This is a genomic window from Candidatus Cytomitobacter primus (assembly GCF_008189405.1).
In the GTDB taxonomy this organism is placed as follows: Bacteria; Pseudomonadota; Alphaproteobacteria; order CAJXXZ01; family 1604HC; genus Cytomitobacter; species Cytomitobacter primus.
Genome location: NZ_CP043316.1, coordinates 1 through 230,686, shown reverse-complemented (window position 1 = coordinate 230,686; position 230,686 = coordinate 1). Strand labels below are relative to the sequence as shown.

181 protein-coding genes, 17 tRNA genes, 2 rRNA genes and 1 pseudogene (1 of these 201 cut by a window edge) are annotated in these 230,686 nt (G+C 30.5%); 81 read left to right on the top strand and 120 right to left on the bottom strand.

What is annotated here, in order from left to right:
* Positions 1–2,617, top strand: the 3' portion of a protein-coding gene (gene infB / locus FZC34_RS01000) for a translation initiation factor IF-2 (RefSeq protein ID WP_148971607.1). It extends 374 nt beyond the left edge of the window; 2,617 of the gene's 2,991 nt are visible here — the last part of the coding sequence; its start codon lies beyond the left edge, outside the window; the stop codon is at positions 2,615–2,617.
* Positions 2,618–3,713: 1,096 nt separating this feature from the next.
* Here the strand turns inward: infB and groL are convergent.
* The 3 genes from groL to tyrS all read right to left on the bottom strand — a co-directional run bounded on the left by groL (position 3,714) and on the right by tyrS (position 7,107).
* Positions 3,714–5,366 (bottom strand): chaperonin GroEL, encoded by a 1,653-nt coding sequence (gene groL / locus FZC34_RS00995; protein ID WP_148971606.1) that lies wholly within the window; start codon positions 5,364–5,366, stop codon positions 3,714–3,716.
* Positions 5,367–5,423: 57 nt separating this feature from the next.
* Positions 5,424–5,747: a co-chaperone GroES gene (locus FZC34_RS00990; RefSeq protein ID WP_148971605.1), complete on the bottom strand. Its 324-nt coding sequence runs from the start codon at positions 5,745–5,747 to the stop codon at positions 5,424–5,426.
* Between the two features lie 175 nt (positions 5,748–5,922).
* Positions 5,923–7,107: a tyrosine--tRNA ligase gene (tyrS, locus tag FZC34_RS00985; RefSeq protein WP_148971604.1), complete on the bottom strand. Its 1,185-nt coding sequence runs from the start codon at positions 7,105–7,107 to the stop codon at positions 5,923–5,925.
* 205 nt (positions 7,108–7,312) lie between these two features.
* On the opposite strand from tyrS, the gene FZC34_RS00980 reads away from it, so the two are divergent.
* Positions 7,313–7,387: transfer RNA gene (locus FZC34_RS00980), tRNA-Asp, on the top strand.
* Between the two features lie 273 nt (positions 7,388–7,660).
* Here FZC34_RS00980 and FZC34_RS00975 read toward each other — a convergent pair.
* From FZC34_RS00975 to leuS, 3 genes are all read right to left on the bottom strand, one after another.
* Positions 7,661–7,733, bottom strand: a tRNA-Thr gene (locus FZC34_RS00975).
* Positions 7,734–7,859: 126 nt separating this feature from the next.
* Positions 7,860–9,032: an aminoacyl--tRNA ligase-related protein gene (locus FZC34_RS00970; protein ID WP_148971603.1), complete on the bottom strand. Its 1,173-nt coding sequence runs from the start codon at positions 9,030–9,032 to the stop codon at positions 7,860–7,862.
* Positions 9,033–9,255: 223 nt separating this feature from the next.
* Positions 9,256–12,054: a leucine--tRNA ligase gene (gene leuS / locus FZC34_RS00965; protein WP_148971602.1), complete on the bottom strand. Its 2,799-nt coding sequence runs from the start codon at positions 12,052–12,054 to the stop codon at positions 9,256–9,258.
* A gap of 214 nt (positions 12,055–12,268) precedes the next feature.
* Here leuS and FZC34_RS00960 point away from each other — a divergent pair, with 214 nt between their 5' ends.
* Positions 12,269–13,015 carry a hypothetical protein gene (locus FZC34_RS00960; RefSeq protein ID WP_148971601.1) on the top strand — a complete coding sequence of 249 codons (747 nt, stop codon included), beginning with the start codon at positions 12,269–12,271 and terminating at the stop codon, positions 13,013–13,015.
* Between the two features lie 94 nt (positions 13,016–13,109).
* Here the strand turns inward: FZC34_RS00960 and FZC34_RS00955 are convergent, their stop codons facing one another.
* From FZC34_RS00955 to FZC34_RS00945, 3 genes are all read right to left on the bottom strand, one after another.
* Positions 13,110–13,538, bottom strand: coding sequence for a ClpXP protease specificity-enhancing factor SspB (locus FZC34_RS00955; protein ID WP_148971600.1), 429 nt, complete (start codon positions 13,536–13,538; stop codon positions 13,110–13,112).
* A 67-nt stretch (positions 13,539–13,605) separates the two neighbouring features.
* On the bottom strand, positions 13,606–14,169 hold the full coding sequence (locus tag FZC34_RS00950; RefSeq protein ID WP_148971599.1) for a DNA-3-methyladenine glycosylase I: 564 nt from the start codon (positions 14,167–14,169) through the stop codon (positions 13,606–13,608).
* Positions 14,170–14,376: 207 nt separating this feature from the next.
* Positions 14,377–14,451, bottom strand: a tRNA-Met gene (locus FZC34_RS00945).
* A 185-nt stretch (positions 14,452–14,636) separates the two neighbouring features.
* Between FZC34_RS00945 and FZC34_RS00940 the strand changes: the two genes are divergently transcribed.
* The 4 genes from FZC34_RS00940 (at position 14,637) to clpX (ending at position 18,175) form a co-directional block, all read left to right on the top strand.
* Positions 14,637–14,717: transfer RNA gene (locus FZC34_RS00940), tRNA-Leu, on the top strand.
* A 28-nt stretch (positions 14,718–14,745) separates the two neighbouring features.
* Complete coding sequence (gene tig, locus FZC34_RS00935) at positions 14,746–16,329, top strand: trigger factor (protein ID WP_148971598.1); 1,584 nt, start codon at positions 14,746–14,748, stop codon at positions 16,327–16,329.
* A gap of 2 nt (positions 16,330–16,331) precedes the next feature.
* Positions 16,332–16,916: an ATP-dependent Clp protease proteolytic subunit gene (locus tag FZC34_RS00930; RefSeq protein ID WP_148971597.1), complete on the top strand. Its 585-nt coding sequence runs from the start codon at positions 16,332–16,334 to the stop codon at positions 16,914–16,916.
* A 62-nt stretch (positions 16,917–16,978) separates the two neighbouring features.
* On the top strand, positions 16,979–18,175 hold the full coding sequence (gene clpX, locus FZC34_RS00925; protein WP_148971596.1) for an ATP-dependent Clp protease ATP-binding subunit ClpX: 1,197 nt from the start codon (positions 16,979–16,981) through the stop codon (positions 18,173–18,175).
* Positions 18,176–18,544: 369 nt separating this feature from the next.
* Here clpX and FZC34_RS00920 read toward each other — a convergent pair whose 3' ends face one another.
* Both FZC34_RS00920 and efp read right to left on the bottom strand, forming a co-directional pair.
* Positions 18,545–19,342, bottom strand: coding sequence for an inositol monophosphatase family protein (locus tag FZC34_RS00920; RefSeq protein WP_187440060.1), 798 nt, complete (start codon positions 19,340–19,342; stop codon positions 18,545–18,547).
* A gap of 14 nt (positions 19,343–19,356) precedes the next feature.
* On the bottom strand, positions 19,357–19,932 hold the full coding sequence (gene efp / locus FZC34_RS00915) for an elongation factor P (RefSeq protein WP_148971594.1): 576 nt from the start codon (positions 19,930–19,932) through the stop codon (positions 19,357–19,359).
* Between the two features lie 72 nt (positions 19,933–20,004).
* Between efp and FZC34_RS00910 the strand changes: the two genes are divergently transcribed.
* A tRNA-Lys gene (locus tag FZC34_RS00910) sits at positions 20,005–20,077 on the top strand.
* 100 nt (positions 20,078–20,177) lie between these two features.
* Here the strand turns inward: FZC34_RS00910 and FZC34_RS00905 are convergent.
* The 10 genes from FZC34_RS00905 to FZC34_RS00860 form a co-directional block, all read right to left on the bottom strand.
* Complete coding sequence (locus tag FZC34_RS00905; protein ID WP_187440059.1) at positions 20,178–21,020, bottom strand: tyrosine-type recombinase/integrase; 843 nt, start codon at positions 21,018–21,020, stop codon at positions 20,178–20,180.
* A 30-nt stretch (positions 21,021–21,050) separates the two neighbouring features.
* On the bottom strand, positions 21,051–21,692 hold the full coding sequence (locus tag FZC34_RS00900) for a hypothetical protein (RefSeq protein ID WP_148971592.1): 642 nt from the start codon (positions 21,690–21,692) through the stop codon (positions 21,051–21,053).
* Positions 21,693–22,196: 504 nt separating this feature from the next.
* A complete protein-coding gene (locus FZC34_RS00895; protein ID WP_148971591.1) occupies positions 22,197–25,562 on the bottom strand; it encodes an adenosylcobalamin-dependent ribonucleoside-diphosphate reductase in 3,366 nt (1,121 codons plus the stop codon).
* A 167-nt stretch (positions 25,563–25,729) separates the two neighbouring features.
* Complete coding sequence (locus FZC34_RS00890; RefSeq protein ID WP_187440058.1) at positions 25,730–26,563, bottom strand: hypothetical protein; 834 nt, start codon at positions 26,561–26,563, stop codon at positions 25,730–25,732.
* Between the two features lie 193 nt (positions 26,564–26,756).
* Positions 26,757–28,091, bottom strand: coding sequence for an acetyl-CoA carboxylase biotin carboxylase subunit (locus tag FZC34_RS00885; RefSeq protein WP_148971589.1), 1,335 nt, complete (start codon positions 28,089–28,091; stop codon positions 26,757–26,759).
* Complete coding sequence (locus tag FZC34_RS00880; RefSeq protein ID WP_187440057.1) at positions 28,088–28,585, bottom strand: acetyl-CoA carboxylase biotin carboxyl carrier protein; 498 nt, start codon at positions 28,583–28,585, stop codon at positions 28,088–28,090. The genes FZC34_RS00885 and FZC34_RS00880 overlap by 4 nt, the downstream gene beginning before the upstream one ends.
* Before the next feature lie 198 nt (positions 28,586–28,783).
* Positions 28,784–31,051: a type I DNA topoisomerase gene (topA, locus tag FZC34_RS00875; RefSeq protein ID WP_148971587.1), complete on the bottom strand. Its 2,268-nt coding sequence runs from the start codon at positions 31,049–31,051 to the stop codon at positions 28,784–28,786.
* A 157-nt stretch (positions 31,052–31,208) separates the two neighbouring features.
* The gene (gene dprA, locus FZC34_RS00870; RefSeq protein ID WP_148971586.1) at positions 31,209–32,354 is read right to left on the bottom strand and encodes a DNA-processing protein DprA; all 1,146 of its coding nucleotides are present in this window, start codon (positions 32,352–32,354) and stop codon (positions 31,209–31,211) included.
* A gap of 65 nt (positions 32,355–32,419) precedes the next feature.
* The gene (locus FZC34_RS00865; RefSeq protein ID WP_148971585.1) at positions 32,420–32,947 is read right to left on the bottom strand and encodes a glycerol-3-phosphate acyltransferase; all 528 of its coding nucleotides are present in this window, start codon (positions 32,945–32,947) and stop codon (positions 32,420–32,422) included.
* Entirely contained in the window at positions 32,940–33,479 is a 540-nt protein-coding gene (locus FZC34_RS00860; RefSeq protein WP_148971584.1) for a cell cycle transcriptional regulator TrcR, read from the bottom strand. Before FZC34_RS00860 ends, FZC34_RS00865 begins: the two co-directional genes overlap by 8 nt.
* A gap of 97 nt (positions 33,480–33,576) precedes the next feature.
* Between FZC34_RS00860 and FZC34_RS00855 the strand changes: the two genes are divergently transcribed.
* Genes FZC34_RS00855 through FZC34_RS00835 form a run of 5 tightly spaced genes read left to right on the top strand, consistent with a single transcriptional unit; the run spans position 33,577 to position 38,935 of the window.
* Positions 33,577–34,026 carry a hypothetical protein gene (locus FZC34_RS00855; protein WP_148971583.1) on the top strand — a complete coding sequence of 150 codons (450 nt, stop codon included), beginning with the start codon at positions 33,577–33,579 and terminating at the stop codon, positions 34,024–34,026.
* Complete coding sequence (locus FZC34_RS00850) at positions 34,016–35,209, top strand: hypothetical protein (RefSeq protein WP_148971582.1); 1,194 nt, start codon at positions 34,016–34,018, stop codon at positions 35,207–35,209. The genes FZC34_RS00855 and FZC34_RS00850 overlap by 11 nt, the downstream gene beginning before the upstream one ends.
* Complete coding sequence (locus FZC34_RS00845; RefSeq protein WP_148971581.1) at positions 35,206–36,144, top strand: glycine--tRNA ligase subunit alpha; 939 nt, start codon at positions 35,206–35,208, stop codon at positions 36,142–36,144. Before FZC34_RS00850 ends, FZC34_RS00845 begins: the two co-directional genes overlap by 4 nt.
* Complete coding sequence (locus tag FZC34_RS00840; protein ID WP_148971580.1) at positions 36,141–38,084, top strand: glycine--tRNA ligase subunit beta; 1,944 nt, start codon at positions 36,141–36,143, stop codon at positions 38,082–38,084. The genes FZC34_RS00845 and FZC34_RS00840 overlap by 4 nt, the downstream gene beginning before the upstream one ends.
* Complete coding sequence (locus tag FZC34_RS00835) at positions 38,081–38,935, top strand: 5'-3' exonuclease (RefSeq protein ID WP_148971579.1); 855 nt, start codon at positions 38,081–38,083, stop codon at positions 38,933–38,935. The genes FZC34_RS00840 and FZC34_RS00835 overlap by 4 nt, the downstream gene beginning before the upstream one ends.
* Positions 38,936–39,278: 343 nt before the next feature.
* Here FZC34_RS00835 and FZC34_RS00830 read toward each other — a convergent pair whose 3' ends face one another.
* From FZC34_RS00830 to FZC34_RS00820, 3 genes are read right to left on the bottom strand one after another with little or no spacing between them, the layout of a single operon-like run.
* The gene (locus FZC34_RS00830) at positions 39,279–40,277 is read right to left on the bottom strand and encodes a transcription antitermination factor NusB (protein ID WP_148971578.1); all 999 of its coding nucleotides are present in this window, start codon (positions 40,275–40,277) and stop codon (positions 39,279–39,281) included.
* Positions 40,271–41,008: a 3-oxoacyl-ACP reductase FabG gene (fabG, locus tag FZC34_RS00825; RefSeq protein ID WP_148971577.1), complete on the bottom strand. Its 738-nt coding sequence runs from the start codon at positions 41,006–41,008 to the stop codon at positions 40,271–40,273. Before fabG ends, FZC34_RS00830 begins: the two co-directional genes overlap by 7 nt.
* Positions 41,001–41,924: an ACP S-malonyltransferase gene (locus FZC34_RS00820; RefSeq protein ID WP_148971576.1), complete on the bottom strand. Its 924-nt coding sequence runs from the start codon at positions 41,922–41,924 to the stop codon at positions 41,001–41,003. Before FZC34_RS00820 ends, fabG begins: the two co-directional genes overlap by 8 nt.
* A 235-nt stretch (positions 41,925–42,159) precedes the next feature.
* Here FZC34_RS00820 and tssF point away from each other — a divergent pair, with 235 nt between their 5' ends.
* The 4 genes from tssF to ligA all read left to right on the top strand — a co-directional run bounded on the left by tssF (position 42,160) and on the right by ligA (position 47,554).
* Positions 42,160–43,905, top strand: a complete 1,746-nt coding sequence (tssF, locus tag FZC34_RS00815) for a type VI secretion system baseplate subunit TssF (RefSeq protein ID WP_187440056.1) — start codon at positions 42,160–42,162, stop codon at positions 43,903–43,905.
* Complete coding sequence (locus FZC34_RS00810) at positions 43,902–44,921, top strand: type VI secretion system baseplate subunit TssG (RefSeq protein WP_148971574.1); 1,020 nt, start codon at positions 43,902–43,904, stop codon at positions 44,919–44,921. Before tssF ends, FZC34_RS00810 begins: the two co-directional genes overlap by 4 nt.
* 93 nt (positions 44,922–45,014) lie before the next feature.
* Positions 45,015–45,707 (top strand): outer membrane protein assembly factor BamD, encoded by a 693-nt coding sequence (locus FZC34_RS00805; protein ID WP_148971573.1) that lies wholly within the window; start codon positions 45,015–45,017, stop codon positions 45,705–45,707.
* 125 nt (positions 45,708–45,832) lie between these two features.
* On the top strand, positions 45,833–47,554 hold the full coding sequence (gene ligA / locus FZC34_RS00800) for an NAD-dependent DNA ligase LigA (protein ID WP_148971572.1): 1,722 nt from the start codon (positions 45,833–45,835) through the stop codon (positions 47,552–47,554).
* Between the two features lie 201 nt (positions 47,555–47,755).
* Here the strand turns inward: ligA and FZC34_RS00795 are convergent, their stop codons facing one another.
* The 5 genes from FZC34_RS00795 to FZC34_RS00775 form a co-directional block, all read right to left on the bottom strand.
* Positions 47,756–48,301 (bottom strand): hypothetical protein, encoded by a 546-nt coding sequence (locus tag FZC34_RS00795; RefSeq protein ID WP_148971571.1) that lies wholly within the window; start codon positions 48,299–48,301, stop codon positions 47,756–47,758.
* Positions 48,302–48,311: 10 nt separating this feature from the next.
* Positions 48,312–50,282, bottom strand: coding sequence for a type VI secretion system contractile sheath large subunit (tssC, locus tag FZC34_RS00790; protein WP_148971570.1), 1,971 nt, complete (start codon positions 50,280–50,282; stop codon positions 48,312–48,314).
* 162 nt (positions 50,283–50,444) lie between these two features.
* Positions 50,445–50,876 carry a nucleoside deaminase gene (locus tag FZC34_RS00785; RefSeq protein WP_148971569.1) on the bottom strand — a complete coding sequence of 144 codons (432 nt, stop codon included), beginning with the start codon at positions 50,874–50,876 and terminating at the stop codon, positions 50,445–50,447.
* A complete protein-coding gene (locus tag FZC34_RS00780; protein ID WP_148971568.1) occupies positions 50,873–52,093 on the bottom strand; it encodes a hypothetical protein in 1,221 nt (406 codons plus the stop codon). The genes FZC34_RS00785 and FZC34_RS00780 overlap by 4 nt, the downstream gene beginning before the upstream one ends.
* A 345-nt stretch (positions 52,094–52,438) precedes the next feature.
* Entirely contained in the window at positions 52,439–53,023 is a 585-nt protein-coding gene (locus FZC34_RS00775; RefSeq protein WP_148971567.1) for a hypothetical protein, read from the bottom strand.
* A gap of 595 nt (positions 53,024–53,618) precedes the next feature.
* Here FZC34_RS00775 and FZC34_RS00770 point away from each other — a divergent pair.
* Complete coding sequence (locus tag FZC34_RS00770) at positions 53,619–54,611, top strand: Ppx/GppA phosphatase family protein (RefSeq protein WP_187440055.1); 993 nt, start codon at positions 53,619–53,621, stop codon at positions 54,609–54,611.
* 129 nt (positions 54,612–54,740) lie between these two features.
* Here the strand turns inward: FZC34_RS00770 and FZC34_RS00765 are convergent.
* Positions 54,741–54,812, bottom strand: a tRNA-Val gene (locus tag FZC34_RS00765).
* Positions 54,813–55,118: 306 nt separating this feature from the next.
* Between FZC34_RS00765 and FZC34_RS00760 the strand changes: the two genes are divergently transcribed.
* The 6 genes from FZC34_RS00760 to FZC34_RS00735 all read left to right on the top strand — a co-directional run bounded on the left by FZC34_RS00760 (position 55,119) and on the right by FZC34_RS00735 (position 62,525).
* Positions 55,119–55,192: transfer RNA gene (locus FZC34_RS00760), tRNA-Lys, on the top strand.
* A gap of 15 nt (positions 55,193–55,207) precedes the next feature.
* Positions 55,208–56,467, top strand: coding sequence for an MFS transporter (locus FZC34_RS00755; protein ID WP_148971565.1), 1,260 nt, complete (start codon positions 55,208–55,210; stop codon positions 56,465–56,467).
* Positions 56,468–57,376: 909 nt separating this feature from the next.
* Positions 57,377–58,393: a hypothetical protein gene (locus FZC34_RS00750; RefSeq protein ID WP_148971564.1), complete on the top strand. Its 1,017-nt coding sequence runs from the start codon at positions 57,377–57,379 to the stop codon at positions 58,391–58,393.
* Between the two features lie 143 nt (positions 58,394–58,536).
* Positions 58,537–60,015 (top strand): TolC family protein, encoded by a 1,479-nt coding sequence (locus FZC34_RS00745; protein WP_148971563.1) that lies wholly within the window; start codon positions 58,537–58,539, stop codon positions 60,013–60,015.
* Positions 60,016–60,116: 101 nt separating this feature from the next.
* A complete protein-coding gene (locus FZC34_RS00740; protein ID WP_148971562.1) occupies positions 60,117–61,628 on the top strand; it encodes a leucyl aminopeptidase family protein in 1,512 nt (503 codons plus the stop codon).
* Positions 61,629–61,856: 228 nt separating this feature from the next.
* Complete coding sequence (locus FZC34_RS00735; RefSeq protein WP_148971561.1) at positions 61,857–62,525, top strand: outer membrane beta-barrel protein; 669 nt, start codon at positions 61,857–61,859, stop codon at positions 62,523–62,525.
* Between the two features lie 742 nt (positions 62,526–63,267).
* On the opposite strand, the gene FZC34_RS00730 is transcribed toward FZC34_RS00735, so the two are convergent.
* A complete protein-coding gene (locus tag FZC34_RS00730) occupies positions 63,268–63,993 on the bottom strand; it encodes a prolipoprotein diacylglyceryl transferase (RefSeq protein WP_148971560.1) in 726 nt (241 codons plus the stop codon).
* Between the two features lie 111 nt (positions 63,994–64,104).
* The gene (locus FZC34_RS00725) at positions 64,105–64,647 is read right to left on the bottom strand and encodes a CvpA family protein (protein WP_148971559.1); all 543 of its coding nucleotides are present in this window, start codon (positions 64,645–64,647) and stop codon (positions 64,105–64,107) included.
* 294 nt (positions 64,648–64,941) lie between these two features.
* Here FZC34_RS00725 and FZC34_RS00720 point away from each other — a divergent pair, with 294 nt between their 5' ends.
* Positions 64,942–65,448 carry a hypothetical protein gene (locus FZC34_RS00720; RefSeq protein ID WP_148971558.1) on the top strand — a complete coding sequence of 169 codons (507 nt, stop codon included), beginning with the start codon at positions 64,942–64,944 and terminating at the stop codon, positions 65,446–65,448.
* Positions 65,449–65,690: 242 nt separating this feature from the next.
* Positions 65,691–66,365 carry a hypothetical protein gene (locus FZC34_RS00715; protein WP_148971557.1) on the top strand — a complete coding sequence of 225 codons (675 nt, stop codon included), beginning with the start codon at positions 65,691–65,693 and terminating at the stop codon, positions 66,363–66,365.
* A gap of 283 nt (positions 66,366–66,648) precedes the next feature.
* On the opposite strand, the gene radA is transcribed toward FZC34_RS00715, so the two are convergent.
* The gene (gene radA / locus FZC34_RS00710; protein WP_148971556.1) at positions 66,649–67,974 is read right to left on the bottom strand and encodes a DNA repair protein RadA; all 1,326 of its coding nucleotides are present in this window, start codon (positions 67,972–67,974) and stop codon (positions 66,649–66,651) included.
* Between the two features lie 261 nt (positions 67,975–68,235).
* A complete protein-coding gene (locus FZC34_RS00705; protein WP_148971555.1) occupies positions 68,236–68,673 on the bottom strand; it encodes an OmpA family protein in 438 nt (145 codons plus the stop codon).
* Between the two features lie 361 nt (positions 68,674–69,034).
* Here FZC34_RS00705 and nusA point away from each other — a divergent pair, with 361 nt between their 5' ends.
* Positions 69,035–70,675, top strand: a complete 1,641-nt coding sequence (nusA, locus tag FZC34_RS00700; protein WP_148971554.1) for a transcription termination factor NusA — start codon at positions 69,035–69,037, stop codon at positions 70,673–70,675.
* A 776-nt stretch (positions 70,676–71,451) separates the two neighbouring features.
* Here the strand turns inward: nusA and rpmG are convergent.
* The 3 genes from rpmG to FZC34_RS00685 all read right to left on the bottom strand — a co-directional run bounded on the left by rpmG (position 71,452) and on the right by FZC34_RS00685 (position 74,394).
* The gene (rpmG, locus tag FZC34_RS00695; RefSeq protein ID WP_148971553.1) at positions 71,452–71,613 is read right to left on the bottom strand and encodes a 50S ribosomal protein L33; all 162 of its coding nucleotides are present in this window, start codon (positions 71,611–71,613) and stop codon (positions 71,452–71,454) included.
* A gap of 13 nt (positions 71,614–71,626) precedes the next feature.
* Positions 71,627–71,699: transfer RNA gene (locus FZC34_RS00690), tRNA-Phe, on the bottom strand.
* A 343-nt stretch (positions 71,700–72,042) separates the two neighbouring features.
* Positions 72,043–74,394, bottom strand: a complete 2,352-nt coding sequence (locus FZC34_RS00685; RefSeq protein WP_148971552.1) for a hypothetical protein — start codon at positions 74,392–74,394, stop codon at positions 72,043–72,045.
* 233 nt (positions 74,395–74,627) lie between these two features.
* On the opposite strand from FZC34_RS00685, the gene FZC34_RS00680 reads away from it, so the two are divergent.
* Together FZC34_RS00680 and FZC34_RS00675 are read left to right on the top strand one after the other, a co-directional pair.
* The gene (locus FZC34_RS00680) at positions 74,628–74,846 is read left to right on the top strand and encodes a hypothetical protein (RefSeq protein WP_148971551.1); all 219 of its coding nucleotides are present in this window, start codon (positions 74,628–74,630) and stop codon (positions 74,844–74,846) included.
* A 225-nt stretch (positions 74,847–75,071) separates the two neighbouring features.
* Positions 75,072–75,560, top strand: a complete 489-nt coding sequence (locus FZC34_RS00675; protein WP_148971550.1) for a hypothetical protein — start codon at positions 75,072–75,074, stop codon at positions 75,558–75,560.
* A 784-nt stretch (positions 75,561–76,344) separates the two neighbouring features.
* Here the strand turns inward: FZC34_RS00675 and rpmA are convergent.
* A complete protein-coding gene (gene rpmA, locus FZC34_RS00670; RefSeq protein WP_148971549.1) occupies positions 76,345–76,608 on the bottom strand; it encodes a 50S ribosomal protein L27 in 264 nt (87 codons plus the stop codon).
* 3 nt (positions 76,609–76,611) lie between these two features.
* Positions 76,612–76,905 carry a 50S ribosomal protein L21 gene (gene rplU / locus FZC34_RS00665; protein ID WP_148971548.1) on the bottom strand — a complete coding sequence of 98 codons (294 nt, stop codon included), beginning with the start codon at positions 76,903–76,905 and terminating at the stop codon, positions 76,612–76,614.
* Between the two features lie 81 nt (positions 76,906–76,986).
* On the opposite strand from rplU, the gene serS reads away from it, so the two are divergent.
* Both serS and FZC34_RS00655 read left to right on the top strand, forming a co-directional pair.
* Complete coding sequence (serS, locus tag FZC34_RS00660; protein WP_148971547.1) at positions 76,987–78,192, top strand: serine--tRNA ligase; 1,206 nt, start codon at positions 76,987–76,989, stop codon at positions 78,190–78,192.
* On the top strand, positions 78,193–79,029 hold the full coding sequence (locus FZC34_RS00655; RefSeq protein WP_148971546.1) for a peptidoglycan DD-metalloendopeptidase family protein: 837 nt from the start codon (positions 78,193–78,195) through the stop codon (positions 79,027–79,029). It begins immediately after the preceding gene.
* A 575-nt stretch (positions 79,030–79,604) separates the two neighbouring features.
* On the opposite strand, the gene FZC34_RS00650 is transcribed toward FZC34_RS00655, so the two are convergent.
* Positions 79,605–80,480: a hypothetical protein gene (locus FZC34_RS00650; protein ID WP_148971545.1), complete on the bottom strand. Its 876-nt coding sequence runs from the start codon at positions 80,478–80,480 to the stop codon at positions 79,605–79,607.
* A gap of 338 nt (positions 80,481–80,818) precedes the next feature.
* Between FZC34_RS00650 and FZC34_RS00645 the strand changes: the two genes are divergently transcribed.
* The 3 genes from FZC34_RS00645 to gatB are packed head-to-tail and all read left to right on the top strand — an operon-like array spanning position 80,819 to position 84,004.
* Positions 80,819–81,100 (top strand): Asp-tRNA(Asn)/Glu-tRNA(Gln) amidotransferase subunit GatC, encoded by a 282-nt coding sequence (locus FZC34_RS00645; protein ID WP_148971544.1) that lies wholly within the window; start codon positions 80,819–80,821, stop codon positions 81,098–81,100.
* Positions 81,090–82,559 carry an Asp-tRNA(Asn)/Glu-tRNA(Gln) amidotransferase subunit GatA gene (gatA, locus tag FZC34_RS00640; protein WP_148971543.1) on the top strand — a complete coding sequence of 490 codons (1,470 nt, stop codon included), beginning with the start codon at positions 81,090–81,092 and terminating at the stop codon, positions 82,557–82,559. Before FZC34_RS00645 ends, gatA begins: the two co-directional genes overlap by 11 nt.
* Positions 82,556–84,004, top strand: a complete 1,449-nt coding sequence (gatB, locus tag FZC34_RS00635) for an Asp-tRNA(Asn)/Glu-tRNA(Gln) amidotransferase subunit GatB (RefSeq protein ID WP_148971542.1) — start codon at positions 82,556–82,558, stop codon at positions 84,002–84,004. The genes gatA and gatB overlap by 4 nt, the downstream gene beginning before the upstream one ends.
* A gap of 585 nt (positions 84,005–84,589) precedes the next feature.
* Here gatB and FZC34_RS00630 read toward each other — a convergent pair.
* The 9 genes from FZC34_RS00630 to FZC34_RS00590 all read right to left on the bottom strand — a co-directional run bounded on the left by FZC34_RS00630 (position 84,590) and on the right by FZC34_RS00590 (position 92,881).
* A complete protein-coding gene (locus FZC34_RS00630) occupies positions 84,590–84,811 on the bottom strand; it encodes a hypothetical protein (protein ID WP_148971541.1) in 222 nt (73 codons plus the stop codon).
* Positions 84,808–85,686: a hypothetical protein gene (locus tag FZC34_RS00625; protein WP_148971540.1), complete on the bottom strand. Its 879-nt coding sequence runs from the start codon at positions 85,684–85,686 to the stop codon at positions 84,808–84,810. The genes FZC34_RS00630 and FZC34_RS00625 overlap by 4 nt, the downstream gene beginning before the upstream one ends.
* A gap of 409 nt (positions 85,687–86,095) precedes the next feature.
* Positions 86,096–87,298 (bottom strand): elongation factor Tu, encoded by a 1,203-nt coding sequence (tuf, locus tag FZC34_RS00620; protein ID WP_148971539.1) that lies wholly within the window; start codon positions 87,296–87,298, stop codon positions 86,096–86,098.
* 45 nt (positions 87,299–87,343) lie between these two features.
* A tRNA-Gly gene (locus tag FZC34_RS00615) sits at positions 87,344–87,415 on the bottom strand.
* 7 nt (positions 87,416–87,422) lie between these two features.
* Positions 87,423–87,507 (bottom strand) — tRNA-Tyr (locus FZC34_RS00610).
* Positions 87,508–87,882: 375 nt separating this feature from the next.
* Positions 87,883–89,505 carry a hypothetical protein gene (locus FZC34_RS00605; protein ID WP_187440054.1) on the bottom strand — a complete coding sequence of 541 codons (1,623 nt, stop codon included), beginning with the start codon at positions 89,503–89,505 and terminating at the stop codon, positions 87,883–87,885.
* A 154-nt stretch (positions 89,506–89,659) separates the two neighbouring features.
* On the bottom strand, positions 89,660–90,205 hold the full coding sequence (gene infC / locus FZC34_RS00600; protein ID WP_148971537.1) for a translation initiation factor IF-3: 546 nt from the start codon (positions 90,203–90,205) through the stop codon (positions 89,660–89,662).
* Positions 90,198–92,174, bottom strand: coding sequence for a threonine--tRNA ligase (gene thrS, locus FZC34_RS00595; RefSeq protein ID WP_148971536.1), 1,977 nt, complete (start codon positions 92,172–92,174; stop codon positions 90,198–90,200). Before thrS ends, infC begins: the two co-directional genes overlap by 8 nt.
* Before the next feature lie 26 nt (positions 92,175–92,200).
* A complete protein-coding gene (locus FZC34_RS00590; RefSeq protein ID WP_148971535.1) occupies positions 92,201–92,881 on the bottom strand; it encodes a hypothetical protein in 681 nt (226 codons plus the stop codon).
* A 202-nt stretch (positions 92,882–93,083) separates the two neighbouring features.
* On the opposite strand from FZC34_RS00590, the gene FZC34_RS00585 reads away from it, so the two are divergent.
* The gene (locus tag FZC34_RS00585; RefSeq protein WP_148971534.1) at positions 93,084–93,389 is read left to right on the top strand and encodes a HesB/IscA family protein; all 306 of its coding nucleotides are present in this window, start codon (positions 93,084–93,086) and stop codon (positions 93,387–93,389) included.
* 166 nt (positions 93,390–93,555) lie between these two features.
* Entirely contained in the window at positions 93,556–94,386 is an 831-nt protein-coding gene (locus FZC34_RS00580) for a uracil-DNA glycosylase (RefSeq protein ID WP_148971533.1), read from the top strand.
* Positions 94,387–94,669: 283 nt separating this feature from the next.
* Here FZC34_RS00580 and mutL read toward each other — a convergent pair whose 3' ends face one another.
* Together mutL and lspA are read right to left on the bottom strand one after the other, a co-directional pair.
* Positions 94,670–96,460 (bottom strand): DNA mismatch repair endonuclease MutL, encoded by a 1,791-nt coding sequence (gene mutL / locus FZC34_RS00575; RefSeq protein WP_148971532.1) that lies wholly within the window; start codon positions 96,458–96,460, stop codon positions 94,670–94,672.
* Positions 96,457–96,885 carry a signal peptidase II gene (gene lspA / locus FZC34_RS00570; protein ID WP_187440053.1) on the bottom strand — a complete coding sequence of 143 codons (429 nt, stop codon included), beginning with the start codon at positions 96,883–96,885 and terminating at the stop codon, positions 96,457–96,459. The genes mutL and lspA overlap by 4 nt, the downstream gene beginning before the upstream one ends.
* A 331-nt stretch (positions 96,886–97,216) precedes the next feature.
* Between lspA and FZC34_RS00565 the strand changes: the two genes are divergently transcribed.
* Entirely contained in the window at positions 97,217–98,716 is a 1,500-nt protein-coding gene (locus FZC34_RS00565; RefSeq protein WP_148971530.1) for a hypothetical protein, read from the top strand.
* Positions 98,717–99,116: 400 nt separating this feature from the next.
* Here the strand turns inward: FZC34_RS00565 and ileS are convergent, their stop codons facing one another.
* On the bottom strand, positions 99,117–101,966 hold the full coding sequence (gene ileS / locus FZC34_RS00560) for an isoleucine--tRNA ligase (protein WP_148971529.1): 2,850 nt from the start codon (positions 101,964–101,966) through the stop codon (positions 99,117–99,119).
* A gap of 77 nt (positions 101,967–102,043) precedes the next feature.
* Positions 102,044–103,075 carry an alanine racemase gene (gene alr / locus FZC34_RS00555; RefSeq protein WP_148971528.1) on the bottom strand — a complete coding sequence of 344 codons (1,032 nt, stop codon included), beginning with the start codon at positions 103,073–103,075 and terminating at the stop codon, positions 102,044–102,046.
* A 59-nt stretch (positions 103,076–103,134) separates the two neighbouring features.
* On the opposite strand from alr, the gene trxB reads away from it, so the two are divergent.
* The gene (gene trxB / locus FZC34_RS00550) at positions 103,135–104,118 is read left to right on the top strand and encodes a thioredoxin-disulfide reductase (protein WP_148971527.1); all 984 of its coding nucleotides are present in this window, start codon (positions 103,135–103,137) and stop codon (positions 104,116–104,118) included.
* 552 nt (positions 104,119–104,670) lie between these two features.
* On the opposite strand, the gene FZC34_RS00545 is transcribed toward trxB, so the two are convergent.
* From FZC34_RS00545 to FZC34_RS00530, 4 genes are all read right to left on the bottom strand, one after another.
* The gene (locus FZC34_RS00545; RefSeq protein ID WP_148971526.1) at positions 104,671–105,816 is read right to left on the bottom strand and encodes a hypothetical protein; all 1,146 of its coding nucleotides are present in this window, start codon (positions 105,814–105,816) and stop codon (positions 104,671–104,673) included.
* An 80-nt stretch (positions 105,817–105,896) separates the two neighbouring features.
* Complete coding sequence (gene rpsF, locus FZC34_RS00540) at positions 105,897–106,415, bottom strand: 30S ribosomal protein S6 (protein ID WP_148971525.1); 519 nt, start codon at positions 106,413–106,415, stop codon at positions 105,897–105,899.
* 305 nt (positions 106,416–106,720) lie between these two features.
* Positions 106,721–109,009 (bottom strand): DNA gyrase subunit B, encoded by a 2,289-nt coding sequence (locus tag FZC34_RS00535; protein WP_148971524.1) that lies wholly within the window; start codon positions 109,007–109,009, stop codon positions 106,721–106,723.
* A gap of 247 nt (positions 109,010–109,256) precedes the next feature.
* Positions 109,257–110,189, bottom strand: a complete 933-nt coding sequence (locus FZC34_RS00530; RefSeq protein ID WP_187440052.1) for a biotin--[acetyl-CoA-carboxylase] ligase — start codon at positions 110,187–110,189, stop codon at positions 109,257–109,259.
* Between the two features lie 134 nt (positions 110,190–110,323).
* Here FZC34_RS00530 and gltX (FZC34_RS00525) point away from each other — a divergent pair, with 134 nt between their 5' ends.
* From gltX (FZC34_RS00525) to FZC34_RS00505, 5 genes are all read left to right on the top strand, one after another.
* Entirely contained in the window at positions 110,324–111,721 is a 1,398-nt protein-coding gene (gene gltX / locus FZC34_RS00525; protein ID WP_148971522.1) for a glutamate--tRNA ligase, read from the top strand.
* Positions 111,722–111,840: 119 nt separating this feature from the next.
* Positions 111,841–113,079, top strand: coding sequence for a serine hydroxymethyltransferase (gene glyA, locus FZC34_RS00520; RefSeq protein WP_148971521.1), 1,239 nt, complete (start codon positions 111,841–111,843; stop codon positions 113,077–113,079).
* Between the two features lie 176 nt (positions 113,080–113,255).
* Positions 113,256–114,455, top strand: a complete 1,200-nt coding sequence (hisS, locus tag FZC34_RS00515; RefSeq protein ID WP_148971520.1) for a histidine--tRNA ligase — start codon at positions 113,256–113,258, stop codon at positions 114,453–114,455.
* Positions 114,455–115,492, top strand: a complete 1,038-nt coding sequence (locus FZC34_RS00510) for a PCRF domain-containing protein (protein WP_148971519.1) — start codon at positions 114,455–114,457, stop codon at positions 115,490–115,492. Before hisS ends, FZC34_RS00510 begins: the two co-directional genes overlap by 1 nt.
* 132 nt (positions 115,493–115,624) lie before the next feature.
* A complete protein-coding gene (locus FZC34_RS00505; protein ID WP_148971518.1) occupies positions 115,625–116,101 on the top strand; it encodes a hypothetical protein in 477 nt (158 codons plus the stop codon).
* Positions 116,102–116,383: 282 nt separating this feature from the next.
* Here FZC34_RS00505 and FZC34_RS00500 read toward each other — a convergent pair whose 3' ends face one another.
* The 6 genes from FZC34_RS00500 to FZC34_RS00475 all read right to left on the bottom strand — a co-directional run bounded on the left by FZC34_RS00500 (position 116,384) and on the right by FZC34_RS00475 (position 123,542).
* A complete protein-coding gene (locus FZC34_RS00500) occupies positions 116,384–117,211 on the bottom strand; it encodes a hypothetical protein (protein WP_148971517.1) in 828 nt (275 codons plus the stop codon).
* Between the two features lie 123 nt (positions 117,212–117,334).
* Positions 117,335–118,912 carry a cysteine--tRNA ligase gene (gene cysS / locus FZC34_RS00495; RefSeq protein ID WP_148971516.1) on the bottom strand — a complete coding sequence of 526 codons (1,578 nt, stop codon included), beginning with the start codon at positions 118,910–118,912 and terminating at the stop codon, positions 117,335–117,337.
* A gap of 73 nt (positions 118,913–118,985) precedes the next feature.
* A complete protein-coding gene (lon, locus tag FZC34_RS00490; RefSeq protein WP_148971515.1) occupies positions 118,986–121,397 on the bottom strand; it encodes an endopeptidase La in 2,412 nt (803 codons plus the stop codon).
* Positions 121,398–121,557: 160 nt separating this feature from the next.
* The gene (locus FZC34_RS02850; RefSeq protein WP_407078980.1) at positions 121,558–121,911 is read right to left on the bottom strand and encodes a disulfide bond formation protein B; all 354 of its coding nucleotides are present in this window, start codon (positions 121,909–121,911) and stop codon (positions 121,558–121,560) included.
* Between the two features lie 135 nt (positions 121,912–122,046).
* The gene (locus tag FZC34_RS00480; protein WP_148971513.1) at positions 122,047–122,814 is read right to left on the bottom strand and encodes an ABC transporter permease; all 768 of its coding nucleotides are present in this window, start codon (positions 122,812–122,814) and stop codon (positions 122,047–122,049) included.
* A complete protein-coding gene (locus FZC34_RS00475; protein ID WP_148971512.1) occupies positions 122,811–123,542 on the bottom strand; it encodes an ABC transporter ATP-binding protein in 732 nt (243 codons plus the stop codon). Before FZC34_RS00475 ends, FZC34_RS00480 begins: the two co-directional genes overlap by 4 nt.
* A 75-nt stretch (positions 123,543–123,617) precedes the next feature.
* Here FZC34_RS00475 and FZC34_RS00470 point away from each other — a divergent pair, with 75 nt between their 5' ends.
* From FZC34_RS00470 to FZC34_RS00415, 12 genes are all read left to right on the top strand, one after another.
* On the top strand, positions 123,618–124,070 hold the full coding sequence (locus FZC34_RS00470; RefSeq protein ID WP_148971511.1) for a hypothetical protein: 453 nt from the start codon (positions 123,618–123,620) through the stop codon (positions 124,068–124,070).
* A gap of 423 nt (positions 124,071–124,493) precedes the next feature.
* Positions 124,494–124,871, top strand: coding sequence for a TraR/DksA family transcriptional regulator (locus FZC34_RS00465; RefSeq protein WP_148971510.1), 378 nt, complete (start codon positions 124,494–124,496; stop codon positions 124,869–124,871).
* A 2-nt stretch (positions 124,872–124,873) separates the two neighbouring features.
* Positions 124,874–126,250 carry a phosphohexomutase domain-containing protein gene (locus FZC34_RS00460; protein ID WP_148971509.1) on the top strand — a complete coding sequence of 459 codons (1,377 nt, stop codon included), beginning with the start codon at positions 124,874–124,876 and terminating at the stop codon, positions 126,248–126,250.
* A gap of 145 nt (positions 126,251–126,395) precedes the next feature.
* Positions 126,396–127,874 (top strand): hypothetical protein, encoded by a 1,479-nt coding sequence (locus tag FZC34_RS00455; protein WP_148971508.1) that lies wholly within the window; start codon positions 126,396–126,398, stop codon positions 127,872–127,874.
* A gap of 248 nt (positions 127,875–128,122) precedes the next feature.
* Positions 128,123–129,898, top strand: a complete 1,776-nt coding sequence (locus FZC34_RS00450) for an arginine--tRNA ligase (protein WP_148971507.1) — start codon at positions 128,123–128,125, stop codon at positions 129,896–129,898.
* Between the two features lie 205 nt (positions 129,899–130,103).
* Positions 130,104–130,397: a hypothetical protein gene (locus FZC34_RS00445; RefSeq protein WP_148971506.1), complete on the top strand. Its 294-nt coding sequence runs from the start codon at positions 130,104–130,106 to the stop codon at positions 130,395–130,397.
* Positions 130,398–130,707: 310 nt separating this feature from the next.
* Entirely contained in the window at positions 130,708–131,727 is a 1,020-nt protein-coding gene (locus FZC34_RS00440) for a hypothetical protein (protein ID WP_148971505.1), read from the top strand.
* The gene (locus FZC34_RS00435) at positions 131,697–132,869 is read left to right on the top strand and encodes a hypothetical protein (RefSeq protein ID WP_148971504.1); all 1,173 of its coding nucleotides are present in this window, start codon (positions 131,697–131,699) and stop codon (positions 132,867–132,869) included. Before FZC34_RS00440 ends, FZC34_RS00435 begins: the two co-directional genes overlap by 31 nt.
* Positions 132,870–132,874: 5 nt before the next feature.
* Entirely contained in the window at positions 132,875–135,151 is a 2,277-nt protein-coding gene (locus tag FZC34_RS00430) for a mechanosensitive ion channel family protein (RefSeq protein WP_148971503.1), read from the top strand.
* Positions 135,152–135,710: 559 nt separating this feature from the next.
* Complete coding sequence (locus tag FZC34_RS00425) at positions 135,711–136,787, top strand: ABC transporter permease (protein ID WP_187440051.1); 1,077 nt, start codon at positions 135,711–135,713, stop codon at positions 136,785–136,787.
* Entirely contained in the window at positions 136,787–137,455 is a 669-nt protein-coding gene (locus FZC34_RS00420; protein ID WP_148971501.1) for an ABC transporter ATP-binding protein, read from the top strand. Before FZC34_RS00425 ends, FZC34_RS00420 begins: the two co-directional genes overlap by 1 nt.
* Positions 137,448–140,633: a DNA polymerase III subunit alpha gene (locus tag FZC34_RS00415; protein WP_148971500.1), complete on the top strand. Its 3,186-nt coding sequence runs from the start codon at positions 137,448–137,450 to the stop codon at positions 140,631–140,633. The genes FZC34_RS00420 and FZC34_RS00415 overlap by 8 nt, the downstream gene beginning before the upstream one ends.
* Before the next feature lie 644 nt (positions 140,634–141,277).
* On the opposite strand, the gene FZC34_RS00410 is transcribed toward FZC34_RS00415, so the two are convergent.
* From FZC34_RS00410 to FZC34_RS00395, 4 genes are all read right to left on the bottom strand, one after another.
* Positions 141,278–144,078 (bottom strand): 23S ribosomal RNA (locus FZC34_RS00410).
* 89 nt (positions 144,079–144,167) lie between these two features.
* A tRNA-Ala gene (locus FZC34_RS00405) sits at positions 144,168–144,240 on the bottom strand.
* A gap of 4 nt (positions 144,241–144,244) precedes the next feature.
* Positions 144,245–144,318 (bottom strand) — tRNA-Ile (locus FZC34_RS00400).
* A 56-nt stretch (positions 144,319–144,374) separates the two neighbouring features.
* A 16S ribosomal RNA gene (locus FZC34_RS00395) occupies positions 144,375–145,891 on the bottom strand.
* The 16S and 23S rRNA genes sit together here with 2 tRNA genes alongside, the layout of an rRNA operon.
* A gap of 544 nt (positions 145,892–146,435) precedes the next feature.
* Between FZC34_RS00395 and rpsU the strand changes: the two genes are divergently transcribed.
* The 3 genes from rpsU to FZC34_RS02840 all read left to right on the top strand — a co-directional run bounded on the left by rpsU (position 146,436) and on the right by FZC34_RS02840 (position 147,266).
* Positions 146,436–146,627, top strand: a complete 192-nt coding sequence (gene rpsU, locus FZC34_RS00390; RefSeq protein ID WP_246119069.1) for a 30S ribosomal protein S21 — start codon at positions 146,436–146,438, stop codon at positions 146,625–146,627.
* A gap of 167 nt (positions 146,628–146,794) precedes the next feature.
* Entirely contained in the window at positions 146,795–147,094 is a 300-nt protein-coding gene (locus tag FZC34_RS00385) for an HU family DNA-binding protein (protein ID WP_187440050.1), read from the top strand.
* Positions 147,095–147,137: 43 nt separating this feature from the next.
* Positions 147,138–147,266 carry a hypothetical protein gene (locus tag FZC34_RS02840; RefSeq protein ID WP_281284192.1) on the top strand — a complete coding sequence of 43 codons (129 nt, stop codon included), beginning with the start codon at positions 147,138–147,140 and terminating at the stop codon, positions 147,264–147,266.
* A gap of 503 nt (positions 147,267–147,769) precedes the next feature.
* Here the strand turns inward: FZC34_RS02840 and dcd are convergent.
* The 5 genes from dcd to FZC34_RS00360 all read right to left on the bottom strand — a co-directional run bounded on the left by dcd (position 147,770) and on the right by FZC34_RS00360 (position 152,428).
* A complete protein-coding gene (gene dcd, locus FZC34_RS00380; protein WP_148971498.1) occupies positions 147,770–148,345 on the bottom strand; it encodes a dCTP deaminase in 576 nt (191 codons plus the stop codon).
* A 479-nt stretch (positions 148,346–148,824) separates the two neighbouring features.
* Positions 148,825–150,348: a methionine--tRNA ligase gene (gene metG / locus FZC34_RS00375; RefSeq protein ID WP_187440049.1), complete on the bottom strand. Its 1,524-nt coding sequence runs from the start codon at positions 150,346–150,348 to the stop codon at positions 148,825–148,827.
* On the bottom strand, positions 150,288–150,995 hold the full coding sequence (locus FZC34_RS00370; protein ID WP_148971496.1) for a hypothetical protein: 708 nt from the start codon (positions 150,993–150,995) through the stop codon (positions 150,288–150,290). Before FZC34_RS00370 ends, metG begins: the two co-directional genes overlap by 61 nt.
* Positions 150,996–151,103: 108 nt before the next feature.
* Positions 151,104–151,682 (bottom strand): dTMP kinase, encoded by a 579-nt coding sequence (gene tmk / locus FZC34_RS00365; protein WP_148971495.1) that lies wholly within the window; start codon positions 151,680–151,682, stop codon positions 151,104–151,106.
* Positions 151,683–151,834: 152 nt separating this feature from the next.
* The gene (locus tag FZC34_RS00360) at positions 151,835–152,428 is read right to left on the bottom strand and encodes a septal ring lytic transglycosylase RlpA family protein (RefSeq protein WP_148971494.1); all 594 of its coding nucleotides are present in this window, start codon (positions 152,426–152,428) and stop codon (positions 151,835–151,837) included.
* 37 nt (positions 152,429–152,465) lie between these two features.
* Here FZC34_RS00360 and FZC34_RS00355 point away from each other — a divergent pair, with 37 nt between their 5' ends.
* Positions 152,466–153,272, top strand: a complete 807-nt coding sequence (locus FZC34_RS00355; protein ID WP_148971493.1) for an RluA family pseudouridine synthase — start codon at positions 152,466–152,468, stop codon at positions 153,270–153,272.
* Positions 153,273–153,355: 83 nt separating this feature from the next.
* On the opposite strand, the gene truA is transcribed toward FZC34_RS00355, so the two are convergent.
* The 13 genes from truA to FZC34_RS00290 form a co-directional block, all read right to left on the bottom strand.
* Positions 153,356–154,096 (bottom strand): tRNA pseudouridine(38-40) synthase TruA, encoded by a 741-nt coding sequence (gene truA / locus FZC34_RS00350; RefSeq protein WP_148971492.1) that lies wholly within the window; start codon positions 154,094–154,096, stop codon positions 153,356–153,358.
* A gap of 220 nt (positions 154,097–154,316) precedes the next feature.
* Entirely contained in the window at positions 154,317–154,988 is a 672-nt protein-coding gene (radC, locus tag FZC34_RS00345; RefSeq protein ID WP_148971491.1) for a RadC family protein, read from the bottom strand.
* Positions 154,989–154,998: 10 nt separating this feature from the next.
* Positions 154,999–155,766 (bottom strand): type I methionyl aminopeptidase, encoded by a 768-nt coding sequence (map, locus tag FZC34_RS00340; protein ID WP_148971490.1) that lies wholly within the window; start codon positions 155,764–155,766, stop codon positions 154,999–155,001.
* A 501-nt stretch (positions 155,767–156,267) separates the two neighbouring features.
* Complete coding sequence (locus FZC34_RS00335) at positions 156,268–156,798, bottom strand: hypothetical protein (protein ID WP_148971489.1); 531 nt, start codon at positions 156,796–156,798, stop codon at positions 156,268–156,270.
* A gap of 95 nt (positions 156,799–156,893) precedes the next feature.
* On the bottom strand, positions 156,894–157,826 hold the full coding sequence (locus FZC34_RS00330) for a hypothetical protein (protein ID WP_148971488.1): 933 nt from the start codon (positions 157,824–157,826) through the stop codon (positions 156,894–156,896).
* Positions 157,827–157,981: 155 nt separating this feature from the next.
* A complete protein-coding gene (rpoC, locus tag FZC34_RS00325) occupies positions 157,982–166,120 on the bottom strand; it encodes a DNA-directed RNA polymerase subunit beta' (protein ID WP_148971487.1) in 8,139 nt (2,712 codons plus the stop codon).
* Between the two features lie 95 nt (positions 166,121–166,215).
* Positions 166,216–166,578 carry a 50S ribosomal protein L7/L12 gene (rplL, locus tag FZC34_RS00320; RefSeq protein ID WP_148971486.1) on the bottom strand — a complete coding sequence of 121 codons (363 nt, stop codon included), beginning with the start codon at positions 166,576–166,578 and terminating at the stop codon, positions 166,216–166,218.
* Between the two features lie 3 nt (positions 166,579–166,581).
* Positions 166,582–167,064 (bottom strand): 50S ribosomal protein L10, encoded by a 483-nt coding sequence (gene rplJ / locus FZC34_RS00315; protein WP_148971485.1) that lies wholly within the window; start codon positions 167,062–167,064, stop codon positions 166,582–166,584.
* Positions 167,061–167,753 carry a 50S ribosomal protein L1 gene (gene rplA / locus FZC34_RS00310; RefSeq protein ID WP_187440048.1) on the bottom strand — a complete coding sequence of 231 codons (693 nt, stop codon included), beginning with the start codon at positions 167,751–167,753 and terminating at the stop codon, positions 167,061–167,063. The genes rplJ and rplA overlap by 4 nt, the downstream gene beginning before the upstream one ends.
* 45 nt (positions 167,754–167,798) lie before the next feature.
* Entirely contained in the window at positions 167,799–168,326 is a 528-nt protein-coding gene (locus FZC34_RS00305; protein ID WP_148971483.1) for an uL11 family ribosomal protein, read from the bottom strand.
* Positions 168,326–169,066 (bottom strand): transcription termination/antitermination protein NusG, encoded by a 741-nt coding sequence (nusG, locus tag FZC34_RS00300; protein ID WP_148971482.1) that lies wholly within the window; start codon positions 169,064–169,066, stop codon positions 168,326–168,328. Before nusG ends, FZC34_RS00305 begins: the two co-directional genes overlap by 1 nt.
* Positions 169,059–169,262 carry a preprotein translocase subunit SecE gene (gene secE, locus FZC34_RS00295; protein WP_148971481.1) on the bottom strand — a complete coding sequence of 68 codons (204 nt, stop codon included), beginning with the start codon at positions 169,260–169,262 and terminating at the stop codon, positions 169,059–169,061. Before secE ends, nusG begins: the two co-directional genes overlap by 8 nt.
* 15 nt (positions 169,263–169,277) lie before the next feature.
* Positions 169,278–169,350, bottom strand: a tRNA-Trp gene (locus FZC34_RS00290).
* A gap of 112 nt (positions 169,351–169,462) precedes the next feature.
* Between FZC34_RS00290 and FZC34_RS00285 the strand changes: the two genes are divergently transcribed.
* The 3 genes from FZC34_RS00285 to tssK are packed head-to-tail and all read left to right on the top strand — an operon-like array spanning position 169,463 to position 171,710.
* Positions 169,463–169,924, top strand: a complete 462-nt coding sequence (locus FZC34_RS00285; RefSeq protein WP_148971480.1) for a hypothetical protein — start codon at positions 169,463–169,465, stop codon at positions 169,922–169,924.
* A complete protein-coding gene (locus FZC34_RS00280; protein ID WP_148971479.1) occupies positions 169,921–170,421 on the top strand; it encodes a hypothetical protein in 501 nt (166 codons plus the stop codon). The genes FZC34_RS00285 and FZC34_RS00280 overlap by 4 nt, the downstream gene beginning before the upstream one ends.
* Positions 170,418–171,710 (top strand): type VI secretion system baseplate subunit TssK, encoded by a 1,293-nt coding sequence (tssK, locus tag FZC34_RS00275; protein ID WP_148971478.1) that lies wholly within the window; start codon positions 170,418–170,420, stop codon positions 171,708–171,710. Before FZC34_RS00280 ends, tssK begins: the two co-directional genes overlap by 4 nt.
* Positions 171,711–171,722: 12 nt before the next feature.
* On the opposite strand, the gene FZC34_RS00270 is transcribed toward tssK, so the two are convergent.
* Positions 171,723–172,931: an MFS transporter gene (locus tag FZC34_RS00270; protein ID WP_148971477.1), complete on the bottom strand. Its 1,209-nt coding sequence runs from the start codon at positions 172,929–172,931 to the stop codon at positions 171,723–171,725.
* Between the two features lie 198 nt (positions 172,932–173,129).
* On the opposite strand from FZC34_RS00270, the gene FZC34_RS00265 reads away from it, so the two are divergent.
* Positions 173,130–174,596, top strand: a complete 1,467-nt coding sequence (locus FZC34_RS00265) for an ATP-binding cassette domain-containing protein (protein ID WP_148971476.1) — start codon at positions 173,130–173,132, stop codon at positions 174,594–174,596.
* 104 nt (positions 174,597–174,700) lie between these two features.
* Here the strand turns inward: FZC34_RS00265 and FZC34_RS00260 are convergent, their stop codons facing one another.
* Both FZC34_RS00260 and uppS read right to left on the bottom strand, forming a co-directional pair.
* Complete coding sequence (locus tag FZC34_RS00260; RefSeq protein ID WP_187440047.1) at positions 174,701–175,354, bottom strand: phosphatidate cytidylyltransferase; 654 nt, start codon at positions 175,352–175,354, stop codon at positions 174,701–174,703.
* A 163-nt stretch (positions 175,355–175,517) separates the two neighbouring features.
* Positions 175,518–176,198: a polyprenyl diphosphate synthase gene (gene uppS / locus FZC34_RS00255; RefSeq protein WP_148971474.1), complete on the bottom strand. Its 681-nt coding sequence runs from the start codon at positions 176,196–176,198 to the stop codon at positions 175,518–175,520.
* A gap of 94 nt (positions 176,199–176,292) precedes the next feature.
* Between uppS and FZC34_RS00250 the strand changes: the two genes are divergently transcribed.
* Positions 176,293–176,365, top strand: a tRNA-Glu gene (locus FZC34_RS00250).
* Between the two features lie 99 nt (positions 176,366–176,464).
* Here the strand turns inward: FZC34_RS00250 and miaA are convergent.
* Together miaA and FZC34_RS00240 are read right to left on the bottom strand one after the other, a co-directional pair.
* Positions 176,465–177,286, bottom strand: coding sequence for a tRNA (adenosine(37)-N6)-dimethylallyltransferase MiaA (gene miaA, locus FZC34_RS00245; protein ID WP_148971473.1), 822 nt, complete (start codon positions 177,284–177,286; stop codon positions 176,465–176,467).
* 133 nt (positions 177,287–177,419) lie between these two features.
* Positions 177,420–178,067 (bottom strand): class I SAM-dependent methyltransferase, encoded by a 648-nt coding sequence (locus FZC34_RS00240; RefSeq protein ID WP_187440046.1) that lies wholly within the window; start codon positions 178,065–178,067, stop codon positions 177,420–177,422.
* A gap of 66 nt (positions 178,068–178,133) precedes the next feature.
* Here FZC34_RS00240 and FZC34_RS00235 point away from each other — a divergent pair.
* The 5 genes from FZC34_RS00235 (at position 178,134) to thyX (ending at position 183,388) form a co-directional block, all read left to right on the top strand.
* A tRNA-Ile gene (locus FZC34_RS00235) sits at positions 178,134–178,206 on the top strand.
* 457 nt (positions 178,207–178,663) lie between these two features.
* Positions 178,664–179,944, top strand: coding sequence for a UDP-N-acetylmuramoyl-tripeptide--D-alanyl-D-alanine ligase (locus FZC34_RS00230; protein WP_148971471.1), 1,281 nt, complete (start codon positions 178,664–178,666; stop codon positions 179,942–179,944).
* A 60-nt stretch (positions 179,945–180,004) separates the two neighbouring features.
* On the top strand, positions 180,005–181,129 hold the full coding sequence (mraY, locus tag FZC34_RS00225; protein ID WP_148971470.1) for a phospho-N-acetylmuramoyl-pentapeptide-transferase: 1,125 nt from the start codon (positions 180,005–180,007) through the stop codon (positions 181,127–181,129).
* Positions 181,126–182,418, top strand: coding sequence for a UDP-N-acetylmuramoyl-L-alanine--D-glutamate ligase (gene murD / locus FZC34_RS00220; RefSeq protein WP_148971469.1), 1,293 nt, complete (start codon positions 181,126–181,128; stop codon positions 182,416–182,418). Before mraY ends, murD begins: the two co-directional genes overlap by 4 nt.
* Positions 182,419–182,533: 115 nt before the next feature.
* Positions 182,534–183,388, top strand: a complete 855-nt coding sequence (gene thyX / locus FZC34_RS00215) for an FAD-dependent thymidylate synthase (protein WP_148971468.1) — start codon at positions 182,534–182,536, stop codon at positions 183,386–183,388.
* Positions 183,389–183,514: 126 nt separating this feature from the next.
* On the opposite strand, the gene FZC34_RS00210 is transcribed toward thyX, so the two are convergent.
* Positions 183,515–184,777, bottom strand: coding sequence for an MFS transporter (locus tag FZC34_RS00210; RefSeq protein WP_148971467.1), 1,263 nt, complete (start codon positions 184,775–184,777; stop codon positions 183,515–183,517).
* The gene (locus FZC34_RS00205; protein ID WP_148971466.1) at positions 184,771–185,298 is read right to left on the bottom strand and encodes a guanylate kinase; all 528 of its coding nucleotides are present in this window, start codon (positions 185,296–185,298) and stop codon (positions 184,771–184,773) included. Before FZC34_RS00205 ends, FZC34_RS00210 begins: the two co-directional genes overlap by 7 nt.
* A gap of 178 nt (positions 185,299–185,476) precedes the next feature.
* Here FZC34_RS00205 and FZC34_RS00200 point away from each other — a divergent pair.
* The 3 genes from FZC34_RS00200 (at position 185,477) to pth (ending at position 186,745) form a co-directional block, all read left to right on the top strand.
* Positions 185,477–185,550 (top strand) — tRNA-His (locus tag FZC34_RS00200).
* A gap of 110 nt (positions 185,551–185,660) precedes the next feature.
* Complete coding sequence (locus FZC34_RS00195; protein WP_148971465.1) at positions 185,661–186,221, top strand: 50S ribosomal protein L25; 561 nt, start codon at positions 185,661–185,663, stop codon at positions 186,219–186,221.
* Entirely contained in the window at positions 186,218–186,745 is a 528-nt protein-coding gene (gene pth / locus FZC34_RS00190; protein ID WP_148971464.1) for an aminoacyl-tRNA hydrolase, read from the top strand. Before FZC34_RS00195 ends, pth begins: the two co-directional genes overlap by 4 nt.
* 1,164 nt (positions 186,746–187,909) lie before the next feature.
* On the opposite strand, the gene FZC34_RS00185 is transcribed toward pth, so the two are convergent.
* From FZC34_RS00185 to secA, 6 genes and pseudogenes are all read right to left on the bottom strand, one after another.
* Positions 187,910–188,197 carry a hypothetical protein gene (locus FZC34_RS00185; RefSeq protein WP_148971463.1) on the bottom strand — a complete coding sequence of 96 codons (288 nt, stop codon included), beginning with the start codon at positions 188,195–188,197 and terminating at the stop codon, positions 187,910–187,912.
* 38 nt (positions 188,198–188,235) lie between these two features.
* Complete coding sequence (locus FZC34_RS00180) at positions 188,236–190,461, bottom strand: coiled-coil domain-containing protein (RefSeq protein ID WP_148971462.1); 2,226 nt, start codon at positions 190,459–190,461, stop codon at positions 188,236–188,238.
* Between the two features lie 296 nt (positions 190,462–190,757).
* A complete protein-coding gene (locus FZC34_RS00175; RefSeq protein WP_148971461.1) occupies positions 190,758–191,477 on the bottom strand; it encodes an exodeoxyribonuclease III in 720 nt (239 codons plus the stop codon).
* A gap of 103 nt (positions 191,478–191,580) precedes the next feature.
* Positions 191,581–191,880: a large ribosomal subunit protein bL28 gene (locus FZC34_RS00170; RefSeq protein ID WP_148971460.1), complete on the bottom strand. Its 300-nt coding sequence runs from the start codon at positions 191,878–191,880 to the stop codon at positions 191,581–191,583.
* Between the two features lie 236 nt (positions 191,881–192,116).
* Complete coding sequence (locus tag FZC34_RS00165) at positions 192,117–194,249, bottom strand: hypothetical protein (RefSeq protein ID WP_148971459.1); 2,133 nt, start codon at positions 194,247–194,249, stop codon at positions 192,117–192,119.
* A gap of 440 nt (positions 194,250–194,689) precedes the next feature.
* Positions 194,690–197,087, bottom strand: a pseudogene (gene secA, locus FZC34_RS00160) (preprotein translocase subunit SecA); the annotation flags it as partial.
* A 424-nt stretch (positions 197,088–197,511) separates the two neighbouring features.
* Here secA and FZC34_RS00155 point away from each other — a divergent pair.
* Together FZC34_RS00155 and FZC34_RS00150 are read left to right on the top strand one after the other, a co-directional pair.
* Positions 197,512–198,666 (top strand): cation:proton antiporter domain-containing protein, encoded by a 1,155-nt coding sequence (locus FZC34_RS00155; RefSeq protein ID WP_187440045.1) that lies wholly within the window; start codon positions 197,512–197,514, stop codon positions 198,664–198,666.
* A gap of 19 nt (positions 198,667–198,685) precedes the next feature.
* Positions 198,686–199,081, top strand: a complete 396-nt coding sequence (locus FZC34_RS00150; RefSeq protein ID WP_148971456.1) for a DNA polymerase III subunit chi — start codon at positions 198,686–198,688, stop codon at positions 199,079–199,081.
* Positions 199,082–199,294: 213 nt separating this feature from the next.
* On the opposite strand, the gene FZC34_RS00145 is transcribed toward FZC34_RS00150, so the two are convergent.
* The 5 genes from FZC34_RS00145 to FZC34_RS00125 form a co-directional block, all read right to left on the bottom strand.
* On the bottom strand, positions 199,295–200,125 hold the full coding sequence (locus tag FZC34_RS00145; RefSeq protein ID WP_148971455.1) for a DMT family transporter: 831 nt from the start codon (positions 200,123–200,125) through the stop codon (positions 199,295–199,297).
* Positions 200,122–201,558: an ATP-binding cassette domain-containing protein gene (locus tag FZC34_RS00140; protein WP_148971454.1), complete on the bottom strand. Its 1,437-nt coding sequence runs from the start codon at positions 201,556–201,558 to the stop codon at positions 200,122–200,124. Before FZC34_RS00140 ends, FZC34_RS00145 begins: the two co-directional genes overlap by 4 nt.
* Positions 201,542–202,888 carry a glutamate--tRNA ligase gene (gltX, locus tag FZC34_RS00135; protein ID WP_148971453.1) on the bottom strand — a complete coding sequence of 449 codons (1,347 nt, stop codon included), beginning with the start codon at positions 202,886–202,888 and terminating at the stop codon, positions 201,542–201,544. Before gltX (FZC34_RS00135) ends, FZC34_RS00140 begins: the two co-directional genes overlap by 17 nt.
* A gap of 236 nt (positions 202,889–203,124) precedes the next feature.
* Complete coding sequence (locus FZC34_RS00130; RefSeq protein ID WP_148971452.1) at positions 203,125–204,798, bottom strand: single-stranded-DNA-specific exonuclease RecJ; 1,674 nt, start codon at positions 204,796–204,798, stop codon at positions 203,125–203,127.
* Positions 204,788–205,615, bottom strand: a complete 828-nt coding sequence (locus FZC34_RS00125) for an alpha/beta fold hydrolase (protein ID WP_148971451.1) — start codon at positions 205,613–205,615, stop codon at positions 204,788–204,790. Before FZC34_RS00125 ends, FZC34_RS00130 begins: the two co-directional genes overlap by 11 nt.
* A gap of 70 nt (positions 205,616–205,685) precedes the next feature.
* Here FZC34_RS00125 and FZC34_RS00120 point away from each other — a divergent pair, with 70 nt between their 5' ends.
* The 4 genes from FZC34_RS00120 (at position 205,686) to smpB (ending at position 209,043) form a co-directional block, all read left to right on the top strand.
* Positions 205,686–206,330: a hypothetical protein gene (locus FZC34_RS00120; protein ID WP_148971450.1), complete on the top strand. Its 645-nt coding sequence runs from the start codon at positions 205,686–205,688 to the stop codon at positions 206,328–206,330.
* A 217-nt stretch (positions 206,331–206,547) separates the two neighbouring features.
* Positions 206,548–207,609, top strand: coding sequence for an endolytic transglycosylase MltG (mltG, locus tag FZC34_RS00115; RefSeq protein WP_187440043.1), 1,062 nt, complete (start codon positions 206,548–206,550; stop codon positions 207,607–207,609).
* 43 nt (positions 207,610–207,652) lie between these two features.
* Positions 207,653–208,621 (top strand): dihydrodipicolinate synthase family protein, encoded by a 969-nt coding sequence (locus FZC34_RS00110; protein WP_148971448.1) that lies wholly within the window; start codon positions 207,653–207,655, stop codon positions 208,619–208,621.
* Positions 208,612–209,043 carry an SsrA-binding protein SmpB gene (smpB, locus tag FZC34_RS00105; protein ID WP_148971447.1) on the top strand — a complete coding sequence of 144 codons (432 nt, stop codon included), beginning with the start codon at positions 208,612–208,614 and terminating at the stop codon, positions 209,041–209,043. The genes FZC34_RS00110 and smpB overlap by 10 nt, the downstream gene beginning before the upstream one ends.
* Positions 209,044–209,190: 147 nt before the next feature.
* Here the strand turns inward: smpB and FZC34_RS00100 are convergent, their stop codons facing one another.
* Entirely contained in the window at positions 209,191–209,913 is a 723-nt protein-coding gene (locus tag FZC34_RS00100) for a division plane positioning ATPase MipZ (RefSeq protein ID WP_148971446.1), read from the bottom strand.
* Between the two features lie 134 nt (positions 209,914–210,047).
* Here FZC34_RS00100 and FZC34_RS00095 point away from each other — a divergent pair, with 134 nt between their 5' ends.
* Positions 210,048–211,499 (top strand): Npt1/Npt2 family nucleotide transporter, encoded by a 1,452-nt coding sequence (locus FZC34_RS00095; protein WP_187440042.1) that lies wholly within the window; start codon positions 210,048–210,050, stop codon positions 211,497–211,499.
* Between the two features lie 599 nt (positions 211,500–212,098).
* Here FZC34_RS00095 and FZC34_RS00090 read toward each other — a convergent pair.
* A complete protein-coding gene (locus FZC34_RS00090) occupies positions 212,099–212,767 on the bottom strand; it encodes a lysophospholipid acyltransferase family protein (protein WP_148971444.1) in 669 nt (222 codons plus the stop codon).
* Between the two features lie 42 nt (positions 212,768–212,809).
* On the opposite strand from FZC34_RS00090, the gene FZC34_RS00085 reads away from it, so the two are divergent.
* A tRNA-Ser gene (locus tag FZC34_RS00085) sits at positions 212,810–212,895 on the top strand.
* Positions 212,896–213,383: 488 nt separating this feature from the next.
* On the opposite strand, the gene glmS is transcribed toward FZC34_RS00085, so the two are convergent.
* The 5 genes from glmS to ruvX form a co-directional block, all read right to left on the bottom strand.
* Positions 213,384–215,165, bottom strand: coding sequence for a glutamine--fructose-6-phosphate transaminase (isomerizing) (gene glmS, locus FZC34_RS00080; protein WP_148971443.1), 1,782 nt, complete (start codon positions 215,163–215,165; stop codon positions 213,384–213,386).
* Position 215,166: 1 nt separating this feature from the next.
* Entirely contained in the window at positions 215,167–216,426 is a 1,260-nt protein-coding gene (locus tag FZC34_RS00075) for an NTP transferase domain-containing protein (RefSeq protein WP_148971442.1), read from the bottom strand.
* Between the two features lie 85 nt (positions 216,427–216,511).
* On the bottom strand, positions 216,512–217,795 hold the full coding sequence (gene dnaA, locus FZC34_RS00070) for a chromosomal replication initiator protein DnaA (RefSeq protein WP_148971441.1): 1,284 nt from the start codon (positions 217,793–217,795) through the stop codon (positions 216,512–216,514).
* Positions 217,795–218,052 carry a 30S ribosomal protein S20 gene (rpsT, locus tag FZC34_RS00065; protein WP_148971440.1) on the bottom strand — a complete coding sequence of 86 codons (258 nt, stop codon included), beginning with the start codon at positions 218,050–218,052 and terminating at the stop codon, positions 217,795–217,797. Before rpsT ends, dnaA begins: the two co-directional genes overlap by 1 nt.
* A gap of 151 nt (positions 218,053–218,203) precedes the next feature.
* Positions 218,204–218,641: a Holliday junction resolvase RuvX gene (gene ruvX / locus FZC34_RS00060; RefSeq protein WP_148971439.1), complete on the bottom strand. Its 438-nt coding sequence runs from the start codon at positions 218,639–218,641 to the stop codon at positions 218,204–218,206.
* A 238-nt stretch (positions 218,642–218,879) separates the two neighbouring features.
* Here ruvX and nth point away from each other — a divergent pair, with 238 nt between their 5' ends.
* Positions 218,880–219,692, top strand: a complete 813-nt coding sequence (nth, locus tag FZC34_RS00055) for an endonuclease III (protein ID WP_148971438.1) — start codon at positions 218,880–218,882, stop codon at positions 219,690–219,692.
* 65 nt (positions 219,693–219,757) lie between these two features.
* On the opposite strand, the gene mutS is transcribed toward nth, so the two are convergent.
* The 10 genes from mutS to FZC34_RS00005 form a co-directional block, all read right to left on the bottom strand.
* Complete coding sequence (gene mutS / locus FZC34_RS00050) at positions 219,758–222,184, bottom strand: DNA mismatch repair protein MutS (RefSeq protein WP_148971437.1); 2,427 nt, start codon at positions 222,182–222,184, stop codon at positions 219,758–219,760.
* A gap of 123 nt (positions 222,185–222,307) precedes the next feature.
* Positions 222,308–222,541, bottom strand: coding sequence for a hypothetical protein (locus FZC34_RS00045; RefSeq protein WP_148971436.1), 234 nt, complete (start codon positions 222,539–222,541; stop codon positions 222,308–222,310).
* Entirely contained in the window at positions 222,541–222,666 is a 126-nt protein-coding gene (gene ykgO / locus FZC34_RS00040) for a type B 50S ribosomal protein L36 (protein WP_148971435.1), read from the bottom strand. The genes FZC34_RS00045 and ykgO overlap by 1 nt, the downstream gene beginning before the upstream one ends.
* A gap of 234 nt (positions 222,667–222,900) precedes the next feature.
* Positions 222,901–223,263 carry a hypothetical protein gene (locus tag FZC34_RS00035; protein WP_148971434.1) on the bottom strand — a complete coding sequence of 121 codons (363 nt, stop codon included), beginning with the start codon at positions 223,261–223,263 and terminating at the stop codon, positions 222,901–222,903.
* Positions 223,260–225,959: a valine--tRNA ligase gene (locus tag FZC34_RS00030; RefSeq protein ID WP_148971433.1), complete on the bottom strand. Its 2,700-nt coding sequence runs from the start codon at positions 225,957–225,959 to the stop codon at positions 223,260–223,262. The genes FZC34_RS00035 and FZC34_RS00030 overlap by 4 nt, the downstream gene beginning before the upstream one ends.
* The gene (locus FZC34_RS00025) at positions 225,956–226,471 is read right to left on the bottom strand and encodes a hypothetical protein (protein ID WP_148971432.1); all 516 of its coding nucleotides are present in this window, start codon (positions 226,469–226,471) and stop codon (positions 225,956–225,958) included. Before FZC34_RS00025 ends, FZC34_RS00030 begins: the two co-directional genes overlap by 4 nt.
* A 252-nt stretch (positions 226,472–226,723) precedes the next feature.
* Entirely contained in the window at positions 226,724–226,975 is a 252-nt protein-coding gene (yidD, locus tag FZC34_RS02845) for a membrane protein insertion efficiency factor YidD (RefSeq protein ID WP_148971431.1), read from the bottom strand.
* A complete protein-coding gene (locus FZC34_RS00015) occupies positions 226,963–227,952 on the bottom strand; it encodes a hypothetical protein (RefSeq protein WP_148971430.1) in 990 nt (329 codons plus the stop codon). The genes yidD and FZC34_RS00015 overlap by 13 nt, the downstream gene beginning before the upstream one ends.
* Before the next feature lie 16 nt (positions 227,953–227,968).
* The gene (locus FZC34_RS00010; RefSeq protein WP_148971429.1) at positions 227,969–229,105 is read right to left on the bottom strand and encodes a type II secretion system F family protein; all 1,137 of its coding nucleotides are present in this window, start codon (positions 229,103–229,105) and stop codon (positions 227,969–227,971) included.
* A 59-nt stretch (positions 229,106–229,164) separates the two neighbouring features.
* On the bottom strand, positions 229,165–230,622 hold the full coding sequence (locus FZC34_RS00005; protein ID WP_148971428.1) for a GspE/PulE family protein: 1,458 nt from the start codon (positions 230,620–230,622) through the stop codon (positions 229,165–229,167).
* Positions 230,623–230,686: the final 64 nt, after the last annotated feature.

Here is a 230,686-nt window from a genome sequence, read left to right as displayed (position 1 = left end):
GCTATTACAAAACACTATTTCTGGTAACCAATTAAATCCTTTGAATAAGATTTTACAAAACAATGATCAGAAGAAAGAGTTTAGAACTTATAATCCTCAGAACAATAGTGATGCCCCTAGAAGATTTAATAAGTTTGGACAAGATGCAAACAGAGGTTTCAGATCTGATAGACCTGGTGGGTTTAATAGATTTGGTGGGGATAGACCTAACTTTGGTAGTAGGCCTGATGGGCAATCAAGACCTGGTGGGTTTAACAAATTTGGCGGAGATAGACCTAGCTTTGGTAATAGATCTGATGAACAATCAAGACCTGGTGGATTTAACAGATTTGGAAGCAGACCTGATGGGCAATCAAGACCTGGTGGATTTAATAGGTTTGGAAGCAGACCTGATGGACAATCAAGACCTGGTGGGTTTAATAGGTTTGGAAGCAGGCCTGATGGGCAATCTGGTGGATTTAATAAATTTGGAAATAGGAATGATGGAAGGCCGTCTAGACCTGGATTTTCAGATAATAAATTCAATTCGTTTAAGCCATTTCCAAAAGCAAGACCTTTCATGTCTAAGCCAGGGGAAGGAAAGCCGTTTAACAAGCCATTTTCCACTCCTTTCGGATCAAATTCTTTCAATTCAAAGCCATCCTCTTTTGGAGCAGAAAACAGAAAGTCATTTGGAGTTAAAAGGAAATTTTCTAAATCAGATTCATATGGTGATAAGAGACAAAATAGATTTAGAAATGAATCTAATGAGTCAAATGAAAGATTTTCACACCAATTTTTAGGGAAGATTAACTCTGCAGATGATGTTGAAATTTACAATTCAAACTCTTATTTTCAAAAGAAGAATAGAAATGTTGCTAAAGCACGTGATACTGCTGTAAGGCATGTAGTCATTCCATTTGAGGGAATAGATCCTGTAAGCTTAGCAAGTAAAATAGCTGTTAAGATCAACTTTTTACACTCAAAGCTAGTTGAGTTAGATTTGCCAAAATCCAGCTTAATAGACCCTGAAATTGCTTTAGCAATCATTGAAGAAACAGGTCATACAGGAGAAATAGCCAAAAAAGAAATGGATATTGTGCCAGATCAAGGAAATCCTGAAGATTACGCCCCTAGATGCCCTGTAGTAACAATAGTTGGACATGTTGACCATGGGAAAACATCATTGCTTGATGCTTTAAGAAAAACTAATGTTGTGTCTGGTGAATCTGGTGGAATAACTCAATCTATAGGTGCTTCTCAAGTATTTTTAGATAAGAAAAGATTTGTAACTTTTGTTGATACTCCAGGACATGAAGCATTCACATCTATGAGAATCAGAGGTGTTGAAATAACAGACGTAGTTATTTTAGTTATTGCAGCTGATGATGGAATTAAAGATCAAACAGTAGAAGCTATTCAACATATTAAAAATGCAGATGTTCCATTCATAATTTGTTATACAAAAATAGATAAAAATGTAAATAATATTGATAGCATAAGACAAAAACTATTAATTCATAGTGTGATGGTAGAATCTCTTGGTGGGGATGTACTAGAAGTAGAAGTTTCTGCAATGCAAAATAAAAATTTGGACAAACTATTAGAAATTCTATTATTACAAGCTGAAATGTTGGAGCTAAAAGCAAATAACAAGTGTAAAGCTAGTGGTATTGTGATTGAATCTAATCTTGATAAGCATAAAGGACCTATTGCAACTATTTTGATGAAAAATGGAACTTTAAACTACTCTGATAATTTTATTGTTGGAAATACTTATGGAAAAGTAAGAGCAATGACTTTGCCTAATAAAGACAAAGTGAAAGAAGTAACAGCATCTATTCCTGTGGAAATAATGGGACTGAATGATATACCAAATCCTGGTGATATGTTAATTGAAGTTAGCAGTGATAAAGAAGCACGTTCAATTTCAGAATATAGATTAGGCATAGAGAATAGAGTTGCAGTTCCCAAAAAAGAAATTGATATATTAGCATATTTCAATGAAGAGCAAGCTGAAAAAATCAACTTACTTGTTAAAGCTGATGTTGCTGGATCATTAGAAGCAATTGTTGCTGCTATTTCTAAAATTGAGTATGAAAACATTGAAATAAACGTAGTAGGGAAGGGTAATGGAGCAATTAGTGAAAGTGATGTACTACTTGCCAAAACAAGTAAATCTACAATTATAAGCTTTAAAGTAAATGCACCATCTGCTATTACTAGCATTGCACAACAGCATGATGTTAAAATCAAGAAATTCTCAGTTATTTATGAACTATTAGATTACATTAAGAGTGTAGCTGAAGGAATATTAGCACCAACAGAAGAAGAAGAAATTTTGGGAACTGCTACAATTAAAGCTATTTTCGTTAAGAAGAAATTGGGAACTATTGCTGGTTGTGGTGTTGATGAAGGAATTATGAAGATCAAGACAAAAGGTAGAGTTATCAGAAATGGTAAAGAAATATATACAGGCGATATATTAAGCTTGAAACAAAGACAATATGATAAGAAGGAAATTCCTGCAAACCAAGAATGTGGTATTATCATAGATGGGTTTACCGACTTCCATATTGGAGATACAATCGAAAGCTTTATTATCAAAGAACTTGAGAAACCTAATCCAGACGCTTAAATTAAAAAATGTTTAAGCTTAAAATCAAATATCTTCAATCTTTATCAATTATTTCCTATATATCATCTTGAACTTATATAAATTTTAATAAAATTTGTACTAAAATTTTAATATAATATTAATAATTATACTGAACAATAACATTAGCTATTGAAAATAACACCCCCTTCACATATTCAATAGCTGATCAATTTAAAAATATTGAAATACACCTAATTATATATTTTATAAATATGTTAACCTGCAAACCAAAAAATATGTTTTCTTATTAATGGAAGAAGAAATAGCTACTTGTACATGAAATTCTACTATATTAACAATAATATTGATTTGCTTAATGTTTTATTTTTTTTCTTAAATCACAGTGATTTTGATTGTTATTTGATCAGTATAGACTCCTTAGTTAATAAGCCTATCAAAAATAATATATACTTACTTCTTTCTATATATAAATTTATTTTATATATATCGGAGTTTATAGGCTTTTTTATTGCTAGTAAAGACGCAGTATTATGCACACCACAATCTATTATCATGTATTAAGCGGAATCGCAACTTCAAATCAACACCTTATATAAATAGTGATCATAATTCAATATATTAATTAATTAAATACATATAATATAGCTTTATAACATGTATTTTATTGCTACACTAAAATTTTTCAATTAAATTAAATTCTAATTTTCTTATTTAGTTACTTTCATGAATTAGGATTATATATACCATAAATGAAACATTTTTATGTATAGTAAGTAAATCCTGCATACTAATTTACATTACTATCATATTGCAAATATACTGACTATAATATTACATAACAATCGTTATCAAATACTTTCTTATCAACATATACATATATATTATTGTAAAAACATGTAATGTATTTTTATTTTATTATTGTATATATATTTATATTCTTTGTATTTGAATTAATATTTTTTGCTATTCACTTTATTTGAGTCAACCAATTTATAATAAATATACACTGATTGAATTAGCCCAAACTAATTCTTTTGATATAATGTTTATTTGAGAATAATTATATAGTATATAGGAATGATTTTTTTAATAATATAAGAAATATGCCATTAAATTAATACATTCCACCGCCCATAGGAGGCATTCCCATTCCACCGGCACTAGCAGAATCTTTCGATTCTGGCTCATTTACAATTGCAGCACCAGAAGTCAAAAGTAATGTTGCAATAGAAACAGAATATTCAATCGCAGATCTTGTACTCTTTTTAGGATCTACAATTCCAAGCTCCATCATATTTCCATATCCTTCATTCATCACATCATACCCAAAATTCAAATCATCAGATTTTTGAATTTGATGAACAATTACTTCCCCATCATCATGACCTGCATTGATCAAATTTTGCTTTAATGGAGCAGAAATAGCTTTTTGCACAATATCAATTCCTGCTTTAAATGCTTGACTAAACCCTGATGATCCAATTGATTTATATAAGTGATTACTTGCATGAATCAATGCAGAACCACCACCAGGCAAAATACCCTCTTCAATTGCAGCTTTTACAGCTTGTACAGCATCTTCTACTCTATCTTTTCTTTCTTTTTGTTCACTTTCTGTGATTCCACCAACACTAATTACAGCGACACCATTCATTAATTTAGATTTTCTTTCTTCTAATTTTTCTTTATCGTAATCAGAAGTAGAGCTTTCTATTGCATTTTTAATAGCAGCACATCTAGTTTTAATTTCAGCTTCAGATCCTTTTCCTCCGATAATTGTAGTTTTATCTTTAGTGATTGTGATTTTTTCAGCTTGACCTAAATGCTCTATCTGAGTTGAATCAAGAGGTCTTCCAATTTCTTCAGAAATCAAAGTTCCGCCAGTTAGAATTGCAATATCTTCACAAATTTCTCTTTTTCTGTCCCCAAAACCAGGAGCTTTAATAGCACAAACTTTCATTACTTTATTTAAAGTATTGAAAACCAATGTGTTTAACGCAATTCCTTCTACATCTTCAGCAATAATTAACAAAGATCTATTTGATTTAACAATATTTTCTAATAATTGTAAAATTGATGGCAAAGCACTGATTTTCTTATCATATATCAAAATATATGGATTTTCTAATTCGCAAGATTGCTTATCTGTATTGGCAAAATGGTGAGATACAAATCCTCTATCTAATTCCATTCCTTCAACTACATTCAATTCTGTTTGAGTTGATTTTCCATCATCAACACTGATAATCCCTTCATCACCAATTTTTGCAACTGCTTCAGAAATCAACCTACCAATTTCTTCTTCTCCATTAGCAGAAATAGTAGCAACTTGCTTAATTTTATCACTGTCACCTTTAACAGGGGAAGCAATTTTATTTAAGTGTTCGATAATTATTTTCGCAGCGTAATGCATACCTTTTGTTACTTCTACAGCATTCATCCCAGCTTCAATAACTTTCAATCCATTATTCACTAAAGCTTGCAATACTAATGAAGCTGTTGTTGTTCCATCTCCAGCTGCGTCTACAGTTTTTGATGCTACTTCTTTTACAAATTGAGCACCAACATTTTTAATAGGATCTGAAAATTCAATTTCTTTTGCTACTGTAACACCATCTTTTGTAACTCTAGGAGACCCAAAAGATTTTTCCATTACTACATGTCTTCCTTTTGGTCCCAAGGTTGTTTTGACAGCATTTACAGCTTCATCTAACCCTTCAATAATTTTCTTTCTTGCTTCAAAATCTAAAAATAATTGTTTTGCCATTCCCATTTCTCCTTTTTTTAGTATTCTTCATACTTTTGTTATTTGCATTTTTGCAATTTATTTTTTTAATATACCTGAAATATCAGATAGCTTAATAATTATATATGTTCCATCTTTTACACCTGAAACACTGATTTTTGTACCAGCCCATTGTCCGAACAAAGCTATATCTCCAACAGCAATTTGCATAGGAACCACATCACCTTTATCATTCAAAGCACCTTTGCCAACAGAAATTACAGTCCCAATAGCAGAGTCTTCACTTGAAGTTTCTGGCAATACTATCCCAGATGCAGTTTGTTTACTTTTATCTTGTTTTTTAATCAACACTCTATCAAAAAGAGGCTCAAGACCATTGATATCATTCTCAGTAAGCGACATATTTATTTCCCCCTTGTTTTATTAGAATCCATTTAAGCGAATCCTACCACATTCTACTTATATACCACATTTGTATCAAATTTGATATATGCACATTATCATCTTTTTATAATACAGATAATATTGCATGTTATATAAACAATACTTAATTAATGGATTTCAAATATAATTAAGATTATTTAACTTTTATCTTCTTTTTCTTTCCATAACCAATAATCAATTCTGTTTCTATATCTCTTTTATATATTATATATTCTTGATCTGTACATGATTGTCCATTTAAAGCAATGCTACTACTATTAATTTTTCTTTTCGCATCAGAAATTGAAGTTGCGAACCCAGCACTTACTAAGATCTTTGTAAGTTTGACATTCTCTTCACTCAACACTATTTCATCTAATTCAGAGTTTTCGTTATTTTCAAAAATTGAAATGCTTTTCGCGTTTGCACTTTTCATTTTTTCTTCACCATGTACCCATTTAGTCATATGGTTTGCTAATGTTTTTTTTGCTTCATTAATATTACCATTAATCATATTATCAATCTCAATTGCATCTATATTAGTAAATTTCAACATATATGATTTAACATCCAAATCAGGCAAATTACGCCAAAACTGCCAAAAATCAAACACAGTAGTTTTGTTTTCATCAAGCCAAACAACTCCTCCAGCTGAACTTTTACCCATCTTTTTTCCTCCTCGGAGTAATAATGGCAAAGTGATTCCATATGTTTCTTCTGACTTCATTTTTTTGATAAAATGCACACCATTAATAATATTCCCCCACTGATCAGACCCTCCGATTTGTAAATTACATCCATGCTTCTTGTTTAATTGGTAAAAATCATATGACTGCAGAATTGGGTAAGAAAATTCTAAGAAGCTTAATGTATCATTGTTATCTATTCTTCTTTTAAATGTTTCAAGCCCAATCATTTGATTTACAGAAAATTTACTTCCAGCTTCCCGTAAGAATTCAATTAGGTTTGTTCCTAATAACCACGTTGCATTATCTTCATAAATAATATTAGGAATCAATTTATCTACTTGAGGCTTGATAGAGTTTAAATTATTTTGAATTTCATACTCACTCAGAATTGGTCTTTCTTTTGTACGCATTGAAGGGTCACCTATCATAGTTGTTCCACGACCAAATAGAAAAATACACTTACATCCATGTTCAGATAATATATTCATAATTCTTAATGGCAATAAGTGACCAATATGCATACTTGAAGCAGTTAGGTCTACTCCTAAGTAGCTACAAATTTCTTTCGCTTCTAACTTTTCTGATAATTCATTCTCATTTGTTTTTTGATAAATCAAATCTCTTGATTCTAACCATGCTAGTAAATTCATTGATAAAATCTAACATAAATATCATTTTTTTAGAAGGTTGGAAGCGTTATAGGCAGGAGTTGGATGATGAGTTCACATACAATTTCCTATCAGCTATATATTCTAATAACTGATAATTTTCCTATCTAATAGTTAACAAATTTCCTAGTAATCACCTATTTCATGATTGACAAAATTATAATTTTTATATAGGATTACACTTACAGGGGGCGTAGCTCAGTTTGGTTAGAGCATCGGCTTGTCACGCCGGAGGCCGCGGGTTCGAGTCCCGTCGCTCTCGCATTTTGATGGATATTTGGTAAGTACAAATATTTTAATAGGTGCTTTTTTTAATCTCCTAAAAGTTTTATTTTTTTATAGCTTTATTTTAGTGGCTTTGTATAACCTATTTTACGCATTTGCATTGATATACTTTATATAAACTACTTGATACAAATTCATATCAATTAAATAAGTCAATCTAAGCATATTTTAATGAATTTATAATTCTAATGAGCTTTTTACATTTTAATGAATTTTTAAGTAATAATTTTGAATAATTGAAATATATATATGCCGAATATCGGAGTCGAACCAATGACCTACTGATTACAAATCAGTCGCTCTACCAACTGAGCTAATCCGGCAATAGATATATAATATATAATTTTGCTAATGTTTTCAATATTGAATAAAAAGACAAATCAAAAATAAAAGCATATATCAATATCAATGCACTACCATATTATATATTTGCAATACGTGCCTGAGTATTATTTGACTAATATATTATCAATAAACTTGCTAATCTGCTCAATCTTCACGATCTCTTTGCTATTACCAATTCTAATTTCTACAGATTCATTTTTTAATTCTTTGGGCCAGATTATAATTTTAATAGGAGAGCCTAACAAATCAGAAGTAGCAAATTTCTGACCTATTGAAATATTTCTATCATCGTAAAAACTGATATTTTTATATTGTTCATATAATTTTCCAGATAATTGATTACATTCTAAAGACTTTGCATTTGCATTAATAATATTAATTTTAAATGGAGCAAAATCAATTGGCCAATTAATAGAATAGTTCTCATCTTTACACTCATAATAACTCTCTACCATTGCAGCAACTAATCTTGACACACCCACACCATAGCATCCCATGATTAACGGTGTTTGTTTGTTATCACTATTAGTAATCTTCAAATCCATTGGCACAGTATACCTATCACCAAGCAAGAAAATATGTCCTAATTCCAACGATTTATGCTTTTTACCATCACGCTCTATTTCATCTTCACCAATTTCAGATAGCACATGAAACTCATGACTTTTTAATCCACCAACTTCTCCTGTTTCTGCTTCTTTAGTAAAAACATTCAGATTTAACCTATCGAATATGCGCTTATATCCATTAAATACTGTGTCGTAAAATTCACTAGAAGATTCTATGGTTTCATGAAATGAGTATCCATCACACATAAAAAACTCACGACACCTTACAACACCAAACCTTGGCCTTAATTCATCACGAAATTTCCACTGTATATTAAACAAATTAATTGGCAAATCAGATTTACCAATATTTGCTTGCCTTACCATATCAACACATGGTTCTTCTGCAGATGGCCCATATATAAATTCATTGTTTTTACGATCATTAACTCGCAACATCTCTTTTCCATAAGCTTCATATCGCTCACTTTCTTGCCATAAATGAGCAGGGTGTAGAGTAGGGATGCACATTCGGTTGAATCCCATACTTTCAAACTCTTCAGACACTATATTTTCTATATTTGATATTATTTTGTAACCTAACGGCAACCATGAATACAATCCAGATGCCAATTTCTGTATCATTCCACTTTTCAACATTAATTTCGCAGATATTGATACTTCATTTACTTCTTTTTTAATAGGTAAGAAGAAATTTGATGCTTTCATAAGTAAATTATTATATGAAACTCAAAATTATGAAATATTAAAGTTACAAAAAATTACAAATTGTTTTATAAGTTGTACACTATAAATTATAAAATATAATATATAGAAGTAATGATTATCATTAATACATATCTCATAGGTTTTATCAGCCATAGATTTATCAGTAAATTTAATAATAGCTTTATAACAGCTTACTTGCAACAACATTTATAACAACTGCATTTTATATAATAATACTTACAATAACTGGTTTGTCTTTGCGTATGATCATATATTTCTTTATACCTGAAACAACATACTTCATTACTTTTTCGCTATTAGACACTAATTCTTTAATTTTATCATCGGTAATATTTATATCAACTTCTAAAATATCTCGAACTTTACCATTCACATTCACTGGTAATTTTATAGTATTCTCCTGTAACATTTTTTCATCATATGATGGCCATGCCAAGCTCTCTAAACAATTGATAGTATTATATAAATCTTGATTAACATTGCTGTATTTCTCTATATCAGACTGTATGTTTGTTTTTATTGTTTGGTATAAATTCTCACTAATATGAGGGGCAAATGGGTATAACATTTGTATAAATTTAATACTATCTTCAATTGTATATTTCTCGATACTATTATTGAGTTTGATCAATGATGCAAGTGCTGTGTTATATCGCATATTTTCTATTTCATCTGTTACAAATTTAATTGTTTTATGTAATTGTACGATATTATCAGTAGATTTATGGTTCTCTACTATACAAGAACTGATTTTCGCATCTATAGATCTATAAAATCTTTCCATACCTTTAATGTTTTTTATATCCCAAGAACGGCTCTGAGTAATTGGAGCCATGTACATCACATGCATTCTAAAAATATCTATACCATACATATCGCATGCTTTTCGAGGGTCAAGTCCATTTTTATACCTCTTACCCATTTTCCCAGGCTCAATATTTAGCTTTTCTCCAGTAGAAATTTGGAATGCACTATTATCTTGTAACTTTACATCCTCAATATCTACGTAGAAACCCCTTGAATCACTATAAGCATCAGCTGTCATCATTCCTGGGTTAACTAGTTTATTGAATGGCTCTGGATTTGAAACATAACCTAAATCAAACATCACCATATGCCAGAATCTAGCATAAAGCAAATGCAGAACAGCATGCTCAGCACCACCAACATACATATCGATAGACCCTACATTATCAGATGACCAATACTTCATTGCAGTATCAGATAAAATCTCATTATCATTTTTAGGATCCATATAACGCAAATAGTACCAACATGAACCAGCCCAATTTGGCATTGTATTTAATTCTCTAGTAAAAATTTGCTCACCTGGATGTTTTGGATCATTATCATCTAATGTTTTGACGCTACCATTCTCCATGACAATTCCACGTACTGTCTTCCAATCTGTTGCCTTTGCAAGTGGAGGCTCAGCATTTTCTTGATTCAAAACCGGCTTAAAATCATATTGCTTTGGTAATGTTACTGGCAAACAATCTTCATGTATTGAGTATGCATTGTTCTGCACATCAAACACGATTGGGAATGGCTCTCCCCAATACCTTTGTCGACTAAATAACCAATCACGCAGCCTATAATTCGTAATTTGCTTCCCAACTTTTGCTTTCTCTATAAATTCAATTGCATGTTTGATCTGTTTCTTTAAAGATATATTTTCTGTAATTTCAAATTGCATTGGATAGAATAGGGGGCCTTTAATGTCAAAAGCAGAGTCAAATTTTTCTGGGTTTGTTTTCCATAAATCAAGTAATTGGCTACTCGGAACATCATTGCCCTTATAATTTTCTATCAACCATGCATAAGTTGCTTTAATTACAGATTTAAATTGAATATTATGTTTTTTGGCAAATTCAAAATCTCGCTGATCATGTGCAGGAACAGACATTACAGCACCTGTTCCATATTCTTGTAGTACATAATCTGTAGTCCAAATTGGAATTTGCTCATTTGTAAGTGGATGAGTTGCATACCCTACTAATTTTTCCGTATTTTCGTCAGAATCAGTAACTCTATTTTTTTCCAATCCTTCTGTTTTTTCTAAAATGGGATGCTGATGCGAAATGCCAATATAAGCAACTCCAAATACTGTTTCAGGACGTGTAGTAAATATTTCAATATCTCCATGTTCGGTAGGAAATATAATTTTAGTTCCTTCTTGCCTTCCAATCCAATTTTTTTGCATGGTAATAATATTATCTGGCCAATCCAATTTATCTAGTTGGTCATTCAATCTATCTCCATATGATGTAATACGTAACATCCACTGTTTCATAGGTCGTTTTTCAACAAGGTAATTCCCACGCTCACTTTTCCCATCTTTTACTTCTTCATTAGAAAGTACAGTCCCTAACATTGGGCACCAATTTACATTTACATCATCTAAATATGCCAATCTCATTTCATTAATTGCTTCTGTAATTTCTGCTTCTGTGTAATGGTTAACAGATTCAATAAGCTGATTATCTTGTATAGAAAACTTTCTTGAATTTAATTTCTCTCTTAAATCATCAATCGCTTCTGCTTTTTGGGATATGTTATTAAAATAACTATTATAAAGCTTTGTGAATATCCACTGAGTCCACTTATAATATTTAGGGTCTGTAGTAGAGAATGACCTATCATTATCATGGCTCAAAGATAGAGCTTCTAACTGTGATTTCATATTCCTAATATTATTATCAGTTGTTACTTCTGGATGCTGATTAGTTTGTATAGCAAATTGCTCTGCAGGCAATCCAAATGCATCAAATCCCATTGCATAAAGTACATTATTACCTTGCATTCGCCTAAATCTAGCAAAAATATCTGTAGCTATATATCCTAATGTATGCCCAACATGTAGCCCAATCCCACTAGGATACGGGAAGAAATCTAATATACAATAAGATGGCTTTTCGGATATTTCAGATTTATATAAATCATACTTATTCCATAAATTTTTTGCATCTTGTTCAATTTGATGTATTTTATTTTTATCCATAAATGCATTCTACATTACAAACTAAATTGAGCAAATAAACTAAGTTTATCAAACTAATATCCGAGCAGAGCACTATACTAATAATTAGACTCAGAAAACAAGGTAGTATTAAGCTAAATTTAGAAGAAAACTAATATTAACCTAAAACTAGTAACTAGATTAAGTATAAAAATTCCCTATCATTAAATTGAAAACTCCCTATCATTTATTGTATATGTATATATTAAATATGTTTTTTATACAAAGAGTATTCTTTTTAGAATTATGGAATGATAGTAAATTAGTTTCTAAATCTCGCATGGAAGATGCTTCCAAAGATTTATTAATAGAAATAGATAAAATATTGCAACAAAATGAAATTTCAATGAAGCACATACATAGAGTACACTCTTTAAGTGGCCCAGGATCATTTTCTAGTATTCGCATTGCGTATAGTACAATCATTGCACTACAAAAGGTATTTAATCATATACAATATGCATCTTTTTATTTAAACGATTTAATAAAAAATCCAAATAACTTACTTATACAATTAAACAAAAATATATTTATACTTTTTCAAGATGAATGGAAAGTAATTTTCAAGAAACAATTAGATCAAAATGTAACTTACCAAACAATCGCAGAAAATATAGAGCAAAATATAACTAAAAACACTAATCAAAATATTGGGAGGGAAGGGCAACATATCTCAGAAAGCTCAGATAAGGCTATTAGCTCAAATCAAACTATACTAAACAGCTCATACAATGCAAATATAAATAACAATGATAATAAGTATCATATTATTCATAACATAGGCGAAAGAATGGTTAATCAAGGCGAACAAATATATGGGAAGAATTATAATAACCAAATTAATTCACAAAATTCTGATATAACAAATAAAATTAACGCACCATCTGACGCAATCAAAAAACCATTATATGTACATATGCCGGTAATTATGCAGGAAAAATAAAAAATAAGTACATGATGCATCCTTTAAGAAAAATAAATGTACTTATATTATACTGTAAAAACATTAACAATCATGAAGAAAGAAATGCAACCAATCATGAAGCAGAGTATGGGTTTTTAGATGGGAAATAAATTAGGTTATCTTTGATTTCACAATCATCTTCAGTTTTAATTTCTTCTAAATCAGGAGAAAATTCTAATGAAAAATTCACAGATGGATCTGTAATATAGGTTAGCGCATTAAATGGAATCGAAACTTTATTTTTGATGCCTGAAAAACTCAAATCCACTGAAAAACCCTGATGAAAAACTTGTAAATTTTCAAAATCGTTTTGCAAAACTATTGTCATAGAGGTAGGGTATTTTTCTTTAAACTCAGGTGGAATCAAAACATTAGGGTGTTGCGTAGAAAATGCAATATAAAAATGCTGTTCACCATGCAAACCTGAACGAGTAATATCACGCAGTATATCTTTAACCATTAACCTAAGATATTCCTGCAATTTCTTCTTATAATCTTGCATTTACAAACCTCTTGCCAATAAAATTAGCATATTACGATGATTATAACTATATATTGTCTTATATTTACTATTTCTCATTTATAACCACCCATTTAGGACATGTAATCATATGGTCATTTACCATCCCAGCTGATTGCATATAAGCATACATAATTTTTGATCCTACAAAAGACATGCCACGCTTTTTCAAATCTTTAGACAAATTATCACTTTCTATACTCGTAACTGGAACATCATCAAAGCTTTCCCATTGATTCTTAACCATTTTAAAATTCATAAATTCCCATATATACTTATCAAAACTACTAAATTCTTTCTGGATTTGTAGAAATACTATTGCATTTTTTCTAGCAGAGTAAATCTTCAATCTATTACGTATCAATCCTGTATTTTGCAACAAATCTTCAAGCTGTTCATCTGTCATTTCTGCAACCAACTTCGGGTCAAAATTGTAAAAAGCATTACGATAATTTTCTCTTTTATTAAGCACAATCTCCCAGCTTAACCCTGCATGAGCACCTTCTAAAATTAATAGCTCAAAATGATCTCGGTCATCATGAAGCGGAACTCCCCATTCATTATCATGATAATCTGCATATATTTTACTTTTCGATCCAAAACATCTTTCCATACCATATTGATTCTACTTTATTTTAAATTATTAACAAAGAAATTTAACTGCCTAACTAATTTAAAGTAATAGAATCAAACTGAAAATAAAACTAAATCTATAATCAAAGCTAGCAAAATGAACAAGCAAAACTATATATAATATGAAATAACTAGAAAAAACGAAGTAAAAAAAATAACAGAAAATATGATTAAAGAAATAATCACGTTGCGGGAGCAGGATTCGAACCTACGACCTTCAGGTTATGAACCTGACGAGCTAACCAGACTGCTCTATCCCGCAGATCAATACTATCAAATCACATAAAATTTTACAACCCTATGAAAATATCTATACCGATTAATTCAACTAATTAATATCAAAATCATATTTAAGGTTACATTTAAAATGAAAACTCATTAATAATTTAATAATTAATTAACTCAAAACATGGACATATTATATACGATATGTTATAAATTTCGCGAGCGGATGTGGTGGAATGGTAGACACGTTAGATTTAGGTTCTAATGGCGCAAGCTGTGGGGGTTCAAGTCCCTTCATCCGTATTATGCGTTTTTAAAAAGGAGCAAGAAAATGAATTTACCCTATGAAAATAAAGACTTACTTGAAGGTATAAAGTATGATTTGATTTCCTCAGAAGGATTAAATAGGGTATATGAAATCCATGCTAAACATGCTGATTTTGTAAATTTAATGGAAGATTTCTTTAACGAAAAAAAGAAAACTTATACTACAAAATATTTTAATAGACCTGGAAAAGTTCCTATGTCTATAGTGAAAAATGATTTCGCAAGTGCTGCTTTTGTACAAACTGCAAACAAGGTTATTAATAATGTCTTGTCTAAGCTAGAAGATAAATTTCTTGGAGAGCCAGACATTAAAATCAAACAAAATTTCGACAAAAATGATGATTCAAAAGATCCAACATTTACCATAACTTTAAACATGGAGCCAAGTGTTCCAGATCTAAAATTTGAATCTATTGAAATTAACAATCCTATTGTTGAAATATCTGATGAAGATATTAAAAAAGAAATGGATCTTTGGGCTAAAAGCAATGAAAGAGGAGTGGAGTTAACAGAAAAAAGAGCTTCTACTATGGGTGATACTCTTAATGTTTCTATGTCTCTTTTAGATAAATCTGCTGACAAACAAACTTTCCAATTGAAATTGGGTAGTGGAAGATTTGTGCCTGAAATAGAGCAAAAATTAGTTGGTCTTAATGAAGGTGAAAAAATTCAACATACTATTGATGTTCCAAAAAATCTTGATAATCAAAACCTTCCATCTGACATGAAAAAATTTGCTGGTAAGAAGCTATCTGTAAACTTTCATGTTAACAAAATCATGGAAACTAAAAACTATGAAGTTGATATTGAAATGGCTAAACAATTTGGATGCTCATCAGTTGATGCATGCCAATCAAAGTTTAGAGATATGCTAGCAAAAAGAGTTTCAAATTCTTCATTTATGTATAAGAAACATCAATTGTCTAATGAATTTAATAAAATGGTAAACTTTGAATTACCTGCTAATGCAGTAAAAATGGAAGTGCAAGTTTTCTGGAATAGATTTTTATCTAAATTCCAATTGAAAAGAGAGAATATGTTTTCTCATGAAGAGGCAAAAGTTCTATTTGGGAAAATCCAGGAGGCTGGATTTATGAAAGATAGTACATTTGAAGACATTGACCAAAAATACAATGAATTATCTAAAAAAAGACTAAGCTTTTTCTTTATCATGAAGAAAGTGCAAAGTGATCTTGGAATTAGTTTAAACAAATCAGATGTTGATTCTGAAATAATGAACAGATCATCTGAGTTTAAAGGTGGATTATCTGAAGCTGTAAGTTATTTTGAAAAGAATAAAAATGCTAAATCTGAACTAGAAAATACTGTAATAGAAGATAAGATTGTAAATGAAATTCTTCTAAAAGTTAAAATCAATGATGCAAAAATGACTATCAAATCTTTCTTTGAAGAATTAGATCAGTTGGTAAAATCATTAGATGTACAGATTAATTTGCCTGATACAAAAAGTTCTAATGATTCTGAATCAGAAGAAAAAATTGAATCAAGTGCTGAAAATGATAAAAACAATTCAGAGTCAAGTGAATCTGCTGATTCTAAGATTTCAAAAGAATCTAAAGGTAAATAATTATGAGCTTGATACCCGTTGTAATTGAAAAAACTTCTAAGGGTGATAGATCTTATGATATATACTCTAGACTATTAAAAGAAAGAATTATATTTCTTACAGGAGAAATAGATGATAATGTTGCTTCATTAATATGCTCTCAATTACTATTTTTAGAGGCAGAGAGTAAAAGTGATGACGTATATATTTACATCAACTCTCCTGGTGGATCTGTCACATCAGCTTTGGCAATATACGATACTATGATGTTTATAGGTCCAAAAGTTAATACAATGTGTTTAGGTCAAGCATGCTCTGCAGCATCAATGCTATTATGTGCTGGAAATAAAAGGTTTATATTGAAAAATTCCCGAGTGTTATTACATCAACCATTAGGGCAAATGAAAGGACAAGCAAAAGATTTAGAGCTATATGTTCATGAGATCAATAAATTAAAAGATATAGTGAGTGATATCTACCACCAGCATACTGGCATTTCTAAAGATGAATTAGAGCAGATCTTTGATAGGGATACAATTTATAGAGCTGAAGAAGCTGTTAAATTAAATATTGTTGATGAAGTTGTTACAAATAGGAAAAAAATTTAAAATTAATGGTTGGAATAGTATTTCTTAACTATATAATATACAAAATAGGGTAAGGTTTTTTTATGACATATAAACAAGATAAAGCTCCAGTAATTTGTTCTTTTTGTTATAAAGATCAGAATTGTGTGGAGAAATTAATAGCAGCTCCTTCTTCAGCATTTATCTGTAATGAATGTGTAGATTTATGTACAAAAATGATAGATAAATATAAAAATTCTGTTGAAGATAATATTGAAGTACCACTTCCATATAAAATCAAGCAAATACTTGATGAGTATATCATAGGGCAAGAAGAGGCAAAAAAAATATTATCTGTTGCTGTTTTTAATCATTATAAACGGATTACTAATAATAATATAAATGATGATATAGAAATAGAAAAATCTAATATACTATTAATTGGGCCAACTGGATCTGGAAAAACATTTTTCGCCAAAATATTAGCTAAAATATTAAATGTTCCATTTATAATTGCAGATGCAACTTCTTTGACTGAAGCGGGGTATGTAGGTGAAGATGTAGAAAGCATGCTACATAAATTATTACAATCTGCTGATTATAACTTAGATTCAGCGCAAAAAGGAATTATATATATTGATGAAATAGATAAAATTGCTAAAACTTCAGAAAACAGGTCAATATCTAGAGATGTATCTGGAGAGGGTGTACAACAAGCATTGCTTAAATTAATTGAAGGATCTTCAATATCATTGCCACAAAAAATGCAAAAAAAAGGGCAAGATAACTCTATAATGAACACAAAAGACATACTATTCATATGTGGTGGTGCATTTTCTGGCCTAGATGAGATTATTAAAGAATCTGATTCTAGTAAAATTGGTTTTAAATCTGAAGCTATTATTAATGAAAGTAAAAGCCAAGATATAGATATAAAACATTTGGTGAAGTTCGGGTTGATTCCTGAGCTAGTAGGGCGTTTACCTGTATTAGCCAAGCTGCATAAATTTGATAAAGAAGCTTTGATTATGATTATGCGAGATACTAAGAACTCTATTATCAAACAATATTCTAGCCTATTTTCTCTTAGCAATATCAAGCTTAATTTCACTGAAGATGCTATGGAGTTTGTAGCAGAAGAATCTATGAAACGTAATACTGGAGCGAGATCATTGAAATCTGTTCTAGAACAAATATTCTTGGAGCATTTCTTTGCACTCAGAGAAGATTCAAAGCATGAATTATTAATTAATAGAGATTACTTAGAATCAAATAAAAAAGCAAAAAAAGCGAATAATTAGTAAAACCAATACATCAAAACAATCGCAAGTAAGAAATTTTCTCATTCCTTCATAAAATTCCATTTCTTATTCTTTTTATTAGAGTATTTATATATTGAATGTGGACATTCTTCAAAGCACGATTTGATCTCATTTTTATATTCTATTTTTTATATTCTATAGTTTCACACTTTTTGAGTTTTTATGATCTATCAAGTTATGAACTAAAATTACACAATTGATTTGCTTCACATAATGGATATTATGTTAAATTCATTAGGGTAATCATATAAAAAACTAATTAATTTTAATGCCATATATAATCATCATATACTTATAGGCTGTGATCTGTAATATTTGCAAATTATACAACGCAAGAAATATTTTCAATTATGCAGTAAATTCATTTAATGCTGTTAACATATATTCATGTAACTTTTCATTTGAGCAAATCAAATAGTTTGGTAAATTAATTGATTTTGTAGGATGTAATGGTGATAACTCATCATTTGTAATGCTATCACTTTCCTCACTGTATACTTTGATTTTAGCCTTTGATTCAGATGCTAATAATATTCCTGCAGCATAATCACATATATGTTTAACTTTTGTGATACACCCATCAAATCTTCCACATGCAACATATGCCAAATCTAATAGTGGACATCCTATTTTTCTATAGTTTAGCCCAACATCTTTAATTGTTCCAAATAAGCTTTTGTTAGAGTAAATATTACGAGAAACATGCATCAATTTATGGTTCAAGAATGCCCCTTTGCCACTTTCTGCATAAAACATTTCTCTAGAAAGAGGATCTAAAATCATACTAGCAATAATCCTATCATCCTCCATTATAGCAATTGAACAGCAAAATGAATTAATATTATGTGCAAAATTCTCAATACCACTTAAAGGGTTAATAATCCACTTTATATCCTCATCTTCTTGATATGTTTGTGATTTTGAAATTATCCCATACTGCGGTCTTTTTTGATGTAAAAAATTCATAATCATATCAGAAGCTCTACTCTCATATTTTTCAATAAAAGTTCTTCTTTTTTCAAATGCAATATGCCTAATCTCATTGAAATCTCTAATCAGCATTCTGCCAATTTTCTCTAAGATTTCTGTCATAATATTGATGTTAGCTGATTTTAATATATTTTCTTGAATAACATTATTATTCATATTAGTGGTATTCATTAGCTTTTGAATCTTTCCATATAAGTAGAATCTGAAGGATTTACAACTATTTTATCACCTTGCTTAATATATGTTGGAACAAGAATTTTGATTCCATTCTCAATCACTGCATTCTTATACGAAGATGAAGCTGTTTGACCCTTGATTACTGGATCAGCCTCTATGATTTCCATAACAACAGGGCTAGCAAACTCAAAACTGATTACTTTTTCTTCATGCATCATAGCTTTTATTTCAACACCATCATACAAGAAATTTGATACTGGCTTAAAATCTTCTTTGCTAATCTCAAACTGATCATAAGTATCATCCATAAACATAAAATGACATGAGTCATTATCTGCATATAAGAATTTAGCATGTTTCTCTTCAAGAATTGCCTTTACTACATTTTCTTCAGAACGAAATCTTTCATTTAGTTTAGTTGTAGAATCTAATCCTTTAAGCTCCATTTGTATGAATGCACCACCTTTGCCTGGTTTTACATGTTCAGTCTTACGAACTACAAAAAGCTTGTCTTTCATTATTAATACATTTCCAACTCTTACATTAGATACATTTATTTTTTGATCCATAGAAATATAATATCCTAAATATAATTAAAAGTCTTGACTAAAATTACAAAAATCATGATAATAAAGTTCTAAGGGCGCTTAGCTCAGTCGGTAGAGCACTTGACTTTTAATCAAGGTGTCGTAGGTTCGAACCCTACAGCGCCTGCTCTTTTCATTTTCTTGGAATTCTTAATTTAATTAAAATAATGATAGATAATGGTTTTGATAATTTGGCTTACATATTACTTATAATACATAATATAAAATTAATCTTCAGTTTTCTTATATAGCGGATGATGTTTTTTGATTTCAATTTCAGAGTTTTGTGCATGAGTATAAATAGATGTAGTCTTAATGCTAGCATGCCCCATAATAGCCTTTACTTCCAGCAAATTCATACCTTTCTTGACCAAATCTGAAGCTAGTTTATGCCTAAAATCATGTGGAGAAATACCCAACTTTTGTAGCCATAAAAATACAGATTGACGTGTAATATGTTTTTCTCCAGAATTCCATAAATAAACAGAACTTGAATCACGTATATTCATATATGATTTTAAAAATTGTATAGCATTATGTGTCATAAAAACCTGCCTTTCTTTCATACCCTTACCTATCACATTAAAACTTTTACTTTTTTCATTTAAAACATTTTGTACAGAGATAATTTTAATACTGATCAATTCAGAAATGCGTAATCCAGTACTGTATAACATACATATTATTGCCTGTAATCGTATATTAAATAAATTATTTTCTGATTCTAATTGATCCAGAATATCTGCAATTTTATCATTATTTATTATATTAAGATTTTTTTTCTCTTTTTTGATTTTTGGCACAACAATATCTAGATCCATATTCATTTCACAAGATTGAAAAATAATCCATTGGTTAATTGATCGAACTTTTCGCTCTAATGTAGATTGTGCAAATTTATTTGCCTGACAGTTTTCAATATATTGTACCAGAATATTTTTATGAAAATCCTTTTCATTTTTCCACTCGCAAAAAGATTGTATATCTCTTTTATATGCTGTAATAGAATTTTTAGATAAATTCTTTTCATTCAGAAAATCTATAAACAATTCTAAATTATTGTAATTCATTGCCTTCTGCATTGACATCATTTAACATAATCACTTCTTGTTAATTAAATGCTTAGTTAATTGTTCGAGTAAGTCCTTAGAAGTATGATTAATTCTTGAAAGGTATACAATATTTTTCACAATATTCTCTAATTCATGTTTCAATTCTATATTTATTTTTGATCCATTTTCGAAAGATTGTTGAGCATTAGCGAGCCTATTAACAAGATATTGCACTTCCTGTTTTGTATAATCTGTTTGTTTTGTTGAATTACGTAAATTATTTTCCAGTACACAGAAAAATTTCTTAGCTTTGCCAGCCACAAATACAAGCGCAATTAAAACAGAAATCTCAATATATAAGAAATTATAAAAACAATCTATTCTCATACGATTAACTAATATAGGATTAATAAGCATCAGTATAATGAGCATACTAATACGCATGTTCCATATTGATTTAAGGGACTTTTTCATTGCAATCCAATTAAATAAAACTAGTTCTTTAGAATGAATGATAGCCTTATATTCCTGGAAAATGCCTAAATGTTTTTGATTCAACTTATTTGATAAGAGTAATTTCAAAGTTCTATAATTACGCATTGAAGCAAGAACTAACCCACAACATATTATAATATTTAACGATACTAATTGCCAAAACTCTATGTGATTAAAAAAATCTGTATAATACATAGGTCTATTTTATCTTTTATAATCATAAAACACTAGATTCTTATAAATTTTTATTTAAATAATTTTTACTTTTATAATTAATGATATATAAATTGAATGAACCTTCACTATTGATAAGTCATTAGTGCTTCTCCTTATATCTTAACTTTATAAGGGATTTTTTTATTCCCACCTTCAGTAGTTGGTATGAGCACCGTGAGTGTTAAAACCACCATTTCAACATCGCATATTATTATAATACAGCGTATGATAACGCTGATTGCTTAAGCTTTTGCTTATTTTGCTTTTACAAGTTTCATTTTATTCACTTGCAGAAGCTTCCGCTTTTACAAGTTTCATTTTATTCACTTGCTTAATCTGCTCCATTACGAGCATCCGCTCGTGCTACCGCACTTTTACAATGCAGTGCATTGCCATGCACTGATTGCCTAAGTTGCGCTCACGAGCATCCGCTCGTGCTACCTACGCTTTTACAAGTTTCATTTCACCTGCAGGAGTTGTTGGCTATGAGCACCCACTGGTGCTGCCACAACTCTCACATTGCAAGCAAGTGCCTACTCTGCGCATTGTAAATTCCTTACAATTGCTGCACATATCTCCTGTATATCCTAAAGTTTTCTTCAGATCCTTATCAGTTTTGGGATCCTCATTTTTTTCGCTTTCCTCAGCTTCTACATGTGCTAAGCTATCCATATTTCGATACGTAATACCTAAATCACGAACCAAGTAATCTACAATCGAAGTTGCATACTTAATTCTATCATGCCCTTTAATTGGCCCATAAGGTTCAAACTTTGTAAAGGCAAAAGCATCAACGTATTGTTCTAATGGAACTCCATGCTGCAAACCAATTGAAATAGATTTTGCTAAACAATTCATCAAGCTTCTGAATGATGCACCCTCTGTACCCATTCCAGATGTGAACACTTCACGCACATCGCAATTTTCATTCTCACCAGTTGTATGATAGAAAGTATACCCACCAATTGTAACTTTTTGAGTATAACCCTTACGCTTCTTTGGCAACGATTCTTTTTGACCTCTAACAAGACCATGATCATCTTTTTTGTATCGTATCTCCTCATTTTGAGACTCTGCTTTTTTCTGCTTTTTATAAGTTGCAGATTGTCCAGTTAAGTTCAGTGCTTGTGCTAATTTAGATCCATCTCTATACAATGCAATTGCTTTTGTCCCTAACTCCCAAGCTAGCATATATGAATTTCCACATTCTTCAATTGATGCATTTTCAGGCATATTGATAGTTTTAGAAACTGCACCAGATAAAAATGGCTGTACAGATGCAACCATCTTGATATGACCATCTGTGGCAATAAATCTTTCACCATGTGTAGCACAATCAAATACTGCTAAGTGCTCCTCTTTAATATATGGAGCTTTTGTAATAGATCCAGTTCCACATGCAAATTCACTAGCCAATGCCCTATCTTGCTTAGATATATTTAATTTCTCAAATAATTCATTTACGTCCTTAGCATCAAATTTAGTGAATATTTCTTCCCCAATAACCCAACTAGAAAAAGCAGAATCAACATCAAATGAGTTTTTTAATGCTGCAGCAATTTTATCCAAAACTTCATCAGAAAATCCTGCCTGTCTCAACACTTCATTATTTAGCCCAGGTGAATTTTCAATATGACCATGACCAATCACATAATTGATAATACTTTCAACTTGTTTTTTGTTATACCCTAATGATTCCAAAGCAGGTTTGATCGAATTATTGATAATTTTGAAATATCCACCACCAGAAAGCTTTTTATGCTTCACTAATGAGAAATCTGGTTCAATACCTAATGTATCACAATCCATAAACAGACCAATTGTCCCTGTTGGTGCTAACAATGTAACTTGAGCATTTCTATACCCGTATTTCTCACCATTTACTATAACTTCATCCCACAACTTCTGCATTCTGGATTTTGATTTTATCGGGCATTTATCCCAATTCAATGCTATAGGATTTACACCAATATTTGAGCATTTTTCGCCAAACACTGCTGATTTATGATTTTTAACCACCTCTAACATGCATTCACGATTTTCATCAAATTTATTAAATGCACCTAAATCTTTAGCAAGCTTTGATGATGTATTATATGCTTCTCCATGCATTAATGCTGTAATATATGCAGATAGTGCTCTACCTTCTTCACTATCATAAGGAATACCACTTTGCATTAATAATGCACCTAAGTTAGCATATCCTAATCCTAATGTCCTAAAATCAAACGAACGCTGTGCAATCAATTTTGATGGAAACTGTGCCATGGCAATAGAAATTTCCAATACTGTTGTCCAAAGTTGTACGGCATGAGCAAACTTATCTTCTTCAAAAGTCCATTTTCCTGCGTTATGATTATAAAATTTCAATAAATTAATCGATGCTAAATTACATGCAGTATCATCTAGGAACATATATTCTGAACATGGGTTTGATGCATTAATTCTTCCGCTATTTTTACATGTATGCCAATCATTAATTGTTGTATCATATTGAATTCCTGGATCAGCACATAGCCATGCAGACTTACTAACTTCATGCCATAGTTTTTCTGCAGATATTTTTTTAGCCACTTCACCTGTTGTTCTAAATGTTAACTCTATATCACCATTTTTATTTGCAACTTTAGTCATGAAATCATTTCCAACACGTACAGAGTTATTAGAATTCTGACCAGATACAGATGCATATGCCTCAGATTCAAATTCTGCAGTCAAGGTTTGGCAATCTACATCTTTCACACCTTGTGCAAGTAATTTCAAAATTCTATTTAAATATCCATATGGAACACTTTGTTCTTCAGCTTCACATAAAACATTACCTAATGCATCATTAAATTCTGGATTATACTTATGCTCTGCCTTACCAGTCCATGAATTGCATGCATCTTTTACATTTTTAATAGTATTGCTTATGATTTTTGAACCAACACATAAGAAAACAACTTTATCTTCTTCTTTTGTTTTCCACTTTATATATTCTTCAATATCCGGATGATTAATATCTACAATATCCATTTTTGCTGATCTACGTGTTGTACCACCAGATTTAATAGCACCAGCATTAGCATCAAACACAGTCAAAAAACTTAGTAAACCAGATGAAATTCCACCAGATGAAAGACTTTCACTTTTCCCACGTAATGTAGAATAATTTGTTCCACTTCCAGACCCATATTTAAACACACGAGTCTCTCTGGCAAGCAAGTCTATAATTCCACCCTCTTGTAATAAATCATCCTTCACTGACTGAATAAAGCATGCATGAGGTTGAGGCCTTTCATATGCAGATGATGATTGACAAATTTCCAGTGTATCATGATCTACAAAATAATGACCTTGTGGTTCCCCTTCAATTCCATATGCCCAGTTCAAGCCAGTATTAAACCATTGTGGAGAGTTAGGTGCAGCTTTTTGTGATGCTAACATATTACACATTTCATCATAAAATACTTTTGCATCTTCTGAAGAATTGAAATAATTATACTTCCAACCCCAATACGTCCAAGCACCTGCAAGTCTACTAAATATTTTTCTTGCATCATCTTCTACAGAATATCTTTCTGCTTCTTGAAGATTAGCTAACTTATCAATATCTGGAACAGATTTCTGTAACCATTCTGGAACATTTTGCTCAAATACTCTTTTAGTAAATCTAGGAATTCCTGCTTTTCTAGCATATTTCTGTGCCAATATATCAATTGAAGTTTGTGACAAATTCTCTGGAACCAATATAGATTCAAATGACTTAATTATTTCACCATCTAAACCTATAATTTTACTACTTCTTTTTACAAAATTAATACCTTCATAAGGACTAGATTTAGTAAAGCATCTTTTAAATTTCATATCACCTCTATTAATAAAAATCATAATATTAAAACAAATTAGATGCTATATTGAAAATATATTTGGATTATGTTAGCAGAATAGATAGTATGTTTTTTTACAAATAATCACTCTTATTTCTATACTTATTTTCCTATATTTTATTAATATGCTCTGATTTCATCTACTTATATATGTTGCTTTTGATATATTTGATTGAAAAACTGCATTGTAACATTAGTATAATAATTGTAATTTGCAAACACGTTATCAAAATTGACTAAAGCACAACATAGCTGATAAGGAGGTTCATAAAAACTTCTATTCTGCATTTTTAGATTTGCAAATAAATGTTTTAATTCACTTCCTACATTTATAAACTGTTTCGCATTTACTGCAAAATATTCACAACCTTTATTCGTATAATGTTTCATTCTTGAAAACAAATCTAATATCATCGTATCAACAACATTACTTTTATGTTTTTTCATCCACTTTTCAAAATTATTAAACTCTTTACCAAATGATTCATATGCTTTTTTCACGTATTTATTTAGTTTATTAAGCTGTACTAAAGCAATATTGCTTAAAAATACATCGTTAACATTGCTTAATAATACAGAACTTGTTTGAGCATTCAATGATGTATTAACTTTTTTTAATTCTTTTCTGCTATATGCTTGTTGATATGTAATATCATAACTATATCCATCATGATCACGAATATTCCTTACAACTTTAAAATTATAAAATATCTCACTTATACCCACACGAGACATGTACTCTATGAAAGATTGCCGCAATGAGCCATCAAATGAATCATCCAATTTCATATCGCTAATACTTCTATTATACAATTTTTCTGAAATCTGCATTATGTGTTTCTGTGTTACATGCGCAATCAGAACTGATTCTACAGGGTTTGAAAATGAGATAGTGAATTTTTTTGTACATAGTATACTTTTAGGCAGTATAGTACTTATCACACATATAGATTTAAGTAAAAATTTCACACACTTCATATTGCTCTATCTTAACCACTACTTGTTAATACTTATTAAATATTTTAAATACTTGTTGATAATTAATAAAATACCTCAATGCGCACTAAATATCCCAACATACATTGATTATTATATATCTACTGCTCGTAACTGCATAAATTGTTTAATAGATAAAACACTCTTACATTATCATTTAATATTGTAAGTGAATTTACTTTTTAGCTAGCCAATTCTCTAGCCAATTAATTGTAAAGTTAGCATTTTGAACATCTTCATTTTCAACTAATCTACTAAATAGTGGCAATGTAGTTTTAGGGCCTACTATCACATATTCTTTTAAGGCATGTCTCAAATTTCTCAAACACATCTCCCTATCACCACCTTTTACAATTAATTTAGAAATCAAGCTATCATAATAAGGCTGAATTTTATACCCACTATAAAGCATGGTATCAACTCTAACATATGGTCCCAAAGGAGGAATATGACTTTCTACAACTCCTGGGTGCGGCATGAAAGTTTCTGGATCCTCAGCTGTAACTCTACATTGAATAGCATGTCCTTTGATTTTAATATCATCTTGCTTAAATGCTAATGGAATACCAGATGCAACCTTGATTTGCTGCTGAACCAAATCAATTCCCGTGATCTCTTCTGTGACTGTATGTTCTACCTGAAGACGAGTATTCATTTCCATAAAATACAACTGATCATCTTGGTACAAAAATTCCAGAGTTCCAACCCCTTCATACCCAATTGCAGCAATCATTTTAGCAATTTTATTTCCCCATTCAGAGCGTTGCTCATCTGTCAAAACATTTGAAGGGGCCTCTTCTAATACTTTTTGTCTTCTTCTTTGCAGTGAACATTCTCTTTCAAATAAATGTACCGCATTCTTTCCATCTGATAACACTTGAAATTCTACATGCCTAGGACGTTCAAAGTATTTCTCTACGTAAATATCTCCATCACCAAATACCGCACTTGCTTCTTGCTCAACTGCTGTAAATTCATTCATAAAATCAGATTCTTTATGTACAATCCTGATACCTTTTCCACCACCACCATTTGATGCTTTGATAACTACAGGAAAGTTGATTTTCTTTGCATATTCTAATCCTTCATCCGCATTCGCCAGACTACCTGAACCAGGAATTGTTTGGATCCCATATTTTTGCATTATCAATTTACTTTGTATCTTATCGCCAAGTTGATTAATATGTTTCGAAGATGGGCCAATCAATTTAATTCCATGCTCTTCAACAATATGTGCAAAATCTGCATTTTCGGATAAGAACCCGTAACCTGGATGAATAGCATCAGCATTAGATAATTCAACTGCAGCAATAATAGATTTGATATTTTTATAACTATCATTAGCACTAGCTGGGCCAACACAGATACTCTCGTCCGCCATTTTTACATGCATAGAATCTTTATCTGCTGTAGAATATATTGCTACTGATTTAATATCTAGTGACTTACATGCTCTTATAATACGAAGTGCAATTTCACCTCTATTAGCAATTAGAACCTTCTTAATCATGATACCTTTGCCAAAATTTGATCAAACTCTATAGGAGATCCATCTTGCACAAGAATTTCCTCGATAGTTCCTGAGGAAGTGGCTGTAACTTCATTCATAACCTTCATAGCTTCAATAATAAACAACACATCTCCTTCCTTTATTTTTGAACCTTTTTGAATAAATGGTGCAACACCAGGCTTCGGTGAAATATATAATGTGCCAACTATAGGAGATTTAATAGATTCATATCCATCAGAACTTGTGGAATCTTTTCCACCCACAATTCCAGGTTGTGAATCAGGTTGTGAAATAACATTGCTTTGTGGAATATTATGAGGCATATTCCCCTGTTGCATCACATTCTGTGGAACAGCATATTGTATATCAGCAGAGCTATTTTGCTTAAACTCTATACATATATCTCCATCTTGATATTTGACTTCCTTTAATCCAGTTTCCTTTAAAAGTTTTGCTAAATATTCAACAGCATCTTTATTAAATTTCAATGACATAACCACTATTCTAATATAAATTTCATCAAATTGGAATAAATCACCATAATCCACAGTATATACATACATCACTACTTGTGTTTTTACGTAATTTTTTCTCGTAACCAAGTATTTCTCATCTAAAGTGTTTTTGTTTGGCTGCTTAACATTTTTTATTATGATATTTATTTATCATTCTTATTTAACTATTTAGTTTTTTTATTTATCTTTTTTCTCTGAATTCTTTTTTTCTATCTTTTTTTGATTTCTCGTAACATTTAAAATATCCAAGCACTCTTCTAATGTCACATCAAATGGGCTTTTCTTTAACGAAACATATGTGTTTTTATATAAAATCCATGGTCCAAAACGCCCTATTCCTACTTTAATATCTTCCCCATTATCAGGATGTCTTCCAACAATAATAGGCAAATTTCTAATTTTTATAGCCTCTTCAATTGTAATGTTATGTGGTGGAGCAAACATTGCTGGCAATAATACCCTAGCCTTTACTTCTGCAGCACCCCACTGTAAATAATACCCATATGGCCCATGCTTTATTAACACTTCATCTCCAGAATTTGGATCGGTACCTAAAATAACATTTTGATCTAACTCACTATCAATTGATTTGTTCCAATTACAAGCTGGATAATTAGAGCAGCATAAAAATCCATTGCCTTTGCTAATTCTTAATTCTTGCATACCATCACATTTTGGACATTTTGGAACTTTATCTTGCTTAAAGAAATGCTGTTGATATGTATTAGATATTTCTTTCAAAATATCTTTCACATCTAAATTATACGCTTCATTTACTTTGGCTTGAAAATCTTTCCAGAAATCTTCTAACAATTCTTTCCAGTCTTTCTCACCTTTTGATACCAAATCAAGTTTATTTTCCATTTCAGATGTAAATTCATCTTGCACATATAGTGAAAAATGATTTTTCAGAAATGCAGATACAACCCAACCTAAATTAGAGGGAATTACACTCTTTTTATTCTGAAATATATATCCCCTTTTATCTAATACATACATCACACCAGCATAAGTACTTGGCCTACCAATTCCTTTTTCTTCCAAATATTTAATCAGAGAAGTTTCTGTAAATCTAGATGGAGGCTTAGTTGCATGTTTCTCATCTTCAACCTCAAGGCACTTTACGTCTCCTTCAGAAAAGCTCCAGATATCAGTATTTTCTAATTTATCAACATTATATAATTTCTGGAATCCATCAAATTTACTCTTAACTCCATGCGCCTTCCATGTACCTTTTTCACCTTTGATAAACATGTTGCATGCCTCATAAATTGCAGAAGCCATTTGAGAAGACACAGCTCGCTTCCATATTAAGTCATATAATTTAAAACTCTCATCATCTAAATATTCTTTAATACTATTTGGTGAGTGATTAAAATTAGTTGGCCTTATTGCTTCATGAGCTTCTTGCGCATTTCTCACTCTAGATTTATAGAAATGCGGACTATCAGGAAGATATTGTTTGCCAAATTGAGATTGAATCATATCTCTACATTCTTTAATCCCTTGCTGAGATACATTAACAGAGTCAGTTCTCATATATGTAATCAAACCAACTATTCCACTACCTAACTTAATACCTTCATATAATTTTTGAGCGATTTTCATTGTAAAAATAGGCTTCCATCCCAATCTACTAGCTGCTTCCTGCTGTAAAGTAGATGTTATCAGAGGTGCGTACGGCCTTCTAACTTGGTCTTTAAATTCAAATTCCGTAACTTTGTATGAATTTCCTAATAATTCATTTTTGGCTTCTACAACTGACTTGCTATCCCACATGAATTTTTCTACTTTTTTATTGTTCCATTCAAATAAATCAGTTGTGCATTCATATTTGTTTTGTTTGAACTTTGCATGTAATGTCCAATAATCTTCAGGAACAAAACTTTGAATTTCGTATTCACGATCTGTAATAATTCTCAACGCTGCTGATTGAACTCTACCTGCTGATTTACTTCCTGGCAATTTTCTCCATAAAACTGGTGATAAATTAAATCCAACTAAATAATCCAAACCTAACCTTGCCATATATGCATCAACTAATTTTTGGTCAATTTCTTTTAAACTATTCAATGCCTCTTTAATTGACTTAGGTGTAATGGAGTGAAATGTCATTCTAGACAACTTAGTTTTCACTTTAGCTTTTTCGAAAATTTGAACTAAATGCCAAGAAATAGCTTCTCCTTCTCGATCAGGGTCAGTTGCTAGAATCACTTCATCACTATTTTTTGCTTGTGCAATAATTTCTTTAACAGCTTTTGAGGACTTTGTAATATTTTCCCAACTCATACTAAAATCATTATCAACATCAACAGATCCTTTGGTTTTTGTAAGGGATCTAACATGACCATAACTAGCCAATACCTTATATCCTACATCTTCATTTTTCAAATAAGAATTCAACGCTTTTGCTTTTGTAGGAGACTCTACCACAATTAATTTCATAAAAGATTAAATACCTCATAAAAGAATATTAAGCAATGACTTTTATAAGAATCATACAATTTGCTTTACCACAATTCTATCAAATTATTTCACATAATCTGTATTTTTCAATAAATCTTTAATTTCACTGAATTGACTTTGCTTGTTTTCCCTAAATTCATTGAAAATCTTTTGTTTGGTTTTTATCCTTCAGAGCAACTTTATTCCCCCATAAATGTTGAATATGCCCTTCTATCTCTAATTGCACTAATAAAGACTTTACAATACGTACTGGCAAATTCATTTTGTTTATTAATAATTCTATTGATATCGGGAAAAACCCAATCATTTTTAATATTTGATCTTTTGCGCCAACTAATTTATCATCTTTTTCTTCTAATTGCTGATCAATCAAACCCTCTTCAAGAGTGTTTTGCTTTATATCTGGGATATATTCGCTTTTAGGTTCTTTTAGAGAAAAGCTAGCAAACGAATTCAAAATATCATAAGAAAACTCTACTAATATAGCTCCTTGCTTAATCAATTTATTTGTACCTCTAGACCTAGGATCTAAAGGGCAACCTGGAATTGCGAAAACTTCTCTTCCATTATCTACAGCACATTGAGCTGTAATCAAAGATCCAGATTTTAACCCAGCCTCAACAACCAATACTCCTAAACTCATCCCAGCTATAATTCTATTTCTATTGGGGAACAAATGAGATGATGGCCTGGTTCCAAAAGCCACCTCTGACAACAAAAGTCCCTGATCAGCAATCTTGTCATACAGATTTTTATTTTCCGAAGGATATATATGGTCTATTCCATTAGCTAACACAGCAATTGTACCAGTATTAATGCTATTCTGATGTGCAATTGTATCAATTCCTCTAGCTAACCCTGAAACTATCTTATACCCTTGCTCACCCATTTCTAATGCTATTTTTTTTGTGATCACTTGGCTCTGTAAAGAGCATGCTCTAGATCCTGCAATAGAAAATAATTTTTTACTGCTTAATAGATCTAAATTTCCTTTCACACAGATGATTGGAGGGTAATCTCTCATATTACGCAATAAACTTGGATACTCTGGGTCAGAAAAAGCAACTAACTGCGCTCCATAATCATTAATCTTTTTTATCTCAGCAATAGCTGTGTTTTTTGAACAAACATGCATCTTTGTTTCAAGGTACTGGATAACACGATCAATAGTCTTATAAGTATGCAAAAGGTGTAAAAAACTAATAGGCCCAATGTTTTTAGTTCGAATAACTCTTAGAAAATCAATTTTTTCTTCTATACTCATTTGCTGCTTTATGTTCATCTTTGCTTACTCAAAATTTTCCTTATCAAAGTTAGTTTGCAAACCCAATGCAAAGCAAAATGTATTCATATATCTCTCTTGATTAAATTTGCAATTAAATGCTTATGTACGATTGATACACTTAATAATATAGTTAACATAAAAATCTGTGATTCATAGAAAGATGCAATGATTGTCATGATTAATAATGCAATATAGCTAGCATTTGTAGGTTTTGTTTTAATGCATACTAACAATCCCCAAATCAACATTGGAATCAATGCATATAAGTGGAACACTGCTAAACATACCCCAAAAAATGGAGCAACACCTTTGCCACCAGACCACGGAGCATACATATGACCTAATACAACCCAGGCACCAAATAACATCATATTATCTAGCATAAAAAAGCATGTAAAGCCTTTTCCTACATCACAAACAGCAGTTAATAATCCAACCAACATGCCATTCACTCTCCATGCGTTGCTTGTTCCTATATTTCCAGATCCGTGCTCCCTAATGTTATGATTACCCAGAATACGTGACCAAATTCTACCAAAAGGAATCGAGCCAATTCCAAACATTAGAATTAAAAATGGCAAATTATACACTTGATTTCTTCTTGCCTTTCTTCACATCATTCTCATTTTGTTCTATAGCATTTTTTATAAAGCTATCCATGTATTCTTGTGAACAAATTCCCATAAGCACTGGGTTTGTAGAATCTGAATGTTTTGTAATATTTTCTATAGTTTCTCGTACTTCTTTTTCTTTCATTCCAAAAAATTTAGCTATATTTTTATTAGTTAGTTCTTCACGATTCTGGTGCATCCAGACCACACATTTTGGCAAATATTTTTTTAATCCATACGGAATTTTCCCAATTTTATTTTGTACATCCACAACTATATTTAGCAATAAAGATCTATCTGAATCTTGTTCACACAAATCTATTTCTTCTTGCAAGAGCTGCCCTCTTTCAACTGGATCACTTTCTTGTAAAGATGTATCTGAAAATCCCTTTTTCATTGCATCTAAATCTAATACAGATATAGAACAAAACCCTGATATTTGCTTTAATGATAGAGCAGTATTTTTCAGCAACCATAGCGCTGTAGAACGAGGCATTAACAATCTATTCATAAATTAATTTCTCCTTAATAAATTGAACCATAAAACACACCTCAAGTAAATCTTATATGCTCTTCCTTTGATAATTTATAGATACTATAATTTGTTTATGAAAACACTTTTAGCCTTACTAATGACAGCTAACATAGTAGGGAAAAACATTTCGCAAGATTTACATATATTATTTTTCAAATCAATTACTGATTATGATTCAGATGTTCATGATATTAATTTGATAAATCGTCAAAACATTAATTTGGCAAATCTACGACATGATTTCCCATTTTTCTCCATAATCATTGATGAAAAAGATAAGTCATCCTATATGAAATGGATATGTAATTTTTGCATATTAAGCTTTGCAAATTCAAAACGCACAACTCAAATACGTAGGATTAATCATTCGATCAATAGCTCTATTCATGGATTTATATTAGGGTTAGAACAATTGCAATCTCTCGATCAAAATACATTTTCACAATCTGCAAAAAAATGGATTAATAAAGCGTCATTATGGGTTGAAGCGTATAAGAAATTTGAGGTGAAATATGATAAGTAAGATTATATATATAATATCTGTTGCAATCATTATGAAAATATCTGATATTGTTCCTTTTCAATTGAAAATTGGAGATATCTGTTATAGTGGTCAGTTATCTATACTTCTTCTATATGCTGCAATTGCGATATTTATATTACTATATTTCTACAATATATCTAACCATTTCAAACGATATTATAATAAATTCATACAATATAGGCGTAATAAATATGAGAAGCATGTGAATCAGAAATTAATTATAGAATCTGCAAAGCAAATATGTAAAAATCTTAAGATAATTGATATTGCTCATAATCATACTGTTAATTGTAACGCGCACTACCAATATAGCAATGTGAATATTAATCATTATAATAAATCAAATATTATGCATCATCTTGTTTTATTTATGCATAACCCCAACTTGCAATCTGCGAAACAACTTGACAAATATACCGAAGGGTTAATTTTCTCATCAATCTTCTTTGCTTGCCAATATTTAAGCATAAAGAACTATGGTAAAGCTCAAAATCATCTTAAATATTTACAAAACAAAATCTCAAACCGTCAGTGGATTTACGATAATTTATTCACATGCTATCTCAAAAATGCTGAATTTTATGAATATGAAATTTTATTAAATAACCTTTATAAGCAAAATATTATACAAAAAGAATACTTTGAATCTAAGCATGCTATTTTATTATTAGAAAAGTTTAATGCAGGAGAAAATGAGAAAGATTTAGAAAAGGCATTTAATACATATCCTAATAATATAATTATTGGACAAAAATATATTCAAATGTTCACAGCGCATAATGAAAAATCCATAGCAGCTATTGAGAAAATATGGAATTATCATGCTTCATTTGACCTGGCTCTAGATTACTACCATAGGCTTACAGCATTAAGTAGCCATAAACTAGAAAAAATCCAAATGTTAATCAAAAAATTCCCAAATCATCAAAGCTCCATATATATTCAATGCTATGCGGCAATTGAAGCAAGAGCATTTCACATATCAGATACATTAATCAATTTGGTACAAGACACGCGAATCAAAAAACTATTACAAATCAAAATAAACATTGCTAAAGAATTTAATCACGATTATATTCAAACTAAAGTAGAGCAAGTAATTCAAAACACCAAAATTGAAAATTCAGTTCAAAATCAACAAAATGCAAGGGATACTAAATGATCACATTTTTAGAAATAATACAAAAGTTAGAGAAATATTGGCGTCAATTTGGGTGCAAAGTAGTGAATCCAGCAGATATGCCAGTAGGCGCAGCTACAATGCATCCCCATTTCATCTTAAATGCGCATAAAAATCATAAATTAGCGTATATGCAACCTTGCAGGAGACCTCAGGATAGCAGGCCAAACAGTACAAACAGATTATACAAGCATCATCAGTTTCAGGTAACTATTAATCCTATCCCTGAGAATATTCAAGATATTTATTTGGATAGTTTATTAAAAATCGGATTTGATTTTGATATACATGAAATTAAGTTTATTGCTGGTAATTGGCAAAGCCCTAGCCTTGGAGCATTTGGTGTGGGCAGTGAAGTTTGGGCTAACAATAGTGAAATATCTCAATTCACTTATTTCCAACAAATAGGTGGAACTCCTCTTAAAAGCCAAGTAATCGAATTAACTTATGGATTAGAGCGCATAGCAATGAGCCTTCAGAACGTAGATAATTGGAGAGATATTATATGGCAAGATGGAGTTAAATATGAGGATATTGATGATTTAGAATTTAGTACAGCATCTAATTTAAATTATGATATTACACACTTACATCAACTATTTAACTTACATTTAAGCGAATCTCAAAATCTAATAAATTCTAATTTACAATATCCAGCATATGAAGAATTTCTCAAAGCAAGCCATGCGTTTAATACATTAGAAGCAAGGCAAGCTTTTAGCCCTACTCAAAGAGTAGATGAGTTGAATAAATTAAGAAATATCGGACAACAATGCGTTAGGATGGCTAATTCAAACGAAAATATAAATTTAAACAGCCCTAATGAAAACATAAGCGTTAATCCAAAAATAGATATAAAACCAACCAATGCATCCATAGAATCAAACAACACAAATAATGAAAAGAGTATAAAATGAACCAACCTCTACCTGAAAATCAGCACCCTACCATTGGAAATCAACTTTTATTTGAAATTATGCATGAGAATATTCCACATGATATCAAAAAGAGTAGCTTGGAAAAGTGGACTATAGTTATCAAAGAAGAGTTACAGCAATATAAAATCAATCCTGATTCTTTGCATATATACATTACAAACACACGCTTAATTACTGTGATTGATAACTTGCCTAATGAAATTCAAAAAGATACAGAAATTATCAGAGGACCTAGATCTAACATTAAACAAGAGATTCTAGATAAGTTTTTACAAAAACATAATAAAATTATCAGTGATACTTACATAGAAAATGGCTTTTATTATATAAAAAATGAGCATGCTGCTCAGCAAATTGATAGTTTGATTTCACAAATATGCATATCATGTATACAAAAAATGAAATGGAACAAGATCATGTTTTGGGGTAGAAAGTTAGGTTGGATCAGGCCAATCAGAAGAATTGTGTCAGTCTTCAATGGAAGTCCCCTACTATGGAATATAGAAAGTTTAGAATTATCCACTTCATCCAATTTTATTTATGATTTAATAAAGCATGAAGAATTTACAGCTAATAATTTTGCAGAATATAATGATAAATTAGCAAAACGTAATACTCATTTAACAGAAAAATTTAGTATTTTACAAAATGTAATAAATATGCAATTAAAAGACAAAGCAAGTCAAATATCAAATGCAAAACTCATTAATATCAATTCTCAAATTGAGGCAATTAATGTATATCATACCAAAGTAGACGATAAATTTAATGTTCCAAAAGAAATCAAGCAATCTATACTGAATGAACAACAACATATCGGAGTTTTCGATGGAGATTTATTAACTGACTTATTAATATTTTCTGAACACAAATTGCAAAACTCAAATCTTTTAATTGAGCAAACAAAACGTACATTACATGCAAAGTTCAATGATGCGTATTTTTTCTACACAAGAGATATGCAAAATGATGTTACTTATTATTTATCTAAATTAGAACAAACACTATTCTATAAAGGGTTAGGAACTTTATATCAAAAAATCGAACGAATCACTAAAGTAGCACAAAAATTCTATAATGATGCACAATTAATAATAGCAATCAAATTTCTTCAAATAGATTTATGCATGCAAACTATTGATGAAATGTCTGATTTACAAGGATTACTATCTTATTTTTATGCTAAACAAAACAATATAAATGATGTTGCTTGTAAAGCTATCCTCTCACAATATAAAAAAAATATTGATGACGTACATTCTTTATATTTGACCCTCCTATATAATTTGGATAGTGTGGTTGCGTTTATAGGCAAAGATATAATCCCAACAGGTTCGTCTGATCCACTCGCAATTAGACGTAAATGTCTTGAGATTATCGATATAATGTTTAAATTACAGGAATGTGGAATCTCAATTGATCTAAACCAATATGTCAATTATGTAAATGAATGTTTTAAAGAGCAAAACATACATTTAGATTTATCTGGATTTGATAAATATTTTCAGAAAAGATGTGAATATGTATTAGGTAAAAAATATGGAGATATAGCAAAATTTGTATCAAAAGAACGTAATATATTAATTGCAAAAGATAAATTAGAACAAATAAGCAACTTCAATGAATTAAACAAAATAGTAGAAACATATAATAGGTTATTAGGGCTTGATTATACTAATGTTAAAAATATAGATCATGCTAATATTGGCAATATCAGTCATACTAATAGTGCAAAATGTGAACTAAGTGACTTATTGCAACAGAAATGTGATTTAGATAATTTACTAGCGATAAGTATCACAATTGAAAGCATTTTTACAAATACCTTCTTAGATGATAATTTAGGTATAAAATATTTAATATATAAAGCAAAAGCATACTTTGAACAATTTGCAGATTTTAGGAAAAAGGCAGTATGACACTAATAGTTATAGATGGATTTAGTATATTATTCCGGAATTTCTTTGCAATGCAGAATTTATATAATATAGATGGATTGCCAATAGGTGGTGCTGTAGGATTTACCAAAACTATTTTCAAGATAATCGAGAATTTCAATCCTAAATACTGTGTGGTAGCTTTAGATAGTGGGAAACCAACATGGAGACATGAAATGTATTCATTATATAAATCTCATAGGCAACCTACTCCTGAGAATCTAATTCCACAGTTTGATATGATATTCAAAGCGTGCGAGATGTTGGGCATTAGTACTTTTAAGGGGCAAAAATGTGAAGCTGATGATTGGATTGCATCGATTGCTACTAAATATAGTAGCGATTGCTCAAATGTATATATTTGTTCTTGTGATAAAGATTTAATGCAACTAGTTGGAAATAATATTTTTTTTATTGACCCATTTAAGTTAATGATTATGCATGAACATGATGTGCAAGAAAAAATTGGTGTGTTACCTAAACAAATTCCAGATTTATTTGGATTAATTGGAGATGCAAGTGACTGTATTCCAGGGGTGCCAAGTGTAGGGCCCAAGACAGCATCAAACTGGATAAATTCATTCCAAACCATCGAAAACATACTGTTAAATAAGGATAAATTGACTCCAAAATCAAGAAGAGATAAATTCATAGAATATTATGATCAAGCAATCTTATCCAGAAAATTAGCAGAACTACGATATGAACTAGAATTACCAAATATTGCTGAATTGCATTATGGTACAACTGCAGAAAACATTCAAGAGTTCATCATACATTACAAACTAGAAAAACATATTAGAAAATATCCACAAATTTTGATTAATAAATAATAATATATAAAATCATAGTTGCTATTTCAACATATTGATCAACCCTATTCCATGATTTATTAATAAATATGCGTAACTATTTTTTAGAATGGCATGATCATATTTTTTCACAAGCAAAAAACATAAACTTTTCAAACCTGTTCATGATAATCTCATATAGGATGATGTATTAGCACTTTTCAAACCTATTAGAATAGGTAATGATTGTGTTGATCATGTAATTTGAGACAAAACTGCTTAATGTAAATATTGTAATTAAATTATGTAGAACAATATTCAAATGAATTTTTAATATTCAAAATTTATCTTTTCTAATGTTTATTGTTCATACATAATAGCTTTGCTATTCTGAGGAGTTACTATCATCATAATTATTATCTTTATCTGAACTATAAGAATTATCATTATTATAGCGACTCTCATTATTTTGATTTAGGTCACGATTACCATCTCGATAGTTATCATGATTTCTATTTGATCGATAAAAGCTGTCATCATTTCTATTTGATCTATAGTACCTACCATTTTCATTATGATAATTACGATCTCTATCATCTCTGTCTGAATGATAATTATCATAATTTCTATCATCTCTATCTAAATGATCAGAGTTACCATCATTATCATCTATATCATAGATTTTTTCTTCATCATCATTTTCATTATTTTTATTTGGATTATCAGCATTTTCATCAGAAGGATTTTCTAGTTTATAACGAGCTTCCTCTTCTTTATAGCGTTCTTCTGCTTCTTTTTCTTGCATTCTATAATATGCCTCTTCTGCTCTGTAACGCTCTTCTGCCTCTTTTTCTCGCAATTTATAACGAGCTTCCTCTTCTTTATAACGTTCTTCTGCTTCTTTTTCTTGCATTCGATAATATGCTTCTTCTGCTCTGTAACGCTCTTCCTCTTCTTTTTCTTTATCTGCGATTTTTTTATAATCTGCATCTAGATTATTCAAATCCAATTGATCAAGATTTGCATGTATAAAATTAGCAGATTCATCTTCTCCAAATATTTTTGCAAGCCCGATATATTCACTAATAATCTGTTTTTTCCTGCTATCAATACTCAATTCATAAGCAGCTGACAAGAAAATCGCTTGCACCAAACAATTCAGATTTTGCCATTTCCATTTCCCATATAAGCTTTGCTCGAACTTCCACTTCAATTTATAAGCTGAATCAACTATCTTATCAAAATCTGTAAAAAACTTTTCTTGATCACCTGAATCATCAACCATATTGATAAAATTCTTCTTTACCAATAATCTATCATCTAACATCAAAAATTGATAAACAGCTTGTACTTTCCAAAATCGAGTCTGATCTCGTTTTAACACATCAACATTCCACCGTTAATATGCAATGTTGTCCCTGTAACATAACCAGAATTTTCACTTGCTAAATATAACGCTCCAGCAGCAACATCCTTAGGTGTCCCAGCTTTACCAGCAGGAATATTATTAAACATTTCTGGGTTTTTATCTAATAAATCTTTTGTCATCGGAGTTTCAATGAATCCAGGAGCAATTGCGTTCACTGTAATATTTCTTGATGCTACTTCTTTAGCTAGTGTTTTTGTCATTCCTAACATAGCAGCCTTACTTGTTGAATAAGCAACCTGACCAGCATTACCCATACAACCAACAATAGATGATAAATTAATCACTCTACCATAACGGTTTTTCATCATGCCCATCAACACTATCTTTGTCAATTTCCACACTGAGTTCAAATTAACATTCATATGCAAATTCCAATCTTCATCAGTAACTCTCATAAACAATTTATCTCTAGTGATACCAGCAGAATTAACTAAGATATCAACCTTACCCATAGCCTTAATAGCTGAATCATATAAATTTTTCAAATCATCATCATCTAAAAGATTAGCCTTACAATAACCTGCACACCCTGCTCCAAGCTCATCTTTTAATTCCAAAAGCTTAGAATCTTCCATGCCAGTCACAAAAACTTTAGCACCTTTATCAATAAACTCTTTAGCTATAACAGACCCAATTCCACCAGTTGCTCCTGTAATTAATACTGTTCTACCTGAAAAATCAAACATTAATGAACTCCTTTTTCATGCTCATTATATCATCTATATTTCTTATAGTCACCGACTTTATATCAGATTTTTCAGCCAACTTAGACAAAACATTACCTGGCCCCATTTCAATCAACATATCCACATTATGATTCTTCATATAATCCATAGTATTTTTCCACTTTACTCCACTAACAACATGATCAATCAAATTACTTTTTACTTCTTGAGGATCTGATGTTGCAACTCCTGTTTTGTTAGAAATGATCGGAATTCTAGGTGTACTAAAGCTTATTTTACTAATTTCATCTGCTAACTGATCTTTTACATTGGATACTAATGAGGAATGGAAACCACCGCTAACTTTTAACTGAATGCATCGTTTAATCCCAAAATCTCTATAATCATTATTAATGCTTTCTACAGCCTTCTCATCACAACTAATAACAACCTGAGAATCATGATTATAATTAGCAATTTCACATACAAATCCTAGGTTTGCAGAAATATGCGTTACAAATTTCTCTACATCATCAAAGCTACCAATACATGCAAACATTGTACCTGAACATTTTGACATCAACTCAGATCTAAGCTTTATTAATCTCAATCCATCTTCAAAACTAAAACACCCAGATGCATAACATGCAACATATTCACCAACAGAATGACCAGCTAAATATGCTGGATTTGTAATATCATTCATTACAGACCATATTGCTGCTGATACTGTGTATAATGCTGGTTGAGAATATATTGTGCTACTCAATTCAGAATCTGATTTTTGTAAAATAGATTTGAAATCAGGATATACTTTCTCTGATAATGTGAAAATTTCTTTACAGTGATCAAGTAAATCCATCCCCATATTTTGCTTCTGAGCACCTTGTCCCGGAAATGCTACAGCATACTTATTCTTTGGATAAATAATATTCATAGAAGCAAATTATATACCTATGAAGCATAATTATCTACACTATCCACCTTAACTATCATGCTACCTACATTTAATTTCTTTATACTGCCATTGCCAACTACGCATATTGTGACCATATCACAAATTATTACCATATTAATGAATCATACATATTGCAATTCTAACTTCCTATTTTAGGTCAATTTTATATCAAAAAATTCATCAATTATTAATCATAATGTCATTTAATTTGCACATGAATCGTGATAACCCTGATTTAAATAAGTTATTTCCATATTTCAGGAATTCAATGAATTATCTGCTTAAAGAGGGAGAGCAATTCGCTCATAAATACCCTGCCATTGCAAAAGAATTAAATTTTTCTGCCAATAAAATTTCTGACCCTCATGTAAAAAGAATGCTTGAAGCGTTTGCATTCTTTGATGCAAGATTACAATATCAAATTGATGATCAAATATCAGATATTAGCAACCATTTACTCACTGCACTATATCCTCAATTCACTGCACCAATTCCTTCTTGTACAATAGTGCAATTTCATAAAATGAAAAATATTTCACAAAAAGAAAGCATTACTATTCCTAAAAACACTCAAATCAAAACTAAGAATTCGCAAAATCAGGCGTGTACTTTTTCTATAACATCTCAATTAAATTTAAGCGATCTAAAAATACATAAAACACATTATATCAAAGAAGATCAAACAGATTTACCAGTAAAACATACTTTTATGCTTGGAGTAAATGTAGAAAACCTTCAACCAAATAAAGATGTAAATGTATTTATTAACTCAGATGCATTCTCTGCTTTTTATTTATATGAAAATATATTAGCGTATGAGGCTGAATCTCCTACCCCTATTTTCATCGCAGATTATAAACATAAATTATTACAAAAAGAACCAATTGGATATATATATCCTAAGGGATTTGATCAAGATGATTCATTGTTTGATATACCAAAATATTGTAATGATATACATAGAAATTTATTAGAATACAGCTCATTCCCAGAAAAATTCTTATTCTTAAATATGAAATTTAACGATTTTATCATGCCAGAAGGAAATGTACAGCTTTTAATTCCATTAAGTAAAAAAGCAAACCCAAGTATAATTCATTTAAATAACCATATTCTTGCCACTAACTGTGCACCTGCGATTAATTTATTTACTAAAAACTCTGAACCATTGATCGTGAACCATGAAACTGAATCATATAAACTAATTCCACATAAAAATGAAGAATCATTTGAAATACATACTGTGAAAAATATATTCCAATATGATAATACACAACCAGATAATAAAATTAATTATAACCAGTATTTTGGATTCCATAACTATAACCATACAAACAGATCTTGGTACCATTATCGTAAATCTTCTTTACATGGAGGATCAGATGTATTTGTTGCATTTATTGATGAAAACATGAAGAATATCTCCATAGATTCCTCTACCATATATGCAAACTTATTATGCACAAACAGGAATGAAGCTGAACATATTAAAGTAAATAATATATTTCAGGTCAATAAAATTGATGGAGTATATTGTAAGAACATCATACAACCAACTAAAAGCGTCCAACTAAGCCATGAAGGTAAAGCACAGTGGTCAATCATTTCCAATTTATCTTTAAATCATATAGACTTATCAATCAATAATAACAATATTCAAACATTACAAAAAATGCTTGCAATATATAGTGTGCGAAAAGATATAAAGCATCATGGGAAATCTATTGTAAAAATTGATTATACTGAATCTATTGGAAGAGCAAAACACTCACCAACTTCTTCCATTCCTAAGATCATATTTGATATAACATTCGATGATTATACTGCAGAGATTTTCTTGCTATCAATGCTATTAAGCAATATTTTATTACAAGCCGCTCCATTTAATAACCTAGTTGATATCACAGTTTATAAAGAGTATGAGAAACAAGCTTGGAAGAAAGTTAGCCTGTCTCAATGAATATCGATTATCTAATAAATGACAGCAAATCAAATAGTAAAAACAATCATAATAAGCCAAATAATGCTTTAAGTAGTAAATTGAACAATAAATTATACCAACAACCATGGAAGTTTTCATTGCATCAATTTATGTACCTTGCAAGCAAAATCAACAAACCATTCAAGTATACAGGAAATATAAGTCTTAGTATTAGCCCTAGTGATGTTATTAGTGTTGATCAACAAAATGATGTTAATAAAGTATGCATAAATGGAATTAGTTTATTGGGAATCCAAGGTTCATTGCCTATTTACTATATTAACATGATGATGGATAGGAAAAGAAATAATGATTATGCATTACAAGATTTTCTTGATATTTTTAATAATAAAATCATACAAAACACCTTTAATATACAGAAAAAATCCATATTTTCATTACAGAATCAGAAGTTCTATAAAACAATAACAGGAAAAGTAATCAATTCAATTGGATTAGGAGAGCTACATAATACAAATAAAACTATGCGTAATATTTGCACTGCTCTACCTATTTTATTTTGGTCACAAAAGAGCCCAAGTAACTTAGTGCGTATTTTAGAATCATTTTTAGAAGATACTAAAGTTAAATGTGAACAATTTATAGGTAAGTGGATGAAAATCCACCATTCAGATCAAACCATCCTATCATCCAACTGTACAAAGCCTAATTTAGGGTCAAAATTTTTAGGAAAGAAATTCTGGAATGCAAAGCATGGAATCAAAATTATTATTAATACAAAATCCAAAGAACTATATACAAAGCTACTCCCTAATAAACCATTGAGATCTGATATTGAATTCCTGATTAATTCCTATATCCCATTCAATATAAAATTCCAACTCAAATTACACCTTGAATATGAATCACAGCCAACATTATTATTGGGAAGACAAAGCGTATTATCGTACTTCAGCTGGTTAAATAAGGATACATTAAGCTGCCTAGCCAATGGACAAAATGCAAAATCAGTAGAATCAACAAATGATGAATAAAAATCATATTAGAACTCAACCAAACACATATATATACCCCTAATACAAATTAAAAAAGTATGCTTTTTGAAGCAGATATGTTAAAAGTAAATTATGAAACTTATATTTATTTGCTTATTCATGTTCTCCATTATATCTAAAACTGAAAATGAATTATGGGACAAAGCTAATACTTTATTCAAAAAATCACGATATAATGAATCTGCTAAAATATTAATGGAAATTGAAGATTTATATCCAGCATCCCCACGAATCAAGCAAGTTTTATTCCTTGCATCAAAGTCATTTTTCTTAGGAAAAATATATATAAAAGCTATTGAAACTGCTGAATTATTGAAAGAATTAGATCTACAGTACAGTAATGATGATGTAGATGAAATACTAATCAAATCATATTACGCTCTACTACAAAGACCTGAGAGAGAAAATAAAAATTTAAATTTGATTATAAACCTATCAGATAAAAACCCAAAGAAATATAATCAGATTCGCCAAAGATGTACAGATATATTAGCTTACGATAGTCTTGCTACTGGTTTAATGTACTCTAAAAAAGGTAATCATTTAGTTGCATTGAAATATTATGGTGAGATTATCAAAAAGTATAATACTAGCAACTTTACAGCAGAAGCATATTTTAGATGTGCAGAAATTTTTCACCATTTAAAATTAGAGAAAGATGCGAATGCATGTATCAAAATACTTTCCATGAAACATAAAAAATCCATATGGTATGCAAATGTACTCAAATTATCATTGAATAATACCAAATCTAATGCATCATAAAATGCTTAATGGATTATTTTCTTGGTAGATTAAAATTATGAGCATCTTATGGAATCAAAAAGGTTCAATAGGTTAAAAGAAGGAAGTATAAAGGCAAAAGAGTGAAGGAATTCAGAGGCAAATAAATGAACAAAGAACTATTAAATGAATGGAAACAAATAGCAAAGCAGATCAATAAATATGATAAGAAATATGCTCATGGAATTCCATTAATATCAGATATATCATACGATGCATTAAAACAACGACTAGAAGATATAGAAAATATAATTGGCAAACAAAAAAATAGCCCTCTTAATAAAATTGGAGAAGTTGAAGAAGAAACAGTTCCACATGAAAATCAAATGCTTTCACTTGATCATGGATATGAATCAGAATCTATTTCGAAGTTCTATAAGAAAATTCATAATGCAATTAAATCTGAACCTGAAATGGTATTAGAGCATAAAATAGATGGGATTGCTGTATCAATACGATATAAAAATAATAAATTAAATTATGTTCTTACAAGAGGAGATGGTTTTGAAGGAATTGATATAACTAAACAATCTGAATATATTTCTGGTATACCTAAAACTTTATCATTAGATAATTTCGAAGTGCGCGGTGAAGTGTTTATGACATTTAAAGATTTTGAAAAAACTAATGGGTTTAAAAGTCCTCGTAATGCTACTGCAGGAATAATCAGAAATAAAGAAATGAGTTTTATTGCATCTCATAATCTTCAATTTATTGCGCATAGTTTTACAAATTTCTCTAAATTCAATAAATATATAGATATGATCCATTTTCTACGTAATGAAGGATTCAAAACTTCTGATTATTTTATTAGCCAAGATGAGAATAAATCAATTCAAATATTTAAATCTATTAATAGAGATGAAATCTCATATCCTATCGATGGAATGGTGCTAAAAATCAATGATTTAAAAATATGTGAAGAGTTGGGAAACCATAGAACTGCACCACGATATGCATTTGCTGTAAAATTTGCACCTAAGAGCTCTAGCACTTTTATAGAGAATATTGATATGCAAATAGGGAAATTTGGAACAATAACTCCTGTGGCAGAAGTCAAACCAATTGAAATAGATGGCGTGGAAATCAAAAAAGTATCTATACATAATATGCTAGAGCTGAAAAACAAAAACTATAATATAGGTGATGAGATTATTCTAGCTCGTGCAGGAGATGTAATCCCATATATTTTAGAAAAAGTAAGTCATAAAATGGAGGGCATAAATCATAAGGAAGGAAAAGAAGATAAAAAAAATAAGGATACAATCAATTCAGATAATATATCCAATCTTCCTGAGTATTGCCCATGTTGTGAAACAAAATTAATATGGGATAGCGTTACTATGAAATGTACCAATGGATGGAAATGTAAGAAACAGTCTCTTCTCAGAATTGAACATTTTGTTTCGAGAAAAGCAATGAATATCAGTGGCCTAGGTAGTAAAAATATTGAGAAGCTATTTGAACATCAAATCATACAAAAACCAAATGATATATTTAAAATAATAGATCTAGTACTTAATAATGATGGTATGATTAAAAAATTATTGGGAACTAAGGTTGCCACAAACACTTATGAAAGCATAAAAGCAAATCAAAACATTGCTTTGAACAAATTCATATATGCTTTATGCATACCTAATGTTGGTTACGGAACTGCAAAGACCATTGCTGACCATTGCAAAACATTTGATGAATTTATTAAAACATTTTCTGATAAAGAAGTGGAGATTAAAGGTTTAGGGCCTGTAATTATTGAATCTATCAAATCATTTATTACTGAAGAGATGTGGATTTTCGATGCTTATCAAAATATACAGATAAATTAAGTAATCATTTCAATCAATTCAAATAAAACTTAATAATATATTTATGTAATTATAGAATAATAAGAGTATTTGATTGATCGTAAAACCATATCTTCTATACTTAACAATCGAAATCTCTATACACTAAATAACTAAACCTCTTTAGCCAAAAGCTTATTGAATTAGAGATTAAGCTAAAAGTTCTTCAACGTTATGTGATTCTTATTTAACTGAAGATTCTTTAACGTTGTATGTGAATTCAAACTCACCTTGCTTCTGACCTTGATCATCAATTGAAACACGTTTAACTGTCCTATGGTCAAATGCGAATCTCATAAAATAGTATGTTCCTAATTGGCTGGCAACATATACGATATTACAGTCAGTGTAAAACAATTGAGTAACAGCAGTACGTGTATTTTTCACCAATACAGTTTTCATAACAGTAATTTGAGGAATTGGATCAGCAGACAAACCTTTCTTCTGTAATTCTAATGAAAATATACTCTCAGGAATGTATACTTCAATAAAACCAGAGTTGATTGTACCACCAACTGATGCACTTTTCTGCTTACTATCTTTTCTAATATTGTTACGAAAAGATTCTGAAAAAGCTTTAATAGGTGCAAATTTTTCAAATCCTGCCACTCCACTTTGTGCAGTGAGATCTTTAGCTTGAATAAATAAATTAGATCCAGAAATTTGGTCATCATCAACCTTAATATCTAGGTTCTCATTGCTTAAAATTGTGTAATCTTGTTCTGACATTTTTTACTCCTTATTCCTGTCCTGGTAAAGTAGCTACCAGTCTTAATGAAACTTCTAATTCTTCCAATTGGAAATGAGGTTTCAAGAATATAACTGCTTTGTACGATCCAGGATTACTATCATCTGCAACTACTTCAATTGCTGCTTCTCTAAGAGGATATTTTGCTTTAGTATCTTGTCCACCTTGATCGGATAAGAATACATAATTCGCAATCCAGTTATTCAAGTAAAGCTGCACATCATCTTTAGAAGCAAATGATCCAATTTTATCTCTCATTAACATTTTAATGTAGTGAGCAAATCTGGATACATTAAGCATATATGTTAGCCTTGCTGATAATGCAGCATTTGCAGTAGCAGAATCCATATCATATTCTTTTGGTCTTTGTGTACTTTGTGCACTAAAGAAAACAGCTTTATCTGTACCTTTATTATGACATAAAGATATAAATCCAAGATCACTCAACTCTTTTTCACGCCTATCAGTAATCATAACCTCAGTTGGACACTTCAATGCAATATCACCATAAGATGTTTTAAAAGTATAAGCTGGTAGATTTTCAACAAGTCCACCACCTTCTATACCTCTAATTGCTGCGGTCCATCCATATTGTGCAAAGGCAGTTGTGATTCTTAATGCCATTGCATATGCAGGGTTACCCCAACAGAATTTTGAGTTATCCATTCCATCTACAGCTTCATTATAGTTGAAACCCTTTACTGGAATTGTATCTTCACCATATGGTAATCTTACCAATACTCTTGGCAAGAATAAGTTTACATATCTTGAATCTTCCATATCACGGAAACTATTCCATGCAGTCAATTCTGAGTTTTCAAATATTTTCTTTAAATCTCTTGGGACATGCAACTCATTATAAGAATTCAAATCAAATAGATTAGGATTTGCAGCAGCCAAAAATGGTGTATGTGCTGCAGCTGCTACTTGACTGATTTTTCTAATCAATGAAACATCTGTTGGTTTTTTACCAATGTAGAAATCTCCTAATAAACAAGAATATGGAGAACCACCTAGAGTACCAAACTCTTCTTCATAAATTCTTCTAAATAATACGCTTTGGTCAAACTCTATTGCACGTTCCAGATCTTGTTGTACTTCATCTTTAGTAGCAGCAAATATTCTGATTTTTAGACTTGTACCTGTTTCTGAATTCATTACAACGTAATGCATTCCTCTCCAGGATGCTTCTAATGTTTGGAAATCTTCATGATGCAACACTTCATCCAATTGCAAAGAAATCTTCTCATCAATCTTAGCAATCATATCCATCATATATGGATATAGATGCGCAACTTCTGTTGTTTCTGCTGTCATATTTCTAAATAATGATGCAATCATTTTTCTATATTTTACAATTTCAGTTGAATCTTTATCTTCAGGATCTGGAACAAACAATCCACTATCCTTAATGATCTTATCCATTTCTGCTGATGCTTTTGTAACATCTTTAGACTCTGATACAATTTTAGATGCAATTCCTTTATCAGCTATTGCCTTACCTAACATATCATTCAAATCATTATTAGAATCTAATTTAGTTGCTAAATCTACTAATAACTCATGATCTTCAAGAAATGCATTTAATTCAGGAACTTTTCTCACAATATTAACTGGATTAAAATCATCCATAGTATTGAAAAATAATTCTAAGCCGATATTAGAACCTTCAGCTTTCTTTTTCTTATCATCCTTACTTGCTTCTAACACATTATTAACTGAAAGATTCAATTTTGGATTAATTGACTCCATAACGTGCTCGAAGTTATCTCTGTCTATGACAGTGAATCTTCTATCTTTAAAGTCCACACGCTCCTCTTGATGACCATATAAATCAGAAATGATACCCAAGACAAAAGGAAGTTCTTTTTTCTGAACTGCTCCGCCTGTTTCTACATCGTAAGTTATACGTACACGAGGAGGTCTAACTCTTAATAGTGATTTTTGTATACTTTCTCCCATTTGCAAACCTCTCTTGATTCTATTTAAGATCAATATACTTAAGTTTTCGTCAAAATATTATGCAAAAAACAATAAAAAACAATAATTTTATAATAATAATTAAAAATCTTACAAATATTATTGAATTTTTACTTATATATATTTTAGATTAGTTGTTATTTTTTACCGCTTAGATTTAAAGAAAGAATGCAATATACTTGAACATTCAGTTTCACAAACCCCACCTATAATTTCTATATTATTATCAGTCTTATTAGCTTTATCATGAAATACATTGTTATAAGCTCCATTGTAAGCTCCAAATACAACTTGCTTCATCCGCACTAATTGAATTGCTGCCATGCACATTCTACAAGGTTCTAAAGTGCAAAACAGTATACATTTTTCTAAGAATTTACTATTCAAAACTTTTAGTGCTTGATTAATTGCTATCATCTCTGCATGCAGTAATGGGTTCTGTAATATTTCAACCTTATTACAACTCTCAGCAATAATATCTTCATTATGCACAATTACACATCCAACTGGCACTTCATCAGAGCTTAGCTTAGCAATATTTAGGGCCATATTCATAAAATATCTATAATTATTCATGCTAAACTATATTTATTATTATGTATTAATTCCATAGAAAATGGCAAATCATAAGGCCTACACTGAAATCCACCATATTCAGATGCAAGTGAAAATTTGGATATGTAAAATACCTGATCATCAAATCCTTTATCAACATCTCCACTTTGATAAAAATGATTTGAGCATGTAGCATTCTCCTTTTTATGCGGGCAAGACACTTTATCATTAATCTTCATAAAATTCATTCTTTTATCCAAAGATCCTCCATTAGGCCCATGACTAACCAAAACAAATGCAATTGTATTACATACCTTATAAATCTTCTGAAAATCCTCTTGCTTTCTAACAAAATAATATATGTTTTTTGCTACTTCATTAAAGTATGCCTTGTCTTTATCTGACGATTTCACTAAATCAAAAAGCTTATCTGCAGGCATAGTCATATTAATATGATAATGCATCTTTTCAATTGATTCTGAAACATCATATCCACGATTATTAATAACATGTAGATTTGTTTTAATCCAACATGTTAAATCAGCCAAATCAGCTTTATATTCTATACCAGTATGCTGATAAAAAGTAGAGCGCTTATATATATTTCTTGTGCTTAGTTCAAGCATATTGCGCATCATATGATAGAACTTGACATTATCTGTATGAAATCTTACATCACAGAATCCAGAAATTTGATTTACATGTTTTTTTTCGTATTGTGGCTCATATCTTTCGTAATAATCATGATCAACTAAATCAGTATTATGTTTGATACAAGGGTGATCTTGTGGCAAGTAAATATATCCATCTCTTGGGCCTAATATAATATTCATTGCATATGTAAAATAATTACCATTACCATCTTTCACATCTTTTTCTTGTAAATCTAATGTAAGAAACGGCACAATTCCTACCCCTAATTTACTTGGGTTTGTATATGGTATATTATCGGAATTTTGCTTATTAATATCTAACATTTCTTTCATATCACTTAACTTAAAACTTGAACTACCATAAGGATCATCACAGCTATGAGTACAGTTTTGTCCACACTTTCTATTTTTATCATATCCATAAATATACTTATTACACCCATGATAAGGAAATGGCAGGTATCCATTTATAGCAACAAAGCGCCCTATTGCCCTATATATCTTTTCAACATTATTTTTTGTCACCCTATCTCTGTGTGCTTTTATCATACTATTGCTTGTTTTAACTAAAACAGTCGATAACATAGAAAATACTATTAACACAAAAATAACTTCTACCAAACTAAACGCATATAACTTTAGTTTTAGAACCTTAGATTTTATAATTTTTAGCTTTCGAATATATATAATATAGGAGCCCTGCATATAAAACTTTTTAGTTTTATTTCTAATATAGAGTTTTATGACCTTAAGAGCCATTACAATGAATTTGAATATTGTATCTAATTTTATAAATAGCTTTGGGATTTGTGTTTTATACTTCATTCCACATAATTCTATTTTGCGTTTTAGTTTTATTATTTGATATTTTATCATCCCTAATACATTCATTGTATAATAAAATTAACCTTACCCTTAATACCTTCTCAATTAATGTTCTTTTGTTTTAAAGATAATCATGTACCTGTCTTGAGAGTCCGCAAATAAACTTTGCAATACAATGCAATTGCCTCCTAATTTAGTAACAATTTCATATTCTTCTTCATCTAGATCAAGGTATTCAATCATTAACAACACTTGCTTTCCTGTTAACACTCCTTTATTACAAAAATCATTCGCAGATCCTACTATAATATTAAAAAATCCTTTACTATATTGAACATGGTAAGATCCACCCAATGGAGATTGTCTATCACTGTTTATACTGCTTTTAATCAATCCAGATTTATGAAGATTCTTCCAAAGTACTTTTTGTAGATCCTGATTGGGACCTGCATTACTACTACCAACAACTGTATTTACATTAAACCTATTAGATATACAAGGATGCTGAGCATATTCAATTTTAAAAGATTCTATAGCCGTCAAACACAATCTCATTTCAGATGCAGCTCTATAAACACGAGCTTTCTCTACTAATTGCATTCCTTTCATACCACCAAACATAAGTAAACTAGCAATAATAAGCACGAAACTAATTTCTAACAAACTGAATGCTTTAAATGAACATTTCATAAACTATACTCTAGCATGTACCAAATAATTATAAAAGATTCGCTAAAATATAACAGCACATGTTTTATTCTTAATCATAATTAGCTCTTTTCTAAAAAGATCTATTAAGAGATCTCCTAAATAGATTTTTCTCCTAATTATTCTATTTTGTTAGTATTTTTTATCAACTGCTCTTTTTCTAATCACCCTTCTTTTAGTAATATATTTATCAGCACTAATGGTTAACACTGTCTTATAGTTTTTATAAAAACTAAAATCTAAAATCACCATGAACAATTTCCTCCAATTAAGCTTTTATTCTACTGACTTAAAGTAAATTTTGCATTTCATATATTAAAAATCATCATATATAATCAAAAATCACATTTAATTTCACCCGTATTACATGGAAGTTTAAATTTATGATAATATTGAATTAAATAAATATATAAAAATCAAATAATATAACACCGAAAGAATCAGTGGATTTAATCAAACAAATACTAATCCACGAAACACTTAATAAAAAGCTATAATTTCTTATATAACAAATAATTGCATGTATAGATTATGTATTTATTATAAAATGGAAAAGTATGTTAAAATTTGTGTAATAATGAAATTTAATTACAATAATAAAGTTGCATGTATAGATTTAGGATCAAATTTATGTAGAATGTTAATCGGATTTGCAAATAAAAACAAAACATCTGGATTTTCTATATTAAAATCTATGGCAAATGCTGTAAGACTAGGGGATAAAGTATATAAAACTGGATTAATTCAAGAAGAATCTATTAATAGAACTGTATCATTTTTACAAAAATGTTCTCAGATTGCAAAGCAATATGAAGTAAAAAAGATAGAATGTGTAGTTACTGCTGCATGTAGGCTTGCATCTAATAAGAACCATTTTATCAAAAGAATCAAAGATGAGACTGGCCTAAACTTTAGAATGATTGATCCAGATGAAGAGATATATTTATCTTCATTAGGATGTATAGAAATAATACCATATAAATATTCTTATGTAATTGATATGGGTGGATGCAGTACAGAAATAGCATTGTGTTTAAAACACAACAATTCTATTTATTTAAAAGAATGGATTTCCTTACCTATAGGTATTTTGAAATTTCTTGAAAATGATAGCATGTATTCAATGGATCAAGATAGTGAAAACATCATCAAACAATTTACTAAGAGATGCATCAAATATCATTTAAAACACAAAGAAAACATCCCTATGATCATCGCTAAATCTGGAATCATGAGTACACTAGCAAACCATATTCACTCTTTAAAAGATATAGATATTAAGATTCTTCATGGTAAGATTCTTTCTGTTCCACAAGTTAAACAAGCTTTTAAAGAAATCGTCAGTGATATAGAAAAAAATGAAAATACCAATCAAAAAGATATTTCAACAAGAGGAAGTGCAATGTTTATGGATAGGACAATGTCATTCATTCCTAATATTTCTGTAATAATCATGTCAAATGCTGGATTGAGAGATGGGCTTCTATCAAGATCATGCGCTAATAGCCGATATAGAATGTCAAACAATAAAGGATTGCAGCATACACACAATAACACTAAATCAGCGTAGCAAATAATATGGCAAATCAATAAAAAAATACTTGATAAACTAATAATCAGTAAATAGATCAGTAAGTATTTTGAATCAAAATATAAATTTCTCTGAATATAACACGATATAATATCGCATGAATTTAAATGAGTGCAATAGGGTTTGAACCTACGACCTCTACGATGTCAACGTAGCGCTCTACCGCTGAGCTATACACTCTCTGGAAAATTCTAACAAATTATATGATTTTGTAAATACTACATTAATATCTTTGTAAACATTTTCCCGATTATCTTCTTTGCTGAACTCAATTATATTTCAATCATTCATACTAAGTTTATTCAGAAACTTACATAGCCTTATTAAATTTAATTAATATAACTATTCTAATAATAATTAGCATAAAACATTTGCATATATTGTATGATCTAATTTACAATTTAATTTACATATATTGCATAAGCATTGAAATATATCGCATAAGCTATTTGAATATCAATTATTTTATGCTACTTTTTACATCAGGGGCGCTTAGCTCAGTCCGGTAGAGCATCTGACTCTTAATCAGCTGGTCGTAGGTTCGATTCCTACAGCGCCTGTGTTAACATATAATGATGAAATTATTTTACAAGAAGAATTCTAAATCTTCCATTTTTACTTATTTAGGAACTTTATTAGAATATTACGATTACATACTTTTTATGGAATTTGCACATTTCATATCGAAAATATTCTTCCCAGAAAATATGAATTCTATTTTCTATATTTTTGCACTTGGATATGCATCAAGATTTATAGGAATTTTTATAATCAGCCTTTTAAGTAATCAAAAAGAGCAAATATTAAAAATATCTGTGCTATTAATGTCAGTATCTACATTAGTGATTGCATTAATGCCATCGTATTCGTCAATCGGAATCACAGCAACATGCTTGCTAATTGGATTAAGATTTCTGCAAAGTGTATCATATGCTGTAGAATTTCCTTCAGCAATTAAAATTGCATCTGATAATGATGAAAACCAAAACTCAAAAATTGGAATGGTAATTTCTAGCACAACTGTTGGAGCCATATTAGCTAGCTTATCATCATGGACATTATTATATTTTTGTTCAAAAGAGCAAATCTTATCTTATTATTGGCGAATTCCTTTTATGATTTCTGGATTGTTTGGTTTGCTACTATTTAGAATGCGATCATTCAACACAAATAAAATAACTCAAGTACAACGTAGCATTACAGAATTTAGTATCATATCAAGCTTCAAGCCAATAGTTAATTCAGTATTGATAATGGTATTTACTAGCTTCTTAATCGTGAATTACCTATATTTCCCTCAATTCTTTGCAAAGCATGGATATACAGATTTATATTTTATACATAAGTATAAGTTAATCATGCTATGCTCTTCAATTTTGTTTGTAACTGTGATTGGCAAAATATTAGATAGAATGGATAAAAAAAGAAAGATAAATGCTATAAGTAATGAAAATTTTAATCAACCTATAAATAATGATGATTTAAATAATCTCACATCAAACAACTTTGTATACAATACTAATATATTATACATATATAGGATTTTTATAATTGTATGGACAGGTCTGGTTTTATTATCTATGACCAATAAAATTGGCATTGTCCTATTAATGCTGTTCTCCCAACTTAGCATTGCCTTTGGGATGCATTATGGATTAAAAAACATGGTTAAGCAGTGTGGTGAAAATATTATAGCATCAATTATTGCATATAATTTAAGCATGTTCTTAGGCTCATTGATTGTATCTTTTGCTACAAATTGGGCATACATGGTTATTATTCCACTAGCACTATCTTCTGTATTTACATTCAGGTTATACAAAAATCAAAGATAGTAAACAAACATCCTGATTTGCAAAGCATTTTTATTTTTATTATAAGTTTTTTTATTATAAGTAAGATATTCTCTCTTCTACTACTATAAGTAAGATATATTCTCTTCCAATTTTATATGTAATTATATAAACATGTTTTCCAGTCTGAGCATTTTTGAGCATTTTTGCCTATTCAGGCATACTTATATTTCCATATTGCCTATATTTGGAATTCAAATACTGCTGTACAAAATATTAACCAAAAACAGTTCATTTTCATCATTTGCATTTATATTATTTGGCTTTATATCTTACCTATTTTTTAGCATTCAATCTATTTTATTATCATTTATATTATGGGAATTTATTACATGGGTTTCATATATATTGCTCAAAACAGAGCATAATCAATCTCAGACAAGAACAATCTTATTAAATAATATTATCGGAGGGCTTACATTCGCATGGGCAGCATGCATTTTAATGCAAAAATGCACTTTATGGATAGACTTGCAGCATGCACAATTTACTCATAATGAAATATTACAAATAACAATTGCATTATGCATTACAATTCTTACTAAATCATCGCAATTTCCATTCTCATGGCTTATGTTAACTGAAAAATCTTCATCTCTAGTAAGTGCGTATTTGCATTCTTCAACAATTGTACAGATGGGACTATATCTAATATTACAAATTCATAATTCACAAATAGACAATACCTTACTCTATTATATATTAAGCATCTCTTGTTTTATTACATTATTAAAATCATGCTTTTATTTCCGAACTAGTAATTTAAAAATATTGGTGTCACTAACTTCACAAATGCACGTATCATTATGTATATTAACAGCACTATACAACCATTCAGATCTGCATTCACTAAAATATATCATATTTGCACATGCATTATATAAATCATTTATGTTTGTATTTTGTGATGAAATATTCAAGGAAAATGGCAATTATAATATAGAAAATATTAAAACATTATCATATTCTTCTTTTGCATTATTATTTTTATGCATAATTCCAATGTGTGGAATTCCCGGCTTTGAAATCACTTATATGTATGGGAAAGTACATTTGATTTCTAGCATACTTGTAAAATCTACAAATATTTTATTATTCTTCAAATTATTCAAGCAAATGCATCAAACACAATTCACAAAATTACAAATAAAACATATTATATTCTTCCCATGTATTATATTTTTATTGCCATCCACTATCACCATAATTAAAATATGCTATTTGATACTATATATCTTAATTGCACTATTACTTCATGCAATATTACAACAATACAGATTATGTAAGAATTTCAATTTCACAAATATTATTGGCTATATCAGGAAAATTCCAGCTCCTCAAAGTATGCAAAATGTTAAAAAAACTATATATATATATTTATTATTGTTTGGCATTTTAAATATAGCAATCTTTAACCCACAATTCTTATATAATTTACTTGCTCATTTTAAATTTAATTATAATGAAATGCACTTTCTGTTTTTACTTCTATTTGGATGCTTCCTACTTCTATACAAAGGACTTCCATCCAAATTAGCAGGATTATTATTAATTAGTATTTATATGACGAATGAGTACATTAAATTTGGAGGTGTTGATATTGCTGTTACAAATATTATTGTAGATATAATTATAACTTACCTTATCATCAAATCAAAAATAAATTTCAATGTAAATAAGCAAAGCATTCCCGGATCCATATTTTCATTTTTACACTCTATGTTACTAGCAATATGTTTGATTTCATGTTTCAAAATACCTTCCAAAATTGTACAGTACCCTGCAAATACTACTGTAAATGATATTGTTGTACATTATAGAGTTCTAGATACATTAGGAGAAACTTTAACATTATTAGTTATAGCTTACGCTATACAATTAATTTCAAATCGTAAAAAACATCACTAATTCAAACTATAAAACACATATAAATATTCATAAAAAAACAAATATTCATAATGCATGAAAAATAGATTAATAACACCTTAAAAACAATATAGAATTTTTACGATCTAATAGATCTTTGGAATGAAATATGTGAGAATTGAGCCATGTCTATAAAATATATTTCCAATGGTATTCTTGCACTGACATTGTGTGCTTCATCATCACTAATTGCAAACAAAAGCAACAATAATAATAAAATCAATGCTTATAAAGCCAAAAACAAGCAATATAATAATAAAGAACTAAATTTCATTTCATCAGGTGATATATCAGCAATTGAAGAATGGGCTTCTCAAGTTATTCAATCTGATAATTACGTCAAATATATTAGAGCTCAATTGTCAGCATCAAAAGCTAAGAATGCCTCATCCATTCTGTCATTCTTACCTTCTATTGACTCACAGCTTACGACCCAACATAAGTTTATGTACGATGGAAAAAGCATCCCAAATAATAAGTTCCGAGCAAAGTGGCACAATAAACAGGTTCAAGTTCATCTATTAAAAATTAAAAATTCAATCATCACTGATATTGCTGCTGCAAATATTAAATCAAAAGCTGATTTAGAGGAATATTGGTCAAATTGGTCAAAATTTTGCTTAGAAGAAGTAGTTGAAACATTAATAGACTGGATTTGCCAAAAAGCCACTGTAAACTTAAAAAACCGAATTGTTCAATCTAGGAGACACTTAGTCAAACAAATCAAAGCTAGGATCCAAACTGGTACAATGAATATTTCTGATTTGCATACTGCTGAAGCTGAATTATCAAACAGTGAAATCGAATTATTTGTTAATCAAAATCAAGAAAAAGTACTAAGGCATAAATTAGAGGTATTGTCTCCAGGCACAAAGCTACCTGAACAAGTTGGATCTATCCCTCATTATGGAAATTGGGATACAAATAAAACTAAAATATTATTTGGATCTCATGATTTGAAAAAAGAATATTACTCTAAAAAGCATATAATTGCTTCTTCTGGATCTGGGATTATGAACATGCTCCCTAGCTTTAACTTAGACACAACATATTCAAGAAAATCTGGTGAATACAGCGCTACGCATGGTAGGACTGGAGCGAAATGGCAAGGATCTATAGATTTATCTTTAACTCACCACTTAGGGTTAGATAGCATGTCAAAAATGATAGAAGGTGGTCAAAATATTAATGCAGCTAAATTGAAATATTTAGAGAGTGTAAGAAAAACTATTACTGCTGGTTATAATGTGTTTGCAAATTTGGAAAATAGTAAAAAAGAATTACAAATGCATAACAAATCCTTAAATCACCATGAAGCAGCTTTGAAATCCAAGAAATCCTTATTCCTTAATGACATTGATTTAGCAGGCAAACGAAGAATTTCTATAGATGATGTAATTATGGCAGAGAATAGCGTTCTTTATGCATATACAAGAACAATTGATGCATACCAAAAAACCACCAAAGGATATTTTAAACTAATGCATATGAGAGGTGAATTAGCAAATAGGATTGGAAATAGAAAAGTAATTAATAAAAGTTTTGAAAAAAGCGTATATCAAGCTAGACAAAAAGTAGAGCAAAATACAAATCATTATCACTAAATCAAACAATCTGTTCAGATGCACAACACTTCAAGGAATAAACATAATTTGACTAAATTTTTAAAATCGTCAAAATAGAAATAATCAAAGAAAGCAGTTACATGACAAATACTTTTATTTTCAAAAATTTTACATTTCGATTAAGCAATCAATTAGCTCAACAATCAGATCAAAATCATACAATATTAAAAATCATACAATCTGATAATGTAGAGAAAATTTATAATAATGAAACAGAAATTAAATATTTCACTAAAAAGCCAAATGATATTCTACTTGGAATTGAGATAGGGAAATATATACAAAGCATACAAAATAGCATAGGGACAAATAATCATATAAATAATGGATTAAATAATACAAATAAATTAACCATTGATTGTAGTCATATCAATAAATATGATTTATTAAAATTCTACGAAGGATTGCTTATAGGAATTTGGGAATATTCCGGGCATAAAACCAATCAAAAGCCTAAAAATAAAATTTCTATAGATATATACTTTAAAGACAGTGTTAATACAAACACTCCTCACACAGAAGATCTTCAAGAAAATATGCATGAAGAAATACAAAAAATTAATAATCTAATCGATTCTACATTCTTAACTAGAGAATTAGTTGAAATGCCAAGCAACTTACTAACACCAAGCAAATTAGCTGAATACGCAAAAAACATACCAGGAATTAAAGTTACTATAGAAAAAGTTACTGAAGGAGGTATTTGGGAAGTAGGAAAAGGAAGTAGTGAACCTCCCCTTTTGATAACATGTGAATGGGATGGGACTTCATATAATAACAGCAATATAGAAGGCTCCAATCCTCCTGAACAAATCATAAATAATTCTGCTGCTTCAAATTCTTCAAATCCAAATAATAAACATAATCCAATTGTATTAGTTGGTAAGGGCGTAACATTTGATTCTGGTGGATTATCACTAAAACCACCTAGAAGTATGGAAGATATGAAAGTTGATATGGGTGGAGCTGCCACTGTATTAGGAATAATGAAAGCTGCTGCTTCAAATAAATTAAAACAAAAATTAATAGCCATTATTCCTTGTGTAGAAAACATGCCTTCAGGAAATGCACTTAAACCAGGGGATGTAATCACTTCTTTATCTGGGAAAACAATAGAAGTACTTAATACTGATGCAGAAGGACGCTTAATCCTGGCAGATGCACTGTATATTGCGCAAACACGATATAAAGCAAGTAAAATTATAGATTTTGCAACTTTAACTGGTGCAGTTGTTGTTGCACTTGGAGAATTATATGGTGGTTTGTTTTCAAATGATACAGAACTCTCTAATCAATTGATCGAATCAGGAGATCAAACTCACGAACCTGTTTGTAGGTTACCATTAAATGATAAGTATGATGAATTAATGAATTGCCATATTGCTGATATGTGTAATATTGCAAAACCAGGTGCTGGTGCTGGAAGTATCACTGCTGCACAATTCTTACAAAGATTTATAGATAAAAAAACCAAATGGGCACACATCGATATTGCGGGGGTTGCACATACATCTAGAAATTCTATGCTTAATATCAATAAGTCGACTGGGTTTGGTGTAAGATTAGTATGCAATTACTTAAGCAAAATTTAATTTTTCCATTTTCCCACCTCCAATATACTTATTATTAAGTAATTTTCATGCATTTTTCGATAATTTTTAATGAATTAATTGAGCAGTTTAAATGGTAGCGTTTAGAAAAATATGTAAATAAGCTCATTTTTTCACAATTTATTACAATTTTTTTGCTTTTTCCTATTTTAATCTAAGATATTTTCTTGTATGATGAGTATGTTCTTTTCGAAAGGGGAATTAAATATAATGAATAACAAATTCTTATTCTTAGCGCTATTGTCACTTTCCAGTCATGTGTCAGCTAAAGTTACTGCTTCAGTTGTTGCTGGTGGTGTAGTTAGAAAAACAAATGTAGAAATCTCAGGTAGTATTAAAGATGCTGCAGACGCAAACAAAGATGTATCATTCGGTGGTGAATTCAAAAAAGATGGAAATGCTTCTTACTTTGCAGGTAGAGCAACAGCTAATCTATTCATGAACAAGTTCGGAATTAAAGTTTCTGCTGACTTGGGTTCTGACAAGAAAAATCATAAAAATGATGCTGATAAAGTATTATTTACTTCAAAGTCTAACTTTGGTTTCAATGCTGGACCAGCTGTTCAATACAAATTGAATGACAAAATTTCTGTACATGCTGCAGCTTTGTTTGCTTACAGAAACATCAAAATCTCAGCTACATCAGATTCTATTATCAATGCTGCTGATGCTGATAAAAAGCATTACATGGGATTCGGTGGAAACTTAGGTCTGAACTACCATTTCAACGCAAGACTATTCGTATCTGGTGAGTTCAATGTTGATTACATCATGAAGAAAGAAAATTCATTTAAAAATGATGCTAAAACTAAATTCGATGCTAAAAAATCTGTTGAGTTTAATGGAAGCTTAGGTTTGGGAGTTAACATCTTAGGTTAATTTATTAACTTAATTTGTAACTTACTTAACTTTAAATTTTCTTAGTTAAATTTTCATCCTAACAATTTTGTTTTTCAAACTGGGTTGTTGGGATTTTTTTATGTAATTATTAATTATCACTATACAATATATAATTTGTGAACACAATTATTTTATTGCTATGTGATTATTTTCTTAGTTAAATTTTCATCCTAACAATTTTGTTTTTCAAACTGGGTTGTTGGGATTTTTTTATGTAATTATTAATTATCACTATACAATATATAATTTGTGAACACAATTATTTTATTGCTATGTGATTATATTCCATTTCGAATTATTACTTATTTTATTACTCTTGTTTATGCATACATTTATTGTGTATTATATTCTACTTTTATGGATAGTTTTATTTTTGGTAAGAAAGCATAATCACCTAATTAAATAACTACTTGATAATGAACCTTAATAAAACTTTTTTTAACTTATATAAATCTGTTTTAATCTAATATTCATAATAATACATTGTTCAATATAAAAGCTAACAGTCAATTGATTTTTTTCTTATCAAACATTAAATACAATTTCAGCAAAATAATTAATCGACTATAAAAATCTATATAATGTATATGCGACATATTCCAAAACTAATATCATAAATATATTGTATAAATAGTATAGTTTTTCTGCACAAACAACATAAGTACTTTTCTCCTCTGTAACTTAAGCTATATATAACCAAAATTAATTTATATAGTACTGTCTAATCTGTAGATAGTTTTGATTTATAATGATGCATAATCACAGCAAATATAATCATCATAATGGAAAATACCTGCCCATACGTTAAACAGTAAAACATAGATGATTCTACTGCTCTGAAATAATCTAATACTAATCGTATAACCCCGTATGAAATGAAAAATAAATTGCTCTCTGTAATGCTATTCAGTCTTAAGTTATTTTTAAAATTAATTAGAAAATACAAAATAACTCCCTCAAATAATATGCTGTATAAAATCACAGGATGATGAAAAATGATATTCTGAGCATTATCATATAGCACTTTGCCAGGAATTTCATTATTGATCCAATTTGCAACTCTTCCAAAAAACAATGCTATTGGCATATAGCAAGCCAAAGTATTTAACATATCAATTATCTTAATTTTATATAATTTAGACTTAAAATATAGAAAACTAATCCCACCTATAAACCCACCATAAGCAGCCATTCCACCATTCCATATTGCAATTGCCTCCATTACATTTAATAACTTGCTAGGCTCATATAGCATGATATACCCTAACCTTCCACCTATAATCATTCCTAAAAATGCAAAAGACAATGCTTTTTCTATATGTTTTGCACTATATATATATGACAATCTGCGTATTGTTAAGTAATTAACAATTAAAAACGAAGTAAAATATGCTATTCCATACCAATGTACTTTGATAGAAAAGACTGTAAAAGCTACTGGATCCATACCTATATTGTATATATATCATGAATTTCCACAACAATCATATTACAATCAAATATATTCAGTGATAGTGTAATTATGAATATAACAATTATGATTTAATGCCATTTATATTTAATTCTGTTTTGTAAAACAACATATTAATTTATCAAAACAAGTGCCTATAAAATCATAAGCATTCATAAGCATATTATTAATATATTTAGCAATTACATGGCTTGAAGATACCCATTTATATACAATGGATTTTTCTATATATTGAGTAAAATCTGGATAAAACTCATCAGATATTTTAATAAACAAAACCACTAATATAAAAATTTTTATTAACCCTAATATTATTCCTAAAAATCTATCTAAACTTCGGAAATGACTTTTGCCAATCATATTGCTCAGTTTGGATGAGATACCTAGCAGTATATAACCTACAATTAGAAATATTATAATTGGAACACCAAAAACAGATGAATAATATGCCACGCTCCCTAATTTATTCCCCAACATACAAAATTTCAACATTGCAAATACAGAAACAGCTATTGATATCCCAATTGAAAGTATTTTTGTTATTTCTCCGAAAAATCCTCTTATCAACCCTGATACAACAAAGTAAGATGTTGCAACCAACACGATAAAATCAAAAGATTTATAATACATTTTTTCACCCTCTTTGAATTTATTATAATTCTAACAGTATAATGTTAACATCAAGTTAATGAAAATTATATCCTATAATTTACACATACCTATATATTATATATAATCGAAGGCATGAACCATGTGATAGCCATCTCATCAATAATATATTTATTCAGTTACTATAGCATTAATTCTGATTCTGATTACAGTTCTCATTCTCTATCAGATCGAGTTTGCTGCACATTTGGAATTGGATTGTATGGACTAACACATCCTAAACAATTTTTCGATTCTCCACAAAGTCATATACAAATGAGGAAAAGGGTAAATACAATATGCAATAATGTGCATCTTTCTCTTGGAAGTATTATAATGGCTACCAAACATATTGGATATTATATTGAATCTAATATACACAATCAAAAAAGAGAGATTATACAAAAAAATACTCCAACTAATATAGCATTTTTAAAATCATTTATCTGCATATCTCATGGATTGTTTCTTAAGCACAATATAAAACACAACTTGTTCATATATACAAAGCTATCCTTATCATTCAAGAAATATGAAATGAAAGTGTTGAAAGGATACGATCATAATAATATATCAAATTCTGCTTTCTGCACAAATGGGTTTGGCGCTGCTTTAGGAGTACATTACAAAAAAAATAGGAAATGTGGAATCTTCTGGGAAGTGCAAATGAAGAAATTTATCCCTTTAGAATGGGATAGAGAAGAAAATAGTAGAATCACACCTCCAAAAGAGTTTTCAACAAGTATAGGGTTTATAGTAAATATGCTTAAGAAACACAATTGATCTCATACTTGAGTTACATACACTATTTATACTACATGAGCTGCAATTTATTATATTTTTACCTACATTAGGCACATACACCACATGAACATACCCGAAATACATAAACCATTAACTTCTGAATAGCATGAATTATACTTCCATAAGATTAATCTCTACCTGCTAAAAATAATTGAGATTATACATAAATTCTATGCTTTATATTTAATATCATATTAACTTTTATTGCATAGTGTACATTCATGAATAATAAAAAAATAGCAATTGCAGTAATGGTTTGCGCATTATTTAATCACAGCAAAACAAATACTGCTACATGTACAGGTAAATATGATCGTGCATATTTGAAGGTAGGAGTTGGAGCACAAGGACTTACAGATTTGAAAGTATCAGCACTAGGACAAAAAGCAATTATATCAATGAAAAATCATAAAGATGCATTCATGAGCAATATGCATATGTCATTAGAAGGTGTTATAATGGCCAATAAAAACATTGGTGGATGTATTGGTGTAGATGTTCATGACCAATATAAAGATCTAACCATGACAGATGATGCTAGCAACACTTCTTCTAAGAGCCAGTTTCAATTAAAATCATTCATAGATTTATCTATGGGGTTATTTTTAAGATTTCATATAAAAAATAACTTATCTGCATATGGAAAGTTATTTTCAAATCTCAAAAGGTATAACGGTTACACGAAGCATAGTAATATAAAGGGTATTTGGACAAATGGTTTTGGATCAGCTTTAGGATTACATTATAGAAAAAATGACATATTTGGTATGTTTTGTGAAGCAAAAATAAAATACTATACAAATATCTCCTTAAAAACTGGTAGTGCAATAATATCGATCACACCACCAAAAGAATTTGGAGCAAGTGTTGGATTCACCGTTAATTTAATGAAATAAGGTATAAATTAAGTGCAGTATCACCAAAATTTATACAACCACTTAGTAGAAAGTTTTATTCAAATATACAAACCATATGTATGCATATACACAAACTACAGGAAATAAATCGTAGCATAATTTATTAATATCAGAAATTTATGAAAATTAGAAAATCTATACTTTCTTGTAATAAGTGTTAAGTAATATTAATAAATTTCTATCATAAATCACTGAAGATAAAAATGGATTTTTGCAAGCAAAACTTACAGATTAGAATGCTATTTTCAATCAAGTTTGTATATTATGTGTTTTCCATTGTTGCTTGTTCGCGCATCCAAGCCTGTACTTGCTTAATATGTGCAAATTTCAATACTTTCATATCATAAGAAAATTCAGATCCCTTTGGAATACAAGCTGAAGTAAAGCCAAGCTTATCTGCCTCTTTCAACCTTTGGTCCACATGAGAAATAGGTCTAATCTCACCTGACAATCCAATTTCTCCAAACGCAATGCAATTATTTGGTACTGCAATCTTATACCAAGATGATAATAAGGAAATAGCTACTGCAAGATCTGATGCTGGTTCAAGCAATCTAATTCCACCAACAACATTTAAGTAAATATCTTTTCCAGATAAAATAATCTTACATTGATTTTCCAAAACTGCAGAAATCATAGCCAATCTCTGTACATCCCAACCAACAACTGCACGTCTAGGATTTTGCAAATATGAATTTGAAATCAATGATTGTATTTCAACTAAGAGAGGCCTATTCCCCTCCACTCCTGGAAAAATGCATGATCCATGAATAATCGATCTATTCTTCAGGAATGATTTAGATGCATTGTCGACAGGTACCAAACCTTTATCACGCATCTCAAATATACCCATAGAATTCGTAGATCCAAACCTGTTTTTGATTGCTCGTAAAATCCTAAAAGAATCTGAACCTTCAAAATACAATACTGTATCAACCATATGCTCAAGCACTTTTGGTCCTGCAATAATACCATCTTTATTAACATGACTAATAATAATCAAAGGAACACCACTATTTTTCGCCCATTGAATCAACTTGTTCCCACATAATCTAACCTGCGCTACACTTCCAGGTGTTGTATCAGAAGATGCATCATACATAGTTTGAATGGAGTCAATCATTACAATTCCAGCTTTCACACTATCCAATGTATACAAAATCTGCTCCAAATTAGTTCCATAAGCGCATTTCAGATTATCTAACTGTAATTTCATCCTATCTGCACGTATTTTTATTTGCTCAATCGATTCTTCTCCAGATACATAGATCACATTTTGATTTTTAAAAGCTTCACTAATTTGTAGTAATAGCGTAGACTTTCCTATTCCTGGATCTCCACCAATTAGAATCACAGATCCAAGTACTATACCACCACCACATACATAATCAAATTCTGAAATTTTAGTCTTGAATCTTTCTACTGGCTGAGCATCTCCTGTTAAAGAGCTTAATTCTAATATATTAACTGCACGATTTTGAGTAGCATTTTCAACTATACTATTCCATGCACCACAAGCATCGCATTTACCTATCCATTTTGCATAAAAAGCCTGACACTCCTTACAAACAAATTTCCCAACCTTCATTATATTATAATACTACATCATAAAAAATATTTTGAAAAACTATAATAGTTTTGATAATTTATCATATGTGTAAATAAAAATGTCATATCTATTTAAGTGAATAATCATATGCAATAAGTGCAAATTATTTACTAGCAATATGCACTCAACATCATAAATATACTTAGCAAAAAATTTAATGAAAAATTAAAAATTAACCATAAAAGATATTATGGAAAATTAAAAATCATCCGATTGAATGACTTAATTATTTTGGTTACTTCAAGAGTATTTTGTAATAATTACAACTCTGTTGTCAGAAGCATGACCTTTTCCAGCAGGAAGTTTGGACTCACCATAGCTTTTTCCTTCAATTCTTGATTCAGAAATTCCATGATTTACCAAATATTCTTTAACAGAATTAGATCTTTTTTGTGAAAGTCTCATGTTGTAATTTACATTTCCAACAGCACTTGCATGAGCTGATAAGCAAATAGATGATTTTGGATTTTTCTTCATCCATACAATCAAAGAATCCAAGTCATGTCTTGCTGCATGATTTAAATCTTTCTTATCATGACCAAAATGTACTGTAAAGCAACCAGATTCTTTTTTCATATGAGCTGCGGCTTTCTTACTACAATATGACTTACCGTGATTATCACAACCAGAAAGTAAAAATGCAGATACTACTAAACCTAAAGTTAAAAATGATTTCATAATATGTCTCCCTTTTTATTTTTGAATATGTAAAATGATAAGATCACTAATACACATCAATCCTAATGTGATATTATACGAATTTTCTTAACAAATCAATAAAATGCAATAAAAAACAATGAATAATTTAATCTTATTACTTATTGCTAAATTACTATGAGCTACTTGCTTATAAATTTGCTGTGAATTTGTTGAATATACTACTATAATAAATATGAATATAAAGCATATTGCATAGGCATATAACAAAGAGAAAATCATCAAAATCAAAGAAATATCTCTCTTATATCATGCAAATATTATACTTTCTAAGAATTGATTTATACCTTACAATGAATAGATAAGAAAGCCAAGGTAAAAGATGTCTAAAAATGATGCATTAATCGATAGTTTGTTTGAATTATCAAGAGAAAAAAATCTAGATATAAGTTTATTATTACAAGTAGTTGAAGATGCTATTAAAGAAGTTATTGGAAAATCCAAAGGAAACATTCCAATAGATGTAAAAATACACCCTGATAGTGGATGCATATCTACTTACGCGATTAAAACTGTATCTGAAAATCCTGAAGATATTTATGAAATTTCATTAGAAGATGCATTAAAACAGAATCCTGATTCACAAATCGGAGATCATGTAAAAGAGCTTTTAGAATCTGGAAACTTAACTTCAATGCCTTTTATGAGGACTGCAGCATCAGCTGTAAGAAAATCAGTTCATATAAGAATTTCTCAACTTGAAAAAGAAAGAGAATTTGCATCATTTGAACACAAAGAAGGTACAATTGTATCTGCAAAAATCAAAAGGTTTGAATTTGGTAATGTAGTTCTAGATTTGAAAATTGGAGAAGGATACTTACCATCCTCAGAATTAATTGCAGAAGAACATTTCAAAATGCATCAAGAAATCAAAGCATACATATATCAAGTAAAAAATAATGAAAAAGGCCCTCAGATCTTTTTGTCTAGAAAGCATCCAGGATTTTTAGAATGCCTTTTTGAAGAGACTATCCCAGAAATCAATGAATCAATTTTCATAAAAGGAATTTCAAGAGAGCCAGGAAGCAAAGCAAAAGTTGCTGTAATCTCAACTGATGAAGATATCGATCCAATTGGATCATGTATCGGTAAAGGTGGGCTTAGAATCAAAACAATCATGCAAGAAATCAACGATGAAAAGATTGATGTTATCCATTGGTCTGAAGATGTTGTGACTTTAGTAATGAACTCTATATACCCAGCAGAAGTTGTGAAAGTTGTTGTTAAGGGGGATGCTGATCTTGAATTAATTGTAAAGGATGATTACATGCACATTGCAATTGGTCGTGATGGTCAAAATGTTAGATTAACAAGAAAACTAGCTAGGTGTAGGTTGAAGATTTCATCTGAGACTGAGCATGCTGAGGAAACAAAACGTATTGCTGAAGAAGCAAGAAAAGAGTTTACAGAATTCGGGCTAGATGAAGAAAATATTGAATTATTCATAGAAAATGGAATTACTTCATTAGAAGTAATCAAAAACTCTACAGTTAGTGATATTGAAGAAATTGAGGGCATTACATTATCTTATGAAGGCATACAAAGCATAATTGATAGAGCATATACTCAGCATATGAAAAAGCATCAAAAAATAGCGAAAGATCTAGGAAGTGAAATTAGCTCTGATATTGATCATAACCTTCTAATTGAAGAGGTTTCAGTACTAGCACAAAATGGAATTTTGACAGACGAAGATTTGGCCAATTTAAGTGCTGATGAGATGATGGATTTCTTTGATGAAAGGTTTAGCAAACGTGATATCAGAAGAATTGAAGATATTATCATGAGTTTTCGAAGAGTCACTTGGGAAGATGAATCATACATAATTAATAGAGATGATGAAGATATAGATGATGAAAATAATGAGCACGTGGATGAAAATGATATTGGCGAAAATGAAGATACAGATGATAGTGATGATATAGAAGACATACAAAACACTCAACCTGTTGAAAATATATAAATTAACAAATTTACATATATAAGAATATAGGATGTGATTCAACACAGAATATGAATTCAAATAATAACAACATTAGAAAAGAATAAATCATAAATAAAACACCATAATAACAAATCAAAATATGGAGAAATATGAAAATTATTTATATATAATCCTGTGTAGTAATTTAGTGCAAAATAAAATACAGTGATGTAAGGTAAAATTAATTATTTATAGAAGATGCAATACAATTAATTGCAAATGCATTTTATATGAAAATATAATAACAACAAATTTTATAATAAATAGCAAACCAAACATACCTATAAATTATAATAAACTAGAAACACAAGCCATTAAGAAAATAACATGTACATTTATCTCATAAAAATCCAATGTCCTTCATTGAAGATATAAGCTTGTATACTGATTGATATAATTCTAATGTAATACACTTCTATAATATTTTGCTATCAAATCAACCATCTATCAGAATAACACCAATTTTAAATTGAAAAATCACTTGCAATACTAATAAAAACTAGCAAACATTACCTATGATTATGCTGAAATCATACTATATAATCAAAACTATTATATTAAATATATTTATATATGCACCTTTTAATTAAACTGTAAATATAATTTATATACAAATATACAAAATTACTTTATTCAAATATTATATAGAATAAAATAATTGGAGAACACATATACTACAACTAGCAACTAAATATACACCATAATGAAAAAAGAGAAAAATTTATATAACTATCATAATAAGATAGAAGCTATGATTATTTTAACTTCTTTTCTTTTACAATAACGTGTTTCCTCAATTTAGGGCTATACTTTTTTAATTCTAGCTTTAGCCCTTTCATTCCACCAGTTTTTTTTCTTACAGCAAAATATCCATCACCTACTAAAGCAATCAAACCTAAATCATTTTTCTTTGCCATCAAAAACTCCCTTTGCCTAGAGCTGGAATCGAACCAGCGACACGTAGATCTTCAATCTACTGCTCTACCGACTGAGCTATCCAGGCCACCAATATATTTTAATATAAAAGACAAAAAAGTCTATAGATTTATCAAAAAAACATTGATTTTATTATATAATTTGACAATACACAGTAATTATTAGTTTTTTACTAATATTTTTATGAATAATTCATGAATGATATAAACAATAATGATATTAATATAACAAGCAAAATTATATAAAGATATAATTCATATTATATATAAACAAGTAATAATTCTCATGCTTCATATAGGAAACAAATCATATTATATAAAAACAAATTGTCATGTAAATTCAATTTATAAATATATCAAATGATTTTATGTAATATATATTGCAGGTATTTTATCATCTGCAAAGATTATTTATGCTTTATAAATTTTAGAAGCTTTCAAAATTTCATGCATAATGTGCAATGTATTTACTTCTCTGAAATTGTATTCACCATCATTTCCAGCAACATTGATTCCAAATTCATTTTTAAGGTATGAATGAAACTTATTATCAATATCTGAAAGCACTAATATACTATTCTTATAAGATTTAGGCAATTTCTTTAAAATGTACTCATAAATAGATCTTACATCATCTTTTACTCTTAACGAATCTTTCACATTTATAGATTTCTTTAACTCTTTGTTATTGATAGTTTCGCCATTCATGAATTTAGTCATATCTGAAATTTCAGCAAAACTTGGTGTCATTTCAGTTACGTGAATCATGCAAGGCAAGAAATCCACACCATCATTTTGTGAGTCATAAGCATTAAGCAATAATTTAAAATTAGGGTTAATAAATGGATTCATAGTTTTTCCATGATTATCTTTCACTATTAACTTATTAAGATGTCTGCTATCTTTTCTCACATGAATCAAAATATATGTGATTGCATTATCTTTTTTCATTGTAAGCATTGAGTGTAAAGAATGGCTCATTGCTTTTAATGCTGAATCAAATGTAGAATCAATGTTTTTTGGAACTTTAACTTGCAATGTGGTAGATCCATCTGCATTGTAGTGAACTAATCCATACCTACCCTTACCTATTTGACTATCTCTAAACAATACACCAGATAATGTATTAGATTTTTCTTGACCTACTACAAATTCTGCAAGTAATTTTTTATCTGCAAATAATTTAGCATTATCTTTTATATATGTGATTGTCTTATCAGAAAGGTTCATTGTATCTTGAAATATATCAGCAGACTCACTAACTGAGGAGTGATTTGTAATTTCTTGCATAATAGATTTTACTTTAGATTCTATTGTCATGCTTTGATTACCCTTATTAAATAAATCTGCAATCTTTTGTCCATTTGCATTCGCTTGAGCTCTTTGCTCTCTAATAATATCATTGATGGACTTTTTATCATTATTTAAGGCTTCTTCACTCAAACTATGCTCTCTTTCAAGCTTCATAGAAACATGATCAAGCATCTTACTTTTTGGAGATCTATCTCCTGCTTCAACAACACTATCATCGTTACCTTGAACTCCTAATTGGTCAATTATTTGCTGCAAACCAGTATCAATCTGTGGGTTTGTTTGTGTATTAGTACGCTCCATATTTTCTGCTTGATCACCCCTTATCAACGAACTTAATGCATTAGGATTTGAAGCTGCTGAAGCCGCTGAAGTTACTGAACCTATTGATAATACAGATTCTTCTCCATTACCTTGTAATAGATTGTGCATATCTTGATCACTATCTGCCATTTGTTGTACAACAGATTGCACTGTAGAGTCTGAGCTTTCCAATCTTTCTCCAGAATCAGAATTAACTAATTGATTTGCATTTCTTGGGCTTATTTCTCCAGATATAACATCAAAAGTATTAGCATTACTGGTTTCTGAACTCAAAATTGATGGAGGGGTGGTATTTTGATCTCCAGTTTCAATTGTAAGACTACTTTGTGCACTCAATTGTTGTACGATTAGCTCTGCTGCGCTTCCTGAAGAATTTGTAGGGCTTATCTCTGGCATTTCTTTTACATCAAGATTTTTATCATTGATCACTACGCTTCTTTTAGGAGATGAAGCATTAGAAGCTACAGAACTAGTTCTACTTCTTAATGTTGGACTAGACGGAGATTTAGGTGTGTTATGACCAGAATTCAGCGATGCTATAGATGCAGATCTAGAGCGTGGCTTGCTACCAGTGCTAATAATTGATAGGTTATCAGCTAAATCAATCTGGTTTTGAGTATCCAATTTTCTTTCAAATCCTTGTTCATCTAAGAATTTTATGATTTGATCTGTAAGATCTATGATTCTATCGGAATCAAGATCTATTCTTTTTTTCAGTACTTGAGAATTTTTATATTTTGTACTTGCTGATGCAGCAGTACCTTCTAGTACTACATATTCAGAATTTTTAGAAAAAGCTGCTTTTTCTATTAACAAATGATTTGTAGAATCTGCGATCCTTTGTTTTGCTTCTGCACCAATTTCAAAATCAAATCCATTATCTAAGTGAATTAAATGATTATTGATAAATGCAAATGGCAAATATACATTTTTTGATTTCTTTAATTTAGCAACAACTTCAATATCACCTTCGAACATTAAAGATGCTCTTTTAATTGCATAATATCTATCAAAATTTTCTTCTAGAACTGGTTTCCAATTATTTTTAAACACTGATTCAAAAGATGATTCAACATTATTAATTGAACACGCCATACATATCAGTAAAACACGTGATTTGTTATTCATATATTACTCCTAATTTCTTTTATCTTAACTACAAACCATTTACAAAAAATAAATATATAGTAAATTATTGGTAAATTTGATGTATTTTAGTTGTTAGCTAGAGGTGTGTAATACTTATTTCATTGTCATTAAGTATACATTTTATTATTGCATTTTTCTTAATATATTGTATAATAAAATATTTAGTTTGAATTCATTAACCTTGTAATGAGAGAATGAATTTGGAGGTAAATATGAAAGAAGAATTCATGCAAAACTTAAAAACTATCTATAAGAAAGCGATCAAAGAAAACTTACTCAGCGTTGCATTAAAAGCTCAAGAAATGATGGCAAAATGCAATGGGTATTTTTGCATAAAAAACAAAAGCATTCAAAATATTACAGAATTAGAAACAGATGATTTACAAAACATGCTTAATGATATAAAAAACAAATTAGAAAACTCAACATAATCAATATATAAAATTAAGAAATAAATATATTATAAAAATATAACTTTTTATTATACTTTAATAAATTCAGCAAGATCATTAATCACCCTTATCTTAAAAAATAGGAATGATCAGTCAAATAACACTAAAAATATACTATTAATTACATCACTAACCTATCTAATTCTCAGAAATAAACCACATACTAATCTATCTAATTTCTAAAATGAACAGCATAATAGTTGTATGAATACAATACATATGCCAGTTTGGGATTTTTTCTTAACCGATCAAATTAAAAAACACTCAGCATCTATTTCAGTACAAACATGGAGCCCTGAATTAACAAATAAAAGCAAATTAAATCCATATGAGCTAATCAGGCAAGCTTTTCCTAATGAAACTGACAACTTTTTTATCAGTTTTATGTTTTATGGGCGTAACTATTTTGCTCCACCAACGAATGAAAAAGATGCATATGAATTATTAAAAACATTAGAAGGTAAGCGTACAAAAATCTACTATGCCATTAAAAAAGCAAATCAGAAGCATAAAATTGCTGAAGAATGGATAATGGTGAAGCGTATGAGTGATGAAGATAGGGAAATATTCGCTCCTAAATTAATGGATTATCAAAATTTTCTTAGATTATCAGGGCAAAGCATCATACTAAAATCAGGCTCTAAACGAAATGCACTAAGCCTATTGTACAACAATGGATTTTTACAAATATAAAACCTATACAGATATATTATGATTTATTACTATACATAATATAATTTTATTAATATATGTTAAATTTTTTTCATAAAACTAGAATATTATAATTCATTTTTATAATTATCACCTACTTTTCTTGATAATTTATATTAAAAATCTTCATAAAACCCTTATTATACAAACACTATGTTTGATAATATAGGATTTGCACATCTATTTATGCAAATCATTACTTACTAACCATATCTTATTATTTTCTATACAATATTATAGATTTTGTATTGCTATATAAATCATAATTACTTTTATAATATTTTCACTATTATTTGACAAACTTATTGTTTTTATATATTTTGCTTTTTAATTATATATCTTCTACTAATCTATTAAGATTGTATACAACCAGAAATCATAGAAACTTTGCAATGGTATCTTAATTGCACAGCTATAAACTCAGAAATTATAATACGAATTACTATAATAAAAATTGTAATTTATAATCAATTATGATTCTACGATCAAAGTAATAGCCAACACATATATATACATATTATAATTCAAAAGAAATAATTTATTAAAGCAATATTCGTATTCTGAATTATCAACTACAAATCACTCATAGCTATTTTACATATGCAAAACCCCAATACATTACAAAATAATCACATTAAATAGTTACAATTCATTCTGCAATAAACTACTCAACATCAATAGACATTTGCTACTAATCCTAGTATTAAATAAGTATTTCAGTTGAGATAAATAAATTATGAATTAGGGGATAAAGATAATATGTAGATTAGTTTTTTTCATCATCAGATTTAACAGAAATGAATTTTCTATTTAATCTATATTCAAAGCTTACGAATCCTGGCTTTAATGCAAAGATTGTATGATCTCTACCCATTCCAACATTTGTTCCAGGATGAAATTTAGTCCCTCTTTGACGAACTATAATGTTTCCAGCCTTCACAACTTCATTACCGTATTTTTTTACGCCTAATCTTCTACCAGCAGAATCTCTACCGTTTCGCGTACTACCACCAGCTTTTTTCTGTGCCATCTGTTACTCCTTTGTTTCTATCTTTGTGACTCGAAGAAGAGTATACCCTTGCCTATGGGTATTAAACTTTCTATGATTATGTCTTCTTATTTTCTTAAAAATAATAACTTTTTTATCACGTCCATGCTTGATTACTTCAGCCTTCACTACGCATGCTTGGTCATTTTTACCAAGACATCCTAAATTATTTAATTCTATTGAACTCCCAATATCAGAATCTAAGGTAGCATGCTTAATAAACGAACCTTCACTGACTATGTATTGATGTCCACCTGATTGTACAACAGCACTTAACATGTCCGAATTATGATATATATATGCAAATGTGTCAATAATAAGATTTTTGATTTAATACACTTTTTGATCTAATATATCTATATGTTAGATTTGAATTGGATTAGAAAAAACCCAGACAAATTAGATAAGAATTTGTTTGACAGAGGAATGATCACAAAATCAAAAGAAATATTAAATATAGATAAGAAATGGAGGAATCTAATTGGCGAATTAAATAGTGTACGCCAACAGTCTAAGGTAGCTGCAAAAAATCGTGATATTGAAGAAGGAAAAAGACTAAAAGCAAAAGCTCAAGAATTAGAAAAATTGGAACAACTTGCTAATAAAGAACTTTACAATATCTTATCAGAGCTTCCTAATATTATTTCTTCTGATACTCCATTAGGGAAAAGTGATCACGAGAATGTCGAGATAAAAAAATGGGGGGTGCCTAAGCAAAAAAAATTAACACATGATTTAGTAATGAATGAAATGGATTTATGGCATAATTCTGCAGATCTTTCTGGGGCAAGATTCGCAATGATGTCTGGAATTTTATCTAAATTAGAACGCTCAATTGCCAATTGGATGCTAGATTTCAATACTCAAAATGGGTTCAAAGAAATATCTGTCCCATTTATTGCAAAAGAATCAGCTCTTTATAACTCAGGTCAATTGCCCAAATTCAAAGAAGATTTATTCATGTTACAAGATAAGGCATTAATTCCTACAGGAGAAGTTCCTTTGATTAACATTGCAAGTAACCAAATATTAAAGCTAGATACACTTCCCATTCGCATGACCACCTTAAGCCACTGCTTCAGAAAAGAAGCTGGATCTGCGGGTAAAGATACAAAAGGGCTAATAAGACTTCATCAGTTTCAAAAGGTTGAGCTTGTTTCAATTACTGACAAAGATGCATCAGATACTGAGCATATGAACATGCTGAGACATGCTGAAAGTATTCTTCAAATATTAAATCTACCATACAGGATAGTTGAGATTTGCTCTGGAGATATAGGATTCACAGCTCATAAGCAATTTGATATAGAAGTTTGGATGGCTGGAGCAGGAAAATATGTTGAAATAGCAAGCTGTTCAAATTGCAGAGATTTTCAAGCCAGAAGAATGAATGCTAGATATGTTAAAGATGGAGAGAAGCATTTTGTGCACACACTAAATTGCTCTGCATTAGCAATTGGTAGAACTTTGGCATCTATATTAGAAAATTACTATGATGATGAGAATAATATTTTACATATTCCAAATGTTCTGCAATCATATGTTGGTATGGAGGAATATAAATAAATGAAATTTTTATATTTAATTGCATTACTTCTTCTAGGGTGTGAAGAAGAAAAAGTAAAATTTATTACTGTTCAAGAGCATGAAACTTTAGATATAATTGCTGCAAATTATAATGTTAATACAAAGCACTTAATCAAGAAGAATCAATTAAAACACCCCTACTCTTTAAAACCAGGACAAAAATTAATGTTTTCTGAATTCGAAGTGAATTCTAAAATTTTACACCAATCTGATCAAGAGCAAAATGGTGCAGAACAGAATAATATACTTAATTTAAATAAAATAAATAGTATAGATAATGTTGGGATTGATGAAGATCTCAAAAATGAGCTTGATGATGAGATTAAGAAAAATGAACAAAGCATTAAGTCTGAAGAGATTATGCGTAGGCAAAATAGTAAAAACAATGCAGAAAGCAAAGCAAAGCAAAAGGCTATAAAACAATTAAAACAATCAGAGCAGCCAAAATCTGTAGAAGTAAAAATTTTATTCCCTGTTATGAATGGGTCAATCGATACATCATTACCATTCTCTCAAAAACATGGCAAAAGGCGAGATGGGGTATTTATATTAAGTCATGGGAAAGTACTAGCGCCATATGATGGAACTATTGCTTTTGTAGATAAAGCTAACAACTCAATTTATATAAAACATGATGTTGGAAATCTGAGTTGGCTAATAACATGCAGTAATTTATCTTCTATATTTGTAGAAAAAGGAGATACTGTAAAGCAAGGAGAGCCTATAGGGCAATCTTCTGGAAGCATTTTTATTAGAATATGGAATGGCAGGGAATATATCAACCCAGAAAATATAAATTACAAAAAAACAGTATAGATATAAGCTCTGTATGAACAATATATCTAATGACAAAACATTTAATTGAATAATAATATAATAACAAATAATTAAGGCACAGCATAAATCACTGAATCAATATAAACTATTAAACACTCAAACAATTGTTTATTTGCGTATATAGATTTTTTGTTTAATATAACTATATTCAAAATAATGATCTCTCACATATAAGGCAAATATACATCTCCCCCTAACCTAAGATACGCATGTCACTTTAATGGTATACAAACAATAAAGATGTTGTAGCACTCAATATCACCAATCTATGAACATGCCTCATATAGAGGATAAGATTATTTGCTATATTGCTCAACATAATCTTATATAATATATAAAGTTGTTATGATTTATGCTATTTGTTTAGTTATAATTTCGATATACAATTTAAAATTGTTATAACATTTGAACTAATATGATTTAATAGCAATTATTAATCATTTCTAATTACTCATAGAAAATTGAATAATTTATTAGGAATAATATACAATATAATTTCAGATGAATAGAATAACAAAACAGAACAATCTAAAATTATAGTTAGTAATTATAGATTATTTGATCAAGTGAATACCAGCAGTAATTGAACCATTAACTCCAAACATACCTGCTCTCTTGAATTTCAAATTATGAGCCTCTGTCTTATCCGCTATAGTGAATGCATTAATGTCAATTTTTTTATTTGCTCTCATTTGACCAATAATATCTCCAGCAACAAAGAATTTATTAGCGAATGTCCATAAAATTCCAGCTTTCAAGTAACCACCAAATTCATATTTTCTACTTGTTTCTGTATATTTAGTAGATCCAAATGATTCGATTCTATACTTAGCATCAGAAATCATACCACCAAGCCCAATGTGAGCGTCCATAGAATCTGAGAAGCTGTAATGCATTCTTAATCCTGTGTAAACACTGAACATATGGGTCATTCTTAATAGTGATTCTCCTTTATCAGATCCAATATCACCTGTTGCTTGTGTAACAGGGATAGCTTGAGGAGTGTTATTAGGATTAGGATCAGGATCAGGTGCAGGCACTACTTCTGGAGATTTACCCTTAACTAACTCATGCACATTATTAAAGTAAGATTTTCTTTTTCCAATATCACCAAACACATCTATTCCAGCCTTGAATGATGAAGAAATAGGCATTACAGCAAAAGCTCCCAATCGCCCAAAGAAATATCCAGCTTTTCCATTCTGCTCGAAATCAAATTCTTGAGTGCTATTAACAGGCAATGTAATATTAGCTAATTTACCTGTATATTTTGTCTCTATTTCTTTAGCCTTAGAACCTTGGAATCTTGCTCCTCCTCCAGCATACAAAGCAGCATTGACTCTTCTTTTGCTATAACAGCTATTAACTTTACCCTGAGCAGATTCAGTGATCATCAAAGCGCTCACAGTCAATAAGATTTTTCTGTACATTTAAATACATCCTCTCTTTAATTTTTACGCTTAACAGCGAATAAGTATATATTATAAAAAAAACAACCTAAATGCAAATTTATTAACTTTATTTTATTAACTTAACTACTTGCACCAACATAACATCTCTCTCAAAACTACTTAATCATTACTTAGTTCAACTTATTTGCTAGCGCATTTGATTTGATATTAAGAAAAATTACTTATTATTTCTGTACTGATATATTACAATCTAATGCTTAGTTCTATTTCCTGATTATTAAATTATTATTAAAATTAAAATCCTGATCTATATGCCAAATATTGTGCAAAGTTGCGAAAAACTGTATTTTATATTTATGTCTTGTAAAATTAAGCACCTTTCTAAAGTTTCTAAAATTAGAATCACGCAGCAACAATTTATACAATTAGAAGAAGATTTAGAAAATATAATGAGCCTTATAGGCAAAATGCAAGAAGTTGGACAAAGCGATCAAGATTTATATAATTATAATATCAATCCTACCAGAAAAGATATCGTGATAAACTTAATAGAGTCTGAAAATTTTGATCCAATGGTCAATTCTAATGAAAATGAGAATAATATGTTTGTTGTAGAGGGAGTTATGGATGAAAAATAATCCCAATATGTTAAGTTTGAAGCAAATTAGAGAATTGCTTGTACAAGGTCAGATTTCACCACTAACATTAGTTAGTGAAATGTATGATGAAATTGAGTCAAAATCACATTTAAATAATTTTATCACGTTAACAAAAGATCTTGCATTTAAGCAAGCAGAAAAAAGCTGGGAAAAGATAAAAAATGGAACTGCTAGAAAATTGGAAGGGATTCCAATTGGAGTAAAGGATTTGTACTGTGTTAAGAATGAAAAAATGACTGCATGCTCTAAAGTGCTAGAGAATTTTATCGCTCCATTTGAGTCACATGTTACAAATAAATTATGGAATGAAGGGGCAATTTGCTTAGGCAAGTTAAATATGGATGAATTTGCAATGGGATCTTCAAACCGTACAAGTTGCTTTGGCCCATCTATCAACCCATGGACAAATGGAAAGAATTTAGTTCCAGGCGGATCTTCAGGTGGAAGCGCATCTTCAGTTGCTGCAGGAACTTGTTTTGCATCTCTTGGAAGTGATACTGGAGGATCAGTAAGACAACCAGCTTCGTTTTGTGGAATTGTTGGGTTTAAGCCATCTTATGGGCGATGCTCACGAAGAGGAATAGTAGGATATGCTTCATCATTTGATCAAGCAGGAATTTTTGCACGATCTGTGGAAGACGCTGCAATTGTAATGGATAATATGATAGGGCATGATCATGGTGATGTAATGTCTAGCACAGAAGCTGTGCCAGATCTGGAAAATGCAAATATTTCTCTTAAAGGCAAAGTAATTGGATATCCTGAGAATTGGATGGATGGACTAGATGAATATGTAATAAAAAATTGGAAGAAAGCATTACAGATTTTCGAAGATTTAGGTGCAATTATCAAACCAATTTCCTTATTAAATTTTGATTCGTACTTATCCACATATTACTTATTAACATCTTCAGAAGCATCTTCAAATTTAGCAAGATATTCTGGAACATGCTACGGAAATAAGACAGAAGAAGATATAGGTAGTGAATATAATAAAACTTTTGCATTATTTGGCGAAGAAGTTAGAAGGCGTATTTTTATGGGAATCCATAATTTATCAAGTGCTAATTATGAAAAAGGCTATGATTTAGGTTTAAAAACTCGAAAATACATTAAACAACAATTTATGGACTTATTTAATGAGATAAATTTAATAGTATATCCATGCTCACCTAGAGAAGCATTTGAGATTGATAATGTTTTCCAGAACCCATCTGATGCTTACCATGAAGATGTATTTACTGTTATTGCTAATTTAATTGGATCTCCAGCCATTTCTGTCCCAATTGGATATGGAAAACAAAACTTGCCATTAGGAATCCACCTAATGACTAAACCATTCGAGGAAGAGTTATTAATATCATCTGCAAAAGAGATAGAGAAATATGCAAATTTTAAAGGATGGTTAGAAAATGAATCAAATGGAGTTAGCAAATGAATCAAATTAATAAAGATCATGGTAAAGCAATAAACAACAAATGGGAAATGGTAATTGGATTAGAGATTCACGCTCAAGTATCAACAAAATCCAAGCTGTTTTCCAAAGCATCTACTGAATATAATGCACCAAATACATGTGTAGATTATATAGATTTAGGGCTCCCAGGAGCCTTACCAATACTTAATGAAGAATGTATAAACAAAGCAATAAAATCTGGATTAGCTCTTAATATGACAATCAATAAAAGATCAGAATTTGACAGAAAACACTACTTCTACCCTGATTTGCCATTAGGATACCAAATCACTCAATTCTACCACCCAATAACAGAAAATGGGCATATTCCAATTTGGATTGATCAAGACCTCAAAAATATAAGAATTAATAGAATTCATCTTGAGACAGATGCTGGGAAAAGTATTCATAAAAGAAATAAAACATATATTGATTTAAATAGGTGTGGAATTCCATTAATGGAGATAGTAACCGAACCAGATTTGAGAAATGAAGATGAAGTTGCTACATTTTTTAGAATTTTACAATCCACTTTAAGAAGAATTGGTACGTGTGATGGTAATATGGAAAAAGGTCAGATGCGAGCTGATGTAAATATTTCTCTGAGAAAATCTGGAGAAGAATTCGGAACAAGAGTAGAGATCAAGAATTTAAATTCTGTAAACTTCATGAAAAAAGCTATTTTATTTGAGTACAAGAGACAATCCGAAATCTTAGAATCTGGAGGAGAAATAGTACAAGAAACAAGATTGTTTAATGAGGCTACTGGTGAAACAATTCATATGAGAAATAAAGAAGATGCTGCAGATTATCGCTATATGCCAGACCCAGATCTTCCCCCTGTAATTTTAAATGATACCCAAATAAATCAAATAAAAGATTCAAATTTACCATATGAAGTTTGCCAAAACATTGCTAAATTAGGCGTGTCGTTTCAAGATGCTTGGATTATTGCTGAAGATCCATACCTTACAAAATTATTTGAAAGTTCTGCAAAATCATTAGAAAAAAATGATAAAGTGATTTTATTTAAATGGGTTATTGGGGATGTTATTTCTTATATAAAGAAAAATCCAAATATAGAAATTAACCCAAATTACTTGAGAGATTTAATAGTAGAGGTCAGCAAGGGCAATATTTCTGGTAAAGCTGCAAAAGAAGTGTTGATTGATTTTATTGAACAAGATATAAGCCCGCTTGAAATTATTAAGAAAAAAGGATTAGCACAAATTAATTCTGCAGATGCGATCAAGCAGATTGTACATGATGTAATACAAAATTGCCAAAAAGAAGTTGAATCCTATAAAAATGGGAATGAAAATTTAAAGCAATTTTTTGTTGGACAAGTTATTAAAGCAACAAAAGGAAAAGCAAATCCAAAAATAACACAAGAAGAAGTATTAAAATATTTAGCAAATTTGAAATAATTTATTAATTATAAATACTAAACTATTAATTTATAAGCATAATAAATTAAAGCTTAATTTCTATATATATAATATAGTTTTTGCATAAATAATCTAAGATTCACTACAAACATAAAAAAAGCTGATTATTTATAAACTTAATACATTCAGTTGAATATATATAGATCTTTGATGCTATAAGATCTAAGAGATTATAACAGAACAATCCTGCCATGTGAAATATAATATAATTTATTATTACTAGTAATCCACATAGAAAACTTTAATACAAAATAATCTATAATCATAGCAATCTAACTAATTATAAAAAACCTACTATTAATGATTCATATAGAAACTTTATGCATTAATCAAAATAATATAGAGGGTTTTATATATTTAAGTAATTTTTAAATTGTAATAGCATTAAAATAATTGTAAACATTTAAAGTGATATGTATAATTAATCAACTTTTTTTTAATATACCAAATGAGCTTAACAGCTTATATAACATGAAACTATTAAATGGATTTTGAGAATTTACTTACTTAGCTTCTAAAAGCTTTGAGTGTATCAAAGCTCTTTAGATCTAACTAACTTTCTTCTTATGAGTTATCAGAATTTTCTGTATCGTTAGATTCGCTTGAATCTTCTTCTGAACCAACTGCTACTTCTGAATCAACTGTTGCTACTGAACTTGTATCTTCTGAATCAATTGTTACTACTGAGCTTGTATCTTCTGAATCAACTGTTACTTTTGAATTACCTTCAATTTCGAAACTATCGAATTTAATTTCGCTATTTTCATTGTTGTTATCAATGCTCAAATCATCATGTTTCTTAAAATCATTTGATCTGGATTCATCTCTGTCATTATATCTGTTGTTATTGCCGAAACTTGAACCATTTCTGTTAGAGTCTCTTCCGCCAAATCCGCCTCTGGATCCACCATCACGACTTCCGCCGCCGAATGATCTTCCGCCACCGAATCCACCTCTGGATCCGCCATCACGTCCGCCAGAACGTTCTCTTCTTTCAAATCCGCCTTCGCTTCCTCTTTCTGAATTGCCAGAATCTCTTCCACCAAATCCACCGCGATCATCAGATCTTCTTCCGCCAAATCCGCCTCTGGATCCACCATCACGGCTTCCACCACCAAATGATCTTCCGCCACCGAATCCACCTCTGGATCCGCCATCACGGCTTCCGCCACCGAATCCGCCAGAACGTTCTCTTCTTTCAAATCCGCCTTCGCTTCTTCTTTCTGAATTGCCAGAATCTCTTCCGCCAAATCCGCCTCTAGATCCACCATCACGGCTTCCGCCACCAAATGATCTTCCACCACCGAATCCACCTCTGGATCCGCCATCACGGCTTCCGCCGCCAAATGATCTTCCACCACCGAATCCACCTCTGGATCCGCCATCACGGCTTCCGCCACCGAATCTACCAGAACGTTCTCTTCTTTCAAATCCGCCTTCGCTTCCTCTTTCTGAATTGCCAGAATCTCTTCCGCCAAATCCACCTCGATCATCAGATCTTCCGCCACCGAATCCACCTCTGGATCCACCATCACGACTTCCGCCGCCAAATGATCTTCCACCACCGAATCCGCCTCTGAATCCACCATCACGGCCTCTGCCACCGAATCCACCAGAACGTTCTCTTCTTTCAAATCCGCCGCGATCGCCAGATCTTCCATCTCTGGATCCACCACCATCACGGTTTCCACCAGAACGTTCTCTTCTTTCAAATCCACCAGAATTAGAATTATCTCTATTGCTTCCTGCAGAATTACTTTCTTTTGCTTCTGAAACTTTTGTGTTCACATTATCGTTCATATTTATTCCTATCTTTTTTCTAAATTTATTAGAAATTAAAATCAATCAAATTAAAATCAAATCTTACGTGATATAATAACACATAATTTGAAAATAATACATTTTAATTCAATTATTAATTAAGCAATACCTAGAAAATTTATAAAATAAAAACAAAGTAAATTTATTTACTTATAACTAAAAACAAAAGTATAGGGAATTAATATCAAATTATATTCAAAAATATTATATTATATCTTCTATAATATAATACTTGTTTGGTAAAAATTATTATTCAATAATTTCGGTTACAACACCAGCACCAATTGTTCTACCACCTTCTCTGATAGCAAAATTCAGTTCTTTATCCATGGCAATTGGTGAGTTTAGTTCAACAACTAAATCACTAACATTATCACCAGGCATCACCATTTCAATTGTATCAGGAAGTGTGATTTCTCCTGTAACATCTGTAGTTCTAAAATAGAACTGTGGTCTATACTTACTGTGGAAAGGAGTTTTTCTACCACCCTCTTCAGCTTTCAAAACATAAATAGCACATTTAAACTTCTTATGTGGAGTAATAGTTTTTGGCTTAGCAAGAACTTGACCTCTTTCAATGTCAGTTCTCTTAACACCTCTTAAAAGAACTCCAACATTATCACCAGCAATAGCGCTTTTCATTTCTTTTCTAAACATTTCTACACCTGTAACTGTAGTAGTTTGTGTATCACGCAATCCAACGATTTCAACTTCATCACCAATTTTAACTTGACCAGTTTCAATACGACCAGTTGCTACTGTTCCTCTACCTTCAATTGAGAAAACATCTTCAATTGACATAAGTAAATCTTTATCAATTTCTCTTGTTGGCTCTGGGATATGAGAATCTAATGCATCCATCAGATCCAAGATAGCCTTTTCTCCAATTGTATCATTTTCTCTTCCTTCAAGAGCGCACAAAGCTGATCCCTTGATTATTGGAACTGGTTTCTCATCTGAATGGAAACCATGATGCTCTAACAATTCTTTAACTTCTTCTTCAACAAGTTCAATCATTTCAGGATCATCTAATGCATCAACTTTATTAATAAACACAACCAAATAAGGCACGTTAACCTGTTTAGCTAACAAAATATGTTCTTTGGTTTGAGGCATAGGTCCATCAGTAGCAGAAACAACTAATATACCACCATCCATTTGAGCAGCACCAGTAATCATGTTCTTCACATAGTCAGCGTGACCAGGACAGTCAACATGAGCATAATGTCTGTTCTCAGTTTCATATTCAACATGAGCAGTGGAAATAGTAATTCCTCTTTCCTTCTCCTCTTTTGCAGAATCGATGTTAGCATAATTTTTAGATTCAGCTAAACCCTTCTTTGCAAGTACTGTTGTAATTGCTGCTGTTAAAGTTGTTTTTCCATGATCAACGTGACCAATAGTTCCAACATTAACATGCGGTTTTGTTCTTTCAAATTGTGCTTTAGCCATTAATACCCCCTATATGTGTACAAAAAGTACTCTAAGCGAAAAATGAGCGGGCGATGGGAGTCGAACCCACGTCTTCAGCTTGGAAGGCTGACATTCTAGCCATTGAACCACGCCCGCATAAATTTGGAGGGAGTAGGATTCGAACCTACGTAGACGAAACCGTCGGCAGATTTACAGTCTGCTGCCTTTAACCACTCGACCATCCCTCCGCAAAGCTAAGAGTAACAATAGTAATTTGTATGATTTTACGATTTTTGTCAAGTGATTTTATGCATTATAATAAATTTTCTATACAAAATTCTATATATAAAATATTGTGACGTAAATTATATAAGTTATTTCACAGCAAATATTTCATATTGTAACTCCAATAAAAAATTATAATTCTTATGTATATATCTATGATAAACTACCTATTCACCGTATGATACACCTGAATGAAATACAACCCACTATGGAAGCTTAGCATAATATAACTCTATTTATGATATTTAATATCAATTTATCTTGCCATCAATTTGGCATATATCAAGCAAACTTGCAAAACGTAAATAAAAATAAATTCATATAGATTTCACAGAATATTATATAAGAAAAAATGCCAAAGGAAGTATAGGAACAGCCAATTTCTTAAATCCAACCTGATTGTCCACTTTTATATCTTTCAACCCACCATACATATGAAAAGGTATTTTATTTCTATCTTTTCGATTCATTAGATCTTGCAAATCATTAGTAAGAGATTTAGATAGCAAAAGCCCATTTATATCCATTAAATCATCATGCCTATGTATAAATCCTGACCCATTAACATTAAAATAATCATTGTCCATCTCAAAATGATCAATTTCATATTTATTGTGTGAAATATGCCCATTACCAGTAAGGTGATCCCATTTCTTTTGATTGTTTTTAAATATAGATGCCCAGAATTTTAAAGATAATATTTGCAAGTAAATAGCATTTAGATTCTGCATACTCTCAAAATCGTACAGTGTAAAATTCCATGGCATTCCTTTCTTGCTTACATGAATTGATCCATCTAATATGCCTGTTGATTTGAATAGTTTTTCTCCATACATCAATTCAAATGCACGAGCAAAATTCCATATTTTAAAATGCAATGGAGATGGAACTGTACTTTTCCATAATTTCACAGGATTACCTTCAAAATGAGAATTAATCAAACATGATTTAAATCCGTCTTTATTTTTATAACAATTCACTGTCATATCCTCTAAAAACAAATCTGCAATCCATTTGGCTTTTTTCCACTTAAAATCACATTCTATAGAATTATCACTACCTTTTTTAAATAGAGATTGCATATCTAATAATGAAATATAATCTCCATACCCTTCTATTTGAATGTTATTGTAGTAATCCATCTTACCAAATGCCGCAAGATCAATTTTATCTGAATTCAAAAACAAGTTAAATTTAATATTATTTGTCAGAAACTTTGCATCAACCTTCAAGTTATCTGATTTCAAAGTAAAGAATTGCTCATTCACATTAAAATGTAGGTCCCACTTAATTTTCTGTTCATGCAAGCCAAAATCATTAATTTTAATAAATTGCTTTCCATAGTTATAGGCATGTACTTTCATATTTGATGCATTGATTTTAAAGTTTAAATGAGAATCTAATATTCCAAATTTTTTATTAATTATAATCTTTCCATCACCAATTAAATATTTATCCAATTGCATTTTTAAGTGCATATTTTCATTTTTAGATTCAAAATTCCACATTTCATCAAAAGATATATTTAGCTTTTTTGTTTTAGAATAAAAGTTCATCTTCTGCACTTCTTTTTTATATAAATCAGCCTTAAACATCAAGAAATATTTTTTATTTTCTGAGTTTATATTTAACCTTCCATCAGACAAAACAAATAATCCTTTGGGCAATCTCATAATAATATTGCTACCATAATATACGCCTTTAAACTCTGATTGATCTAACCCAGATGTAGTAATATTTATTACATTCTTATGTATTAGTGATTTGAATCGTAGCTTATTATTTAATATAGCGCTATCAATATGCAATCCATTCTTATAGTACATATTCATATCAAAATCTATTTTAAAAATATTAAATTTCTTTATATTTATGAATGGCTTGATAATTCCAATATTTAAAGATTTTATATGCACATTACGATATTTTATGTCATTAACTGAAAATCCATTACTAGTCATATGAATAGAGTCAAATTGAATTTTATGATCTAATAGTGAAATGTTTTTTCGATTGATGAGTCCAAACAATAATAGTAATAGACTTAATAGGCTAAAAATCAGTAAATTTGATATTAATTGGAAAAACCTAAGAATAAGTTGCATACAATTATGATTAAGCCTGCTCTTTTTCTGACTTAGAAGGGTCAGGCTTAATAGTCATAAAAATCCTATTTTTCATTTCTTGTTTTGGCTCTTTTTCTATACTAGAAATATCATCTAATTGTAATGCAAACTGCTTCAGAACATTCTCAATGTTTAGATCAACATGAGCCATTTCTCTACCTCTTAATTTCAATACAACTTTCACTTTATTCCCATCTTCAAGAAATCTACGAGCATGCCTTGCTTTTGTATCTAAGTCATGTTGTCCTATTCTAGGTCTAATTTGAATCTCTTTGATTTCAAATGACTTGGACTTTCTCTTGATTTCAGCATTTTTTTTGTTTTGTTTATACAAAAATTGTTTGTAATCCATCAATCTACAAGTAGGAATATCATCATCAGAAACCTGTACTAAATCTAATCCCTGATCCTCTGCCATATTCAATGCAGCATTCAATGACATAGCTCCCATCTTTTCTTTGTCTTGTATAACAGATACTTGATCAGCACGGATATACTCATTCATTATGACTTTCTTCTTTTTATGTTTATTCATTTATAACTCCATCTGCAGTTCTACTTGCCCCATTGCTATTTGTATCATTTACATTTCTATTTATCTCTATAGAATCAACAGTTTCTTTCATAGCTCCAATTTTTGATATAAGCTCTTCTAAAGTCAAACTTTCTTCCTTTCCATCTAATAATCGTAATGTAACTTTATTAGACTGTTCTTCTTTTGCTCCAATAATTAATATATAAGGAGTCCTTTTGTCTATCCAATGCTTTATTTTATAACCCAATGTTTGATTAGAATTATCAATTTCACAATCAATACTATAGAGCTTCATTGCATTTTTAATAGAATTTGCATACTCTTCTTGTGAATTTTTAATAGGCAAAATAGCTATAGGGTATGGATGCACCCATGATGGTAATAACCCTTTTGTATTCTCTAATAGTATTCCAAAAAATCTTTCTAAAGATCCTAGAACAGCATGATGAATAACTACAGGAGCTTTTCTATCAGCATTTTCATCTGTATAAAAAGCCTCCAACCTTTTTGCAAGAGAGAAATCGACTTGTACTGTTCCACATTGCCATACATGCCCTTTTCTATCTTTAATTGAAAATTCTAGCTTAGGTCCATAAAATGCTCCTTCACCTTCATTAATTGTACAATTAAGATCAGATTTATTTGCTGCATCTAGCAAAGCTCTTTCAGCTTGATCCCATGCAGATATTTCTCCAATATACTTCTCAGGTCTAGTTGCCAAGCATACCAATATCTTATCAAATCCAAACTTCTTATAAACAACTTTTACCATCTCACAGAAATCTAGAATCACACCTTCAATTTGCTCTTCAGAAACAAATACATGAGCATCATCTTGTGTAAAACTTCTTGCTCTCATCAACCCTTGTAAAGACCCTGAAGGCTCATATCTATGGCATAATCCAAATTCAGATAACTTATAAGGTAAATCTCTATAACTCTTATTTCCTAATTTGAAAATATTAATATGAGCAGGACAACTCATTGGCTTTAACGCATAATCATTATCCTGCAAACTCATAAACATCATATTTTCTCTAAACATTTCAGTATGGCCAGACTTATCCCATAAATTAGAGTTCATTACGATTGGGGTTGAAACTTCTTGATATCCATATTCGACCCAGGTACTTCTTAAATACTCTCTAATTTTATTAAGCGCTTTCACACCATTTGGAAGCCAAAACACCATTCCACTAGCAATCTCAGGATCAATATTAAACATAGACATTTGTTTTCCAATTATTCTATGATCCCACTTTAAATTTTCTTCTATATTCTTCAAATGACTTTCCAGTGATTCTTTATCATACCAGCAAGTGCCATGAATCCTTTGTAATTTCTCAGATCCATGTTCCCATTCAGAGCCAGATATAGATAAAATTTTAAAATGCTTCCCTATACTTTTAGTACTTAGACTACGAGATCCTTCTGCCAAAACTTTATGATTCCCATGTGTATGCACAGAAAAACACTCATCGTTACTATTTTGAACTATTGTAGATGCAAATTTATTACCTAACTGCTCAAACAAACCTAATGCTTCTTCTTTATTCAAAGAGTTAATAATAAATCTATCATTTTTCATAATTAATTGATTCATTTTTTTCTCTATTTTGCCAAAATCATGTTCAGAAATAGATTTATCACAATAAAAATCAACATAAAATCCATGTTCTGTAATTTTAATATCTACTGTGGCTGCATTATATAAATCTGATAATACATGAGATAAAATATGCCCTGCATCATTTCTAATCATCTCTAAATGCTCTGCGGTATTAGTTTTGATTGGAGCAACTGAAATAGGCCCACGTAAATAGCTATGCAAATCATATACTTGGCCTGTTTTTGTACACTTAAACCCTATAACATCTTTTGCTTTATTCCCTAGCTCTTCTATTATAGAAAAAGTAGAAACACCAGACCCAAATTGTTCTACCGAATTACCTAAATTGATTTCTATCATACTGATCTCAAATTATAATACATAATTTATTTATATTCCATTAAGAAATCTTTCATCTCAGACTCATTCCTAAAACATGCGCATATAATTCTTTGCATTTTCTTAGAAGAATTAAACATCCATTCTGAGTCCTGTACATCTAATAGCACAAAATGATTACCAACATGACTATTATTCATTCCACGCGGACCACCACAAATATCTATGTAATCGCCATGCTCATATAACATGATTGTATTTTTAGGTGCATTAGAAATAATATCTTGCTTAAATTGATCATTCGGAAAATATTGCAATGCTTTCTCTTTTGACCAAACATGCCTAATAATATCATCACTTTTTGCAACAACATCCTTCATGGCTTTTTCAATTTTTGGGAAATCATCCTTGGTGAACTTATGCTCTGGAAAGAACACATCAAATCCAAATACGTTTGTATCTTTAAAAAATTGTTTACCAAACTCTATGTTTGGGAATATATGCGTCAACCCTTGAGCTAAAACATGCGCTGCATCATGCCTAAGAAAATGTATATATTCATCATCACTCTTATATAAAGAAATAACCTCTGTATTTACAGGGATCTCTGCATGTAAGTCATAAACTTTATCAGCTGATTTAAATCCAATTATATCAGCATCTAAACCAAGTTTACTGATCAAATCTATCCCTTTGATTGCTTGTTCTATAATATTTTTCCTGTTCAAAAAACCTCCAATAAATTTATATGCATTATATATTTAATCACCATAACTTTCAAATGCTTTTTTTATATACTTCTTTTATTTCTACATTTTCTACATTTTTTTGTACATTTTATGATTTCTGCTCTAATCCCAATATTTAATGATTTGCATTCTAACAGTTCCCGTATATTAGAATTTAATATTGTATGTTAAAATTATAGTTATGGTTTATCTTTCTGAAAATGCAATTAATAGGTTAGATCAAATGAAGAAATCTTTTGTAAAAATTAAAGTTTTCTTCGGAGGATGTAATGGGTTTAAATATGAGTTTTCATTCCCTGAATCTTCTATGGAGGAAGATGTAGCATTTCAACATCAAAACAAAACAGTATTAGTGGATAAATTTACATTATCTAAAATTGAAAATGCTACTATAGATTTCATTGAAAATTTAATGGAAGAAAAATTTCAAATCACAAGTCAGCACTTCAAAAAAACTTGTCATTGTGGAACATCATTTAAAGCATGATTAATTTGCAAAAGAAAATAAATAATCAATATAAAATTACTAATAAATTGAAATGTAATGGCACAATTATAAATTCAAAATTCGTAATGAAAGGTAAGAATTTAAAAAATGAAAGGTAGAAATAAAGTTGGCAAGCAATAATGAATTTAGTGTTTGGCTAAATAGCATGCAATCCAAATCACGAATCCCTAATTACTCTCAATTAAAGAAGAAACTACCTTCTGTAAAAAAACCACCTTCTATAAACAGTGAATCTATTAATAAAAACACAAATCAATCTATGCATGTGGGTGAAAAACAAACAAGTACCCAGTATAATCATACTAATCAGATCAGTAATTTTACTAATAAAACAAATAGTATAAATATTCATAAAAAAGAAAAACAAACACTTAAAGAAAACAAACAAATAATTGAATTTATTAAATCTAATACCTTAACAGAACTTCGCATGCAATTGGCCAAAGTAAATCTACCATTCAAGCAACATGCAACAACAATGGTTTTTTCTGATGGAGATTCTGAATCACCTTTGATGTTTATTGGAGAAGCGCCAGGTCAAGAAGAAGATAAGCAAGGAAAGCCATTTGTAGGGGAAAGTGGGAAACTACTTGAAACAATGCTTAATGCAGCTGGAATATATAGAAAAAACTACTATATAACAAATATTGTACCATGGCGTCCTCCTAGCAATAGAACTCCAACACTTGAGGAAATAAATATTATGCGCCCTTATATTATGAATCATATAGATATAATAAAACCGAAAATTGTAGTTCTGATTGGGAGCACATCTCATAGAGCTGTAATGAATCAGATCAAAGCTATTACTACAATACGTGGTCAATTTACTGAAAAAGATAATATGTTATTTATGCCTGTATTTCACCCTTCTTACTTACTCCGCTCACCAAGCAAGAAAAAAGAAATGTGGCATGATATATTAACGTTAAAGCATAAACTTCTTGAAATGAACTTAAATATTATTGATTCATAAAGAATATATGTAATTTATAAGCCAAACAATATAATTCACAAACAGAATAATACAATTGATGAATGAGATAATCTATAAACAATCAAATTTAATAATATAAACTTTTAAAAGAAAGTGAATGGCACAATCAATGATATTTATACAAAGCAATTAGTGCATTCAAACAATTATGGTTAATATGCATCAAATTCCATTAAAGGATTCTTCTAAAAATCATATCTCATAAACTACATTGAAATATTAGAAGCTAAAACTAGTTAAGCATACATACTAATTAAAACATTTAAACTCTATCAAACATTTTCTCTACATCTTTTAATTTTAGTAAGTATGTAGATTTTCTCCCATGATTACAGACCCCTACACTATTCAGCGCAGTATCAACAAAATCAATCATTTGCTGCATATTTAATTCCATTCCAGCTTTAATACTATTCTTACATGCAACATCTGCCAAAAACTTACCCCATAACATGCGATCTTCTGATTCTGATCCAAAATTTTCTATTGAATCAAAAAATATATCTAATAGTATGTGAATTTTATTTAAATTCCAAAAGCTTGGAATAGATGTCAATTTTTCATTATAAAAAGACAATCCCCATCTAGCTAGTTTATCTTTCAATTCTTCTAATACAATTTTCTGCTTTGTTGAAAGCGGTATTTGCATCGGAATTAACAATTTATTACCAACAGTAGATTCTTTAATTTCTTTTTTCATCTTCTCATATACATGTCTCTCATGAATAGCATGCTGATCCACTAATAAAATCCCGTCATCTACCGCAACTATTATATAACTTTTTTTGAATTGACCTAAAACTCTATAATGCTTCTCTTCTTTTTCAGGAATTGGCCTAATATCAATTGAATCACTTAATTCATTTCTTTTTGTACTTTGATTAAACTTACTATAATCAATTTCAACTTCCTGCTCTTTTTTGTATATATTTACTTTCCTACCACCTACACCTACTTTTTGCATATTCTTCTGATCAAAAATATGTGCATCCTCGATACTATAGTCATTATCTTCTTCTTTATCTATAAATTCATGCTTCTTTTGTAATATTTTCGCAGTTTGAGTCATAGCACTTAAAGAGACATGATTTGACATTGATTTCACTACATTTAATGATTTATATAATGCTGTGGATAAAATATTCCTAATAATATGCCATTTCATGAACCTAACTTCTTCTTTGCTAGGATGAACATTAACATCAACCTCATGGGATGGAATCGTAAATTGTACTATACCCATGGGCCATCTTTTATCTGGAATATAATCACTCATAGTTGACCTAATACACGCTAAAATCCCTTTATCTTTTACATATCGATTATTAACAAAAATCACACAATTATTGGATGAGTGGTGCCTTTTACTAAACATTCCTTCAATCGAACAGCCATCATGAGCGTGGCTTATTTTAAAAAATTCACCATTATCTTGAAATACATCTGCCAATCTAGATTGAATATCAACAGCTAAATATTTTTTATCAATTTGTTTTCCATTTGATATTTTCCATGTTATGTTCGGATATGCAAGCATAATTTTCTGCAAATAATCAAAAATCAAATTCCACTCTACATAATCTGAACGTAAGAATTTCAATCTAGCAGGCAAACTTTGGAAAAGGTTAGTTACTGTAATTTTTGTACCTTCTCTAGGTTTACACTCAGTAATTTCCACTTGCTGATTCTCGCAAGTTAATGCATAGCTTTCATCATCTTTACAAGTAACAATTTCTATATCAGCTACTGAACTAATTGCATATAGAGCTTCTCCCCTAAATCCTAATGTATGCACTTGGAAAAGGTTAGTTAATTTTGAAGTTGCATGCTGTTCGAGACACATTTCTAAATCAGACAAACACATCCCACATCCATCATCTTCAACCATAATAGATGTTTTTCCACCATTTTCTATGCATATTTTAATATGCTCTGCTCCAGAATCTATCGCATTTTCTACTAATTCCTTCACAACAGATATTGGCCTCACAACCACTTCACCAGCAGAAATCTGACGCACTAAATCATCTGATAATTTTCTAATAATATTCATGCTTTTCTAGAGGATACATTTTTCCAAACCAACATGGCAACCCCAATTGTGATAGCAATATCTGCAATATTAAAAACAGGAAATGATATACCAGCAATATTTACCGAAATAAAATCTAAAACAGCATTATATAAAAACCTATCTATTAAATTACTAATCCCACCACCTAGAATCAAACTATACGAAACTGTTTCAAATTTATTTTTTACTTTATACCACAAATTTAGCAATATCAAACAAGCTGATATAATAATAAATTTCAGTACCCACGTATAAAAACTGCTACAAATACTAAAACTCAACCCATAATTCCATCTAATCTGCACTTTCAGAAATGAGCAAAATGAGTATACTCCATGCTGGAAACTGTGGTGTAATGCCAATCTTTTGGTCATTTGGTCTATAAACACTATAAATAAAGTCATAAAACCCTTGCTAATCATATATCAAACCTTCTTAAGCATCATTATAGTATATTATTCTCAATCCCAAAACACGACCAAAGTGAAATATAAGGCATAAAAACGTAAAAATAGTATAAAAAATATGCAAAAATTAAAAAAATAGCAGAATAAAATATAAAAATAGTTAAAATATCAAAAAAAATAATTAAAAAAACGTGGGAATCACATTAAATTTATGTTAAAGCTATATGAAATTTATATTAAATTAAGAGTAAATTTGATCAGATAAGTTAAATTAAGTAAATATTAGCAAAAAATTGACTTTTGGTTAATTTTATATATAATGGAAAACATGAACAATAAAATATTATTTTCTATTTTCTTAACAGCACTTCATGTTAATTCTATAACACTAACAGATCTATCAGATGATGATAAACATCATGTTGAATCTCAGGCATTTAGTGCAATTATACGATCCGATATTTCTCAATTGAATAGCGATGAAATTATGGGGTTTATAATTCAAAATATTAAAATCAAGAATGAAAAGTTTGATGTATATGTCAATAGAAATGAATGTAAGTATTACAAATTAAACTCTAATCAATTAGAGTTATTTAAAGATAATAAAATCAAAAATTCTAAAGAAATTAGTGCTGATACATTGCATTCAATAAAAAATAGCACTGAACATTGTGAGACAAAATCACATACAGTTCCCAAGCTAATTTCAGCATATATTACAGAATTAGCTCACAAACAAATGAACAATCAAATTAAATTATCATTATTGGATTCTTTCAAACAAGTATTAGATGAAGAAATTTTATCATGCATTCGTAATATCTCAAACAATATAGAAAATGTTGAATATGAAACAAAAGAGAACAATATGGGCAGATATCTTACAAATAGTGGGTTTAATCATGGTGCATTATCGAGCATACTAAAACAATATCCAGCTGCACATAACATACACCGCGCTGTACAACATATTAATACAGTTTCCCAATTTTGTTGTGTACAAACACTAACAGAATTAAAAATATTGAACAATAAATTAAATAATCAAATATTGGCAGGCATTAACAATGCTCATGAAAATTGCTTGAAACAATATAAAGATCAAATGCATTTTCCAAGTATTGAGTTTCTCCAGAACAAACCTGAAAATAATATATATCAACCTAATAGGTACGAAGCTTTATATGTACTAATTCTTAATCAAATGATCAATACAATGAACCTACCAAATATTAATGCCACTTTGCCACTTCCACCATATCCACCTCACTCACCAGATCAAAGTTCATATACCACAACAACAGGTCAATCAAGTAGCACGCAGAATATAACACCAGAATCTGCCTCAATTGAATCTCAACAACCTAAAACTAGTAATGATACTATGAAAAATAATTCAGCATTACTACCTGCCCCATTACCAATGCAACCAATGTACGCACTTGAATTGATAGCAAAAGATTCTCGATATAAAGAACCCAATGCTCTAGCAGTATCACATAGAGAAATGCAAGGTGTAGCACAACAAAATAATGAAAATATAACTTCATTAAATAATCCTAATGAAAGGACATATTCACCTTCAATATATATGATGAATGAAATAGATCCTGAATATGCTGAAGAATCAGATCCATATAAAAATCAATTCTCTACATCTCAAAGAAGTGATTATAGAGCTGCAAGTGCTGCTAGTCGCCCATCACCTACAGAAGCATACTTAAACACATTGTATTACAAAACAGAATCGCAAACACAGTACCTTAATAACCTAAAACCAAAAGCACAGACATCATATTTAGATAGTATATATAAAAAAGCATAGAAACTTGTAAAAGCGAAGCTTCTATAAGAGAGTGAAACGAATCTTAATTAAAGCGAAGCTTCTATAAGAGAGTGAAACGAATCTTAATTAAAGCGAAGCTTCTATAAGAGAGTGAAACGAATCTTAATTAAAGCGAAGCTTCTATAAGAGAGTGAAACGAATCTTAATTAAAGCGAAGCTCCTGCAAGCGAACAACGTGAGACTTGCACAACACAATTTCTATATTAATTAATCAAATTTGCCTAAAACAATAAATCATTTAAACGCAAGTAAAAAGTAAAGTTTATCATAAGGTTGCAAATATAGTTGCATATTTTATAAGAGTAAGCTTTATTAATATCTTACAAAATAACTTCATACTATTTGCATTATAAATTATAAAAACATTGTTAAATGCTTTTTATACATGCAATTTTACAACACGTTCACAACGAACACATAACTCTTCTATGTTTTTGTATACTTTCTTACACCTAGGACACTTATTCCCATCAGCTTTTTTAGCAATCACCTTTACATTTTTCACATCATCAATTTCATGTATTTGACTAATATCAAATTGTCCACTGCCATTTAAACTTAAGTTATAGCTCTCAAAACCCTCAATGTTTGTAAATGTTTTCAGCCCAGAAACTATACAAATCTCTTGCATTACGCGTTCATATGACATTTGCTCTGAACTTTTTCCATTCATAGTATTTCTATTTGTAACCTTACTTACTATATTTTCAAATAATTGACCAGATTCTGGAGCAATTATCACTATTTCTGCATCCAAGCTCGAATTAATTTCTTTTGACTCTCTCATATTTTCTAGAGCTGATGTAACTACTCTTCTAATATTACGTAACTCTGCAACTTGACTATCCAATTCTTCATTATTCCATTGTGAATCTAAATCCAAAATAACCTGCTCATGTATAGAATCAGTATTACTCATTGCATGCCAAGCCTCTTCTGCTGCAAAACTCATAATAGGAGCTAACCACCTCAACAAACAATCAAGAGTATATTTCAGTACCATTCTTACTGCTTTAGGCAAACTCTCGTTTATATCATCACAATATAATATCTCTTTTCTAATATCTAAGTAAAATGCAGATAAATCCACAGTACAAAATAGAAAAAGCTTTCTCATAAATTTATAGGTTGTGAATTCATTAATAGATTCCTTAAACTCTTCATTCAACACATAAAGTTTATGAAGAATCCATTTTTCAAGAAGTGGCATACTGTCATAATCATATTCATACCCAAATTGAATACTCCCAATCATGTATTTCAAAGTATTTCTAAACCTTTTTTCCATATCTTTCACACGATTCAGATGCTCTAAGCTCCAACGTAAATCTTCGGTATAATTTTGACTTGCAATCCACAAACGTATCAAATCTGCACCATATTCATCAATTAGATCTATCGGGCTTACTCCATTGCCCAAGGATTTCGACATTTTCCTACCTTGTTTATCAACTACAAATCCATGGGTAATTAAGTTTTTATATGGCAATCTTACTTCATTACGAGAAGCTTGTAATCCTGATGATTGAAACCACCCTCTATGTTGGTCAGATCCTTCGAAATACACATCTGCCTGCTTATGGTTTAGAACATACGCTTGGCTTGCACCAGATTCAAACCATACATCTAAAATATCATATACAGGGACATAATCTGGGTATTTTTTAGCATATTTCTCAGCAACAGACCACCATGCATCAACACCTTTTTCCCCTAATTCGTTTTGGATTGCATCTAAAACTGACTGATCCTTTAATACTTCTCCAGTTTCATTATGATATAAAATCGCTAATGGGACTCCCCACACTCTTTGTCTAGAGACACACCAATCCCCCCTATTTTCTAGCATTGATACAAATCTATTTTTACCAAATTCTGGAATCCAGTTAACATTCTCTACAGCATGTAGTGCATTTTTTTTCATTTGTGCAATATTCATAAACCACTGAGGTGTAACTCTGTATATTAATGGTTTTCTAGATCTCCATGAATGTGGGTAGGAATGTACGATTTTATGATGAGCAGCAATTATATTTCTACTTTTAAGCTCTTCAATAATCTTATTTTCACTTTCAAAAATATCTTCCCCACCAACAAATGGAACATTAGGCTTATACTTCCCTTTTTCATCGACTAATTCAGGAACATCTAAATTATATTTTTTTCCAATCACAAAATCTTCTTCACCATGACTAGGGGCAGTATGAACTAAACCCGTACCCTGATCTAATATCACATGATGTCCTGAAATTACAGGAACTTCTATTTTAAACCCAAAATCATACATTGGATGTTTACAAAACACTCCAGCTAAATCTGAACCAACAATTGTTCTAATAATTTTAGTATTATCCAAATTAGCTCTTTTACAGAAATCTGAATATAGTTCTTTTGCTACGATCAATTTCTCGTTATTCTTATCATTTTTCAAGGTATTTTCATCACTTTGCTCATTTGTACTAAAAATCACATATTCGAAATCTGCACCATATGCAACTGCTCTATTTGCTGGTAATGTCCAAGGAGTTGTAGTCCAAATCACAATTTTACACCCATTAAGCTCACTATTATTACTTTTGATTATCTCAAATTTAACATCTATAGAATTACTCTTCTTGTCATAATATTCAACTTCAGCTTCAGCTAATGCTGTACGCTCAGAGCATGACCACATTACAGGTTTAGATCCACGATAAACCAACCCATCAGCAACAAATTTATGAAACTCTTTGAGAATATCCAGCTGACTATTCATTGTTTTATACGGGTTGTCAAAATCTCCAATCACACCCATTTTTATAAAACCATCTTTTTGCACTTCAACCCATTTACTAGCAAAATCAAAACATAGCTTACGAAACTCAGTAATATTTAACTCAGACCTTCTTTTGCCAGACTTTTTCAACTCAGATTCTACAGCTGCCTCAATAGGTAATCCATGACAGTCCCATCCAGGAACATAATTTATGCTATACCCTAACATTGCTTTCCCTCTGTTAAAAATATCCTTCATAATCTTATTGACAGCATGACCCATATGCGGAGCGCCATTAGCAAATGGAGGGCCATCATGTAATAAGAACTCACCTAATTTTCTACCTTCTAGCTTATAATTTCTGTCTTTTAATTTACTATACAGTGATATTTCTGTCCAAAAATCCAATGTTTTTTGATTATCTTTTGACTTAATTCCAAATGTAGTTTTAGGCAACGCAACAGGGTACTTCATACTCAAATAGTACAATATATTTTATATAAACAGAATGGAACTATGTAATTTTATATCAATAATATAATGCGTAATATTTATATGTATACCCTCTTTATCCTATTGCCTAGAACACATGTAATCTCCATACCTTTTACTCTATGATTCCAATGTGCAATCTTATCAAATGTAATATTCTCTCCTAGTAATTCAACTTTTTTATCTACTATACTCATATCAGTAATATTTAAAATCAGGTAATCCATCGAACAAGATATAATTTGTGCATATTGACCATTTGTAAAAACAAATCCTCCTTTTACAGAATACCCATCTCCATACCCAATATTCACAATTGCAATCCTCATATCTTTATTTGCTCGATACCCTTTGGAGTATCCTATGAAGTATCCTTTTCTTACAGATTTCATTGAAATAATTTGTGCATATAGCTTTCCAACTATATTCAAATTTATTCCATCAGACTGCTCATCAGACCCATATAAAAAACGCCCAATTCTGGTTATATCTCCATTATGCCTACTATCTAGTAGCACCCCACAAGAAGAAGATAAGCTTTTCTCAAAATCTTTAATTTTCTCCATAATTCGTAATTGAGTATCCACAGTTTCATCTTTTTCATATCCACATGCTAAATGGTGCATCACAAACTTTATGTTTGAACAATCCTGTTTCTTGGCAATTTTCTGAAAACTTACTAAATCTAACCCCAACCTATTCAATCCAGTTTCAATTTGAATTACAATTTCCTTTTTTGTGTTATGTTCCTTACATTTCTTATTCCATAATTCAATTTGCTTCTCATTAAAACAAACTGGAATCAAATCATGCTCCCATAGAGTATCAATATATTCTGCTTCAAATCCACTCATGACATATATATTAATATCACGATGTACATTTCGAACTTTTATCGCTTCATTCATATCACTTACAAAGAAATCCACACAATCTGAAGCATTTAATAAGGCACTAACTGTTTCAATCATACCAAATCCATATGCATTACACTTAATCACTGCGCCACATTTTCCTACTTTTGATTTGATCAAATTATAATTCTTTACAAGATTACTAAGATTGATTTCAAAAATAGGAGCATTAAACATATCTTTTTAATGGTATATCTTTATTGTATTATTTTCAATTTTTCGCTTAAAATAAGTATATGCAAAATCAATCTAATAATAATAAATCTAGTAATGAAAATAATGTAAACAACGATATAATTGAGTTTGATGTTGGAATAATTGGTTCTGGACCTGCAGGATTAAGTGCTGCATTATATTGTGTACGAGCAAATCTAAAAGTTGCTGTATTTGAAGGGCCACAATCTAAAGGGCAATTAATGACTACAACATCCATAGAGAATTACCCAGGATTTGATGAAGAAAATGCACATTTATTGATGAAAAAAATGCATCAACAAGCAGAGAATGCTGGGTGTTCCATGATCAAAGAAACTATTACAAATATCAAACCACAAAAACAGTCTATATATTTAGATTCATACAAAAATCAATATAAGTTCAAATCTGTAATCCTAGCAACTGGTGCAAAAGCAAAATATCTAGGTTTGGATAGTGAGCAAGAATATCTAGGATATGGAGTTTCCACTTGTGCCACTTGTGATGGTGCATTTTTCAAGAACATGGAGGTTGCGGTAGTTGGAGGGGGGAATACAGCTGTTGAAGAAGCATTATACTTATCACACATCGCATCTACCGTACATGTAATTCATCGCAGAGATACTTTTCGTGCAGAACAAATCATGCAAGATCAGATGAAACGTATTCCAAATATTAAGTTACACCTTAACTCAACATTGCATGAGATACATGGCACTATAAAACCAAAATTAGTGTCAGAAATTTCCATTTTTAATAAATTATCTCAATCTATTACAAAACTCAAAGTTGATGGAGTATTTATTGCAATTGGCCATCTGCCTCAAACAGAATTAGTAAGAGATATACTAGAGTTAGATAGCGAAGGATATGTTATTGCGAATGGCGTACACACATCAGTTCCTGGGCTATTCGTAGCTGGAGATGTAGTGGATAAAGTCTACAGACAAGCTATCACATCTGCAGGACAAGGGTGTATGGCAGGAATAGATGCAATCAAATATATACAAGAAAATAATAATTAATTATATACAAAGAAATCACAGTTAATTTACATAAATCAATCAGCTCTATCAATAAATCTATAATTCAAGCGCATAAACCATAATTAGCATTAAAAGCCTTCATTAAGATATAAATCAAATCATATATTCAATATTCAATTAAAATATAACTTTCAAGAATATGCTAGGAAATATATAGGTTCCAATAATGTATTTAAGATTACAACAAATTATTAATGATAATGCTACAAGCAAATTACTCATAATAATTCTTAGATAACAATTGAAAACTTATCTAATAATGTACAGGTAATCTCATAACAATCCAATGACTATCTAGAACAAGCTGATAATTCCTGAAAAATTTACATCACTTCTTCTACACTCACCCTAGATAATTGAAATAGTGTCTAAATAATTAATATAGTACTAAAGTTCATATATATTGTATTTGCATACCAAATTATACATTTTTGCGTTTAACATATATTTTCATGTTTAGCAGTAAAGTACATAGTCAATTTTCGATTACTTACTCAACAATAACTCATATGAAGAACATATTGATGTAATTCAGCTTGTAGTTGATTCTTCAATCTCACCACAATATGCATTGAACAATCCAGATTTTATTGTCAAATCATATACATACTGCCCAGCAATCATATTAGGTGATTTTTCCATTGTATAGTATTTAGCATAGAATTCTAAAATCTTCTCTGATTTCTCTCTTGATTCAATACATGATATATCTTCAAGAAGATCAACGTATAATTTAAATGACTCACCATTTGGTATCATATTAAATGTATATTTTTCAAACTCATTATGAGTATTGTTAAATGTTAAGCTTCTTGGAAATCTCATAATATTATTGCTCAATAAATACTCAATAACATGTACCTGACTCCTAGGTAGGGAAAGTGAATCAATCTCAGCAATTTGCAACAACTGCATTACATCACTATTCATGCTAAATACCTTATGTGCATTATATGAATATAGCTCAAATAATTTACTTATTGCCAAATTGTTTTTATATTTTAAATGCAAGCTAAATTCACTACCATCATACAAATCACAATTGAAATTTAAATTTAATATTTGCATTAGCATTATATAATTTGAATTATAACTCAAATAATTTAAAGCTGCTGTTGATCTAAATTCTTGATTATAAAATCGCCCACAACCAATCAAACCTGTTAATATATTTGTAAATATAGAATCTGGAATATCAACAATATTACTATGTAATTCATCCATTAAATCTTGAGGTAACATTGTTGAACGCACCAAATCTTCATCATATTGAATTGGCAATTCATATTCATGTCCATCGCAATATTCTCTAGTAATTTGCCTATTCAGCAATTGAGATGCATAAGGAATATGATATCTCACACAAAAACTATCCACTAATCTCAGAATTTTATCTCCAAGCAGATTATTATCACTCTTGCTAAAGCTCTGCATAAAAGATAAATCACCATCACTTAGTTCATAACTTTCTTGCAAGGCAATTACATTTAATACAGCAACAAAATCACATTTATTAGATTTATTATCTTGGCTACTCTCTATATTCCTATCTATAAAATGAGAAATCATTTCTTCCTGATCCCCATCTGGCATAGTATAATGCAATGACTCATAATCATCACCAGCATTTACAGAATAAGAAAAAATAATGCTTAAAATAATTTTATTTGACTTCATGACCAACCATAATATATAAAGATAAATCAACCAAATCATTACTTATATAAAACTAATAATATATAGAATAATACTAATGATTATTGAATTCTGAAAGGAAGCAAGCCAATATATCTGGCTCTCTTAATAGCTTGAGATAGACATCTCATTTGTTTTGAAGATATACCTATAATATGTCTGGATAATATTTTACCATATGTACTGATAAATTGACCCAAATTATTCAAGAAAGCAGATTCCCCAATTATAAGATCTAGCTTTCTTTCTCTATTTTTATCTGCAGCAAAACTAATTTTATCTAACGTTTTACTCTCTTTATCTAGTATAACAATAATATCTCTTAAAAACTTATCATTCAAACTCATTAAACTTCTTAGTGATTTAACTTTCAAAGGATCAAGCTTAAAATCTATAATAAAATAATGACCACGTGCATTTCTATTCATTTGATAAGCTAACTTCATCAAACCAAAATTCTTCACACCAATGATTTCACCATTATTTTCTGTAAGATGATTTGTAATTTTATCAACTTGCAATTGTGCTTCTTCAGCTGAAAGAATCTGTTGTAATACACAGACTAATCTATAACTACGCATAAGGTAATCATACGCTACATTCTCATAAATAAAAAGGTTTTATAGCAATTAATTAACACTATATTGATTTCATAGGCAATTCCAATACATTATAGCAATCTCATAGCTATAATATAGAAATAATTATGCACAACAAATATAAACTCACCTATGCAGAATTCTATAACATTGCAAATTATTTTGGGTCATTTATTTTAAATCATTATAAACTTGTATTTTAAGTTTCATTTAAAAATGAATTTCATATATTCAACGGAGCTCAAACTATACCAATATGCATTTTATGGGCAAAAAGAATAAGTATATTAAGTATCTAATTCTGCATATGCAGCATTTTTCTCAATAAAGATTCTTCGTTCTTCAACACTTTCTCCCATCAAATCGATACAAATTTTATCAGCTTCATCAATATGATCAATCTTCACTTGTACATATGACTTCATAGCTGTACTACTTAAATCTTCAGGATTCATTTCTCCTAATCCCTTATATCTTTGGATTACCAACCCTCTTCTACCAGATGCAACACATGAGTCATAAAATGCAATTGGGTCTTCTGTCCATATTTTCGACCACTTATTTGTAAATGTAGATAGGCGCTGTAAGTCTTCTCCACTAATCGATTTAATATCAAAACACATAGATTCTCTTACACCTTGATTGTTAAATTCTAAGTTCCATTCATAGTCAGAGAATTGCACTGTATATCTATCATCATTTAAATAATTGATCAAACGAGATCCATGAATATCTTGATCTAAACTATTACCATCAAATATTCCAGCAGCAAGCAAAATCCTCAATACTTCTGGCTTGCTTTTCAGTATTTTCTTAACAGAATAAATATCTTTCAAATAATTTTTCAATTCACTGCCTGTCAAAACATAATCACCTTGTGTAAACTCTTTAGTAGACACAATATCTAGGATGTAGTCATTCAAAGCATTTTCATCACGTACGTAAATAAACTTACCTTGCTTTTTAATTCCATATAATGGTGGTTGAGCAATATACAAATATCCACGATCAATAATCGGTTTCATATATCTAAAGAAGAATGTCAGAAGCAATGCTAAAATATGCTTTCCATCAACATCAGCATCAGTCATGATAATTACTTTATGGTATTTAATTTTGTCGATATCAAAATCTTCACCTATATTAGTTCCTAATGCAGAAATTAATGTTGTAATCGCTGCTGAACTTAACATTTTATCGAATCGAGCTTTCTCAACATTTAGAATTTTACCACGCAATGGCAATACGGCTTGAACAAATCGATTTCTGGCCTGCTTTGCAGAACCACCAGCACTATCACCCTCTACTAGGAATAATTCACACTTTGCTGGATCTTTTTCCGAACAGCCTGCTAATTTTTTCAAAACTTGGAAATCTATTCCAGTTTTTTGTTTTCTGCTCATATCACGAGCTTTTCTTGCTGCTTCTCTTGCTGATGCTGCGTTTAGAATTCTAGGCAATATAGTTTTCGCAACTTGTGGGTTTTCTTCAAACCATTCTCCAACTTTTTTATATATAGCATTTTCAACAAATGATCTAACATGTGATGAAACTAATTTTTCTTTAGTTTGAGATGAGAACTTAGGATCTGCTACGTGAATAGATAGAACACAAGTAATGCCTTCTCTTACATCATCTCCTGTAATATTAATTTTCTGCTGTGTTTTACTACCATTTTCTTTTAAATATTGCTGTATAGCTCTAGTCAAACCACTACGGAATCCCATAGTATGGGTACCACCATCACGTTGTGGAATAGTATTTGTAAAAAACAGAGAGGATTCATGATAGCTTTCTGTCCACATAAGCGCACATCGTAAAGCAATATTATCACCTTCTTGTTGTATGTTAATTATATTTTCATGTAGTGGTTTTTTACGTTTACCTAGAAATTTAACAAATGATACAACTCCACCTTCATCAAAAAATAGATCTTCTGTAATTTCTTCTGATCTTTTATCAATCAAAGTAACTCTGACCCCTGGATTCAGGAAAACTAATTCTTGGAATCTATTAGCTAATTCTTTCTTTTCAAAAACAACATTTTGAAAAATAGTATTATCAGGCAGGAAGTGTATTTTAGTTCCTGTTTTCCTTGTATTTCCTACAATTCCAATTGGTTTAGTTGTTTTGCCTCGGTTAAATTCCATTGTATGTTCATGCCCACCTCTGGAAATTGTCATCACCATCCATTCAGATAATGCATTCACAACGGATGCACCAACACCATGCAAACCACCCGAAACTTTATAAACATTTTGAGAAAATTTACCACCAGCATGTAATTGAGTCATAATAACTTCCGCAGCTGACATCTTTTCTCCAGCATGCAAATCAACTGGAATTCCTCTACCATCATCTTGAACAGAAACAGACCCATCTTTATATAGCGATACTATAATATTTTTACAATAACCAGCTAATGCTTCATCAATAGAGTTATCTACAATCTCATAAACCATATGATGCAATCCATGGCCATCATCAGTGTCTCCTATATACATACCTGGACGTTTACGAACCGCTTCTAATCCTTTTAAAACCTGTATAGAATCTGCACTGTAATTATTGTTCACATATTATAGTAACCCTATCCTTCCTAACTATCAAGCAATGGTGGCAGGATATATAGCATAATCACGAATCAAAATATCACACTATCAGTGTATTAAACCGTCAATACAGATTATAAACATAAATTAAAATATCATTTTATTTGGTTGCTTATAGCTTGATGTTTGGATATTTAATATTTGTATATTTGAGAATGCTTGTGTTTAGCCATTTATGATTTAGCAGTTGCATAGTTTCTGCGCCTGCACTTTACAATATATAATCTGAACTATCAGCCAATCTCATTCTACCTTCATGAAACGACTCTCTAACCCCATTTCCATATTCTAAAATAATCATTCCATTTTTGTCATACCCTTTAAAGATTCCCTTAATTTCACTTTCTCTAATATATAAAATTACGTTTTCATTAATATAAGCTGCGTTACTATTTAATTTATCTATAAAAACTTCAATCCCACCTACATAATATTGATCCAGATATTTTGGTAATTTATGACAAATCTTTTCTGCCAACCCAACTATATTAATTTGATCACCTGAATTTACTTTGCCATGCATACCATCCTTACTAACCATACTAACTTTATCTATTATATTAGTTTGTCCAATCATGTTATCTGTGTCTTTTAAAATATCTCGCATACAAATAGAATTGTCTGCAGTTGCAACATTAATATTAATACCAATACCAACTATCAAAACATCCTTGCTTTGCAGCATATCTTTCCCATCTTTCAATTTACATACTTCACATATTATTCCACCCATTTTCTTTGAATTAATTTGTTTTGAACTATATAAAATATCATTTATCCATTTGATTTGTATAAGAATTCCATAATCATTAAGCAAGATATCATGTACTAATAATGCAAAAACCTGTGTTAAGTTTATGACATCACATTTATCCAGCTTTACTATACAACTCATATATAAATTCCCATGTGGTGAAACCCATGACCTACCATATTGTCCCACTCCAGAATTCTGTGTATCTGATATGATTGTGAGAAACTTATTTTCATTCATTAATTTAAATAACAAGTCATTAGAATAATGCAGTAAATCACCATGAATAATTTCCTTTGCAAAAGCCTGAGTACTACTTAGTTCTTGAAAATGCAATATAGAGAAATTATCATAATCTGTTTTAGTTATTTCCGTGTTTATGTCATTCATTTCTATGCTTTTATCATAAAAATGATAAAGTTTACATATTTTTATGCATAAACAGTTATTTGTATAAATTTGCATTTACTATAACTATTAATTTTATTATTGCAATTATTACTAATGAATTCTACGATAATCTCATGTTATGCACGCGATTTGCTCCTAGTCCAACTGGATTATTACATTTAGGAAATATTAGGACTGCTCTACTATCTTATTTATGGGCTCAAAATAACAATGCCAAGCTAGTATTACGTTTCGATGATACAGATCGAGTTGACACAAAATATATTGATGCAATCAGAAATGATTTGTCTTGGATGGGTATTAAATTTGACAAAGAAATATTTCAATCTGAACGAAATGCAATTTATTCTAAATGGATAGAAATATGCAAAGAAAAAGGGATTATATACCCAGCATATGAAACAAAAGAAGAATTAGATGAATTACGAAATAGATTATCTAAAGAAAAAAAAGCACCTGTATATAAAAAGCACTATGCAAAAGAGAAAGATGGACTATCTTCAGGATTAGAGCCTCATTGGCGATTTGAATTGCCAAATATTAAAATAGAGTGGAATGATATCATACGTGGGAAAGTGTCAATAAACCTAAAATCTGTTAGTGATCCTATCATACAAAAAAGTGATGGATCTTTCACATATATGTTTACAAGCGTCATTGATGATATTGAAGAACAGATCTCACATATATTCCGTGGAGAGGATCATGTAACAAATACTGCAATACAAATTTATATGTTTGATCAGATTAATAATTTACAAATTGAATATGGACATCTCCCCATTTTACTCAACAAACATGGACAACGCATGTCCAAAAGAAATAATGATGAAAGTATCAAAGATTTACGAGAAGAAGGTTTTTTCCCTATGACCCTTTCAAATCAGATGGTGTTTATTGGGAAAAATGAATTTCATCTATGTAAATCACTTGATAATCTCAAAGATTTCGCAGATTTAAAATACTCATCTAGTCAAATTAGATGGTCTAAAAAAGAAGCACTCAAAATCCAACATAAATTTGTACAATCTATCAAAAATGATGATCTAGCAACATATTTCGGTGAGCAATTTGGAAAATGGGATTTAATCAAAAATGAAATTACATTTAAGCAAGATTTTGTAGATTGGAAAGACATTTTCGAGAAAAAACAAATTGTTTCTGAGGAAAAAACAGACTTAAACTACTTAAATGACCTATCATTAAATACAAACAATATGCAATTGGATACAAATAGCTCTACGTTAAATACAGATGATTCTAAAAATAACCGAAATAATCAATCAACCAATTTGCATGAATTACTCAACAAATCCCTCGATAATATACAAGCAACAAATTGGAGTGCAATATTAGAGGATATTAAAAACATGGAAAATGGCAAGGCGATCTTGAAAAAATTACGCTTAATCTTGACTGGAAAGAAATTTGGCCCAAGCTTATTAGAACTTTTGGGAAATATGGATCAAGAAATCATAATTTTTAGATTGAAAAACGCTTTATCTAAATAAACCATATCTATAAATAACTCTATAAATAACATTTATTATAAATGTGCACTAAGTTAAATGTTGATTGCTACAAATCTTGATTACTTGCTAAAAGTGTAATCTGTTCATAGTATTTGTATATGAATAATTTTACATCTCATGGATTATCCGATATAGAAGTGCATACATTGCTTGCACAAGAATATGAAAGACAAAATAACACAGTCTCGTTAATTGCATCAGAAAATTTAGCATCAACACAAATTAGGCATTCTCAAAGTTCAGTATTTACAAATAAATATGCAGAAGGATATCCTGGGAAACGTTATTATGGCGGCTGTGAAATTGCTGATAAACTAGAGTTATTATGCCAAGAAAGAGCATGTAAGCTTTTTGACGCAAAATATGCGAATGTACAACCACACTCTGGATCACAAGCAAATATGGCTGTTTTTAATGCATTGCTTAATCCAGGAGACACAATTCTAGGTATGGATTTATCAGCAGGGGGTCATTTATCACATGGATCTCATATAAATTTCTCTGGCAAAGTATATAAGTCAATTGCATATGGGTTAAATGAGAAAGAATTAATTGATATGGATCAAGTAAAGAGATTGGCGCTTGAGCATAAACCTAAAATGATTATTGCAGGGACATCAGCTTATAGCAAAATAATTGACTGGCAATTATTTAGAGAGATTGCAGATGAGATAGGAGCTATATTTCTTGCAGATATAGCACATGTTGCTGGTTTGATAGCTGCAAAACAATATCCAAACCCTGTAAATATCGCAGATGTACTGACTTCCACAACACATAAAACATTAAAGGGGCCTAGAGGTGGAATAATCCTTACAAACCACGAAAATATATTCAAAAAAATAAACAAAGGGATATTTCCTGGTATTCAAGGTGGGCCTCTTATGCATGTTATTGCATCAAAAGCAATTTGTTTTCATGATGCTATATCTGAAGAGTATCAAACATATATCAGCAATGTACTAGCGAACAACAAAGCAATATGCAATGAATTATCCAAAAATTTTGATATAGTTTCAGGAGGAAGTGACACACACCTATGTATTGTAAAACTGGCAGATTGCACAGGTAAAGAAGCTGAAGCATGGCTAGCAAATCATGGCATTATCGTAAATAAAAATATGATTCCAAATGATACAAATAGTCCATTTGAAACTTCAGGAATACGCATCGGAACCCCATCATGCACATCACGTGGATTTGGAGTAGAAGAATGTATTCAACTTGCGAAATACATAACTAAAATCATACAAAATCAAAATCAAGTATCAGAAACAATCAAACAGGAAGTTATATCATTATGCAAAAAATACCCAATCGAACAATATTTAGATTGAATCCCATATATTATTTTATAATTGACCTAAATTGAATATCATAATATATATGCTCTTCAAACTATAATATATGAGTTTTGGCATTATAAATTTTTAGCACTATAATAATATTTTCTAATATTTTCTCTATTTATAATATTTTGATATATCACATAAAATGGTACCTTGTAATTAATATGAATGTTAAAGGCACAATAGATTGGGTAAAAGAATATAATTTGCGCAAACATGTAATCGATAAATTTGCACAAACAATGAATTTATATGGATTCGATATGATTGAACCATCTATTTTGGAACGATATGAATTATTTATACGTACTGTAGGTGAAAGCTCTGATATTATGCAGAAAGAAATGTTTTTTGCTATTTCTCAACAAAATCAAGATTTAAACATAGTATTAAGGCCTGAATTTACTACTTCAGTTATACGCTCTCTTATCGAAGCAGGAGAAATACACGATAGACGAATATCATATTTTGGAAAAGTATTCAGACATAATAGACCACAGAAAGGCCGTTATAGAGAATTCACCCAATTAGGGTGTGAAGTATTTGATGATCATCCTTACATTGATATAGATGTCATTGCTAGTGCTGTAAACTTTCTGAATGAACTTGGGTTAAAAATCAAAGTAAAACTAAATTCATTAGGTAGTTCCGAAACTATTGCAAAATACGGAATTGTATTAAAAGAATATATGTCAAATAATAATCTTACAAATGATATAAATATCAATCCAATGCGTATATTAGATAAAATGTCTAATGCAGATCAAGAAAAGTATGATATTCCGAAAATAAGACAATATATGAATGATAATGATATAAAAAGGTTTGATATTGTATGTAATGGACTTGAAAAACAGAATATAGATTTTGTAATTGACGAATATTTAGTTAGGGGATTAGATTATTATAACAATACAATTTTCGAAATTGAGAATGAATCGCTAGATACACAGTCTTCTATTCTCGGAGGTGGCGCATATAACGGGTTGGTAAAAAAGTTAGGTGGACCTGATATACCAGGGATTGGCTGGTCATTTGGGTTAGAAAGAATATTGATGATGAATATTCAAGCAAATTCTGATGAAAAGAGAATAGTTGTGATCTCAATTAATGAGCATGATTATGCTTTGAAAGTTTCTAATATGCTAAGGAATGATTCTAATATGTTAAATAAAAAGTATAAAACTATCACATTATTCAGTGATTGGAAAAAATCTATGAAAAAACTTAATAAGATTAATCCACAATATATTGTATTTTGTGGAAATGAAGAAAAGATTAAGAATTCTGTAAAATTGAAAAATTGTGAAACTGAAACTCAGATTAATGTGAGTTACGATAATCTAATAGGTATAATAAAATAATGTGGTGGAAAGATATAGTCCAAAAATATTCTGGTCTAGAATCTGATTTGCAGAATATAGAAATTTCCAAAGATGATTTATTGAAGAAATCTAAATTATTGGGCAGTATGACAAAAGAGTATGATATTGCATGTAAAGTGGCTAATTTAAGTAAAGATTTAACAGACATAATCAGTATGATTAACGATGAAAAAGAGCAGTGGCTATTTGATCAGAAAAAAGAAATTGAACAGGAAATTGAAAACCTATACCAAGCTTTTATTACACTCAAAGATAATTGTGCCAAAGAGCAAGCACTGATGCTGGAAATACGACCAGGAGCAGGAGGAGATGAAGCCGGGTTATTTGCGTATATACTATTTGAAATGTACATTCGATATGCTGTGCATAAAAATTGGGCAATTGATATTATGTCAAAAAATATTACAGATATTAAAGGATTAAAGGAGGCTGTACTATATATTAAAGGTGAAAATGCATATGATATTTTACAGTTTGAATCAGGCGTGCATAGGGTTCAAAGGGTTCCTAAAACAGAATCTAGTGGCAGAATACATACTTCAACAGCAACAGTTGCTGTGCTTGAAGAAAAAGATGATGTTGCAATCGAAATTAAATCAGACTTACTAAAAGTTGATTTTTATAGATCAAGTGGACCAGGTGGGCAATCTGTAAATACCACTGATAGCGCTGTAAGATTGACATATTCTCATCCAGATGTAGATCCCGTAGTGGTTTGTATGCAAGATGAAAAATCCCAACATAAAAATAAAGATAAAGCTATGAAAGTGCTAAAAACAAGATTACGTGACGCATTAGAACAGAAACAGCATAAAGAAATTGCTGATTACCGTAAAAATCAAGTTGGGTCGGGAGATAGGTCTGAAAGAATCAGAACATATAACTTTCCACAAAATAGAATCACAGATCATAGGTCAAAATTGACTGCTCATGGTTTAAACGAAATATTTGTTACAGAACCTACTATATTAAATAAAGTCATCATGTCACTAAAAGAAAAGGAAATTTTATCATAATTAATTAGATCCTAATTAAGCAATGAATAATATATTAAGTATGCATATATTGCTTTTAAATAGTCTTGTGTATTGAGCAAGCAAACCGTATAATTTTTTGATTTTATATGTGATATGTAATACAATTCATCTATGCTTTTATCTATAATATTGTGCTGTTTTGTCCAGCAAATAACTACAAATCTTGAAAACATTGCACATAGCAAGGTTGCAGATGAATATTCATCATTCATACTATATTCTGGACTAATATATTTAAAGCATGATTTGCAAAAAAAGAAAATTGATTATGCAAACTACCCTATTAGCGTAAAATGCATTTATGACTCATACAGTAATCTTCTGAATATATATCAAACCTATAATTTAGGCATACAAAAACAGTATAATCTTGATGCAATCTATAGTGATCTCCATACAGCACAACCAACACTTTCTTGTATTAATCAAAATGAAGTGCTGCTTAGATTATTTAGCACTTTATATGAATCAGATAAATCAATGCATAAAATGCATATTACTTGGCATGATATGAATTGGAATTATATTGATATATATAATGCAATGTCAACAATCGGATTTAAACAGCTTTATTTTCCTACTATATAACTACAAAACATGTCATCATCAAATGATAAAAAAGCGTAATATAATTTTAATACCTCTTTCTATTATCAGTATGAACGCAAATTACTATAGTAATTAAATAATTTATGTTTGTAAAAATCGATAAAACTATTAGTTTAATATTCAGTTCTTTAGCATATAATCAGTAATAAAAATGAATTAAAAGGCATCCAAATCCATTTAGGCAGTAAATATGCATATCAACAGTTATTTATTAGGATTAGATTAATCAAGCTTCATCATATAATCTAGCCAATCACGCAATCATTTAGAATTTATAAAAATTGACCTTAATAGCCAAATAAAAACTTCATCGTTTGGGGTATATTTATGTGCCCATAAATCTAAATGTTTACACATTGCAACTAGTATATTCTCACCTTTGTATTGGTAAAAGTACTGCATATATCTTGACCAAGACCAAGGATTATCCATAATAGACCAAAATTTATTCAGTGATTCTTCATCCCCCTTTCGAAACAAGCTCGTTTGATCCAACATATGTTCTGACATATTACTCACAGCATCCTGATCAATTTGGTGTATTTTGTATGCAAAATGAAGATCTTGTAAATTTTTCACCCAAAATAGGTCATTCATATTTCTAAAATTATAACTTAACCTTTTACTATGAAATTCAATAAATTTTGGCAAATCTATAAAATCGCAATTTATTTCTGCAGTCAACTTTTCCATTTTACTAATACCATTTGCAGAATTATTTGCTTTGCCATGAGTATTATCTAATTTATCGATATTATTTAATTTATTAGCATGATTCAATTTATCAGCGTGTATCATAGCATTTTTTATATCATTTGGTCCTGGGATTTTATCAAGCAGAAAAATGCATTTCCTATTCCATCGATTGATATTCTGTACAAAAATCTTCTTTAAATCTTTAGGTGCAATTTTGATTTTGAGATTTGATTCTGGAAGCAAAGAAGTTTGCAATAAGTTTATACTCTCTAATTCTTTAACATCAATGATAGACCCACTAAACTCATCAAAAAAACTATATGTCAATTCTTCATTTTTCCCATATATTATAATACAGTTATGGTTATTAATCAGTTCTATGGGATCAATCAAAGCATTAAATTTCAATTTTTATACCAATTCAGCACATCAATCTCACGCCACATTAACATAATTTGCATAAACAGCTCATTAAATTTCAATCTTTTTTCCAACGCTCTCATGATAAGTATATTTTCAACCCTCATACCATTTCACTCCATCTTTTGTATCTTCGAGCTTAATGCCAATCTTTGTCAACTCATCTCTAATTTCGTCAGATTTATTGTAATCTTTATTCTTACGAGCAATTTCTCTTTTTTGTACCAATGAATTAATAAGGTCTAAATCCAAACTACTAACATTGCCATTTTGATCATTGCTATTCTCTTTATTTACAAATGTAATCCCTAAAATAGCACAAGATTTAAGTATATTTTGCATATTATGACCAATTTTTATAGCTTCACTAATTTTTTTGATTGCTAATGGAGTATTCAAGTCGTCAGACAAAGCATCAGATACTGAATCCAAAATTTCTATACCATCCTCATTGTCACTATTAAGCTTATTATCATCATTACCTTTACTGCCATCACTACTACCCTGACCACTTGCATCAATTGCACTGGCTTCGTTATCAGAAAAGGAATCATATAGTTTATTCTGTGCATCCGTATTACTATCATTAACATTATCTAAATCCCTTTTGTATAATGCATTTTCTTTATCTAGAGGAATAACATCAAACAAATTTTTCTTCCATTTGGCATAAATATTAGATGCTTCCTTTAATCCTGATTCACTCCAATTTAAAGGATGCCTGTAATGTGACATAAGTAAGAAAATTCTAATTGCCATTGGATCATAATTTTTAGTCAGGAATGCTAGATCAAATTGATTATTCGCACTTTTAGACATTTTATTATTATCAATATTCACAAAATGATTATGCATCCAATATGTAGCACATTCTTTGTTACATAACCCCCACCCTTGTGCTCTTTCATTAGTATGGTGAGGGAAAATAAGATCTTGCCCTCCACAATGAATATCAAATGGGAACCCTAGAATTTCCTTACTCATCGAAGTACATTCAATATGCCAACCAGGCCTTCCATTCCCCCATGGACTATCCCAGAAGACATCAGATGATGGCTTCCAAAGCACAAAATCATTTTCATGCTTCTTTAAATCCGTCAATGCAATTCTAGATCCAGATTCTGAACACATATTCTTACAAAAATCCCTATATTTGTCATATTTTGTAGTATCAAAAATCACATGATTATCCTTTACATATGCAAATCCATTTTCAACTAACTTTTCAATATCGCGAATCATATTTTTTATGTAATCTGTTGCGCGAGGCTCATATGTGGGATTCAAAATATTTAATTTTACAGAATCAGATTTGAAATTTTCATATACTTCAGCTGTTAGATCACTGTATGCAATATTTCTTACTTTAGCTTCATGTATAATCTTATCATCAATATCTGTAATATTTCTTACATATGTCACTTTCGGATACTTAGAAGATAAGAACCTAAACAATACATCAAATACAACAAATGACCTAAAATTACCTATATGAGGCGATTTGTAAATTGTTGGGCCACATGCGTAAATTTTAATATTATTTTCATCATTAGGGATAAACTTTTCTTTTTTCAGTGCCAAACTATTAAAAAAGCTTATTTGATTATTCAAGCTCATTTTTTTGCTAACTCCATTATTAAATACACCATTAAACTCATTGCCAAATCTTACCATTTCTAATTAAATAAATCTCCCATTAAAATTTTGATCTATTATGGATAATGCTAAACTATTATTTAATTCAAAATTACTGAATATCTCCTATAACTTCTAAATTATTTCCTATATTACCTGGATTATCCATTATAGCAGCGCCTAATTCATCCTTTACGCTGTCTATGTTAGTAGTACCTAAGCCAGGAATAGCCAGTTTTATTACTTCATCCACATATTCACACAAATTAATAGATATATCTCTTTTTACATAACTAGGGATATCCTCAAGATCTTTCTCATTTTTCTTTGGCAAGATTACATTTGTAATTCCAGATCTATGTGCGGCTAGAACTTTTTCTTTAACACCACCTATTGGTAATACACGACCTCTTAAACTGATTTCTCCAGTCATTGCAAGATTACTCATAATTTTTTGCTTAGTAAATGATGATAAGATAGAGCAACATATTGCAACACCAGCAGATGGTCCATCTTTAGGTATAGCCCCTTCAGGAAAATGAACATGAACATCCATTTTTTTGAACAGCTCTTTATCTATATTATATTGATCAGCTTTAGATTTGATAACTGTCATAGCAGCTTGTACAGACTCTTTCATCACATCACCTAGTTGACCTGTACTAACTATTTTACCACTACCTTGAAAGATTGATGATTCAATATATAGAATATCTCCTCCCATTTCTGTCCAAGCTAATCCAGTACATACACCTATTCTATCTTCTAGTTCAGCTTTATCAGAAGAGTATTTTTCTATACCTAAAAGTTTATACAACCCACATTTAGTAATATGCATATTCTCTTTTTCTTTGCTTTCAATCAATTTTACAGATTTCCTACATATATTTGCAATTTCTCTTTCAAGATTCCTTACACCTGCTTCTCTAGTGTATTTTGCAATCAAATCATGTATAGATTCTGTAGAAAATTTCAATTCTGCATCCTTTAATCCATGTAATTTCTTTTGTTTTGGAATTAAATATTTTTCAGCAATCTGTACTTTCTCCATCTCTGTATATCCAGAAATTTTTATAATCTCTAATCTATCTACTAATGCAGGTGGCAAACGTAGACTATTAGTTGTAGCTACAAACAATACATTTGATAAATCATATCCAACATCAAGGTAATTATCCTGGAATGATTCATTTTGTTCTGGGTCCAAAACTTCTAATAATGCAGCTGCTGGGTCCCCTTTAACATCATATCCAACTTTACCAATCTCATCTAATAAAATAAGCGGATTAGATACTTTTGCTTTTTTCATAGCTTGAATTATCTTACCAGGCATAGCCCCTATATACGTTCTACGATGCCCTCTAATCTCTGCTTCATCATGCACACCACCTAGTGATATCCTCACAAATGGACGCCCCATTGCTTTCGCAATAGATTTTACTACAGATGTCTTACCAACCCCTGGAGGGCCAAACAAACACATAATAGAACTTTTGCTTCTCTTAACTCTTAGCTGAACTGCTAATAATTCATAGATTCGCTCTTTGATTTTTTCTAATCCATAATGATCATTATCCATAATCTCTTTAGATTTATCGAAATCTTTGTTCAATACAGCCATTTTTCTCCAAGGCAATTCCAAAATACAATCTATATAACTTTTAATAATAGAAGCTTCTGAAGACATGACATTCATAAATTTTAATTTTTTAATTTCGCTACCAATTTTTTCTTTGACTTCTTTGGGCAAGCTCATCTTTGACATTTTCTTCTTTATTTCATCAACTGGATCGTCTTCTCCATCATTCAATTCTTTTTGAATAGCTTTCATTTGCTCTTGTAGTAAATAATCTTTTTGATTCTTCTCTACTTGATCTTTAATGTTGTTCCTGATTTTCTTTTCCATTTGTAGAATTTGTAATTCTAACTCAATCATTTCAATTAGTTTCATTAACTTCTCAGTCAAACTTACTTCTTCAAGAACCTTTTGCTTAGCATCTGTTTTGATAGATAAGTGACCTACAATCAAATTAGACCCTTTACGTACGTCACCTATACTAGTAACTTCATTAATTAATTCAGATGAGTTTCTATCAACTTGCCTAATATACTTCTCAAAAGATTTACACAATGCTCTAAATAATGCATCATGCTTTGATTCATCTTCTTGAATATAATCCAACTCAACAAAGTTGGCTTCCATAAATGGCCTATCTTGAATATATTCACATATTTTGACACGCTTCTCACCCTCGATCATAACTTTCATTGCGCCATCAGCTAACTGAACGCAGTGAATTATTTTACATAATGTACCAACTTCATATAAATCTTCAGGTTTTGGCTCTTCTTCTAACATATCTTTTTGCGCTACTAAAATAACATAATTATTATTTGAATCTTCAATAATTGTCCTAGAAATATCTCTTGCAACAAATAGAGGCAAAATTACATCAGGAAATATAACCATATTTTTTAAAGGCAAAACAGGCGCTTGTGCAATCTTTAAAGCAGAATCATTCATCAATAATATTCTTACAATTACAACTTAATCCTGCAAGAGTAAAAAATCATATTCAAACAAAATTTATCTGTTCTTGTGTAAATTACTCAACATAAATCATACTAATCATATAAAATAAATGTATATATTAAATGAAAGTATTAATTTTATATTAAATATATTAAGTCTCTTTTAATGCTTTGCGTGCAAAAAACAACGTAACCATACTGAACAGTGTGATCCAAAATTGCATTGGCAAGAAAAGGAACGTATTCCAGTCTGTGCAGGAACCATATACACCAATTTTACACCATTCTGGCTCTACTTCCATTAATAGGAAATACATGCTCGTAGATCCAATTATAACATTTGTAATCAATCCATAGAAAGCTACATATAAATATTTATGGGAAAACAAACTTAACCATGAAAATATTAGTGATATGAAAAATAACCATCTTGCTAATACACAAAATAAACATGGGGTTATTCTCATATAATTCATAAATGTAAATGAAAATACCAAAATACCCATTAATAAACCATTAACTATATACTTATTACGCATGACAAATATTATACCTTTTACCACTAAATTCCTATAGAAATCCTTGTATTATATTGAATATAATTATAATTAAAATTAAAGAAAATTAAAAAATGCAATCAATTATAGGAAATCTAATCTTTTACGTAATTTACGCATAGCTATAAACCAAATAATTATACTTGTCACAACTAATACAGATAGTGCTGTCCATATATTCATAAAACCTGTAGATCCCAAAATTACTGATCTCATAGCCTCATTCGCATATGTATATGGACTTAACAGTGTCATATAACCTAAAATTGGAGAAATTGACTTTGCAACAGCATACGAGAACTGAAAACCACCCATAATCCAAATAGGGAACAAGATTCTCATTAAAGTATTTGAAATCTTCATCATATTTTTTGTGTATGCAGTTAGAAAAAATGTGAATACTCCGAAAAAACCACCAATTACAATTACAGTTAAGAAAAACATAAAATAATTAATATTGGATAAGATTATATGGCTTGGCAAAACAATTCTTAAAACAATCAATGATGATGTAGCAAAAATAATTCCATTCAAAACGAATGAACAAACCATCTTTAGAAAAATAAACATATTAGGTATTGGTAAGGTAAAATAATACTGTATATGTTTATCCCCTTCTATATCACTTAATAGCCTAAAAAGACCTCTATAAACCTCAAACCCAATTGAACTAACAATCAAACTAGCAGCTTGTAATGAAGCAAATGAATCTGATGTTCCAAATGCTTTTAGAACATATCCAGAAACCACAGCTATAAATCCACAAAATATTGCATTATTAACCAAAGTATCTTTAACATTCTTTAAAATAATTACAGATTCCATTTGAACTAATCTCCAAAATGTTATCATGCTTCCTCCTCTGAAATAGCAACCATTATGTCTTCCAAGTTACCATTTCTCTCTTTCTTCAACTCATCTAATGTTCCTGAAAACTTTACTTCTCCATTATGCAAAAGACAAATATAATCTGACAAATACTCAACTTCATCCATATAGTGTGTAGTAAGAATTACAGATACCCCATCCTTTTTCAAATCCAGGATAATATCCCACAAATGCTTACGAATATGAGGATCTAAACCTAATGTAGGTTCATCAAAAATCACTAACTTAGGGTCATGCATCAAAGATCTACCAATTGATACTCTTTGTTTATACCCTCCAGATAAAGTAGCAGGGTACGAATTTTCGTACTCTTGCAACATTAATTTCTTCGAAATTACATTAAATCTCTCTACAGCTTCTTTGCGTGATAACCCAAAGAACAGAGCATCATTGATTAGATTCTCCTTCACTGTGATTCTATTATCTAAATTGATTTTCTGAGGACATAGCCCAATCATTTGCCTATGTTTAGAAATATTATCATAAATAGATTTACCATTATACAATACTTCTCCAGATGTTAATGGAATTAATGATGCAATTATGGAAGATAAAGTTGTTTTACCAGAACCATTCACACCTATTAATCCAATCACTTCACCTTGATTAATGTTTATAGATACATTATTCAAAGCTTTATGCCCATTCGGATATGTCTTGCATACATTTTTTATTTGATATACATTATGCATACTTTGTATTTTAAAAGTTTAATTATATTTGTAAAGCACATTATGTTATTCGTGGACAAATTTATGGGTAAATTTATGAATAAGCATGTTATGTCAATTATAAAAATTATAAATAATAAAATACATATACTGGTGAAAAGAACTACATATAAACTATATAAACGCATTATATGTATATGTGATATTTCCTATACTATCATAATATCAATTATAAATTCTTATATAGCATTCGTAAAAAGTATTATACTGAACAGAAATAATGAGCAAGTATTGAGCCATTTTGATTTGTCAGGCTTATCACAAACTAATAAGTCGCTACTTTCTATATGGATAACACTCACTCCTGGCACAATCGCATTTGTGGAAAACGAACAAGACACACACAAATTGATAAAAAATGAATGTGCACAGGAACTTATAGAAATGAATGAAAAACATATAGTAATAGTACATTCAATGTGTGGAAATGTTACACATGACATAAATCAAATGATATGCAAAATCCAAAAATGGTCAAAAATATTTTGATCAACCAATAATACTAGGAATATCGCCAGAATTTATTCTGAATAAACAAAGATATAAAACTAAACGTTATAGCAAATAAGTACATAGTGAAAAAACCAAAATATGACCCTATCCAAGCTCCAAGTATAAACCATATAGATACATACAATAATCTTAAAAATAATATCGGCCAAATCAAATAATTCACGACCTCATTCACAAGATATAAAGATAACAGTAGGCAAACTGACAAACCAAAGCTATGCACACTCACAACACTCATTAACACTACAGATTCAAGTAAAACAAATCTCATATGGCAAGTTTACATTGAGTCAATTTAAAATCAATGAAAATTTACATAATATATTTTATATATTGTTTGCTATTTATTTCCGTTTTATTTAGCTAATGCAAATATACTACTCAACATGGAGCAGAGCAATGAACAAATTAGATAAAAAAACTATATTAGCTTTCAAAGTGAAACTTGAGAAAATGAAGCATGAATTGACAATTGAAATACAACAAAATGCCTCACAATACTACAAAGAGCGTAGCTCTGAAGAATTAGAACATATTACTAACAGCCTTAATGATGAGATATTTATTGCAGAACAAAATAAAAAAGCTGAAATGCTTAAACAAATACAATTCGCACTATTAAGAATTAAAAATGGAGTATATGGAATTTGCCCTAAAACAGGAGAATTAATTAATATTGCCCGATTAAAAGCTAATCCAACTGCATTATGCAATATAAAAAGCCAACCTAATCAAGAAAAAAACTTTACATATTCTCGCCATTTCAATAATATTTGAACATGGACCCTATAAATACTATCGTTAATTTCAAACATGCAATAGGTGATTACGATATTCGAGGATGCATTGGAGATGATTTTGGACCAGATCAAGCATATTTAATTGGCTTATCATTTGGGTCAATCATTCAATGCCAAGGATTAAAAACTGTAGCTGTTGGATATGATAGAAGGTCATCATCTGTAGAGTTTCATGAAAAATACATTGAAGGGCTACTTGAATCTGGGGTGGATGTAGTAAGTCTTGGACGCGTATCAACAGCGTATACAGCGCTATCATATAAATTTCTTGAAATAGATGCATCGACAATGATTACTGCATCACATAACCCTATTAAATATAATGGATTCAAATTTTACATTAAAGGTCGTAATTTTTATGGTCAAGACTTGATTGGATTGTACGACAGAATCAAAAACAATACATTTAGCAAAGGTAAAGGGAAAAGATCATATCAAAATTTCATGACTGAGTACTCTCACTATATTTTCCAAAATATGGATATAGAAAACACTAATGTGATTTGGGATGCAGGACATGGAGTGGCTGGAGATATGCTTAATCACCTTAGAAAATATCTGCCATCATCACATATACTCTTTAGAACTGAAGAAAATGCACAAGTTAAGGATTTTGATAATACAAAAATTGATTTCTTAAACCATACATGTAAAGCATTACGTAATAAAGAAAATTATATCGCTTTTGCATTTGATGGAGATGCAGATCGAATGGTTGTGGTTGATGAAAACCAAAAAATATGGAGCGGAGATGAATTACTAAGCTTATTTAGCATTATCGCACGAATCACACAAAATAGAGAAATAACTACAGTATGGGATTCTAAATCCAGTAAAGCTCTGATGAGTTGGGCAGAAAAATTTGGCATAAATACTGTTTTAAGCAAAACTGGACATTGTTATGTAATCAATGCAATACGGAAAAACAATGCTGAATTAGGTGGGGAAATCAGCGGACATTATATGTTTCGGGATTCTTTTTTCTGCGCAGATGATGGAATTTATAGCGCATTGAGATTATTACAGATCATGAAATGCATTCCATATAGACTATGCGATATACGCAACATAATTCCTAAAATATGGACCAGCAAACCTCTCAGAATCAATTGCGGAGATTTAAATAAATATGATGTAATGGAATTTATAAAAGAGTCACTTTCTAGATCAAACATTGTCACAGAAAAAGTACACGATAGCATACTAATTAATCACCATAATGGATGGTGGTTAGTACGAGCATCACAGACTGAAAACGTCATTTCTGCAAGATGCGAAGGATGGAATGAAGAAAGTTACGAAGAGGTAAAAAATTTCATGGAAGTAACGTTATCTGCATGTGGATTGTCACTGTAAAACTTTAATACATTCAAATTGATTAACCATATTCATACAAACCAACTAATTTCACTTATTAATTCACTACACTTATACAAATCAACTAATTTCATTGACTTTCTCAGTAAAGTAGATCATAACTCATCAAAATCTAAGGAGAAAAATGAAAAATCTGTTATTACTATCTTTTGTGTTTTCACATTTATGCGCGATGCCTGGATCTGTTGAATCTGATTCCTCTAGATCATCATCTGGTTTATACGTAACTGCTCCAGAAAGCACTGTCTCACCAAGCACAACAGCAAATACCATGGTAACTCCATCTATTCAAAGCGCTACTGAGTCCTCTGGATTCCCACCATTTGACATTGGAAACTCTGAACAAGCAACTCAAGAACCAGATACTGCATCCAATGACTCATCAAATAGTAGTAAAAGCGCATTATATACAAATAGTGAAACAAGCAGTAAAAGATCATTGTATACAAATAGTAAAACAATATCTGAAGCGGGATCTACTTATATAGCAACTGCAGCAAAAAAATACAGATCTCACCATCTAACACCTACTGGAGTGAAACGTTTAGAGCGTTTGCATAATAGAGAAACTGAAGATAGAGCAGATGTTGTTGAAGATCGTTTTTCTGAAATTATTTATTTGTTTCAAGATATGGAAAATGATGAGAGAGAATATGCTGACCAGGACGAGCAAAACCAATTTGACCAATTCACTGCATTTCAATCTCATTTATTAACTATCCACGTAGCATTGCACCAATTACAACAAGATGAAATTCGTACTAGATCAATGCATGACCATGATGATAATTTATCACGTGAAGAATTGGCAGATCGTATGAATTTGATACATGAAGCGCACCTTGCAAATCAACATATTGCCCTATACTATGAACAATTGAAAAACTATTTGGCAATTGAAAAAGAACAAAAAATTGCTATGTTCGGGGGATTGGCAGATAAAAACGATAGCAATATAGTTCATAAATCCAATGAGCTGACTGATGGACACTTTGGTAATTACGAGACTGCTGCACGCCGATTCATTCAAAAAGAACAAAATGAAATATGGGTTAAACTAGCTGAGGCGCTTAACATGAACTATCAATTACAACACCAAACTATTACTAATAAACTAATCCAGCAATTAATGGCTAAAGATGTGCAGAATCAAGCAAAAATATCAAGTTTGGAAAAAGAAAATGCTGCACAAACAGCATTAATTGAGGAAATCAGACCAAGAATGCGTGAGAATATTTATATACAAACAAAAGATGGCTCTGCATATATATTAGTAGAGAAAGGGACCAAAATGCCATCTGTATTACAATATTGGTTTAAAGGAGCATTTGGAGAGCACAAAATAATACATAATTCTAAGGAGTTATGTGCTTCTGATATTAAACATGAAAACATAAATATATCTGTATTGACAAAAATAACTCAAAGAGAGTATGTGCCACTATGTTTCAAGAAAACAGATAGATCTATGGTTGAAATTTCCATTTATGAACCGTCACCAGACTCAATGAAATTTAGTATATCTTATAGGTATATATATTATTTACATGGCATATCCTATAATAATGGACCTTATAATCCTAACTTTGAAAGCACAAATTAAACAACAATACAAATCAAACTATCAAAAAAGATATTACCTAAAGCATATTGATCCCAATATTAACCTACAATCAAAATCTAATAAGAGCCCATAGCACCCAATTTACCAATCAGCTTAATCTTAATCTTCTCTAGTCAACGCGACCATTCACATACATAATACACAAATTGGGACCCTATTCAGCCTACATACCATTCCATAAAACTCATACCCTAGACATTTTCCCCACATTATATTACTCCTAAAGGATGGATTTCCTACAATTAGAAACGTATTTGACTGAAAAGTTACAAAAAATCACGGATGTAGAGAATATTTTCTTCTCCGCCAATAATGAGCATGCAGATTTGTCAACAAATATTCTGTTCCTGTTAAGTAAAAAGATGAAAAAATCCCCCAAAGAGGCGTTTGAGGTGATTCGCAGTAACTTGCAGGATGACTATATTAATAATATCGAAATTGCAAAGAATGGTTTTTTGAATTTCCACTTGTCAAATAAGTTTCTGCATGAAGGATTAAATAGCATAATTAATGATAAAAATGTTTTTGAACAAAATAATGAAAAAGTAAATGTAGAATTCGTATCAGCCAACCCAACTGGCCCATTACACTATGGAAATGCACGATCCGTTTATGGAGATGCGCTAGCAAATGTACTGAAATTTGCTGGGTATGATGTAACAAAAGAATATTACGTCAATGATGCTGGGAACCAAATAAATGTACTAGCAGATTCAGTTTTCTCTGAATATCTCAAATTACAAAACCTCCCTGAATTAGAGTTGGAAGAACAATACAAAGGGGAATATATCTCGGAAATTGCACAGAAAATATATGAATCAGATCCAAATAAATGGAATGCCGACAATTATGCCGAACATTTCAAATCTTTCAGTATGAATTACATTATCGACATTATCAAAGAAGATTTGCGTAGTGTTGGAATTGAACATGACGTTTGGGTTCATGAGACAAGCACCATTCGCCATATACCTGCTGCATTTGAAATATTGAAAAGCAAAGGCTTGATTTATGAAGGAAAATTAGGTGAAATTCAGAGTAAAAAAGGAATGGAATCCAACCAAACTCTTACCCTATTCCGTAGCTCACAATTTGGCGATTCAGAAGATAGAGCATTAACAAAAGCAAATGGAGAGCATACTTATTTCGCAAATGACATTGCATATTTCTATGATAAAATTCTCAGAAAATTCAAATGGCTAATTATTGTACTAGGAGCAGATCATGATGGATATCTCAAACGATTGCACAGTGCAGTAACTAACTTGGGTTCAGACATCAAATTGGATATGAAAACATGCCAAATCGTATTGTTCCAAAAAAATGGAGAAAATATTAAATTTTCAAAAAGGTTAGGAGATGCACTTGGATTACGAGAAGCTGCTGCCAATATTGGGAAAGATATGTTTAGATTCTTAATGTTAAGCAAAAGTTTGGACACACACTACACAGTGGATGCAGATAAAATCGTAAAACTATCTATGGAAAACCCATTCTACTATGTGCAATATGCCCACGCGCGCATCTCATCAATAATCAAATCTTATAGCTTGTCTGATTACAATACACCTAATCATGGAATGGATGATGTATCTTATAACGCAGAAGCAAATAAGCCAAATAATATAAAAGAACATAATACAAAACTTACAGAACATAATATAGAATTAACAAAACTGCACAATGTAAAGTTGGACTATAATTTTGACCTTCAATCTTTCACTCCATCAATGATCGATTTGCTAAAAATATTATTAGAATGGCGAAAATGCATAAAATCCATCGTAAGAACTTTAGAAATACATAAAACCACAAATTATGTTATGAATATTGCTGAAAAATTTCACTCTATTTGGAATGAAGGGAAAATTAATGCAGAAGATAGGTGGATTACTAAAGATGCAAAAGTGACAAATGATAGAATAGTGTTAATTGCAACAACATCTAAGATCATCTCTCAAGCATTAAATATTCTTGGCATAGAAGCATATCAGGAGCTTTGATTAAAATTCACATATTGCAATCTAATTACCTACTGTCCATCATGCCATTATATTGCACGATGGCACTGCTTATCTTACTAACCCCAACTGTAAAACAAATCCATGCCTAACCTATCTATACATATTATAATTCCTATCATGATATTGCATTATCGCTTCTCTCTACTCCTATAAATTATATATAAATTCAATTATAATTGTTGTAATGATACTATTTGCGTTAATTATGATTGTTCAGATTGCTTACACAAGCTTAAATTCTTACGCAACATCAAATCATAGAAAACCAAACCATGGCAATTTTATTTGCATCACAAATTTTATGTCTAAGAATATCAAAAAACAAGTCAAAATACTTGATACAATACCTAAGCCATGGACATTTGTTAATATATCTTCAAAAAAAATAGTAATATATATTCCTGCTGAAAGAAATCATGAAGACTTCATGGAAATATTAACAACATATGGGTTTGAATGCTGGAGCACATATGCTTAAATTCATTTCAAACACTATTCCGCATATATTGATTAGTTTATTAAGCGTTGTTATACAATTTTCACACCATAATCCAAATAAAAACTTTGTTTTTGTATTTATTTTTCACTTATGGTACTACGTATGCTTTTCACATATCCCTGTTTTTAAAGTCAGAAGATCCTTTGCAATAAAACTTCTTCATGCATTATTATTTATGCCATTTTGGTTCATAGGACAACAGTATTGTAATGCAATAATATACCATGTTTCATATTTCATAATGTATACCTTGTTTCTACATTTGCAATATAATCAATACAAAAAATCTATGCCTGATATTTTATGCATAAGTGATAATTTCTTGCGTAATTGGCCTGATATAATAGGATATAGAGTTATTGGAGAATTAAAATTAGAAAGCAATGACCTAAATAATGCAAAAAAAGCTATCAAACAAACAAATCCTAATGCAATATTATGGGCTTCTAAATTTGGGAAAGAATTTAAAAGCATATTACAGTTTTGCTTGGAAAATGAAATTTGTATGAATATATTAAAAGGCGATGAAATACAAATGCCATCCATTGCTAATTGCTTAGAAGAAAAAGAAGGCACAATACAGATATATGATGAAAAGATAATTTTATTTGGATCTAATTTAACCTTCTTGAAAAAATTGTTCGATTCATTATCGTATAAAAATGAAGTATATGTTTTCCTCAATAAAAAACCATCTATTTTAAATAAATTGTATTTCCGAAAACTATTTAATAAACAGATTATATACAAATACAATATAGAAAAATATCTAAAAGAAAACCAATACTATCTGATTAATATTGATGGATTGATTTCATTCACATCGAAAGATAAAGATATTAATTTTCTTCACCAAGTGGAGTATTTGTCGAAAATATGCCAAGTACATAAATCAAACTTCCTATTACTCATGACACAAATCTATACAAACATACCAGAATCTTCAAAACAAATGATTATCGCTGCTGAAAATATAACACAAAATTATAAAGGAGAAACTCTCAGATTACCTTACATTGCAATTGATACAAGATATGATTTATATAGCTCAAAATTTAAGAAAAAATTAATTAATAACGCAAATATAAGTGATTATGGTTCATGGATTAGCATGGATTCAGCAATAAATAAAATTGCTGAAAACTTAAAACAAAGCCAAGATATTCATATTCATGGGTCTTTTTTGTCAAGAAATGAAATATATCATGCATTAAATATGATACAAAGATCTTGGAATATATGGCCTAAAAAGTTAGATTATATAAGAGGTCACAAAACATGCAATCATCCTATAAGTCAAAATTCATAATTTTAAGCGTATTTTTAATGTTTATTCCATCATTAATAGATGTATTTTCTAGAAAAGGAACCAAAATTGGATCTGTAGAAATAACCAATCATACAAGATTAGCTTATGTGAAAAAATATAAGGATCAATCTGAAGCTCTTAACAATTTCATTGCAGATGCGTTATTAAAATCAAAATATATAGATTCAGAGTTGCAGGTACCAAAAAATTTGATAATCAAACATGCAAGACAAGATAAATCAACTAATTTATCTAATCAAGATAAAATGATTATACACGAAAATAAAATCATAAAGGATCAAATCATAAAGGCTGTTACAAATAGCGTGATTATTACAAACGATATGGCCACTGCATATGCAAAGGGGTTATTACAACTCAGGTCTGGGAAGAAAACTATAGTTAATTATGATCAGATCAAAATGGATTTTTCTGAAGAAATCTTAAAAAAACATTATGCTAAAAATAAGAATTTATTTATATCTAATAGAGTTGTACGAGCTTCTATGTTAATCATAGATGAAAATAAAGTGTCAAAGGATAATCTTCAATCACTAATCGCCAATGGAGCAAGTATCCATGAATTAAAAGATAAATACGAAGGGCAGATAGAAGGAATCTCTTGGATTAATAGATCTATGCGCCATAATAAATACACATTCTTAAATTCAGAACAAAAATCTAAAGAACATTTCTATAGCGCTAGCGATGGAAATATTATTTATGTAAAGGTTGTAGAAATCATTCCAAGCAAGCAAAAAAGCTATGAAGAATCAGAACCTCAAATTCAAACTAATTTACGTAAAGAATTTGCAATTAATAACATAATGCAAGTTACTAAAAATGCTAAATGGGAAAATATTCCTAATCAAACCCTAAATCGCAAAGGAAATGCAGATAATATTGTTCTGTTTTTAACTAACAAAGATGAGATGAATTATTATGTAGATGGCAATAAACTAACCATTATTCATACTAATGAAGTACAAGATATTGAACCAACCCTAGAGCAAATCAGTAGAAGCAAGTCAGCTCTTACAAAATATTTTGCATCACTGACTTATCGCAACTTCATGCAATCTGTAGGGCTATCTTATCAAGATAGCTTACATACATTCTTTAATAATGCGAGAAATAGGTAGAAACAATGTGGAAACTCACTAAACTTACTAATAAATTCATTGAGTTAATTGGCAAATCTAACACAGCTAATAATACAGCTAACAGTGCCAGCAATATAATAAGGCAAATACAAGCACAATCAAAACAAGCATTCACATGCTTAACAGTGTTTGTTTGCTTTTTTGCGTTTATACACGCAGAGAAAGTGCTTACACATGAAAAAAAAGATATGTTATCTCAACAAAGCATATCAAAAAACTCAAATATGTCAGAAAACTCACAACAAAACGTCCCAGATAATGCTCAGAACAAAGTCGAAACTAGCAGCATAGATCAAGTAAATCAAAAATTAGACCAAATGCAACAAGAGATAAATAAAATTTCAAGCGCATTGAAAGAGTCCTCTCAAGGAACAAAGAAGCCTCAGGAAAGCGAACAAACTGAGCATAAAAAAACAAAAACTGTAGTTGCTAATATATCTAAAACAATTTCTACTGTATATAAAACATTAAGAAAATCCATTAAGTTTGTATTTACAAATCATGACACACACATTCTAATGAAAAATGCATTTACAGATTTATTAAAATTAGCACTTGCTAGTTTGGTAATAGCATATGTAGTGTTTTTCGCGTTTAGAAAGCTAATACAGTATTATAAAAGTATATATAATAATAAGTGGCATGAAATAACACTGGATTTCACTTATGTAATATTTTTTCTGTCACTTATTTTATCTCTGTATTTTCTTCCAGAATTGGAATTAATTATCAGAAATACAAATTCTTTCATAAATAGTGTGATGCAATTCTTATTTATAAGTGTGATGAGAATTATATTTAGCATGTTTATTATAAGAACCACAAAAACATTACTAAGCTATATCAGGAACAAAATAGTACAAAATATGAAAAAGCATATTATACGAAGTGTGATTTTGATTTGCTTAACATGGTCTGTGGGAGATATTCTTAAATATTTTATTGCAATATATGAAATTAATCACCTTAATGCTGTAATCATGGAAGATATCACCCTTATAATTAATTTTTTCTATACATTAATTATCATACAAACCTTAATTGCATTAAGGCAAAAACTAAAACACAAATTTGAAAATAAGAATATATGGGTTAGGAATTTTACAGGATTACAGTCATTATCTCTTTTGATTCTATATATTATGATGATATTTTGGATAAATCTGGACATTTCTTATAAACTAACTAGAACAATAGCATCTATGTCACTATGGCCATCCTTAGTTGCAGCATCAATATTCTTAAGAAAATATATAATTACTTATTTACGAAATCTTGATTATCACTATCGATCCCGCTTAAATGATACATACCTAAAAATATTAAGGGTCATTAGAAGATCAGTTGCTCCTTTAGCTGTAATGACTACTTTAAAAATTTGGGGGATATCATTATATAAAAACATATCTGTTATTATTCATAACACATTATTAGATAAGCTCATTGGATTACTGTACCTTATTGCATTTTCATTTGCCATTATGAGCATTATGAGACATATACTCACTAATTGGTTGATTCGAAAAATCAAACATGACTCTGATAATAATAGAAAATTCGAAATTTTATTCAATATATTCATGTCTGGATCAAAATTCATCATTATATTTATAGGGTTTCTGACATCATTATCAATATTAGGATACAACACATCTCAGATCATTCCTGCTTTGGGTTTTTTGTCAGCTGGTTTGTCAGTTAGTATTAGGGATATGATTACTGACTTACTAAATGGACTATTTATTATTATGGATAATACTATTATGGTTGGTGATTTGATTGTGATTAATGGGAAAAATGCAAAAGTAGAAGACATGACTTTAAGGTATATGCAAGTCAGGCAAGATAGTGGAACATTAATTACAATACCATTCCATAAAGTGAACGAAGTATTTAATAAAAGCAGAAATTTCATGGCAGTTATTATGAATGTTGCCGTTACTTATGATACAAATCCTGAAGATGCTATGGCTACTATAGAAGAAGGGTTTAATATGCTTAGAGAAATGCATACATTCAAACACAAAGTATTTATTCCTCTAGAAATGAGAGGGCTATCTGAAGTGAATGGAATTTATTATACAGTTCAAGCAAAATTAAAAGTTATGCCTGGACACCAGTTTATGGCTCAGAGAGCATTTAATAAAATCATAAAAGAATTATTTGATACTAAAGGCATTAAAATGCCTGCAGAAATCACACTGGGCCATTTACAAAAATCCCCCTCTACAATCACAGCATTGCCAGACTCTCTAGTGTAACAAGCATGAAGATCTCAAAACTGATAAGGACCTGAAGAAAACTTTAGGATATGCAGGGTATATGGGCAACTGTAAGGGATTCATAATGCACTAGTATGGTAATTAATATATATTAGAAAACCATATAGTGTAAAAAATCCTAATAATTAATAGGCAACCTATATAGTGTGACAAACCCTCTAATATATACAAACTTCTTAGCAGCAGATTCTTAATATATATAGCGTGCTATCATATCTTGCTTTCTATTTATTATGATTTTTTCCAACTTCTCTTCACTTATATAGATATGCATCTATATATGGGATCCTTTCACTAATTATTCCTCCGTCATAGCACCATATCTTTTCCTAACTAATGCTCTCTATCGTAGTTTTTCTAGCTAATTATTGATCATAACCACTACCAGATATATCCTAAAAATTGTATCCTAATGTTAATGATAATCTTAGCTCTGAAATACTTTTTTCTCTCTTTAAGAACTCAAAGAAAAGTGATATGGATCACTATTATTAGTATCGGTGTTAGTATTGGAACTTTAATTACTTCAATATCTATTATGAATGGCTTTCAAAATTCTGTTTTAGAACGAATATTACATATATATGGGCATATGGATGTATACTCTAATTCTCTTGATAAAAAAATACATTTAATCAAAAAAAAGAGTTGGTATAAACATCATATTAAGGTCAGTGAGAAACAAGGAATATTATCACATAATAACGAAACTCAAGGTGTGAAAATTATTGGGATCAGTCGAGAAAATTGCGATTACATTGTGCAAGACAAATGGGTTAATAAATCTGATAAAATCAAACCTTCACCTAAAACCCCTATTATTATGGTTGGTGAGAAATTGGCTCAAAATTTCAGATTATCACCTAATTCAATTGCAAAGCTATTTATTCCATATGGCGTATTATCTAGTAAAATTTCGATCAAACCACTTGATGTAAAAGTTAGCTCTATATTCAAATTGGGATTTCATTCTTTTGATAAAAATGTAATTTTTGTAATAGGAAATAGTTTGGATAAATACTCATTAGGGTTCGAGCAAAGCCAATACCTATTCTATACAAACAATCCTGAAAACATTGATAATATCCAGCAAGATTTATACGACTTATCTGGAAAATCTTATTCTATATGGACATGGAAGGATACAAACCCATCTTTAAGGCAAATGTTTAATATGCAGAATATAATCTTAGCAGTATTTATAGGAATGTTTATCTTTTGTTGTATGTTACAAAGCACAAATAGTTTATGGATATTGATTTCTGAAAGAGTTCAAGATATTAGTCTGTTAAAATCATTTGGAGCAAGCAAATTGCAGATTTTCTCTCTTTTTGCATATTTAGGACTATTTATCAGCATTGGGAGTATAGCTTTTGGTTTGATATTTGGATTATCTCTTGTATATGCATTCCCAAAAATATATGGATTTATACATAAAACATATGGATATACAATGGTGCATCAAGAATCATTTGGTTTTTCTGAATTTCACCCTAAAATATTCATGTCAGACCTTCTATTAATTGTATCAATATCATTTATAATCATGATGATTATACTTATGAATATTGCTCGCCAATCTAATAAAGTAGATATCATTAAAGGGTTAAACTAATGCTTTTACAGTTCAAAAACATTTCATTTGGGTATGATAAAAATGAAAACATTATAGAAAACTTAAATTTTGAATTAAACCAGGGCGAACTAGCTGTGATCGAAGGTAAATCAGGTTCAGGTAAATCTACTTTCCTACATATAGCAGGATTAATAGCTTATCCACAAAGTGGGGTAGTAACGTTTATGGATGAAAGTTTAAACAAGACAAAAAAATTATTTAAGTTCAGAAGAAACATAGGGTATATTTTTCAATCTCATATGCTATGGAAAGATTTATCTGTAAGAGAAAATGTAGCCATGCCATTGATTTTGCAAGGCATTGGCAGAAAAAACGCTTATGAAGCGGCAGAAAGATGGTTGTGTGATGTTGGGCTAGAGAAACATATAAAAGCTTCTGTAACACAAATATCTGGAGGAGAGCAACAAAGAGTTGGGTTGGCCAGAGCTTTTGTACATAACCCGAAGCTTATTCTAGCAGATGAACCAACAGGTAATTTAGATGATGAAACTGGAGATAAAATAATGCATTTATGCATTAGAATTGCTAGGAAAAACAAAACTGCAATAATCTGTGTAACACATAATAAAAAATGGAATCATATGTTTGATAGTGAATATTATTTCAAAAAAGGCAATCTATCTTCGATAAGGAGAATCAATGCCTAGTTACATTCCATTAGGGATTAGAACATCATATTCTTTACTGCAAAGCTCTATCAGAATATCAGAATTAAAGAACCAAGATCAATTCAAGGAATTTGGAATTGTTGATCAGCATAATATGTTTGGAACCATGGATTACAATGAAAATCTAGCAAATAGTGGAGTCAAACCCATTACTGGATGTGAGCTTAATTTGAATGGCAAATATCAAATCCTAGTTTATTGCAAGAATCAAATTGGGTATAAAAATCTATGTAAAATCATAAGTAATAGCTATAGAGATAAAGAGCCATCTGTATATTGGGATGATTTTCAGAATGCAGATGGGTTGATGGCTATTGCAATTCCAGGACAGATATGTGATCAAGATCAAATCCAGGAATGTGTTAAAAATATGGAAAAATATTTTTATGGAAACTGGGCAGTAGGGATTAAAAATCGAGATACAGATGAGTATGATGCATGCTATATGTCAAGCATATGCTCAACACCAATTGTTGCTATACCTGATATTAGGTGTATGAAAAAAGAGCAAAATCAAGCATACCATGCACTTACATGTATTAAAAATGGGAAATATTTTGATGAAGACTTCAATCAAGAGCTTCACTTACCATCTTCAGAAGAAATGGAAGAACTATATAGTGATTGGCCTACCCCTCTAGAAAACACATTTTTATTTGCAAAAAAATGCTCATTTTTATTAAAAAAGAAGAAGCCTGAATTACCTAATTTCTCACCAATTCCAGAAGGAATGACTGAGCAAGAATATTTACATCATAAAGCATTCGAAGGATTAGCAACAAAGGTTAATTTAGAAAAAAGTAGTAATAAGCAGAATTCAAAGAATCATATCAATGATTTAGAAACGTATAAGAAACGACTAGAATTTGAATTAGGTGTAATCAATAAGATGGGTTTTGATGGGTATTTCCTTATTGTTGCAGATTTCATAAATTGGGCAAAAGAAAATGGTGTTCCTGTTGGGCCTGGTCGTGGATCTGGAGCAGGATCACTAGTTGCATATTGTATAGGAATCACTGCAATTGACCCATTGAATTTTGGATTGGTATTTGAAAGATTCCTTAACCCTGGACGAGTAAGCATGCCTGATTTTGATATAGACTTTTGCCCAAAAGGCAGAGGAAAAGTTGTAAATTACATTATTGATAAATATGGGAAAGATAACGTAGCACACATCATAACATTTGGATCATTACAATCTAAAGGTGTTTTAAGGGATGTCGGTCGAATCTTGCAAGTACCCTACCCTGTTGTTGATAGATACTCAAAAGCAATTCCTGTGATTCAAGGAACAAACCTAAGCTTAAATAAATTCATGGAAAACAATGATGACTTAGATCAAGAAATGCAACAAAATGATGGAGTCAAAAAAATGTTTGAGCTCAGCTTAAAAATTGAGGGATTACATAGGCATGCCTCGATACATGCGGCAGGAATTGTGATTGGTAAGGAGCCATTATATAACTACTTGCCACTATATAGAGAGCATAACTTAACTGTCACTCAATTTTCTTTGAACCATATTGAAGATGCTGGATTAGTAAAATTCGATTTGCTAGGATTAACTGCATTAACAATAATTAGTGATACAGAAAAACTAGTCAAAAACAACCACCCTGATTTTGATATAAATAATATACCAATAGATGATGACCATACTCTAAATATATTCCGAAATGGGCATACTGTAGGAATTTTCCAATTTGAAAGTAAGGGAATGACTGAAGCTGTGGTTGGATTAAAACCAGAGGTGTTTGAAGACTTAATTGCTGTCATATCACTATATAGGCCTGGACCAATGGAAAACATCCCTACTTTCATCAAGCGAAAACATGGAGTTCTACCAATAAACTATCTGTTTCCTGAAATGGAAGCAACACTAAAATCAACTTATGGTGTATTAGTATATCAAGAACAAGTACTAGAAATTGCTCGAAATATGGCTGGATATTCAATGCAAGAGGCTGATCTAATGAGAAGAGCAATTGGTAAGAAGAAGCCAGAAGAGATGAAAAAGCTAAAATCGGAGTTTGTGAGTAGAATTTGTAGTCAAATGAAATCAAATGAAGAAAAAGCGACTGAATTATTTGATCAAATTGAAAGTTTTGCTCGATACGCGTTTGTTAAAGCTCACGCTACTCCTTACGCGTTAATAGGATATCAATCAGCTTATTTAAAAGCGAATCACCCTATACAGTTCATCGTATCTTCAATGATATTAGAAAAAAACAATACAGAAAAATTAGCAGAATTTATTTATGAAGGTAAAAGAATGAAAATCAATACTTTATTACCAGATATAAATAAATCACATGAAATTTTTACAATAGAAGGTAAGGAGATTAGATTCGGACTTAGTGCTATAAAGAATGTAAGCATTAACTGTATAAAAAATATTATTGCAAATAAACCATTTCATAATATTGATGATTTTTTTAAAAGAACTAGTATTAGTAAGAAATCTCTAGAAAATTTAATCAAATCTGGAGCATTTGATTCATTAGAAAAAAATCGAGCATTAGTATGGGAAAAAAGAAATAAAGATTACCAATCTCCTGCATTGTTATTTGAAACTAATGAACAAGCAGAAGAGTGGGATGAAGAAACAAAATCTCAATATGAATATGAAGCATTAGGAATATATATTACAGGGCATCCATTATCAAAATTAGACACAAGAAAAATGAATATAGAATGGATTTCTCAACGAGAAAGCAAAGAAGAGCATATTACTGGAATTGGTAAATTAGAAAAAGTAATTAGCAAAAAAAGCCCAAACGGAGATGCATATTCAATTTGTATAGCATCAGATCCATTTGGTATTTGGCGTTTTATTTCAAGAGAAAAACAGGATTCACTATCAAAATTTGTTAATCAAAAAATTTGTATTACTGGAGAAGATAAAGCAAAATTCATCATTTCTAATACTGTACAATCATTTGAACAATTTTTATTAACAATAGAGCAAATTATATTTACAATCGATAATAAGGCTAATTTACTAAGTTTATATAAAACCATACAAGATGATTTGACACAAAGCAAAGGCACTAAAGTAATGCTGCATTTCTCACAAGAAAATCCTATAATTGTTGGGAAAATAAATTTATCTGAAGATGTTTTAAATAAAATATCAGAATTCAATTGGAAGATTTAATAATATAAACGCATAAATCAATTATACATGCAGATATATGAATTTAACTGTTTTATTTGAACATATTATTATAAAAGCATATTAATACAACTCACTATATATAAACATAACTTAGTCACTATATATATAATTATAAAAGCAAAATAAAAATTGTATATTGGCCATATAAAGTTTATTAAAGTGGTTTTAATCTACATACTTGATATCATCATTAAAAGCATAATTTATATCAATAACTCAAATGAATATGGCTTGTTTATATAGAGTAATAAAGTATTGTTTTTCCTTTATAAGTGAATTCTCACTTTTAAATAAACTAACTGATGTTTTATCATAAAAAATAGCATAAATGCATATCGAGCAAAGCTTTCAATCTGATCAAAATTCAGTCGCTTTCTATTCAATTGGGTATAAATTCTACTCATAAACTTAGCTTCTTCCTATCAATTGCTTCTATCTTATATTTTTAAACAAAAGGTTAAATAAGAACTAATGCAGTGATAAATTAGCATTCTACTAAAATAATATTTAATAAAAAACCATAAATCACAATCATCTTACTATACTAAAAAAAACTATATTTGAAGAAAAGAAAATAGATAAGATATAAAATTAATACATGTATATATAACAAACATTGCGCAAGAATCAAACCAATGGAGTATTAGTACTGGTCAGCTTCATCAATTACTTGACTTCCACACCCAGCCTATCAACGTGGTTATCTTCCACGACCCTCATAGGGAAAACTAATCTTGAGGTCAGCTTCCCGCTTAGATGCTTTCAGCGGTTATCTGGTCCATACTGTAGCTACCCAGCATTGCCGTTGGCACGACAACTGGAACACCAGTGATATGTCCACTCCGGTCCTCTCGTACTAGGAGCAGCTCCTCTCAATTTTCCACACGCCCATAGCAGATAGGGACCGAACTGTCTCACGACGTTCTGAACCCAGCTCGCGTACCACTTTAATTGGCGAACAGCCAAACCCTTGGGACCTTCTCCAGCCCCGGGATGTGATGAGCCGACATCGAGGTGCCAAACCTCCCCGTCGATGTGAACTCTTGGGAGAGATTAGCCTGTTATCCCCGGCGTACCTTTTATCCGTTGATCGATGGCCCTTCCACACAGAACCACCGGGTCACTATGACCGACTTTCGTCTCTGCTCGACATGTATGTCTCGCAGTCAAGCAGGCTTATGCCATTGCACTCAACAGTTGCTTTCCAAACAACTTGAACCTACCTTTGTACGCCTCCGTTACTCTTTAGGAGGCGACCGCCCCAGTCAAACTACCCACCATACACTTTCCCTCACCTGGATCACAGAAGAGGTTAGGAAAAACAAATATCAAGGACGGTATTTCAAGGGTGCCTCCACGCAAGCTAGCGCTCACGCTTCAAAAGCTACCGTCTATCCTACACATGATAATTATCTTGCCAATGTAAAGCTGTAGTAAAGGTGCACGGGGTCTATCCGTCTAACTATGGGTACTCCGCATTTTCACGGAGCATTCAACTTCACTGAGTTGGTGTTGGAGACAGCGGAGCAGTCGTTACGCCATTCATGCAGGTCAGAATTTACCTGACAAGGAATTTCGCTACCTTAGGACCGTCATGGTTACGGCCGCCGTTTACTGGGGCTTCTATTCATTGCGTGAACAAATCCTATTAACCTTCCAGCACCGGGCAGGCGTCAGACTCTATACATCAATTTTGATTTTTGCAGAGCCCTGTGTTTTAGATAAACAGTCGCCACTCCCTCTTATGTGCCACCTTAATCTGGTTTCCCAAATTAAGGTATCTCTTATTCCGAAGTTACGAGATCAATTTGCCGAGTTCCTTCAACACCATTCTCTCAAACGCTTTAGTATACTCTACCAGTCCACCTGTTTCGGTTTGGGGTACGGTCTATAAACTGATGCTATTTCCTGGAAGCTAAGCAAAGCAAACCTAATCCAATAAAGATTTACTTTACGTTCACTCCGTCACATTCAGCAGGTTCAGGAATATTGTTTTTACCTTGGAATAATTTCCAAGCCTGATTCCCATCGACTACGGCAAATGCCCTCGCCTTAGGGGCCGACTAACCCTACGCGGACAACCCTTGCGTAGGAAACCTTGGACTTTCAGCGAAAATGTTTCTCACATTTTTTTATGCTACTCATGCCAGCTTTCTCACTTCTGATACCTCCAGTAAGGCTCACGCCTACACCTTCACAGGCTTACAGAACGCTCCGCTACCGCGCTCTAAAAAAAGTCTACAAAGAAAAAATCTTAATAAACTAAATTTAAAGCACCCACGTCTTCGGTATACAACTTTAGCCCCGTTACATTTTCGGCGCAAAAAAACTAATAGATCAGTGAGCTATTACGCTTTCTTTAAAGGATGACTGCTTCTAAGCCAACCTCCTGACTGTCTTGGTTTTTTCACCTCCTTAACCACTTAGTTGTATTTGGGGACCTTAGACGGTGATCTGGGCTCTTTCCCTCTTGACCTAGGATCTTAGCACCCTAAGTCTGTCTTGCCATAAAATAACTTTTCGTATTCGTAGTTTGATTAGGTTTGGTAAAGATTTCTCCCCCCTAGCCTATTCAGAGCTCTACCCCAAAAAGATAATCATGACGCTCTACCTCAATAGATTTCGCGGAGAACCAGCTATTTCCGAGTTTGATTAGCCTTTCACCCCTAGCAACAAGTCATCCACACACATTGCAACGTGATATGGTTCGGCCCTCCAGTGTGTATCACCACACCTTCAGCCTGCTCATAGCTAGATCACTCGGTTTCGGGTCTTATCCTCTAAACTAAACGCCCTATTCAGACTCGCTTTCGCTACGCCTACGTCTAACGACTTAAGCTTGCTCAAAAGATAAACTCGCTGGCTCATTATGCAAAAGGTACGCCGTCACAAAGAAAAACTTTGCTTCGACTGCTTGTAAGTATTTGGTTTCAGATCTATTTCACTCCCCTTCCGGGGTTCTTTTCACCTTTCCCTCACGGTACTTGTTCACTATCGGTCATTAAGTAGTACTTAGCCTTGGAGGGTGGTCCCCCCATATTCAAGCAAGATAACACGTGTCCCGCTCTACTCAAGAAATTAAACTTTTATCTACCCATACAGGACTATCACCTATCTTGTTATTTTTTCCAAAATATTCTGGTTTAAAAGCTTAAAATACTGGGCTGGTTCGTTTTCGCTCGCCGCTACTAACGAAGTCTCAATTGATTTCTTTTCCTCTGATTACTTAGATGTTTCAGTTCACCAGGTTAGCTTTGTTTATCTATGTATTCAATAAACAATGTTGCATTGCAACGGGTTCCCCCATTCGGAAATCTATGGATCAAAGGTTATTGACACCTCCCCATAGCTTATCGCAGCCTATCACGTCCTTCATAGCCTCTTAATGCCAAGGCATCCACCAAACACCCTTTCGCGTTTGATTCTTACTCAATGAATGTTATATTTACTAAATTAACAATCATTAAATTTGAGAATTGTATTAATTTTATACTTTTTAAATGGACAGAAAAATGGAGATGGTCGGATTCGAACCGACTACCTCATGCGTGCAAAGCATGCGCTCTCCCTATTGAGCTACACCCCCATAATGGGCCGAGGAGGACTCGAACCTCCGACCTCACGCTTATCAAGCGTGCGCTCTAACCAACTGAGCTACCAGCCCTATTTTTTTGAAAGATAACACGCTAGCTGTAAGTATAAATAGGGTATAATCCCTAGAAAGGAGGTGATCCAGCCGCAGGTTCTCCTACGGCTACCTTGTTACGACTTAACCCCAGTCACCAACTCTACCGTATTTGATCGTCTCCCAAAGGGTTAACTAATCACTTTCAGGCAAAGCCAATTCCCGTGGCTTGACGGGCGGTGTGTACAAGGCCCGTGAACGTATTCACCGCAGCGTTCTGATCTGCGATTACTAGCGATTCCGACTTCAAGAAGTCGAGTTGCAGACTTCTATCCGAACTGAGACAACTTTTATAGATTAGCTCCAGGTCACCCTATCGCATCTCATTGTAGTTGCCATTGTAGCACATGTGTAGCCCAGCTTATAAGGGCCATGAGGACTTGACGTCATCCTCACCTTCCTCCGACTCAACATCGGCAGTCTCGTTAAAGTTCCTAGAAATAAATCTATTGGCAAATAACGACAAGGGTTGCGCTCGTTGCGGGACTTAACCCAACATCTCACGACACGAGCTGACGACAGCCATGCAGCACCTGTACAAGTCCAGCCAAACTGAAGAACGAACTTTCATTCATTCAAAACTTGCATGTCAAAAGCTGGTAAGGTTTTTCGCGGAACATCGAATTAAACCACATGCTCCACCGCTTGTGCGGGCCCCCGTCAATTCCTTTGAGTTTTAGTCTTGCGACCGTACTCCCCAGGCGGAGTGCTTAATGCGTTAGCTATGACACCGAACATCATATATGCCCAATATCTAGCACTCATCGTTTAGGGCGTGGACTACCAGGGTATCTAATCCTGTTTGCTACCCACGCTTTCGTGCCTCAACGTCAGATTCAGCCCAGAAATTTGCCTTCGCCTTTGGTGTTCCTCCTGGTATCAACGAATTTCACCTCTACACCAGGAATTCCCATTTCCTCTTCTGATCTCTAGTTTTCCAGTATGAAATGCACTTCCTGAGTTAAGCCCAGGGCTTTCACATCTCACTTAAAAAACAGCCTACGCACCCTTTACGCCCAGTCAATCCGAACAACGCTCGCTCCCCTCGTATTACCGCGGCTGCTGGCACGAAGTTTGCCGGAGCTTTTTCTCTCATTACCGTCATTATCTTCATGAGTAAAAGAATTTTACAATTTATAAAAACCTTCATCATTCACGCGGCATCGCTGGATCAGGGTTCCCCCCATTGTCCAATATTCCCCACTGCTGCCTCCCGTAGGAGTCTGGGCCGTATCTCAATCCCAGTGTGGCTGATCATCCTCTAAGACCAACTACCGATCAAAGGCTTGGTAGGCTTTTACCCTACCAACTACCTAATCGGGCATGAGCTTCTCTAATGGCGATAAATCTTTGCTCTTTAAAAACCAATCTAAAGAGATTATAGGGTATTACTTTTCGTTTCCAAAAACTATCCCCTTCCAAAAGGTAAATTCTCATGTATTACTCACCCGTTTGCCACTAAGTTATGTCCGAAAACATAACTCCGTTCGACTTGCATGTGTTAAGCGCGCCGCCAGCGTTCGTTCTGAGCCAGGATCAAACTCTCAAGTTAAAACAGAGTCCCAAGCAATAATACTTTAAAGTATTTACTTGGCTATCCTTATCAGCTAGCTTGCTATCTTTCAAAAAACACTTTTTAAATAGACTTCTTTCGTCCAACAGATGTATCTTCCTTCATATGCCAAAAATTGTCAACACCCTTTTCATCTTTTTTTTATTTTCTTCATATATCATTTTCCACAATTTGTTTGCGCTTCATACTTTTATATTAATACGCTTAAATTGCAACCTAATAAATATATAATTTACTAAGGTGTTTAATTAATTAGAATTATTATAAAAGAATTGGTGAGCGATTAAAATTTACCAACTAATATAATACATGTTAGATTTATGTTTTAAATACAGCAATTATGATCAATATATATGCTTGATGCTTAAAGGAATTGTACAATTGAAATATATTTATATAATTAATCACCTACTAATTTAGCTCGTTCTTTTATCATAAATGCAAAAATCACTAAAAATTTACATTCCATTTTGAATTAAAATGTATAATATGTTAGAATTTTCTAAAAGTGGAGGTTGTTAAGATGATTACAGTAAATGTTATTAATAATGATGTTAGTAGAGCAATGAGAGAGTTAAAAAAATATGGACAAAGAAATGGTGTTTTCAGTGAATGGAAAAATAGAAAATATAGATTGAAGCCATCAGAAGAAAAAGCAAGAAAAAAAGCTGAAAGAATTAGAAGAATTGCAAAACAAAAAAACAAAGAAAAATAATTTAAATTTACATTAATTTTTACTTTTATCCACCGTTTTTAAGCATGAAAGCACAAGAAATATGAATTTTGGCTTACATTATTAATAAAAAAAATAAAAATCTCTTTTTAAAAACATAACTTTGGTGTATGATACCTAAAGTTATACTAATTCTTAGGAGGAATAACATGAATTACAGCGATTTACAAAAAAAAATAGCAGCAAACTTGCAGATCAATATTGCTCAAGCGAAGCAATTTCTTGAGGCATTCAAAGATGTCATCACTGAAACTATGCTTAAAGATGAAATGATATCATGGACAGGATTCTTAAAATTTGATGTAAAAACAAGAGCAGCTGGAAAAAAAACCAACCCAAAAACTAAAGAAACAATATTTGTTCCAGAGAAAGAAGTACCAAAAGTCACTTTCCCTGATTCTTACAAAAAGCATTTTAATGATGCAAAAGAAACAAATAAAACTAAGTAATATTGTTTATAGTTAATTAATGCATCTGTTTTATTATTTATATATGAAGCAAGATGCGAAAAGAATATTAACAGTATTAATGATGTCTGGGCTAAGCACGGCATTTATTCATTCAGAAGATGAAAGTATCGAAAATTCAATGAATCAGTTACTTACAAATGATAACTCATAAAACTATCAAAAAGTTATGCATGTAAAGCCCTCATCGAGGCACTGAATGTTTCGTTAAAAGAAATATTTAAAGATCAATACATATATTACCTAGAAAAATATATGGTGACTTTGATTATAGTTGTATTTTGCTCATAGTATCTACATATACTTACCTCTATAATACTTTATTCATATATTATATTGTTATTTATTACATATGGTCATAATATACATAAAACTGTAGTTTGTTTGTAACATAATTTTATAAGTAGAAATTACTGAACAATGCAAATCACACATGTTTGAAATTTTGATATATTAGCGATAACTTTAATATAGTGGAAACCATAGTAATAATTCGTAATTAAGTAGAATGAGTTGCTAAACTTCATTAAACCAAACTACATTGTATTACATTATCAAATCAAAATGAACTCATAAAATTTCCGTGAAATAATTAAGATTTGAAAATGCTGAATAAGATTTTTAGAACACTCAATAAAATAACTAAAGTTAGAGATTTTATTTAACAATAGGAGGGGTTATTTCGATTTGGTGCATATATTTACCAGATCTATCTTTATAAGTTGTATTACATGGAGTAGATCTTACAAATATAAATTGACATGCTCCTTCATTAGCATAAATTTTTGCAGGTAATGGAGTGGTATTTGAGAACTCTAGTGTCACATGCCCTTCCCATCCTGGTTCAAGTGGAGTTACATTTACAATAATCCCACATCTAGCATATGTAGATTTACCTAAGCAAACTACTATTACATCTGATGGAATCTTGAAATACTCTACTGTTCTACATAACATAAAACTGTTTGGAGGAATTATACAATAATCTCCTTTTTTAGATACAAAATTATCTTCATTAAAATTCTTTGGATCCACTATACTATTATTAACGTTAGTAAAAATTTTAAATTCATCCCCAACACGTGCATCATACCCATATGAAGAAACTCCATATGAAATAATCCCATTTCCTCTATTTTCATCAACAAATGGAGAAATCATATCATGATTAAGTGCTAAATCCCTAATCTCATGATCAGCTAGCACTCCCTTTTGTTTATAAATTTCACTCATTTTAACTCCTCAATAAACATATTAAACCTATTATTCATCAAAATCACAGAAAAATACATAAGCACAATATGAATTATTCAACATAATCAAAGCAAAACACAATATGAGTTGTAGGAATAAAGTCAAAAATAATATAGGCAAAATAGGTGCATAGCGATATGACTACATAAGCAATAAATCATAGTATGAGAAAAAAAGATGATATAAACCTAAAATCTAGCTTATTATGGCATAATTAGAAAATTAATAATGCATATACAATCTTCCAATTCAATAGAAACCAATCTAAATAATTGTAATTACTATGAGAATTCTATCCATTTAAATCTATTAATTGAGATATCAATCAAATCTTGGAAATGCAAAATAATGTTTTTTAATCTATTAAAAACAACATTGAAATTAAGCATGATCCATGAACCCGCTATTTATTAAGTTCAGATCCACCAATAGATGGTTCATTAAATAATTGCTGAATATTATATACGGTTAAATAATCCTGATGGTTTATCTAGCGCCTTCTGTTGCAAAGGCACGAACCAATTTGATATTTTACAATCACACCCTATCATTTCTAGAATTTTCTCAGAAGATCCAGGCATTACAGGATATATAATCAAAGCCAACCTCTTTATGCATTCAATTCCAACTGCTAGTATTCTCTTTTTTTCTTCTGATTCACATTTCCATGGCGCAGTAAAGTCTATATACTGATTGGTTTTTACAATCACTTTTCTCACTTCTTCTAAATACACATGAATTTGTTGCTTTTTCATTGCTTCAAACGAATTTTCTAAGCATTCATCCCAATTTTTAAGCAATTCCAAATCCTGATCTTCCAAATCATTTATAGTTAAAGTTTCTCCAAATTCCTTCCAAGTAAATGCTAGAACACGTTGAACCAAATTTCCAATAACATTAACCAATTCTGTATTTACTCTATTTTTCATTCTATCATGTGAGAAATCTCCATCTTGCCCAAAACTCATTTCTCGCATAATACAATAACGTACTGGATCAATCCCATATTTCTCTATCAAATCAAATGGCTCAACAACATTTCCTAATGATTTCGACATTTTATCTTCATTAACTGTCCACCACCCATGAGCATATATCCTTTTAGGCATTGGGTATCCTGTTGATAAAAGTAAAGCTGGCCAATATATAGCATGAAATTTCAAAATATCTTTCCCAATAATATGGATCATATCATTAATCCAATAATCTACATTATCTCCCATTGCTGTAATATAATTTGATAATGCGTCGACCCAAACATAAATTACTTGCCCATTACCACAGCTAATTCCCCAAGAAAATCTAGATCTCGTAATAGCTAAATCTGGAATTCTAGCTTCTAACATACCAATCACTTCATTGTACCTAGCATTTGGCCCAATTAGACTCTTATTTTTTTTATAATAATCTAACAATTCATCATTATACTTTGATAGCTTGAAAAATGTGCATTTTTCTTCCATCCACTCCACTGGACTCCCAGATATTTTGGCAACTTTCCTTTTAGAGTTCTTTATATAGCGATCTTCCACTTCATCTTCAGCGTAAAATTGTTCATCACGAGTAGCATACCAACCTTTATATGAATCTTCATAAGTGTCTCCACTATCTAGTAGTTTATTCCAAAAATGCAGCACATTACTTTTGTGTTTTTCTGAGCTAGTTCTAATAAATGAATCATATTGAATATTTGCAACTTTCATTAATTGGTGAAATGGTGCATACATATCATCAACATATTTTTGCACTTCACAATTATTTTTCTGTGCAGATTGCTCTACTTTCTGCCCATGTTCATCTGTTCCAATAGAGAAGTAAGATTCACCAAAAATAGACATGAACCTATGTAGAATATCTACAGCAATAGAAGTATATAAATGTCCCAAATGAGGAGCTCCATTAACATAATATATTGGTGCAGTTATAAATTGTTTATCTGATTTAAATGATCTAAAATCAGATTTGACATAATCTGAATACAATTTTGTGATGCTATTTCTCCTTTTCTAAACCAACCGTAAGTCTCATTCACCTTATCCCATAAATTCTCAACATAAGCAAGTAACTGAATGTTGTGATTCTCAATTACTTTATACAAATGCTGTTTTACAAAAAGAAATAGCACTGTTGGATCAGAAATGCTCATTATATTTTGAATTGTTATGCTTTCTATTGAAATCTTATCAGTATCAGAGGTATTTTGAATATGAAACTTATAGCACCTAGACATAATTGTTAAATCTAGAATTGAGGTTGATGTGATAATTATCTGATTATATTGCGGATATTCTTCTAAACTTTTCAGAAGCGCGGATTTAACATTTTTGCTCCATTTTTGAGCATTTTTGAGCAATATCATTTTACGATTACTATAAATTGGGGTAGAGTTCAAAAAGTTAATCAAAGTCTTTATTTCTGAAATAGATTCTAATTCTAACTGTATTCTTTCAGATATATTATGATTCTGAAATAACTGATCACATGTTTCATGAATTACATTGATATCTGCGCCATAAATAAATAATGGCATAGTTATAGACTCAAATATCTTCGATAAATTCTGTATCTTCAACTTAGCACCCTCCTCCTTATATAATCCCTTATTTTTACAATTTATTAAACCATACATTTTTATAATTAATTGTACCTTTCAAATAGTGTTAGTACTTTAGAATATTTGCCTAAATGATTCCAGAGCACGCTAATATTAAAAATATTTACTATCAACCAAATTTATCTAACAACATAAGATATTTTCTGCTAAATATTCTCGAATCATAGATTGTACGGCCTTATACCCTATGTTTGTATTGTATGTAATCCAATTTTCTTGATCAAACCTATCTTTATAAACTGCTTTTACTCTATTGAAGAAATCTTTACTTTCTTTATCGAACTTATCTTTTGCTACACTTCTATGATTATCACCATCTAATAATATTGTAAGATCTGGCTTAGGAATCTTTATCGAGTCTGTCAATTTCTTCACTATATTATAAGGAACTTGCTTCCCACCATGTTGGTAAGCCCATGTTGATTCTATAAATCTATCCATCAGAATCCAGTGATTTGCTTGGATTGAAGGAATCAAAACATTTCTGATATGATATGACCTAATCAAATTAATTAACAATATTTCTTCTTCTCCTGTCATATCGTAATTCATCATTAAATTTCTAACGCTTTTCCCCAATGGTAAATTGCCAAATTCACTAGTACAAATATGTTGTATACCTCGCTCAAGTAAGAAATTAGCTACTCCTCTTATATGCGAACTTTTACCAACCCCATCTATACCTTCAAATACTATAAACATTAGAATATATATAACACTAAATTCAACCTGATACTATAAATTAAATTTAAATTCACCTTGAAATTATAAATTAAATCGCAAAAAAGACTATAAAAACTATAATTTATGATATTATCATGAATTATAAACTTTGTAATAAGCCATAACACTCATTACCATAAAATGTTTTTTCTTACATATTTAGAAACTAAGTTGTAAGGTATTTTTCCATCTTTTTTATGTGTATGCCACTCTTTGCGTAATTTTTCACTTGCACGCACTAAGCATTGTACACGCACATGTGCAACTCCCTGCTTTTCCATTCCTAAAACTTTTGCAGCTCCTCTAGATAAATCTATTACCCTATTTTCCCCTTTTTTGACGAAAGGCCCTCTATCTATAGCTAGTACATAAATATGTTTTCCACTATCAACTCTAGATACCTTCAATACTGCAGGCAAAGGGATTGTTGGATGAGCAGATGTCATATCCCATTGATTATATATAACTCCAATTGCTGTTTTTCGATTATGAAATTTATCTCCATAATAAGAAGCAATTCCACATTCATCTAAATGATAATGCTTTTGGCTTGTAATATTGAAATGCCCTTGGCTATTTTTAATAGTATATTGATATCCATCTTTTTTATTTAATTGAACAGGTTTCCTAAAATTTTCATATCTAGAAAATGGCTTTCTAGGCATATCCTGCCACTTTTGTATGCATCCGGATAAAATCAAGCTTAAAAACAAAGCATATAACACTATGATATGTTAATATAAGATAGTATTATAGTAAATAATGAAATTGAAATACAATGCAACTCCTAACATATCTATTAGGCAATGGTTTAGAGAACATTATATGAATCTAACTTACACTGAACTACAAAGACACTTAAGGATTAAAAATATCACATTAAATGGAAAGAAAGCTCCACCACAACAAATATTGAATGATGGTGATATTATCTATGTATGGGACAAAGTTGAAAAACAAGAGAATGTTTTTGATAACACAAAAAATACTATAGATGAATCAACAATACTATTTCATGATGAAAATATGTTAGTTATTAACAAGCCATATAATATATGTAGTCAGGGAGATAAGGATAATTCAACATTTTTGCAAGCAAAGAATTTTGCATCTCAAATCAATCAATATGCATATCCTGTGCATAGATTAGATAAATTAACTACAGGTGTACTAGTTTTTGCTCTTAATAGGAATACAGCAATGCTATTTTCTCAGTCCATCCATACTTGGGACAAACAATATATTGCACTATTACCTAGTAATGATTTGAAAAGCGGAACCATAGAAACATATGAAGATGATAAAAAATTAATCACAAAATATCGTACAATTGCAAAAAATGACAAATATAATATTGTAGAATTCTCCCCAATTACAGGCAAGAAACATCAAATCAGAAAACATGCAGCATATCTTGGATATCCTGTAATCGGAGATATGAAATATGGATCAGAATTTGATTGTAAGCTTTATTTACACTGTAATAAAATCACTTTAACTCTTGAGAAAGAATTCACATTCCAAGCTCATTTACCAAAGCATATGGAATATTTCGCACAATATATCTAGCATGATGTATTTATTAATAAATCTGTAAAGAGATATAGGTATATTATTAATCTTGATTTATTCTATATTGAATTATTATTGCACTATATAGAATATTCAATTTTCTCTAAGAAAAGTCCATTGGCTGGTGCAGTAGGACCAGCTAGATCTCTAGATTTACTTGAAATAATATTCCTAATATCTGAGTTTTTACGCCCCAACCCTACATCTACTAAAGTTCCAACCATAATCCTGATTTGATGATGCAAGAAAGATCTAGCTATAAAATATATACTAATAATATCTCTTTTCACTTCAAAATTAATTTCATCAATACTTCGTTCTGCTGATAATGCTTGACAATTATTATCTCTAAAACTTGTAAAATCATGTTTGCCTAAAAGAAATTGAGCTGCATTACGCATTTCATCAATATTTAATTTATAAACCATCCTCCAATTATTTGGACTTAATACATTAGGGTAATCACGGATACATATATCATACCTATATGTCTTCATTTTTGCTTCGAATCTAGCATGAAAATCATTAGGAACAGGCTCAACATTCTGTATTGCAACTTTATGATCTCCTAAATGAAAATTAATCCCACGCTTTAAGCTCACTAAAGGGTATTCTCTTAAGAAATCTGCATGTGCAACTTGACCATAAGCATGTACTCCTTTATCTGTCCTACCTGCACCATGAAATATAATATGAGATTGAGATAGTTTAAATGCTGCTTCTGATAAAATTGATTGAATAGATACTTTATCAGGCTGTAATTGCCACCCTACCTCTGCAGCTGATCCATCATACTCAATTGTAAACTTATACCTAAACATTACAGCTATTCTAATCTTTTATTCACAATCCATATAGGGAGAATTCATTCATATAGAGCAAACTCAATATACTTATGAAATAAAAATTATGCCTCTATTATCAAAATCTAAGCATGCTTTGCTATAGCATCTGCGCATCATTATAATATAAATGTTTGGCTGCAAATCATTACTAAAATATAAATACTATTTATCCTATTATGCTATACAATCTATTTATCTATAAAAGATTATTTTCTCTCATTGAAAAGCATCCACCTTTGCTAATAATCAGATGGTCATGTAAATTTATATTCATCATATTCGCTATATCACGTAATTGATATGTCACAGTAATATCTGCATTAGATGGAGAGCAATTTCCACTAGGATGGTTATGAACTAAAATAATTGCTGATGCTCCTAAATCCAAAGATTTTTGTATCACTTCTCTTGGGTAAATAGGAGCATGATCTATTGTGCCTGTTTGCTGCACTTCATCTTTAATCAGTACATTTTTCTTATTAAGAAATAATACACGAAATTGCTCTTTAGGAAGGTGTGCCATACGTGCTTTACAGTAATCCAAGACTTTATCTCCAGTATTCAAAATAGGGCCACTTGATAAATCTTCCTTCAGCAATCTACATAATGATTCATGTACTATTTTAAGCATCGTTACAGAAGTTGGCCCCATTCCTGTAATCTGCTGCAATTTACTTGTTTCTGCACTTATAACAGCACTGAAACTTCTAAAATATGCAATTAAATCTTTCGCTAAAGGCTTAACATCTTTCCTTGGCTGAGCCATTTGTAGTAATAGTTCAATTAATTCATAATCAGAAAATTTCGAATGATCAGACTCTAAAAATTTTTCTCTTAAGCGTTTTCTATGTCCAACTTTATAATCCATTTCACACCTATCAAGTCAAAATATGTATTTTATCATCATAACCAACAAATAAAGTATGCTCAAATTGAGCTGCATAGCTTTTATCTTTAGTAACCATTGTCCATCCATCTTTCATCTGCTTTACATGAGGTGAACCACAAGAAATAATTGGTTCTATAGTAAAGAACATACCAGGTTCGATCGGAGATGTTTGATTATTTACTGCAAAATGCAAAACTAATGGCTCTTCATGCATATTACGACCTATCCCATGACCACAAAACTCTTTAACCAAACAATATCCTTCCTGTGATGCAACATATTTCTCAACAGCAACACCTATATCATTAAAACATCCATTAGCTTTGACGGAATTAATCCCTACATACATAGCTTCTTCTGCAATTTTCACTAAATCTTTATGCTGTTTTGAAAGCTCACCCACAGCAAATGTACGGCTAGTATCTCCATGCCATCCACCTACTTCAACAACTACATCTAAATTTACGATGTCTCCACTTTTAAGTTGTGTATTATTTGGTATCCCATGACAAGCCACTTCATTTATTGATATACATAAAGATGCAGGGAATCCTTTATATCCTTTACAAGTAGGCACTCCCCCATTTTTCCTCACAAATTCTTCACACATTTGGTCAATATATTTTGTTGTAACTCCTGGCTTAACGAAGCTCTCTAAATAATCTAAGGTAGCAGATGCTAAACCACATGCTATACGCATTTTATCCAAACTATTCTCATCATAAACTTTCACACCAAACTTATTTTTTATAACCATTGTCACAATGATATCAAATCCATAAAACAAAAAATAGTTATCGCAATAGATTATAGTAATACAAGTAAATTATAACAGTAGAAATCAGAGCTCTTCTTACAATTCATAATGAATAAAATATAACACTCTTTACTATATATATTTTCCAATTCTGATTTACTGCATAAGTTTTGCTACTTCACCATCTCAACAAGCTTAACTATTTACTTAGTCATAATATAGAATATATTTAATTGCAAATAATTATGCCTTACCTCAAATGAAAACCTACTACTGTGTTTAGTTTGTTTATAATAATATACACCATATTGATGCACGCTTACTATACTGACAATAAATCAATCAATTAATGGATCATAATCCAGTAGATCAATCAAGTAATAATATTTTGGTGAGTTAATAAACAAATCGTATAGATATTAAAACGATTAGCATTTATCAATAGATTTCAAGTAAAATAAGAGCTATACAGCATAACATTCTAAAGAAATATCACTAAAATCAATGTGTTGATTGTTTGATTTTACTTTTAGAACAGTAGTCGTATATAATATTTAGACCTTCTTTGAAAGTATTGATATAATTAAATCCAATAGGTTTGTTTTTTACTAAAACATTATAAATCACTTCATCAATCTCTTTTGATGTATTAAATAAAATAGCTCTTACCCTCAACCATCTTTTAAGTAGTTTTTGATTATCTTTTGTAAATGTTTTATGATTAGTACCGGCATTAGATAAATTAACCATTAGAGAAGATGTTTTCCTGCCAGAACAATCCATTAATCCAAGAGCTTTATAAGATAATTCCTCATAAAACCTTGCAGCTTCATACTCTTCTTGATTGATTTTCTTTAAAGAGTACATTGAAGAAAGCAGATTAATAGGCATATTGGTATCTTGCAACCCAAATTCCAGTTTTTTCTTAATAATTTCGTGAGTAGGCCCAACATGAACTTTAGAAATTTTAGGCCTACCACGTGGAATGGCAGACCTACTTAAATATCTCTTTTTTAAAACAGCAACACTCATTTAACGCCCTTCAAAATTATAATACAACATATTAACAAAAGATCTCAACTAAAAATTTAACTAAAGCTCTCAACCAGCTTAATTGATTCTTTAAATCAAGCTATATTTGCAGGCTTTTCTTCCTCTAATAATCCGTCTTTATTATATTTTTTCACACCAATCTCTTTAGCATGCTTATTGATTTCTTCTTTGATTTTTCCTACAATTACTGCTTTTTTCAATTGCTCTTTTATGCTTTCCATTTCTGGTTTCTTTTCATTAGATACTTTTTTCACTAGAACAACTGCATATTTTCCTTCTAGTTTTGACTTATCATCAAACTTAATCACATTAGTCAAATTTCCTGCTTTAGTAGATTGAATATTATCCATCATATTCTTTCCATATACAGATTCAATTTCACGCTCATTCATAGAAAAATGGCCTTTTGATTCAGAAAAGTCTGTAATTGAATGTGCGTTCCCTAATGAAATAAATGTATCATCAATTGATTTTGATTTATCTCTATTATTCATTATCTTCAGAACTCCATCTGCATCACTTTTATTTTTCAAAACAATCATGGTTCCATCATATTTTTTAATATTTGGAATTTTTCCAATTACTTCATCATATTTATCTTTTAAATCTTTATCAGAGGGAACTATTTGCTTTGCTCTTTCTTCTCTGTAAATTTGATTGGACACTGCTTTTTTAGCATCTGCAAATCTTTTAATATAAGCAGCATTAGATTCATATCCTTTATCTTTAGACATGAAAAATAATACTTCTTCATCAATAATTTGTTCTCTGATTTTTGCAATTAAGTCTTGTAAAATTTGTGGGTTTTTCTGAGTCAATTGAGCAATTTGATTGGGAGATATGCCTTGCATAGCAAATACTTTATATAGATTAGATACTATATCCTTATAATTAATCTTTACAGACTTGTTAGTTTTAGTACCAACTACAGCAACATTCTTCTCTTGCGCAACATCTGATCCAATGCTCAAAACAAAAAATGATAATAAAATCCCTCTTAAAAACATCTCAATCCTCCTATGAATATATTTATATAATCATACTACTTAAAATATATTTTGGGAATGTTGATCACGTAATGATTCTGATATTTACTACATAATTAATCTGCATATAATTTGCAGATTGATCATGTGATCATGCAATCATTTGCAGACATGAATCATTCTGCAGATGCAGTTAGGAAATCTTTTTGAAGCTCTTCTTTCCATCCTGTTTCGAGTCTTCTTACAAAAGCACCAGTTCCAGCTGGAATAAGCATTCCAGCCATAATGCTCTCATTAATACCAGTAATCCAATCTATATCATTAAACAACGCAGCATTAGTCAACACTCTTGCAGTGTCTTGGAACGATGCAGCTGATAAGAATGAACTTCCAGCAGATGTGGAAATCTTAGTAATACCCTGTAATATTCTTCTGAATCTAATAGGAGCTTTACCATTTGTAATTAATATTTCATTAATTGAATTCAATTTTTTAATATCAACTATATCTCCAATCAAGAAAGAGCTAGATGAAGGATCTAGAACCTCTCCTTGGCTCAACATTCGTCTCAGAATAATTTCAATATGCTTATCATTAATAGTAATACCTTGCATTCTATACACTTGCTGTACTTCTTCTATGAAATCATGGGACATTTCTTCAGCACCTAATATTCTTAACATATCATGATGCGAAACATGTCCATCAACCAGGATTTGTCCTTTCTTTACTATATCTCCTGTTTGAGCAAGTATATATCTATCTTTTGCTGCAATATATTCTTTTTCAGAGCCATCACTTAATGATGTCACAATTATCTTTTTCTTTGATCTATAATCTTTACCAAAACTTACTCTACCATCTTCTTCATTCAAAATAGCCAAAGATTTAGGACTTCTAGCTTCAAACAATTCTTCAATTCTAGGAAGACCACCAACAATATCTCTTGTTTTCAAGGCTCCTTGACTTCGTGTAGCAATAACATCTCCAATTTCAACATATTCTTTATCTATTACTAAAATAACATCATTAATGGACAAACTATAATAGTATTCTTTATCACTATTGCCTAATTCAATTTTCAATGCAGGTTGCAAATTAGCTTTTTTAGATACAGCATTCCAATCACTAACAGTATAGTTTTGTGATCCTGTGGACTCATCCATTGAAGCTTTCAAAGAAATTCCTTCAATCAGATCATGATAAACTAAATTACCTGATGCTTCGGCCAAAATTGGAGTGTTATATGGATCCCACTCAGCAATTCTAAATCCAGCTTCCACTGCATCTTGATCTTTTACAAATATCTTAGATCCATATGGCAAATTATAGGCAAATGTCTTTTTAGCAGATTTAACTTTTAGCTCATTATTTCTACTCATCACAATTCCATAATCGCCTTTATTAACTATTTTAATATCATTCATTATGATTGTTACATTTTCAGAAGCATCAATGAAAGAATCTTCAGAAATATTCTGAGCAGCTCCACCATAATGGAAGGTACGCATAGTCAACTGAGTTCCAGGCTCACCAATTGATTGAGCAGCAACCACACCAACAGATTCTCCATCTTGCACCATAGTAGGTTTAGCCTTAGATAAGTCATAACCATAACATTTCACACAAACAGTACTATCCATATTTTCACAAGAAACTGGAGATCTGGTTTCTACTTCTTCAATACCGTATTCTTCAATTTCTCTTGCAAGATCTCTTGTTACAATTGTTCCAGATTCTATAACAACTTCATTTCCATCTCTCTCTAGAATCACATTTTTAGACAAAGTTCTTCCATAAAGTTGATCACGTAATGAAACTACTGTTCTACCCGATTGCATAATAGCTTTCATCATAATACCTTTAGAAGTTCCACAATCTTCATGATGCACGACACAATCTTGAGCAACTCCAACCAATCTTCTAGTTAAGTAACCAGAGTTTGCAGTTTTCAAAGCCATATCCACAAGCCCTTTTCGACCACCTTCTGAAGCATAAAGAAATTCTGGAACTGTCAAACCTTCTTTAAAGCTATTCTTAACTGGATCTTCCTGAATAGAACCATCAGACCTAGCAATCAAACCACGCATTCCGGCAATCTGCCTAATCTGCATGGCAGAACCTCTAGCTCCTGAATCTGACATCATAAATACAGAGTTTAATTGATCATCTTTTATAGCAGACATTCTATCCATCATGATTTCAGCAACAGCATCAGCACATTTAGACCATGCGCTTGTAACTTTGTTATGCCTTTCTCCATTAGTAATAATACCTTCCATGTATTGCTTACGATATTCTTCAACTAATTGCTCTGTCTTAGCTATCAAATCATGCTTCTCTTCTGGAACAATCAAATCATCTTTACCAAAAGAAGATCCAGACATAGTTGCATATAAGAACCCAAGATTCATAAATTCATCTAAGAATTTAACAGCTACATCTTTCTCACAATGCTCATAAATTGTTTCTACAAGCTCAGAAATTGATGATGTATTCAACGCTTTATTGATCATGTCAAATCCAATCTTTGGATGCTTTGGAGTAATTTCATACACCTTTAAACGACCCAATGATGTTAACACCATCCTAGATTTATCACCTTCTTCAATTTCAACTCTAATAGGAGTTCCAATATTAATATGACCACTCTCTAATGCATGCTCTGCTTCTGCAATATCACGGACGATTGCTTTTGGATCATCAGACAGCATAAGAGTTAAATAGTACAACCCTAACACCATATCTTTTGATGGTTTCACAATTGCCTTACCATTTGAAGGATTCAAAAGACAGTTAGTAGACATCATTAATACTCTTGCTTCAATTTGGGCTTCAATAGACAAAGGAATATGAATAGCCATTTGGTCACCATCAAAGTCAGCGTTATATGCTGTACATACCAATGGATGCAACCTGATTGCTTTACCATTAACAAGAACAGGGTTAAACGCCTGAATACCTAACCTATGCAGGGTAGGAGCTCTATTCAAAAGAACAGGATGATCCTGAATACATTCAGCAAGAACATCCCATACCTCTGGTCTCTTATGCTCAACCATATGCTTTGCAGATTTATATGTAGGAGCAAAACCTCTTAATTCTAATCTTGCGATTACAAAAGGCTTAAATAGCTCAAGCGCCATATCTTTAGGCACACCACATTGATCTAACCTTAATTCAGGACCAACAACAATAACTGAACGTCCAGAATAGTCAACTCTCTTACCAAGAAGGTTTTGTCTAAACATTCCTCGCTTACCCTTTAATGAATATGCAAGTGATTTATACTCTCTCTTACTATTCAAATGCATAATAGGTCTGCTTTTTCTCTCATTATCAAATAATGCATCAACAGATTCTTGCAACATTCGAATTTCATTTCTCAAAATTACTAATGGAGCATTCAAAGCAAGTAATCTCTTTAGTCTATTATTTCTATTGATAACCCTTCTATACAAATCATTCACATCAGATGAAGCAAATCTACCACCATCTAACACAACTAATGGCCTCAATTCAGGAGGCAAAATAGGAAGTACTCTAATAATACAAAGTTCAGGCCTTGTGTTTGATTTATAGAAACCTTCAAGGATTTTCAATTTCCTAATCAAGCTCTTTCTCTTTGACTCATTAGGATTTTCACTCAATTCTTCATTGATTTCACTAATCTCTTCTCCAAGATTAATTTCTTTCAATAGTTTTTCTAATGACTCAGCCCCTGTATCAGCTTCAAATCCTTCATCTTCATATTCTTCTACAATAGAATTATATTCTAATTCACTTAATAGAGTTCCTTTCGCATAAGGTGATGTTGCTGGCTCAATAACCAAATATTTCTCAAAGTTTAGAACTGCTTCTAGGTCTTTAGCAGACAATCCAAGCATAATACCAATTCTACTTGGCAAAGATTTAGCAAACCACATATGAGCAATAGGAGCAGCAAGATTAACATGCCCCATTCTCTCTCTTCTTACGCGTGAAACTGTAACTTCAACTCCACATTTTTCACAAACAACTCCACGATATTTAATTTTCTTATATTTACCGCATAAGCATTCATAATCTTTAATAGGACCAAAAATACGAGCCGAGAACAAACCATCTGGATCAGGCTTTAGAGTTCTGTAATGAATTGTTTCTGCTCTTGTCACTTCACCATAAGACCATTGACTTACTTTCTCTGGCCCTGCAATAGAAATTCTCAATGCGTCTAAATTATGCAAGTTATTCAAATCTTGCTCAACCAAAGTTCCATCAACAGAAACCAAACATTCAACATTCAAACATAGAGATCTTAGTGAGTATAACAATACACGGAAAGATTCTGGAACACCTTGTTGGTCAAACACATCATATCCTTGACTAATAGCTTCAAAAACTCTCATACGCCCTAGAGGATCATCAGATTTTGCGTTCAAGCACTCTCTAATTGTATATGCTGCACCATATCCTTGAAGTGCCCACACCTCCATTTCTCCGAACCTTTGTCCACCGAAATTAGATTTACCACCAAGCGGCTGCTGTGTAATAAGACTGTAAGGCCCAACAGATCTAGCATGAATTTTCTCATCCACAAAGTGATGCAACTGCATAATGTACATGATTCCAACTGTAACTTTTCTATCAAAAGGCAAACCGGTATATCCATCATATAGGACCTCTTGACCAGAAGAATCGCATCCTGATAATTCAAGCATTTTCGAAATATGATCAACACTAGCACCATCAAAAGCAGGACAACTAAACGGAACTCCGTTTTTCAAATTTCCTGAGAAATCAATAATTTCATCATCTGTTTTAGATTGTACTTCTGGATTATTTTCATAAATTTGGTCAACAAACTCTCTTAATTCACCAACAGATTTTTGTCCAGATTTAACTTCAGATAACATTCCATCTATCTTCTTACCTAAGTTAAATGATGCCCAACCTAAGTGAGTTTCTAAGATCTGACCAAGATTCATACGAGAAGAAATACCCAAAGAACTGAAAATCAAATCTACAGGTTCTCCATTTTCTGTATAAGGCATATCTTCTAAGTTAAGAACTCTAGCAATAACACCTTTATTACCATGTCGTCCAGCAATTTTATCTCCAGGTTGCAACTTTCTCTTAACAGCTAAGAACACCTGCACAGTAACCATAATACCAGAAACCAAATCATCTCCAGCACTTATCTTTTTATCTTCTTTTTGGAACTTCTTAGTTATAATATTAATTCTATCTGAGTATGACTGCATAATATCCAAGATATTTTGTGAAGGATTCTTAATGATATCAGGAACAAGCATTAAGTTGATTTCTTCTAATATTTCTTTATTTAAAGCATCACCAACAGCAAATTTTCCTACTTTTTTGCGCAATACCTCTCCATCAATAGCTTTGCATAATTTATCTACAAAACAATCTTTCAGCACATTTAATTCTATAGTTTTTTGCGCTTGAAGCTTTCTCAAAAGCTCGTGTTCAATAACAAGAGCTCTTTCATTTTTTTCCATACCTTTTCTAGTGAAAACACGCACATCAATAACTGTACCTTCCACTCCAGGAGGAACACGCAATGAACTATCTTTAACGTCACAAGCTCTATCACCAAAAATCGCTCTTAACAATCTTTCATCAGCACTTGCTGGCCCTTCAGCTTTAGGTGTAACTCTACCAACAAGAACATCTCCACCCTTAACATTAGCACCGATATTAACAATTCCACTCTCATCAAGATGCATCAAGAATTCTTCATTAACTCTTGGGATATCTCTTGTGATTTGCTCAATTCCCTGTTTAATCTCACGAGCTGAAACTTCATATTTCTCTAGATGAACAGATGAAAAATCATTAACTAACTTCGAAGAAATCAAAACAGCATCTTCGTAGTTTCCACCTCTCCATGATAGAAAGGCAATTTTCACATTTTTTCCAAGCGCAAGATCACCTTTATCCATTGAAGAACCTTCAGCAATAAGCTCATCAGTTTTCACATATTGCCCAACAGATACTATAGGCCTTTGGTTAATACATGTACCATCATTTGTTTTTTCAAATTTTCTCAAATTATATACATCTAAATCTGAATCATCAGTTTTAATCATAATAGAAGAAGAATCTACTCTAACAACTTCACCAGCACGTTTAGCTTGTATTACCACAGCAGAACCATACACAACAGATTTCTCAACTCCAGTACCAATCAATGGAGAATCAGGCTCAATAAGCGGAACAGCCTGACGTTGCATGTTTGCTCCCATCAACGCTCTACCAGCATCATTATGATCAACAAAAGGAATCAAAGATGATGCAACAGAAATAATCTGTTTAGGTGAAACATCTATGTATTGAACTTTTGATGGATCAACAATTACATAGTCATTATTAAATCTACACTTCACAGAGCTTGCTTTAATCTTATTATTATCATCTAAAATATCTGGATCAGCATGCGCAATAATGTGCTTCTTATCTTCAGAAGCAGAGAAATACACAATCTCTGACTTCACTTCTCCATCAACAACTGGATGATATGGAGTTTCAATAAATCCAAATTTGTTTATCTTACCAAAAATAGAAAGAGAATTAATTAATCCAATGTTTTGCCCTTCAGGAGTTTCAACAGGACAAATTCTTCCATAATGGGTAGCATGCAAACCTCTAGCTTCTAGCACTGATCTTTCTCTGCTAATACCACCAGGTCCAAATGCAGACAAACGCCTCTTATGACTTATTTCTGAAAGTGGGTTGGTTTGATCCATAAATTGAGAGAATTGTGAAGTACAGAAGAATTCACGAATCACTCCTGTAAATGATTTAGAGTGAGCAATCAAATCAGACGGCATCAAAGATTCTAAATCAACGCCACTCATTTTATCTTTAACAGATTTCAAGAATCTTCCCATTGCAAGCCTACATTGATTTTCAACTAACTCTCCAACAGATCTAACTCTTCTATTCTCTAAGCTATCTATATCATCTACTGACTCTTCGCCTTTTTTCAATCTTATTAAAGATTTAATTGTAGATAAAATATCAATTTTTGTTAAAGTAAGGCAATCTAGAGGCAAATTCAAACCAAGTTTTTGATTTAGCTTAACACGCCCAACTTCTGATAAATTATAGTAATCTTGATCAGAGAAAATGGATTTGTACAATGCATATACAACATCAACTTTCACCCTCTCGCCTGGCCTCATTGTATTGTATAGAACAACCATAGCTTCAATACGGTTTTTATAATTATACGATCTCATAGAATCTATAACGTAAGGAGTGTTATAATTTCCATCTATAATCACACCTTTAAAAGAAGTTATTCCGTGCTCTATTAGATTTTCATACAATACAACATCACTAACTTTAACTTCTTCATTAATATCATGAGTTAAATAAATATCTGTAAATTCATCTTTATTAATCAAAAGAGATTTTGTACTTTTATCTCCTAGTTTTTTAATAAATCCTTTAGTAATTAAATCTCCAGATTTCAGGATAATTCCACCTGTAGTTGCGTCTAAGATATCAAAATCAAACTTAGAACCAATCCATTTATTCCAATCTAAATTAAATTTAAGCCCATTTTCCACAACACTAAATTCAGTAATATCATAAAATTCATTTAAGATTTCATTTTTTGACATTCCAGGATCTTTAGCAGAAACATCATTTTCACCCAAAGACATCAAAAGTGCCATAAGAGGTATTTTCTTGTTTTTATCTATTCTAATGTACATCAGGTTACTAGAATCAAACTCAACATCAATCCAAGACCCTCTATAAGGAATAATTCTAGCAATATGGATATCATAAGATGGCCCAACTGTATTTGTTTTTTTCTCAATATCAAGGAAAATTCCTGGAGATCTATGCATTTGAGAAACCACAACTCTTTCAGTACCATTAATAATAAAGGTTCCGAAATCTGTCATGAAAGGCATATCGCCTATATAAACACTTTGCTCTCTTACATCTTTTACAAATGTTTTTCCATCTTCATCAACATCATGAACAATAAGCCTTAATAAGATGCTAATAACTCCACTATAAGTTAAGCCTTTTCTTTTGCACTCTACAGCACTAAATACAGGCTCACTAACACCATAACCACAAAATTCTAACTTTAAAATTCCAGAAAGACCAACGATAGGAAAAAACTCTCTTAATACAAGTTGAAGCCCTTTATTTGCCCTTTTTTCAGGCAGCATATTAAGCTGCAAAAATTCATCATAAGAATCTTTTTGTAACTTGATCAGATCTTCAACAAATAAAGAATCCTCATTAGTTTTTGCAAAAGATTTGCGAACAAAATCTTTATAAATTGACATATTGAATACAACCCCTTTAGATGCGAGAATCACTCGCAATACAATTCAAATCAAATATTTTTAACAATTAATTTATAATAACATTAAAACAAAAATTATTTTAATGCTACTTTAGCTCCAGCTTCCTCAAGAGCTTTTTTGTGAGCTTCAGCATCTTCTTTATTAAATTCACCCAAAGAACTACCTGCATTATCAGCTTTTTCTTTTGCTTCTTTCAATCCAAGACCTGTAATAGCTCTAACAGCTTTAATAACTGCAACTTTTTTATCACCAGTGCTTTCAATCACAACTTCAAATTTAGATTTCTCTTCAACTTGATCAGCTGCTGCCGCTGCAGGAGCCGCAGCTGCTGCCGCAGAAACTCCCCATTTCTCTTCAAGACCACCAACTAATTCCAACAAATCAGAAACTGACATTCCACCTATAGTCTCTAACAATTCATTTTTATTTATATTCATTTTTTATTCCTTCCCTATCTTTTCAGAAGCGAGACTTAAAACTCTCGCAAAATTAGCTACAGGAGCCTGTAACATACCTAATAACATTGCTTTCAATCCATCAACAGATCCAACAGATGCCATCCTATCTACCATAGCTTTATCACAAGTAAAACTATCAATAGATCCACCCTTTGCAACAAATCTACCTTTATATTCTCTTTCGTAACGAGAAATAACTTGAGCTGCTTCTAAAGGATCTCCAGACCCATAAAAAACAACACTAACTTTCTCAAATAAAGGATCAATTTTTAGATCGCTTACAACTCTTTTGGCCAAAGTGTTTTTGATGAACTTCATATTAATATTTGCATATGCAGCATCTAAGCGAATCAAAGATAATTCAGAAACACTTACATTATTTTGCCCATATACATACACATAAGAATTTCCGCTCATATCTTCAGATAAACTTTTAACCAATGCTTCTTTTCTAGCTCTATTCATTTCACATCCCCTGTTTTCACAGCAAGTGATTTTTTATCCAACAAGCAAGATCCTTCTCCCATTGTAGAAGATACAAACAACTCTTTTACAAAAACAACTTTATTAGATGATGGAGCCTTAGACATTATATCTTCTAATAAAGCATGCAAATTAGCTAACAAATCCTCACTAGCAAAGCTTAATTTTCCAATTCCTGCGTGCAAACTACCGCTTGCATCAGATTTATAAACAACCTTACCTTTTTTAAATGACTTTACCAATTCAACTAAATTTGTACCAACAGTACCTGATTTAGGACTAGGCATAAGCTTTTTAGGGCCTAAAATCTTACTAATTTTAGCAAGCATCATCATAGCATCAGGACTAGCAAGACACACATCACAACTAATGCTCCCACTTTTAAATTCATCAACTAAATCTTCAGCTCCAACATAGTCAGCACCTGCATTTTTAATTTCATTGAATTTATCAGCATCAGCACAAAAAACAGCAATCTTAACTTTCTTACCAGTCCCAAAAGGCATCTCTATAGATCCTCGAATACCATTTTGATCAGATTTAGTCTTAGAAGAACCTATATTTAATCTACACCCTAAATCTAAAGTTTCATCAAAATTTCTCTTTTTGCCTTGTTTAATCTGATTTATTGCGGATAAAGCGTCATAGCTTTCTCGTTCACGTTTAGACACAAACACACCAAAACCTTTCAGATAATAATGTTACACTGTATTTTATCATTCTACAACAGTCACATTCATAGATCTTGCAGAACCTGCAATAATCTTTGTAGCAGCTTCAATTGACAAAGCATTTAAATCATTAAACTTAAACTCTGCAATTTCAACTAAATCTTTACAGGTAATAGATCCTACAGGCTTGTCTCTTCCAGCTCTATCACTTCCCTTGCTTATTCCAGCTTTCTGCTTGATCAAATCACTCACAGTCATCTTTAGCACATCAAAAGCAACTTCACCGTTATCAAAAATGAAAACATCTACTGGAAATTTAATCCCAGCAGGAGAGTCTTTTGTAGCAGCATTAAAATCTTTACAAAATTGCATTAAATTCTTTACTTTATGCTGACTCAATGCAGGACCAACTGGAGGGGCTGGACTTGCCTTCCCTCCTTCTAAATGCAATCTAACTCTAGCTTTTGGCTTCTTATTTAATTTTAGAATAGAATCTTTCTTACTCTTCAAAATATCTTTCAAATAATCAGCATTATTAGCAATCTTCTCTGCTATAATATCATTTACGCTCATCATACCTCCATCTTTCTAACTTCAGAAAAAGCAAGCCTTACAGGAATTTCTCTTCCAAGCACAGATAAAGTGACCTTCAACTGCTTGCTATTTTCTTCATCTATTTCCTCTATAGAACCTTTATAATTCTTAAAAGGACCTGCACAAATGTACACAGGATCTCCTATAGAATATGAATGTTTTTGACCTAAATTGCAATCTTCTTGATTTCTTACCTTCATTGCATTTATTTCTTTATCAGAAACAATATTGCTCAAAACACTCACTTTTACTCTTATATTCTTAGCAGCTCTCATAATATGCTCGGAATGCTGTGCTTTGATAAATATATATCCTGGACTCAAACACTCTTGAACTGATTTAGAAGTAGATTGATCAACCCACACTATAGATTCAGATTGAGGAACAAAAACTTCTTCTATTTCTTCATGCATAGCTGCATAATCATCAAACTTTTTACTCACGCTAATTTCATGACTAGAAACAACACCAACAGCATACCAGTGACTTCCCTTAGATTTCAAAACATCATCTACTTTTTGAGAAGAAACAATATCTATGCTCTGTGATATCGCTCTATAGAATTCATCATAAAGAATATCATTTTTGAACTGCACTTCAAACTCATCCAAAGACACAATTCCATATTCAATAAATAACTTTTCATTTTGCTCTAAAAATTCATGAAATTTTTCTTCAAACCCATGTGAAATTTTTATTTTATAAGAAACTTTACGCATTAGCCAATACCCATCTAATAACACTTGAAAAAATAAAATCTACACAGAAAAAAATCACAGAACAAAGTGCAGAAAATATAATAACTAATATCATAGATCCGAATATACTTGATTTATCAGGCCATCTTAGATGCTTCCATTCTAATTTAACTGCGCCTATAAAATTTCTAATTTTTCTAATTTGAGCGAAAATCATAGAATCCTTCCTGAGCAGGAGTGAAGGGTCTCGAACCCCCAACCGTCGGTTTTGGAGACCGATACTCTACCAATTGAGCTACACTCCTATTTGACTTTTGTATTCTAAACCATAACTCAATATATATCAATAAACTATAAGCTATCATGCATTTACAAGCAAAAAATTTACCATTTATAAACATTCAAGCGATATAAAAAATGTTGAAAGTAATGAGAATAATGCAAAATCAAATTTTAAGAAATAGCTTAGGAAAAAAACTACAAACTAGTCCTGCTCAAGGAATAAGGATAGGATTTACGCTATTTTTTGTAATAACAACATTTATTTTTTCGGGATTATCATTTGCTTCTGGTTTTTTATTCAAATCATATTTGGATCAGAAGCAGAAAAATAATATCATAAGCATTAAACAGGAAAAGAAAACAACAACTTCCCCCAAAGACTATGAAATCAGCCTAGGTTCTTTTCATGATAAAATTGATGCTACTGATTTTACAGATAAAATCAATGAATTAAATGCTGTAATCACCAAAACTCCAAATGGATATACTGTGAAATTAAAAGATAAACTCACTTTGAAAGATGCATTAGCAATATCAGAGACAATCAAATCAGAATATAAAATTATTACAACATTAATGAAAAGAGCAGATAAATGAAATTTTTAGCATGCCTTGTTGCAATTTTTTTGATTGGGTGTGAGCAAGATAAAAAGAAAAACTATTCACTACAAACATTCAGTATATTATCTACACAAAATATGAATAATAACTCAGTTGTCAGAGTTGAGTTAGTACAAATTTTCAATCAAATTTTATGGAATATAGTTTCTAAAATGAAAAGCAAACAGTATTTTGAGAATAGAAAATCACTACTTTCTCATAATTCACAACACATGAAAGTATGGTCATTTGAACCTCTCCCTCGCACTGAGCTATCATCTTTCTGCATAGGGAATTGGACACCAATGTGTTATGGATCTATAGTTTTTATGTCTTATAATACAGACAAAAAGAATAGTTTTACATTAACACCTAAAACAAAGCATTTAAATATTGAATTAGGCTTAAATGCACTAAAGAAAATTTCACCTACAAAGAAGAATAATACAAAACTAATACATAGGAATATATACTCAATAGGAGCTGACAAATGAACGCTAAAAAATTAAATTTTTGCCCTTATAAGATTCATTGGTATGAGGGAATGCCTTTATCTCCGCATCATTTCCAACAATCTGATATAACAAATGAAAAGCTTGTATCGTATATTTTATCAAAAACAATGCCACATCATTGGGGTATAATTGATATTGATCTAGACACTATAAATTTAAAGGAAGGTATAATTCACTTAAATAGCATTGAAGCGATCTTGGAAGATAAAAGTATAATTATATTCCCTCTACAAAAAGATGAGCCTATGTCAATTAAATTCAAGGAAAATATACAAAAAAACAAACCATTAAAAATATTTCTAGTCAAACCAAATTCATATCATACATATGAATCTGAATCACATGATCAAAGCTATCAATCAATTCAGATTGATTCTACAGAAGATTATAATAATGGAGAAAATTCTACTTGTGTATTCAAATTAAAACCAATATACAAAATAGCATTTGATGAAGTGCCATTAAATTATACAGGAATACAACTATGTACTATAGTTGACACTAATGCTGGATTCCAAATTGGAACATATGACGCTCCTTGCATTGATGTAAATCTTGCAAAAAACATTATAAAAGAAACAAAGAGACTAATCAAATTATTAAAAGACAAAACAATACATATTAAAAATCAAATTAATATTAATAATAACAAATATAATCCAGCCACAATTAATTCTATTTTCATGCAAGGAATTTTACCTGTTGAACATATTATACATTCTCGCAATAGCCATCCTCAATCACTATTCTCTGCTCTAGTAAATTTAATTGCGCATATCTCAGTGTTTAACTTAGAATCAATATTTCAAGACATTCCTATATATCATCATGCAAACCTATTCAAAAGCTTCCAGCCTATTTTTACATTTATACAAAACATATTAGATGAAATAAAAGAGCCATATTTACTACATGATTTCGAACAAAAAGAATCTGTTTATTTTATGAATGTAGATGAGAAATTAACAAGCGATGAGATATTCCTATTAATTAGCTATGACAATAATGTTGAAACATCTGAGATGAATAAATGGAATAGAGATTGTATTATTGCTAGTGAATCCATGCTAAACACTGCTATAGAAACGCGAGTACTTGGAGTTCAAAGAGAAACCATTGATATGCATAGCAAGTCAGACAAGCAAATCATAATTAAGATAGAATCTTCAGATAGATTTTTCAAAGCTGCAGAAAAACTATGCATTTATAACCCTTCATTATCACACTCTCCAATCTCAATCTCATTAATTGAATTTATTAATGAGTAAAATAAATCTATCTTAACCTTCATCCTCAATGTATTCGATTTTTGGGCTTTTATCTGCAAATATAACTCCTAAACACCCTAATGATGCGCATAGAATCATCCAGAATGGAGGGAATAATATATTGTAATTAACTAATCTTGTACATGCATATAGTGTCGCTCCACCAATTATAGATGTTCCAATACCATAGCATATTGAAATTGATCTATATCTAAATCTTGGAGGGAATAAGTTGAAAGTCAAATTATGTGAAGGGCCAACAAACATTCCTAATAAAGTAACTGTAATAACTGTAGATAAGATAGAATATTTAGGAAGGAAGATCCAGCAAGGGAAAGCCATGCATATTATCAAGATTCCAAAGAATTTCATCATTCGCTTCATATTTAAATGATCGCTAATAAACCCTGATGCAACTACAGAAACTCCATAAATAAAAAAACATACTGTTTGCCATAGAACCATTGAAGAATCCCAATTATTAAGAGATCTAAGATGAGCAAAAGAGAAAACCATAGTATAATAGTACATTCCACCTATCCCTGCTCCAATTCCAATTACAGACAAATATGGATAAATACTTTTAGGAGAGCAATTTTCTCTTGGCTTTTTCTTAAACCCATCTCCTTCTACAATATAAGTACGCATCATCATTCCAATAAACCCTATTGAAGCTCCAATAATAAATGCATATCTCCATCCATTTGGTTCATATTGCACAGCAATATAATTTGCAAGTGAAGCTAAAACCATACCTAAAACAGTTGATGCCCAAGCAATTCCACTTGCAAAACCTGGTCTTTTCCCTAAATGTTCTATTAGAAAAATTGCAGATCCATTTAGATCTCCACCAGCACTCATCGCTTGTAAAATTCTAAATACAAAAACTATATAAATAGACCATACTCCAATACTTGCATAACTTGGAACTAGCCCCATTCCTAATGAAGCAATTGAAATTAATAGAATTGAAAGCATCAATCCCTGCTTACGCCCTATTACATCACCAACATATCCCATTAGAAATGCCCCTAATGGCCTTAATATAGAAGATGCAAATATTAATGCATATCCAAACAATAGGCTCTTTGATCTATCCAAAGATGGGAATAATATAGGAGCAAAAGTCGGCATCATATAAGAGAAAAGCATATAATCGTAATACTCTAACATAGACCCTGAAAGAGTCCAAAATGTAGAGTATATCTTTTTTAAATTCATCAAGAAATCTTAGAGTATTTTTGCATAATATTCAAGTTTATACTAAAAACCTACAAAATATATCTATAAATATATACAATAATATAAAGCTTGCAAGACCATAATGTATATAAATCTGCAAAACCATAAATCATGCAAATCTTCAAATGACATGGCTAAAGTTACATGAAAAAATTAAAACATATATAATGCAGTTACATGAAAAAACTCAGATTATATTACAACTTATTATCTATATATTTTACAAATGCAAATAAGTTTCCCTTACGATTTATTCTAATAATAATCACTATAGCATTTTACAGTTTTTCAAGTGGAATATTGCCATTATTACTACAATATGCTTTTGCAAACCAATCTAAAATAAGCATCTTCTTCATTATACATAACAAGCTATTTGTTAACATTTATCCTCAAATTATAAACTTATTAATATACCCTATAATTAATTCTATAATTAAAGATTCCAAAGAATTCTCGCTCAAAACATATATAAAATCTAATGAAAACAATGTAAAAGAACTTGGGCAAATCAAAAGATTATCGGAACATGTACATAAGATCATTAACTCATCATTTAATATCATCTCTTATGCTTTAGCTTTCTTGATACAATTTAATCTTTTCAGAAATAGCAAAATATATACTTTCCTTCCAGCAATTCCAATTTATTTTATCATCTTTCATTATGGAGTAAAAAAATGGATTCCAATGATCAAATCAGCATACAAAGAGGACGATAATGTAAATTTAAAATCTATATTTACTATTAAATATAAAAATCAATTTCAAAAATCAAATGCATTAATGAATCAAGAAATTGGAGAGTCGCTCAACCAAGAATATAAAGCGTACAATAAGCAAATCCTTTATATAAGATCATTCACACTCATCATTAATATATTAATATACACCTATTTTTCTATTTGGACATACTGTAATTTAGCTTCACTGGATATGGTTCATATTATTTCTGGAAGCATGATGATAAATTGCATTATTAGAATATTCAATGTTTATAGATTTATATTGGGACTTTTGTATGGGATAGAATTAGATTTAACTAAAAACCAAACACATTCAGCAGTGCCTTTCAAAAATATATTAGCTAATAATATAAGCTTTTCTTACAAGGGACGTAGAATCATACAAAACCTATCATTTGAAGTGAAAAGCAATCAGTGGATTAAGATCTCAGGGCAAAATGGATCTGGGAAAACCACATTATGTAAATTAATCGCAGGCATTCTAATTCCTGACAGCGGGTCAATCATCAATGGGCATGTCGATATAAATTTCTGTCTCAATACAGAAAATCAAGATATATGGAAACAGAATATCACTTATAAACCACAAGATTTAATTGTATTTGAATATGAACTGTCACAACTAAAACAAAGTAAAGTATGGCTAAATTTCTTTCCTGAATACAAATATTTACTTGATCAAACTAATTTCAGCTCTGGAGAGCATAACTTTTTAAATATATCTGCTCTCATTATATATGAGCCAAAATGGTTAGTAATATTAGATGAATCATTAGACTGCATAGATGAGGTCAAAAGAGAAAAATTACTACGATTCCTACAAAAACACTGCAAGAATTTAATTGCAGTCACTCAACATAACATGGAACACGACTACGAAATAAAATTATCCATTTAAAAAGCTCAAAAAAACTTAATATATGAATAATGGGCGCATTCAGTTAAATAATGTATTCAGATTTTCAAAATCACAAAGAAATTTTCCAAAATTATAAAAAATGTTCAGAATTTCATGCTGCATACATAGCAAAAGAAGCGCAAAATGATGCAGAATAATATAATTCCCATGACACTATCAAATCGATCCCATAGTCCACCATGACCTGGCAATATTATACCAGCATCTTTAATTAACATCTTTCTTTTAGCATAAGATACCAATATATCTCCTGCTTGCGCTGCAATAGATAAAAACATGATAACAAAAAATACTATACTAATGCGTAAATTCTCTGGAAACACCGCTGGTTTCATCACCATAATCAAAACCACTACTAGAAATGGAACTATGATTGCGCCAATCGCACCAGACCATGTTTTATTTGGACTAATTGATGTTAATTTTGGCCCTTGAAATATGCGACCACATAAATAAGCTGATGTATCCACAATAGACGCAAATATTATGAATGCATATATAATTTGACTCTTTATATGCATGAATAAGAATATACAAAGCATTCCTATCAATCCAATTTGTATTTTAATATTTGTTTCACTTCTTATCAGCGCTACTATTAGCTCTACTGTTAAAATAAAACCTATTAAGCACATGAAGATTCTGCCGTAATCAAAATATGCAGAAAGAAAAATTATACCTGCATAGACAATGCCAGATATAATTCGCTTAAATAAGTTATTGTTCAATAATTTCATCGCATGCATTATACAAGTTTCATTATGAAAAGTAAAAAAAATTACTTATTAATTGCTAATATTACTAATAACCTGCTTTTTATAATTTTGAATATATATAATTATGTAAATAAATATACTTATGCTAATTTACCTATTGATAATCATAATAAAACATAAACTATCACATACCAAAGCGTCGATCTTTTTTGTTGTATTTTGCAATGATATTTCCCAAGATTTCTTCAGAAAAATCAGGCCATAAAACATCTGCAAATTCTATTTCTGTATAAGCTATTTGCCAAAGGAAAAAATTACTCAAACGTGATTCATACCCTGTTCTGATACATAAATCTGGGTCTGGCATGCCATTTGTATATAAGTATTTTTGCAGAACTTTACTATCAACTTTCTTTTCAGCATTTTGTAAAATTTGATTTACAGCATGTATAATTTCTTGCCTGCCCGAGTAATTTACTACTAATGAAACATTTAAACCTGTGCATTTTTGAGTACTATCGATAACTTTATCAATCCAATTCTTCACTTTATATGGCAAATTATATTTATCACCAATAATCCTTACATTCACATTAGATTCTTTCCACTCTTCTATCATTTTATCACCATAATTATCAATCAAATAGAAAATGCCATATATCTCTTTTATATTTCTAAACCAATTTTCTTGTGAAAATGTATAAAAACTAGCATATTTCAAATTCATCAAGTCACAATACTTAATAATTTTCATCATATTTTTTAAGCCTGTTTCATGCCCTTGCCTAGCATTCAATCTATTCGCTTTTGCCCATCGCCTATTCCCATCCATAATAAATGCAATGTGCTTTAAAGATTTAGTCATTAATTACAATCTTAATGCATTTTCAATGAACTTCAAATGTCTCACCAAATTACTGGATTGAATGTTTTGTAATTTAATAATAGAATTAGTCCATGCTCCCTTCGTCTAGTGGACTAGGACATCGCCCTCTCATGGCGGAAACAGGGGTTCAATTCCCCTAGGGAGTGTTTTGTACAAACAGTTTACTTTGTTAATTTCATAAAATTTATTTCAGTACTCAAATTTACTTCTAATAATTATCATTATAATTAAGGTGCTTATGAAAATTATACTATCTCATCAAATGACATTTGATTTTTGAACCATGTTCTTTGCTGTTTAGCGTATTGCATAGTCCTGATCAATATTAATTCTTTCATTTTATCAAATGATATTTCATCATATAAAAACATTTGTATTTCTTTCACCCCAATTATAGACTTAATATGAGATCCAATATTCACATCTAATTTTTTCACTTCTTCAATTGATTTTGGGAGCATTATATCTAATCTCCTATCAGCAGATTCTCGTACTTCATCCTTCATTTTATCTATATAAATAGAATGAAATTCAATATCAATTAATTTTTTCTTTTTTTGTTTTAACCACCATGAATGTGGCTTTCCAGTTCCATTCATCACATTTAAAGCCCTAATCAACCTATATCGGTCATTTAATTTTATTTGCAAATCAGGATCAAAGGCATAAGCTTTTTGAAATAATTCTTCTGAACTCATCAAATCCAGTTGATTATCATGTTCAACATCAGGAATTTCTATAAATCCTTCTTTTAATGCATTGAGGTAGAAACCCGTACCACCAACAACAATTGGCACTTTCCCATTACTAATAGTTTTTTTGATCGCTTCAATGCAATCAACTAACCAAACCATCATATCAATCCTATTGTGGCATGGGAAATAATTATACAAATAGTGATTGTGTAAATTTTCCGGCTGCGCAGTTAACGTTGGCAATATATTATATACTTGCTTACTATCACCATTAATAATTGATCCATTTATTTTCGTAGATAAATCCATAGCATATGAAGATTTCCCACTTGCTGTTGATCCTCCAATAATAAAACACTTCCCGAAACTCATCAATTTACTCTCACAATTATAAATTTACCCTGATAGGTTTTGCTTTTATAATCATAAATCCACCTAGCAGTAGAATAGTATCTATAACAGCAAATCATCATATTTAATATATTTATTTGTTTAGCATTGCTGTTCATATACTTTTTCGCGCAATCATTTCATAAACATGCCTGCCAGCATTGAACCCTTTCTTACAGTATTCTGTTTTATGTGGGCATTCATCATATGTTGTATATTCATTCTGAGCTATATCGAAATACGGACTATTAAATAAATTCACCATATTTTGAGTGATTGATTTAATATCTGATGCTAGAGTAAATATGCCTTCTTTTTTCAAAATTTTAACTATTTCTAAATCAAATTTTCTAATGTTGTAACAGCGTCTCATGCGATGTTTATATTTTGGCCATGGATCTGGACATAGCATCTTAATTTCATCAAAAGAGTTCAATGGTAAAGATTGGATCAAATCATTAATAAAAGCCATACATAAAAATACTCTATCTTTATCTTCTACCCTAGTTAATGTATGGAAAATTGCAGGCTTAAATATTTCACACCCAATCACAATTGATTTGCCATTCATTAACGTTTGTATAATACTATCCCCTGCACCAAACCCAATATCCAAACATATTCTTCTATTTTCCTTATGCATATTTATAATTTCATTTATCTTATTAGTTGAGTAAAGATACTTAGCATAGTCTTGCTCAATATTACTTTTCAACTTCCTACTTCTACCACAACTCCAAGCCATCATATTAGGATAATACATATGTGCATCAACAATCAATCGCATATTACTTGATACGATTTGATTTATACCTTAGAATCTGTGAGAGGGCTTGTAGTTCAGCGGTTAGAACACATCGCTTATAACGGTGTTGTCGCAGGTTCGATTCCTGCCAAGCCTACATTTCATTTCGGTTGGCACAGTGCACTTCGTGGTTCCTGCCAAGCCTACATTTCATTTCGGTTGGCACAGTGCACTTCGTGGTTCCTGCCAAGCCTACATTTCATTTCGGTTGGCACAGTGCACTTCGTGGTTCCTGCCAAGCCTACATTTCATTTCGGTTGGCACAGTGCACTTCGTGGTTCCTGCCAAGCCTACATTTCATTTCGGTTGGCACAGTGCACTTCGTGGTTCCTGCCAAGCCTACATTAATCTAGAATTTCATAATGTAATGAATAGTATTTATTACATTAATATTCAGCCTTTTTAGTTCAAATTAATTGCTCACTAATTTTGTAAAATCATTACTAGTTACAAAGTATGTGTATTATCAAAACAGATTTCTAAATCTAACATTCCCTGCCATATATTCATCGCATATCTATCATTTTCTATTTCATTAATCCATTATTAAAGTAATGATATTAACCACCAAGAAGTTAATTACTCCAAATATAATGAAGAAAACATTTCAAATAAATCATAATGTATCAAATACCATATCTGGGATATCCATTGATAGTAGAATTGTGCAAAGTGGAGAAATTTTCTTCTGTATAAAAGGGGCAGTAAATGATGGTCACGAATTTGCACAAGATGCCTTGGGTAAAGGAGCAGAATATATTGTATCTGAAAAGAATTTGGATATTCCACAAGACAAACTCATTAAAGTAGAAAATGTCCAAAATGCCCTCATTCAGCTTACGCAAAACATTCGTAATAATTTAAAAGCAACTGTAATTGCTATTACAGGCACAGCAGGCAAAACATCAACTAAAGAACAAATGATATCAGCCTTTTCTGATCAAAATATAATTGCTACTCCAGCAAGCTATAATACAATATATGGCCTTGCACTTACTATATGTAATCTGACATCAGACCCAGAATATTTAATTCTAGAGTTAGGAATAAATAATCCACATGAAATGGATATACTATCATCAATCGCCTCACCACACTATTCTATTATCACTACAATCGGACCTGGACATATTGGTAATTTTGAAAATATAGATCATATAGCTCAAGAGAAATCTTACTTACTAAAATACACCCAAAGACATGCTTTTTTCCCTTTAATATGTGAGAAGTATTGCCCTAGAAATCTGCAATTCACAATCACAGATTCAAACTCATCACTCAATTCAGATTCACAAGTACAGAATAGTAAAATATTCAGCATAAATCATGATATACACAAGCAAAATGCAGTTCCTATTTTATTAATCGCAGAACAGGAAAATATTCAAAATGCACATAATAATATTTCAAATTACAAACCATCTAAAGGTAGAAATAACATATTAAAACTATCAAAAAACAGTAAGCGTACATTAGAAAACAATGATGTTTTCACAATTATAGATGGAAGCTTTAACTCAAATCCAACTTCATTAAACGCATCAATAGCTCAATTGCAATCATACCCAAATAGAAAGATAGCTGTATTAGGAGAAATGGGAGAATTAGGCGAATATACTGCACAGTACCATAATGTAGATTTTGGTGTAGATATACTAATTCTATTAGGAGAAAAATGGACATCAAAAACAGGTATAATATTGCAAAATTATAAGCAAATTTGTGACTATCTAGATAAAATCATCAGAAAAGATGATATAATTCTTCTAAAAGGGAGCAATTCAACTGATATCAAATTAGTTGTAAAATACCTAGAAGAACAATATAAGGCCTAGCTTAAGTAACCAATATGGCATTTAATTTAGGAGAACAACATATAAGTTTAGGAGAACAACATGGAATTTAAATTTAAAATTTTACAAATAGTACAATTTGCAAGCTTATTACTTGTTAATAGGATCAATACATCCAAATTGTATAGTTTCATAATTGCATTATTGATTGCTCCATCAATTGCCATGAATTTTATATCAGAGAAATCAATGTATTTAATATTCATCAGTCAAATCAGTGATATTTTATCTTTCAGTATGATTTGCACTTTTTTTGCATTATATACCTACATCAAAATAAAAAATAAAAAAGCATCACAGCCAATCTCAAAATATATAAAAAAACATAAACATAAGAGGAATATTCCAACTTTAGGTGGAGTAATTTTCATAGGAATATTTTTGTTGTATTCCTTCAGTAGTTTGGGTGGAAGTGACGGTAAATTCCTAAACATTCAACACTATATGATAATTTGCATTACAGTTTTGTTTGGATTAATTGGATTTTATGACGATATTATAAAACTATATTATAAAAATAATCATGGAATATCAGCAAGGTACAAATTTTTATTACAATTTGTTACATCTATTGTAATATTATTAGTATTCAAATCATACTTAAACTTAAATACTAATCTCAATATTAAGCACTTTGATTACTTGAACTTCAATTATTTAACAATTATTTGGTGGTCATTTGTCGTAGTTAGCTCTGCAAATGCTGTGAACTTAACTGATGGATTAGATGGATTAGCTGGATCATGCTCCTTAGTATCTCTGCTTTTTCTTATAACATTCCAAATATATCATTTTGGATTCTCAGCTAACGTTGCATTACTTTCAATTATGTTTGCAACGCTATTATCATTTATGCAATTCAACAAGTATCCTGCTAAAATATTTATGGGAGATACAGGATCTATGGCTTTAGGAGCATTTTTAGCAATCAATCATTTGGTGATCAGCTGTGAATGGCTTTTCATCTTAACTGGATGCATTTTCGTACTTGAAACATTATCAGTAATTATACAAATATTCTCTATCAAAGTATTTAAGCGTAAAGTTTTCATAATTGCACCTATTCATCACCATTTTGAGCATTATTTCCATGAAAAGAACGTTACAAAAATATTTTATTACTTTATGCTGATTGTAAACTTAGGAGTGTTATTCATTTATATATGACATATCTTTTATTAGGATTTGGTATATCTAATCAATCTTGCGCAAAAATACTTCAAGCTAATAATCAAACATTCTGCATATGGGATGATGATCTAAAAAAACGAGAACTAGCGCAGAAAATGGGATATCGTACCTTCATAATTAATAAAATTAACAACAATAATAAAGCACAACCCAATAGTAATCATATGCAATCCAGCAATTGTGATAATGCCACTAATCATGCTCAATGCATTTCAAAAATAGTACTCAGCCCTGGAATCAGATCACATCCCTTACTTAAATTAGTAGCAAATGAGCAAATATATAATGAAATAGATATTTTCTTCCAATACTCTCAGAATAAAAACATAAAAATTACATGTACTGGATCTTTTGGCAAATCTACTACAGTTTCCTTAATTGAACATATTTTAAATGCCAATAATATTCCTGCAAAGGCTATAGGAAATTTAGGATGTACAGTAGATAACCTTAAAGATAATGAAATTCCAATCATTGAGCTATCATCATTTCAGTTAGAAAGAATTTCTACTAAATTTGACATCGGAGTAATATTGAATATTTCCAAAAACCATCATTTAGAGTCCTATAATAATTCATATGAAGATTATGCAAACGCAAAATATAAACTCGCTACATTATCAAAATATTTGCTTATTAATGAAAACCTAACCTGCAAACACCAAAACAATCATTACATCCATAATGCACCAGAAAATCATATCCAAAATGCCCCAAAACAAACAATAGAGTTCTACCAGAAGTATCTGCATCATATTCCTTATATTGCATTTTCAGCTGCCTATAATGTGTGTAGAAAACTGAGTATAACACCGCAAGATATTCACAAAGCATGTGCTAATTTTCAAACTTTAGCGCATAGGCAAGAAATCGTACAAAACAATCCCATCATTATTAATGACAGCAAAAGCACAAACCTTGCATGCTCTAACTACATACTACAAAAACATAAAATAAGTTATTGGATCACTGGAGGGGTTAATAGCAATATCTGTGAGCAATATATCAAAGACCTTCCCGCTCAAAATATTAAGCATGCATTTATTATTGGAGAAAACAAATATAAATTACAGAAAATCCTATTAAGTATAGGAATAAATTGCTCTATTTATACTAATCTAGAAGATGCAGTGATTTGTTTGTCAAAGAACCATCAAAATGAAACTATAATATTTTCACCAGGGTTTAAATCATTCGACTTATATAAAAATTTCGAAGAACGAGGGAAGCATTTCAAAGCATTAATTAAAAAACACTTCAAGTAATTTGCTACCACTATTACATCTATTGTTCTATGCTGATTACAGTTATTACTCCAAGTTATTTCATGTTTTAATCTTCATATGGACACAAGATAAACTTTCATGCTTTAATTTTCATATGGAAACAAAACGAACTTGTGTCGAAAGTATGGAACAAATTATTGGGGAAGAAATGAGCATCCTCGATAAGGGGTTTATTAGAGTTATTGATTATATGGGAGACGATTCAGCAATTGTACAGGCTGCTCGAATTTCATATGGTAAAGGCACTAAATCTGTTAGCAGTGATAAAAGCTTAATCAGATATTTACTAAGACATGAACATACTTCTGTATTTGAAATGTGCGAAATCAAATTACATATCAAAGCTCCAATTTTTGTAGCTCGACAATGGCTCAGACATCGAACTGCGAATGTAAATGAATATTCTGCTAGATATTCTGAGATGGAAAGAGATTTTTACTGTCCTTCAATCGACAATATCACAGGGCAAGATATGAGTAATAGACAAGCTAGAGGAAGCGATCTAGATATACCGATCAGAGAAAATGCACAACAGCAGATTAATAGAGTCAATTCAGAATCATTTGAAACTTACACCAATTTAATCGAAGATGGAGTTGCGCGAGAAATTTCTAGAGGAATACTTCCGACAAATCTATATACACAATTCTACTGGAAAATAGATTTAAATAACTTGCTCAGATTTATTAAATTAAGAACATCATCGTACGCTCAGTTTGAAATACGTGAATATGCATTAAAGATCAAAGAAATTCTCAGTTTATGGGTTCCATTCACATATGACGCATTCAATAATTATAATCATTGCTCTTTATCTAAAGAAGGGTTAAAAGTTGTACAAGAACTAGCAAATGGCAAACAAATCACAAAAGATGATACAAACATGTCAAAGAATGAGTGGAATACTTTGATGCGTAATATCAAACGTACAGACCTTATTATTAACTAGAATCTATCATTAAAATATAAATATAAAATTATGGTATCAGATTCAAATCATCATATAGAATCTAATTTAAAAAAATCTAAATCTGGATATTATCATATAAACTACGATATTAATTTACAGTCATTCTCATAAATCATTTGGTAGTTTTTTAATGAAAAACAGAACTGGCAAACTAATAAAAGTACCCAATATAAATAATGCTGTCCAGCTAAAATATGCAACTATATATCCTGAAGACAATCCGAAAATAGCCCCAGACATAGCTTCTAAGAATGATAACATGGCAATTTGACCTGCTGCATGCTCTTTTTCACAAAACTTAGATTGGTATAAGTAATATACGTTACTTGAAAACCCTCTAACAAGCTTCTCTAATAACAATGTAAACAAAATAAATAGTGGAATATGTGTTTTTTGCATATTTAAGATTAGCAAAGGCAAGCAAGTTAATGAATGCACTAGAACACTTATAAATGCATTAGATTTGTAACTATGCTTTTTTAAGAATTTAATGCTGTAATACACACTAAATGCCATGATAGGACCACTAATGAATTTATAGAATGAGAAAATTGGCTTAATACCTAATTGTGAAATAAATGGCAAAGAACTCGCTGGTTTCAAGCCACTAATGAATTTATAGAATGTAGGCGCTAATAGTTTGTCTTGCAACCTAAAAAACACCATAAATCCTACAATACTCCAAATATATTTTTTATTCTTCTTAAGAAATGATTGGTATGGAACTATAAGCAATTCTTTCAATGATTTTTCTTTGCTTAATTCTGTCACTTTTGGCAATATGAATAGTAGTAAAGATGAAAGTATAATTAATACTCCTGATACTCTATAAATATATTTCCATGCTATGCATAAAGATAATAAGAAATAAATATTGATACATATATACATACCAATCCTAAAACCAAAAGCACCTAACCCCATAATAGTAGTTTGATCTTTATCATTATCAATAGCCAATTTCATGATCTGTGCTCTTAATAAAGTATCCATAATAGACATTCCAAAAGTTGCTATAGCAATACACGTTGCAAATACATACATATTACGCAAAGGGTGTAAAAAACTGATATATAATATCAAGCTTCCAGATACTAAAATACACAAGAAAATCCAACTTGCTCTTCTGTCTAAAAATTTATTTAACAATGGAACATTGAATTTCTCAAAAACAGGAATCCAAAAAATCTTTAACGCTTGAATTATATATATCAAACTCACAAATCCTAACGCTTTTGTAGGAATATCGAGGTCTGACAACCAATAAATCAATGTATGTGAGCATAAAGCATATATAGCAGCACTAACTAAACCTAGAGCTAACACAACATTATTTCTAATTTTCAAATTATAATTATTATCTAACATATTATCCTTTCTAAATCTTTACACGATTTTTCAATAGTTTGATTTGTCGATATCACGTAATCGCACTTATTCAAATTTAACATTTCAAATCGTATATTTTTAATTCGTTTTTCTATCATTTCTGGAGACATCATTCTCTCCTTCATTCTTTGAATTAAAATCTCTTCACTAGGAGGGTTCAGAAAAATAGATTGCACATTATCGAAATGCTTTCTCAGATTTGCAACCCCTATAAAAGTAGCAGGCATCACAACATTTTGATCATTCTTTTCAAATTCTTTTCGTTCAACACCATACCATGTGCTAAAAACTTTATCGTAATCTACTAACTCTTGGTTGTCTTTTTTCTTTATAAATTCTACTTCTGAAAGGAAAAAGTAATCAACACTATCTTCCTCTCCTACCCTTTTTTCTCTAGTTGTACATGTGATTGGTTTATAAAAACCTTTAGAAGAAAGGATATTAGCTAATGATGTTTTTCCAGACCCTGAAGGCCCGACTAATACTATTATTTTCTTCATGAAGGCAATTTTAGCATAAAATTAATATTTTTAACAATTTCAAGTATTTTCAGTATGAATTTATATTATTTAGAATTATTTACCTGCTCTATTTTTGTAATTATTACAATCATGCTTTTACTCATTACCTTCATTCTACTTGTCATTCTAATATTTGTTTTGTATTCTTATATCGATGGCGGATATAGCTCAGTTGGTTAGAGCGCTAGATTGTGGCTTTAGAGGTCGCCGGTTCGAGACCGGTTATTCGCCTTCAATTCATTTAAATATATATGTGAATTTATTTAAATCCATATATAAATTTTATAATTATTAATTCAATCATTGAAATTTACTCCAATACGGGTTAAATTATACTTATTATGATAAATCTTTTTTCAAGAGAAATGTTTGGAACTAAATCAGCAAAAAATATTAGAGCTAAAGATATGGTTCCTGTAGTAATTTACTCAAAATCAAATCAAGAATGTGCAAATATGTCCTATAAGGATGCTAAAACATTATTGACCACTCCAAATTTTATGATCTCTAAGGTTGATGTGGCATTAGACGACAAACCCTATAAAGTACTTATAAAAGATGTGCAATATCATCCATTAACTGGAAAACCATTACATATTGATTTGTTTGTAATTGAGCCAGATCAAAAAATTAGAGTTACACTGCCTATAGCATTTAAAAACAAACAACTTTGTCCAGGAATGAAATTAGGTGGAATATTGAATGTTTTAACAAAAGGTATTAAATCTGTTGTTTCCTCAAACAATATCCCTGAAGCTGTGACATTCGATTTAGCTCAAAGTAATATTGGAGATGCAATTAGATTAAAAGATCTAAATATACCTTCAGATGTTCAAGTATTAAGCTTTACTGCAAATACAACTCTTGCAACTATTATATCTCCATCTAAACCTAAAGAATGATCAAATCTCATATAAATATAAAGGATTATAAATTAATAGTTGGTTTAGGCAATATTGGAACACAATATGACCATACTAGACATAATTTAGGATTTATATTTTTAGATATATTAAAAAAGCAGTTTCTTCTATCTGAGTTTGCAGCGAATAAGAAATCCAACTTCATTATTTCGAAAAATCAAAACTTCAATATGATCAAACCAATTACTTATATGAATTCATCTGGATTAGCAGTTTTATCTTATTTAAGTAAGAATAGATGCAAACCATCAGAGATTTTAGTTATTCATGATGACTTAAATTTAGCGAACCATACTATCAAATTCAAAGAAGGTGGAGGAACTGGTGGGCATAACGGATTGAAAAGCATTTCAGCTGCAATTGGACAAGATTACCACCGTGTCAGACTTGGCATTAGTCACCCTGGTGAAAATGTTGCACATTACGTATTAGAAAAAACAGACTTATCTGCATGGAATGACTTAATAGTAACATGGATTAATGAAAATCAATGCCAATCATGAAAATCTGATATCAATCATCCTTCATGCAAATCAAACGAATATAGATAGAACAACAAGTAAAGCAATCAATAGAAATATAATTTATAAAAGCACAAACTTCATAGTTATATACATTAATAGAAAATAGTTATTACTCTAAATATAAACCACTACTCTAATATCATATGCATTGAAAGTATGATTAAAAAGATTATATATAAAGAAACAATATGATTTGAAATAGTATAGTATGATTCGAAATATACAAGCAATGTACAATATAATTAATACTGCATAAAAAGCATGAACTATATATGCAATAAACACTCATTTCACTCCATGCTAATTAAAGTAATTGTTATAACATATAATTTTAAATGGAATAAAACTGTACAGTGGCTCCAAACACACTATTTATATAAAAATTATAACTGATTTTTAATGCATAAAATAATCTATAATTCCTTGAATTAATAATAAAAACTAATTATAGGCTACATATATAGATAATATATTATAAAAATACAAACCAATTGAATTGATCTTGATCTGCTACAGGTAGATAAATAATCATGTATTCATAAACAATCAATTTATAAAGCATACAACAGATTGTGCTGATATATATATTATCATATCGTCAATTCAAATGAATGCTGAATAATTATATTCTTGTGCTTTCTTTAAATTATTTTGCTTTTTATGAGATATTACTTACTATTTTATTGTTTGCTTTTAATATTTATCTAGAATATATCTTTATTATATAATTATAAAATACTATATGATCAATTATTTATATTTTAATTAACCTGATCATTAGCTTATAATTTAACTTGAAGTCTTTTTTGATTAGCATGCTATTTTGCATTAACTTATATGCATACTACATAAAATTATTGAAGAAACATGCAAATTAAATATACTATTATTACTATATTTCCATATTTTAATATACAAGAAACATATTATAATCAACTTCACCATAATGGTTGGTGTATTATGATGCTATAGACATGTGAATTATATTGATCAGATAACCGCAGTTGTGTTTGAAGCTTACAAATTATTGAATATAATATAGAAAGCTTAAATTCATTATGCTCAATACAAATCTAAAAACACAGGTATACACAGTTTACATTGCCCTAACTTTATTCCCCTATTAACCAATTAGCACATTCACTATAATATACTGCGTCGCGCCATTTCTATTATTTCATCTGCTCTCATCATATTATAACTTAATGCCTCTTTAGTTTGCTCATGAATTTTTAAAACAGCACTAACAATCTCATAATAATCTGCATCATCTAAACTCCCTTCTGCTTTTTTCTCATATGCCACCGCAATCAATCTACGTAACGATGCGAACGTACCCATATTTTCCTCGAGTTTCTGAGCGCTAACTGTCAATTCAAACTTTGCAAGCTTTATATCTTGCATCTCTCGTCGTAATTTTTCTAGCTTCATGTTCAATAATTTTTGACCATCACATCTAGAAGATTCTTCTATTGCTCCTGTAAAAAAAAATCATTGAACTGACTGTTAATCTCTTGAAGTTTCCTCACTTCTTCTTCTTTCTTGCTCTCAAGTTCCGCAAGTTTTTCATTTCCTTGTTTAACCTTAGCTACATATTCAGATTCATTCTTTTTCCACAAATCAAGATTTAATTTAGATTCTATTCTTTTATTTAATTCTCTAATCTTTGATTCTTTTTTCTCTACTGATTCATTTTCTTCATTAATACTCTCTTGTACTTCTTGCACTTCTTCCTTTAATTCATCAATCTTTTCTCCCCTTTCTTTATTAGCACTTACTGCATCTTTAATATTAATTTCGAATTCTTTGATTTCTGCACTGCATTTCTCAGATTTTTCTTTACATTCTTTAATCAATGATTCATGATACTTAGCTGTTTCCTCATAAATCTTCGCTTTCTTTTCATCTTCCTTAGCTGATTTTTTATTTTCTTGAATTTTTGCATTATGTTCTTTGATTTCTGTATCAAATCTACTAATACTTTTCTTACATCTCTCAATCTGATTTGTTATCTTCTTTATCTCTACATCTGAATCTCTATTCTTATCTATCATCTCCTTGGCCTGTTTATTCTTTTCATTAATATCATCTTGGAGTTCTTTAATATTTTCTTGAATTTCTGCTATCTCTGCATTGTTTTTCTCTATTTGTGTTTTTATTTCTTCAATTTCCTTTGCTCCTTCTATAGAGCGCTGATTATACTTTTGCACTTCACTCTCATTAAACTTAATACTATTTTGAATCTCATTTATCTCTTGATCAATCATTTCAACTTTTTTACTTTGTAATTTCTTTTGTGAAATTTCCCTAATATCCATAATGCTCTGCGCATTAAATATACTATTAGAGCCACATTCAGCTACATTAGGAATTGACACAGTATGAGCTTTAACTGTCAGATTACCATAAATATCAATTGCTATATCATATCTAACATAATCATCAGAAATATTTACACTAGATTTACATAGCTCAACTCTCTCATGTGCCTTTCCACTTGTTTCAATATAAAATACTGATTCTTCTATCTCAGGCCCATCATAAGTTTTGCCCATATGTGTCAACTTAATAGGCAAAGGATCCCCATCTCTAACTAGTAGGATCAGCTCATCGCGCATGCCTTTATATAAATTCCCTTGCATTCTTGGTGTAATTTCTTCGATCTTACCTTGCTGCATATCAATAATAGCTTGCTGTGCCTTGATTATATCCCTACTTGCCTGAGTTTCCTTCACCAATTGCATGATCAGCTTATTAGTAATACTTTCATACTTTATCCTATAACTATTATCCATATTCATTACTAAACTATTCCATGCTTCACCTTGATCTTTATAAATAAATCTTCTAACTTCATCTTCATGCAATACATAGTTCAATGACAATGGATTAGAATCATCACAGCTAAGACTATCATTCTCATCACTAATGCCGTTTTCGCCTGCATTAGAAGATGTACTACTAAGCCTACAGCTACCATACTCAGAATATATCGCCCCGCCAATGATATCCATCTTTCTTTCATAATCAATTTCAGAATACCCCTGCAATAAATCATGCTGCAATGAAATACGGTCCATATATTGATTCATTTCATTCATTATTGCAATACGATCTACTAATTCTGTGCGCGCCAAACCTTCAATATCACCATATTTATTACGAACCATAGATTCAGCAGATTGCATACGATGTAATTTATAATGTTTCGCTAATAACGATTCTTTAATACTTACAAATCCCTCAAAGCAATAATTCTCCTTATTCCTTATCTTTTGCATTATCTTATCTGACTCTTCATAACTTTTCAGTGTTAATATTTTTATCAATTCACGAGATTCAGCTTTAACAATACTTCCAATCATATGCTTCGTATATTCAATAAAATAATGTATAGCAGAATCAAATGTGTCATCAACATCACTTAAATGGTCTAATGATAAATCGCTAAATGGATAAAATTGTGTACAAGATGACCTAGGCGTCGAACAAAAGCTAGACATCGGAGAAAAGCCAGGCGTCGTAGAAACACTATGTACTGCAAAATAACCCCTACTAGCATTACTTGACTCATCATGGCTTAACATTTCTCTATTAATTGAAGAACACACCCCCGCAGACATTTCATCCAGATCTCCTACTGAGCCAGCATACACTTGTGCAAAAACCAAATACAATAAAAATATATTTTTCATTTGTCCCTCACTTGTCTAATCTTATAGTACATTTAATGATCAAAAGTCAAGTAAATTTTTACTAACCTGCTATAAAATCGTATAAAGTCTACTATAAATCACATAATATAAAAAGTATAAATCATGATAATTCATATGCTTAGAAAAGGGAATCATGCTAATATTTGCAATATTTTTGAGCAGCTAATCTAGCTCAACTCTATATAAACTTATATAGATTTGCAAAAACATTTTGCTATTTTATTTATTGTACTATTTCAACTTAATGCAGTCACAATTGGGTATAAAATATACATTCACGTTAACGTAATCATAACTGGCACATGGTCACTTGGACGCTCCATCTGCCTGTATTTTCGTAAAGTTTCTAGTTTCCCAGCAATATTTTTCACCAATATGTAATCAATTCTCAAACCTTCATTTGGTCTACGGTAATCCCACCATGTAAAGTCATTTTTCCCAAATTGATCAACATGAACATCAAAAAAACTTTTATCAAAAACTTTTTGCATTTCACTACGAACTTCTGGAGTACACAAAACACTTCCTACCCATTTTTCTGGGGTTTGGATATCTTTATCTGACATTGCTACATTAAAATCCCCACCTAAAACAATCTCATCATCACTATCCCATCGACTTGCTACTTGACTAAGGAATTTCTGCTTATATTCGTACGCTTCTGGAGATTTATTCCCACATGGAACATAAATAGATGCAACATATTTTCCATTTGTAAAACCTTCAATATATCTAGCTTCTACAGATTCATCATCTAAATTACACTTAATATTTTCTATAGGATATTTCGATATTATTGCAACTCCATTATAAGTTTTCTGACCATGTATAGCTAAATGATAATTATATGATTCAAAAAACTCACGTGGAAAAACGTCATTCATACATTTCGTTTCTTGCAATAAAATTACATCTGGGTTTTCTGTTTTAATTAACTCTTCTAATAAAGGCAATCTTACCCTTACTGAGTTCACATTCCATGTTACAATTTTCATAGACTTAATGCTAACATTTTCAGCGTATCATACAAATACCTTATATACTTAAGATTGTGCTTTTAGAATGCATTTAGATATCAATAAGCGTATCTGTTGAAAATTAAGCTTGAGCTTTTTTAAGCTGTTTTGCTGTTTGCTTTGCTAATTTTCTTTTCAAAACTTTAGCATCCACAGTAAGTCTTCTATTTTTTGCATTCAACAAAAATTGATCCAACCCACCATATTTATCTAAGGTTCTTTCACCTCTGTGTGATATGCTAACTTTAACTTTACCCATCTTTTCACTTAGAATGTACTTAGAATGTACATTTGCAAGGAATATACGTCTGGTTTTGTTGTTAGCATGACTTACATTATGTCCGAATTGAATTCTATATCCGGTTATTAAACAATCGCGCATGATGAATCATCGTATAAATACAAAAAAAAATCAAGATTACATATAAAAATGAAAATAATCAGCCAGACAACTTCGCCAATAGTGTACTAAATATTAGGAATATCAATCTATTTAACGTTTTATATAATAGTAAATTTACAAGAATGAAAAGCATGAATGAAATAATATATATTAGTTATAATGAAATTTATAGTAAAAATCTTCAATAACCCAATTATAACATCTATTTACAATATTCATCGACAATTGTAGATTGAACCAAATTTACCAGTCATACTACTTAGCAATTTCTTATATTCAGCTTCTTTTTCCTTTGCTTCAGATAATTGCTTCTCATAATTTTCAAACCTTAATGTGTTTTCTTGCTCTAACTTCCCATATCTACGCTTTGCGTCAATCATGCTTTTTTGTTGCCTTAATTGATTTAATGTTTCATACAATGCTTTATAATTATTATTTCTTGTGACTTGATATGATTTTTCGAAACTCTCAAATTCTTTATTAAACAAATCAACAAATCCATCTATTTTATTTTTCCTGCAATATTCATTATAGAGTTCTTTTGTTATGCTGCTTTTAGGCACAGCTCTAGCCATAACTCTACCATGCATGCTCATTCCACATGTACTATTCAAAAACGCCTTGTATTCATTATACAATCGCATAAAAGATTGAAAATCATTCTGACCATTCATCCCATGATATATACTATTAATAGGCAGATCAATACATTGCTCAGACAATTCAACCATTTCAATAGCAATTTTAAATCTATCTAGAACCTCTTTCTCCATTTTACTTTCTTTAATAGATGCATTGATTTTTATAGTTTTTAATTTACACTCTTCAATATTTTTTAAATACTGTTTTTTCAATCTTATTTCTTCAGTAGTATCTTCTAATTCTTCAATTCTTCTCTCTAACTCTAATCTTTGCTTTGCATGAAATATATCTTCTATATAATTTGTTTCTGCTAATTCAGGATCTGCCCCCATATAGCTTTCAATGGTCAAACCACCATAAATATCTATATAACCTTTATATACAAATGTATTTATAGCAGCAGGGATACTAGTTGTAATGCATAGTAATTTAGTATTTTCATCTTTTTCACTACTTGTTCCAAGAAAGAATGAAGAACATATTGATGCTTTACTCGACATACTAAATTTTTGTGTGAACTCAATAGGCAAATTTTCTCCATCGCTTACTAACAATCTCAATCCTAAGGAAGTGTCTGTATATAAATTACCCCACATTTTTGGCTGTATTTCATCTATATGCTTTTGCTGCTCTTTAATATCTTCTTCTTGTTTAGTGTTCTTTGTTTTTAACATTTTGATTTGCATTTGAGATTCACTTCTTTGCTCTTGTAATTTGATTTCCAAACCTTGTATATCTATTGATTGTGTTTCAATTTGCTTTGCTTGGGATTCAATTATTACCTGCTTTTGTGCATCTTTAGCCATTAATTGTTGAATCAGCTTATTTGTCACTATTTGATATTGAAGCTGGTAGGCTTTATTCATTCTATCAACCAATTGCTCCCACGCCATTACTTGATCATTACAAACAAATCCTCTATTTGCATTTTCATATAAATCAAAATATCCATCAATTAATTCATTGCTACCAATCGATGGATCATCATATAGCCCATATTTATATACCAAACCACCAAACATTTCAATTTTTCTGCCTGTTTCAATTTTGCAATATAACTTTGATTCTTGATAAGCAATTGCTAATCGATCTGATTCAAGCTTCTCCTCATGAATTAAATTCATACGGTTTGCCAGCTCATCGCTAGATAGCATACTGTCACCATGATTCTGATTCCTATCATTCCACTCTGAATCTTGCAAAACGTACAATTGGTTATGCAATTCAAGTAAATGTTTTTTCAAATTGATAAATTGATCAAAATCATATTGCGCACTTCTAACAATATTATTTCTTTGTGCACATTCTATATCTTGCAATATATATACTATTTCTGCAAAACGGTCCTCATCAATTTCTTCTCTATTTTCACCTTCTCTATTAATTAGTCTTCCAAATCGCTTTGCTGCATTTGGTGTGATCTTATTATGCAAACTGTATTTTAAAATAAGATGCTGTGATTCAGATGATGTATATGCAGAAGAATCTGTCTCTGAAAATGTATCTGTATTGCTATATAATGAATCTGTATCGCTATTGTCTGCCATACTATTCCTATGCTGCTGCTCATCTACAACGCTGTCATTGGCAACACTATCACTATTAGCGGCCGCATTCTCCACTTTTTCATCATGAGCTTGTAAAGAATCAAATGTAGGCATAGCAAACATGCATGACGTGATAAACAATAAAAATATTTTTTGCACTATTTTCTCCTCGATATGTTTTTATATGATTTATGCTGCATTTTACAGGAAATGTCAAATATATTTCAAAATTAGGCTTAACAGTACTTACCAAAAACATAACATGCTCACAAAATAATTATAGCAAAACATACACTTGTATTAGTTTGTTATTAAATATGAGAGATTTTTATATAGCATGTTTTGACCATCTCATAAAACACAAAATATATTTTATATTCATATATTGACCATTACTGCTATTTCATATCTTGCTTATTAGCATTGTTGATGAATATATATTTTCACACTTAACTATTCGTTGAAAAGGCCATTAATACTTGAAATATCAGGGTTTTCTGACACATTATTATCTGGCATGCTGTTCTGCATATTTTCTGACATATTTCTTTGCCAGTTTATTAGATTTCTTATAGAATTCTCGTAAATTACAGGCCATATTGACTCAAACAACTCAAAAGATTCTTTTTTATATTCTACTAATGGATCTTTTTGTGCATAACCTTTAAGACTGATACCTTGTTTTAAGTAATCCAAATTCTGTACATGACTTCTCCATTGGTCATCAATTGATTGCAGAACGCCCATTTTAGCAATACTCACCATTTGCTCATTATTAAACTGTTCAAAATGTATAGACAGCTTATCTATAATATAATTTGAAAGGGCAATTTGATTAATAGCATTATCTTTAACCGCTGATTTTATATCTACTTCTATTCCAAATACACTTTCAATATATTCTGATAGCTTATCTTCATCCCAATCTTTACTCTGTGGCAAGAAGTTTTGAATAGCATTTGTCACAACTGAATCAACTAGCTTTTGCAAATCAGTAAAATCAAAATTAAGCAAAACATCTTTCCTATACGAATAAACATAGCTCATTTGATCTTCTTTAATATCTGCATACTTTTTCATTTGCTGCCTAATATCAAAGTTATGTGCTTCTACTCTTTTCTGCGCTTTGGAAATTGCTCTTGTTACCATCTTATGAGTAATTGCTTCACCCTCTTTAAGGCCTAATGTTTTCAACCAAGAATCCAGACTTCCAGAAGCAAATATCCTCATCAAATCATCTTCCAAGCATAAGAAGAACTTAGATTCACCTTTATCACCTTGACGCCCTGCTCGACCTCTTAACTGATTATCAATTCTTCTGCTTTCATGTCTTTCAGTTCCAATAACAAACAAACCACCAGCCTTCAATACTTCATTTCTTTCATTATCAATTTGTTGAATTATATCAACCTTTACTTGTTCAGCTTGCTCAGAGTCCTCAATATCTTTAATTGCATCTTCAACTAATATTTTCGCATTACCACCTAATTTAATGTCTGTACCTCTACCAGCCATATTTGTAACAACAGTAACATGACCTAATTTACCAGCATTCGCAATAATTTTAGCCTCATTAGCATGATTTTTTGCATTTAACACTCTATGTAAAATTCCATGCTCAGTTAAAGCTTGCGCGAACAATTGAGATTTTTCTACACTACTTGTTCCCAACAAAACTGGCTGCTTCTTCGCATTACAAATCTTTACAAGTGCAACTACAGCATTAATTTTTTCCTTTAAAGTTCTATAAATTTCATCTTCATGATCAATTCTTACAACTTTTTTATTAGTTGGAATTACCGCAATACTTAAGTTATAAGTTTTTTCAAATTCCTCTGCTTCAGTAGATGCAGTTCCTGTCATACCACATAACTTATCGTACATTCTAAATAGTCGCTGGAAAGTAATAGAAGCTAAAGTATGATTTTCCTTTTGAATTTCAACATTTTCTTTAGCTTCAAGTGCTTGATGTAATCCATCAGAATACCTACGCCCATGCATAATTCTACCTGTAAACTCATCGATAATATTTACTTCATCTTTACTTACCATATAATGTACATTTTTAACAAACAAAGTATTAGCCTTTAAAGCCTGATTAATATGGTGAACAAGTGCAATATGTTGATGGTCATATAATGTTTTATCATTTTCTAATACACCCTCTTCACGCATAACATCTTCGATTTTATGCATTCCATCTTCATTTAAGGTTACAGTATGATTTTTTTCATCTTTTTCATAATGAGATTCATTAAGTTGTGAAACGATATCTTGTACCCAATTATAAAGCCCAGAACTTTCTTCTGATGGACCAGAAATAATCAAAGGAGTTCTAGCTTCATCTATAAGAATATTATCAATTTCATCAACAATCGCACAATGTAATTTTCTTTGACAAACTTCTTCATTATTCATCTTCAGATTATCTCTTAAATAATCAAACCCTAACTCATTATTAGTAGCGTATGTAATATCACATGCATATTGTTGCTTTCTAGCTTCATCACCCATATGATGCAATATACATCCGACAGACATGCCCAAGAACTTAAATACTTTTCCTACCCATTTCGAATCTCGCTCAGCAAGATAATCATTTACAGTAACAACATGAACACCTTCTCCTGTCAAAGCATTCAAGTAAGCTGGCAAAACAGCAACTAAAGTTTTACCTTCACCTGTTTTCATCTCAGATATCATACCTTTATGCAATGCAATTCCACCTAGAAGTTGCACGCGGTATGGCCTTTCATTTAAAACTCTATGAGCAGCCTCACGTACAATAGCAAAGGCATCAACTAGGATATCATCAACAGACTCTCCATTTTTCAGCCTTTCTTTTAGGGTAATGGTCATAGCAGAAAGATCTTGATCTGTTAAATCACTTAAATCTATTTGATCTATTTGATCAACTATCTTCCATAAATCATGAAGTAAAACTTTATTTGAACTCCAAAATAACCTTTTAAATAAATTAGTTATAAACTTAAACATTCTCAATACTCACTTTTTTTAGACAAGAAAACACAAATATACATTATACTTTAGGCATTTATATTTCAAGCTTTTTATAGCCTTACAATCTATTTCTACCCTAGAGATTGGTTAATATTTATTTCTTCAAATTAATAATATGAGAAATATAATTAAAAAATACTAAATTTACCTTTATGAAATTATTAAATTTATTCATTCTGATTTATTGATCACCGTTGTTTTTATAAACTCTATATGGATTTCCTATAAACTTTTTATTTCTATAATACTTTCAATAGTTTGGCAGAATACATTTCTTTCGTAATAAATATACTGCGCCTAAATGAAATTTCCTATAAATTTATGCTAAATTTACTTTAAAACTTGCAGAAATATAATTTGTCAAATTTACTTTTATTAAATATATGCGATAATGATATCTATGGGATTTGCAGAAATCAATCAAATTGCTATTGTGCTCACTGCATGTACTTTAATGTCGTTGTTATTTATAAAAATGAAACAGCCTCCAATTCTAGGATATATTTTTGCTGGAGTTATTCTTGGACCTTATACGCTAAAATGGATTAAAAATCCTGAAGTTATCAGAATCATAGGGGATTATGGGATGCTAATCATGCTTTTTACTGTAGGGTTAAAGCTTAATGTATATGAGTTTAGAAAAGTATGGAAAACGGCCATTGCCTGCGTTTCTATTCAAACTATTTTCGGACTTCTAATTAGCTTGCTAATATCATGTTTTTTTGTATTAGATGCAGCAACAATTGCATTAATAACATGCATGATGGCATTAAGCAGCACAGCAATAGCTATTAAAATCATGGAGAGTTCTAATGAAATCAACACACCTGTTAAATCTTTGGTGGTAAGCATATTAATTGCACAAGATTTAACATTAGCACCTATGATTATGATTCTGAAAAGTTTGATTTTTAATCACAGTATGCATAGCTTGTTTATTAAAATTATTATTTCAATTGCAAGTATGATTGGGACTGTAATGTTCTTAAGCAAAGCACAGCTAAAAATCGTACATAAATTTTTCAACTCATGGGTTTTCAAAAATGCTGAAATTAATGCTTTGATTTCAGTAACATCATGTTTTGGGTTTGCAGCAATATCAGAGTATCTAGGATTATCAGGCGTATATGGAGCATTCTTATGTGGATTTATACTAGGGAATGCAGGGCCTAAAAATCTATTATTAGCTTTTTCAGCTCCATTAAGTGGAATGATGATGATGTCTTTCTTTATATATATAGGAATATTATTTGACATAGTATTTATTATGCATAACATTATTTCTATATGCCTTATAGTTTGCGTAATTACTATGATCAAGCTTTTGATCAATACATCTAGCTTAAAAATTTTAGGCTGGAAAGATAGAGTTGCATTAGAATCAAGTGTATTATTATCACAAATTAGTGAATTTTCATTTGTTTTAATCAACATATATAGTTTTCATAAGAATTCAATATATCTAACAAATTGGATTATTTCTACTACAGTAATATCATTATCAGCTGGAGCATTATTTATCGTAATGTTTAAAAACATGATGGATCAAGCATAAATAACATGGTAGATAAATTATGATTACTTATTTTTGCAATATAGATAAATCTGTAAGAAATTTATTTGAGCTAATTTACAAGTTATATAAATACAATAAAAGAATATTACTGATAACAAAAAATGCAGAAGATATGGATATTTTAAATGAAGCATTTTGGAAGTTTAGAAAATTTCTTCCGCATGGAGATGAAAATGATAAATATTTAAATGAGCAACCTGTAGTTTTAAGCACTCAAAAGCATAATATAGGAAACAATCATCATATGAAAAACATAAAATTTGATGTGCATATTTATTTCCACCATGCTAATGATCAGTATGATAGTGTAGAAAATATACTATGGAACCCACCTGAAGACAAAGCAAAAGGGAAAATATGGAAAGAAGAGAATGGAAAATGGAATATTGCTTAGAATAATTAAAGTGTCAGAATCAGCATAGCGCCATCTACACTCAAACAAATAACTCTCTATTCAAAAATTATTATACTAAGCATACTACTGTATCATTATATTATAATATCCAAAATTTATATTCAGCAATAAAACTACTATTTTTAACTCAAACTATGTTAAATTACAATAATTTTGAATATAAACCATATTTGATTGCAGTTTTTATAATTTCTATATAAAAGCAGAGCTAATGACAATAATTATACTTCCAATTACTTCACTTGCTGATATATGCTCTCCTGCGTAAAAACTCATTGCAGAAGCCAAGAATATTCTAAAATACTGAGAAGATGTAAATGTAGAAACTGGCAATTTTTTCAAAGAATAAATCATAATTAAATTATTAAAAGCACCTAAGATTCCAATAGGAATCAATATTCTCATATTCTCGAAAGTAAACATATTAGCAATACACACACTGTTACCCAATATTATATTTAGCAAAAACAATACAGGAATAATATATACATATAAATAAAATATTACAGTTATAGCATTTTCTTTAACACTTAGCTGTTTGATCATTATGCTATTGAATGAAACAAGTATATTAGCAATGAGTAAAAATCCTTGAAGCATAATATATTTATTTGCGAAATCTATAGGCCATATCGATACTATCACCCCTATATAACCCATAAATAGCATGATCCACTTCTTAGTAGAGATACTTTCCCTTAGTATTAAGAATGATAATAATGCACTAAATAGTGGTTCACTTAAAGATATAGATGTAGCACTTGCAAAAGGCAGGCTATTATATACCTTATAAGTAAGCAACACAGCGCAAGATGCAATTAATGCTCTCAGTAAATATACTTTATGGTTATACGTTTTCAATTTACGTATATTGAATGCAAATAATGGCATCAACGCTAAAAATGAAATACCAAACCTAACTAACGCCTTTACACTCGAATCTAGATTTACCTGTTTCATAAGAAATAGAATAGATACATAGGATGTAATATAAATAAAAGGGAGTATTCTATAAATAATCATTTGAACCTTTCTAAAGCAATGCTCTTATCACAAAAATCTAACTTATCCTGAGACAATATAATTAACCCAGTATTAATTAAGCATGATTTTAATCTATTAAATGCTTTTTCTTTACTCTGCTGAGATAACCCTAAGCAAAATTCATCCCAAACAATCCAATCTGGCTTATCTGTTATCAAGCATGAAATACATTCTTGTTGTAATTCTCCTTGAGATAAGTATTCTACTTTATTTTTACGCATTAGCAAAATATAATTCTGCAGATTCTGCAAACATAAACATCTCATAGTGCCGTCATAGCTTATCTGCCCTTTGGCATTTTTAATAGAGTTATTAATATAACGAAGTAATGTAGTTTTGCCAATCCCTGATTCACCATACAAACAAACAGACTCGCCTTTTTCTATACTAAATTTTATATTTTTTAATAATAATTTGTCCTCTGCTATGATTTTCTCAAATTTTAATTGGAGATTAAGGGATTTATCACATTGTAAATTTGTACTTTGATTGGCTAAAACATTGTGAATATACTGCTTTAAGCGTATATATCCAATTTTCATGACAGATATTTTTTGTATATTCTCACTAAAAAACATCATCCTAAATTTAATAGTTACTAAACAATGCACAACTTGCATAATAATCCCAATATCCCATGCTCCATCATTTGTAAAATAATACATTAGAAAATATGGCAATATCATACCAATATTATCATCAAAAAACTTCTGCAAAAAAGATAATGCAGACTTATATTTAAAATATCGTATCTTATTCAAAAATAAAGCATTAAAAATACTATAAATTACGTTTTTTAAAGCAGAGCTAAACCCATACTTTGCTTGGTGCAATTCATATACATCTGAGCGTAAATTTGCTTCATTCACCTCATCTATTTCTCCATAATATAGTGTATATTTTTTAATATATTTAGATAAAATATAATTGCAAAATAATGTGTAAGAAACCATTCCAAAAACTAGCTTAATACCAGATAAAAATGAAGTAACACGAAATAAAATCACAATAAAAATAATCAAAGAAATAGCATTTAAAATTAAATCTGAAATTAGCCTAACAGTATATGATGTGAATTCTTCTGTATCTTCACATAACCTTTGATCTGGATTGGCAATATCAATCAATGATGGCTTAATCTTTTCCACTAAATTATATGTAATGTTTTTGCGCCATTTAATAGCAATAGAGCACTCAATAAATTCTTTTATACTCATGCTAATATGAGATATAGCATTATATGCAACAAAAATAAAAATCAAATAAAGCAAATCTGCATTACGAGTTGCAAGTACAGAATAAAAAGAACTATACCAACCATTTATAACAAAGCTAATATACACTATTATTGAAATAGATAGCAAGTTAAGTAAAATTAAATATATAGGTATTTTTTTATAATTTAACAGCATGTCTCAAGGCATAGTCTAATCTATATTTTGATAATTCTGTACCTAAAAATTTAATCATATCGAAAATTCCTGGAGATATTTTTCTACCAGACAAAGCAAATCTAATAAATGGAGCAACATCTTTTAGTTTTATATTATGTTTCTTTAATTCTTCTCTGAATTCATTTTCTAATTCACTCGGGATCCAATTTTTCAAAAAACTTTGTATTTCTGTAGAAATTTCTGGAGTGCTAATATGATATTCAGGTAATTTATCTCCAAAAAAATCTTGAACCATACACTTTAATTCATTCATCGTATTAGCTCTGACTTTCAAGGAAGAAATTGATTTTTTCACCATATCACACTGAATACTATCAATGTCCAATTTCATGCCATTGCATAATAAAGAATAGAGTTCTGCGTCATCTTTATTGCGCAAATATACACTATTAATATGCAATAATTTATCCATATTAAGTTGAGCAGCAGATTTTCCAATATTTTCTAAATTAAACCACTTAATTGCTTGGTCTACGCTAATAATTTCATCATCTCCATGACTCCAACCCAGCCTCAGCAAATAGTTAAGCATTGCTTCAGGCAAAATGCCCATATCTCTATAGAAAGAGATACCAGAATCTTGATTCCTTTTAGATAGTTTTTTACCAATATCATTATGTATAAGTGGGATATGAGAATAATATGGCAATGTCCATTCTAGCGCTTGATATATAGCAATCTGCTTAAATGCATTAGTAATATGATCATCCCCTCGGATAATATGTGTAACATTCATCTTATAATCATCAGCAGCACACGCAAGTTGATATGTTGGGTTTCCATCCTGACGCAATAAAACAAAATCTTCTAATTGTTCACAATCAATCTTAATAGGTCCTTGAACAAGATCATTCATAACTATCTTTCCATTTAATGGCATTTTAAACCTTATAACATAAGGCAAATCTAAATCATTTATGTGATCTCTATATTTTCTCAACTGTTTATGATCATTACTTTCTCTGATTTCTGTTAACTCTTCAGGAGTTAAATAACATTTATAAGCTAATTTCCGCTCTAATAGATCATAAGCAATGCTCCTATGATAATCTACATTATTAGATTGATGCACAATTTCTTTATCCCAGTTTATATGCATCCACGACAAACCATCAATAATAGTTGTTAATGACTTATCATTTGAACGGCTTTGATCTGTATCTTCAATTCGTAATAAAAATTTACCATTATGAACTTTAGCAAATAACCAATTAAATAAAGCGGTCCTAACTCCTCCAATATGTAAATCTCCTGTAGGTGAAGGGGCAAAACGGGTAACAACAAGCATGCACTAGAAATATCATAGTATTTTAATGTTATAAAGTGCCTAATGGCCTATTGCTCAATAATGGACATAATATATAGAAAAATTACAAGAAAATATATAAATATATTATAGAAAAATACATGCATTATCACATGAAATATGCAGTAGTTTCACAGAAAATAATGATAATAAGAATATGACAAAGTATAGGTATATTGTAATTTATGTAGCACATATAACACTTATGCAACTATTTTTTATACAGCATAAAGATCGATAATATTCATTTTATTTCCCTCATCTACTTTTATAATTATATCTATAAACTTACCTATAGGTAGTTTTTCGTACAAATCACCCCATCTAAATGCAAATATGCTTTTTCTAAATCCATTTTCATTCAGATTCAACCTAACATGCTCATTGTACTTCACTGCATTTTCTAATAATATTTTCTTCACAATGACTTGAGGTGGATTATTTCCTATGCCAAATGGTGCTATTTTATCCACTGATATATTGCATACGGCTTTTAAACTCATATTCGCATCTATCTTAATTGTGTTCTCTGTATTCCCATATTTAATGTTTTCTATTATAAAATTTTTCCATTGTCCATAGTGACTCTGATGGATTGTCACTCCTCCAGCCATAGCATGACCACCACCTTCTTTTGCGAATTCTTTGCATACAGAATCATGAATTAATGACCCAATATTCACTCCATTAACTGACCGTGCTGATCCTTTCCAGAACTCTCCTTTTTTATATAAAACAAAAGTTGGCAAAGTGAATTTTTCTTTCAATCTTCCAGCTAAAATACCAACGATACCAGGATGCCACTGCTCATTCTCAACAATAATACATTTTTCTGGAGCAGCCATATTATCTAAGCTATTTAAGATTTCTTGTAAACAGGCTTGTTCAATTTCTTTTCTTCTACTATTTAATGCAATTAAAGTTCTTGATAACTCATATGATTCATGATCATTACATAGAAATCTTAATGCAATATTGGATTCTCCAAGCCTACCAGCTGCGTTAATGCAAGGACAAATATAAAACGCTACTTGAGATGCTGTGATTTGCCCTAATTTCAAATTTTCACATAAAAATTTAATGCCATCTCTTTTTTTCAGATTCATTAATTGCAATCCATATTTAACATATGCCCTATTAATTCCAGTTAATTCCATACAATCTCCAATAGTGCCTAATGCAACTAAATCTAATAAAGCTTTAAAATCAAACTGTAAATTCATTTCCTTTACTAAATTGAAAATAACAATAAATATTAATCCTGCTGTACATAATCCTTTGAAATTCTCTTGTGTCAATGGATTTATATCTAACCTATATGGATTTACAAAACCTAATACATTTGGATTCTCGCTAGTTTGGTGATGATCAATAATACATACATCACTTTCTACATCTGTAAAATCCTGACTACTCCCACAATCCAACACTAATATTAATGATGCATCTATCTTATTTATATCATCAATATTATGACCATATCCATCAGATCTATTGGGAATTTTATACACATAATCAATCTTGCAAAAATCAAATAATTTAATAAATAAGGCAGTAGAAGTAATGCCATCCACATCATAATCTCCTAATATTGCAACTTTCTCTTTATTTTGAATAGCACGTTTAATTCTTTGTACGACCAAACCCATATCTACCAGATTCTTATCCTGTAAATAATCAGATATTTTATCATTTAGAAATCCATGAATATTTGTAATACGATTCATGAGGAAAATTGACTCTAAGTTAGATAAGTCATAAGATTCTGCAACCTGCTTTAAATGGTTTGTATCTAATTCTTTTGGATAAATCCACATATTACCCTTGAGAGATATACTATCGCTTTGCGCAGAACTATGAGGATAGCATTGAGAAGAATTTTTAAGAGACATGCTTCATTTGGAACTGCTCCATAAATACTTCTGCATTATTAAAAATAGAGTTTGCCCAATTATAAATAAAATTAATCTGCTCTTCTTGATACATTAATATTATTTCATTATCTACATTGTAAACATCGATATATGAATTTTTAAGACTTTTCAGCAAATCCTGATCATCCATAACCAGTGTTTTACATTTTACACCTTCCAAATAGCTCAAAACATTACAATTAAAAAAATTATCTATCTGTGAAATGATTTTAATATGATAATTATTCACAAACATCTCATTCATTACCTTATATTTATCTAACATTATTTGATCCAGAATATTTTTATTAATCTTAGAATACTTTTCATAAATCGCTTCACGAGCATCTATAAATGTTTTATATTCAAATTCAATATCTAATATATCGATACTTTTATTTGTAAATTTCATAACATCAAAAGCAACCAACCCAAGAATAGGGCTAGAATTCAATTTTGCTAATTTTGCTCCTAAAATACCCCCTATACCTTGCCCAATCCAAATAACATGAGATGTATCTGCATAATTCAAAGCTGCCACACAATCATGTAAATATGCATCATACGAGTATTTTGTTAAATTATCACTTCCAGCATGACCAGAAAAATCAATTGCAATAACATTAAATTTATCTATGAATTTCTCAATTAAGAATTTCATATCTTTATGGTTTCCTAAAATATTATGCGCAAATACAATTGAAAACTTGCTCTTATTTTTACTATGAAACACATGAAAATTATGAAAACCATTATTTACGACTTTTTTGCATATCTTTTTTGACAATTCCAACATTTTATTATTTTTATTCTACTTTTTCATAACATACATTGCAATCTCTCATTAATATCAATAAAATTAGTTTATGCGTAAAATCATTTTATTTCTCATGTTTATCAGTCAAATTAACTCTATATCATTTTATATAGGACCTAGAATTGGCCTAGATATGAGCACCATAACACTAAAAGGAAAACTAAATGACACTATTAAAGAAATTAAAAACGTAATCATTGCAGAGAAAAACACAGGAAAACTTTCAAGTAGGTTTGTAATGGGATTATCATTGGAAAGCTTTTTTTCCGCTGGCATGCTTTCTGCAGGATTTTGTATTGATGCAAGCAGATCATTTAGAAAGAAAAACACCATTGAAACTCAACAATCAACACTTAAATATATGATAAATTCTAGCTCATGGACTTTAGGAGTGATGGGAGCGGCAGGATTGAATTTTTCATTATTTCGACTTCTATTTTTTGTAGGGCCTCATGGACAATATATGGAATCGACAGATGACTCTAAAAACACAAAGCATAAAGAGTGGCAATGGATACCTATGATTGGTATTGGACCTCAAATCAGATTAGGAGTCATGGTATTAGAGGTTAGATACTTACATCCAGCTCAGATTAATTTATTCAAGCAAGGGTCTAATACAATTAAGAACAGAGTGACATTCAACAAGAAAGGTATGGGGACATTATCTGTCTCTGCATTAATGAGAGTTTAAAAGCTAATAGTATTTTATATTAAATTTAATACATTTATCTTAAACAATAATTATAAATATGATTAATATAACTAACTGTGCAATAAAGTATATTCAGTATTTACCATACATAACAGATGCATTATTTGTTACCTGTATAATCTCAATTCTTTGCCGACCTTATAAATCTCATAAATATTCTGCATCATATTTCAAGTTATACTTTAGTTCATTCAGAATGCACTTTATTAAAGTGTTTGCTTTACTAACTGTAATGTGCGTTTTATTTCAACCAATTCACCATATTATATATATCAAACCTGGAGCATCTATAAGTGATAGATTTTTGGTTTTCCGCAGATCCATTCAGAAAAACCAACTGCAGAATATGCATGATAGTAAATCACACAATATGCATAATGAACAATATAAATCACCTTCTACTGCGCCATATTTTACCACTCCATTATTGATGCTAATCTTATCTAGCAATAAAGTATTTGACTTAAAAAGTGGCGAGTATAATCCTAAGAATATTGTACAATTTATATACCATATTATATTTCACAAATTTTACATGAGGAAAATAACAATCCCAGAAGGATTATCATCATTTCAAGTATGCCAAATCTTAGAAACAACCACTTATTTTAATGGTACAGTATCAAAGATTCCTGATGAAGGAACATTAGCCCCAGGAACATATATATATGCTCGTAATACTAATATCAATGATATGTTAGGAAAAATGAATAGAGATTTTATAAAAATGACTAATCAAATCTGGAGTAAATCTAAACAAAAATATTGGAATAATAAACAAAATTGGATTATATTTGCATCTATTGTTCAGAAGGAAGCTAAAAATTTTGATGAAATGCACATGATTGCCACAATATTTCGTAACAGACTTGATAAGAACATGAGACTAGATGCTGACTCAACTGCTTCATATGCAATAACTAAAGGCAAAACCCATATATCTAGAGTAATGATAAAAGATACAAAAATACAGTCTCCATACAATACTTATGTCAAATATAAATTACCAATAGCACCAATCACAAATCCTGGATATGAAGCATTAATTGCATCAATTAATCCTCAGCCAAGTAAAAAATTATTTTTCCACCATCGTAGCGGTACAATTATTACTTCAGAAAAGTTCGAAGATCATATTAATTCTATTAATACAATTAAGCCAATAATAAATCATAAAGTAATAAAAAAATCAGCAAGCAATATGAAACTATCAAAGCCAAAATACCAAACTCTGATTACAAAATCATATAAACCTTAAAAATCTTATTGAAAATATTAACAAAAAGTTAGACAGTACTGTTATGCAAAATAATTATGTCGCCATTGTCACTCCATTTTTAGATTCTGGAGAAATTGATTTTCCATCCTTAAACAAACTCATAAATCACCTAATTCAAAATGATATTAAAGGAATCGTAGTAGGTGGCACAACAGGAGAAGGAATTTTACTCACTGATACTGAAAAATCTGAAATGCTACAATACATAAATAACCATTTCCCTGATATAGATGTGATTGGATGCTATTCATCAATGGCTTTATATCACTATAATGCAAATACATACCGCTATTGTGATAAAATTCTACTATCCCCACAATATTTTATTAAACCGAATTTACAGTCTAAGTTAGATTATTTTCATAAAGCATCGAATTTATTACAGCAAGATGATTTTCTCCAGAAAAATATAATTATTTATAATAATCCTTCAAGATTCTCTACTATTATTGACCCAGAATTATACGACGAATTATATAAAATAAAAAATATTATTGGAATCAAAGAATCTGGAAACATAGTAGATATTACAAAATATAAAAAATGGCAGTGGTTTGGAGGCAATGATGATGAGCTAGAAGATTTTATGAATATAGGATTTACAGGAATGATTAGTGCAGTTGGCAATATATGTCCTCAAATGCTTGCTCAAATACAGGGAGAAGCACAAGAAAACACACATAAAGTTTCCATAGAATCATCTCATCATATAACACATAACAAACCTTCTGCTATCAATACTCAGATCCATAAAGAACAAAAACAAAACATTCCACAAAACTCAATTCTGCAATCAGAACAAACATTACAATTAAAACGCATACAAACTTGGAAACACATTTCGCAACTAGTATTTTCAGTACCAAGCCCCCTATTTATTAAATACTATTTATACAAAACAGGCATAATACAATCATATAAGACCAGATTTCATATTATTGACACACAACTTGAAAATGTATTCGCGAAAGTACAATCACTATGCTGTTAAACCGTAAAGCCAGATTCGACTACACAATCTTAAACTCTTTTGAAGCTGGGCTAGTACTATTAGGAGGAGAAGTAAAGGCTATTAGAAATGGAATGGGAGATATAGTAAGGGGGCATGTTATGCTACACGATAATGAAGCATGGTTAATGAATATGTTTATACCTATATATAAAAATTCCACTATTGAATATGACACTACTCGCAATCGAAAATTACTCCTTAAGAAAAAACAAATCAGGTCATTAATTGGAAAGATCAAAGAAAAAGGACTAACATTAGTTCCATTAAAGCTATATTTCGTAAGAGGATTAGCCAAAATTGAAATAGGAATAGCAGAAGGAAAGAAGAAATTTGATAAGCGCAAAACTATCAAAGAAAGAGATTTACGAAGAGAAGTTGAGCGTACTAAATTGAAATATTGAAAAAATCATACTCGCAACATTAAAATTACAACTTTAAGAATATTATGCATAAATCAAAAAAAATGTTTTCTGAATTAAAAATGCTCTGAATAACATGTTTAAAATTAAGTACACGCTCAACTTTAAATCACTGCAGTTTAAACTACTTCAATTATTCATGCTATTTAATTTAAATACTATAGATCTAATCTCATTTTTAGCAGCAATGCTAGATATTGTTAGTTTGGATTTAGGCAAGTCAAATACAGTCCTACCATTATTAAATAACTCTTTAAATACTACTCGATCTTTCACCCCTGGACATAATGTAAACCCAAGAGTTTTCTGCATCTTCTGCAATAATAATAATACTTTTCTTTGGTTGTTTGTAACCCTTACATTTAACTTGTTTGGAATAACAATCCATTCTAATTGCTTTCGCTTATTAATTAATTTATGCTTCCTTACTTCCCAGATCATACTTGCATAACACCCTGGAGTAAATTTTTCATCCTTAGGGTCAAATTGACCAATCACATCCAGATCAAGCCTACTATCACTCACAGGAGTAAGAAATATATCAATAAAACCATAAAGTTTCTTAGTTGAATCATTAATATTTCCAGGAGTATCTATAATAATATAGTCATAATGCTGATTTTCAGAAATCACTTGTTGTAGATTATCAATGTTGTCTAATTTTATATATTCAAATTTATTCTTCAAAGCATCTGATCTATTCTTGAAGTAATTATGCAGTGTATATTGCGGGTTATCTATATCTATAGCAAAAACTTTATGCCCATTTTCACTTAAAGCTGTGATGAGATTTGCAGATATTGTAGATTTACCTGTTCCACCTTTTATGTTACTGATCGCGATTATTTTCATTTTTACCTTATCACCCGATTATAATGTAATTGATGATCTTGATGAAGGGGTTGCAAAAAACAAATTTGTTGTTAAGAATTATAATATAGTTTATGTTAACATTGTTCACTTTTTTACAGAGAATAAAATGCAGTATGAAACTTCTATTCCCAATCAAAAAATCAGAATTAAAACTTTTTGTTCCTATATCTTTATTAATGCTGTTGATTTTATTTAATACTTCAATCTTCAAAACATTAAAAGATACATTAATGATAGCTGATAAAAATTCTGGAGCTGAGGTTGTAAATTTCCTGAAGATCTTTATAGTTGTGCCCTTATCTTTCTTGTTTGTATTCTTATATAGCAAAGCGTGTAATTGGGTAGATAATCGAGTTATATTTTATTATGTCATTGGATTTTTCACATTATTCTTCCTAATATTCACATTGTACTTATATCCAAATAAGGAGCTTTTACATCCATCTCCTGATCATATCGAGTATTTGAAATTATTATACCCACGCCTAAAGTGGGTTATGCCAATTTACGGGTTATGGACCTATTCATTGTTTTATTCTTTTGCTGATTTATGGTGCAGCATGTGTTTAAGCTTGCTTTTCTGGCAGTTTGCTAACCAAATTGTTTCTAAAGAAGATAGTAGACGTTTTTATGGGTCATTTGCAATTATAGGATATTTAGGCTTGATATTTGCAGGGTATACAGTGAAAACTATATTTCACTTGGAAAGAAGCTCTGTTAAATTAAATAGGAATATAATTCATGATTCATTATTTGACTCACAATTGAAGTGGATTTTATTTATTACAGTGATATGTAATATATGCATAATAGGCTTATATTTCCTAATCACAAAATATGTTGCGCATGATAATGTGAAATACACTGTCAAAAAATCCAAATTATCTTTGATGTCGAGCTTCAAAGTGATTTTCAAACAAAAACAAGTTATGTACATCATGCTTTTAGTATTTTGTTATAATTTCAGCATTAATATTGTTGAAACAACTTGGAAAGCACAATTAAGGAAATTTGCATATAATAAGTCTAATTTTATCCTATATATAGGAACTATTAATCAAATAGTAGGGTATACAACTATCGCACTTGGATTTTTATCCAATATCTTGTTCCAGCGCTATAGCTGGCTGTCTTGTGCAATGATTACACCTATCTTTGCTGGATTTACTTCATTGCTATTTCTTACATTTATAGGGATACAGTATTATGGTATAAAATATATTTTTGGAATATCTATCATTGCTATATGTGTTTTTGTTGGTATTGCCCATAATGTTCTAAGCAAAAGTGGTAAATATGTATTTTTTGATCAAACAAAAGAAATGGCTTATATGTCATTAAGTGATGAAATTAAAACAAAGGGCAAAGCTGCTGTTGATGTTGCTGGAAGTAGGTTGTCAAAATCATTAAGTGGTCAGGTGCAGGCATTGCTTTTGATATTAATTCCTAATTCTTCACAATTAAAAATCTTCCCATATCTAGGCATAATTTTATGTTTTATATTTCTATTATGGTTCTGGTCATTACGCAAGTTATCTCAAACCATGATTAATGTAAATAAGTAAATTCAACCTCACTCTTAAATCACTCCATTACTTCGTAATATATTATCTTCTGAATTATTATAAAGATCAAAATTTACTAATAGTCAAAAGCTATTAATTCTTAGCTTACTGATATAATCATAAAACCTACTAATACAAAATCAAATTCTGTTAATAAAAGAGTCAAGTTTTTATACCACAAAGTTACTTTCATATTATAACTTGGTTGGTCCATATTATTCCTACTAATACTTGCAAAATTAAACATGAAGCAACATCTAAAATAGCATTTATATAAACAAGATGATCCGTGATATGTTAAAAGCATGCTGTATTAGATTCACTTCTTGGTTTATGACAGATATATTTTAAAATCAAGAATATATAAATAATAAGTAAGCAACATTAAGCATATTACAAACACTAATTTGCTACCCTATAACAACCTTATAAACGAGAATTATCAATACTCTAACAAACAAAATCTATATCCGAAAATTGACTAGATATTATCCACTATAAAACTTGCTAAATGCATATTATTAATTCCCAGCCTAATGCCTATTCAATAGCTACTTGAAATACATTTGATCTATTTAAATTAATATATTGAAGTCATATTATTTCAGAGCAACACTTTCGATCTTTTCTCTTACTAAATCTGGATCTGGATCCACTGCTTCATGAAAATGAATATATATATCACCAGTTTTTTTAATAAACCCTGGCCCTTTCCATATTTCACCTGAATTTGTACTAACAGGATATATTTTCATATTTAAATTTTTTGCTAATCTGAAAGCTCCAGGCTTATAAGAAACTTTGCCCCCTATTGGAACACGAGTCCCTTCAGGAAAAATCACAACTTGCTTGCCTTTCTTTAGCTCTTCTTCAGCTAAAGCCTGCCAGTTTTTATTAAACTTACTCCTATCCACAGGGATCATTCCCATTTTTTTAAAGTATAAATTGAATATTGGAATATTCATAATACTTGATTTCATTATAAACACAGATTTTCTTAACGATGCAAAAACCAATATGATTTCATAATAAGATTGATGATTTGGACAAACAATAGCAGCTCCTGTAGAAACTGCATTGCCATTAAGAACTGAGCTTCTTACTCCAAATAAACGCAAAATAAAAATTATAATGCGTGCCCAGGCTTTTACATATTTATACGTCAACATATCACTAACTAAAACAGGCAACCCTACGATAAAATATATGGTTGAGAATGCATAGAAAACAGACATAAAAGCGATTGATCTCAAATAATAAATAAACATACCTCTTACAATATCATATGTTTTTCTGCTATTATAGATGTTGGATAGATGGCTGAGTGGTCGAAAGCACCGGTCTTGAAAACCGGCAGATGTTTTTCATCTCGTGGGTTCGAATCCCACTCTATCTGACCTTCAAGAACTGCTATATTAGGAATTAAACTATAAGATCATGGAACATAAATGTTTAACGTGGGCCAAGATCGAATAATTGACCAAAGCGAGATTATGAGATTAAATCCCCACTCTATCACCCTAAAAAATCAAAATGTTTAGAGTCAAGTAATAAATACCATGGAATATGGAAGCCTAACATGAGCATGATTTGCATCAATGAACGAGTAAATTATGAAAATTACACCCTATTTTTTCTACCTGATCAAAAAACCATAAACAATATAACCCATAATTTTGAGAAGATATAGAAATTCAATTATAAAATAATCTACCAATTTACACCTTGCCCTTCTTATAATATGCAGAAAAAACAAAAGATCTAAAAATATGTATGATTATGCAAATTGATTTGGTCAAATGAATTATAAAGATTACTATCTCACTCAATCCAACCCACTAAAATAGTTAATAATAATCTATGCGATTTCTAATTAACCATACTCTATTCTACTGTGACAGATTTAGCTAGATTTCTAGGCATATCAATTGAATTGCCCTTTCTTACAGCTAGCTTATACGCTAACCATTGCATAGGAAGTACATACAAAAATGGAGCTAGATCTTCATCTATATATGGCATTTTAATTGAATAGTGTATATTTTTGAATTTTTCAGGTTGATCGCTAATAATAATTACCTTTCCACCCCTACTCTGAACTTCTTCAACAGAAGATAACATCTTCTTCCATAAATGACTTGATGATGGAGCTAAAAACACAATTGCTTGCGATGCATCTTGATTGATCATTGCTAATGGACCATGTTTTAACTCACTTGCGCTAAATGCCTCAGCATGAACATATGCTAATTCTTTGATCTTTAAAGCTCCTTCATATGCAATTGGAACCAAATTACCTTTAGCTAATATAAACAAATCATGAACATTAGAGCATACATCAATTACTTCTTTACTATATTCTGGTAATAAATCAATAATATTTGACATCTTCGCAAATACATCCAGCAACTCATTTTGTCTATCAATACCAGCTAATTTATTAGCCCATAAGAATAGAGATAGCATTTGACCTGTCATAGCCTTAGTAGAAGCAACACTCACTTCTTGCCCAACAAAAGTAGGAATAATATGATTGACGGATCTGGATAATGTACTTCCTAATGTATTCACAAAACCTATAGTGCTTACTTCTTTATTTTGGATTCTATCTAACACTGACAATGTATCAGCTGTTTCTCCAGATTGTGATATTAAAGCTATTGTTTTACTATATCCTTCAATATTCTGCCACTCAGAAGACATATTAATTCTACATAATATCTTGGCATACTTCTCAATCCAATACTTACCTACATTACCGGCCAAATACGCACTGCCACACCCAATAATATCAATCAAATTAGGCTTCAGAGATGGCCATGTAAATGTATTGTTTAGTTTATGTAATGCATTAGACAAAACCATAGGTTGAGTATCAAACTCATGCTCAAACCATGTATCATGAGATTTTTCTGAAATTTTTGGAGACTTAATAATATGTCTTTTTTTGTTTATATTTCCAGGTTTTATCTCATACTTCCCATTCTGTATATATCCATATTGCCCATTATTAATATCAATCACATGATCTGACAGTTCAGATAAGGCCAAACAATCTGATGCTATTGCTGCAAATTCATCAGAAACTGCAATAGATAATGGACTTAACCCTTTCCTAATAAAAAACACTTTATCACTATGATTCAAATCTAAAAATGCAACTGCAAATGACCCTTCTAAATTCTCACATAACTTATTAAATGCATAATCCCATTCAAGAACACTTAAAGAATCAGATTTGTCATTATCATCTTTCTGTAAATTTTTATATTCTTCTAAATACTCATATGCCAGCTTTAATATTACTTCAGTATCAGACCCTGTTTTCCATTCATAATCAGCATACCTATCTTTAATTTCTGAATAGTTTTCTATAATTCCATTATGTACAATGGCAAGATTTTCATATACAAAAGGATGTGTGTTTTTTATACTAATACACCCATGTGTAGCCCAACGGGTATGGCCAATTCCAATTTTTCCATTTGAATAATTTTTCTTCAAATTACTCACTGATCCAGTTTGCTTATTAATCTGAAAATCATCATCTTGAATAACTGCTATACCACAAGAATCGTACCCTCTGTACTGCAAATATTCCAATCCATCATAAATCTTCTCACATACATTGTCATCTTTATGAACAATACCTATCAAACCACACATATCAAACCTTTCTCTTATATTCTTTCTGATCAGCTCTTGCTACCACCAGGCATTTTGAGCTTACATTTTTTGTAACAACACTACCAGCACCAACTTTTACATTTGATCCTATATCAATTGGAGCAACGTAAGAAGTATTTGCACCTAAAAAGCTATTATCCCCTATTATTGATTTATTTTTCTTTAACCCATCATAATTACAGAATACAGATCCAGCCCCAATATTAACATTTTCCCCTATATCAGCATTTCCTATATAACTTAAATGTTTTGCTTTAGTATTACTGCCAATGTAACTATTCTTTGTTTCTACAAATGCCCCAATTTCTACATTCTCATCCATATACGTTCCACTTCTAATATTTGCAAATGGACCTATAACAGAATTTGCACCAACAACACTAGATTCTATATGAGAAAATGACTTTATCGTACTGCCAGATTTTAAAATCACATCTTTCTTAAATACAACATAAGGATCAATTTGAACTTCATGCTCTATTACAGTATTTGCAGAAAAGTATACAGATGTAGGATCAAGCATTAAAGCCCCTTTATCTATAGCATTCATACGAAATTTATTTTGTAGAATCTGCACAACATTAACATAATCATTTCTCGTATTTATACCAATATCACTCTCAGATTCTACCATTCCAACCTTGAACCCCATATCATTGGCAATTCTAACACATTCTGTCAGATAGTACTCTCCATGAATTACAGGTATTTGCCTGAGGAAGTCATGTAGATATTTTCCCTTACATAGCATCCATCCAGCATTTCTAAACTTTGTATTATCACAACTTACAGTTGCCTCTTCTATCTTCATCACATTATTATGCTCTAACTTAATTCTTCCATACGAGTGATTATTACTGGATTCAGACTGAACACCTCCAATCACAATAACATTATCTTCTAGTTTATTTAAAGCTTTCTGAATTGTAATTTTATCTACTAAAGGACAATCTCCAAGTAAAATCAAGATATCATCATTAATAGATTCAGAAATCACGGCCTGCACAGCTGCTCCTGTGCCCTTTTTATCTGATTGAACATATATATTACACTGTGAAACATCTAGCATATCTAAAGCTTCCAAGCCTTTTTTTACAACTAAATTAATATTTTTTATTCCTAAATCTTTGCATAAATTAATTGGATAATCTAATACACGTTGTCCACATAAATCTACAAATAATTTAGACTTTTTGCCAAATCTAGTGCCTGATCCAGCAGCCAAAACAATTCCAATCATCACCCTATTTATAGCAAATAATATACAATTTGCAAATATAAATATAATAATAAATATATAAAAATAACTATATCAATTGTTTCTTCTATTTATCTATAATTTTCCTAATATTATCTAATTCCAAACCGAGATTCACTTCACTATCAATGCTACTTTCTATCTTTTTAATACTATAAAGTGCTGTAGTATGATCTTTTCCACCTAATAAACGCCCTATTTCTGGCAAAGAGCTATCAGTTAATTCTCTACATAAGTACATTGCTATCTGCCTTGGTTTCAATATTTCTTTTTTCCTGGATTTAGAACACAACTCATCTTTATTCAAACTATAATACTCACATATAGAATCAATTATTATACTTGGAGTAATAGATTTTTTATCCTGTACGAATTCTTTTAATATTCCTCTAACAGTATCTAAATTTAAATCTTTCTTAAAGAAATCTACATAGGCAATAACACGCATCAAAGCACCGCCTAATTCTCTTATGCTTGATTTAACATTCTCAGCTATGAATTGTAGAATATCATCACTAATATTTCTGCCAACAGATTTTTCTTTTAAAATGCTCAAACGTAATTCATAATTTGCTGGATGAACATTCACTACTAATCCACTTCCTAATCTAGATCTTAATCTTTCTTCTATTCCTGATAATTCAGATGGAGCCTTATCAGCTGATATTATTAGCTGCTTCCCTTGAGAAATCAAATATACAAATGTATGGAAGAATTCCTCCTGAGTTGAGTCTTTCCCTGATAAGAACTGAAAGTCATCAATCATAAGCACATCAAATGAACGCAGCTCATCTTTGAAATCCATCATATCACGCTGTTTTAGCGCATTAATGAATTTCATCATAAATTGTTCAGCAGATAAATAGCATATAGTTTTTCCATCATGATTATTTCTCACATACCAACCAATAGAATGCATAAGATGCGTCTTTCCTAAACCTACAGGCCCATAAAGAAATAATGGATTAAATATTCTATTAGATGATTCTGCAATTCTCAATGCCGACGTAAAAGCCATTTCATTAGATTTTCCCACAACAAATGTCTCAAATGTCATATCTTTATTCAATGGCAATGAATAATCACTGCTTGTTTGAGATTTTTTCACAAGATTTTCTTTGACATGCAGCTCTATGGATAAGTTATGCTTTCTTTGTGCAAAATCCTGAACAACATCTAAATAATGATTACGAATCCAATTAGAAATAAATTGAGTTTTGACATAAAGCTGCAAAACGCCATCACAAATTGTAACTTCTGCATCTTCAAACCAACTACCAACAGTAGAATGCCCCAACTTGTTTTTTAGCTCAACTAATATATCGCCCCAAATTGATTCTGCATTAACCATTAAACTGTACTATGAAACATTTTAGATAATTTACTTATCTTACGGTCAGCATTAGCTGGGTGAATAATTCTTTTTTGACCACATTTAGAAATATAAGCTTGGGTCTTTCTGAATAGATCTGCATTATTTTCTTTGTTTTCAATAGATTTCTTCAAACTTTTTACTACTGTTCTTAATTTGCTCATATCATGCTTATTTGATTTTCTAACTTTAAGATCTCTACGAATACGCTTTTTTGTAGCTGTATGATTAGCCATTTATTACCTCATTTAACATCCTATCAAGTCTACAATATATTTCACAATCAATAAATACATTATGCAAAAATTATTAAATTGGAATCAAATGCATATTAAGAAAAAATCTGTTAAATGCATTATGAAACATAAAATTACAATATATAAATTATTATGAATGCTTCCTACTATTTAGAAATGATTTTAAAATTATCATAGCAGACAATGCATCATCTGTATCTAATTTCTTCCCATCCCCATACATATTTGCAACATAAGAACTGCTTAATCTCTCATCAAATTTTTCTATTGGCCCATCCCAAGAACTCTTTAACTCATCAATAAATTCTTGAGTTTTATTACACTGAAATGCCTCTTCACCTTTCATGTTCAGTGGCCACCCTACAACCACACCAACAACTTCTCTTTCAACTATCAGATCAAGTAAAATCTTGACAATATAAGCTTTAGGTCCGTAAACACCATTTGGGATAGAAAGTTCTTGATTATAATCACAAAAAGCAATTCCAGTCCTGACTTCTCCATAATCTACACCCATTATCACTCCTGATTTTGGTATATTTACCACAGATTCTTGCATAGTTATCATAATTTCATCCCATTCATATGAATTTCACCTCATTCAATATCAATCTTAATATGCATTGAATTATATTGCTAACGCTTGAATTATACGGTTAAAACAAAAATTTCAATGTAAATTTCAAATTTTCAGGTAAAAATAATTAATCAATATACCAAATATCTAATAATATCTAATAATATCTCGAGTTTTGTTCAAGAAAACATATTTTGATTTTATTAAAAATACTGTACATTATTTCCAAATGCCATCAAAACAAAAAAATGCAGCAAAAAATGCAAAGCCAGTCAAAAAAATCACATATGAAAAATCAACTGATAAAATAAAATTACGCACTGACAAACAAAAAATAACTACACAGCCTAACAGAAAAACTAATAACAAAGTAGTGTCTGATTCTGATCGTAATTTGAAGGATACAGCTTACCTCACACAAAGAGCAGATCAAATATTTGAAATATTATCTAAAGATGAATTGCCAGAAACTATAGCATTAGAATATGAGGATCATTATACATTACTTGTTTCCACTATACTATCTGCACAATCTACAGATGTACAAGTGAACAAAATCACTCCAGCATTATTTGCAGTAGCATCAACTCCACAGCAAATTGCAGAACTTGGTGTTGATCAGCTCATTGAATATATTAAATCGATTGGCTTATTCCGCTCAAAAGCGAAAAATATAATAGCAACAAGTAAAATGCTAATTGAGCGATTCAATTCAACAGTACCAAATAATATAGATGATTTATTACAACTACCCGGAGTTGGGCGAAAAACTGCAAATGTAGTGCTGAATTTCGGATTTCGCAAACCCACATTTCCTGTAGATACGCATGTATTTAGGCTTGCAAATAGATTAGAAATCTCTAATGGGAAAACCCCAGACCAAGTTGAACAAGACTTAGAAAAATATGTTCCTGAAAAATGGGCACTAGAGGCTCATAACTTCCTTGTATGGCATGGACGCAACGTTTGCAAAGCACGCAAACCAGAATGTACTAAATGCTCTTTAAGTAAAATATGCAATTCTAAGGATAAAGTGATCTAAAACAAACTAATCCAAAATCACTGCTATTATCTATAGCTTTGAATTATATTATATTTATATATATATTATGCTATTCTACTTCTTTTATCTTTATTATCATCTTCCAAGATTTTTCTAGATCTTTCAATAACACTATTTGGGATTCCAGCCATTTTACATACAGAAATAGCAAATGATTGATCTGTAAATCCACTTTTTATTTTATGCATAAATAATAGATTCCCATCTTTCTCGCTAATGCTCATAGTCATACAAAATATATTTTGATCATGCTCAGATAATTTAACCAGTTCATGGTAGTGAGTTGCAAATAATGACCTAATCTTTCTAATAGATATATGTTCCATTATCGCTAAAGCAATCGCCTTACCTTCTTGTGCAGATGTTCCACGACCAACTTCATCAACAATAATCAAGCTATTCTCAGTAGCATTATTCAAAATGCAGGCAACTTCCACCATTTCCATCATAAACGTAGACATTCCATTAGCTAGATTATCAGAAGCTCCTATTCTTACAAAAATACCATCTATCATACCAAAATTCATACTGTCTGCAGCAACATAACACCCTGCCTGTGCCATTAATGCTATTAATGCATTCTGTCTTAAATATGTACTTTTTCCAGCCATATTTGGACCTGTCATTAGCAAGCATTTTTTATCTATTAATTGGCAATCATTTGCTGTAAAAGTCTCATTATGCTTTTGTAAAATATTCTCAACAATCGGGTTTCTCCCATTTGAAATATTAAAATTATTCCCATTATCTATAGTTGGCTTACAATATTTATTGATTATACTTTTATTAGCTAATGCAACATTCACATCAATAATTGCAATTACTTTTGCTACATATAAAATCGATTTTTTAACAGATTTAATAAAATCTACTAAATCATTAAATATTTGCACTTCTTTTTCGACAGCCAAAGCTTTTGCATTTAACATTCGTGCACTAATTTCCTGCAAATGGCTATTACTATACCTTGTGATTGTAGATAAAGATTGTTTTTCAATAAATGAGTACAGCATTTTCTTTTTCTGACTATTTGGAATCTCAACACAATATCCCAGCACATTGTTGTACTTAATCCTTAAAGTAGGTATCTCTGTTTCTTGCTTGTAAACATCTTGCATCTCTTTAACTTTATCGTCACAAACGGATTTGATGTTGCGTAATTCATCTAAAGAACCACTATAACCATCTTTGATAAAGTCACCTTCATTAATTTTCAATGGAGGGCACTCAACAATTGTAGCTTTTATTTTCTGTATAATTGTTTCGTTATAACCCAATGCGTCAATACCATCCTTAATTTCCGTTGGCAAATCAAAACCAATAATTAAATTATATATATTTCTAGCTGCCACCAAACTATTGGCAATTTTAATACAATCAGCCGGACAACTTCTATCCAAAATCACCCTACCCAAAGCGCGATCCAGGTCATCACACAATGCTAAATACTTCTTGATTTCTTGGATCATAATCGAATTATCAATAAAAAACTCTATACTATTTAAGCGATTCTTAATTAAGTCTAAATCTTTCAAAGGCGATGTCAGTCTAAATTTAAGTAACCTAGCTCCCCCTGCAGTTACAGTATTATCTAATGTATCAAATAGTGTTCCTGTTATATTTCCTTGTAATGTACGTGTGATTTCTAAATTATCTCTTGTAAATTTATCCAAATGCATTAAATGGCTATCATTTATTTTGACTATTGGTTTTAATTCTATATTTTCACTTTTCTGTGTATACATCAGATACTGAGCAAGAAAACCTGATGCACGTACTTCTAAGTCAGATATCGACCCAAATGACTCTAAATGTGCAATTTTATATATCTTTTTTAGATTCAGCCTATTTTGATTTAAGTCATATTTCACATCAGGCACTAATTGAATTTTCGTATGCCAATCATTAATACTTCTCCAAAGATCATCATGATTCAATATGCTTTCTGGCACTAAGCATTCTCTTGGGTTCCATTTAGAAAACACGTTGTTCAAATCATTCATTGGAGTAGAATCTACAAAAAAATCCCCAATAGATAAATCTACAATTGAATAAGATATTAATCCATTCTTCATAGGGCTACAACAAAGTAGGAAATTATATGATTTTGGATCAAGCATAGATGATTCTGTTAGCGTTCCGGCTGTAATAACCCTTACAACTTCTCGTTTTAATGGAGCTTTTTTATCCGTACGATCATATACACTTTCAGTTTGCTCGCATAGTGCAATCTTATGCCCTTTGTCTATTAACTTGCCTATATATGCATCACTAGCATGATATGGAATTCCACACATGGGAACATCAACATTCTTACCATGAGCTGTGAGTGCTATATTTAATGCATGAGAGGCTCTTTTTGCATCCTCGAAAAACATTTCATAGAAGTCTCCAACTCTAAAAAATAATATACAATCATTATAATTATCTTTCAAATCACAATACTGCTTCATCAAAGGTGTTTTTTTCATATTTATACTAATAACTTATACCATATATCAAGAATAGATTATATCTTAATCCTCTACGGCATTCTATAAATACTTTGCAATTTTACTAATTAACTAGTGAATTAACTGATATTTTAAGATATATCAGATATTATAATCATCATCTTCTTCTTTATCAGAAAGATGATGTGTAATATTATTTACAAATTTCTCAAATAATTCATGCTTATCTTCCAAATGATTATGTATAATATCATAAGCAATATACGCTTTTTTATCACTTTTAATCTGTGCATTAGGTATATCACCATTTGCAATATCTTTAGCTTTTTGTATCATAGCTAAAATATCATGATAACTATTTTCAATAAGATTCATTAGCCTTGTCTAGCCTTATATCTAGGGTACTTCTTATTAATCACGTACACCTTTCCTTTTCTTCTGACAATTTTACAATCCTTATGTCTGTTTTTTAAGGTTTTTAATGAGCTAGTTACTTTCATAATTGATATTATATACATATTTCCAATGAATTTTCAATGCAAATAATGATTATAACAACTATATCCTAAATAGTATCCATACTAAGATAGCGTCTATACTAATCATGTTTATGCTAATAATTATACTAAGTGAACAATTACTTATAAATTACCTAAACAATCATTATATCAATAAGGGTTAAGGTGAAATGAAATACAGAAATATATATTAATTAATTGTGCTGTAAAGATGCATTAACTAATTGATGATGAGCCTATATAGTCAAATAGCTCACTTACCCATTTAGTCTTAATTAATGATGGCTTGATATGTGGAACCATTTTCAACTTGCTATTAGTAATATTTCTCTGATAACTATGAACATAACCATCTTTCAAATATACTTTTATCCAATGCAATTTATTTGCTTTCATAATTTGATCAGAGTATTCAAAATAAAAGATTACATTATTATTTAGTGGATGATGCACTACTGAACGCCCATATTTACTATACAATTCAGATTCTGACATTCCTTTTATATTTTCTTTTATTGCAAATCCATGTTTAGTTTCGCATCCATAAAGCATAAATGCTAACAATAAAATAAATCTCATAACGAATTTTCCCACATCTGAATAATATTATCTACTTTTTTTAGCTCACTACTAAAAGTTTCCACTCTTAAATTAATCTCTTCCCTAATTTCTTCTGGAGCTTTCAACATAAACTTAGGATTGTTTTTACTTTTCAATGCAAGATTATAATCCTTCTCTATATCATTCTTAATTTTAGTAAATTTCTTTTGCACAACATCTTTATCGTAATCCTTAATTGGAATGCTTAAAAATCCTCCCATCACTGGATATGGAATATAATTACTTTTATATGCATCATTAGAAGGTTTGATTTCACATTTTGTTATTTGCTTTATAATTCCGTATATGTCTAGTGCTTTTGCTTCTTGTCCCTGATCACTAATATGTAAAATTGCTTTCTTTTCTATTTCAAAAATTGCTTTAATAAATCTAATTTCTTCAGTAACATTCTGTATAAACTGCACAGTAGTATCATCATTTCCAATACTTTTATTTAAATCACCATCCAAATCATCTTTGCTCAACCTATCTTTGTCTGCTCTATCTAAATCTATCAAATTCACATGGTCATCAATTCGCAAGTTTTGCATAATACCTGCAATCTCTAAAATATCTTTATTAAACAAATCCTTATAAATATAATTACTTAAAAATGGAATAAACGGATGCAGTATGATCAACATATCGTGTAGTGCGCTTTCTAACACATATTGGGTTTCTTCTTTATATTCTGAATTTAGTAAATATTTCGCCCCTTCCAAATACCAATTACAAAAAACATCCCAAATAACTTTGTATATCTTATGAGATGCGTGATATAAATCCCAATTATCTATATATTCTTTAATTTCCTCAGTAGCATTTTTTAATTCATGCAAAATCCATATATTCCACACATGATTCACTGCACATGCATAACCTTTACCATCTGCAGCATTATTTATACTATTTTTGATATATTTATATAAATTCCATATCTTAATACAAAAGTGCCTTGAATGCTCAATGTTTTTATCTCCAAATTTTGTATTTTTACCTGGAATAGATGAGTAGAGCAAAGCAAATCTTAGCACATCCTTCCCTTCTTTATCTACAACTCCAATTGGATCTATAACATTATTTTTAGATTTAGACATTTTCTTCCCAAAATTATCTTGGACCAGACCATGTAAATATACTTCTTTAAATGGAACATCTTTTTTGAAAAAACACCCAAACATAACCATTCTTGCAACCCAGAAGAAAAGTATATCACTACCAGTAACCAAAAACTTATTTGGATAATGTGACATATCAAGATCATTATTCTCAATTGTTGTAAATGGCCATAATGCTGATGAAAACCAAGTATCTAGAACATCATTTTCTTGTACTAACTTTTCTTTATCCAACCCTAATTCTTTTGCTTTCTTCTCAGCTTCATTTTTATCTAGCGCAACAATAATCTGTTCATCACAATACCAAACAGGAATCCTATGACCCCACCATAATTGCCTTGAAATACACCATGGTTGAATATTATTCATCCAATGTTTATATGTATTAACCATATGTTCTGGGTAAATTTTAATCTTCTCTAATGCTCTCAATGCATCTTTCGCCATATCATCAGTATCAATAAACCATTGATCTGTTAATCTAGGCTCTAGAATCGTATTTGATCTATCTCCAAATGGAATGATACTCTTAATCTTCTCAACTTTTTCAAGATTTTCTCCTAGATCTGCAACTAACATTTTCCTTACTTCAAATCTATCAATCCCTACATATTTATCAGGCACCAAACTTCCATCTAAAGATCCAGTTTTATCTAATATATCTACACACTCAAGATTATGATCTTGCCCAATCTCAAAATCTAAGAAATCATGTGCTGGTGTAATTTTAACGGCTCCTGTACCCATTTCAATCTCACATCGTTCATCAGATATTATTTTTATTTTTCTGTTTGTCAAAGGAATTTTAGCATATAATCCTATAAAATCTTTATATCGTACATCATTAGGATTTACAGCAATTGCCTGATCACCAAACAATGTTTCTGGTCTTGTTGTTGCAACAGTAATGAATTGATTTAGCTTGTCTTTATTATTTAACGATTGAGCTGCGAATTCATCTGAAGAATCTGATTCATATTCTGAAAAATCCAATTCATATTTAATGTAATACAGCTCTCCATTTGATTCCTCAGATTTGACTTCTAGATCAGAAATTGCAGTTTCCAACTTTGTATCCCAGTAAATCATTTTCTTAGCTTTATAGATCAAACCAGCTTCATATAATTCACAAAATGCCTTAGAAACAGAAATTTGAATATCTTCATCCATTGTAAATTTGGCATGATCCCAACTCAGCAATACACCCAATGACTTTAATTGACTATATATGTTATCTTGATACTTTTCTTTCCATTCCCATACCTTGTTCAAGAATTTTTCACGTCCTAAATCATATTTAGTTAAAGGCATGATGGATTTTTCTACTAATATTTGTGTTGCAATTCCAGAATGATCAGTGCCTGGAATCCACAATATATTTTTACCATTTAATCTCTCAAACCTAACTTTAAAATCTTGCACACAAACATTTAGTGCATGACCAATATGCAATTTACCAGTTATATTAGGTGGAGGCAAAACAATGATTTCGTCATATGATTCAAATTTAAACTCTGATTGGTCTTCAATTGCTTTAATATGGCTTATAAAGCTCATTTCTTCCCCATAATCTTGTGGATTACGTCTTCAACCACTTCATATAGTTTGCTTTTTACAGAATGCTGAATAATACTATCTATCGATTGTTTAATATAATCCTCATGATTCTGTATATACTCAAATAACATTTTATTTATATATTTTGAAATGAACTCTTCATCTACAGCATCAAACACAACTTTTCTCATCATATCTTCAGAAATATCTTGAATTTTAATCTGACTTCCCAGTTGATTCATTATTTCGCTCTTATTTGATTCCAACCATTCACCAAACAAAGGAAGAAGCATACTATACATTGCTTCCTCTTCTATTTGTAACGTTTCTGTTTTGCGGATTTTAATACATTTTTTTTGATTTTTAATTTCTTTTAATTGTCCAAGTGCATCTTTGATCTTATCTAACGAGGATTCAGTATCAATAATGGCATTATTGTCTGTGCCATCTTTTACTATTTCCTTCTTACGATTTCTCATTGATTCTAAAACTTGTTCTAAAGACTTTTGCATGCTTATAATTTAACAATATTATCTTTAAAAAGAAATCCTATCCTTAGATTCAAGTGTAAAAAGAAATAAAACACGAAAATAAAAGCTCAAATTCATACAAAATCTTATGCTTCATGCGACAAATCATACCTTAACAATGAACTGTCTCTTTATAATGAATTTACTTATACTATAGATAATAATATATATAAAACATTGCATATAATTTATACAAAACATTATCATCACTATAAAAACTATATCTTAAAATATTTAAAACTTATAAAAAGGGTTGCATTTTAAAATTCTAATAATAATTTTGTGAACACCAGAAACACCCTCTTCATTTAGTACTGTCAAAGCATATTTAGAGCAACTTGGATAAAATATACACCTATTCTTCAGATATGGGCTTATAAATCTAATATAAAATTTAATAGAATGCTTCAGCAAATTAATCGCATATTGCTGTAAACTATTAATAGCACACTTCAATAAATTACTCACAAGCTTTAATGAAAACATATTCTTGCAAACCCACACTTCCTACTAATATCAGATATCATGCTTTTTTTATTTTCATCAATATTAATTAATTGAAGAGAAAGTTCATTTTTAGATATAAGCCTAATTTTATAATCATGATTACTTATATAATCTACAAGCTTAGATAAATCAATTTTTCTCTGCACATCATGCTCTAAAGATTTCAAATGATCTAACGGTGGATAATTCAACATTCTTTTATTAATCACTCTCATTCTAGATTGTAAATCTTGCATTTTTAAGCCTAAACCATGGCTTTTGCTATAAAATGTAAATGCTAGAATGCTCAATGTTATACAAGACACTGCATTTGCTAATCCAAATCTCAAGTTCTCAATTATATTTTGTATATATTTGTATTTTATTTTACTTATAGGGAATTTTATTGCTCTCTCTATTTTGTCTATAGAAAACACCTCTACGTCATAATTAAAGTCAAAATATGCCCCGAAAATTCTTACTTTGGGAGATTCAAAACTATATTTTTTCATATGTTTTATAACATGTTCCAAAGCACTCTCAGAAAACTCTCCTAATATTTTGAACCATATCAAATTTCCATTTAAAAGAGATAAGCATATTTTCTGTTCGCCATCATCAAAAAACCAAATTTCATTTTCAGACAAATTATTGACTAGAAGTTTTAGTGATTTTACTTTCTCTAAAATAGACCATCTTTTTGCCTTCCTGTTTGAATATAACCAAACACACCAATCTTGCATTACAACTCTTTTATAGCCTTTATCATTAAGCAAAAGGTTTTCTTTATACTTAAACCACTTTCTTTTATCAAAAAAATTCAGATTAGAAGGAATGCGCTCTACAATAATATCTGTCATATATTCATCAATTACATTATTGCTAAGCATGTTCATATTGTCTGAATCTTTATTAAACCCTCTATAAACAAACTTGTAAAAGTTAGAAATCAAATTAATTGCTCTATTAACACTCATACACCCTCCAATAAAATTAAACAAAAGAGCTGTACAAAGGAATCATCATTGAATACACTATCACACCAATTAAAGAAGCAATCACAGCCAATATAAATGGCTGACTATATTCTGAAACTGAGTCTAATATCTTAAACATTTCTGATTCATACATCTCTGATATTACTTGAAATCCAGATCGTAAATTTGCTGATTTCTCATACATTCCCATCAACTTACAAAGCGATTTATCCACCTTAGAAATGTTAAATGCTTCATTAACAGAACAACCTGATTCTATATTTTCACACACCTTATCTATTATGTAAATATTGTTTTGACTAGACATACAGTTCTTTGCTACTTTAAATCCATTTATCAACCTAATCTCATTATTTAACAACATATGGTTTATATGAAAGAAGAATGCAAAATCTCTGGCAAACCTATATTTCCTCACTATAGACATAATATTCCATATATTATCCATTCTTTTCCTCATAACAATAATAAACATAATAATAGATACTAATCCCATCATGTATTGAGTGAAATATATAGATATATGATTCAAAACATTTAAGATCAATGGAACTGTACTGTTCATTTGATGCAAAAGATTTATAATATTTGGAACCAGAAAATTCACTACAATAGAAAATGAGAAAAGAAAGAAGATAGACAGCATAATTGGATATTTCAAGCTCTTTTTTATCTTCTTTTTCTTTAAATCTACCTTTTTATAATAATCAGACAAAAATTTACAAAAACTGCCTAAAGATCCTACTTCATCTATTATAGAGAAAATACTTAAATTGTTGTTTTCAAACATATGCTTGTTTTTATATAAAGCCCCTGAAAATGAAAAACCCTTTGTGATTTGCGTCTTAATATTCAAGCACATTTCACTAGCTTTAATCCCACAACTTCCAATCATATCTAAAGATTTGTCTAAAGTCAGCTCATTAGATAAAAATTTTGATAAGAAATCAAACATCAAAAAAAGATCAAAATCGTTCAATTTCTTTGTAAACACAAAGAAACTCCTCTTGATAAATACTATATCTAACCCTTGATTCTTAATAGACAACACAGCATCTTCTAAACTAGTAGAATAAATATTTCCTTTCTTCTTTTCTCCATTTTTCGAAAAAGCTAGGTACTTAAAATACATTATTTTATCTTGCTATACACATTTAATACAATGCTATATTACATATCAACGTATAAGTCTCAGTATATATCAAATGATTTTTTGATTTCATTATAAGTTGTGTCACCAGATATCACCCTTTCTATAGCATTCATAGACATTGTCTTAAAATCTTCTGGAATCAATTTTTTCATATCTACTTGATTATAAATGGTCCCACCACAGCAAGCATCATTTTTTATGTATGCGCTTTCTGCAACGACAACCCTTCCATCAAACCCAGTATGATCACACTTATTACACCCAGCTTCTTGAAATATAAATTTAGATTGAATGCTATTTTGGGCTAGTTCTGGCAAATTATTTGGAACCAACTCTTTACAAGAACAAAGCTTTCTAATTAATCTTTGAGAAACAACCCCTTTTAAATACTGCATTATCAAAGTTTTTTCTATGCCAAATTCAATTAATCTATCAAAAACTCCAAAAACATTATTTGTATGCAATGTTGTAAATATTTTATGACCTGTCATTGCTGCTCTCATCACCATATGAGCAGTTTCCGAATCCCTAATCTCTCCAATTAGCATAATATTAGGATCTTGCCTTAAAAGAGACTTGATTCCTGATGCAAAATTCATATTAGGGGATTTATTTACATCTGTTTGCCTAACTAAAGGAATGTATGATTCTATTGGATCTTCCAAAGTCACTATATTGTTTGAATGAGGATCAAGATGAGATAAAATACTATACAGTGATGTTGTTTTTCCAGATCCTACAGGCCCAGTAAAAATCACCAAACCATCTGGCATATCAATGAATTTATTTATATTCTCTAAAGTGTCTTGAGAATAATTCAGCTCCTTCAAATCAATTGGTTTGCTATTCCCCAAAACTCTTAAAACAATATTTTCTCCATGCATAGTTGGGTGACATGCTACCCTGAAATCAATTTTCTTCCCTGAAATTTCTTTAGAAAAGCTACCATCTTGAGGAATTCTAGTTTCAGAAATATCTAATTCAGAAATCACCTTAATTCTAACAGAAACAGGTGGCCACTTTTCTTTTTCAAACTCAAAAACATTCCTTAAAACACCATCAACCCTATATTTAACAGAAACACTATTTATTCCAGGACAAAAGTGTATGTCAGAAGCTTTTTTTGTGAAAGAATCTAGTAAAATTTTATCACAAATATATTCTCCAATATTGCTAATTTCTGAATTGAAATCTGATGATTGAAAATTCAACTTTTTATAGAATTTTTTTATATAAGAAATGATTAAATCTTTCTTCACCTTCTTATAAATCAACCTATCAAATTTAACATATGACGATATGTCCTCAGATATATAAAACACATCTTCACTAGATGCGATTGTTAAAATTCCATTTGTAAAGCTTAATGGCAAAATGCTTTTTTTAATGCAAAAATTTTCAGGAAAAGCAGAAAGCAAACTGTCTTCAACAAAGCAATTGCTTATATCCAATTCATCTTCAACTGATTGAATCTCTTTGGAATTAGCATAATTCATCTAAAACAAATAATACATGATTTTTTACAAAAAAACCATTGATTGAAACTCTAAGATTCAATTG

Bases quoted from the DNA above. Each gene is read 5' to 3' on its own strand.
- groL (WP_148971606.1), bottom strand. From the start codon at position 5,366: ATGGCAAAACAATTATTTTTAGATTTTGAAGCAAGAAAGAAAATTATT.
- FZC34_RS00990 (WP_148971605.1), bottom strand. From the start codon at position 5,747: ATGTCGCTTACTGAGAATGATATCAATGGTCTTGAGCCTCTTTTTGAT.
- tyrS (WP_148971604.1), bottom strand. From the start codon at position 7,107: ATGAATTTACTAGCATGGTTAGAATCAAGAGATTTGATTTATCAAAAA.
- FZC34_RS00970 (WP_148971603.1), bottom strand. From the start codon at position 9,032: ATGAAAGCATCAAATTTCTTCTTACCTATTAAAAAAGAAGTAAATGAA.
- leuS (WP_148971602.1), bottom strand. From the start codon at position 12,054: ATGGATAAAAATAAAATACATCAAATTGAACAAGATGCAAAAAATTTA.
- FZC34_RS00960 (WP_148971601.1), top strand. From the start codon at position 12,269: ATGTATATATTAAATATGTTTTTTATACAAAGAGTATTCTTTTTAGAA.
- FZC34_RS00955 (WP_148971600.1), bottom strand. From the start codon at position 13,538: ATGCAAGATTATAAGAAGAAATTGCAGGAATATCTTAGGTTAATGGTT.
- FZC34_RS00950 (WP_148971599.1), bottom strand. From the start codon at position 14,169: ATGGAAAGATGTTTTGGATCGAAAAGTAAAATATATGCAGATTATCAT.
- tig (WP_148971598.1), top strand. From the start codon at position 14,746: ATGAATTTACCCTATGAAAATAAAGACTTACTTGAAGGTATAAAGTAT.
- FZC34_RS00930 (WP_148971597.1), top strand. From the start codon at position 16,332: ATGAGCTTGATACCCGTTGTAATTGAAAAAACTTCTAAGGGTGATAGA.
- clpX (WP_148971596.1), top strand. From the start codon at position 16,979: ATGACATATAAACAAGATAAAGCTCCAGTAATTTGTTCTTTTTGTTAT.
- FZC34_RS00920 (WP_187440060.1), bottom strand. From the start codon at position 19,342: ATGAATAATAATGTTATTCAAGAAAATATATTAAAATCAGCTAACATC.
- efp (WP_148971594.1), bottom strand. From the start codon at position 19,932: ATGGATCAAAAAATAAATGTATCTAATGTAAGAGTTGGAAATGTATTA.
- FZC34_RS00905 (WP_187440059.1), bottom strand. From the start codon at position 21,020: ATGAATTACAATAATTTAGAATTGTTTATAGATTTTCTGAATGAAAAG.
- FZC34_RS00900 (WP_148971592.1), bottom strand. From the start codon at position 21,692: ATGTATTATACAGATTTTTTTAATCACATAGAGTTTTGGCAATTAGTA.
- FZC34_RS00895 (WP_148971591.1), bottom strand. From the start codon at position 25,562: ATGAAATTTAAAAGATGCTTTACTAAATCTAGTCCTTATGAAGGTATT.
- FZC34_RS00890 (WP_187440058.1), bottom strand. From the start codon at position 26,563: ATGAAGTGTGTGAAATTTTTACTTAAATCTATATGTGTGATAAGTACT.
- FZC34_RS00885 (WP_148971589.1), bottom strand. From the start codon at position 28,091: ATGATTAAGAAGGTTCTAATTGCTAATAGAGGTGAAATTGCACTTCGT.
- FZC34_RS00880 (WP_187440057.1), bottom strand. From the start codon at position 28,585: ATGTCATTGAAATTTAATAAAGATGCTGTTGAATATTTAGCAAAACTT.
- topA (WP_148971587.1), bottom strand. From the start codon at position 31,051: ATGAAATTAATTGTGGTAGAGTCTCCTACAAAAGCAAAAGCGTTGAAT.
- dprA (WP_148971586.1), bottom strand. From the start codon at position 32,354: ATGAACATAAAGCAGCAAATGAGTATAGAAGAAAAAATTGATTTTCTA.
- FZC34_RS00860 (WP_148971584.1), bottom strand. From the start codon at position 33,479: ATGAATAGATTGTTAATGCCTCGTTCTACAGCGCTATGGTTGCTGAAA.
- FZC34_RS00855 (WP_148971583.1), top strand. From the start codon at position 33,577: ATGAAAACACTTTTAGCCTTACTAATGACAGCTAACATAGTAGGGAAA.
- FZC34_RS00850 (WP_148971582.1), top strand. From the start codon at position 34,016: ATGATAAGTAAGATTATATATATAATATCTGTTGCAATCATTATGAAA.
- FZC34_RS00845 (WP_148971581.1), top strand. From the start codon at position 35,206: ATGATCACATTTTTAGAAATAATACAAAAGTTAGAGAAATATTGGCGT.
- FZC34_RS00840 (WP_148971580.1), top strand. From the start codon at position 36,141: ATGAACCAACCTCTACCTGAAAATCAGCACCCTACCATTGGAAATCAA.
- FZC34_RS00835 (WP_148971579.1), top strand. From the start codon at position 38,081: ATGACACTAATAGTTATAGATGGATTTAGTATATTATTCCGGAATTTC.
- fabG (WP_148971577.1), bottom strand. From the start codon at position 41,008: ATGTTTGATTTTTCAGGTAGAACAGTATTAATTACAGGAGCAACTGGT.
- FZC34_RS00820 (WP_148971576.1), bottom strand. From the start codon at position 41,924: ATGAATATTATTTATCCAAAGAATAAGTATGCTGTAGCATTTCCGGGA.
- tssF (WP_187440056.1), top strand. From the start codon at position 42,160: ATGAATCGTGATAACCCTGATTTAAATAAGTTATTTCCATATTTCAGG.
- FZC34_RS00810 (WP_148971574.1), top strand. From the start codon at position 43,902: ATGAATATCGATTATCTAATAAATGACAGCAAATCAAATAGTAAAAAC.
- FZC34_RS00805 (WP_148971573.1), top strand. From the start codon at position 45,015: ATGAAACTTATATTTATTTGCTTATTCATGTTCTCCATTATATCTAAA.
- ligA (WP_148971572.1), top strand. From the start codon at position 45,833: ATGAACAAAGAACTATTAAATGAATGGAAACAAATAGCAAAGCAGATC.
- FZC34_RS00795 (WP_148971571.1), bottom strand. From the start codon at position 48,301: ATGTCAGAACAAGATTACACAATTTTAAGCAATGAGAACCTAGATATT.
- tssC (WP_148971570.1), bottom strand. From the start codon at position 50,282: ATGGGAGAAAGTATACAAAAATCACTATTAAGAGTTAGACCTCCTCGT.
- FZC34_RS00785 (WP_148971569.1), bottom strand. From the start codon at position 50,876: ATGAATAATTATAGATATTTTATGAATATGGCCCTAAATATTGCTAAG.
- FZC34_RS00780 (WP_148971568.1), bottom strand. From the start codon at position 52,093: ATGTTATCGACTGTTTTAGTTAAAACAAGCAATAGTATGATAAAAGCA.
- FZC34_RS00775 (WP_148971567.1), bottom strand. From the start codon at position 53,023: ATGAAATGTTCATTTAAAGCATTCAGTTTGTTAGAAATTAGTTTCGTG.
- FZC34_RS00770 (WP_187440055.1), top strand. From the start codon at position 53,619: ATGAAATTTAATTACAATAATAAAGTTGCATGTATAGATTTAGGATCA.
- FZC34_RS00755 (WP_148971565.1), top strand. From the start codon at position 55,208: ATGAAATTATTTTACAAGAAGAATTCTAAATCTTCCATTTTTACTTAT.
- FZC34_RS00750 (WP_148971564.1), top strand. From the start codon at position 57,377: ATGTTTGTATTTTGTGATGAAATATTCAAGGAAAATGGCAATTATAAT.
- FZC34_RS00745 (WP_148971563.1), top strand. From the start codon at position 58,537: ATGTCTATAAAATATATTTCCAATGGTATTCTTGCACTGACATTGTGT.
- FZC34_RS00740 (WP_148971562.1), top strand. From the start codon at position 60,117: ATGACAAATACTTTTATTTTCAAAAATTTTACATTTCGATTAAGCAAT.
- FZC34_RS00735 (WP_148971561.1), top strand. From the start codon at position 61,857: ATGAATAACAAATTCTTATTCTTAGCGCTATTGTCACTTTCCAGTCAT.
- FZC34_RS00730 (WP_148971560.1), bottom strand. From the start codon at position 63,993: ATGGATCCAGTAGCTTTTACAGTCTTTTCTATCAAAGTACATTGGTAT.
- FZC34_RS00725 (WP_148971559.1), bottom strand. From the start codon at position 64,647: ATGTATTATAAATCTTTTGATTTTATCGTGTTGGTTGCAACATCTTAC.
- FZC34_RS00720 (WP_148971558.1), top strand. From the start codon at position 64,942: ATGAGGAAAAGGGTAAATACAATATGCAATAATGTGCATCTTTCTCTT.
- FZC34_RS00715 (WP_148971557.1), top strand. From the start codon at position 65,691: ATGAATAATAAAAAAATAGCAATTGCAGTAATGGTTTGCGCATTATTT.
- radA (WP_148971556.1), bottom strand. From the start codon at position 67,974: ATGAAGGTTGGGAAATTTGTTTGTAAGGAGTGTCAGGCTTTTTATGCA.
- FZC34_RS00705 (WP_148971555.1), bottom strand. From the start codon at position 68,673: ATGAAATCATTTTTAACTTTAGGTTTAGTAGTATCTGCATTTTTACTT.
- nusA (WP_148971554.1), top strand. From the start codon at position 69,035: ATGTCTAAAAATGATGCATTAATCGATAGTTTGTTTGAATTATCAAGA.
- rpmG (WP_148971553.1), bottom strand. From the start codon at position 71,613: ATGGCAAAGAAAAATGATTTAGGTTTGATTGCTTTAGTAGGTGATGGA.
- FZC34_RS00685 (WP_148971552.1), bottom strand. From the start codon at position 74,394: ATGAATAACAAATCACGTGTTTTACTGATATGTATGGCGTGTTCAATT.
- FZC34_RS00680 (WP_148971551.1), top strand. From the start codon at position 74,628: ATGAAAGAAGAATTCATGCAAAACTTAAAAACTATCTATAAGAAAGCG.
- FZC34_RS00675 (WP_148971550.1), top strand. From the start codon at position 75,072: ATGAATACAATACATATGCCAGTTTGGGATTTTTTCTTAACCGATCAA.
- rpmA (WP_148971549.1), bottom strand. From the start codon at position 76,608: ATGGCACAGAAAAAAGCTGGTGGTAGTACGCGAAACGGTAGAGATTCT.
- rplU (WP_148971548.1), bottom strand. From the start codon at position 76,905: ATGTTAAGTGCTGTTGTACAATCAGGTGGACATCAATACATAGTCAGT.
- serS (WP_148971547.1), top strand. From the start codon at position 76,987: ATGTTAGATTTGAATTGGATTAGAAAAAACCCAGACAAATTAGATAAG.
- FZC34_RS00655 (WP_148971546.1), top strand. From the start codon at position 78,193: ATGAAATTTTTATATTTAATTGCATTACTTCTTCTAGGGTGTGAAGAA.
- FZC34_RS00650 (WP_148971545.1), bottom strand. From the start codon at position 80,480: ATGTACAGAAAAATCTTATTGACTGTGAGCGCTTTGATGATCACTGAA.
- FZC34_RS00645 (WP_148971544.1), top strand. From the start codon at position 80,819: ATGTCTTGTAAAATTAAGCACCTTTCTAAAGTTTCTAAAATTAGAATC.
- gatA (WP_148971543.1), top strand. From the start codon at position 81,090: ATGAAAAATAATCCCAATATGTTAAGTTTGAAGCAAATTAGAGAATTG.
- gatB (WP_148971542.1), top strand. From the start codon at position 82,556: ATGAATCAAATTAATAAAGATCATGGTAAAGCAATAAACAACAAATGG.
- FZC34_RS00625 (WP_148971540.1), bottom strand. From the start codon at position 85,686: ATGGAAGATCTGGCGATCGCGGCGGATTTGAAAGAAGAGAACGTTCTG.
- tuf (WP_148971539.1), bottom strand. From the start codon at position 87,298: ATGGCTAAAGCACAATTTGAAAGAACAAAACCGCATGTTAATGTTGGA.
- FZC34_RS00605 (WP_187440054.1), bottom strand. From the start codon at position 89,505: ATGACTAGTAATGGATTTTCAGTTAATGACATAAAATATCGTAATGTG.
- infC (WP_148971537.1), bottom strand. From the start codon at position 90,205: ATGAATAAACATAAAAAGAAGAAAGTCATAATGAATGAGTATATCCGT.
- thrS (WP_148971536.1), bottom strand. From the start codon at position 92,174: ATGATAGAAATCAATTTAGGTAATTCGGTAGAACAATTTGGGTCTGGT.
- FZC34_RS00585 (WP_148971534.1), top strand. From the start codon at position 93,084: ATGGTTTATCTTTCTGAAAATGCAATTAATAGGTTAGATCAAATGAAG.
- FZC34_RS00580 (WP_148971533.1), top strand. From the start codon at position 93,556: ATGCAATCCAAATCACGAATCCCTAATTACTCTCAATTAAAGAAGAAA.
- mutL (WP_148971532.1), bottom strand. From the start codon at position 96,460: ATGAATATTATTAGAAAATTATCAGATGATTTAGTGCGTCAGATTTCT.
- lspA (WP_187440053.1), bottom strand. From the start codon at position 96,885: ATGACTTTATTTATAGTGTTTATAGACCAAATGACCAAAAGATTGGCA.
- FZC34_RS00565 (WP_148971530.1), top strand. From the start codon at position 97,217: ATGAACAATAAAATATTATTTTCTATTTTCTTAACAGCACTTCATGTT.
- ileS (WP_148971529.1), bottom strand. From the start codon at position 101,966: ATGAAGTACCCTGTTGCGTTGCCTAAAACTACATTTGGAATTAAGTCA.
- alr (WP_148971528.1), bottom strand. From the start codon at position 103,075: ATGTTTAATGCTCCTATTTTTGAAATCAATCTTAGTAATCTTGTAAAG.
- trxB (WP_148971527.1), top strand. From the start codon at position 103,135: ATGCAAAATCAATCTAATAATAATAAATCTAGTAATGAAAATAATGTA.
- FZC34_RS00545 (WP_148971526.1), bottom strand. From the start codon at position 105,816: ATGAAGTCAAATAAAATTATTTTAAGCATTATTTTTTCTTATTCTGTA.
- rpsF (WP_148971525.1), bottom strand. From the start codon at position 106,415: ATGCGTAGTTATAGATTAGTCTGTGTATTACAACAGATTCTTTCAGCT.
- FZC34_RS00530 (WP_187440052.1), bottom strand. From the start codon at position 110,189: ATGAATGACATAAACACGGAAATAACTAAAACAGATTATGATAATTTC.
- gltX (WP_148971522.1), top strand. From the start codon at position 110,324: ATGTTATGCACGCGATTTGCTCCTAGTCCAACTGGATTATTACATTTA.
- glyA (WP_148971521.1), top strand. From the start codon at position 111,841: ATGAATAATTTTACATCTCATGGATTATCCGATATAGAAGTGCATACA.
- hisS (WP_148971520.1), top strand. From the start codon at position 113,256: ATGAATGTTAAAGGCACAATAGATTGGGTAAAAGAATATAATTTGCGC.
- FZC34_RS00510 (WP_148971519.1), top strand. From the start codon at position 114,455: ATGTGGTGGAAAGATATAGTCCAAAAATATTCTGGTCTAGAATCTGAT.
- FZC34_RS00505 (WP_148971518.1), top strand. From the start codon at position 115,625: ATGCTTTTATCTATAATATTGTGCTGTTTTGTCCAGCAAATAACTACA.
- cysS (WP_148971516.1), bottom strand. From the start codon at position 118,912: ATGGTAAGATTTGGCAATGAGTTTAATGGTGTATTTAATAATGGAGTT.
- lon (WP_148971515.1), bottom strand. From the start codon at position 121,397: ATGAATGATTCTGCTTTAAAGATTGCACAAGCGCCTGTTTTGCCTTTA.
- FZC34_RS02850 (WP_407078980.1), bottom strand. From the start codon at position 121,911: ATGGGTATTTTGGTATTTTCATTTACATTTATGAATTATATGAGAATA.
- FZC34_RS00480 (WP_148971513.1), bottom strand. From the start codon at position 122,814: ATGATAACATTTTGGAGATTAGTTCAAATGGAATCTGTAATTATTTTA.
- FZC34_RS00475 (WP_148971512.1), bottom strand. From the start codon at position 123,542: ATGCATAATGTATATCAAATAAAAAATGTATGCAAGACATATCCGAAT.
- FZC34_RS00470 (WP_148971511.1), top strand. From the start codon at position 123,618: ATGAATAAGCATGTTATGTCAATTATAAAAATTATAAATAATAAAATA.
- FZC34_RS00465 (WP_148971510.1), top strand. From the start codon at position 124,494: ATGAACAAATTAGATAAAAAAACTATATTAGCTTTCAAAGTGAAACTT.
- FZC34_RS00460 (WP_148971509.1), top strand. From the start codon at position 124,874: ATGGACCCTATAAATACTATCGTTAATTTCAAACATGCAATAGGTGAT.
- FZC34_RS00455 (WP_148971508.1), top strand. From the start codon at position 126,396: ATGAAAAATCTGTTATTACTATCTTTTGTGTTTTCACATTTATGCGCG.
- FZC34_RS00450 (WP_148971507.1), top strand. From the start codon at position 128,123: ATGGATTTCCTACAATTAGAAACGTATTTGACTGAAAAGTTACAAAAA.
- FZC34_RS00445 (WP_148971506.1), top strand. From the start codon at position 130,104: ATGATACTATTTGCGTTAATTATGATTGTTCAGATTGCTTACACAAGC.
- FZC34_RS00440 (WP_148971505.1), top strand. From the start codon at position 130,708: ATGCCTGATATTTTATGCATAAGTGATAATTTCTTGCGTAATTGGCCT.
- FZC34_RS00435 (WP_148971504.1), top strand. From the start codon at position 131,697: ATGCAATCATCCTATAAGTCAAAATTCATAATTTTAAGCGTATTTTTA.
- FZC34_RS00430 (WP_148971503.1), top strand. From the start codon at position 132,875: ATGTGGAAACTCACTAAACTTACTAATAAATTCATTGAGTTAATTGGC.
- FZC34_RS00425 (WP_187440051.1), top strand. From the start codon at position 135,711: ATGAATGGCTTTCAAAATTCTGTTTTAGAACGAATATTACATATATAT.
- FZC34_RS00420 (WP_148971501.1), top strand. From the start codon at position 136,787: ATGCTTTTACAGTTCAAAAACATTTCATTTGGGTATGATAAAAATGAA.
- FZC34_RS00415 (WP_148971500.1), top strand. From the start codon at position 137,448: ATGCCTAGTTACATTCCATTAGGGATTAGAACATCATATTCTTTACTG.
- rpsU (WP_246119069.1), top strand. From the start codon at position 146,436: ATGATTACAGTAAATGTTATTAATAATGATGTTAGTAGAGCAATGAGA.
- FZC34_RS00385 (WP_187440050.1), top strand. From the start codon at position 146,795: ATGAATTACAGCGATTTACAAAAAAAAATAGCAGCAAACTTGCAGATC.
- FZC34_RS02840 (WP_281284192.1), top strand. From the start codon at position 147,138: ATGAAGCAAGATGCGAAAAGAATATTAACAGTATTAATGATGTCTGGG.
- dcd (WP_148971498.1), bottom strand. From the start codon at position 148,345: ATGAGTGAAATTTATAAACAAAAGGGAGTGCTAGCTGATCATGAGATT.
- FZC34_RS00370 (WP_148971496.1), bottom strand. From the start codon at position 150,995: ATGTATGGTTTAATAAATTGTAAAAATAAGGGATTATATAAGGAGGAG.
- tmk (WP_148971495.1), bottom strand. From the start codon at position 151,682: ATGTTTATAGTATTTGAAGGTATAGATGGGGTTGGTAAAAGTTCGCAT.
- FZC34_RS00355 (WP_148971493.1), top strand. From the start codon at position 152,466: ATGAAATTGAAATACAATGCAACTCCTAACATATCTATTAGGCAATGG.
- truA (WP_148971492.1), bottom strand. From the start codon at position 154,096: ATGTTTAGGTATAAGTTTACAATTGAGTATGATGGATCAGCTGCAGAG.
- radC (WP_148971491.1), bottom strand. From the start codon at position 154,988: ATGGATTATAAAGTTGGACATAGAAAACGCTTAAGAGAAAAATTTTTA.
- map (WP_148971490.1), bottom strand. From the start codon at position 155,766: ATGGTTATAAAAAATAAGTTTGGTGTGAAAGTTTATGATGAGAATAGT.
- FZC34_RS00335 (WP_148971489.1), bottom strand. From the start codon at position 156,798: ATGAGTGTTGCTGTTTTAAAAAAGAGATATTTAAGTAGGTCTGCCATT.
- FZC34_RS00330 (WP_148971488.1), bottom strand. From the start codon at position 157,826: ATGTTTTTAAGAGGGATTTTATTATCATTTTTTGTTTTGAGCATTGGA.
- rpoC (WP_148971487.1), bottom strand. From the start codon at position 166,120: ATGTCAATTTATAAAGATTTTGTTCGCAAATCTTTTGCAAAAACTAAT.
- rplL (WP_148971486.1), bottom strand. From the start codon at position 166,578: ATGAATATAAATAAAAATGAATTGTTAGAGACTATAGGTGGAATGTCA.
- rplJ (WP_148971485.1), bottom strand. From the start codon at position 167,064: ATGAATAGAGCTAGAAAAGAAGCATTGGTTAAAAGTTTATCTGAAGAT.
- FZC34_RS00305 (WP_148971483.1), bottom strand. From the start codon at position 168,326: ATGAGCGTAAATGATATTATAGCAGAGAAGATTGCTAATAATGCTGAT.
- nusG (WP_148971482.1), bottom strand. From the start codon at position 169,066: ATGCGTAAAGTTTCTTATAAAATAAAAATTTCACATGGGTTTGAAGAA.
- secE (WP_148971481.1), bottom strand. From the start codon at position 169,262: ATGATTTTCGCTCAAATTAGAAAAATTAGAAATTTTATAGGCGCAGTT.
- FZC34_RS00285 (WP_148971480.1), top strand. From the start codon at position 169,463: ATGTTGAAAGTAATGAGAATAATGCAAAATCAAATTTTAAGAAATAGC.
- FZC34_RS00280 (WP_148971479.1), top strand. From the start codon at position 169,921: ATGAAATTTTTAGCATGCCTTGTTGCAATTTTTTTGATTGGGTGTGAG.
- tssK (WP_148971478.1), top strand. From the start codon at position 170,418: ATGAACGCTAAAAAATTAAATTTTTGCCCTTATAAGATTCATTGGTAT.
- FZC34_RS00270 (WP_148971477.1), bottom strand. From the start codon at position 172,931: ATGAATTTAAAAAAGATATACTCTACATTTTGGACTCTTTCAGGGTCT.
- FZC34_RS00265 (WP_148971476.1), top strand. From the start codon at position 173,130: ATGAAAAAACTCAGATTATATTACAACTTATTATCTATATATTTTACA.
- FZC34_RS00260 (WP_187440047.1), bottom strand. From the start codon at position 175,354: ATGAAATTATTGAACAATAACTTATTTAAGCGAATTATATCTGGCATT.
- uppS (WP_148971474.1), bottom strand. From the start codon at position 176,198: ATGACTAAATCTTTAAAGCACATTGCATTTATTATGGATGGGAATAGG.
- miaA (WP_148971473.1), bottom strand. From the start codon at position 177,286: ATGAGTTTCGGGAAGTGTTTTATTATTGGAGGATCAACAGCAAGTGGG.
- FZC34_RS00240 (WP_187440046.1), bottom strand. From the start codon at position 178,067: ATGTATTATCCTAATATGATGGCTTGGAGTTGTGGTAGAAGTAGGAAG.
- FZC34_RS00230 (WP_148971471.1), top strand. From the start codon at position 178,664: ATGATATTAACCACCAAGAAGTTAATTACTCCAAATATAATGAAGAAA.
- mraY (WP_148971470.1), top strand. From the start codon at position 180,005: ATGGAATTTAAATTTAAAATTTTACAAATAGTACAATTTGCAAGCTTA.
- murD (WP_148971469.1), top strand. From the start codon at position 181,126: ATGACATATCTTTTATTAGGATTTGGTATATCTAATCAATCTTGCGCA.
- thyX (WP_148971468.1), top strand. From the start codon at position 182,534: ATGGAAACAAAACGAACTTGTGTCGAAAGTATGGAACAAATTATTGGG.
- FZC34_RS00210 (WP_148971467.1), bottom strand. From the start codon at position 184,777: ATGTTAGATAATAATTATAATTTGAAAATTAGAAATAATGTTGTGTTA.
- FZC34_RS00205 (WP_148971466.1), bottom strand. From the start codon at position 185,298: ATGAAGAAAATAATAGTATTAGTCGGGCCTTCAGGGTCTGGAAAAACA.
- FZC34_RS00195 (WP_148971465.1), top strand. From the start codon at position 185,661: ATGATAAATCTTTTTTCAAGAGAAATGTTTGGAACTAAATCAGCAAAA.
- pth (WP_148971464.1), top strand. From the start codon at position 186,218: ATGATCAAATCTCATATAAATATAAAGGATTATAAATTAATAGTTGGT.
- FZC34_RS00185 (WP_148971463.1), bottom strand. From the start codon at position 188,197: ATGAAGCTAGAAAAATTACGACGAGAGATGCAAGATATAAAGCTTGCA.
- FZC34_RS00180 (WP_148971462.1), bottom strand. From the start codon at position 190,461: ATGAAAAATATATTTTTATTGTATTTGGTTTTTGCACAAGTGTATGCT.
- FZC34_RS00175 (WP_148971461.1), bottom strand. From the start codon at position 191,477: ATGAAAATTGTAACATGGAATGTGAACTCAGTAAGGGTAAGATTGCCT.
- FZC34_RS00170 (WP_148971460.1), bottom strand. From the start codon at position 191,880: ATGCGCGATTGTTTAATAACCGGATATAGAATTCAATTCGGACATAAT.
- FZC34_RS00155 (WP_187440045.1), top strand. From the start codon at position 197,512: ATGGGATTTGCAGAAATCAATCAAATTGCTATTGTGCTCACTGCATGT.
- FZC34_RS00150 (WP_148971456.1), top strand. From the start codon at position 198,686: ATGATTACTTATTTTTGCAATATAGATAAATCTGTAAGAAATTTATTT.
- FZC34_RS00145 (WP_148971455.1), bottom strand. From the start codon at position 200,125: ATGATTATTTATAGAATACTCCCTTTTATTTATATTACATCCTATGTA.
- FZC34_RS00140 (WP_148971454.1), bottom strand. From the start codon at position 201,558: ATGCTGTTAAATTATAAAAAAATACCTATATATTTAATTTTACTTAAC.
- gltX (WP_148971453.1), bottom strand. From the start codon at position 202,888: ATGCTTGTTGTTACCCGTTTTGCCCCTTCACCTACAGGAGATTTACAT.
- FZC34_RS00130 (WP_148971452.1), bottom strand. From the start codon at position 204,798: ATGTCTCTTAAAAATTCTTCTCAATGCTATCCTCATAGTTCTGCGCAA.
- FZC34_RS00125 (WP_148971451.1), bottom strand. From the start codon at position 205,615: ATGTTGGAATTGTCAAAAAAGATATGCAAAAAAGTCGTAAATAATGGT.
- FZC34_RS00120 (WP_148971450.1), top strand. From the start codon at position 205,686: ATGCGTAAAATCATTTTATTTCTCATGTTTATCAGTCAAATTAACTCT.
- mltG (WP_187440043.1), top strand. From the start codon at position 206,548: ATGCACTTTATTAAAGTGTTTGCTTTACTAACTGTAATGTGCGTTTTA.
- FZC34_RS00110 (WP_148971448.1), top strand. From the start codon at position 207,653: ATGCAAAATAATTATGTCGCCATTGTCACTCCATTTTTAGATTCTGGA.
- smpB (WP_148971447.1), top strand. From the start codon at position 208,612: ATGCTGTTAAACCGTAAAGCCAGATTCGACTACACAATCTTAAACTCT.
- FZC34_RS00100 (WP_148971446.1), bottom strand. From the start codon at position 209,913: ATGAAAATAATCGCGATCAGTAACATAAAAGGTGGAACAGGTAAATCT.
- FZC34_RS00095 (WP_187440042.1), top strand. From the start codon at position 210,048: ATGAAACTTCTATTCCCAATCAAAAAATCAGAATTAAAACTTTTTGTT.
- FZC34_RS00090 (WP_148971444.1), bottom strand. From the start codon at position 212,767: ATGTTTATTTATTATTTGAGATCAATCGCTTTTATGTCTGTTTTCTAT.
- glmS (WP_148971443.1), bottom strand. From the start codon at position 215,165: ATGTGTGGTTTGATAGGTATTGTTCATAAAGATGACAATGTATGTGAG.
- FZC34_RS00075 (WP_148971442.1), bottom strand. From the start codon at position 216,426: ATGATTGGAATTGTTTTGGCTGCTGGATCAGGCACTAGATTTGGCAAA.
- dnaA (WP_148971441.1), bottom strand. From the start codon at position 217,795: ATGGTTAATGCAGAATCAATTTGGGGCGATATATTAGTTGAGCTAAAA.
- rpsT (WP_148971440.1), bottom strand. From the start codon at position 218,052: ATGGCTAATCATACAGCTACAAAAAAGCGTATTCGTAGAGATCTTAAA.
- ruvX (WP_148971439.1), bottom strand. From the start codon at position 218,641: ATGATAACTATGCAAGAATCTGTGGTAAATATACCAAAATCAGGAGTG.
- nth (WP_148971438.1), top strand. From the start codon at position 218,880: ATGCCATCAAAACAAAAAAATGCAGCAAAAAATGCAAAGCCAGTCAAA.
- mutS (WP_148971437.1), bottom strand. From the start codon at position 222,184: ATGAAAAAAACACCTTTGATGAAGCAGTATTGTGATTTGAAAGATAAT.
- FZC34_RS00045 (WP_148971436.1), bottom strand. From the start codon at position 222,541: ATGAATCTTATTGAAAATAGTTATCATGATATTTTAGCTATGATACAA.
- ykgO (WP_148971435.1), bottom strand. From the start codon at position 222,666: ATGAAAGTAACTAGCTCATTAAAAACCTTAAAAAACAGACATAAGGAT.
- FZC34_RS00035 (WP_148971434.1), bottom strand. From the start codon at position 223,263: ATGAGATTTATTTTATTGTTAGCATTTATGCTTTATGGATGCGAAACT.
- FZC34_RS00030 (WP_148971433.1), bottom strand. From the start codon at position 225,959: ATGAGCTTTATAAGCCATATTAAAGCAATTGAAGACCAATCAGAGTTT.
- FZC34_RS00025 (WP_148971432.1), bottom strand. From the start codon at position 226,471: ATGCAAAAGTCTTTAGAACAAGTTTTAGAATCAATGAGAAATCGTAAG.
- yidD (WP_148971431.1), bottom strand. From the start codon at position 226,975: ATGTTTTCATTAAAGCTTGTGAGTAATTTATTGAAGTGTGCTATTAAT.
- FZC34_RS00015 (WP_148971430.1), bottom strand. From the start codon at position 227,952: ATGAGTGTTAATAGAGCAATTAATTTGATTTCTAACTTTTACAAGTTT.
- FZC34_RS00010 (WP_148971429.1), bottom strand. From the start codon at position 229,105: ATGTATTTTAAGTACCTAGCTTTTTCGAAAAATGGAGAAAAGAAGAAA.
- FZC34_RS00005 (WP_148971428.1), bottom strand. From the start codon at position 230,622: ATGAATTATGCTAATTCCAAAGAGATTCAATCAGTTGAAGATGAATTG.